This window comes from Sandaracinaceae bacterium (assembly GCA_016706685.1).
Classification (GTDB): domain Bacteria; phylum Myxococcota_A; class Polyangia; order Polyangiales; family Houyiibacteriaceae; genus JADJJE01.
The window spans coordinates 57,672-288,357 of the sequence record JADJJE010000011.1 but is presented as its reverse complement, the minus strand read 5'-3'; the positions used below and the strand labels follow the sequence as shown (position 1 = coordinate 288,357).

Sequence of the window (230,686 nt, the reverse complement as noted above, 5' to 3'; positions counted from 1 at the left end):
TATCAGCCGGGGGCCTTCCGCGAGTGTGGTTTCATCTTAATTGACGGAACGCGCTCCGCTGACCGGATCGCCGAGAACGCCACAGCCATCCCACCGGGGTGGACCCCTCTCTCCGGAATAGGCGACGGGGGGGTCGTCCTTTGCCGCTAGGTCGTCCTGCACGCGATCACGGGGCACACCACCGAGGCGATGACCGAGCACTACTCGGACATCACCAACTCTGTTAGGCGCGCAGCACCCGAGTCCCTCCAAGGGGGACTCGGGTGGGAGGCTCACGCGGCGAAAGCGAATCGGCCGGCTGAACCAAGGTCCAACCGGCCGACGATCGCGTTCTCTGGAGCGGGCGATGGGATTCGAACCCACGACATCCAGCTTGGGAAGCTGGCACTCTACCAACTGAGTTACACCCGCGAAGGAGCCGAAACCTAGGCGGCAAGTGTGGGGGTGTCAAGCGTCTCCGAAGGGGCGCGCGCGAGGGCGCGTTGGCCCGCCCCGGAGGGGCTCGAATGTGGGGAAACTGGCCACGATCGGCGAGTTGCGTACACTCGACCTCACCGTGCCTCAGCGACCCCATGACACTGCGCTCGGGCTTGCACGCCAGCGCTTCGTAGACAGCCTCCCCCAGAAGGCGGGTGAGCTGCGTGGCGCGCTCGCTCTCCTGGTTGGGAGCCCGGAGTCGCCTCGGCCGCGCGACGAGCTGCGTGCCCGGCTGCAGGCGCTCTACGCGTCGGCGCAGGTGTTCCGCATGAACGTGCTGGCCGCTGCGCTGCAGGAGGGGGCCACAACGTTGGAGCTGGCCCGAAGCGAGGCGCGCGAGGTGTCGCAGGCCGAGCTGGACGAGCTGACCAACCTGGTGGCCACGCTGCCTTCGCTCGTGGACGGGGGTGCGCCCAACGTGCGGCCGTCGATGGTCCCCGCGCCTTCCACACCCCCTTCGCAGCCACCGCCTGCGGCTTCCATCGCGCCGCTGGTGAACGTGGGCTCCACGCCGCCGCCTGCGCTCGATGCTGCGCCGGTCAGCTCGCCGGAGCGGCCTTCGGCGCGGCCCGTGGCGCGTGCGCACAAGCCCACCATGATGGGCTTCCAGCCGCCCACCGCGCCGCCGCCACCGCCCAGCCTGTCCCCCGCGCCGCTGGGGCGGCCCTCGCAGCCAGCGCCCGCGCCCATCGCGCCGCTGCCGCCGCCGCCTGCCGTGAGCGCTCCCGCCCGCGTGGCTCCGCATGCGGCGGCTCCCGCTCCGGTTCGTGCACCCGCACCCGCTGCAGCCCCCGCGCCCACGCGCGCCTCCCAGCCGGCGCCGCGGCCCGTGGCGCCTTCCACGCGCCCCGCGTCCACCGTGGCGGTGTCCACGCCCATCGCGCGCGTGAAGGTGGCCACCGTGGCGTCGCGCGAGGCCGAGGTCATCCAGGTGAAGCCGCCTGCGCCGTTCACCACATCGTCCGCCGCGGTGGTGGGTGCGGCACGCGGCCAGGCCGAGGACCCGGGTGCGCAGTCCACCAGCGCGGGAGGCTATGCCGCGCCGGCGCAGTCCATCGTGAGCGCGCTGCTGTGCACGGACACAGCGTCCGAGACGCTCATCCGCGCGGCGCTGCCGCCCGAGCGCTTCGAGATCCTGGTGGCCAGCAACACCGAGGAGGCCACGCAGCTCGCGTGGAACAGCGCGCCGGACCTCATCCTGGCGGACGCCACCGTGTGCCTCGGGCCCAACGGGCTCTTGGCGCGGCTGCGGCGTGACGCGCTCACCGACTTCGTGCCCGTGGTGGTGCTGTTCCAGCCGGGCGTGCCGGTGGACCCCATCGCCCTGCGCGAGGCGGGCGCGGTGGACTCGCTGCGCAAGCCGCTGCTGATCAAGACCATTCTCCAGACGGTGCACCGCGTGGCCGACCTGGGGGAGGCCGCCACGTGGGCGCCGCTCGGCGACCTGACCGTGAACGACGTGGCCGACCGCATCGCCGCCGAGATTCGCCGCGGCCTGGTGCTCTCCACGGACCGTGGCCCCGACGTGGCCGTTCCGCTGGGCGATGGCAGTGAGGTGCTGGCCGCCGCGTGGGCCGCCATCGCGCGCGTGCGGGCGCACTTGTCGGAGCGCTCGGCGGGGCGCGTGCACTTCCGCGACCCGGCGGGGCGTCGTGGCCCGGCGCTGGTGTCGCTGCACGACCTCGAGCCCACGGCCGAGGAAGAGGCGCGCGACTCGGCGAGCGAGGCCGAGGTGTCCTTGCGAGGGCGCCGCGTGATCGTGGCCGACGACGACCCGGCGGTGCGCTGGTTCTTCGCGCAGCTGCTGGAAGACGAAGGCGCCAGCGTGGTGCAGGCCGAAGACGGCGCAGTCGCGCTGGCGGCCGCCCGGGCCGAGCCGCCCGACGTGATCGTCAGCGACATCCTGATGCCCAACATGGACGGGCTCGCGCTGTGCCGTGCCCTCTCGCGCGACCCGAGCGTGTCGGAGACGCCGGTCATCCTGCTGAGCTGGCGCGAGGACTTCCTGTCGCGCATGCGCGAGCTGCGCGCCGGGGCCCGCGGCTACCTGCGCAAGGAGGCCGAGTCCACGCAGATCCTGGCCAAGGTGCGCGACGTGCTGCGCGGGCGCTCGCAGTTCGAGGCGCGCCTGCGAGCGGGTGGGGCGGTGCGTGGGCGCGTGGAGGGCCTGGGCATCCCGTGCTTGCTTTCCACGCTGCTGCGCGAGCGCGAGAACGCGCTGCTCACGGTGCGCGACGCGTTCAACCTGTTCGAGGTGGAGGTCCAGCAGCGCGCCATCGTGTCCGTGTCCAGCACGGCCACGGACGGTGGCTTTGCCCGCGGCGACCGCGCGCTGCGCATGCTGGTGGGCGTCTCCACCGGGCGCTTCGCGGTGGAAGAGGTGGACCCCGCGGTGCGGCACAGCATGGCTGGCGGAGCGCCGCAGCTCGGCGTGGCCGAGGCCTGTGCGCGGCTCGGCGCGCTCATCGACTCCGTCTCCGGCGAGGCGCTGGCCCGCGTGGAGTCGCTGGGCCTCGACGAAGACGCGCTCGGCTCGTTCGAGGCTTCGGCGCCGGGTGAAGTGGGCGCCGTCGCGGCCGCGTTGTCGGCCGGGCAGACGCCTCGGCAGCTGCTGGTGGGCAGCATCCACGCGCCCCAGGCCGTGGAGGCCGCGCTCATCGAGCTGGCGCGCCGCGGGGTCATCCTGGGCGTGCACGGCGACGCCGGGGAAGACCTGGTGGCCACCAACCTGCGCGCGCGGCGCGAGGCACGCACGCACTCGCAGCCAGGCGAGGCGCCTGCATCGTTCCAGACGGCGCCTGCGCCCCGTGTGCAGCCGACCATCCGTGAGGAGAGCGCCGACGCGGACACCGCCGAGCCGCTCTTGCTCAGCACCGCCCGCGCACCGCAAGCGCTGCCGCCGGCACCCGAGCCACTCCTGTTGATCCCTGCCGCGGTGGTGCCAGCTCTGCGCGCGCCCCAGCCCGCCGCACCGCGTGACGTGGATGCCGACACGGACACAGACTCCCAGCCGGGCGAAGCGGAGGATGACGACGACCTGCCCGAGCGCGATGGCTTCGGGCCGCTGATGTGGTTCGCGGTGCTCTTCGTGCTCGCGGCCATTGGCTACGTGGGCTACACGATGATGCTGGACAGCCAGCGGCGGGCCGCCGACCCGAGCTCGTCGAACGATGCCCCCGAAACCGCGCCCGCCGAAGCCACGGCGGCCGATGACGCGCCCGCTGCTGCCGACCCGAGCGAGGCCGCTCCCGACCCGAGCGCACAGGTTCCCGACGGCACGCCGCGCGAGGACGGCCTGTCATTCGGCACGCAGCAGCCCGGCGTGCGCCTCGAGGGCGCCACGGTGCCCGCCGGCCACGGCGTGCTGCACGTGCTCGAGACCAGCCGCCCGGACGTGCTGGTGTCCGTGGGCGACCAGGACCTGGGCACGCCACCGCAGCAGATCGCGCTCCCCGAGGGCCGGCACGCGGTGCGCTATCGCATGGGCAGCCAGGTCATCGACCGCTACTACTTCGTGCGCAGCGCCCACACGCGCGTGGTGCCCGTCCCCGAGTCCTGAGCCGCGCGTCGCAGCCCATCACGCTCGGACGAAGGGCGACAAGAGCGCCCCGACGCGTGCGTTCATGTCCGTGGCCAGCTGGTTCGGTGCCGCCGTGGTCATGCGCCGCTGGCTTGCCAGCAGCAGCTGGGCCACGGCCTCGGCGACGGCTGCTGGCACGAACAGCGCCACCCGTTGCACGGGATCGCGGCCGAGCGCAGCGGGGTTCAGGCACAGCGCGCGCGAGCTGGCGGGCATCACCGCGCTGGTGCCCACGCCCAACATGGCGGCGCTGTACTGCGCGTTCCCCAAACGTTGAGTGGAGAGGCTGAGCTCGGCCGAGAACAGCGCCTCGCTGGCGCGCGCCAAGTACGAGCAGGCGGTCGCCGTGGGGGTCACCACGGGCTGCGTGCTGAGCGAGCGGTACGACCCAACCGGGTCCTCGGCGATGGCATCGGCGCGCTCGGCGGCGGCCAGCACGCTGTCGCTGTCGCTGCTGCCGGCGAGGAGGGCGCGCCCCAGTCGCAGCGCCTCTTGCAGCGGTGCCTGCGCCTCGGTCAGCCGCTTCACGGCCTCGTCGGCCTCCAGCAACACCGCGTCCACCAGCGCGCGCAGCGGGATGCCCTCGGCCGCGTAGATCCAGATGGCCCAGGTGGGGTCCTGGTTCAGCGCCAGCAGCCCCTTGGCGTCGTGGTGGTCACGCTCTCCGGCCGATGCCCAGGCGATCAAGTTGGGCGGGGCGTCCATGGCCACGAGCGCTTCGTACATGCGCGCAGCCTGCGCTGTCTGGGGGGCGTTCTCAACCCTGCTCGCCGGGCGGCAGCCGAGGCACGTGCAGCCCTGCCGGCAGGCTTCCGCGCAGAAACCCCAGCTTGCCCCCGCACATGGTGGCCACCATCTGCTCACGCAGGAACGGCAGCCGCGCGCCGATGGGGAAGCCGAGGTCGCGCACCAGCCCGAGCACGGTGGAGTGCGACTGGAAGAAGGGTGTCAGCCAGCGCGTCATGCGCTGATAGAAGCCGAGGTGCGCGCGGCGCCGCTGGCTGTACGTCATGAGCGCCAGCTCCACGTTGCCCGGCTGCGCCGCGATGCACTCGCTCAGCACCAGCGCGTCCACGAGCGCCAGGTTGCTGCCTTGCCCCAGCTGTGGGCTCGTGGCGTGCGCGGCGTCGCCGATGAACACCACGTTGCCCGCGTGCCACTGCTTGAAGACCACGTCGCGGTAGCCCGCGAAGAGCAGCGCCTCGGTGCTGGGCAGCTGGCTCAAGATGGGCTCGGCCATGGGCGCCACGCGCAGCACGCGCTCGCGGAACGCAGCCAGCCCTTCACGGCGCACGGCCTCGGCCTCGGTGACGGGCACACTCACGAACAGGCTCACCAGCGGCGTGTCTCCCCCGGGCGCCAACCCCGTGGGCAGCATGCCCACCATCTCTCTCGCGCCCTTCACGCACTGCAAGAGCTCGCGCGTGTAGAGCCCCGCGCGGTCTTCCGCCACGAACCACAGCGCGCCCCAGGGGTAGGCCGTGTCGCGCGCGCCGGGGAAGTTGGCCGTGCGGATCTCGGAGCGCGCGCCGTCTGCGACCACGATGAGATCGAAAGGGCCAAGCGCGTCCCCGGTGGTGCTCAGCACGTGCCCCGGCTCGCCCAGCCGCGCGATGGACACGCCCGTGCGCACGTCGGGGATCTCGGCCCGCGCCGCGTCGAACAGCGTCTGGAACAGCACCCCGCGGTGCAGCCCCAGCCCGAACAGCTCGGGCCCGCGCGCCGAGTAGGGCAGGTCGAACAGCAGCCGGCCGGTGGACGACCGTGCGCGCAGCCGGTCCACGCGGTGCCCCGCCCGCACGATGGGCCCGGCTAGCCCCAGCTCTCCCAGCACGTGCATGCCCGTGGGCTGCAGCATGATCCCGGCGCCCACCGGGCTGGGCTCGGGCACGGCCTCGAGCAAGGTGACCGTGTGACCCGCACGATGCAGGAAGAGCGCCGCAGCGCTCCCCGAGAACCCAGCTCCGACGACCACGACGCGCATGGCCGCGAGGCTATCACTTGCTGCCGCGCGCTTGGCCCCGCATCAGGTACTTCACGCCCTCGCCCAGCCCCTCGAGCGTGAGCGGGTACATGTCGAACACGCGCGCCACGTACTCGATGGTGTTGCCCTTCCAGTACTTCTCGGGCTCGGGGTTCAGCCAGATGGACTTATCGAAGTGCTTCTGGAGCATCATCAGCCACTGGATGCCCTCGATGCCGCGGTCGTCGCCGAGGTCCAGTGACCCGCCGGTGGCCATCAGCTCGTAGGCCGCCATGAGCGCGTCGCCCACCAGGATGAGCTTGTAGTGCCGGCCGCAGTCGTTCAGCAGGTCGCGCACCTTCACGGGCTCGTCGAAGCGCTCGGTCTTGTAGACCTGCCCGTAGACGCAGTTGTGGAAGTAGTAGGTCTGCAGCTCACGGAAGTGCGAGCTCTTCTTGGCGGCCGAGAACAGCCGCGAGCAGAGGTGCGCGTACGGGTCCATGGACCCACCCACGTCCATCATGAGGATGATGCGCGTGTTGGTGCGCCGCGGCGGCCGCGTCACGATCTCGAGCTCGCCGGCGTTCTTGCCCGTCTCCTCGATGGTGGCCTCGAGGTCCAGCTCTTCTTCGGCGCCGATGCGCGTGTAGGTGCGCAGCTTGCGCAGGGCCAGCTGCATCTGCCGCACGTCCAGCGTGACGTCCTCGCGGTAGCCCTTGTAGAGCCGCGCATCGGCCACCTTCACCGCGCTGCGCCCGCCACCCGGGCCGCCCACGCGGATGCCCTGCGGGGACTTGCCCGAGTGCCCGAAGGGGGAGGTGCCGGCCGTGCCGATCCACTTGTTGCCGCCGTCGTGGCGCTCGTCCTGCTCCTTCATGCGCTCGTCGAACAGCTTCTTCAGCTCTTCGAGGTCCAGCCCCTCCACGAACTTGCGCTGCTCCTCGGTGAGCTCGCCCATCTGGTCCTTGGCCTTCTTCAGCCAGTCCAGCAGGTCGTCCGTCAGCTTCTTGCTCTCCACCTCGATGCCCTTGAAGTGCTTCAAGAAGGCCTGATCGAAGAGGTCGAGGTGGCGCTCCGAGTGCACCAGGACCGCGCGGGCCACGTAGTAGAAGCCGTCGAGCGAGTTCTCGTGCAGCCCCTTCGACATGGCCTCGGCGAGCCGCACCGTCTCGGTGGCACCCACGGGCACCCCGAACGCGCGCAGCTCGTAGATGAAGTCGACGAACACGCGGGCTCAGCTCCTCCAGCGACGGCCGCCGGCCAGCTGGTCCGCGAACGCCACGAGGTCCTGCTCCTTCTTGAGCAGCGCGCCCAGGAAGGGCAGGTTCTGGTCGAGGCGCACGTCCTTCACGCCGGTGCGCTTGAGCACCGCGATCCAGTCCACCAGCTCGCTGGTGCTGGGGCGCTTGCGCAGCCGCGTCATGCTGCGGATCTCGAAGAACGTCTCGATGGCCTGGTCCACCAGCGACTCTTCGATCTTCGGGTGATGCACCCGCACGATGTCCTTCATGAGCGACTTCTCCGGGAAGTCGATGAAGTGGAACACGCAGCGGCGGAGGAACGCGTCGGGCAGCTCCTTCTCGGCGTTGCTCGTGATGATGACGAACGGGCGCTCCTTCGCGACCACCTCACGGCCCGTCTCGTTGATGTAGAAGCGCATCCGATCGAGCTCGTGCAGCAGGTCGTTCGGGAACTCGATGTCCGCCTTGTCGATCTCGTCGATGAGCAACACCACGCGCTTGGGCGAGTCGAACGCGCGCCCCATGGGCCCGAGCTTGATGTAGTGCGAGATGTCGTTGACGTCCTTGTCGCCGAAGCGCGAGTCGTACAGGCGCTGCACGGTGTCGTAGACATAGAGGCCGTCCTGCGCGCGCGTGGTGCTCTTCACGTGCCAGCGCACCAGCTCGAGCCCCAGCGCTTCGGCGGCGGCCTCGGCCAAGAGCGTCTTGCCCGTGCCCGGCTCGCCACGCACCAGCAGCGGGCGCTCCAGCAGCAGCGCACAGTTCACGGACGCCTTGAGGGCATCGCTGGTCAGGTAGGTATCGGTACCGTTGAAGCGGGCGAAGTCTTGGGTCATGCGCTGGGCACCATAGCGCGTCTCGTACTGAATGGCGATTCACTCACTCCAACTACGCTCTAACTCCTCCTCCTTGGCTTGGGGCGAGGTGATCGTGAGGGAGGGCGGGGCACCGCGCGGCCCCCGGCCCCCCGCGCCCGCCCCCACCCCGCCCCGCCCCGCACCGCGCCCCCCCCCCCCGCCCCCCCCCCCCCCCGACGCGCCGAAATGGGCGGAGGCACCCGAGGGAGCGCCAGCGCGACCGGCCCCGCCGCGAGGCCTGCCCCGCCCCCGCCCCCTCGATCACGCCCCCACCATCGCGAGCCAGCCACCACCCCCGAGCCGCCGCCGAAAAAGTAGGCCCAAGGGCTTGCTCCCGAGGACGTTCTGACTATAGTCCGCTCCTCGCAGGGCCCCTAGGGCCTCCTGGGTGTTGACATTCGGGGATCGTCTAACGGCAGGACGCCAGTTTCTGGTTCTGGCTATCGAGGTTCGAATCCTTGTCCCCGAGCAGCTTGCTCTTTCGCTGCGAGCCCCTATAAGGGCTCGCAGCTTCCAAGCTGGCCCCATCGTCTAGTGGTTAGGACATCGGCCTCTCACGCCGGTAACACGAGTTCAAGTCTCGTTGGGGTCACCACCCAAGCAGGCCCGACGCATCCAACCGCGTCGGGCCTGTTTTCTTTTCCGAGCGCATCATGATCTCCACCGAAAACCTCTCCCTCTCCTTCGGCAGCCGCCCCCTCTTCGAGAGCGTGGACATCAAGTTCACCCCCGGGAACTGCTACGGCCTCATCGGGGCCAACGGAGCCGGCAAGTCCACCTTCCTGCGCTGCCTCTCGGGCGAGCTCGAGCCGAGCTCGGGCAAGGTGGTCATCCCTCCGGGCGCGCGTCTCAGCGTGCTGAAGCAGGACCACTTCTCCTACAACGAGGTGACCGCCCTCAACGCCGTGATCATGGGGCACAAGCGCCTCTTCGAGATCAGCGTGGAGAAGGACGCCATCTACGCCAAGGGGGAGTTCAGCGACGAAGACGGCGTGCGCGCGGCGGAGCTGGAGACGGAGTTCGCGGACCTGCAGGGCTGGGACGCCGAGTCCAACGCGGCGCAGCTGCTGAGCGAGCTGGGCATCCCCGACGCGCGTCACCAGAAGCTGGTGAAGGACCTCGAGGACAGCGAGAAGGTGCGCGTGCTCTTGGCGCAGGCCCTCTTCGGCAACCCCGACATCCTGCTGCTGGACGAGCCCACCAACCACTTGGACGTGGACACCATCCTGTGGCTCGAGGAGTTCCTGCTGCGCTTCCAGAACACGGTGGTGGTGGTCTCCCACGACCGTCACTTCCTCGACAAGGTCTGCACGCACATCGCGGACGTGGACTACCAGAAGGTGCAGCTCTTCAGCGGCAACTACACCTTCTGGTACGAGACCAGCCAGCTGGCCCTGCGCCAGAAGCAGGAAGCCAACGCCAAGAAGACCGACAAGATGAAGGAGCTGCAGGCCTTCATTCAGCGCTTCAGCGCCAACGCCAGCAAGTCGCGTCAGGCCAGCTCGCGCCGCTCGCAGCTGGACAAGATCACGCTGGACGACATCAAGCCGTCCTCGCGCAAGTACCCGTACATCATCTTCAAGACCGAGCGTCAGCTGGGCAAGGACGTGCTCTTCGTGGACGGCCTCACCAAGACGCTGGATGGCGAGCTGCTCTTCGAGGACGTGCGCTTCACGCTCAGCCGCGGCGAGAAGATGGCCATCACGGGCAACGACAGCGCCGTGAACGCGTTCATGCAGATCCTGGCGGGCGACATGAAGCCCGACGCGGGCACCTACCGCTTCGGCAGCTCGGTGAACCTGGGCATCCTGCCGCGCGACAACGCCAAGTTCTTCGACGGCTGCTCGCTCAACCTGGTGGACTGGATGCGTCAGTTCTCCGCCAACCAGGAGGAGAACTTCTGCCGGGCGTTCTTGGGTCGCATGCTCTTCTCGGGCGAAGAGTCGCAGAAGTCCGCGTCGGTGCTCTCGGGCGGCGAGAAGGTGCGCTGCATGCTGTCGCGCGCCATGCTGCAGGACCCAAACGTGCTGCTGCTGGACGGCCCCACCAACCACTTGGACCTCGAGTCCATCACGGCGCTCAACAACGGGCTCATCAAGTTCGAGGGCAGCCTGATCGTGGCCTCGCACGACGTGCAGTTCGTGGACTCGCTGGTCACGCGCGTGCTCGAGCTGGGCAGCAAGACCTACTACGACCTCGGCATGGGCTACGAGGAGTACCTGGCGGACCCGGCGCGCCTCGCGCGCATCGGCAAGGCCTGAGCATCCGCCCGGCAGCGCCCCCCCCCGCCCTAGCATCCGCTCGCGCGAGCTACGGCATCCAGCCGGCGCGGTAGATCGTAGCGCCGCGGTCGATGCCATTGGCTGCGTACACGTCCACGCTGCGGGCGCCCGTGATGGTCAGCAGGCGGCCGAACACGCCCGCCATCATGGCGTCGCGTGCCGGTGACTCGGGGTGTGCTTCGGTGACGTCGATGCGGCAGCGCGTGGGGCCCACCGGCATGACCGACACGCGACCGAAGTCGAACAGATCCGACCACACCTCGGGGAACCGCACGACGAGCTCCTGGGTGGTCAACGCACGCACCCAGCGCAGCGTGCGCGTGGCCGCCGAGTCCGCGATCTCGGCGCCGATGGCGCGCGAGAGGCTCATGGCGCCCGCCCCGAACTCGATCTCGGCCTCGTTGAGCAGCGCGTCGCACACGCTGGCGGGGCAGCGCAGGTTGGGCGACCCGTCGATGAGCAGGGTGGCGTGCGCGCTGGGGAGGCGCGTGAGCAGCTCGGCCACGGCGGCCGGACCGTACTCGTTCTGCAGGAAGCGCATGGCGCCCAAGGACACGGTCTGCGACACGTGCGGCTCGCTGGTGGGCCGCGGATCGCGCGCGATGGTGACGCCCGAGTCCCGTGACCGGCGCACCGCGGGTGCCGGCGTGGCGTCGCTCTGCCGCGTGAGGGTGAGGTACGGCGTCAGCGCGCGCGCGAACTCCTCGGCGTCGGCGTAGCGCTGGTCGGGGTCCACGGCGAGACCGCGGTGCACCACCTCCGAGAGCCCCTTGGGCAGGATGGCCACGGTGGACTCGAGCGGCGCGGGCTTGCCCTCCACGATGGCCAGCAGCAGCGCGTGGTAGTTGGACCGCACGTGCGGCAGCTGGCCCGCGATGCACTCGTAGAGCATGGCCGCCACCGAGTAGAGGTCCGCGCGGTGGTCGAAGCGGGGGTTCCCTCGGGCCTGCTCGGGGCTCATGTAGCTGGGCGTGCCCATGAGCACGCCGGTGCGGGTGAGCTTGGTCTCGCTGGCGTCGGCGTCGCTCCACATGGACACGCCGAAGTCCAGGACCTTGGCCCGCACCTCGCCGCGCAGGGTGGAGCTCAGGAACACGTTGGCCGGCTTGAGGTCACGATGGATGACGCCCGCGCGGTGCACGGCGCCCAGCCCCAGCAGCACCTGATGCATGAGCTGGCAGGCCACGTGCGGCGACAGTGCACGCGTGCGCACCAGGCGCTTCGAGAGCGGCTCACCCTCGAGGTACTCCATGACGATGTACGGGGCGCCGCCCTGGACCCCAGCGTCCAGCACGGTGACCACGTTGGTGTGCTGGGTGGCCCCCGCCGTGCGCGCCTCGCGCTGGAAGCGCCGGATGGCCTCGCCGTTCTCGGCGATCTCGGGGTGCAGGCACTTGATGGCCACGCGCTCGCCGGTGTCCCGCCGCGCGCTGTAGACCACGCCCATGCCGCCGCGCCCGATGATGGACTCCACCCGGTAACGCGACGCGATGGTGGCGCCCAGCCAGCGGTCCTGTGTGTGAAGCGCCTTACCGGAGTTGGGGCAGTGCGTCCACGCGCGCGGGTGCTGCTCGCGGCAGTGCACGCAAAAGATGTTTGGCGGTGGGTCGCGATCGGGCTTCATCGAGACGGGGCCACCATAGCGCGGAACCACATCACCAAGCGGTGTCGAGTTGCGCAAAGTCGACAATGAGTAGGTCTAAGTATGCCGATGTATGTACTGCGCCACGATCGTCTCTTCGTGAGTACTTGATTGTTTTAGTAAGGTATAATCGCACCTAAATCCTCGAAGAACGCCAGGATATGACGGGCGAAACGCCATTGTTGACTTGACGGCGGGGTAAACTCGTGAATAGTTCCCCCCCATCGGCAGAGAACCCGCCGCGCAACAGGAGTTCGAGATGAGCGCCCCGTCCTGGAAAGACCGCCTGAGCGGTGAGATGTCCCCCGAGATGACCCTGGAGATCGACACGTTCGAGGGCCAGATCGATCTCAAGAAGCAAGGCAAGCTGGACGACAAGTTCTTCGCCGAGACGCGCCTGCGCCGCGGCGCCTACGGCCAGCGCTACGACAACGGCCTGCGCAGCGACGGCATCGAGCAGCGCACGCTCACGTTCCCGCAGCCGCTCACCAAGGGCCCGGACACGCAGTGGGACGCGCCCGGCATGATGCGCATCAAGATCCCCATGGGGCGCTTGTCCATCAAGCAGCTCGAGGTGCACGCGGAGCTGGCCGAGGAGTACTCGGACACCATCCTGCACATCACCACGCGCCAGGACATCCAGCTCCACTACATCCACATCGAGGACACGCCGGACATGATGCGGCGCCTGGCGGCCGTGGGCATCACCACGCGCGAGGCGTGCGGCAACAGCGTGCGCAACGTGACCGCCTGCGAGTACTCGGGCGTGTGCAGCACCGAGAGCTTCGACGTCACCCCGTACGCCGACGCGTGCATGAAGTACTTCCTGGGTCACCCCGACGTGCAGGACTTCGGGCGCAAGTTCAAGATCGCGTTCAGCGGCTGCCACGACAACCCGTGCGGCCTCGTCACCTTCCACGACCTCGGCGCGGTGGCCAAGATCGTGGACGGCCAGCGCGGCTTCAAGGTGGTGGTGGGCGGTGGCCTCGGCGCCGTGCCCGTGGAGGCCAAGGTGCTGGCCGAGTTCTGCCCGGCCGAAGAGCTGCTGCCGCTGTCGCAGGCCGTGGCGCGTGTCTTCGCGCGCCTCGGTGAGAAGCAGAGCCGCGCCCGCGCCCGCATCAAGTTCCTGGTGGACAAGCTGGGCCTCGACGAGTTCAAGCGCCTGGTGCAGGTGGAGCGCGAAGGCCTGCGTGTGGACGAGCGCTGGACCGAGAACCTCACGGACCTGCATCGCCTGGACGAGAAGCCCATCCGCCCGGCGGGCGCGCTGCCCACCGAGGGCCCCGCGGCCTTCCTGAAGTGGGCCAAGTACAACCTCAAGCCGCAGGTGCAAGAGGGCTACTACACCGCCGTCATCAAGCTGCCGTTGGGGGACTTCACCTCGCGTCAGGCGCGCTTGATCGCGGACCTCGCGCGTGACTACACGGGCGACGGCATCCGCTGCACCGTGGAGCAGAACCTGGCCATGCGCTGGCTGAGCGGCACGGACGCCATCGCGTTCTGGGAGCGCTTGTCGGCCATCGGCTTCGCCGAGGCGGGCGCAGGCACCATCTCGGACATGACCTCGTGCCCCGGCACGGACACCTGCAAGCTGGGCATCTCGTCGTCGCGCGGGCTCACCGCCGAGCTCAAGAAGCGCCTCACGCTGGTGGAAGACACGCTGGACACGCAGGTGCGCGAGCTGCGCATCAAGTCGAGCGGCTGCTTCAACAGCTGCGGTCAGCACCACGTGGCGGACATCGGCTTCACCGGCATCAGCCGCGCCGCCGGCGGCCGCAAGGTGCCGCACTTCAACGTGGTGCTCGGCGGCCAGTGGACCGAGAACGCCAAGCAGTACGGCATGGTCGTGGGCGCGGTGCCGTCCAAGAACATCCCGAAGACGGTGCAGGTCATCACGGACCACTACGTGGCCAACCGTGAGCCCGGCGAGTCTTTCCAGGCGTTCATCGGGCGCGTGGGCAAGAAGGACTTCCGCGGCATCCTGAAGCCGCTCCAGGTGGTCCCCTCCTACGAGGAAGACAAGAGCTTCTACAGCGACTGGGGCGACCCGCGCGAGTACACCATCGGCGACATCGGCATCGGCGAGTGCGCCGGCGAGATCGTGCCCTTCGTGGAGTTCGGTCTCCAGGCCGCCGAGCAAGAGCTGCACAACGCGCAGGACGTGCTGGACACCAAGGGCGGCGACCCGACCGTCGCGGCGGCGGGCGCGTTCCAGTCCATGGTCACAGCGGCCAAGGCCCTGGTGCGGCACCTCGACAAGCAGTGCCGCGATGACGCAGACGACGTGGCGCTCCAGTTCCGCACGCATGTGCAGGACACTGGGCTCTTCAACGACCCCTACGTGGGCAACAAGTTCGCCCACTTCTTCCTCGGCCTGCACGCCAGCAAGCGCTACGAAGGCGCCAACGCCGAGATCGCCCACAAGTGCCTCGACGAGGCGCAGCTCTTCTTGGACGCCTGCCACGCCAGCTACCAGCGCTGGCTCGAGGCCAACAAGAACCAGGCCGCTGAGTGAACCCCGCCGCAGGAACCGAGACAGCCATGCAAGCCCAGAAGCTCCAAGTGAAGTTCTTTGCCGGCGACGAGATCAGCGAGACCGCGCTCGTGCCGGTGTTCCACGACTGGATCCGTGAGCGCGTCGTCCCCGACGAGCTGCTGATCGACGTGGCCGACTACTCGCACGTGCCGGACGGCCCGGGCGTGATGATCATCGGCCACCAGGCCGACTACGCCGTGGACCGTGACGGAGGCCGCCAGGGCTTCACGTACAGCCGCAAGCGCCTGGCCGAGGGCGAGTTCGCGGCCCGCGTGGAAGACACCTTCCGCCGCGCGCTGCGCAGCTGCGTTCGTCTCGAGGGGAAGGCCGGCCTCGGCGCGCGCTTCGGCACCGGCGAGGTCATCTTCCGCATCCAGGATCGCCTGCTGGCGCCCAACGACGAGGCCACCGTGGCCGCCGTTCGTCCCGTGTTGGACGGCGTGCTGGCCAAGCTCTACCCGGGCCAGACGGCCAAGGTGGAGTCCATCGGCGAGGCGCGTGAGCCCCTCACGCTGCGCATCACGGTGAGCTCCACGGCTGGCGTGTCGGACCTGCTCTCCCGCATCGACGCGTAGGCAGCCGTACACCCATTCTCTTGTCGGGCTGGCGGTCGGGATCGAGTACCCTCCCGCCAGCCGCATGAGCATCAAGACCAAGAGCCACGCCGAGACCCGCGGAGTTCGCGTGCTGGTGGAGAGCCGCTTCCTCGAAGAGCAGTCTCAGCCCGCCGCCGAGCGCTTCGCCTTTGCCTACCGCGTTCGCATCGAGAACGTGGGCAGCGAGGTGGTGCAGCTGCGCACGCGCCACTGGGTCATCACCGACAGCTACAAGCACGTGGAAGAGGTGCGGGGCCCCGGCGTCATCGGCGAGCAGCCCACGCTGCGCCCGGGGCAGGCGTTCGAGTACACGAGCGGCGCCATCCTGCGCACCCAGCGCGGCAGCATGAAGGGCAGCTACCAGATGGTCACCGAGGGCGGCGAGCAGTTCGACGCGGTGATCGCCGAGTTCGCGCTCGAGCGGCCGTTCTCGTTGAACTGAGCGGGCTGCGCGGAGGCAGGTGGGCCAAACGAAACTGGCCGCAGCAAGTTGCCGCGGCCCGTTCTTTGTTGGGTGCGGGGCAGCGATATCGCTACCCAGCGTCTAGCTCACTCTCAGATGCCCGTGCAGGTGGTGGCACCCGTGCCGGTCGGCCGCGCGGTACCAACGAAGGACGACCACGTGCGGCTCGGTGTGCTGTTGGGAACGTTCCAGGAGCGGGCCGCCGGCGCGCCATTGGTGGTGTTCCCGGTCGGGGTGGTCACGGTCCGGCGATCCGCAGACACCGCCAGGGTGTTGGAGCCCGTCGCGAGCGGACCGTTCATCATGGGTTGGTTCCACATGGCGTTCTGCGGGTTGTTGCCTGAGCTCAGGTCGCCCTGGCCACAAGAAAAGCTGCCCAAGCCGCAGTTCACGTTGCCCACCGAGCGAAGGTTGCTGATGCAGCCTACGCCAGTCGCGTTGGTGGCAGGTGTGTAGCCCTCCGTGGCGTTGCTCCAGTAGTTTCCACCGGAGCATGCGCCCCACGTGATGGTGTTCGTGGCGAGCGTGCCTGTCGCGATAGCCGAGGTCATGGTCGCTGGGACGAATGGGCACGAAGCAGCGTTCATGCCGGGTGTGGTGACTGCTCCAGCGCAGCTCGGTGCGAATGCGTGAACGTTGGTCACGACGGTCCCACTACCAATCGTCGGATCCACCGTGAAGTTGTTGTGGGTCCAGTAGAATAGGACGTCGACGCCACCGTTGGTGACGGCACCCGCACCGTTGGCCGCGTACCGCAGCACGAGCGTTCCTGGGAGGCCGCTGAACGATGCGTTGCCGGCACCGAGGGCGGTGTTCGTGATCTGGAACGAGTGGTTCAGCGTGTACTCGATTGTGCACGTGGCGACACATGCGAGCGACGCGCCTACCGGTGTCCAGCTGGCCACGCCACCGGTGACGGTGCATGTGCGGGATGCGACGCCCGAACCCATGCCCGAGCCTGGGTTGCAGGCGTACGCTGCCGTTGCGCCCGTTGTGGTGCCGCCCGACATCGTGAGGGCGGCGTTGGCACCAGCAGCTGGCGCAGCTCCGCAATCACCGATGACACAGTTGAGCGCGTTGCCGCTCCACATGCCCGTCGCGCCACAGGTGCGCATGGCGTCTCCGCCGCTGGCCACATAGCCCACGTTGCAGGTGTAGGTCGCCAACCCGTTGTAGACGGTGCTGGTCTCCGTGGCCGTCGAGTTGGTGCCGTCGGGGGCAGCCCCACAGCTCACGGGGCTGCACACGGGCTGCGCGCCGCTCAAGGTGCCGGTGCCGCCGCCCGCGTTGCAGGTGCGCATCGCGTTACCGCTGCTCACCATGTAGCCCATGTTGCAGGTGTAGTTCGCGACCGATCCGAGCGTGGTGCCACCGGTCACGCCACCGTTGGCGGGCGCGGAGGGCGAGCAGTACGGATCGACCAACGTGCATGCCGGGGTGCCGCCGCTCCACGAGCCGGTCGAGAGACAGGTGAGTGACCCGCCTCCGGAGTAGCCTGCGTTACAGCTGTAGGTGCGCGTCGAGTTGTAAGTGGTGCCGCTGCCGCTGACGGTGCCATTGGCGTTCGCCGCCGGTGCCGCGCCGCAGCTGACGGGGGTGCAGCTGAGGCCGCCGCCACTCCAGTTGCCGTTCGCCTGACAGGTGATGGTGCTCGGACCGCCCGTGTAGCCCACGTTGCACGCGTACATGGCGGTGTCGTTGAAGTTGGTCGTCGTGAACGAGACCGCTGAGTTGGTGCCAGCCGGCGGAGCTCCGCAGCTGACGATGCTGCAGCTGAGCGACGCGCCAACCGGCGTCCATGCGGCCACGCCGCCGGCGACCGCGCAGGTGCGGCTCGCGACACCCGAGGCGGTCATGTAACCGTTGTTGCAGGTGTAGGTGGCCGTGTCGCCGGTGTTGGTGCCACCGGGGGTCGCCACGCTCGCGTTGCTACCAGCCGCCAGCGGAGCGCCGCAGTCGCCCAGTGAGCAGCTGAGCGCGGTGCCGGTCCACATGCCATTCGTTCCGCACGTGCGGCTCGCGTTTCCACCGCTGACCACGTGGCCAGCGGCGCACGAGTAGGTGGCCGTGCCGCCGAGCGTGGTGCTGGTCTCCGTGGCGGTCGAGTTCGTCCCGTCGGGCGCTGCGCCGCAGTCGACCGGGACACAGGTGTTGGCCGAGCCACTCCACGTGCCGTTGGTCTGGCAGGTCCGCGTTGCTGGGCCAGCGCGGGTGTAGCCTGCCGTGCAGGTCGTGGTAGCCACGCTGCCGAGCGTGGTGTTCATGGGGCTGTATCCAACGCTACCGTTGGTGACGGTGAGCGACCCGCAGTCGACAGCGACCTCACAGAGCATGCCGGAGTAGCCAGCGTTGCAGCCGGTGCAACCGGTGAAGGTTCCACCGCTCTCGGTGCAGGTGCCACCGTTCTGGCACGGGTTCGGCGCGCAGCCATCGGGGATGGGCTCGCAGGTGGGGGCAGTGCTCCAGCTACCGGTCGCAAGACAGGTGACGTCGCCGGAGCCCATCGTGATCTGGAAGCCGTTGTTGCACGTATAGGTGCGCGAGCTGTTGTAGGTGTTGCTGCCTGCGCCGACGGTGCCGTTGGTCACCGTCGGGGGCGCCCCACACGAGACGATGGTGCAGGCCGGAGCCGTCGTCGCGCTCCACGTGCCATTGGTCTGACAGGTGACGTTGCCGCCACCGGTGTACCCTGTGTTGCAGGAGTAGCTGGTGCTGGCCCCGACCGTGGTGGCCCCGGGGACGACGCGCGTGCCGTTGGCATTGGCCGCGGGGGGAGCCCCGCAGTCGAGCAGGTTGCAGGTCGGCGGCGTACCCATCCAGGTGCCGTTCGCCTGACACGTCACGGGTGCGGTCGAGGACAACCCGTAGCTCGCGTCGCAGGCGTAGGCCGCGACAGTGCCCGGGGTCCGACCCATGTCGTTCACGGTGCCGTTCGTGGGCGCGGTCAGCACGGGGCAGAGCACCTGAGAACAGGTTGGTGCGGTGCTGCTCCAGTTGCCGCTCGCGAGGCAGTCCTGCATGGCGGTTCCGCCGCTCAGCGAGTAGCCCATGTTGCACGCGTAGGTGATGGAGTCACCGAACACGTAGGGTCCCGAGGTCGGTGTGATGGTGCCGTTGGTCGGCGCCGTGCGCGTGGCGCAGGAGACGAGACCGCAAGTGGGCGGGGTGCCGGTCCAGGTGCCCGATGCACTGCAGCGCACCGTGGTGCCGCCCGTCACCTCGTAGCCCGAGTTGCAGGTGTATGCGGCGGTGGTGTCGTACACGTTGGTGCCGTCGTCCACCATGCCGTTGCTGGGGTTGGAGAGCGCGGGGCAGGTGACGATGTTGCAGGTGGGCAGGGTCGCAGGGCTCCAGCCACCCGCGCCACACGTGGTGGACGAGGGACCGGCGCCGCCGAGCTGATAGCCCGTCGCGCAGCTGTAGGTTACCGTGGTGCCGAAGTCATTCTCTGAGGTGTCGGTCTGCAGCGGCGCCGTGATCGTCAGCGGGGGGCAGGTGATGCGCTGGCAGGTGGGCTCCGAGCCGCTCCACGCTCCGACGCCGGAGTTGTCGTCCACGCAGGTCCGCGTGGGGGTGCCCTGCAGGGTGTAGCCCGTACCGCAGGTGTAGGTCGCCACGCTGCCGGCGTCCTGGGCGTCGGAGTAGCCGACGTTCAGCGGGGACACGGGCGAGAGCACGCCGCAGGTCACGGGAACCGCGCAGGTCTGCCCCGTCCAACCGTTCGCGCAGTCGCACGAGGCGAAGTTCCCCGAGCCGTCGGCGATGCAGGTGCCACCGTTGTCGCAGGGGTTGGGAGTGCAGGTCTGCGGGGGATCCTCACAGGTGGGGGCGGCGCCGCTCCAACTCCCGTTGCTCTGACAGCTGCGCGTCGCCGACCCGGTCAGGACGAAGTTGCCGGTGCACGAGTAGGTGGCCACGCCATCGAGCGTGTTGGCGGTGGTGCTGACCATCAAGGGCGCCGTGGCGCTCAGGGCCCCGCAGTCGACGGGGACGTCGCAGAGGGTGCCGGACCAACCCGCGTCACAGCCCGTGCAGACCGCGCTGCCGGTGGTGCCGTCGCAGGTGCCGCCGTTCATGCAGGGAGAGCCCGCGCACGGGTCAGCCGCGCAGCTGGGGAGGGCGCCGGTCCAGGTGCCGTCCGCCTGGCAGGTGCGGGTCATGTCGCCCACGAGCCCGAAGCCCTGAGCACAGGAGAAGGTCGCGATCTCGCCCTGGTCATAGCCCGTGGCGCTCACTTGAAGCGGCGCGGTGACGTCGAAGAACGGGCACAGGCCGGGGATCTGTTCGTCGCAGTTCGCGCCGGTGTAGCCCGCTTCGCACTCGCACGTCCACACGGGGACCGCATCGTCGGGATCCGAGTTGCAGGTGCCGTTGACGCACGAGTCCATGCAAATAGCTTCGGGCGTGCCGACGCAGAATGTGCTCTCGATGTCGCCCCCGATGATGCCCACGAACTCCGAGAGCGGCGCCACGCACCGGTAGCCGGAGCGCGTGCAATCTTCGGGGGCGTCGCACGCCTGGAGACACTGGCCGTAGGTCAAGAACGACATGAAGATGTCGCGGTCCGCCTGGTTCGCGAGGCCCAACACGGCCACGCCCATCTCGAGGGTCTCTTCACTGACCATCTCCAGTGGGAAGAAGCAGGTGCCACCGGGGCCACAGTCCGTGTCGTCCGCACAGGTGGGGACGGTGGAGCAGTAGCCACCGGGCAGCGGAAGACCCAGCTCGGCGAACGTCTGCGCGGTGGGGTCGGTCGAGTCCTCGAGGGCACGCAATGGGTAGAGACCCTCAGCGAGGCACAGCGCGTTCGCGCCGCCACACTCGCCGCTCATCGTGCAGGGAGAGCCTGCAGGAAGTCCGTTCGGGTTGATCGAACTGTCGTTGCCATTGGCATCGACAGGGCCCGTGTCCGTTGGGTTATCTCCACCACCCCCGCATCCGGGGGCAACCATGGCGGCGAGTAATGCCGCTAGACCAAGTAAGCGCGAGTGTCGCATTGGCGTTCCTTTTTTGGGCGTGCTCGACACATGGTGAGCCGCTCGCCAATCGAGAATATTTTTATCATCAGTCGTTTACAAGACGTTTACATCGCGAGTCCGCCTTTGCTGTAACGGGTAACTCTCACAATGTAAGTGGTGCCGCACACGCGCCTACGCGGCAGGGCTCGCGCGCTCACGCCCCACAATCCTCGGAATTGTGCCTGTCCGAAGGGCTCAGACGACGTCGGCGGGGCCTGCGCCTTCGCGGACCACGACCGGGGTGTGCCCCGTGAGGTCGACGATCGTGGAGGGCTCGAGGCCGCCCCAGCCAGAGTCCAGGATCATGTCGGCGCGCGGGAACTGCGCCGCGATGTCATCCGGATCGGCGTGCTGCACGCCGTCGATGCTGGCCGACGTGGACACGATGGGATGCCCCAGCGCGCGCACCAGGCGCAGCGCCACCTCGTGGTGCGGCACGCGGATGCCCACGGTCTTCTGCTTGCGCATGACAATCTTGGGGACCTCACGCGTGGCCGGCAGGATGAACGTGTAGGGCCCCGGCAGCAGCCGCCGCATGATGCGGTAGCTCATGTCGTCCACCACCGCGTAGCGCGCGATGTCACCGAGGTCCGGGCACACGAAGCCGACAGGGTGGTCGCTGGGCATGCGCTTCAGCTCGTAGACCCGCTCGAGCGCCTTCTTCTGCGTGATGTCGCAGCCGATGCCGTAGACCGTGTCCGTTGGGTAGACCACGACCCCACCGCGGCGCAGCACCTCGACGGCCTTGTCGAGCAAGCGCTGCTGCGGATGGGTGGGGTGGATCTCGACGCGCATGGGGTGGGGTTCCGTTACTCGGTGCGGGCGTGCACCAGGCGCCGCTCGACGCCGTCTTCGAAGAGCACGCGGGCCTGCTCGGTGGACTCGCCGGGGCTCACCTCTTCCACGCGCCCGATGCCGAAGCGCGTGTGCGAGACCCAGTCGCCTGCCGTGAAGCGCGTGCGGGGAGAGTAGGGCGTGGCGCGGTGGCGGTGCGCGTCCACTTCCGGGGCGGCCAGCTTCTGACCCTTGCGCGTGGCCACCTTGCGGCCGGGACCCGACTCCGAGGTGCCGCGCTTGGCCAGACCCGCGCTGCGTGCGGCGGGGGCCTGCGCCACCAAGTTTTCGATCTTGGCCATGTCACGGACGGCGGCCGCCACCTTCTGATAGGTGGAGCCCAGCGTCTCGCACACCAGCACCTCTTCCACGCCGGTAGCGTGGCCGCTCTGCGCGCACTGCTCTTCGTACTCGTGGGCCGCGCGAATGATCTCGATCAGGCGCTCGGCCGGCGGGAGCTCGCCCGGCCCAGCGCCCAGCGCGCCGAAGCCGATGCGCTTGACGTGCCGCGTGGAGGCGAAGTGCAGGGCGGCCTTCACCGCGCGGTTGATGCCCTTGGCGTCGGGCGCGGGCTCGGGGCGCGTGCCGGACTGCGGCGGGCGCGTGGCCACCCACGCCAAGAAGTCGCAGTGCAGGCGCCCGCGGGCCACGCGCACCACCTCGAACAGCGGCAGGAGCTTGCCGGGGAGCTGACGCACCTCGGCGTCCAGCGCCTCTTGCAGGCGCCCGCCGAAGCGCTCGTCCAAGTCGAAGTCTGCGCCGCGTCCGGGCCACAGCTGAAGGTCGGAGGAGCCGTCGTAGACCAGCGCGTCGAGCCGTTGGCGCGAGGGAAGATCATAGATCGAGGCGCGCACGAGCGAGATATCCATGCCCGGCGCATGTAGCACGAAGCGGAGCGCGCGACAGCCACGCGTGCGTGTCGGTCACCTCGCGGAGGATGATTGTCTCTCTCTGCTACCCAAGCGCTCGCGTTTGGGGTAAGTCGCGTGCACTGCCATGACTGAGAAGGATCCTCGCCCCTATATCGTCGTCACCGTCTTGCTCGATCAAGGCGCGCGCGCGGCTGTCCTCACCCAGAGCCATGGAGACGCCATGGAGCGCGCCCTCATGGCCGCACACGGCCTGGATGTGGCCGGCGTGGACCTCATCGAGCTGCCCGTGCCTGCGGTCACGTTCGCGGCGTTGCGCAAGCAGCTCGGCGGCCAGAAAGACGCGGTGGGCTTCTACGAGGTGTTCCCGCTCGCCAGCCACCTGTCGCCCGAGGTGCGCATCACGGCCGGCCAGTTCCTCGCCGCCGAGGCGCTCTGGAAGCTGGAAGAGGCCGGTCAGCTGGGCGGCGTGCCGCTCAACGTGAAGCTGGACCTGCCCAAGGGCTGGGAGCGCGAGCCGCAGAAGATCCACGAGCGCCTCGTGGCCGAGGGCGCGCTGGACCTCACCGAGAGCGCCATCCAGACGTACTTGAGCGTGAAGCAGGCCTGGGACGCAGTCCGCTAGGCGCCCTGCGCTCCGTAGGTGAGCACTAGAACATGAAGAGCGCGGCCATCGCTGCGCCGGCGACGACGAGCACCACGACCACGATGCCCACCACGAGAACGGGGAGCATGGGGTTGCCTTGCTGCGACGTGGAGTGCGCGGGCGGGCCGGCTAGCACGGGCACGGGTGCCATGCCCAGCGCGGCCGTGTGCGGCGCGGCCACCGTGCCGCTGCCCTTCGGGCGATGCACCACGGCGGGTAGCGCGTTGAGCGCGGCCAGCATCTGCCCGCCGTCCTGAAACCGCTCTTCGGGCTTCTTCGCGAGCGCGCGCGCGATGATGGCCTCGAGGTCCGCCACGAACTCGTACGAGTCGCTGGCCGACGCGAGCGTGGGCGGCGGCGTCATCAGGTGCGCGCGGAACATCATCACCTGGTTTTCCTCCATGAAGGGCCACACACCGGTGAGCAGCTCGAAGAGGATGCAGCCCATGGAGTACACGTCCGTGCGCGCGTCGGACGGGGCCCCGGTGCACTGCTCGGGTGCCATGTAGGCCGGTGTTCCGAAGACCGAGCCCTGCATGGTGAGCTTCTTGGATTCGCCCCAGCGGTCGTCGTCCATGAACTTCACCAGGCCGAAGTCCAACAGCTTGGCGCCCAACGAACCATCCGGCAGGGTGGGCAGGAAGACGTTCTCGGACTTCAAGTCACGGTGCGCTACGCCCTTGGCATGCGCGAAGGCGAGGCCAGTGAGGATCTGCCGCGCGATGTGCAGCGCCTCGTGTGGCTCGGGCGAGTTGTCTTCGAGGTACTTGTCGAGTGGCTGGCCCGACAGCAGCTCCATGACCAGGTAGGGGCTGCCGCTGGCCACGCCGAAGTCGTGCACGCTGAGCACGTTGGGGTGCTCGAGCGCGAACAGCGCGCGCGCCTCACGCTCGAAGCGCTCGCGCAGCTCGGGGGTGTCCACCAGGTCGTCGTGCAGCACCTTCACGGCCACGGCCGGGCCGCCGATCTGCTCGGCGCGGTAGACCACGCCCATGCCGCCCTCGCCCAGCACGGAGGTGATGCGGTAGCGCCCGTCGAGCACCTGACCGAGGAACGAGAGCATGCTGGGGCGTGAGATTTCGGCCATCTACTGTCCTGTGGCGCGGAGCTGCGCGTGGGCTCGGTGGATGCCGAGGGCGGCGTCCAGGATCTGGTCGTCGAGGGCGTCCTTGCTCATGGTCTCGAGCGAACGAATGCCCGTCTGGCTGACCAGGTGCGCGAGGTTGGTGTCGCCGCCGAACCCGTGCTGCGCCTCGTTCGCGACGATGAGGTCGCAGCGCTTGGACGCGAGCTTCCCACGGGCGTGGTTCTCGATGTCGTTGGTCTCGAGCGCGAAGCCGATCAGCACGGGGTGGGCGCCCGGTGAGCTGCCCATGCGCTCGGCCCGCTCGGCCCCCAGCTCTGCCAGGATGTCGGGGTTGCGAACCAGCGCGAGCGGACGGTCTCCCGCCTTCTTGATCTTCTGGTCTGCCCGCTCAGCGGGGCGGTAGTCGGCGACCGCGGCGGCCATGATGACCACGTCGACGCCCTGCGCGACCCGGGTCTTCACGGCGGCGTGCATCTCGCGTGCGGAGCGAACCCGCTGCGTGGTGACCCCTACGGGATCCGGCAGGGTGACCGGGCCGCTGACCAGCACCACGTCCGCGCCGCGTGCGCGTGCTCGTGCGGCGAGCGCGAAGCCCATCTTGCCGGTGGAGCGGTTGCCCAGGAAGCGCACGGGGTCGAGGTCTTCGTAGGTGGGGCCTGCGCTGATGAGCACCTTTAGGCCAGCCAGGTCGGCGGCCTGCGAGGACGCTCCCGTGAGGTGCGCGGCGAGCGCGTCCACGATGGCCACGGGCTCCGCCATGCGACCGAGGCCGCTGCCCCCGTTGGCGAGCGGGCCATCTACGGGACCCACCAGCAAGACGCCATCGTTGCGCAGCGTGGCGACGTTGCGCTGCGTGGAGGGCTGCATCCACATGTGCGGGTGCATGGCGGGCGCGAACACGCGTGGCCCGCTGCAACACGCGAGGGTGGCCAGCACCGCGTCATCGGCGTGCCCGTGCACCGCCCGCGCGATGAGGTTCATGGTGGCGGGCGCGACCACCATCGCGTCGGCCCACTCGCCCAACTCCACGTGCACTTCGCCGCGGTAGCTGGGGTCCCACAGGTCCACCACGGGCGGTTGCCCCAGCAGCCCCGTGAAGGTGATGGGCCCCACGAAGCGCGTGGCCGCGGGTGTCATGACCACGCGCACCTGCGCGCCACGACGACCCAGCTCACGGACCAGCTCGACGGCCTTGAACGCCGCGATGCCGCCACCGATCCCGACGACGATGCGTTTACCCGAGAGCATGACCGCGCGGAGCATAGCAGGAATGCCGCGTTGGTCTCTGCGTCAGTTGCCGGTCAGTTGCCGGTCAGTTGCCGTCTTCGGGGCTCGGCTCCACCAGCGGGGGCTGAGGCATCCCCATGCGCGCGGTCCAGCCGGGCAGCCCCGAGAAGCCGGGCGTGCGCACCACGTCGGTGCCGCGGATGCCCGGGCCCTGGGTCATGGTGGTGTACTCGTCGGCCGTGTACTCGGGGTGACCATCGCCCTCGGCGACGTAGCCCTCGGGAGGCGGGCCCCCGGTGCCCACGCGCCAAATCTGGGTGGTGGGCGGGTAGATGTCCACGGAGGCTTCGCGGCGCGCCTGGTTGCTCTCCATGCTGCGGATGATGCGCCAGCGGCTCACACGAAAGCCCGGCACGCCGCGCTGGCCCAGCACGCGCACGCCGGAGGGCAAGCTGCTGTCCTGCGTCTCGGACTCGGTGTACGGAGTCACGCCGTCCACGCGCCGCACGAACGTGACCATGTCGCGCTGCTCGAGCCCCAGCACTTCGGAGCGCGCCGCGCCGCCCTCGAGCTGCATGCGGATGACCACGGGGAAAGGGTGATCGTTGCGGAACACCAGGTTGATGGTGGGGTAGCTGACCGCCGCGTCGAGGCCCAGCTTGATGTAGAAGCTGGGACGGCTGTGCGGGTGGCGCTCGAGGATGGTGAGGCCCGCGAAGAACGCCGCCGCGTGGATGGTGCCCGCGATCTGGCAGGCGCCGCCTCCGAGGCCGTCCACCAGCTCACCGCCGGCGATGACCGGAGCCGGGCGGAAGCCGCTGGCCTCGTTGCGCTCGCCCACCACGGCGTTGAAGTCGAACACCTCGCCCGGCAGCAGCACCAGGCCGTCGATCTTGCGCGCCGCGACGCGCAGGTTGTGCGTGCGGTCGGCCGCGCTCTCGTTGAGGCTGTAGCGAGTCTCGAAGTCGCCGAGGCGAGCGTCCACGCGCACCTCGCGCAGCTCTCGTGCGGTGCGCTGGGCGTCCGTTCGCACCACGCGCACGGCGATCTCGGGGGCGCCGTGGTGCATCGCGTCGTCGAGGTCGTCGAGCGTGGCCCACACGTCCAGCGAGAGCCCCGCCCGCTCGGGGATGACCTCGCGCGTGTCCGGGTTGAAGCGCGCGTCGCTCGGTGGGTGATCGTGCTGGCGCTTGAGCTCCAACAGCAGCTCGCGTGCTGGCTCGGCGTCGAAGCGCACGGGCAGCGCAAGCTCCAACTCGCTCGCGCTCTCGGCCCGGCGCCGCAGGGCGCTCGCGGGGTTCTGCACGTCGGTCAGCAAGCGCGTGAGGTGCTCCACGTCCACGCTCCCGCCCAGCTCCGCGCGCGTGCGCAGCAGCGTCTGCTCCGTGAGCTGCAAGCGCTGCGGGGCGTGGGCCCACTCGTCGGCGATGCGCCGCGCCTGGGCCGCTGGGTCGGTCAGCTCCACACGCTGCCCGGCAATGCGCACCAGCGGCGGGGCGCTCTGGTCCGTGGCGGCCGCGCGCGAGGGCAAGACGGAAGGCAGGCTCAGGAGCGCGGCGCCACCGAGCATGCCGACACCGACCGCCGTGCGCGCGTGCGTCCACCATCGCGAAGGAGAGTTCACCCGCGAGAAATCGCAGCTCCCAGCGGTTCAGGTCAACTTTTGGAGGTGCCGGCGGCGGGGGGCGCGAGGGCTGCCACGAACATGTCGGCCGTGGCCTGCGCGTGCTGCTCGAGGAACTCGCGCTCGGTCATGCCCTCGGGACGCGCGCCGATGCCCTTCGCGAACTCGCCCAGAGCCAAGAGTGCGGGGCCGCCGCTGAACACCAAGAAGAACAGCGACGCCCATGGCACCTTGCGGATCAGCCCGAGGTCGCCCGCCGTCTTCACCATGCGTTGCGTCACGTCGAGGAAGCGGCGCACGTGGTTGTCGAGGATGTAGTCCAAGCGCTCGCCACCACGCGCTCCTTCGTAGGTGACGATCTGGAAGCCCTCGGGGAACTCGGACGCCAGCATGACGTACTGCACGACCAGGGCGTGCACCTGCTGCAGGATGGAGAGCTCACCGCGGAGGTGCCCCACGCGTGGCAGCAGCTCGGCGCCGATGGCCCCGAAGCTCTGGTCGATGCTGGCCTGCCAGAGCTGGGTCTTCGAGCCGAAGTAATGGTGCAGCAGCGTGTGGCTGACGCCCACCTCGCGGCTGATCTGCCGGACGCTCGCGCCCTCGAAGCCGTCGCGCGCGAACACGCGGAGCGCCACCCGCAGCGCGTGCTCGCGGTCGAAGGTGGGCTCGGCGTCCAGGCGCGGCCGCCCAGGCTTGCGGTTTTCGTCGCCGCCTTGGGCGCTCATGCTCGCGCTCCCCTCTCGCGGAGAGCGTTCACGATGCGGTGACGGGGATGCCGGGCGCGGGGAACTGGTCGCAAAGCGCCTTCACGTCGGCGGCGATGCCGGCGAGCTTGCCGGCGTTCTCGACGTCTTCCACCACGTCGGCCATCCAGTCGCCCAGCTGACGCATCTCGGCGGGCCCCATGCCGCGCGCCGTGATGGCGGGCGTGCCGATGCGCACGCCACTCGGATCGAACGGCTTGCGCGGGTCGAAGGGGATGGAGTTGTAGTTGGTCACGATGCCGGCGCGGTCCAGCGCCTGCGCGGCGATCTTGCCGGACACGCCCTTGGGCGTGAGGTCCATGAGCACCAGGTGGTTGTCGGTGCCCCCGGTGATGAGCGCGAAGCCACGCTCCTCGAGGCGCTGCGCGAGGACGCGCGCGTTCTCCACCACGTTGGCCGCGTACTGCTTGAACTCGGGGGTCATGGCCAGCTTGGCGGCGACGGCGATGCCCGCGGTGGTGCCGTTGTGGGGACCGCCCTGGAGGCCCGGGAACACCGACTTGTCGATGGCCTTCTGGTGCTTCTGGTCGCACATGATCATGCCGCCGCGCGGTCCGCGCAGGGTCTTGTGCGTGGTGGAGCTGATCACCTCGGCGAGGCCCACCGGGCTCGGGTGCGCGCCGCCGGCCACCAGGCCGCTGATGTGCGCGATGTCGGCCACCAGGATGGCGCCCACCTCGCGCGCGATCTCCGCGAAGCGCGCGAAGTCGATGAGGCGCGGGTAGGCGGTGGCGCCGCAGAAGAGCAGCTTGGGCTTGTGCTCGCGGGCGAGTGACGCGACCTGATCGAAGTCGATGAGGTGGTCCGACTGACGCACGCCGTACTGCACGGCGTTGAAGTAGGCGCCGCTGATGCTGACGTTCCAGCCGTGCGTGAGGTGGCCGCCGCTGGGCAGGCCCATGCCCATGACGGTGTCGCCGGGCTTGCAGAACGCGAAGTAGACCGCGAGGTTGGCCGGCGAGCCGGAGTAGGGCTGCACGTTGGCGTGGTCCACGCCGAACAGCTCCTTCACGCGCGAGATGGCCAACGACTCCACGCCGTCGATGAACTCCTGGCCCTCGTAGTAGCGCTTGCCGGGGTAGCCCTCGGAGTACTTGTTGTTGAGGACGCTGCCGCAGGCCTCCATGACGGCCGGCCAGGCGTAGTTCTCCGAGGGGATCAGGCGCATGGTGCGGTGCTGCCGGGCCTCCTCACGGGTGATGAGGTTGGCGATCTCGGGATCCATCTGCTGCAGCTCGGACATGCGGCTTCTCCTCCGCCAACGGTCAGCGTCGCGAGGGAGTCGCGTGGCCGGCGGACGCGCCAGCATGTAGCAGGCGGAGCGGGCCATGACAAAGCCGCGCTATGCTCTCCTGCGATGAGCGACTACTCGGACGCTGTGGCAGGGGACGTGCTGGTGCGGGAGGGCGCGGGTGAGGGGGACTCGCGGGTCTTGCGGTTTCGGTCGCGGACGCGCTTCGTCCCGGTGCTCATGTTCGGCTCGTGGGGACTGGTGATCGTGCTGCCGATGATGCTGTTCCTGATCCAGGGCGAGCTGCCGGGCGATGCGCTGGGGGCTCTCCCTGTGTTGGTGGTGGGGCTCGCGCTGGTCTACGCGGCGGTCCGTGCGCTGGTGAACCGATCGGCGCTGAGGGTGGACGGTGGCGAGCTGCGCTTTGCGTTCGGGCCGCTGTGGCCGTTCCGTGAGCGGCGTGTGGCGCTCGGGCAGCTGGGCGGGGCACGCATGGCGCTCCGCCCACCGTCGTTCTGGAACCCCGCGAAGTACCGCGGGTACCCCGTGCCTCAGCCGTACCTCATCCAGCTGCAGCTGCGGGATCAGCGCACGCTCACGTTGCCGTTGACGCTCGGGCTGCGTGATGCCGAGAGCGTCTCGCGCTGGATTGAAGAGCGTCTCTGAGCAGCCCACGGGGGATGTGGTCGGAGACGGAAAAACAAAACCCCCTGATTGCTCAGGGGGTCTTACCAGCGCGGCGGACGGGACTCGAACCCGCGGCCTCCGGCGTGACAGGCCGGCGTTATAACCAACTTAACTACCACCGCTGGTGGGGTGTCTCAGGAGCCTTGGCCCCGTCAACGGACGCACCTTCTAGCGCCCCCTCGTGGCGCTGTCAAAGGTTTCGGAGAACTTTTCGTCAGCCTTGTTTTGCGCCCGAAACGCCGACCGACAGGGCCACCAAGCCGGCCCTCGCCTTGTTGACGGTCTCCTGCCATTCGGACGCGGGAACCGAGGCCTCGACCACGCCCGCGCCCGCTTGCAGCAACAGCGCTCCGTCGCGCGCCACCACGGTGCGGATGGCGATGGCCACGTCCATGTTGCCGTCGAAGCCGATGTAGCCGACGGCGCCGCCGTACACGCCGCGCCGCTCGGGCTCGAGCTCCTCGATGATCTGCATGGCGCGCACCTTGGGCGCACCGCTCAGCGTCCCGGCCGGGAAGGTGGCGCGCAGCACGTCGAGCGCGTCGCTGCCCGCGGCCAGCTTGCCCTCCACGTTGGAGACGATGTGCATCACGTGCGAGTAGCGCTCGATCATCATCTGGTCGGTGACGCGCACCTCGCCAGGGCCGCTGATGCGCCCCACGTCGTTGCGGCCCAGGTCCACCAGCATCACGTGCTCGGCGCGTTCCTTCGGGTCGGCCAGCAGCTCTTCCGCGATGGCCTGGTCTTCTTCCGCTGTGGCCCCGCGGTGACGCGTGCCGGCGATGGGGCGCACGCTGACCACGCCGTCTTCCAAGCGCACCAGCGTCTCGGGGCTGGCGCCCGCGATCTGCAGCTCCGAGAAGCGCAGGAAGTACATGTACGGAGACGGGTTGATGGACCGCATGGCGCGGTAGACGTCGTAGACGTCGAAGCCCGGCGTGAGGGGCACGCGGAAGCGCTGCGAGAGCACCACCTGGAAGATGTCTCCGGCGCGGATGTACTCCTGTGCGCGCACCACGGCGGCCTCGAAGCGGGCGCGCTCGAAGTTGCTGGGCGGCAGCTCGAGGCTGGGTCGCTCGGGCAACGACAGCGGGCGCGGATGACGGGGCGTGGCCAGCTGCGCGATGGCGCCTTCCACTCGCGCGACCGCGGCGTGGTACGCGGCGTCCACGTCGGCGCCAGCGGGCACGTGCGCGGGGGCCACCACCTTGATGACCTGCTTCACGCTGTCGAAGATGAGCAGCGTGCCGCCGATGCCGAAGCAGAACTCCCACTCGTCGTCCGGGCCGAGCGCAGCGCCCACCTTGGGCTCGAAGCGCCGCACGGCGTCGTAGGTCACGTAGCCCACAGCCCCGCCCCAGAAGCGCGGCAGGCCCTCCACCTCGCGGGGCGGCACGTACTCGGCCAGCGTCTCCCGAAGGCGCTCGAGCGGGTCGATGCCGTCCTCGCGCGTGACGGTGCTGCCAACCACGGTCTCGAAGCGGTTGGCCACGCCGCGCACGATGCGCTGCGGGTCGAAGCCCACGAAGCTGTAGCGCGCCCACTTCTCGCCGCCGACCACGCTCTCCAGCAGGAAGCTGCCTTCGGCGCTGCCCAGCGTGGCCTGCGCCACCACCGGGGTGACCACGTCGGCGAGGATCTCGCGGAAGAGCGGGATGACGGTGACCCCGGGCTCACGCGCGAGCGCGCGAAACTGGTCGAGGCTGAGACTCACGGAGGCGGGCATGGCCGGGCAGTATCGCAAAGCCGGGCCGCTTGTCACCTCGCTTGCGCCAGTGGCGGCTCAGGTGGCGCGCGCGCTCTCGAACAGCGCGATGGGCAGGTGCACGCGGGCTGCTTCCACGCAGGAGCTCTGCGCGCTGAGCATGACCGACATGAGCTCGTCGTCGTCGGCCTGGGCGAGGCTCAGCTCCACGGAGTACGTCGCGGCGAGCGCGGCGCTGGCGGGATCGTCCGGGATGCGCGCCACGGACGCGACCGCGTTGAGCAGCGCCGCCTCGGCCGGTGTCTTGGCGTGCTTGGCGGCTTCTTCACACAGGGCGGCGTGCTTGGCGCAATTGGCGAAGGGCTCCCAGTGGATGGCCCAGGTGTGCACGGACTCGAGGGCGGCCAGGGCCACGTCGGGCATCTCGCGCCCCGCATGTGCCACGCGCACGCAGGCCATGGCGGCGCGGGCCAGCGCCTCGCGTGGGAGGTGCAGGCGGGCGGCGATGCCCAACAGCCAGTCGGCCCGCGGGCAGGCTGTCATGGCGGCGTTCCAGTCCGTGCCGTAGGGGCGCGCCCACTCGACGACGTCGTTCTGTGCCCCCGCGTGCTGGAGCCAGGCGGCGACGCTCAAGGGGCCGGGGCCGCTTCGACGGTGGTGTGCCCTTGGAACTCGATCAGACCGTTGCTGGCCGAGAAGCCCACGCCCGAGTAGCGCTGGAAGCGGCCACGCACGGTGACCTTGTTGCCGAGCGCCAGGTCGGTGGGGATGGGGGGCGGTGCACCCGGGGTGGCCTCGGGGGCGCGGCCGCCGCGGGCGTTGGCCATGGCGTCGTCCACCTCGCCCTGACGCGTGGCGTAGCCCGCGACCATGATGCGCTTGCTGGCGTCCGCCTCGTTGGCGGTGTCGGCGATGTAGAAGTGCGGGGCCACGGCGCGCGGACACGCCTCTTCGTTGTCACAGTCCGGGCGCGTGTAGATCTCCACGATGTAGCCCGTGACGGCCACGTCGTGATCCATGGTGACCGAGCTCATGTGGCGGACGCCGTAGACGCTGTAGCTCTCGTCACCGTAGCGCGTGGGGTGCGGCGGCGGCGGAAGGTCCGGCACCTCGGGGAGGTTGGGCTCCGGGTCGGGCAAGCGCTCGACGACGACGTTGGCTTCGACGCTCTCGCCACAGCCCAAGAGGGCCAGCGAGCCGAGGAGCCACAGCGGCGCAGTGCGTGCGGGCAGGGACAGCGACTTGAGACGAGAGGCTTTTTCGGTGAGTGGCATGCCGGATGGCGGGGAGCCTATCACGACCCATCCCCGCGGCAGAACCCGTTTCTTGGGTGGTGGGGTGCAGAAGATTCGGCGCCGACTCAGGGGGTGGCGCCCCCAGGAGCCCTGCCAGCACCGAGGGCTCGCGCGGCGGCAGCCTGGATGGCCTCGGGGGGGCCGCCGTCGCGCAGCGAGACCAGGTACTCCGTGGCGCGTGGGCCGCCGAGACGCCCCAGTACGGACACGGCCAGCACGGCGGTCTCGATGTCCGGGTCGTAGGCGCTGGGCTGCCGGCCCCGATCGACCACGGCGATGAGCGTCTCCACGTGGGCGTGGGCGTCCAGCTCGCCCAGGTAGCGCACGGCGGCACGCTGCACGGCGGCCAGCTCGTTCGGGCGCGCCAGGCGCTGGGCGATGGCGTCCATGGCCTGGCCGTCGCGTGCCGTACGGAACGCCTCGATGGCGGCCAAACGCACGCGCGCCTTGGGGTCGTTCAGGGCTCCCACCATGAGCGCACGGGCCTCGGGGTCGCTGGCCAGGGCGCCGATCGCGGCGGCTCGCACGCGCGGCCACGGGTCCCGCTGGGCGAGCGTGAGCAACACCGCGCGGTCCGTTTCGACGGCCATCAAGGAGGCGGCGCGCTCGCGTGCACGCGGGAACACGTCGGCGGCCAGGGTGCGTGCCGCGTCGGCGGCGAGGGGCGACTGGCGCGCGTGCAGGCTGGTGGCCGCCTCGGTGCGGATCATCCAGCGCTCGTCGTCGCCCACTCGCCCCCGCAGCCAAGCGTCCAGCTCGGCCTCGGACGGCAGCGCGGCGGCGGCGGCGGTCACGCGCCAGACGTCCTCGAACGTGGTGGCGCGCGCGGCGGCATCACGGAGCAGCGAGGCGCCCAACGCGGCCCCCGGCTCACCCAGCGCGCCGAGCGCCTGTGCCACGATGGCGCTCGCCTCCACGGCGTGTGGCTCGGCAGCCCAGAGGGTGGCGACCGCCAATGCGTCTTCGGGGGCCCGCTGCAGCGCCTCGCCTATCGCAGCGCGGAGGCCTGCGCGCGCGACCCCGCCGGGCGTCTCGAGCGCGGGCAGCAGCACCAGCAGGGCGCGCCCAGGGATGGCGCGGGCGAGGATCTGCGCGGCCTCGTCGCTGCCTTCCGTCATCAACGTGGTCAGCTCGTTGCCCGCGCCCCCAGCCCGCAGGGCCTCCAGCGCCGCTTCTCGCAGCTCGCCGTCCGGGCTCCGTGCAGGCGCCAGCAGGGCCTCGCGCGCGATGGGCTCGGACCCTGCCAGGTCGGCCAGCACCCGCACCGCGAGCCGCTGTTCGCGCGCGGTCATATCGGGCCAGGCCGTGCGGATGGCCGTGGCTCCGCTCGCGCCGAGGCCACGCAGCAGCCGCGCGGCGCTCACCCCACGCGAGCCACCAGCGGCGAGCTCCGCGATCAAGCGTGTGGCGCCGTCTTCGCCGTCGAACTCGGAGTGCAGCGCGAGCTCGGCCAGGCCCACGTGCTGGCCGCGCACGTCGGCGCGCGTGGGCAGCAGCACCGTGATGCAACGAAAGCGCACGGGCGGGTCCAGCTCCACCGCGTAGCGCGCGCCGGGGGTAGGGCTGGGCGGCAGCTCGATGCGCACCAAGCCGTCGGGGGCGGCGATGTCCACGTACTCGGGCGCAGCGTAACCAGCGGGTGCGCCGGTGGGGACGGGCACCAGGCTGACGGTGCGCACGGGCCACTCGGAGGCGTCGTAGCGACCGCTCGCGAAGGCCACGCTGCCGCGTGAGGGCTCGGCCTCCACCCACGCGGTGCCGGTGTCTCGGTCGGTGATCGCCACGGGGCGCGGAGCGCGCTCGAGCGTGGCCTCTCCGCCACCCGAGCTGGCCACGTCGAAGCGCAGTGCATCCAGCCGAGGCCCCTGGAGCGCAGCGTTCGCCAGCGTGGCGGTGCGCGTCTGGGTGGGCACCCGCGCGCCGCGCGGATCCTGGGGCTCGTCGTTCCACGTGAGCGTGCGCGGGTCGAGCGACTGTGTCTCGAGGGGCGTCAGCTCCGAGCCGCAGACCTGCGCGCGCTCCATAGAACGACCGCGGACGATGCGCGGGTGCTCGCCGCCTTCGATCACGGTCAGGAAGCGCGCCGTGCGCTCGCCGGGGTCGCCGGTCCAGTCGGTGCGGGCCACGTCCACCACCGTCACGCGTGCCCCGCGGCGCACCAGCAGCAGCACGTCGGTGCGCGCGCCTTCCCCTCGTGTGGTGAGCAGCAGCACCGTGCCCGCCGGCAGCGTCACGCTGCGCGCCTCGAGGCGAGTGGGGAGATAAGGAAGGCCCGTCACGCGCGCCCCGTCGGCCAGCAGCTCCGGCGCGCCCGCTGCGTTGTTGCGCGCCACCAGCGACACCCGCTGACCCGGGCGCCCGAGGGCCCCTTCGGCGGAGGGTGCGACCGGGGCGGTTGGCGGAACGCGCGGGGGGCTAGTCGGCAAGGGCGCGTCGCCCAGGTCCTCGGGCATGGGGGCGCCGGCGTGGGCTCTGGAACCGGGCGTGTGCGCGACACCGGCCGCGAGGGGAAGCACCAACACCAGGCGCAGGAGATCAGACCGGAGAGGGCGGCGACGCATCGGGCGCACGATCGCTCACCACTCGACCTCCGTCCAGCGTGACGACTCGGTCGGCGAACGCAGCCACCGTGGGGCGGTGGCTCACGAACACCAGCGCGGTCCCCTGCTGGGCCACGGCGCCGAGCGCGGCCAGCACCTCGGCCTCCGACTGGGTGTCGAGCGCGGACGTGACCTCGTCCAAGAGCAGGATCCGCGGACGGCGGTACAGCCCACGCGCGATGGAGAGGCGCTGGCGTTCACCCCCCGACAGCTGACGTCCGCGCCCTGCCAGCAGCGTGTCGAGCCCTTGGGGCAGGCTGCGCACGAGCGTTCCGAGGCCCACCCGGTCCAGCACGTCGTGAGCGCGGGCGGCGTCCTGCGGTGCGCCGAAGGCCAGGTTGGCCAGGAGCGTGTCGGCGAAGAACAGCGCGTCCTGTGGCACCCATGCGAGGTCGGCCGGCACGCCGGTCACGTCTTCGCCGTGCATCCGACGCGCGCCCCTGATGGGCGGCAACAGTCCTGCCAGGATCATGAGGAGAGTGGACTTGCCCTCGCCGCTGCGGCCGGTGATGGCCACGCGCTCACCTGCGCTGATGCGGAGGGTGACGTCGTGCAGCACGGGCACGCCCGGCTGATAGGCAAAGTCCACGCCTTCGAGCGCGATCGCGACCTCCGCCGGCGATCTCTCGGTGGCGTTGTGGGCACTGCTGACCCCGTCGACCATGTCGTGCCGCGCGTCTACCCGTGGGAGGGCCAGGATCTGCTCGAGGCGCTCGAGGCTGGCGAGCCCGGAGTAGACCGCGGGCAGGCTGCTGGCCAGCGCCTGCAGCGGGCGCAGCAGCAACAACAGCGCGGCAAACAGGCTGATGCTGGTGGCGAGCGGCAGCCCCAGGTCCAACACGCCGAAGAGCGCCACCGTGCCGGCGCCCAGCGCGGCGGCGAGCACCTCGAGGACGGGGCCCACGCGCTGCTGAGCCATGAGCGCGCGCATGACGGCCTGCTCCGACTCCTTGGCGGCGTCCCGCAGCTGCTGGGCGGCGTAGGCCTCGGCGCCATAGGCGCGCACGAGCGGGACCAGCACGCCATGCTCCCCTGCCAGCTCGGCCACCCGCGCTTCGGCCACGTGCACCGCGTGGGTGGCAGGGCGGGCCGCACGCGACAGCCGCCACGCCACGATGGCCAGCGGGGCAGCCATCAGCAGCGCGTAGGTGGCCACTCGGGTGTCCAGTCGGATGGCCAGGGTAGCCAATGCAGTCGCCATCAGCGCGTGTTGAAATGTATGTGAGATTACAATGTGCACCAGGCCCCGCACGGCCCCCACTTCTGCACCCAACCGGCTGGCCAGCTCCCCGGGAGCCAACCGGGCCCACGCCGAGGACGATAGATGAAGGAGGTGATCGTGTAGGTGAATGCGCAGGTTGCGTACAGCGGCCTGCTGAACCGCCCCCGCCGCGATGGTCCCGAAGTACCGGGCTGCGGCGCGCGCCAGCATGAGCAGGGCCACTCCCAGCACCAGCTGGCGGGGCTCGAGGCGCGGCAGGAAGGCGAGCGGCCCGGGCAGCGTTTCGCCGCTGGGCGAAGCGTGATCGAGGCTGGCCACCAATGGCCCTACCAGGGCCGCGAGCACCGCCGTGGCGCCGGCCGCGAGGGCGAACCCAGCGACCGCGAGGGCTCCTCTTCCGAGCTGCTCACGGAGGGCGGCGAGCAAGACCTGGCGAGCGCTCTTCAACGGAAGCCCGCCCTAGCAGAACGCTGCATTGTCGCAAGCCCCCTGTTCATCCGCGCAATGGAACCCCATGTGAAGGACTATGCCCGACCCCGAGACGCAGCGCACAACCTCCCCGAATCGTGTGGGTTCCGGGTTGCGCGGCACGAAACCCAAAAGTCAAACCGTCGGCACGAAGCGTGCAGGGTGACGCGACCAACAGACGGCGAGCACGCGGTTACGCAGCCGCCCGACTGAACCAGCTGAACGAAGATCCAGAGTCATGACCGTGCGGAAAGCGGGAGTGGCTCTAAGCGAGCGAGGAACAATGACCAAGGCAGCTATCGCGCGGAAGCGCACAGCAGACTCCCCGAAGGCCGAGACCGTGCGCAAGACGCCGGCCGCGACCACCACCGCAAGCGCCAGCAAGGCGGCCACTCAGGCCGCCCCCGCGAAGACGAAGGCCACGGCCCCCCGTGCGAGCGTGACCAACAAGGCCGCCGTGAAGGGCGCGAGCGACGTGAAGCTCGTCGAGCAGCCGGCCAAGACGCGCGTCGTCAAGCGCGCCCGCGAAGAGGACGAGGACGAGGACGAGGACGGCAACGAGATGCGCACCACGTCCTCCAGCTCCGAGATGGAAGAGCCGACCAACGAGCCGTCGCACGCGCAGCTCGAGAAGGCCCGCGTGGACGCCGAGAAGGCGCTTCGCGAACTGGAGCGCCAGGGCGCCGGTGACAGCACGCTCTCGCGTTACTTCCGCGAGATGGCGTGCCACCGCGTGCTCACCCCCCACGAGGAGATCGAGGCCGCCCGCAACGTCGAGCAGCTGGAGATCGCGTACTGGGAGGCGCTGTTCTCGAACATGCAGGCGTTCGAGACCGTGGCAGCCATCGTCGAGGCGCAGAACCTCGAGGAGCCCGTCGCCGAGCTTGCCATCATGCGCAAGATGGTCCGCGCCGCGAAGCGCGCCAAGATCTCGAAGAAGCAGCAGGACAAGTGGGACTCGCTCTCCCTCGCGGCCAGCACCCGTCTCCGCGCCGTGGACAGCGACCGCCTCTTCGTCCAGGAGGCCGACAAGGCCGTCCATCGCCTCGCCGGTGAGTTCGCCGAAGAGCGCGACATCGTGGGCGACGAGGTGCGCATCACCGTGTCGTTCCGCCGCTACCTGCTGGGTGTCCGCAAGGCCCAGAAGGACCAGCAGCGCGCCAAGAACCGCTTCGTGGCGGCCAACCTGCGCCTCGTGGTCAGCATCGCGCGCCGCTACAACCGGGGCCGCCTGCCGCTCATCGACCTCATCCAGGAGGGCAACATCGGCCTCATGAAGGCCGTGGAGCGCTTCGACCACAACCGCGGCTACCGCTTCAGCACGTATGCGTCGTGGTGGATCCGCCACGCCATCAGCCGCGCGCTGGCCGACAAGGGCCGCGCCGTGCGCATCCCCGTCCACATGCTGGACACCTACAACCGCGTCGCGCGCGCCACACAGGCCATCACCACGCGCACCGGCAAGGAGCCCACGCCCGAGGAGCTCGAGAAGGAGACCGGCATCGCGGCCGACAAGCTCGAGAAGATCAAGGGCTACTGGGCCGAGACCCCGTTCTCGCTGGACCGCCCCGTCAACGACGAAGACGGCCGTAAGTTCATCGACTTCCTCGAGCAGGAGAACGTCCCCACCCCGTACGAGCAGCTGGTCAGCCAGAAGTGGAGCGAAGAAGTTCGCCGCCTGCTCGAGACGCTCACGCCCATGGAGGCCCGCATCCTCCGCTGGCGCTTCGGCCTCGACAACGAGGACGAGCTCACGCTCAAGGAGATCGGCGACAAGTACAACCTGTCGCGCGAGCGCATCCGCCAGCTCCAGGAGCAGGCGCTCGGCAAGATTCGCCGTCAAATCAAGGAGTGAGTTCCTCGCTCCCGGACTATCTCGGTAGTCCACCTTTCCGCAGGAAAGCGGCCCGTTTCGGCGGGCCGCTTTTTTTATGCGCGGCGCGCGGGGGAAGGGCGCTCACGCCACGCAGAAGAAGTCGACGCCCTCCACGAAGCCGTGGCTCAGCAAGTGGGCGCGGATGAGCCCGCGGGCACCGACGGATCCCACGGCGGCCACCACGCGGTCGTGCCCCAGGCGCAGCGCCTCCATCGGCAGCACGGGCGCGCCCTGCACCGTGCGCCCGATCTTCTTCGGGTCCACGTCCACGAACGCCTCGGCGCGCTGACCCTCGGCGGTCAGGGCCCGCGCGAACCGCCTCCCGTCGCGACCTGCGCCCCACAGGACCAGCCGCCGCGGAGCATGCGAGTGGTGCTTCGCCAGCAGCGCCGCGAGGTGCTCCGCCTTCAGCGTGCGCATGCGCTCGGGGCTGAGGCGCGGGTCCGTGAACGTGGTCTGCCGGTCGTGTCGGCGCCACTGCAGCAGCACACCCGGCAGCTTCTCGAGCCAGAGGCCGGCGCGGTGCAGCCGCACGAACAGGTCGTAGTCCTCGGCGAAATCCCCGTCGCGGTAGCCGCCCAGCGCCAGCAGCGTGCTCCTGCGCAGCATCACGCTCGGGTGGCAGAGCGGCGCGTCGATGAACAGGTCGCGTGCGTGCTCTTCGGGCGTGAGCAAGCTGTTCTGCCAGCTCAGGAAGCGCTGAAAGCCCTCGGTGGGGGTGGCGCCGAACACCGCCACGCGCGTGCCGAGGGCGCCTAGGCGCTCACCCGGGTCCTGCAGAAAGCGGTCGAGCTGCGCACCCAGCCGCTCCACGTGCGCGAGGTCGTCGGCGTCCATGCGCGCGATGAACTCACCCTCGCACGCGCGCAGCCCCTGGTTGAGCGCCGCGGTGATGCCGTGGCCCTCGCCGGTCAGCAGACGCACGCGTGGGTCGCGCGAGGCCACACCCAACACCCGCTCGCGCGTGGCGTCGCGCGAACCGTCGTCCACCACCACCACCTCGAGCGGCACGTGCGGCGTGGCCAGCACGCTCTCGAGCGCGTCCACCACGGTGTCGCCAGCATCGCGCACCGGCATCAGCACCGAGACCCGCACAGGCGGGCTGGCCATCAGCTGGCCCACCCGTGGCTCATCGTGCCTTCACGGCGGGCCGGGGATGATCGAGATGTGCTCGCCATCCACCGAGTCGCTGAGCTCCGAGAGGTGCATCAGCGCCGTGGGGTAGTGTGCCGCCAGCTCGTTGAAGCGCGCCGCCGGCAAGCGCAACACCAGCGCGTCCGTGGCGGCCACGATGGTGGACTCGGCCGGCGCCCGCGTGAGCATGGCGCTCTGGCCGATGACGGTGCCCAAGCGCACGCGCCCCAACAGCCGCTCGCCCTTGTGCACTTCGAGGCGGCCCAGCAGCGGCAGGTACAGACCGTCGGTCTTCTTGCCGAGCTCGATGATGGCGGTTCCCATGGTGGCGCGGCGGACCTCGAACAGGCGCGCCAACTCCGTGCGCGTCTCGGGGTCGAAGCCCGCGAAGAGCGGGTTGGTGCGCAGCAGGTTGCTGATCAGGCGGCGCGTGAGCAGCTCCAGCAAGACCTCACCCACCGCGGGGAACTCGTCCTGGATCTCGTCCAGCACGGTCTTTGGGACGCGCAGCGCGCTCACCCGCGTGACCGTGCGCACGTCGGCGCGGCGCGTCACGGCGTCCAGCAGGCACGTCTCTCCCACGATGCTGCCCTCGCTGATGGCGATGGGTGTGGCCAGCCCCGGCCAGTCCACCTCGAGGTCGCCGCTGACGATGACGAACAGCGCATCGGCGGGGTCCCCGGCACGGATGAGCAGCTCACCGCGGCCCAGCTCCACCAAGTCGGCGTGCTGAATCAAGCGGCTGAGCGCAGCCGGCGGCACCTCGGCGAACAGCGAGATGGACGGCAGGGCCGCCAGCTCGAGCGCTGAGCGCCGCTTGTCCTCGAGTTGGTCGTCCTCGTCGAAGAGGACCACGTCGTCCTCCGCGGCTTCGAGGTCCGCCCGGGACATGACCTGCGAGTCGTCGATCTCCATGGAGGAGAGGTCGATCTCGATGGCGTTCTCGTCGTCTACGTCGGAGAAGCGCAGCTCGTCGGCCTCGGCGTCCGCCACGGGCTGGAGCTCCACGGCCGAGAAGCTCAAGCTGCTGCGCTTGCGGTGAGGACGCGGCGTGGACCGTGGGGGCAGCGTTTCTTCGGACGACTCGGGCTCCTCGGCGGCGGGCGGCGCCACGCGCGGAGCAGCGGGAGGCAGCGGAGGCGGCGGTGCAGCACGCTGTGGCAGGGGAGGGACGCCTGCGGACGGGGTGACCGCCTGGCGCGGGAGCGGCGGCGCAGGCACGCGCAAGGGGGGAGGCGGGGGGGGCACCGCCATGGGCGTGGGCGCGAGCTGACTGGGCAGCGGGGGTGGCAGTCCCGACGGCGGCTCCGAGAGCGCGGTCACCACGTCATGGCGCTGTTGGCGGTGCAGGCGACGCGCCTCGTCGGGGTCCACGCGCTCGAGCACGTCCAGCCGGCTCGGGTCGATCTGCAGGATGAGCTTCGCCATGGCGGCAGCGCGCGCCACGAAGCCCTGCTTGGCGTAGAGCCCCACGGCCACCTCGTAGGCCTTGATGGCGGCAGCGTCCTGCTTGAGGCGCCGCAGCAGGTCGCCGTGGCGTTGCGGCCAGCGTGGGTCGGCGGGCTCGGCCAGCCCCAGCTCCTCGTAGAGGCCGAGCGCCTCGCCGAACTTCTCCTTCTGGAGGGCGACGGCCAGCTGCTCGCGGAGCTTCGGGACATTGGGCTTCTTCGGACGCATGAGTCTCGACCATACCAGGCTCGGGTGGTGAGCGGCACCTCCGCAGCGCGGGGAGGCCGCCATGCGGAGGCGGGCCCGGACTGCTAGCATCCGCCCGGCAACATGAGCCTCTTCGTGCGACTGGTCCGCGCGCTCCTGATCCTAGGGCGTATTTTCACGAGCTACCTCCTCCAGCTGGCGCTGTTGAAGATGTTCCGCAAGTGGAAGCTGGACCCCGAGACGGGCCGCGAGGTGGCCGACATGCCGGCGTGGCTCGCGCGCCGGCAGACCCGCGTGGACGATCTCAACGCCAAGCGCCTGCTCGCGGGCATGCTGAACCTGCGCGGCGTCTACATCAAGCTGGGCCAGGTGCTGTCGGTGATGGGCGGCTTCCTGCCGGACGCCTACGCGCGCGAGCTCGAGAGCCTGCAAGACGCTGTGCCGCCGCAGCCCTGGGACGTCATGGCGAAGGCCTTCGAGGACAGCCTCGGGAAGCCTCCGTCCGCCGTGTTCGAACGCATCGACCACACGCCGCTGGCCGCCGCGTCGCTCGGGCAGGTGCACATCGCCTACTCTGCCACCGGTGAGAAGTACGCCGTGAAGGTGCTGTACCCCGGCATTCGTGACGTGGTCCGCGTGGACCTGCGCGTGGTGAACCTGGGCCTGCGCCTCTACCGCATGTTCGTGCCGGTGCAGAACATCTCAGCGGTCTATGACGCGCTCGTGGATCTGCTCAAGCGCGAGACGGACTACGTGCACGAGGCCGCGTGCATGACGCGCATGGCCAAGAACTTCGAGAGCGAGCCGGACATCCTCTTCCCCGAGGTCATCGCGTCGGCCAGCTCGGGCGAGGTGCTCACCATGACGTTCATGGAGGGCATCAAGATCACGCGCTTCGACGAGTACGAGCGGCTGGGCATCGACCGCAACGCCGTGGCCGAGCGCCTGGTGAAGTGCTTCTACCGGCAGCTCTTCCTAGACCGCTTCTTCCACGCGGACCCGCACCCGGGGAACTTCTTGGTGCAGGCGGGTGCGACCCCCGAGACGCCCAAGATCGTCATCCTGGACTTCGGGGCCATCAGCGAGACGCCGCAGCACGTCATCGACGGCATGGTCGACGTGCTGCGCGGCATCTTCGAGCAGAACGACACGCTCGTGCTCTCGGGCATCGAGACGCTGGGTTTCGTGGCGCCCGACGGCGACCGCCAGCTTCTGGAGCAGACCGTGAAGACCTACTTCGCGAAGCTGCTGAAGATCAAGGACATCACGGCCGGCGCCTTGATGCGCGCCAACGCCAAGGAGCTCGAGGCACTGGCCAACCCCGAGGTGGCCCGCCGCGAGCTGCGCGCGCTCATGAAGTCCGTGCGCTACCCGGACGACTGGTTCTACGTCGAGCGCGCGGCGGTCATGAGCTTCTGGCTCATCGGGCAGCTCGCGCCGGACCTCGACGCCATGAAGATTGGCTTCCCCTACGTGCTGCCATTGCTCGTGGCGCGCACGGCGGCGGCCCCCACGGCCATGGCCTCGGCATGACCCGGTATCTTGGCGTCGACCCGGGCGCGGTGCGCATCGGCTTGGCGCTCTCCGATGACGACGCGCGCGTGGCGCTGCCGTTCGACACGGTGAAGCGCGAGAAGCGCGACCCGGCGGCGGCGCGGCAAGTCCGGAAGGCGCTCGAGGCCCACGGCGTGACGTGCGCAGACCTGGCTGGCGTGGTGGTGGGACTGCCGCTGCGGCTCGACGGCAGCGAAGGGGAGGCCGCCCGGCGGGTGCGCCTGTTCGCCGCCGCGCTCGAGCCGGTGCTGGGGGCCACGCTGCACTTCGTGGACGAGCGCCTGTCCACCGTGATGGCGGAGCGCTCGCTGCGCGACCTGAACGTGAAGAAGGCCGAGCAGAAGCGCGTGGTGGATCAGGCCGCCGCGGCGCTCTTGCTGCAAGCCTTCCTCGACGCTAGAGGACAAGAGACGTGGCCGGAAGCGGACAGCGACGAAGCGGCGGAGGAGCCCCCCCCCGGCCCAGGCGACCTGCCCCCGGGCGCAAGCGCGCGCCGAGGCGCGGTGCGTCCACGGCGAAAGCGGCGCTGAGCCCGCGTGTCCGTGTGCTCACGGGCGTCACCGCGCTGCTGCTGGCGTGCGCCGTGGCGGGCTTGGTCTACGTGCTGGTGGTCTATCCGCGGCGCGCAGGTCCCGGTGACGGGCGGTCGGTGGTGGTGACCATCACGGCGGAGACCAGCGCAAGCTCGCTGGCCGAGACGCTCGAGACCGAGGGCGTGGTGGAAGAGGCGTGGCTCTTCTCGCTCTACCTGCGCCTGCTGGGGGGCGCATCACGCGCTGCGCGTGGGGCAGAGCGTGCGCCTGGCCGACGACCTGCCACCCGCCGAGCTGGCGCGCCGCGTGGCCCGGGGCCTCGGTCCCCGCAGCATGGATGTCACCGTGCCCGAGGGCTTCACGCGCTTCGACATCGCGCAGCGCCTGGCCCACTACGGGCTCATGGAGGAGCAGGCGTTCCTGGACGCCACGGTGGACCCGGACATCTTGCGGCAGCTGGAGATCCCTGGCGAGACAGCCGAGGGCTACTTGTTTCCGGACACGTACACGCTGCGGGACGACCTCACGCCCACCGAGATGATGAGCCGCATGGTGCGCAGCTTCCGCTCGCGCACGGCGAGGCTCGAGCGGCGCTACGAGGGGCGGCTCACGCGACTGCGCAACGAGCTGGGGTTCAGCCTGCACGAGGTGGTGACGCTGGCGTCGGTGGTGGAACGTGAGGCTGCCGTGTCCGACGAGCGCCCCATCATCGCGGGCGTCTTCTTGAACCGGCTGCGGTCCGAGACCTTCCTGCCGCGCCATCGCCTGCAGGCAGACCCCACGGTCAGCTATGGCTGCCGCGCCGAGCCCGCGCGCGCCCCCAGCTGCGCGGGGTTCCGCGGGCGCATCACGCGCGCCATGCTGGAAGACTCGGCCAACCGCTACAACAGCTACCGCCACCCGGGCCTGCCGCCCACGCCCATCTGCAACCCAGGCGCCGCGGCCATCGAGGCGGTGCTCGCTCCCGCGCAGCACGACTACCTCTACTTCGTGGCGCGGGGAGGGCGCCGCCACCACTTCAGCGCCACGCTCGAGCGCCACAACGAGGCGGTGGACGACTACCTGCGGGGCAGCGAGTGAGCTCGCGCGGGCGTCGGCAGCTGGGGCTCTTCGGAGCAGCCGACGGGGCCGACGGTGCGGCGGTGGATCCCGAGCTGGTGGCGCTGGCCGCGGCGCTGCCCGAGAAGGTGCGCTTCGGCACGTCGAGCTGGACCTTCCCGGGGTGGCAGGGGCTGGTCTACCAGCGGCGCTATCCCAGCCAGGCGGCGTTCATGCGGGAGTCGCTGGCGGAGTACGCAGCGCACCCGCTGTTCCGTACCGTGGGCATCGACCGCAGCTTCTACGGGCCCATCCCCGCGCGCGATCTGGCGGAATACGCGGCGCAGCTGCCGCCGGGCTTTCGCGCCTGCATGAAGGTCTGGGAGCGCATCACCACGCGCGTGTTCCCGGAGCACCCGCGCTATGGCGAGCGCGCCGGCAAGGCGAACCCCGACTTCCTGAGCACGGAGCTCTTTGCCGAGCACGTGGCGGCGCCCATCGCCGAGGCCTTCGCAGACTTCATCGGCCCGTTGATCCTGGAGATCCCGCCGAGCCGCGCCCCCGTGGACGTGGTGGCCTGGGAGACGGCCCTGGTGCGCTTCCTCGAGGCCATGCCGCGCGCGTTGCAGTGCGCGGTGGAGGTGCGTGACCCCGAGCTGCTCACGCCCGGGTACTTCCCCATCTTGCGCGAGCACGACGCCACGCACGTGTTCAACTTCTGGTCGCGCATGCCGGACATCGGCGCGCAGCTGGAGCTGCCGCTGTCCATGCCGGGGCCGTTCGTGGTCGCGCGCCTCATGCTGCCCCCGGGCGTGGCCTATGAAGACGCCAAGCAGCGCTTCGCGCCGTTCGACCGCGTGGTCACGGAGCAGCCCAAGATGCGCGCCGACGTCATCCGGCTCATCGAGCTGGCGGTGGAGCGTGGCTTCGAGGTGTACGTGGTGGTGAACAACAAGGCCGAGGGCAGCAGCCCCGGCACCGTGCGCGCGCTGGCCGAGCTGTTGCGGGCCCGTGTGTCTGCGGCCTGAAACTGAGAATGGAGCACATCACGAAGCCGTTGGGCACCCACCGCCTCAGCCTGCGGATTCAACACATCTTGCTAGGGGGCCGAATCGGCTTGCTGCAAGGCACTATGGGCACCCCGGGTTGAAACCCGGGGCAGCATCCCGGGCCTGGATCAATTGCGGAAGTCCGCCCCCTGCCGGGCGCGGACTGCGTGGTTCAAGGTCGGATGGGTCTCGAGTTCTGGGTCATCCACGCCTTTGCGCTCAACCGTTCTCCTGCTTGGAACTGCCCAGTCCGGGCCCGCTAGGGGCTGGACTTCCGCGCCTGTCAGGGCGAGGGATGCTGCCCCGGCTTTCAAGCCGGGGTGCCAATTCCCTTTGAAACAGGACCGATTCATGTTGACCAGAGCCTGCCAAGACTTGTGTTGAATGATCAGGCTGAAGCCGTGGGTGCCCATCGTGCCCTGCAGCAAGGCGAATCGGCGCCGTAGCGAGACGAGCAGGATCATCCGCCCTGAACCCGGCTTGCGGTGCGCTGCCCGGGGACTATGGTCGCCGCATGTCGCAACCCAAGGCGAGCAACCTCACGTTCCACATCGGCGAGCTGAGCCGCGAGGCCCGCACGCGCGCCCACGGGCACCGCGGGGTCACGCTGTGGCTCACGGGCCTGAGTGGCTCTGGCAAGAGCACGCTCTCGCACCGCGTGGAGCGCCTGCTCACCGAGCGCGGTGTGTTCGCCTACGTGCTCGACGGCGACAACGTGCGCCACGGGCTCAACCGCGACCTGGGCTTCGCGCCCGAGGACCGCACGGAGAACATCCGCCGGGTGGGGCAGGTGGCCAAGCTCTTCACCGACGCGGGCGCCGTGGTGCTGACCGCGTTCATCTCGCCGTACCGCGAAGACCGCGCGAGCGTGCGCGCGACCATGCCGGAGGGCGACTTCCTCGAGGTGCACGTGGCCGCTGGGTTGGACGTGTGCGAGACGCGCGACGTGAAGGGCCTGTACAAGAAGGCACGGGCGGGGGAGATCCCGGACTTCACGGGCATCAGCGCGCCCTATGAAGAACCCGAGGCCCCGGAGCTGCGGGTGGACACCGGCAGCCAGGACGTGGACGCGAGCGCGCGCGAGGTCATCGCGTACTTGGAAGCGCAGGGGTACCTGAGCGCGGGGTGAGAGGGCGCGAGCAGGTCTGCTCCACGTTGTCGTTGTCGTGGTCCTGAGCGGCGACGGCGACGGGTCCCCTCGGACTCTCGCCGGACGGGAATCGTGCTGACCGGAAATGCCGGTTCGAGGCTCCGGGCTCACTCGGCATGAGGCGTCTGAACTGCGAGGCTCATTGGGCGCCTCGGCTTGAAAGCCGAGGCAGCGACCTCGGCCTCGCTTCGTGGAGAAGTCCTCCCCCTCCGGTGGAGGACTGCGACGTGGGCGTCGGCGACACGTCTGTGGTCCCGGCAAACGGGGATTGCGCAGTGGATAGCGACGTTCGGACCGATCCGAGCTCCTCCGCTCCGCCTCGAGTCGACGACTCTACCCCTCACCCACTTCCATGGCCCGGTCCGGCGAGCGCCTGACGAGACCCGTCGCCGTCGCCGTCGCCGTCAACGTTCACGACAACGACAACGACGGTTCCGGACAGTGATGCAGCCCGTCCGGCGACCAACGCGCGGTAAGCGAAGCGGCCTTCGCCCGTGCGTCGAGCAGCCCCCTCAGTTCTCGTCTTCGCCCACCGTCGCGTCGAGCAGCCCGCGTACGGTCTGGTGGATTTCCCAGCGCAGCTCGCGCGGCACGTTGCGGTGCTTCTTGCGAACCTGGCGGAAGAGGTCGGCCAGCCGCTTGCGCGCGGAGCCGTCCAGCCCTGCCAGGGTGGCGCCCGGCTGAGAGGGAGGCGCAGGCAGCTCGGCGACGGCGTGGGCCCACGCGCGGATGCGCTCGAAGTGCAGCACGGCGCGCGCCAGGAGCACGAACGGGAAGTTGAGCGAGGGGTGCGGCCCCACGCGGATGCGCTGCCCGCCGCGTGTGGCGTTGAGCGCGGACTCCACCTGGTCCTTCAGGTGGCTGGCGCTCGCGAAGCGCCGGTTCACTTCGTAGACGCCGATGCCGAGGCCCCCGAGGCCGCCGATCATCGCGCCCGCCATGAACGACGCCCCGCCCACGGCGGCGTCGAGCGCCCCGCCGGCCGCTGCACCGCTCAGCGTGGAAAGGGCGACCAGCGTGGTGGGGGACAGCCCCATCACGTCCCAGGTCTCTTCGGCGAAGAGGTCCGCGCCGCCTTCGAGCTCGGCCGCCGTCTCGGGGGACCAGCCTTCGAGGCGGTGCAGGAACACCTCGGCCATCTTGCGGTGCGCGGCCGTCTCCAGCTGCCGCAGGCGGTCGTGGAACTCACGCTCGAGCCGCGCGCGCTCGAGGTCCAGCGCCTGGTCTTCGCGCAGCACGATGGTGAGGTGGAAGCTGAGCGCGTCCACCAAGAGGTCCGCCGCGATGCCGGCCACTTCATAGCGCCGCCGCCTGCGCTCGAGCGCCAGACCCGCCAGCGCCGCATCCAGCTGCCCGCTGAACTGTGGCGTGAGCAGGCGGAACGCCTCCAGCAGCGCGCGCCGGTCCTGGTAGGTGACGCCGTGCGCGTCGAACAGCCGCACCAGCTTGAAGAACTGGTCGAGGGCCCGCTGCCACTCGTCGAGATACCGCCCGCTGGTGCTGCGGTTGATGAGCGCCATGGTGGGCCGCCCCGTGTAGCGGAGGATCTCCATCTCGGCCTCGTAGTTGGGCCGATAGGGCTCGTCGCCGTTCACCACGTACAAGATGCAGGCGCCGTCCAAGATGGGCTGCAGCAGACGGCACTCTTCGATGAACTCGTCGGTGCCCGCGAAGGTCTGCACGAACTCGCGCACCAGCCCAGGGCGTTCGGCGGCGCTGCGTTCGCGGGACTTCATCCAGTAGAGCGCGCGCGGAGCATCCTCGAAGCCGGGCGTGTCGATGACGCTGAAGAGGGTCTGTCCGTCGACGGCCACGTCGTAGCGCACACACTCGGTGGTGGTGCCCGGCCGCGGCGAGATCTTGACGCGGTCGTTCTCGATCAAGCTCGCGATGACGCTGGACTTGCCCTTGTTCACTCGGCCCACCACGGCGAACGTGGGGACCGTGCTCGGCACCTGCACGCTCATGCGCTCTCCGACGTGACGGCGGCGTCCGGGTCGAGCGCCAAGTATGGGTCACCCAGCTCGGCCAAGTAGCCGGCCCACAGCTCGCGGTCGGACGGCAAGCCTCCCGAGGTGAGCAGCACGTTCAGGTGCCGCGTGCTGCCTGCGGACTCGCGCAGCGCCGCCACGAAGCGCTTGAATGCGCGGTCTGGCGAGGCCCACGGCTCGGCCACCACGAACACGGGGGTCTTGGCGGCGCCCAGCGCGCGCACGCGCTCGAGCACGGCTTCGTCGTCGGCGTAGTCGTAGCCGCCCGCAGCGCCCACGGTCCCCTCGCGCGTGACGCCGAACGTGTCGCGCAGGAGCGTGTCCAGGTCGCCCACACGGAAGCGCGCATCACGCCAGCGCACACACACGGCGTGCACCGCGTCGCGCGTGGCGGTGGGCGCCAGCACGGGCTCTGCGCCCACTCCTAGCGGCCGGGTGTCGGCCGGGTCCTCGGGGCGCGAGCGCTGCACCACGGGCCCGCGCAGGCGGCGCTCCAGCTTCTCGATCTCGGGGGTGTCCAGCGACACGCGCGCGAACGCGCGGCGCAGCGCCAGCTGGCTGCCCAGCAGCATGAGCAGCCGCGGGAAGAGCGCGTAGACCGCCACGCACATGGCCAAGAAGGGCCACCAGCGACCCGCGCCCAGGCCCCCGCGCGAGCCGAGGCCGGCGCCCTCGAACGCGGCGTCCAGGCGCGAGTACTGTGTGGCGCGCAGCAGCGCCTCGTCCGGGCACGCGGCAGGCCAGGCCCAGCTCCAGGGCGTGGCGGCGGTGGCCAAGACGCGGGCCAGGCCCTCCGGCGTCCAGCTCAGCGTGGTGGCCCAGGAGAATGCCAAGTCGGACACCGACACGGTGAACAGCAGGTTGCTCAGCGCGCCCAGGTTGAAGCCCACTGCGGCCAGCTGCAGCGACCGCAGGATCATCAGCCGCTCCACGTGGCCGTAGAGCCCGTGGCGCGAGCGCGCATAACCCATGGCCTGCCGCAGCGCGCTGGCCCGCGCCGGGCTGCGCTGCGCGAACGCCCGCGCCAGGACCCCGCCCAGGTTGCGCACCAGCGCGCGCAGCATGTCCAGCAACGGGATGCCCTCGTAGGCGTTGGGCGAGATGCGCAGCACCATCAGCGAGATGAGCGTGAGCAGCAGCAGCGCCACCTGCGCGCCAACCAAGATGACCAGCACGGTGAGGACGTTGACGGGGTGCTCGCCCGTGTAGTGGAAGAGGCCCGCGCCCACACCCCAGCCCGCGGCGGTCATGCCCACGAACAGCAAGGCGCTTGCGGCAGCGATGCCGTGCTCCCACGTGGCGCCCAGCGTGCCGTAGTCGCGGCGTGCGCGCGTGCTCTCCACCCACGCGCGCAGCAGGGCGCGGCGCCCGCTGGGGAGCGGCTGCTCGCGCACACGCGCGGCGTCCGCTTCCAACAGCTCACGCGGGGCGTCGGCGTCCTGGCGGAGACCAACCTCCAGATCCACCAGCTCCCCGAACGTCAGCGGGGGCGACTCCGCCTCGCTGGTCATGCGTCAGTCGTCATCTCTGCCCGACGTGTTCGGCGCGCGCGGCGCCTCGGGCTCGGCTGCCTGGTCTTCGTCATCTGCAGCGCGGGCGGGGTCGGTGGCTCCGCGCGCGGCCGAGACGGCGCCCCGGGCTCCCTTGACGGCGCCCTCCACGGCCTCGGCCATGACCTCGCTGAACTTGTGGAGCTCGCCACCCACGCTGCGCGCCAGCGGCTCGGCGGTCTCGCCAATCTGCTTCACCATGCGGCTGGCCTCCTCGGCCACGCCGCTCACGGCGGGCTTGGCGCTGGCCTTGGCCTGCTGATAGACGCGGTCCGCCTCGTCCAGCACCTCTTTGAGCGCGGGCTGTACGTTGCCGAACAGCGCGCCGGCGGCGCTCTTCAAGCTGGACACGGCGTTCCGCAGATCGCGGGCCGCATCGGGGCGCTCCGAGGGACGCGACGCGGGGTCCACCTTGGTTTCCGCCTCGCGGGGCTCGTCCTTGGGCGGGGTCGTGGACTCGTCGTCGTGGTCTGGGGCGCTCATCCCTCGACGATAACAGACTGGCGCACCCGCGTCGTCACTGGGTTGGTGAGCAGCCCGAGCCCGCTGAGCGCCACCTGCACCACGTCACCACTCACCAAGGGGCCCACGCCGGCGGGCGTGCCCGTCAGCACCAGGTCGCCGGGAAGCAGCGTCATCACCGCAGAGATGTACGCCAGCAGCTCCGGCACCGGGAAGACCATGTCCCCCGTGTGCCCGTCTTGGCGCAGCGCGCCGTTCACCATGACGCGGATGCCCACGTTCCCAGGGTCGAGATCGGTCTCCACGAACGGGCCGATGGGGCAAAAGCTGTCGAAGCTCTTGGCGCGGGTGAACTGCACGTCCTTCCGCTGCAGGTCGCGCGCAGTCACATCGTTGGCGCCCACGTACCCGAACACGTGCGCGAGCGTGTCCTCGGCACGCACGTCCACCATGCGCTTCCCGATCACCACGCCCAGCTCACCCTCGTGGTCCACGCGCTCGCTCTCCGGGGGCGTGCGAATGGGTTCTCCCGGCCCAATCACGGACGAGCTCGCCTTCAGGAACAGCAGCGGCTCTTCGGGCACGGGCTTGCCCAGCTCCGCCGCGTGCTTGCGGTAGTTCTGGCCCACACACACGATCTTCCCCGGCGCGAGCGGGGCCCGTAGGGCGGCGAGCGGCAGGGTCAGGCTCGACCCGATGGGTGCGCCCCCCGAGAGCGCCGGCGCGTCCAACAGCGTCACGCTCAGCTCCCGGTCTTCCACCAGCCGGTCCAAGCGGGCGTCCCGCAGCTTGCCTTCGAACTCCACACGAACGTAGCGCATGGGCGCAGCATACGGAGGGTGAGCCGAGACGGAACCGAAAAGCGTGGGTTACTCGCGGGCCGTTAAAGCAGAACGGGGCAGCCCGAGAGCTGCCCCGCCGTGCGGAGGTGGCTGACGCCGCGCGTCAGTCCGTGATCTCGGGAGCGGTGGGCAGGTAGATGATGAGCCCCAGCGAGACCATGTTGTTGAAGTGACGGATGCGGTCGCGGTAGTTGATGGCGCCGTCGGGGAAGAGCCCGTCCGGACCACGCTCATCGGTGCCCGAGGTGTTCCAGGCGAACGGCATGCCGCGCCACTCGATGGCCAGACCGATGAAGTCGTTGAAGTACATGGAGAGGCCAGCGCCGAACGTGGGAGCCACCGTCATGCGGTTGGCGCGCGCGTTCTGGCTCTCGCGAAGACACTGGTCGCGCATGGCGACCGGCGCGCCGTCACCGCAGACACCATCCGTGATGCTGGCGCTGCCGTCGCGGCGGATGTTGGCCCGCTCTTCGATGCCCACGAGGGCGGCACCCGCGAAGATGTAGAAGTCGGTGTCCACGAAGAGCTTCTGGAAGAAGCTGAGCTTGCCGCGGAGCGGGACGAACGTCAGCTGGAGCGAGGTGACCCAGTTGATGTTGCCGATCTGGTTGTTGAAGCCCTGGCGCGAGGGGAGGCTGAGGCGGTTGCGGTCCGTGGTGACGCCGCGCGCGCCGACCTGGTCGGTGAGGCCCGTGTCCACCTGGACGACGCCGTAGGCGCCCCAGACACCGATGGAGAGCCAGTCGGTGAGGCCGTAGCTTACCTCGGCGCCCGCAAGGAGCGCGCGCGTGAACTCGTTCTGCAGCGTCATGCCGAAGGTGGGCATGAGGCGCAGGCGACCCTCACGGTACAGGCGCATGTGGCGGACGGCAGGCTGGCCCGCGAGCGGACCTTCCACCTGGACGTCCTGGGCCTGCGCTGTCGAGGACGGCGCGGCCAGCGTGGTGAGGAGCGCGAGCGCGATTACGAGCGCCGCACCGGGTCGGGCGATGGAGGCCCGCGAGAGGGTGGAGTTCGTCATCATCACTTCGGCAACCTGTATTCGACAGTGAAGGGGAAGAAGACGGTGAGGCCGACCTGCACCGTGGCCGCGCTCGTGAACGTGTTGCTGTCCGCCAGCCACGTGTCCGGGTCGTTGCGGGCTTCGCCGAGGGCGACGTCCAGGTTCTCGTAGCGCTCGAGGTACATGTAGTTGCGGAACTCGGTGAAGATCGCGAGGTAGCGCGACAAGAAGATGCGGATACCGAGGCCGATGTTGAAGGCCACGCGCCAGTCGTAGTCGAACTCGCGCACGGCCTGGTCGATGACCGGCACCGGGCGGGTGCGCATGAGGCCCACGCCGCCGACGATGTACGCGTCGTACTGGAAGATGAACTCCCGGAACATGTTGAACTTGCCGTAGAAGGGCACGTACGTGAAGTTCAGGTGCAGGCCCATCTGCCACTCGGTGATGGGCACCGCGAGGCGCGTGGAGCGGCGGAGGAAGAAGTTCAGGTCCGACTCCTGCGAGTCGATGAACTGGTACCAGAGGAAGTTCACGCCGGCGGCGAGCACGTTCGAGAACCAGTAGTTCATGGCCACGCCGACGGCCGGGTGGCTGACGTACGGGTCGTTCACGACGAACGCCGCCGACGGGGCCAGCTCGAAGCGGTTGAGGCGCAGCGCGTAGATCTGCTGGACGGCGTAGATTTCTTCCACCGCCTCGGTGGGACGCTCTTCCGTGTCCTCTGCAGCGGCCGGAGTGGTGGGCGTGGCGTCCGGCGGCGGGGTGGCGCCCCAGTCGGACAGTGCGCCGCCGCTACCCTGAGTCTCTCGTCCTCGATGGGAGTCTCATCGGGGATGGGCTCGGCCTCGCCTTCCCCTTCTGCTTCCCCAGTCTCGTCGAGGCTGAAGTCCATTTGGGCGCGCGCGGGTTCCCACTGAGGAACCAGCACGAACGCGCCCACCAGCAGGGCTAGATATCGCTTCGGCATCGAGATCCCTTTCGCACCGAGCATCGACCCGGGGGAGGCACTTGCTAAACGTCTGAAATTGCTCATGAATATCCACTCACTGCGACGGCGGCGACTATATCACGGGGCTTCCGAAACAATCAACGGTTTCCTCGTGACGGCCGAGGATGGGACTCAGGGCGCCTCGCCCGAGGCCGCGCTCTCGTCGAGCTCCGACGCTTCGGGTTTGGTGAAAAGGCCTTCGACAAAGCTCTCTGCGTCGAAGACTCGGAGGTCCTCCATGCGCTCGCCGACACCGACGAAGCGCACGGGGATGTTGTGCTGATCGACGATCCCGAGGACGACGCCACCCTTCGCGGTCCCGTCCAGCTTGGTGAGGGCCACGCCTGTGATGGTGAGGGCCTCGCCGAACTGGCTGGCCTGCTGCAGAGCGTTCTGCCCGGTGGTGGCGTCCAGGACCAAGAGCACCTCGTCGGCGTTGCGACCCAGCGCCTTCTCCACGCTGCGCCCCACCTTCTTGATCTCCTCCATGAGCGGCGTCTTGGTGTGCAGCCGGCCCGCGGTATCGCAGATCACCACATCGAAGCCTTCGTCCACACCACGCTTGATGGCGTCGAAGATGACGGCGCTCGGATCGGCGCGGTCCTTGCCCTTCGCCACCTCGCACTTGGCGCGGCGGCCCCAGGCCTCCAGCTGCATGACGGCGGCCGCGCGGTACGTGTCGCCCGCCACCAACAGCACCTTCTTGCCACCCTCGGCGTAGCGCGCCGCCAGCTTGCCGATGGTGGTGGTCTTGCCCACGCCGTTCACGCCCACCACCAAGATCACCGCCGGGGTGCTGCTGGGCAGCGCGAGGCCGCCGCTGGCTCCCCCGAGGATGCTGGCCCCTTCCTCGCGCAGGGCCGCCCACACGGCATCCGCGTTGGCCAGCTCGTTGCGCTCGAGGCGGGCCTTGAGAGCGCCCAGGATCTTCTGGGTGGTCGGCATGCCGAGGTCCGCCGAGATCAGCACCTCTTCCAGCTCGTCCAGCAGGGCCGGGTCAATCTCGGGCTTGCGACGGAACACGCTGGCCAGCCGCGCGATGAAGCCCGTGCGCGTGCCCTTGAGACTCTCCTTGATGGCCGCGCGGTCATCTTCCGAGGCGCGCTGGCGGGTGCCCGGCGCTGTGGCGGCAGCTGGGGGGGCGGGCGGCGTGGAGGGCTTGGCAGGGCCGGCGGCCACCGCGGGCGCAGGCTCCACGGCGGGCGGCTTGCTGCTGGCGCGCTCGGCCGCCGGAGTGGGGGCGCTCTCTGCCACGGGGGCCGCGGCGCTGGGCTCGTCCTTGGTCTCCTCCTTCTTGGCGGAGTCTGCCGGGCTCTTGCGGTCCGACTTCGTGACCGCCGACGGACGCGTCGGGTCGATCTCTGCCCGCTGCGAAGGCGTGGCGGCCCTGGGCGGAAGCTCCCGCGCGCTGCTGTCCTCACCCGTGGGCAGCTCTGGCTTCTTGCGGGTCGCGAGTACGATCGCGACCAAGACGACCAGGATCACCACGATGACGGTTACGGTTGTGAGCATCAGTACTTCCAGGGCTGCGGGCGCCCCACCTTCGCGGGTGGGCGGCCACTATAGAGAGACGAGGCAAGTCGCGTCAACGCCGTGCGTCAATCGCTCGGATCGCGGGGGAGCCGCGCTGGCTGGATCTGTTGCTCGAGGGCCGCGGCGGCGTGCTCGAGCGGCGGGAGATCCACGGCTTCGGGGTCGACCGGGCCGTAGTAGAGACGGTCGGTCTGCTGCGCCAGCGCGAGCAGCTGCCCGCGGTGCGTCTCGGGTGCTGCGTCCGGGATCTCGCGGTTGGTCGTGGTCTCGAACACGCGCTCGGACGTGACGAAGCGGCGCCCCACGCGTCGGAAGACGGCGAGCGCGCGCGCCCGGTAGCTCTCCACCCGCACCACCACGTCGGACCACTCGCCGCGGTGCGGCACGCTCACGCCCTGATCCACGCCCACGTAGCCGGCCAGCTGCACGCGCAAGCGATACTCGCCAGCGGGCAGCCCGCTGAGCGTGAAGCGGCCTTCGTGGTCGCTCTCTGCACGCAGCTCTGGAGCCCCGCTGCTCGCGCTCGCGGCGTGGCTCAGCGTGATGATGGCGCCGGCACGTGGCGCGCCGCTCTGGTGGTCCAGGATGACCCCGGCCAGCTGGTCGTGGCGGTGGGTCCCGTGGGTGCGCGCGCCCACCGTGATGCCGGGCGGAAGCGCGGTGGTGCGCAGCGCGGGCTGGCTGGTGCGGCGCTCGCGGCGACGCGCGACGAGCAGCGCGAGCACCGAGAGACCGAGCGGCAGCAGGAGCCACAGCCAGTCGAGCGGCCACGGCGACGTGACCCGCAGCGCGACGCTGGGCGAGACGCTGGGCTGCGGTCCGGGGGCCTCGGGGGCGAAGCGCGCCTCGAGCGTCCACGTGGTGCCTTCGCGATGCCGTGGCACATCGAACGTGGCGCGATACGCACCGCTCGCGTCGGTCACCACCGTGGTGACGTGCTCGCCATCACCGAACACCCCCACGGCGCCTCCGGCGACGCCGCCACGCGAGTCGCGCAGCGTGCCGCTCAGCGTGACCGACTCACCGGGATCGAGGGCCTGCGTGGGAAGCGTGGCCGTGAGTACGGTGGCCCGCAGACGCACGATGGGCAGCTCTGCCCGCGCCGCCGCGCGCTGGGTGTCCCCCGGGAAGTCCACCACCCAGCGACCCGGACCGGGCGTGGCCTCGGTGGTGTCGCCGAGCTGGAACGTGGCGTGTCCGCCCGCATCGGTGGTGGCGCTCCCGTGTACACGGCCCAGCTCGTCGCGCAGCGTGAGCGCGAGGCCCTCGCCACCCTGGCTGGACTCGGCCACTACCCGCACCTGCGCGTCCGGCAGGTCGAGGTCCAGCTCCCGCGCGGTCACGTGCAGATCGAAGCGCAGGCGCACGTCGGCCAGGGTGGGGTCCACCACGCGTTCCACGCTCGCGGGCAGGTGGAACTCGTCGCCGACGAAGCTGCACGAGAGCGCGAAGCGGCCCCCGACCCAGGCGACGGTCAGCGTGAACTCGCCGCGCTCGTCGGTCAGGATCGTTTCCGCGCCGAAGACGCCCGTGTCCGCGAGCGGCGTGGCAGTGTCGTCCATCAGCTGCCGCGTGAACACATGGAGCTCGCGGTGGGGCAGGGCTTGGCCCAGGTCGTCGCGCAGCACACCCAGCACCTGCACGCTGCTCCCGGCGCGCTCGGCCGCCACGTCGATGCGTGTCTCGGCCATCACGCGGACGCGTGTCTGGGCCGTGGCCATGGGCAGAAGCACGCCGAAGCAGGCGGCCAGGGTGCACCCGAACACCAGCTCTCTCCCGACGTGGGGGCGACGCGACACGGCCGCACCCTGCCCCGAAAGTGGCTCGCGTCGCAAGGCGTGCGGCGAAGCGCTCCGGTCTGGTACCTTCGCGGCCATGGCGCAGCCCTTGGTGGAAGAACGACGTGTCCGCTCCTTCGACGGAACCGACATCGCCTACCACGTGGTGGGTCAGGGCCGCCCCGTGCTGCTCTGCAACGGCCTCGGCGGGAGCTGGGTCGCGTGGACGCACCAGATTCGGTACCTGCAAGACCGCTATCGCTTCATCTCGTGGGACTACCGTGGGCTGTATCGCTCGGGCCCACCCGGCGTGGCCGGCGCGCTCCACATCGACGCCCACGCGCGCGACGGCTTGGCCGTCATGGACGCCGAGGGCATCGACAGCGCGGCGCTGCTGGGCTGGTCCATGGGCGTGCAGGTGGCCCTCGAGATGTTCCACCTCGCGCCCGAGCGCGTGGCCAACATGACGCTGCTCAACGGGGTGTCCGGCCAGATCTACGAGTCGGTCATGAACCTGGGGTTCATGGACAAGGTGGTCCCGCCGGTGCTGCGCGCGCTGGGCAGCCAGCCGCGGTGGGTGGAAGCCGTGGTGCGCCAGGCGGTGCGCTTCCCGGCCACCGTGCAGCTGGCCAAGGGCCTCGGGCTGGCGGCCGGCACGCTGGACGAAGACGTGTTCCGCGCGCTCGCGGCGTCGTTCAAGGACCTGGACATGGGCATCTATCTCAAGCTGCTCGAGCTGCTGGGCGAGCACGATGCCACGCACCTGCTGTCACGGGTGGACGTGCCCGTGCTGGTGGTCGCCGGCGACCGCGACATCATGACGCCCCAGGCGGCAGCGGCGAAGATGGCAGCGGCCATCCCGGAGGCCGAGCTCATGGTCATCGCGGGAGGCACGCACTACGCCGCGGTGGAGTACCCGGAGCTGGTCAACCTGCGCGTCGAGAAGTTCTGGCTCACGCGGGGCTATGCGGCCGGCACGGTCTCCCCTGCACGCGCGTCGTGATGGGCTTCCGCTTCATCATCCTGCTGAGCTTCACGGCCAGCCTGGCATGCCAGCCCGCGCCCGAGGAGGAGCCGCCCAGCCAAGTGGAGACGATGCGGCGGCGTGGCGAGGCGCTCGCGCAGCGCAATGCCACACCGGCGGCGGTCCCAGCCAACCCGGCACCCAACGCGCCGCTCACGGAGGCGGAGCGCGCCGACGTGGCGCTGCTCGCCGAGGTGGTGGGCGCTGCCCCCGACGCGGTCGAGATCGTGCTGCTGGACGTGGACGGCGCGGTGGAGCGCGACCTGCCCGTTCGCGCGGCCGGCGTCCTGACCGAGAGGGCCCTGCCAGCCTCACGGGCGCAGCTCGCACGGCTCCAGGAGATCGAGCCACGGTCCGAGCTGGGCACGCTGCTGCACGAGCAGTGGCTCCTGGCCTGGACCACGCGCGAGACCGCGCTCACGCGCTATGCCGCCGCGCTCGAGCGGGGAATCGTGGAGGACCTGACGCTGGCCGACGCCTTGCGCGATCAGCGGCACGCCGGGGACGCCGTCGCGGCGGCGCGCGTGGCCCTCGCTGACGCGCTGCGTCGCATTGACGCATCCGCCGAAGGTGAGTAACCCCTCCGTCATGGCGATCCTCGTCGTCGATAACTACGACTCCTTCACCTACAACCTCGTTCAGTACCTGCGCGAGCTGGGTGCCGTGGTCACCGTGCATCGCAACGACGAGATCGACGTGCAGGGCGTGCGCGCGCTGGACCCGGAGGGGGTGCTCATCAGCCCCGGCCCCGGGACGCCGGACGACGCGGGGGTCAGCAACGGCATCCTGGCCGAGCTGGGGGCCACGCTGCCCGTGCTGGGCGTCTGCTTGGGCCACCAGGCCATCGGCCAGCACTACGGCGCGCGCGTGGTGCGGGCCGAGCGCCTCATGCACGGGCGCACGTCGCCCATCTTCCACGAGGGGCTCGGGGTGTTCCGTGGGTTGCCCAGCCCGTTCACCGCCACGCGCTATCACTCGCTGCTGGTGGACCCGGCCACGCTCACCAGCGTGCTCGAGGTCACCGCGCGCACGGCCGAGGGCGAGATCATGGGGTTGCGGCACCGTGAGCACCCGGTGGAGGGCGTGCAGTTCCATCCCGAGTCGTTCCTCACCGAGCACGGGCACCAGCTGCTGCGCAACTGGCTGGACACGCTGCCAGGCGGAGGGCGCCGCCCGTGAGCGAGCTCGACCTCGCCCTGCGGGAGGCCATCGTTCGCGTGGTCGAGGGCCAGGACCTGGACGCGGCTTCCATGGAGCACGCCATGGAGCAGGTGCTCGCGGGGGCGGCCTCGCCCGCGCAGATCGCCGCGCTCGCCGTGGGCTTGCGCATGAAGGGTGAGACCTCCGAGGAGATCGCGGCGGCCGCGCGCGTCATGCGCCGGCGCTGCGTGGCCAGCCCGCTCGAGGTGCAGGGCCCCGTGCTGGACACGTGCGGCACCGGTGGCAGCGGGCACGACACCTTCAACATCTCCACCGTCTCAGCCATCGTGGTGGCGGCCGCCGGCGTGCGCGTGGCCAAGCACGGCAACCGCGCCGCCTCGAGCCGCGCGGGCAGCGCCGACGTGCTGGAGGCTCTCGGGGTCCGCATCGACCTCGACGCATGGCAGGTGGCCCGCTGCGTGGCCGAGGTGGGCATCGGGTTCCTGTTCGCGCCGCAGCACCACGCCGCGCTGCGCCATGCCGCGCCGGTCCGCAGGGAGCTCGGGCTGCGCACCTTCTTCAACCTGCTGGGGCCGCTCTCCAGCCCCGCCAGCGCGTCGCACCAGGTGGTGGGCGTCTACGACGCCGCGCGTGTCCGCCAAATGGCCGAGGTGCTGAAGCTGCTGGGCGTCACGGCAGCGTGGGCGGTGCACGGCCACGGCGGCATCGACGAGCTCTCCACGTCCGGGCCCACCCAGGTGGCCATGCTGGCCCACGGCGAGATCCACGAGCGCGTGCTCACCCCCGCAGACTTCGGTCTCGACCCGGTGCCGCTCGCGGCGCTGGTGGGCGGGGACGCGGTGGAGAACGCGGCCATCGCGCGCGCCGTGTTGGCTGGCGAAGCGGGCGCTCGTCGCACGGCGGTGCTCATCAACGCCGGCGCGTCGCTGTGCGTCACCGGCATGGCCAGCACCCCCATGGAAGCCGCCCAGCTCGCAGGCCAGGTCATCGACAGCGGGGCCGCCACGGCCAAGCTGGACGAGTGGGTCGCCTTCACCCGAGCGCTGCGAGCGTCCCCGTGAGCGAGGGCGCCGCTCGCTCCCACGCCGAGCCCCGTCGCGCCTACCTGGACGAGATCCTGGCGCGCAAGCGGGTGGAGGTCGGGCGCCGCTTGGCCCATCGCGGCGTGCTGGACCGCCTGGCGGGTGAGCTGCCACTAGACGCTGCTCGCGGCGCCCGAGCGCTCACGGCCCTGCGGCGCGCCCAGCCGCACCACGCCCCGCGCATCATCGCCGAGATCAAGTTCCGCAGCCCCAGCGTGGGTGCCATTCGGCGGCCCGCGCCCGGCGCTGCGGCGTCTCTCGCGCGCAGTTATCAGCAGGGCGGCGCGGCGGCCCTCAGCGTGCTGGCCGACGGCCCCGGCTTCGGAGGCTCACCGCTCACCGTGCGGCGCGTGACCCAGGCCTGCGAGGCGCCCGTGCTCTTCAAGGAGTTCGTGCTGGACCCGGTGCAGGTGGAGCTGGCGCGCGTCTGCGGCGCCTCCATGGTGCTGCTGCTGGTGCGCGCGCTCCCGCTCGGGCCGCTGCAGGCGCTCTGCGATCACGTGCGACGCGCCGGCATGGAGCCCGTGGTGGAGGCGGCCGACGAGGCCGAGCTCGAGGTGGCGCTCCGCACGGACGCCACGCTGGTGGGCGTCAACGCGCGCGACCTGCGCACCTTCGAGGTGGACATGGAGCGCGCCGCCCGCTGCCTCGCGCAAGTGGACTCGGCGCGCATTGCCATCTTCATGAGCGGCATCCGCACCCCCGCAGACTTCGCACGGCTGAGCGGCACACGCGCCGACGCCGCGCTCATCGGAGAAGGCTTGATGCGCTGCGAGGACCCTGCCGAGGGCGTGCGCGCGATGCTCGCAGCGGCGACGCTGGAGGAGACGACATGAAGAAGCTCAAGACGCTCTTGGTGACTGGCGCGCGCGGAACGGTGGGCAGCTACGTCACGGGCTTGGCCGAGGCCTCCGGCTACCGCGTCATCGCCACCGACATGAGCCGCGCCGGCGTGCGCTCACCGGTGCGAGGCGAGGTGCGCGTGGCCGACCTGCGCGACGCGGCCGCGCTCGACGAGCTGGTCAAGGGCTGCGACGCGGTGGTCCACACAGCGGCCCAGCTGGACGCCGGCGCCGACTCGGCCGAGCTGTCGCGCACCAACACGGACGCCGTGGCCAACCTCTACGAGGCCGCGGCGCGGGGCGGCGCACAGCGCTTCATCCAGGTGTCCAACGCCACGCTCTATGCGTCGCGCACCGATGGTGTCCCGCTCAACGAGGAGAGCGAGATCGCCCCGCGCGGGCCGTTCGGTATGAGCAAGCGCGCCGCCGAGACCTACCTGCTCGGCCAGCGTGGCAACACGCCCAGCGTCACGGTGCTGCGCGCGGCGCCCATCTATGGCCGGCGGGGGCGTCACTTCGCGGCCAGCCTGCTCGCCGTGGGTCCGCTGGTGCGCCTGGCTTCGCCGGTGGTTCCGCGCTTTGGCGGCGGGCCGCGGGGCACCATGGTGCACGCCGAAGACGTGGCTCGCGCGGCGCTACACCTGCTGCCGCTCGAGGAGGCCGCCGGCGAGGTCTACAACGTGAGCGATGGCGACGAGATGACGCTGGGCGCACGCCTGGGGATCACGTTCGATGCCTATGGGCTCACCACCGTGTCGCTGGGCGACGCGCCCGAGGCGCTCTACCGCCTGCTGGGCAAGCTGTTCCAGCAACCCGGGGCGCATCAGGGCGCGGACGCGGCCGCGCTGGCGGCGTGGAAGGCCGTGGTCATGCGCCACGGCATCAAGTCGGCGTTGCGGCCGCGCCTGGACGTGGAGCACATGACGCTGCTCTACGAAGACCTGGTGGTGGACGGCAGCAAGCTCGCGGCCACCGGCTTCGTGCCGCGCCACGCTAGCTTCGAGACGGGCTGGCGCGACGTGCTGCGCTGGTACCAAGCCGAGGAGTGGGTCCCTCGCTATGGCTGAAGACCCGCCGCGCTTCACCGAAGGCCGGGCGTTCGCGCAGCAGGCCGCGCTGATCGCGCGCCACGGGCGCCGCTCGGAGCCGCCGCTCGCCGGGGGCAGGGCGGTGGTCATGATCCACGGCTTCATGGCGGCGGCGCCGGTGTTCGACCCGCTGCGCCGGCGGCTGGCCAGTGAGCTGGGCTGGGCCTCCATGGCCTTCGGCTACCCCAGCTACGGCAGCTTCGAGGCCACCGCGCAACGCCTGGCCGACGCGCTCGACCGGCACGTGCCGGCGTCCACGGAGCTCATCCTGGTGGGCCACTCGCTGGGCGGCATGCTGGCGCGCTGGTACGTGCACGAGCTGGGCGGCGCCGAGCGGGTCAGCCGCGTGGTCACCATCAGCACGCCGCACCAGGGGACACGCGTCGCGCGGCTTGCGCCGTTCGGCTTGGGCGCGGCCATTCGCCCGGGGAGCCCCGTCATCTCGCGCCTGGAAGCGGCGCGCGGCGGGCCCGTGCACTACGCGTTTGCCGGAGCCGAAGACGCCACCGTTCCGCCCGACAGCGCGCTCGGCTGCCCTGCCGATTGGAAGCACGTCATCGAGGGTGTGGGCCACAACGGCATCCTCTATGCGCCGCACGCACAAGAGCGCATCCTCGATGCCGTGGCGGGCGTCGCGCCGGGGGCCCGGGCGCTGGTCAGAGGCCCGAGGTCGGTCGCGTCGTGAGCGAGGACGACTCCATCACGCCCACCGGATCGCGCTCGGGGGGCAGCGGCCCGCTGCCCTCGGCCACCCTTCGGCCAGCGCCGCTGCCACCTGCGTCGCTCGCTCCGCCAGCTCCGCCTCGCGCTGCGTCCGTGCCACCGCCAGTCCCGCTGCCGCTCGCCTCGGCGCCAGCGCCTGCGCCCACGGCATCCGCGCCGCCGCCAGCCCCGCTGCCGCTCGCCTCGTCGCCGCCTCCCCGGACTCCCGCCGCGCTCGCTCCGCCGCCCAGCGCGGGCTTCCTCATCTCCCGTCACCTCGCCGTCGGGGCCCTGGTGGCCACCGCGCTCGCGCTCACCGACGTCACCGTGGGCGCCGCGCGCGCCAACTCGAGCGGCCTCTCGTTCGCGGACCGCATGCTGGCCCTCGGCAACATCACCGCCATGTTGGCGCCGCTCGGGCTGCTGCTGGGTCTCGCGCTCGGGCTGGCCACGCTGGTGGTGCTGCACACCCCATGGTTCGACGGCATCCGCCTCTCGCACCGCGACCGGCGCGCGCTCTTCGAGTCCAACCCGCCAGCGTTCGCGTCCGCGCTGGCCGTGGCGCTGGGCGTGGCGGGCTTCGCCGTGGGCATCTCGCGCGGCATGCAGCACTTCGCCACGCGCTACCACGACCCCCAGCTGGCCTCGTGGGCCATGAGCCTCTTCGCGCTGTGCCTGGTGCTGCTGCTGACGCTGGGCGCGGCCACGCTGCGCGCGCTGGTGTTGCCCCTGGCGCGCCGCTTGCCCTGGCGCTTGGCCTCTGTCGGCATCATCGGGTTGGTGGTCGCGGCCGGTGTCACGTCGTCGCTGGTGGGGCTGGCCCTGCGCGCGCCCATGCTGCTGCGCGCGTACGACCCGGTCATGCTGGGCTACGCGCCCGGCACGGTGCTGCTCTACCTGCTGCTGGTGCTGCTCTTCCGCCAGCGCCTGCGTGTACGCGGAACGGTAGCGCTGGCGGTGCTCACCACGCTCGTCTCGCTCGGGTTGCTGGTGTGGACGGGGGCCACCTACGGCGCTCGGAACCGCGTCCGAGCCCTGGTGGAGCAGGACAGCGTGGTCGGGCGCCCCACGCTGCGCGCCTATCTGTCCCTCACGGACCGCGACGGGGACGGCTACGCCTTCGCCTTCGGCGGCAGTGACTGCAACGACCGCGAAGGAAGCGTGCACCCCGGCTCGGTGGATCTAGAGGGCGATGGCGTGGACGCGGACTGCTTCGACGGCGACGGTTCGCGCGACGTGGCGGACTTCGGCACGGGGCACTACGCCCCTCGGCCGGCGGGCCTGCAGACCCCGAACATCCTGCTCGTGTCCATCGACGCGCTGCGGCCAGATCACCTCGGCTGCATGGGCTACGAGCGCGACACCTCCCCCGTGATGGACGCGTTCTGCCGGCGCTCGGTGCGGTTCCGCCGCGTGGTCGCGCAGTCGAGCCGCTCCATCCGCTCCATCCCGGCGGTGTTCACGGGCCGCTATCCCTCGCAGGTGGCCTACGGCAGCGAGTACCTCTGGCCTTCGCTGCTGCGCGAGAATCAGACGTTCGCCGAGGCGCTGCGCGGCGGCGGCTACGAGACCGCAGTCACCATGGGCACCGACTACTTCACGCGCGTCGACGGCTTCTTCCAGGGCTTCGAACAGGTGAACCAGATCCCGGAGTACCGACCCGCACGGGACCGGCCCGTGAACGAGGCGCTGACGCAGCTGGATCGCCTGCAGGCGAGCGAGCGCCCGTGGATGCTGTGGGTGCACCTCTTCAACGTCCACGAGCGCTACCTCTGGGACCGCATGCCCAGCCGCTTCGGCGACGCGCTGGTGGACGAGTACGACACCGAGATCACGCTCGCGGACGCGCAGGTGGGGCGCCTGCTCTCGTCCCTGGAGCAGCGTGGGCTGAACGGCGACACGGTGGTGGTGCTCATGTCCGACCATGGCGAGGCGTTCTCGGAGCACGGCCACACGGGCCACAGCCAGGCGCTCTACAACGAGGAGGTCTACGCCACGCTCATGATCCGCGTGCCGGGGGTGACCCCGCGCGAGATCACGAGCCCCGTCGCCCTGTTCGACGTGATGCCCACCATCCTGAACCTGGCGAACATCCCGCTGCCTGAGCCCGTGCCGGCCCGCAGCCTGGTGGGGGTCATGACCGGTGGCGAGCCCGACCCCGAGCGGCTCATCTTCACCGAGCTCATGCCGGACGGCCTCTACCCCTACGACCAGAAGGCCATCTACCGTGGCAACCAGAAGCTCATCTACTGGACGCGCGAGGGGACGTATCAGCTGTTCGACCTGGCCGCCGACCCCGAGGAGCGTCACGACCTGAGCGACGAGCGTCGCGAGGACGCGCTGGAGCTGCTGGGCCTGCTGCGCGCCTGGATGGCGCAGACCCACCGGCCCGAGAACCGCACCGAGGACATCGTGGCCGACGCGCGGCTGCCGGCCGAGCCCATCAACATGACGGCGCGGCTCGACGCGCAGTTCCCCGGGCAGTTCACCCTGTTGGGCTACGACCTGCCCGAAACCAATTTCCACCCGGGCGACCGCATCGCCATGGACTTCTACTATCGGGTGGACTCGCGCATCGACAAGGACCTGTTCTTCTACGTGAACCTCGAGGGGCCGCCGGGGTTCCCCATCCCACCGCACTTCCACGCGCACCACTACCCCATCCACGGGCGCTACCGCACTACGGACTGGCGGCGCGGTGAGATCCTGCGCGACTCGGTGCAGATGGTCATTCCGCGCGAGATCCGCCACCCGGTAGAGCTGCGCGTCACGCTCACGGTGTTGGACGAGCAGTACCCCATCGAGTACCGCACGGCGCGCGGCGCAGGCACCACCATCGAGGTGGGTCGCGTGAACATCCGCTGACCCTCGCCGGTAGGGCTACTCGCCCGCCTCGTCGGCAGCGGCCGCTTCGGCCTGTTCCGCACCGGCCGCTTCGGCTTCCGCGGCAGGTTCGTCGGCGAGAGGCGGCACCAGCTCGAGCGAGGCCAGCACCAGCGGCCCGCCGCTCACTTCCAGCTCCACCTCGTTGACACCCGTGTGCGCCACACCCGGCGGGATTCGGAACGTGGCCGCGCGCCAGCTGCTGGACACCGACTGCTCGCCCAGGTCCGTGCCGTTCCACGTGACGCGCACGGCGCCGCGGCCGGCTTCCACCATGCGCGCGCGCAGGCTCACGCCGCCCACCTCGCCCAGGAACAGCGGCAGGAGCAGCCGCGCGTGCCCACCGCTCACGCGCAGGCCACGGCGGCCCGCCAGCGTCTCGGGCTCCGCCGAGAAGCCGTCGGTGGCATAGAGCGCGTGCAGCGGCGCCCCAGCGAAGATGGCGGTGGTCTCGCCCGGGCGCGGCTGGCCGGTCTCGTACTCCGCGTAGTAGAGGCTCATCCCGCGCATGGCGTCATAGCGCATGGGGTGCGTTCCAAAGCGCAGCGCAAAGGGCAGCGAGGCGGGCCACGCGGCCGGGTTGCCCACCGCCTCGTAGGTGCCGTGCGCCAGCTCGTGGAAGATCTGCTCCCAGATCAAGTCAGAGCGCGCTTCGCGCCAGTTGGCGATGCGGCCGCTGCCCACGCCGGTCATGGCCGCCAGGTTCCACACCGAAAAGGCGCCCACCACCAGGCCCAGCATGGCGCCTGCCAGCCGCCGCGGCTCACGCTCGGCGTAGCGAAACACGGACGCCAGCACCAGCGCCATGCCCAGGCCGAGCGGCGCGCTCATCTCGGTGAAGCGACGGTTCGAGAACCCCATCGAGCCCCAGTAGTCCCACACCGCGCCGTTGATGTAGACCGTGAGCGCGAAGGCCACCAGGAGCGCCACCGCCAGCGGCCGGTGGGGCGCGTTCCCACGCCGGCGCGACAGGCTGCCCTCCAGCAGCCCGATGACGCCCAGCGCCAGCAGCGGGGTCCACGTGAGCAGCCCGCCCGTGCTGGCGAACAAGACACCGTCCAGGCTCGGCTCGCTCCAGCGCATGTAGTGCGGCCCCTGCGGCATGGCGAAGTACGACCCGTAGCTCACCTTCCAGGCGTGCAGCTGCGGCGCGAACGCCAGCAACAGGCCACCCGTGAAGAGCAGCCCTGCGCCCACCATGCCGAGAGCGCGCCGGTGCTCCTTCGCGCGCAGATCGTGGAACGCGAGGTACAGCCACTCTCCCAGCGGCGCGAAGACGAACACCGCGTTCTGTGGGCGCATGAGCATGGCTAGGCCCAGCAGCGCGCCCAGGAGCGCCCAGCGCAGCGGGTGGCGCGCGTGCGGCCCGGTGCGGGTGCCATCCCAGCGCTCGATGAAGAGCGCCACCGAGAACGCGGCGGGCGCGTGCCCGTAGGACAGCAGCCACGCCCCGTAATACGAGAGCGGCGACGCGAACGCGATGCCGGCCGTGGCCAGCAGCGCGGGCCCCACCCCTGCGTGCCGGCGCGCCAGGCGGTAGAGCAAGAGGAGCGTGAGCAACGAGAGCAGCACCGTGCCGAAGAGCCCGAACGCGGCCAGCGGGCCGGTGCATGCCTGCGCGACCGCGCGCTGCTCGCTGAGCGCGGCCGGGACGAAGTGCCGCCCCATCCACAGCATGGGCGTCCAGGCCAGCGCCGGTCCAGGACTCCACTGGTTGCGCGGCCCGAGGCCAGGCGCGTGTGGCCGGCCCATGCCCCACGGGTCCCCGCACATGGCGTAGTCGTTGGCGAGGTCCATGTCCCCGTCGAAGGCCAGCGAGCGCGCCCAGAGATAAGTGTAGTAGCCGTCACCCTGCAGCGCGGGGATGGGGCTCAGGGAGTGCATCACCAGGAAGCCCAGCGCGATGGCCAGCAAGCTCAGCCGCTCGGGCGTGCCCACGCGCCGCAGCAGACGCTCTGCACCGCTCCCACGACGGGGAGGGCGATGACGGGTGCGATACGGTGGGTGGTCGGGGGTGAGTGTCACGATGCGCAGCGCAGCGGGGCAGGCTGGCCCGTGGGTGTACGAAACCCGCCGACCGAACTCAAGCATAGTGCTCTCTGGGCCGCCTGACCTGCTAGCTTCGCGCCGTGTCGCGCACCGAGGACGAGCTCGAGCTCGAGCTAGCCAGCTTTCCGCCCCTGACCGCCCAGTCGCAGGTGGACGCCGACGCCGCCGAGGCCCGCGCCCGCTGGCAGGGGGGTGGGTTGGGTCCAGCGCCCCGCCCGCCTCGCGCCTATGCTCCGCCTGTTTCGACGAAGCAGCGCTCGTGGCTGCCCTGGATGGTCATCGCTCTGGCCACGCTGCTGGGCGGTGGTGCGCGCCTGGCCACGGCCGATTGGGGGCTGCCCTACGCCCTGCACGTGGACGAAAAGGGCTTCGTGGTGCACGAGGCGCTGGCCGCCGAGTACCGGGGTCTCACCCGGGGGGACTTCCGGCCGCACAACACCGCCTATGGCCCGCTGGTGTTCCAGCTGGTGATCGCCACCAAGTGGGCCCGCTTCGGGGGCCGCGACGCCGCGCAAGCGCTGGTGGCCCGCTACCCCAACCAGGGCGCCTACATCACGCGGGCGTTCACCACCGAGACCACCGCCACAACCGTCTCGTTGCCGGACCTGCTCCATGCGCTGCGCCTCCTGGCCGGGGTGCTGGGGGCGCTCACCATCCTCTTGCTGGGCCTCACGGCGGCGCGCCTCGAGACGTCCCGCGCCGGGGCCGTTGCCGCCACGCTGGCCGCTGCCTCGGTGGGCTTGTTCCAGGTGGCGCACTTCTTCACCGCCGAGTCCGTCCTGGTGTTCGCGCTGGCGCTCTTCCTGCACGCGTGCGCGGCGCTGGCTACGCGTCGTGCCAGCGTCACCAGCGTGCTCGAGGCAGGCGTGGCCATCGCGCTCATCGCCGCCAGCAAGGGGCCCGGCTTGGTGTGCCTGGTGGCGCTTCCAGCCGCCATCGCCAGCCACCGACAGGTGGCGGGGATGCCCACGTCGTGGTGGCGGCGCAGCGTGAGCCTGCTGCGGGCGGGGCTGAGCGCGCCCATGCTGCTCAGCCTGCTCGTGGCCGTGCTGGCCTACGCGGCGCTCAACCCTTGGCTGGTGTCGTCGGACCCGGCTGCCTACTTCCGGGACATCGCGCCCAATCGCTCGGGTGCGGCGCTGCTGGCCCTGCAGTTCAACGAGCGCGAGTTCAGCTTCTACGACTGGCGCTTCACGTACAACGACTCGCTGCCCTTCTGGCCGCACGTGGCCACGCTGCTGCCGTATGCCCTCGGGGGCCCGGCCTGCCTGGCGGCCTACATCGCCCTCGGGCGCGGGCTCGTGCGGCGCTCCTCGCTCGACCGCATCGTCTTCTGGGGCGCCATCCCGCCGCTGCTGCTGGTGGGCGGCTTCGCGGTGGTCACCGTGCGCTACGTCCTGCCAGCCGTGCCCGCGCTCATCCTGGGGGCTGCGAGCCTGCTGGCCCACCCGCAACGCCTCCTCCCCGCTCCCGCTCCCAGTCCCCATCCAGGGCGCCCCGGCGGCAGCCAGCCTCCGCCCGGTCGCAACGCCACGCTGGCCGCGTCGCTGAGCTTTGCGCTGGCCGCGCTGGCGGTGGGCATCGTGGCCTTCACCTGCGCCCGCGGGGTGGCCTATGCGTTGATGTTCCGCCAGCCCGACCCGCGCGTGCTGGCGGGGCGCTACCTGGCCGAGCACGGCGAGCGGCGCGACGTGGTGGTGCTCGAGCCCGAGGGCTCCTACAGCGCGGTCCTGAACGACGACTACGACCTGGTGGGGCGCGTGCTCCCCAACTACCCGGCCGCCTCGGGTGGGCGCTGGGTGGCCAACAGTGTTCCTCCGGAGGCCGCCACGCTGCGCCCGCGGCGACTGTTCACGGGCCGCCCCGATCAAGAGCGGCTGCCCGCACACTTCGAGCGCACGCTGGCCCGGGCGCGCTTCGTCGTGGTGGGCGACTGGTACCATCGCCGTGCTCGCCACCCCAGCGCCCCCGTGCGTGCGCCGGCCCAGCACGCGTTCTACCGCGACCTGTTCGCCGAGCAGCTGGGGTTCCGCGTGGTGGCCCGCTTCACGCGCGAGCCGCGCTTCCCCGACACGGACTGGGGCTACGTGTGGGACGAGCAAGACGAGGAGGCCCTCAGCGTGTGCTTCGACCACATGCCCGTGACGATCTTCGAGCGAATCCCGGATGAGGCCGCCGCCACCCGGGAAAACCACGAATAGAACGCTCGGCGTGCAACGTCCTTGCCAGGCTTCGGGCCGGTGACTATGGTCGCAGAATATGTCTGACGAAGACGAGATGAGTTCCCTATCGACACCGCCCGAGGGACCAGACGTACGCTTCGACGACGAGCTGCCAGTGTTGCCCATCCGCAACGCGGTGCTCTTCCCCGGCGCCGTCGCTCCCTTCGACGTGGGTCGCCCCCGCTCGGTCGCCTTGGTGGAAGACATCGAGAGCGCCGACCAGCCCATCATCGCCATTTTCGCGCAGCGCGACCCGTCCACGGACGACCCCATCGAGGGCGACCTGTATCCGGTGGGCGTCGCGGCGCGCGTGCTCAAGGCGCTCAAGCACAGCTCGGGCAACTACAGCCTCATCCTGCAGGGCCTGGTGCGCATCCGCCTCGAGCACGTGGTGGAAGAGGAGCCGTACCTCAAGGCCCGCATCTCGCGCTTGGACGAAATCCCCACGGACGACGTGGAGAGCGAAGCGCTGGCCATGAGCCTGCGCGACATCGCCAAGCAGGTGGTGCAGCTCATGCCGGAGCTCCCGCGCGAGGCCAACTCGCTGCTGGACAGCATCCAAGAGCCCGGCCAGCTGGCCGACCTGGTGGCCGCCAACCTGGACGCCCCGGTGGAAGACAAGGCCCAGCTGCTCGAGACGGTGGACGCCAAGGAGCGCATCCGCAAGGTGCTGCGCCTGCTCACGCGTCAGCTGGAAATCCTCAAGATGCGCGAGCGGATCAACTCGCAAATCAAAGAGGAGATGGGCAAGAACCAGCGCGAATACGTGCTGCGTCAGCAGCTCAAGGCCATCAAGGAAGAGCTGGGCGAAGAAGAGGGCGACCAGGGCGACCTGGACGTGGTCGAAGAGCGCATCGCCAAGGCCAGCCTCCCCGGCGAGGCCGACAAGGTGGCCCGCAAGCAGCTCAAGCGGCTGCGCCAGATGCAGGTGGGTAGCGCCGAGTACACGGTGGTGCGCACGTACATCGACTGGCTCCTGGACGTGCCCTGGAGCCGCGAGACCACGGACAACCTGGACATCGCCGCCGTGCGCAAGGTGCTGGACGAGGACCACTCGGGCCTCGAGAAGGTCAAGAAGCGCATCGTCGAGTACCTGGCCGTGCGCAAGCTCAAGAAGGACAAGAAGGGTCCCATCCTGTGCCTCATCGGGCCGCCCGGCGTCGGCAAGACCTCGCTCGGCCGCTCCGTGGCGCGCGCGCTCGGCCGCAAGTTCCACCGCATCAGCCTGGGTGGCGTGCACGACGAGGCCGCCATCCGCGGTCACCGCCGCACCTACGTGGGCGCGCTTCCGGGCCAGATCATCCAGGGCATGAAGAAGACCGGGACCATCAACCCCATCTTCATGCTCGATGAAATCGACAAGGTGGGCCACGACTTCCGGGGCGACCCGGCGGCCGCGCTCCTCGAGGTGTTGGACCCCGAGCAGAACGACACCTTCAGCGACCACTACCTGGAGATCCCGTACGACCTCTCCAAGGTCATGTTCATCGCCACGGCCAACGTGGGGGACACCATCCCGGCGCCGCTCCGCGACCGCATGGAGATCATCGAGATCCCCGGCTACACGCGGCGCGAGAAGCTGGACATCGCCAAGGTGCACCTCCTGCCCAAGCAGCTCGAAGACCACGGCATCAAGGGTGAAATCCTCACCATCTCGGACGCCGCGCTCGAGGGCATCATCGACCACTACACGCGCGAGGCCGGCGTGCGCAACCTGGAGCGCCAGATCGCCAGCGTCATTCGTGGCGTGGCCGTGAAGGTGGCCGAGGGCGAGACGGGTCCGTGGGCCATGAACGACGCCGAGGCGCTGCGCCCCTACCTGGGCCCCGCACGCTTCACGTCCGAAGTGGCCGAGCGCACCAGCGAGTCGGGCGTGGCCACGGGCCTGGCCTGGACGGCCGTGGGCGGCGAGATCCTCTTCATCGAGGCCACGCGCATGCACGGGCAGGGCAAGCTGCAGCTCACCGGACAGCTGGGCGACGTCATGAAAGAGTCCGCGCAGGCGGCCATGAGCTACGTGCGCACCCGCGCCGAAGACTTCGGCCTCCCCAAGGACTTCCTCGAGAAGAGCGACCTGCACATCCACATCCCCGCAGGCGGCATGCCCAAGGACGGCCCCAGCGCCGGCGTCACCATGATGACGGCCCTGGTCTCGCTCCTCACCGGCATCTGCGTGCGCCACGACGTGGCCATGACCGGTGAAATCACCCTGCGCGGCCGCGTGCTGCCCGTGGGTGGCATCAAGGAGAAGGTGCTCGCCGCTCACCGCGCCGGCATCAAGCGCGTCATCCTGCCGGAGCGCAACGCTGCGGACTTGGAAGAGGTGCCCGAGGAGATCCGCGAGACGCTGGAGTTCATCCCGGTGTCCACCGTGGACGAGGTGCTGGTGAACGCGCTCGAGAACACCGACTCGCTGAAGCTGCGGCTGGGCGACGACAAGACGGCGGGCGCGGGCGTGGTGGCTCAGGCCTAGGGCTCAGCTCGAGGCTCCCGTTCAGCGTTCGCCCGCGTAGCCCTCGTGCTTCGCGGGCGATTCGCGTCTTGGCGGTCGAGTGGTCTCGGTCAGGAGGTCGCTGTCGGTTGCACCGGAGGCGAGCACGTCGCGCTAGGTGCTGCATCCCGGCTCGACAGGGGTTGCGCGCTCAGGACCCGAGACGTCCGCGGAGATCGGCGACGACGGCGAGCCATGCGTCGAGGTGACCTGATTCGGTCCACGCCACCCTCAGCCCCGAGTTCTTTCCGAGCGCGCAGTCGATGGCCTTGGAGGCCTTTTCCAGCAGCTCGGGCGTCGCCTCCAGCTTCGAGGTTGCGAGCCACTTGGCGAGAGCGGCTGGCGCCGACGCCGGGTCGGGCCGCCCCTGAATGCGCGCGAGGATCTCCGAGGCAGCTATCACGCATTGCGCGGTCTCTATGCCGACACCGAGCTTGGAATTGAACTCCTCCTCGATGTAGCGGAACACGAACGTGATCTTATCGAGGCGCACCGCGTCGCTCCCCTTGAGGTCCTTGATCCACCAGGCCGCAGCTTCGTTCTCGAATGGGTACACGCCCCATGTCTCCTCGTCGATCCCGATGGGCTCGTCGGTGCCGCTCGCCTTGACGATCACGTCGTTCGGCCTCGCTTTCGAGACGCGCAACCCCTCTTCGTCCACGAAGTAGGACTCCGACTTCCCGGTGAATGGGTCCTTGCCGAACTTCTCGCGGAGCGTGCGGCCGGGAGGCGCTTGGGCCACCCCCTTCACCCTTGCTTTCATCGCTTTGACCAACCTGTCGACGAGCTGCTTGCGCTTCTTCTTGTCGCCTGGGGCCTCATGGACTTCGATGTCGAAGGCCCCGTCGCAACCTTCGTCGTCGTAGCCGAGCAGCTCGCCATATCCAGAGAAGACGTAGTCGTCCGCCTCGAGGACGGCCGCCGTCACAGCGCGTTCGTCGAGGTACTCGTTCTCGTCTTCACTCGGCTCGTAGTGGAAGTAGTGCTGTTTGCCGATCTTGACGAGCATGTCGGGACCCTCCATCCGCTCGAGGCGAATGGTGACGGTGTCCTCCGTCTGGGACAGCACGCTCACACCGTCCATGGGTCGCAATTGGTTCGTGAGATGCGTGACGAGCGAGGCGACTTGGGCTTCTGAGATCATGGGGTAGGGCTGCTCCGGTGGTTGGCTTCGGTGAACACCACGGCGCTGGGGTGCACCGACGAAAGAAACGACCACCACCAGGGCTCGTGCGTGAGCACCCGGTGCTGGTCTCGAAAGCCGTCGTTGTCCGACACGTGGACCTCGACGCAGCGTTCGCATGCGAGCAGCTCGTGCACCAGGGCGCGCGGCAGGCTTCGCCAGCGCGTGGCGACGATGTGCAGATGCGACAGGTCTATCGCGAAGTGGACCGGGCTCTCGAGGAGCGACGCGTACGACGACCAGTCGTCGAGGAAGAACGAGCGGCGCGCGTCGGGGTAGAGCCCTTCCACCGCGACGGTGCTGCCGAGGGCGTCCTCGAGGTGACGTACGTTGTCGAACACCTGTTCGAGAGTGTCGACCGGTCCTCCGCGTCGACCGGCGTGCAACGAGTAGACGTCCGAACCTAGGGCGTGATGGACGCGACCCAAGCTGGCGAAGTACCCGGGGTCTGCGCGCACGTGCGTCGCGTCGCGCAGCACGCGCTCGGGCTCCACACGCACGTTGGCATGCAGACGGGACCGGGTCTCCGGCATCGACTCCCGGAGCTGCGTGGCGCGCTCGGCATCGAGCACACCCGAGCTCTGTGGGCAGAGCTGTACGTGCTCGACGGACACTTGGCCGAGCACCGGCTCGGACACACGTGAGAGCCGCGCGCAGGCGTCCTCGTACGTGAGACCCGGCAACGAAGCAGTTGACCCCTGGAAACGCACGGTCCGACCCTACCGGGGTTCGGATTCCCGCGCCAGCGCATCCGAGCGGCGCGCTTCTTCGCGTCCGACCGGCGGCCGATGATGATCAGCGCCGCACCGCAGATGGTCATGAAGGCCACCACGATGGTGCACATGAAGTACCAGATGAGTGCGCTGCTTCCGGAGCCCATCAGCCCACCTCGTCCTTCGTGAACTCTTTGGGCATGGCCAGGCGGTAGCCCACGCCGTAGACCGTGAGGATGTAGCGGGGCTTTTCGGGCAGCGGCTCGATCTTCTTGCGCAGCTTCACGATGAAGTTGTCCACGGTGCGGGTGTTGCCCGTGCTGCCCCAGACCTTCTCGAGGATGTCGTCGCGCGACACCGGTTGGCCCCCGTGGGCGTGCAGGAAGGCCAGCAGTTGCACCTCGAAGAAGGAGAGCTGCTCCACCTGGCCGTCGGGCAGGCGCAGCTCCTGCGTCCCCGGGTCCACCACGCACTCGCCCACGTGGAACTCGTCGGCGGGGGCCAGGGTGGTGCGCTTGGCCCGGCGCAGGAGCGCGCGCACGCGGGCCATGAGCTCGCTCACGCTGAACGGCTTGGTCACGTAGTCGTCGGCGCCGGCGTCGAGGCCGCGGATCTTGTCGGCCTCCTGGCTGCGCGCCGTGAGCATGAGGATGGGCACGTTCAGGTCCCAGGCGCGCACGGCCTCGCACACCTGGTAGCCGTTCATGTCCGGCAGCATGACGTCCAGCAGGATGCAGTCGGGCCGCGCGCTCTTGGCCATGGTCACGGCCTCGCTGCCGCGCTTGGCGTGCAGCACCGCAAACCCCTCGAACTCGAGGCTGTCGCACAGGCCGAGCGCCAGCGCAGGGTCGTCTTCGACCAGCAGGACGGTCTGGGTGGGGGCGGTCGTCACGAAGGCGGACTGTAGCAGCGTTGGGGCGCGGGGCAGCCCCCCCGACATCCAAGTGGCTTCGACGTTCAGGCTCGCCGCCCGTTCCCTCGATGCGACGCAGGTCGCGGCGATATTTTTCTTGAAGGTTAAATAACTAATGGGTAAAATGATTCCCATGCCGTCGGCCGACCTCTCCCTGATCTTCTCGGCGCTGGCCGATCCGACGCGCAGGGCCATCTTGGCGCGGCTCTCCGAGGGCGAAGCGCCGGTGAAGGACCTGGTGGCGCCCTTCGAGCTGTCGGGCCCGGCCATCACCAAGCACCTCAAGGTGCTCGAGCGCGCAGGCCTCATCTCGCGCAGCCGCGAGGGACAGCAGCGCCCGTGCCGGCTGGAGCCGCGTGCGCTCGAGCCCGCGGTGGACTTCCTCGAGCAGTACCGGGCCATGTGGGAGGACCGGCTCGACCGCCTCGGGGAGTACTTGAAGAGCGTTGCCGCGCAGCCGGCCGAGCCGACGACCAAGAAGTCCGCACGCACCGCGCCGCGGGCCAAGAACTCGAGAGGAAAGCGCCATGAGAAAGCCAACTAGCTCCAACGAGATCCGCCTCACGCGCGTGTACGAGGCCCCCGTCAGCGCGGTGTGGGACGCGTGGACGGACCCGGAGCAGGTGGGGCAGTGGTGGGGCCCACGCGGCTTCACGCTCACCACGCACAGCAAGGACCTGCGGGCGGGAGGCCACTGGCGCTACACCATGCATGGGCCCGATGGCGTGGATTACCCCAACATCGCCACGTACTTCGTGGTGGAGCCGCGCGCGAAGCTGGTCTACGACCACGGCGCCACGGACAGCACCCCGCCGCTCTTCCGCGTGACGGCCACGTTCACCGAAGCGGGCGGCAAGACCACCCTCGACCTGAGCTTCGCGCTGGCCACGCCCGAGGCGGCCACCGAGATGGCCCGGATGATCAAGGAGAAGGGCGGCACGGGCACGTGGGACCGCTTGGCCGAGCACCTCGAAGAAGCGACCACGGGCAAGCGCACCTTCGTCATCAACCGCACCTTCGACGCCCCCATCGCTCGCGTGTTCGAGATGTGGACGAAGCCCGAGCATCTCGCTCAGTGGCTCCCGCCGACGGGCGCTCGCATGCGCTTCCTCCGGTCGGAGATTGCGGTGGGCAAGAGCACCTTCTTCGTCATCACGGGCGAGCACGGCACCATGCACGTGCGCGCCGAGTACCTGGCCATCGAGCCCCCGCACCGGGTGGTGTACGCGCAGCAGTTCGTGGACGAGAGCGAGCACCTGGCCGCCGCGCCGGGCGCGGAGGTCTGGCCCGCCACCCTGCTGACCACGGTGGTGTTCAGCGACGAGTCGGACGAACGCACGCGCGTCACGGTGACGGTGGAGCCGCAGGGTCGTGTCAGCACGGCAGAGCTTGCGGCCTTCGTGGGCGAGCGCGGCGGGATGACGCTCGGTTGGACCGGCTCGTTCGACGCTCTCGAGGGGCTGCTCGAGCCGTGAGGCTCCGCGTGAGGGCGCTGGTCAGCCTCCCGACATCAGCTCGATGGGGATGTCCATGGGCGGCGTGGCGTCGTTCGGGTCGTCGCACCAGCCGTCGGGCAGGGTGACGCGCTGGCGGCCCGAGGTCTTGCCGCGCTTCACGCGCATGGCGGCGGGGGGGAAGGGCTCGCTCGAGTCGAACGACCCGAGCGCGGCGCGCAGCTCGTCCAGCGTGCTCACGTTGGTGAGCGCCTGCCGGAGCTGAGCGCTGCCGCGGAAGCCCTTGGTGTACCAGGTGGCGTGCCGCCGGAACTGCCGCATGGCGTGCACCTCGCCCATGCACTCGATGAGCAGCAGGGCGTGCTCCCGCATGATGGCCGCCACGCCGCCGAAGTCGGGCGGGTTCTCGGGCTCGCGGCCGTCGAACACGGCGGCCAGGTCCGCGAAGAGCCACGGGCGCCCCAGGCAACCGCGCCCCACCACCACGCCGTCGCAGCCGGTCAGGCGCATCATGCGGAGCGCGTCGTGCCCCTCCCAGATGTCGCCGTTGCCCAGCACGGGGATGTGCGTGACCAGCCGCTTGAGGTCCGCGATGTCCTCCCAGTTGGCCTCGCCGTCATACAGCTGGGCCGCCGTGCGCGCGTGCAGGGCCACGGCCGCGCAGCCCTCTTCTTGTCCGATGCGGCCGGCGTCACGGTACGTGAGCAGGGTGTCGTCCACGCCGCTCCGGAACTTGATGGTCACCGGCACCGTGCCCGCGTTCTGCACCGCCGCGCGCACGATGGCCGCCAGCAGGGCAGGGCGCGCCGGGATGGCCGAGCCACCGCCCTTGCGCGTGACCTTGGGCACCGGGCACCCGAAGTTCATGTCGATGTGGTCCACGTGCCCCTCACCGACCAGCCGCTTCACGGCCTCGCCCACGTAGTACGGGTCCACGCCGTAGAGCTGCAGGCTGCGCGGCGACTCGTCCGGATGGAAGTCCGCGAGCTTGAGCGTCTTGTCGCGGCCCTCGGCCAGCGGCCGCGCCGTGATCATCTCGCTCACGTACAGCCCCGCGCCGAACTTCCGGCACATCATGCGGAAGGGCCAGTTGGTGACGCCGGCCATGGGCGCGAGGACCACGGGCGGCCACACCGACAGCGGGCCCAGCTGGATGGGCGCGAACTCGCCGGGCTGGGCCAGCGGCACGTCGCGGTTGGTGTCGTTGCGGTAGACCTCGTCCACGCGGTGGGTATGCGGTGCGGGGCGGGCGCGGGCAAGAGGGCCGGCGCTGTACGCTAGAACCGGCCCATGAGGGCGAATCCGTACCGGCCCCCGGCCAGCTCGACGCGCGCTGAGAGTCTTCGCGCTTGCCCCCTCCGTCGCGCTCCAGAGCTCGCAGCGATGAGGCCCACGATGAGGAGTGGCGACATCACGGCCACGGAGGCGCCTACGCTCACCTCCGGGCTGAAGTCGAAGCAGAACGACTCATCATCCTCACATCGGTCGAAGGCGGACGAGTTGCTGGCGGCGCCCAAGATGATCCCGACGGTGCCAAGCCCCATGAGCAAGCCTCCGGTGCGGACCAGCCGCTGGCCTCGCCGTGGGTGGCGAGGCCCTTCGTGCAGCGTGAGCCGTGGATATGCCGTGTTCACCGGGTTCACCTGCAAGCCGGGCGACCTGCGCGCGTGCTCCATCGCTTCGTCCGTGAGCTTGGTGTCTTCCCGGAGCGTCGGGGCCTCCTGTGCTCGGGCGACATTCGTTGCTCCGAAGACCAGCAGCACCAGAGTCATCAGCCGCATCGGTCTCATTCGTGTCGCTTGCATGCACCGCTTCAGTGCAAGCCACGGGCCATGCTCCACGGCTCCATTCGTCAGCGCCTCCACCGCGGTTCATGGAAGCGCGGTGGAGTGTGGGGAGCCCGAATGTGTGCAGCGCACTGCGCACAAGCGTGCAGCCCATTGCCAGAGTCTCGCCCGCACGACTCGGATGCCCCTCGAGTTGCGCCAGAGGGAAGCGTGAATCCTCCGTGGCACGACCGCTGCAAACGGCGGGGCCCATGACGCCCTCGAAGCCACACGAACCTGCTGTTCCCGGACTCCATCGCGACGCCACGCATGCATGGAGGCTGGGGGCGAAGTTGCTCCTGGTGCTCACGTTCGCTGTGGGGTTCTCGCCGCGCATCGCGCTGGCCCAGGCCCAGGCAGAAGCAGTCACGTCATACCCCTCCCGGTACACCGAGCGTCCGCTCACGCTGCCAGCGCTGCACCTCCGGGTGGAGCCTCAGGTCTCGTTGTGGATCTCCAACGCCGGTTCTGAGGACGAGGTGGTGCTCGTGCTCCTCAACGGGGGCGTGGGCTTCGGCATCATCGACGACCTCGAGGTGGGCCTAGGGACGTCCCCATCGCACCACTGATGGCCTCTGCGAGCTTCCAAGGAGGCCTGGCGGGGCTCGGCGGGGCGCTGACGCCCGCGTTCGTGCGTGGGTTTCTGAGCCCCACGTTCTACGCGCGTTACCGCTTCGCTGCGTTGCCCCAGCTCGAAGCCGGGCTCGAGCTCGCGGTCGCCGTCCCCGCCAATGGCCGCGATGTGGGGATCATCTTCGGCGTGCCGTTGCGGGTTCGCGGTGGCGACCACTTCGCGCTCGACGCGTCGGTGACCGGCTTGGTCGTCCCCGCAGACGATGACGTGTACGGAGTGTTGCTGTTGACCCTCATGCCGCGCTTCGCCTGGGATACCTTCTACGTCGGCCTCAACACGGGTGTCATGGTGCCGCTGGACTATCCAGAGGACACCCACATCCCGCTGCTGTTCGAGGCCGGCGCCACGCTGCCCGTGGGCGCCGCCGTGCTCGACACCTACGTGCGCGCCGGCCTTCCGTTCTTCGTCAATCCCGGGGCGGACGGCGACAAGGTGGTCACCGAGCTCTGGGAGCTCAGCTTCGGAGTGCGCGCGCACATCGGTCTCGGTGCTGACTGACAGCCCATCGGCGCCCGCCGAACGAAACCTTCAAAGGTCGCAGGTCGGGCTGATGCAGTAGGGGGCGCTGCCGAGGTTTCCCGCCTCCGCGTCGAAGCAGATGTAGCCCCCAGGACAGTCGGCCCCTGTGGCGCATGTCAGACGGCAGGTGTTCGAGTAGTCGTCGCAACGGAGCTCGGCGTTCGGCCGATCGTACTGGGAGCGGAGCCGGGCGAGATCCGCGCCCGTGAGCGTGCAGCGCGCCGCGTTGGACTCGCACGACGTGCCGATGTCCACGACCGACTCGGGCGGCGCAACCGGCGTCAAGCACTCGAGGCGGAAGCGCGCGCCCAAGGTGGGCTCCGCACCGATCGTGAAGCGGATCTGCTGGCGGCGTTCGGTCGCGCAGTCCTCTTCGACTCGGCTCGAGTAGTCGTCGTAGAACCATCCCGGGTCGATCGGGTCCATGCCCGTGTCGCGCTGTTCGAGCGTGGGGGCAACCTGCTCGACGCCACACACCTCGCGGCCGTCCTCGGTCACGCTGACTGCGCGCGCGTTGCGCCCTCGCCCAGCGTGTTCGGCGCACGTGGTTCCCGCGGGCAGGACCTCGAGGACGCTGCAGGGGACCATCCCGAGACCGTTTCGGATGAGGGGGCGTGGGAGGCAGCTCGTCGGGATCTTCGAGGCGATGGCCGCCACGATGGCGTCGATGGCTGGCGCGAAGTCTGCTCGGTAGTCCCCGTGCTCGGAGTCGACGGCCTCGCAGATCGAGGCCACCACGCCGGCGGCGCCCGCGTCGTCGAGCCCCTGGGCGACGCGGATGAGCCGGCGAGGGGGAAACGCCTCATTCTGCCGCGCAGGGTTCGTCGGAGCCTCGGGGCTGGGTCGGACACAGCCTGGCACGAGCTCGCTGCCGATGGCGTTGGCCACTTCCTGCATGGAGGGATGGGCGAGCATGCCCGCATAGTCGTGGACCAAGAGCGGGACGTCGTTCTCGAGGACCTCCTCGCTGTTGGCCGCGAGCACCTCTGGCGCCACGCCGCCGATGACCGCGAAGATGAGGCGGCCCTCCGCGCCGGGACGCAGCGCGAGCAGACCGTCGACGTAGCGCGAGATGGGGTGCTGCGCGTCACGGTACGTGGCGCACTGGCGCGTGGCGGCGCGCACCACCACGTGTTGCGGATCTCCGCGCCTCCGCGCGTCTGCGGGAAGGTGATGGGTGAGGTCGAGGGCGTCAGGGCCTTCAGCACGGCCTCGAGCTGTTGTTCGAACGAGCAGCCGGCGCTCCCGGTGTTCGCCAGACAGCGCACCTGTCCCGCGAAGTCGTCGGCGATGCCGGTGGCGGACGCGAACTCGAGGAAGGCAGGATAGGCGTCCTCGCAGTCCGTTCGGGTGCCGCGGTGCTCGGTCAGCAGGACTCCGTCGTCGCCAAGCGCCGTGGAACACATGGCTTGCGCAGGGATGTCGATTCCACCCACGCCCATGTCGCTCGTGATCACGCCCACGCGGAGGCTCGCGACGGGCTCGAAGGTGGAGCCATCCGGAAGCTCGCCTGTCGCGAGGATGGTCACCATGCGGGGAATCTCGGAGATGAGCGCCTCCTGCTCTTCCTTCATCGAACCGGAGTTGTCGACGAGGAAGAGGAGGTCGAGCTGATTGACTTGGGTGATGTCGACCTCGTTGACGACGCCCGAAAGCGTGCAAGGAACGAGCGGTCGCACGGGGCGCTCCGCACAACCGGTGGCGAGCGACTGAGCGAGCGGAGGCAGCAGCGCCAAGAGCGCGGCGACGAGCAAGGAGGAGCGGGTGAGCATGAAAGGAATCCCCGTGATGGTTCGGAGGATTGGACCGCCAGGGAGTCGATTCGGCTCAACCATTCGTGCGCTAATGCATGGGCCACACCTTTTCGAGAAACCGTGAGCCGTTTTCCCTCGCTCGGGGTCCATGCCAACGTGACCTCCGTCCTCGCTCCGATTCAGCGCCTCGCCGAGCCCGTGCCAGAGGACGAGTTTCTCGTGGCCCGCGCGCTGCAGGGGGATCTCTGGGCGGAAGAGGCCCTCTACCGACGACACGTGGCCGACGTGCTCGGGTTGGCGAGGCGCATGCTGCGCAACGACGCGGACGCCGAGGACGTCGTCCAGGACGTCTTCATCTCCGCGTTCGACGAGCTCACCGACCTGCGGGAGGCCGCACGCTTCGCCGCTTGGCTCCGCCGCATGACCGTGCACCGAGTCCACAAGCGCCTCCGTCGTCAGCAGCTCCGGCGGCTCCTCGGCCTGGACCGCACCTTCGAGGGCCACGCTCCGCTCTGGCTCGGCCGGCAACGGCCAGGCAGGCGCGCGGGGTGGCGCTCGATCGCCTCGGACCTGCCGGGGATCGCGTGGATCTTGCGGCGGCTTCATGGGCCTCTGCTCGAGGTTGCCGAAATCGCCGGTGCGCATCGCGACGGCCAGCGGCGCCCCGTGGGGGTCCCGGTGAACGATAGGGAGCCGTGACGCTCTCGAGTCCGAAGGAGGTCCGTGTGGCCCGCATCGGTGCCCGGCGCTCCCGTCCTCGTCGAGAGCGTCCAGCGCTCGCCCGAGGCCTTTCGCTGGCTGCCGCCGCGCTGGTGGTCCTCGGGTGCCGGTGAGCGGGCCGATGACGAGCGCGGGTGCGTGGCGGCGCCGGAGGCCCGCGAGCACCGGGGGCGCTGCGAAGTGGGACTGGGCGGGTCGCTACCTCGGGCGTGGCGCTCGGTTTGGGGGGATCGCGCGCGAGGACCGAGCGCCCCTGGCGGTCGAAAGACCCTGATGCGCTTGACCGTCTGGCGCGCGCCGGCGGGGGGCCGGGCCGCGCGGGGGGGGGGGGGGGGGGGGGGCGCCCCCCGGGCCCCCCCGGCCCGGGGGGGGGGGGGGGGGGGCGGGGGGCGGGGGGGGGGGGGGGGGGGGGCGGGGGGGGGGGGCGGGGGGGGGGGGGGGGGGGGGGGGGGCGCGCTGGGGCGGGGCTGTCGTCGCGCCGCCGCCGGCCCCCGGCCGGGCCGCCCCCCCCCCGGGCGCGGCGGGGCCGGGGGCCGGGGGGCCCCCCCCCTCGCGCCCCCCCCCCGCGGCCCCCGGGGGCCCGGGCCGCCCGCCGGGTCGCGCGCGCGGGCCCGGGGGGGGCGGGGGGCCCCGCCGCCCGCCCGGGGGGGGCCCCCGGCGGCCGGGCCCCCCCCCGCCGCCCGGGCGCCCCCCCCCCGCCCCCCCGCCGGCCGACCGCGGTACTGGCGTCCGGGCGCGCGATCAGGCGCGCTCCGTGGGTCGTTTAAGGCTCGGCTACCTCAACGGCATCACCGCAGCCAGGAGGGCGACGCGTGGCCCTGCTGTGTTTGGCTGGGGCGGCCAGCCAGCGCCTCAGCGGCGGCTCAGTACCTCGAGCGGGATCGCGTTGCTCGGCCCGGGGAAGGGGCCGTACTGCACGCGGTCCACGCGAAGGTCCGCCGGGGCGCGGAGCTCGACGCGGCGCACGATGGCGGCGGTCAGCGTGCTGAGCTCGAAGGTGGCGAAGGCCGCGCCCACGCACCGGCGGTAGCCCCCGCCGAACGGCGCGAAGTCGATGGGCGAGAGGCGCTCGCCGCCGAGCAGGCGCTCGGGGCGGAAGGCGAGGGGGTCGTCGAAGCGCGCGGGGTCGAGGTGCACGTGACGGACCTGCGCGTTGACGAGGGTGCCTGCGGGGATGGTGTAGCCATCGATCACGACCTCGCGGCGCGTGCGGCGCATGACGCCCAGGGTGAGGCCGTCGAGGCGCAGGCTCTCTTGGACCACCGCGCCGAGATAGGGAAGCCGGGAAGCGCGGCGGGCGTCGAGGGGCCCGTCGCCGAAGGCCTCGTCCAGCTCGGCCCGCGCCCGCGCCCAGGTTTCGGGCTGGCCAGCGAGGCGATACAGCAGCCAGCCGAGGACGACGGCGGTGGTCTCGTGGCCGCCGAGCAGCAGGGTGAGCAGCTCGTCCACCAGATCGGCGTCGCCGAGCGGCACCCCGCCCTCGTCGGAATGGCGGAGGATGCGCGCGAGGGCGTCGGTGTCTCCGTCGTCGAGCTTTCTGCGCCGCACGCGGATCTGCTCCATAAGGCGCTCTACGAGTTCACGCGCCTCGCGCACGCCGCGCATCCGACCGAGGAAGCGGAGCGGCAGGGGCTCCGTCAGAAGCTCCATATCGGGTCCACGGCGGCCCAGCATGAGCCGGCGCACCACGGCGGCCGGCAAGAGCATGGTGGCGAGGTTGCCCCCCGTCCCGCGCCCCCCTTCCATGAACTCCCGCCCGAGCCGGTGCAGGGCGTCGTACTCGGGGCTGGGCTGCATGCCGAAGACCGTCTGCAGGATGACGTCGAGAGTCATCACCTGGGCCCCCTCGAGCGCGAGCGTCGTGCCCCCCACCTCGAGACCATCGATCCACGCGTCCGCGATGCCCGCCATGGTGGCGCCATACGCCGCGATACCGTCACCGGCGATGACCGCCATGGTGCGGCGCCGCGCGGCCGCGTGCTTCTCGCCGTCCAGCAGTAGCAGCGCAGAAGGCCCGACGAAGAGGGCCGCGAGGTCGTTGGCATGGCCGAAGTCCTCGGCGCTCCCTTGGATGACGGCGCGGCGGGCCTCCTCCGAGGTGAAGACGGCGACCAAGCCGTGACCCCAGAGGTCGAGGGTGTAGGCCCCGGCTTCCCCGGCGCGCACCTTCGCGAGGAAGCCGTCCATGTCGCTCGCCCAGGCGACGAGCTGGCGCAGCGGGTGCTCTGGCCACGGCGTGGGGAGACCCGCGCGCCGGATGCGTCGACGCGACAGGCGCGCCGATGGAACAGGGAGCGACATGGCGGGCAGGATAGGACGTTCACTTCCGATGCGGCAATGGGCTAGTCTCCGACCGGGATGTTGATTCGCGACAGTGCCGAGCGCGTGGGCGAACGATACGAGGTCGCACACCTCCTCGGTGCGGGGAGCTACGGCACCGTCTACGCAGCGTACGACCCCGTGCGTGTCGGGCACGTCGCTCTCAAGCGCCTGCGGCAGTCCGATGCCAAGTCGCTCTATCGCTTCAAGAAGGAGTTCCGCGCGCTCTCGCGGATGAGCCACCCGAACCTGGTCGCGCTCCATGAGCTCTTCGTGTCGGACGGAGACTGGTACCTCGCCATGGAGCTGGTGGAGGGCGTTCCGCTCGTGGACTTCTTCGGCGGTGCGGGGTTGGCCGCCACCACGCGAGCCTCGAGCACCCTCGACCAGACGCTCGATGCCACCGGCGCCGAGTTGGCGTTCCCCGTCGTCACGAGCGGGACGCACCTCACCGAGGACCTGCGGGCAGCCACTGCGCACCCCGCCGCGGAGGGAGGAACGCCGGTCGAGCGCGACTGGGAAGCGGTGCGCGGGGTCTTCGCGCAAGTGGCCCGCGCCCTCGCCGCCCTGCACGCCGAGGGCATGCTGCACCGCGACCTGAAGCCTCACAACGTGCTGGTGACGCCGACCGGGCGCGCAGTGGTCCTCGACTTCGGCCTCGTCACCGAGCTCGGACCGCGCGGCGCCGATGCAGCGGGCGGCACCGTCGTCGGGACCCCGCTCTACATGGCACCGGAGCAGGCCACGGGGCGCCCCGCAGGACCGCGGAGCGACGTCTACGCGCTCGGCGTCATGCTCTACGAGGTGCTGACGGGCGCCCTCCCGTACGTGCACGAGAACGTGCTGACGCTCTTGTGGTCCAAGATCCAAGGCGGTGCCCCGGGTCCACGCGAGCTCAACCCTGCGGTCCCGGAGGACCTCGCCGATCTCTGCCAGGATCTCCTCGCCGTCGACCCGGACGAACGGCCCGACGCAGCGGCGGTGATGGCGCGCCTCACTCGCCTCGATGCGCCACGCGCGTTCGCCGTGGCGGACGCCGGCCGCGCCTTCGTCGGGCGCGAGCCCGAGCTCGCCGCGCTCCGGGAGGCCTTCGCCCTCTGCCGCGACGGAGGCGAGCCAGTCGTCGCCCTGATCGAGGGCGAGAGCGGAATGGGAAAGACCGCCCTCATCGAGCGCCTCCTCGATGAGGTCGCGTTTCGCGACGGTGCCTTCATCCTGCGCGGCCGCTGCTACGAGCAGGACTTCGTGCCCTACAAGACGGTCGACGCCGTGGTCGACGAGCTCAGCAGCTACCTGGGCGCGCAGAGCGGTCCCCGCGCGGCGGCCCTCCTCCCGGCGCATGCCCGCGAGCTCGCGCGGCTCTTCCCGGTGTTCGGGCAGGCGCTCGACGCCGGCAGCAGCGCGCTGCTCGAGCCGCTCGTCGACGACCCGTTCGTGGCGAAGCGGCGCGGCTTCGGGGCGCTGCGGGAGCTGCTCTTCCGCATCACGCGCGAAGGGCCGGTGGTGGCCTTCATCGACGACGTGCAGTGGGGCGACGCGGAGAGCGCCGACGTGCTGGTGGACCTCATGCGGGCGCCCGCCGCGCCGCCCGTCTTTTGGGCCGTTGTCTTCCGGGGGGACGAGCGCGCGACCAGCCCCTTCCTGCGCGCGCTGCTCGCGCGCCTCGCGGCCGAGCCCGACGTCGCTCGCCAGCACCTGCCCCTCACGGGCCTTCCTCCCGAGGCGGCTGCGGCCCTCGTCGCGCAGCTGTTGCCCGCGGAAGGGGCCGGCTCGCAGCTCGCCGCGCGCATCGCGCACGAGGGGGCAGGCCACCCGCTCTTCATCGAGGAGCTGGCGCGGCACGCCGACGAGACCACCGGCCCGTGGCTTACCGCTAGCGTGGGCAGCACCCCAGACAGCGCGGACCGCCAGCTGCTCCTCGCCGAGGTGTTGCGGCGCCGCGTCGCGGACCTGAGTCCCGAGGCCCGTACCCTCCTCGAGCTGGTCTCCGTGGCGGGTGTGCCGCTCCACCCGCGCGTCGCGGGGCGCGCTGCCGGCAGCGAGAGCGTGGACCACCTGAGCGTCGCGCGCCTTCGCGCGAGCAAGCTCCTGCGCACGCGGCAGGCGGGCGACCAGGAGCTGCTCGTGCCCTACCACGACCGCATCCGCGCAGCCGTGGTCGACGCCATCGAGGCGCCCCGCCTCGCCGCCCACCACGGCGCACTGGCCGCCTCGCTCGAAGCGGCAAGCGCCCCCGCCCGCACCCTCGTGACTCACTTCTCCGAAGCGGGTGACCACGCGCGGGCCGCCCATCACGCGCGGCGCGCTGGCGACGAAGCGGCCGCCGTCCTCGCCTTCCACGAGGCTGCCGAGCTGTACGGCCGCGCCCTGGCGTGGGACCCAGACGCGAACCTCGTCGTGACGCGGGCCACCACCAAGAAGCGCGCTGCGGCGCTCATCAACCTCGGCCGGTGCAAGGAGGGCGCTTCCATCTACGCACAGCTCGCCGAGGGCGCTCTAGACGCCGAGGAGGCCCTCGACCTCGAGCTGCGGGCGGCGCAGGGCTACTTCACGTGCGCTGCCATGGCCGAGGGCGAGCCCCTGCTCCACCGTGCCACGCGGCGCGTGGGCCTCTCGGTCCCCCGCTCCACCACCATGATCAACGCCAGCGTCTTCGCGCGTCTCGGGAGGATCTGGCTCCGCTCCGATAGCTTCCGGGAGCGCCCCGCCGAGGCCATCCCCGCGAACATCGCGCGGCGCATCGAGGTGTGCTCGGCCCTCGGCCACAGCCTGACCATGCCAGACCTCATGCGCTCCCTCTACTTCTACCTGGACGCCTACGAGCTCGCGTTGAAGGTGGGGGACGCGCGCCACGCGGTCGACGGCCTGGCCATGATAGGCATGTTCCTCTCGAACCTGGGCTGGAAGCAGGCCGACGGTGCGCTGGCCCGCGCGAGCGCCCTCGCTGCGGCGGAGGGCACCCCCGAGGCCCTCGGCATCACCGCCTATGCACGCGGGGTGGCCGCCTTCCTGAACGACGACTGGAGCACGGGTCTCGTGGAGCAGGAGGCCGCCGTGCGCCACCTGAGCCGCGGCCGCAACGTCTCTGCCCCGCGGCAGGCCTCGCAGGTGCTGGTCGCCACGAACCTGCGCTACCTCGAGCGCTTCGAGGCGCTCCTGCGTTGCACCGAGCAGTCCATGGCCGAGGCCCGCGACGTGGGCAATCCCTTCGCCGAGGCGGCGGCCTACGTGGACGCTGGCTTCGCCCACCTCGGTCTCGGACGTCCCGACCTCGCGCGTGAGCACCGGGAGCGCGCACAGGCCCTCTCGTCGGACACGGACATGTACGTCGAGTTTGCCGGGCTCACGCTCAGCACGCGCACCGACCTCTATCTGGGCGACATGAACGGGGCGCACGCGCGCATGGAGCAGCAGTGGCCGAGGCTCAAGCGCGCCGGGCTCTTGATGCTCCCCGTCGGCCGCGAGTTCTACGGCTGGTTGCGCGCAGCCGCCGGCGTCGGGCGCGCGGCCGAAGCCACCGGCCGCGAGGCAGCCGCCGTTCGCAAGCTCGCGCGCAAAGTGGTCGCCAAGAACCTCGGTGCCCGCCCACGCACGGCCTTCGGCGCCGCCAACCGCCTCGCCGTGTTGGCGGCGTGCGAACACCAAGAGGGCAATGCAGCCGCGGCGAGCGCCATGTTGGAGGATGCCGCTGCCGGCTACGCGTCGGCCGGCCTCGAGCTGCGCGTCGCCGCCGCCCGGCTCACGCGTGCGGCCGTGCTCGGCGATCACGCCGCGGTCGACGAAGCCCGCGCCGTGCTGGCTGCGCTCGACGTCGCGGACCCGAGCCTGTTCACGCGCAGCGTCCTGCCCGGCTTCCCGGTGGTCCCTGCCCGCGCCGACGCCGACGCATTCCACGCGCCATGACGCTCTCTGTCGCCGTCAGAACCCGAGATCGGCGAGCCACTCGTTCACGAAGAGTCGATCCGGATCGAAGATCGCTTGTTGCGCCCGGAAGTCCACGAACTTCGGGTAGAGCAGCGAAGGGCTGAAGCGGTCTTCCCAGCGCTTGGCCCAGTGCGGCCGGGCGCCCGGGATCGACGAGAGCGCGGTCCACGCCTCGAGGAAGAATTCGTCCTGGTCGGGTGTCTCCACTGCCGTGGTCACCTCGAAGAAGCAGCTGTCCCGTCCGTAGGCGGGCGACAGGAAGGACGTGCTCGCCCCGACGAAGCGCGCCACGTAGGCCATGTTCACCGGATACATCCCGCGAGCGCGGAACCAGCGCACGATGCGGTCGGTCTCGGTCCACGCGGTGGCCGCGTGCGTCAGCGGGATGGAGAACGACATGGTGACGGCGCGGGGGTAGCCCTTCTGGAAGTGCATCTCGTTGGAGGCCTTCTCCACGTCGTGATCGGCCTGTGCCGACACGGAGTCCGCTACCGAGAGCATCAACGGCGTGTACTGCGGGAGCTGACGTGCGAGGTACGGCATGGCGAACTTGCCGGCGACGACCTCGAAGGCAGCGTCGAGCTCCACCGTCACGCGCTCGCGGAGCGTGTACGGGTCATAGGGAGCGCTCGAGCGGTTGGCGAGCCGGGCCCACAGCGTCTTCTCGAACGGGAACCCCATGAAGAACACGTACTCGTGGCTGGCCAGCAGGTCGCCGAGGTTCGCCATCGTGTCGTCCACGTCCAGCTTGCGGACGTACACATCGAGCGCGAAGTCGGGCCGGACGCGCAGGGTGACCGACGTGATGACGCCCAGCAGCCCGAGCGACACGCGCGCCGCTGCGAGCGCCACCGGATCCGTCTCGTCGATGGGTGTGGATCTGGCCGCGACCGTCGATGACCTCGAGTGCGAGCACCGAGTCCGAGAACGGGGGCCAGAACGTGCCGGTGCCGTGGCAGCCCGCTGCGATCGCGCCGCCGACGGTGGGCTTCGGGAACAGCGTGGGACACTCGAGCGAGTAGCCGCGCTTCGCGAGGTAGGCGGTGAGTGTCTCGATGGTGATCCCGGGCTCGACCGTGACGCGGTTCAGCGGCGCTTCCTCGAAGCGGATGACGCGGTCGAGGCGACTCACGTCGATGATGGTGCCCTTGGTCGGCACCAGCGGGCTCCAGGAGGCCGAGGCACCTGCGACGCGCAAGGGGCCGCGCTCGAGCGTGTGGCGGACCACGCGCACGAGCTCGTCGGTGGTGCACGGCTTCTTCACCGTCGTGAAGCAGCCCTGCGTCTTGGCCCAGTTCATCCAGTAGGTGGGGAGCATCAGATGTTCACGCTGTTGGTCACGAGGGAGGGGTGCAGATAGGGGTAGCCGCGTCGGGGCGGTGCGGCGCTCTCGCGCGCGTCGATGCTGGTGGCGAGCGCCGCGAGGTCGGCCGCGAGCGCGTCCAACGCGGGACGAACGGCGTCCACCGAGCCGATGGCGTAGCTGCTGAAGTCGCCGAAGACGTCGTAGCGGAAGTGGCCGATCTCGACCTGGTAGAAGTTCTCGAGCGCCTCCGTGACGGGCGGGAGCGTCTCTCGGAAGCGCGTCGGCGTCCCCTCTGCCGCCGTCCGGATGGGAGGCGCCCACGCCGACTCGCACTGCGTGGGCGCGTAGGTGTAGAGGTCGATCATGGGAAAGTGCATGGCCGAGTGGCCGGCGCCGGCGGTGTACACGGCCAGCGTCAGCGCCTCGATCAGGCTCGCGCGGCTGATGGTGGCGAACACCCCGGGCACGTTGGCGAACGAGGGGGAGCGGAGCTCGGTGGCAAAGTCGACCACCTCGCGGTCGGCCGTCACGGCCGCGTTGTCGGCGTAGTAGGTGGTGACCACTCGGGTGACGTAGTCGCGCGCGATGGCCTCCCAGCGGAGCGCGTCCTCGCGCCATGGGTAGCGCGCGAGGCCCACGTCCATGTTCCTCGCGGCGAGGTCACGGCTGGGGAGCAGGTCGAGCGCGTTGTCCCCGGCGACCGTCGAACTCGAGAACAGCGCGGCTCTCCTCGAGCGTGCCCGAGCATGCGGTCGTAGAGTTGACCCGTGTTGGAGAAGTACGAGTACGCGACCACGTTCGTGAAGATGGTGAAGCGCAGGTGCGGGTCGAGCAGCATGCGCAGCGGGTGGCGGCATGGGAGGTTGCGCCGCGTGGCCAGCGCGAACGCTTCCATCAGGAAGTGACAGCGATAGAGGTGTCCGATGGCGAAGTGCCAGTTGTTGTCGGCGACCTCCACGTAGGTCTTCGCGATCTGCCAGGCGTCTCCATCCGTGGGCACGAACATAGGGTTCGGCGATGTGCCGGGTTGGTCGGCCGTGATGGCGACTGGGACCAAGTCCTCTGGCGTGGTGCCGGAGGCGGGACGCTCGTAGAGCACCAGCACGGGCGCCGGCAGGTACTTGTCGCGGAACCGGCTGTCGCGGTCGTTGCCCGGATGCTGCGGCCGGAGCGCTTGCTGAAGTCGCACGTAGTCCGCGACGAAGATGCGATTCGCTGCGATGGCTGCCGCGAGGGTGGTCGTCGCGCCGGTGGCAGCCTGGAACACGGCGTCCGTGAGCGACGGCATCTTCGCCGCGAGCTCGGCCGCGCTGGTGACGCGGGTGATCACCGTCGGGCAGGCGCCTCCCACGCGCCGGAATGCGAAGTAGCCGTCGTCTCGGTAGTCGCGCGCCTCCGCTGGGGGGCGGTGGTAGAAGCCGGGGATCACGTCGAAGGGCTCGAGCGACCACGGGCTGCGGCTTCGATCGAGGTACTTCACGAGGGGCCGCTTCACCGCGCGGTTCACCGTCGAAGCGAGCACCAGCGGCAGATGACGCAGCGCCCAGGATGGGCTGTAGATCTCGTGGAGGATGGGGAAGCACTTCGCCGCCGCGACGGGGCGGATGGTGTTCTCCTCGCCGTGGCGATAGCGGTACCGGAAGCGCGCCACCCGCGACTCGAACTTTCGGAGCAGCGGGAACGTGGCGTCCTTGGGGAGTGTGGCCGTGGTCATCCTGCGGCAGATCCTTCGCGTCGGAGGGTTCGTGTTTCCCCTCTGTGGAAGGGCGCATTAGACACGGTCCACCTTCGCGCGTCTACGCCGACCATGGCCCGTCACCATGCGGTGAGCTGCATGACCCTCGTCGGTTTCGCCAGACGTCGTGCGGTTGCGCCGACCAGTGCGCTCCACTAATGTGACTCAGTCAACTAAGTGGAGATGGGCGTGAACTCAGCAGGCCGATATACGTGGTGCATCGTGGCTCTCATGGCGGGCTTGAACGGCAGCTGCGCGCGGGCCGGTGAGTGCGTCCGGACGGAAGCCGGTCCAAGGGTGTGCGAACCCCAACTGGTCCTCTCCGATGAGGACGACCCCGCGACGCACCGCGACCGCTGGCACGCCACGCTCGCCGAAGCAGGGATCGTAGAGAGGCGGGTTCGAGTTGGCAGCTCGACCCTGTACTACGCGGAGGGGCCGCCGGCGGGGCCGCCGCTCTTGCTCCTGCACGCGCAGCACATGGACTGGTACAGCTACAGTCGCGTGCTGTCCGAGTTGTCCCAGTCGTTCCACGTCTTCGCGGTCTCGTACCACGGCCACGGGATGACGCGGAGCCCCGTCGGTCGCCTCAACGCGATGGACATCGGCGTCGACCTCACCGCGTTCATCGAGCACGTGATCGGCGAGCCGGTCTTTCTCACGGGCAATTCGTCTGGCGGCCTGCTCTCGCTCTGGCTCGCGGCGAACGAGCCGGGCTGGGTCCGGGCGGTCCTGCTCGAGGATCCGCCGCTGTTCACCTCGGAGCTTCCACGCTCGCGGGGGACCATCGCCTTCCGCACGTTCGAGACGTGCCACGAGTACCTCGAGACCAACAGCCGCGAGGACTTCCTGCTCTACTGGCTCGCGTCGAACCAAGAGTTCGTGGTCAGCCGTTTCGGCACCTTCGGCTATCGGCTCGTCGTGTCCGGCATCGAGACGTATCGAGTCGATCACCCCGGCGAGCGGATCGAGCTGAACTTCTTGCCCGACATCGTCCGCCTGCTCATTCGTGGCCTCGATGTCTACGACCCGCACTTCGGAGACGCGTTCTACGACGGGAGCTGGAGCGAGGGCTTCGACCAAGCGGAGGCGCTGCAACGGGTGGAGGCGCCCACACTGCTCCTGCACGCGAACTTCGAGTACCTGGAGGATGGCACGCTCAACGGCGCGCTCGACGACGCCGACGCGGCGCGTGCGATGTCACTCTTGAGCGCCGGTAGCTACCTCCGCATCGACTCCGAGCACGTCGTTCATCTGGACCACCCGAGCGAGTTCGTCCGCATCGCGCAGGAGTTCTTCCTCGGGCCATGACGTTGTGCTCGACGGACGAGGGTAGGGTGTGTAGCTAGGAGCGATGAAGGATGTACAGATTCTGAGGTCGTTCGGGGTCCTCAACCGCACGTTCCTGACGTACTTTTCTCAGTCGCTAGCGGGCGAGGGGCTCTCCTACTCCGAAGGGGTCATCCTCGCGAACGTGGGAGACACCCCCGGCGTGACGCAGCAAGCGCTGGCGGTCGATCTGGTGATCGATCGGGCGGCGGTGGCGCGTGCCGTGAAGGGACTCCGCGAGAAGGGACTCGTGCGCGAGAAACAGGCGGACGCGGACCGTCGCGTCAAGCAACTCCGGCTCACGCGCACGGGTGAACGCGTGGTCGCCAAGATTGCTCAGTGGAACGACGCATGGATCGGGTTCGTCACGGCCGACCTCGGCGCCCGAGAGCGCGACACGTTCATGGCGGCGCTCGGCAAGTTGGTCGCGCAGGCGAAGCTGGCCCCGCCCGTAGCGCTCTTGGACTAGCCCTCAGACTGCGCTTGCCCCGGTCGCCTCCTGGAGCTTGCGATACCTCGGGTCGACGCGGCGTTCATCGCTCGGCCGCGTGGAGTACTTCATCAGGCGTCGGAGGAAGCTGCCGTACTGGCGCAGGAAGGGCCCAGTGTTGTAGGCGACTCCGTACTTCTCGCAGACCGCGCGCACCTTGGGTGCAATCTCTTCGTAGCGGTTGGCTGGCAGGTCCGGGAAGAGGTGGTGCTCGATCTGGCAGCTCAGCTGGCCGGTGAGGACGTGCATGAGGTGCCCGCCCTCGATGTTGGCGGAGCCCAGCATCTGGCGGAGATACCACTGCCCTCGTGACTCGTGCGCGAGGTCATCCTCGGTGAACGTCTGCGCCTGGTGTGGGAAGTGACCAAGGAAGATGACGGTGGACGCCCACAGGTTGCGAATGACGTTCGCGAGGAGGTTGCAGAGCAGCACCTTCCAGAAGAACGGACCCGCGAGCGCCGGGAAGAAGAGGTACTCCTTGAAGGCGACCCGCAGGATCTTCGCGCGGGTGTCGCGGATGTACTGGCGCTTGGACTCGAGCGTCACCTCGCCGGTGGCGAATTTCTCCACCTCCATCTCGTGCAGCGCCACGAACCACTGGAAGCCGGCGCTCAGGATGCCCAGCTCCAGCAGCTGGATGCGGTGGGGCGGGCGCCACTTCACGTCGTCGGACAGGCGGAAGAGCGCGTAGCCGAAGTCACGGTCCTTCCCGAGGACGTTGGTGAAGTAGTGGTGCTCATGGTTGTGCGTGCGCTGCCACGATTCGCGGTCGCACGTGTTGTCCCAGTCGAACGTGCGCGAGCTCAGCGTGGGGTCGTTCATCCAGTCGTACTGCCCGTGCATCACGTTGTGACCGATGGCCATGTTGTCGAGGATCTTCGAGAGGCCCAGCGCCAGCACACCCGGCACGAGGGTGAAGGGCGTGAAGCCGAAGTGCACGAGGCAGCGCCCGACGACCTCGAGCGCGCGCTGCATGCGGACCACGCGCTTGATGTAGCGGGCGTCCTTCTCCCCCATGTCAGCGCGCACGTCGGCGCGAATCTGGTCGAGGTCGCGGGCGAGGCCGTCGAGCTGCTCGGGGGTCAGCGTGGGGCGCTCCCAGCGCGGATCCACGTCACGCGGCGCGTGCGTCGCCTGCGCAGAGGTGATGCTTGGTGTGTTGGTGATCGACATGGTTTCGGCGCTCCGTCTCACAGGTCCATGCCCACGTCGGTGACCGGGACCGAAATGCACAGCTGCACATCTTCTTTCCCTGGGCCGGACAGCTCGCCCGTCAGGAGGTTGCGCACCACGCCCGAGCGCTTGGTGCACTTGCACGTGTGGCAGATGCCCGCGCGACATCCAGAGCGAGGCGTGAGGCCGGCTCCCTCGGCGAGATCGAGCAGGGTGCCGGCCTGCTCGGTGCGCACTGTGGTGTCGCTGCTGTGGAACGTGACGACGACGGGCTCGCCCTCCGTCACCGGGACGGGCGGCAATCCAAAGGACTCCTCCACGACTCGAGCTCGGTCGAAGCCGGCCTCCCCCAACAGCTGCTTCGCGAGGTGGCGGAACGCGGGCGGGCCGCACACGAAGACCTGGCGTGGCGCGGCCGCCAGCAGCCGCTCGACGTGCGCAGCCGCGAGGACCGTCTGTGGCAAGTCATGGGCGCCGGAGCCTGCCGTGGATGGCAACGGCGATGGTTCGTGGGATGCCACGAAGTGCACCGAGATGTCGCGCGCGCGTTCGCGGAGGCGCTGCAGCTCGTCGCCAAAGATGAAGTCGCGGCGCGTGTTGGCGAAGTAGAGAAGCGTGGCGCTTCCAGGCGCGTTCGAGGCCACCCGCTCACGGAGGTGAGACATGACGGGGGTGATGCCCGAGCCCGCAGCGAGGTACGCGCACGCGCCCGGGTCGATGCCGAGCGTGAACGCCCCGGCGGCTTCCGAGAGGACGACCACGTCCCCGGCCTCGAGCTGTTCGTGCATCCAGCCCGTCACGCGCCCTTTCGGGACCCGCTTCACCGTGATGCACACCGTCCCCGACTCACGCCAGCGCGATGGAGAGGAAGACAGCGAGAAGGTGCGCGTCTCACGCACGCCTCCCTTCTGCACCACCACGTGCACGTGCTGTCCGGCAGCGAAGCCCCGGAAGCGTCGACTCGGCTTCAGGACCCACGTCTGGGTGTCGGCGGTCTCCCGAATCACTTCGACGACGCGCGCCTTGCACTCCAGCAGCGACCAACTGGGGACCACGCCTCCCACGAGGTGCTCGAAGTAGGCGCCCGCCGTGGGGGTGTTGAAGAGGCTGCGGTTCACCCACTCACGGGCGCGCTGCAGCTGCGTTGGGTTCTCGGAAGGCATGGGGGGGATGCGACCTGTCGTGGGTTGGCGTGGGTGGAACCGGGCTCACTGCAGCTGCAGCACGTCCGGGGTGTGTGCGGGGTCCTCGAGCAGCATGCGCACCCAGCGGTAGCCGTCCCAGGTCTGGCCCGTGGTGTCGGTGCCCGTCTCGGTCATGCCGCCGATGGCCCACGTGGCGAGCTCCTCGCTGTCCACGTCGGGCCCGACGAACCCCACGTTCAGGCCGCCGACGAGCCCGAGCGCCGTCCCCTGGAGGCCATCGGAGAGGCCGTCCATGCCCATCGCCAGCGTGTGTCGGCTGCCCGGCACCACGAAGCGAAAGGCGCGCCCTGGAAAGTCTCGCAGCAGCCGGCTGGTCTCGCTGACCACGGCGGCTTGGAACTGGTCCGCAGTGGTACCCATGAAGAACTCACCGATGACGTGGTCGCGGGCGTGGGTCATGTACGCCACGCTCAAGTTCGGGTCGCGGCGCAGGGCCCACTCCAAGATGCCCGTGGGGTGGCCGTTGGCCAGGCAGTCGGTGCACGACGCGGGGACCATGTCGATGGCTTGGAACTCCATGAGCGCACGCGTGATGAAGCCGGTGTCGTGGCCGTTCACGATGGGCGCGCCCGAGTCCGAGATGACCAAGAGCGGCGTGTCCGGGTAGAAGTGGCGTGTCATCACCACGCCGGCGATCACACCGTAGGCGCCGCCGCTCGAGCCCACCAGCACGATGCGGGGCGGGTTCGGGTAGCGCAGGTGGGCGGTGCGCAGCGTGGCCGTGAGGTTCTGGAGGCCGCGCTGGAAGGCCATGTCGTCCTCGCCGTTGCTCGCGTTGCCGTCCGAGAGCACGCGGTCCACGTCGCCCGAGAAGAGCGACCCATCGCAGTAGGGCGCGTTCACCACGTCGAACTCACGCAGCGGGTTGTCCTCGTTGCGGGTGTCCATGAGGCCACCGATGCCCAACAGACTGGCCGCGGCGAACAGCTGAAGCGAGAGAATGGGCTCTGGGGTTGCTGCGCAGATCTCGGTCAGACACACGCCACCTCCCTGAAGGAAGATCATCAGATTGTTGGATGGTCCATCGCGGGTCTCCACAAAGAAGTCCGCGCCGTACATGCACACAGGACCACGGTCGTCGGAGGAGAAGTGGTGGACATTGATGGGACGCGAGGATGAGGGCCACGCCACCACGGTGTCCGTCTCGAGCGTGACGGGGCTGTCCACGTAGCGCGTGATGCCCTGGGCAAAGACCTCGTCATAGGGGCCCGGGCGGCGCGGTGGGTGTTCGCCACGCCACTATCGACACGCGATCCAGCATCTGCGGAGGGCGCTTCCTCGTTGCATCCGACGGCGGCGAACACAGCCAGCAAGACCGTCACGGGGAGCAGGGAATGGTACGACATCACGAGACACCTCCACACGGGTAGTGAACGGTGTGACGATATGAGCAGACGCTCCAATAACGCAATTGCCGGTGGCGGCCAAAGCGTTGGCCTTGGAGGACAGCCCCGGCCTATGTGCGCTTGTCGATGCTCGCTTCAAATGCGATAAAGGCACCGGGTGTCATTCCTGTCCATCGCTTGAACGCTCGGTGAAACGTGCTCGCATCGGAGAAGCCCATCTCGTGTGCGGCCTCTTGAATGGAGCGACCCTGGTGCGCCAGGAGGTGTTTGGCCGCGGCCCCTTGGGCCTCCGTGTGCAGCGCCTCGAAGGAGGTCTCCTCGGCGGAGAGCCGCCTGCGGAGCGAGCGTTCGCTCAAGCCCATGGCCCGCGCCACGCTCTGCATGTCTGCGCGCTCGGTCGTGGCGCGCTCCGCCATGTGGTTGCGGACCCGCACCGCGAAGGGCGTGCCGCTCACCAGCTGGTGCAGCTGCTGTTCGGCGACCTTCTGCATGACCTCGAGGATCTCGTCGTCGCGGTAGCGCGAGGTCAGGTCGAGCAACGCACGATCGAAGATGATGCCCGTCTCGCCCTGGTCGAAGCGTTCCTTGCCATTGAACCAGCGCGAGTACTCGTGTCGGTGGGCGGGCGCCGCGTACTCGAAGCTCACCGCGATGGGAGATGCGCTGGGGTGAAACGACCGCACGAAGCCCCAGAACCCGGCCAGCGTCAGCTCAGCGGTGAGGCGCTGGACCGGCTCGGACGCGCCGACCGGCAGCGGCGCGCGCAAGACCACTTGCTCCTCGGTTTCGCTGACCTGGTAGGACACCTGGTCGCTCAGCAACGGGTAGAACTCCGCCAAGAGCTCGAACCCCCGCCTCAGGCTCGAAGCGTGGGCGATCACGTGGGACAGCGGCGCGAACGTCCGGTCGGTCACGTTCTCGGCCCAACGGAGACCGAGGGCTGAGTCGTTCGTCAGCGCCAGCGCCAGCGCCGTGACCCGGTACAGCTCCGCGCGGCTCACGCGCGCGGCGGGCGTGTCCACTCGCTGCGGTTCGAGTCCCGCCCTGTCCAGAATTCAGCCCGCGACACCCCCTTTGCTGTGCCAGCGCGTCAAGCAACGCCCTGACCAGACCCATGGAAACGGTGGCCTCGGGTGTGCTGCCCACGGGACCGGTACTTGCGGGCGACAAGCGCGGAGCACCTTCGGACGTGTGGGAGCGCAGGGCTGAGGGTGGGGGAGCGAGGGTCATCGTCGAACCTGTCGACAATGACGCTATCATGTGGTCGGCTGTAAGGAAACACATGCTCGTGTGCGCGCCGGTGGCAGTCGCCCATGCGTCCGGTGTCGTTGGTCCAGCATGCGGCCGGGTTCATCGATTGTGGGCGTGGCGGCGCAGCAGGCCGCGCGTCTGAATGCGGGCGCTCCGATCTTGGAGCACGAGCGCTTGGAGCCTGTCGCGCACCCAGCGGTCGGCGGGCCAGTCGGCGCGCGACTCCGAGCCCACGGCGTAGCGGCGCATGGCGAGCTGCCGGCCCGCGGCTTCGCGGGTGTCGGTGCGCGCCGGGGGTACGTCGAGCGTGATGGGGTTGGTCACCAGCGCAAAGGGCGGCGTGCTGTAGCCACTGGTTCCGTACGCCACGCGCAGCCACAGCGGAGTGTCGCGCGAGGGCATGTCCAGGCGCACCTGGTGGTGGCTGTGCAGCTCGGCCAGCGGGCGTTCTTCGAGGACGCTGTTCCCTTGCAGCACCTGCAGGCGTGGCTCCCCGTGTGTGTCGCGCAGCTGCACCTCGATGGTGATCTGGATGGTGGCCCCGGGCTCGCCCAGGACGCGCTCGCCCGCGATGCGTCCGTTGGCCGACCAGGCGATGGCGGGCCCCTGGGACAGGTACGACCGCCCGCGGCGGGCGGCGTCCAGCACACAGGCCCGGTCGAGGGCGGGCCCGCCTTCGGGCGCCACGGGGCAGAGCACGAACGTACGCGGGGTGCCGAGGTGGTGGCGCGCTCTCGTGTGGAAGTCGCTGTTTCCGATGATCGGTATCTCGGCTCCGGCTTCCCAGAGGTTCACCCAGTCACGCAGCAGCGCCTCGGTGTATCGAGGGTAGACGCCGTTCCAGAGCTCGAGCGCGTCGAGGCCCTCCGCGATACCACCGCGACGCAGCGCGTCTCGGTCCATCCACATGCGGGGGTCGTGGGGATGGCGGCTGATCCACCACCCCGGGTGCGCCAGCGCGATGATGCCCCCGTCGGCGTGCGCCAGCGCCGCGGCCGCGGCCAGGTCCACGTTGGACGCCTTGCGGTACTCCCGCGCGTGCGTGCGCGCTCCCCACACCACGGCGTGTCCGAACTCGCCGCCCACCTCGGCGCCCGCGAGCACGAGCAGCCCCGGCCAGCGCGCTATCTCTGCGCCGTGCGTACCGCCGTGGTCCGTCAGCACCATGGCGTCGAGGCCCACCTGTGCGGCCAGCTCGGCCACGAGCTCGGGCCTGTGACGGGCGTCGCGGGAGATGCTCGAGTGCACGTGGCCGTCCACGCCGAAGGCAGCGTAGGTGCCGCCCGGGACCACCGTGCGCAGGCGCGGCCACTGCTCCGGGGTGAGTCGTGCTCGGCCGCGAGGCATGCCGCCGCCGCCTTGGCCGCTCGACCCGCTCACGGCAGCGAGTAGCACGGCGAACAGCACGCCCAGCGCGAGTGCGGGTCCCCTAGAGCTCTTCACCGACGTCTCCCCGTGCGCTGCCCGCCGTGACCCCGAGCGCGTGCGTGATTGCCGCGCCCACCTGCTCCCAGTAGCGCCGCGCCCCCGCGCGGTTGAGGTGGATGCCGTCGCTGCTCTCCCGCGCGCTGAACGGCGCCGCAGGGGCGTCCGCGTCGATGACGACCGCCGCGGCATCCCCCGCACAGCGGATGGTGCTGGCCGCCTCGCGCTGGACCGTCCTCACGCGCGCGAGCTTCTCACCCCAGCTGCCTCGGCCGGGGTTGGGAGGGAGCAGCCACACGATGCGTCGCGCCCCGCGCTCGCAGAGCTCCCGCCCAAACCCCTGCACCAGGCCCGCATAGGTCTCGCGCCATGCGGCGTCGTGGTCCCAGCGCACCGCCCCGACGCGACGCTGGCCGCGCATCAAGCGCACCGGCTGCGTGTCGTTCCCGCCCAGGAGCACCATCACACCCAGGTGCCCCCCGAGGGCCGGGCCCCGCCGCACGCTCCGAGGCCAGTCGTAGAAGTCGGGACGGGCGAGCCCGCTCGAGGACCGCCGACGTAGGACCACCGAAACGCCCCGAGTCTCGAGCTCGCGCACCAGCGTGTGGCCGAGGTGACCGCCCACCGAGGACGAACCCAGGAGCAAGACGCTCTCGGGCGCTCCCGAGACGGCCGCGACGCCTCGGCGTGCGGTAGCGGGTCCGGTCCCAGCCAGCTGCAAGACCAGGGCGGCCCCCATCAGTAGGCTTCCCCGCATCCACACGGATCCACCCCGACTCGTCATCGCGGTTCCTTCTCCGCCCGCTTCTTCGGCTTCATCGCCTTGGCGATGCTGGCCTCGAGCGCGGCACGGTCCGCCACTTCGCCAGAGTAGGTCGCGAGCACGGGGCCCAGCAGCTTCGGGCGCTTCTCGGCCGCGCAGCGCAGGTGGTACCAGCGCATCGTCGGTTCATCCGAGTCCGAGAAGCGATTGGGTGCAGCCTCGCCGAAGCGCAGCTCGCCCTTCGCGATCTTCTGCTTGCAGCCGCGGCATCCGGCCCGTCCCGAGGGCGCGACCTCGATGAGGTGCGAGACCGGCTCGCTGACCGGCACGGGCTCACCGCCGAGCGCCGCGATGCCTTTCGCGAGGCGCGTGCGGTCGGGTTTGCGCTTGGCGTTCGCAAGCTCGGTTTCGAGCACGGGAAGCCCCGCCGGGTCGCCCAGCGCGACCAGCAGCTCGACCCCACGGTCCACCCCGAGTCGCGCGAAGTTCTCGCGGATGAGGGGCAGGGCCTGCGGCAGCTTCCACAGCGCGAGCACCCCCATGGCGTTCAGGCGGATCTGGTCGTGCACGTCGTAGGGGTGGTCACTCCACGAAGGCCCCGTGGTGGTGAGGCGCACGAAGAAGTCTTCCCACGCGGGCGATCGGCGCTCCGGGTGGTCATAGAACGACATGACGATCCAGCGCAGGGACTCGAGCCGACCAGGGAACGCGCGCCGGTCTCCGTCGAGGAGCGGTTCGGCGCGAGCGGCGGCGTTCTCCGGGTCGCTCGCGAAGAGGGCGTCTACGATCCAGTGATGCACGTAGGCGTTCGACTCGGTGTCCTGCCACACGCCGAGCAGCGCCGCGAGCTGCACATCGGCCTCGCGCCCGCCGAGCTTCCGCGCACGCTCGTGGTCGCGGAGGAACCAGCGCGGTGACTCGATCCAGATGCGCATGATCTCGCCACGCGCCTCCCCACGTTCCCACAGCGCGTGCATCAGGACGTACGCCGTGAGGATGTCGTCCTCGACGTGCCTCTCCTTCGGCGCCAGCCTGCGCAAGCGCTCCAGCATCCGCGCGCTCGCGTCGTCGTCGCGGCGACCAGCCAGCGCCATCACCAGCGGACTCGAGGGCAGCCAGTCGCGCACCGTGTAGATGGCGTGCGGAGGCAGCAGGGTCGGGAGCTTGTCGAACACGTCGTCCATGTCGCGCGCGCTCGCGATGACGGCACCGTCCGCTTCGCGCTTCGCCGCGATGTCTTTCAGGACTTGCTCGAACCCACCAGGCGGCTGGTGCTTGGCCACCATGGCAGCCACGAGCGCGTCGGCCTCCCGATACGCATCCGTGTTCTCGACGGCGGAGGCCTCGTCATCGTCCAGCTCCTCGCACGTGGAGGTGCCCTCTGCGGCGGCAGCCCGCACGCCGAACACGCCCGGGTAGTCGCGGTACCCGACCACGGTGAGGGCGCCCTCACCGCCGAAGCTGGCCGCCTGCCGGAACGCGCACACGAGCGGCCTGCGTGCCTCCAGGAACTCGTCGCCGCCTTTGTCCACGACGGCGCGGAGCTTCAGCGTGGTGTCGCCGTCCTCGACGAGGCTCAGCTCACCCGTGAAGTACGACAGCGCCTCGGCGGCGGTGGCGCCCTTCTTGTGGCTCCAGTCCTTCGGCGAATCGAAGCTCGTGCCGTCGAGCGCCGTCTTGCGCCACGCCGCCTTCTGCTCGGCGCTCGAGAACTGGAGGTCACCCAGGAAGACGTAGCTGTAGCCCACGGCGCCATCATATCGAAGATCCGAATCCCGAGCGGCAGCTCAGAGCGAGCGCAGCCACAGCACCAGCGACACCGTCACGATGCCGGCGATGTTGAGCCAGAACCCGGTGCGCACCATGAAGCGGATCGGGATCCGGCCCGTGCCGTAGACCACGGCGTTCGGCGGCGTGGCCACAGGGAGCATGAAGCCGCACGAAGCGGCCAGGGCGGCTGGCAACATGACCAGCTCCGGGCCGAGGCCAGAGGACTGCGCAAACGGGGCGAGGATCGGCATCAGCAGCGTGGTGACGGCGGTGTTGGACGTGACCTCGCTCAGGAACGCGACCGAAGCGCACAACAGCAACAGCATGGCGAACAACGGCAGACTCGCGAGCCCCGCGAGGGCGTGGACCATCTCGGCCGACAAGCCCGACACCTCGAAGCCCTTCGCGAGAGCGAGCCCACCGCCGAACAGCAGCACCACCTCCCATGGGATGTTCCTGGCCGTCGGCCAGTCGAGCAGGCGTTGCCCTGGGATCTCCGACGGCAGCACGAACAGCAACGTGGTGCCGAACACGGCCACCGTCGTGTCGTCCACGGTCGCGTCGAGCCCTGCGAGGGGCGCCCAGCCGATGGAGACCGTGCCGAGATCGAACTCACGCGTGACCCACAAGAGCACCATGGTGCCGAACACGGCAGCGACCCATTTTTCATCGCGCGACATGGGACCCAGCGCCGCGCGCTCACTGAGGAGCACTTCGTGACCGGCGCCCGAGACGGCGCTCGGCAGGCGCGCCGCGTGCACGAAGTACACGTAGAGGAACGCGGTCATGACGACCGCGATGGGCACCGCGAACGACATCCACTCGAGGAAGCTGGGCCCTCGACCGAACGCGTCGTGGACGGCCCCGAGATAGATCAGGTTCGGCGGTGTGCCGAGTGGCGTGCCGATGCCGCCGATCGACGCGGCGTAGCCGATGGCCAGGATCAGCGACGCGGAGAAGCGCTCGAAGGCGGCGCGGTCCGGCATCTCGGGCTCGAGGCGCGTCAGCAGCGCGAGGCCAATGGGAAGCATAATGAGCGTGGCGGCCGTGTTGGCGATCCACATGGAGCAGAAGCCCGTGGCCACCAGCATGCCCAGCACCAGCCGACGCGGTGACGCCCCGAGGCGCACCAGCACGGCCAGCGCGATGCGCCGGTGCAGGCCACACCTCTCGATGGCCAGGGCCGCCATGAAGCCCGCCATCATCAGCAGGATGAAGCGATCCATGTAGGTGCCAGCGATGACGGCCGAGGTCGCCACGCCCGCCACCGGCAGCAGCACCAGGGGCAACAGCGACGTGGCCGCGAGCGGCATGCACTCGGCGATCCACCAGAGGGCCACCCAGAACGTCGCACCCAGCGTCGCGAACGCGGGCGCGCTGAGCCCCGAGGGGACCACACCTGCGTGGGCGAGGACGATGCTCGTGACTCCCACCAGCGGACCGAGCCACAGCGCGATGCGACTGGGCGACAACGACGGCATGCGGTCTTCTAGCACGCGCGGCGAGACGCTTGCGGTGAGCGCTTCGTCCTGATAAGGCTAACGATGATTAGCCGCGCGCGCGCGGAACACGCGTGACCTGCCCAGCCATCCCCGATCGGTCGTCCCTAGCATGCTCGCCTCGCTCTTCTCCGCGCTGGTCTCCCTGGTCGTCCTGGTCATCCTGCTCTTCGGCCTGCTGGTGGCCTGGAAGGGCGGTCGCGGGGCTGTGGTGTGGCTGCTCGACATCTACCGCCGCTTCAACCTCGCGGTCCTCGCGTTCCGGGGTGACACGCCCGCGAGCGAGGCGGAGCGACGCGTGGTCTCCGGTCAGGCCTGGGCCGAGTGGTGCGACACGCTCAAGTCCGCCGGCGCCACCCTCACGTCGCCGGGCTGTCCCACCAGCCCCTTCGACCAGGCGGAGGGCTATCGGTATCTGACGCGCCTGGTGCGCGGTTCGCTCGAGAACTACCTCGAGTGCAACGACCCGCACGCCCCCACGCTGGTCTCGTTGGCGAACGGCCTGCGCGACGCGCCCGTGAAGCTGGGCGCCGACAACCCCGACAACCTGTACCTGAACGCCAACCTCGACGCGCGCGAGACGTATCGCCTGGTGGGCATGCGCGGCACGGTCCCGTACCTGGGCCTCGGCATGCAGGCGGGCACCTACGGAGGTGCTGGCGGTCTCAAGACCATCGCGTACAAGGAGGCGGGCGCGGACGAGTTCGACGTCCGGGACGATGGGACCATCGAGCTGGTGCTCTCGGCCACTCCCCCTGCGAACGGCGACACCCGCAACTGGCTGCCGCTCCCCGCGCCCACGCCCGAGTCCACGCGCGCCATGCTCATCGTGCGGCAGACGTTCAAGGACCGCGCCACCGAGGCGGCGGCCGACCTCCGCATCGAGCGCACGAGCGGCCCGCACCGTCCGTCGCCCCTCACCTGCGCGCAGCTGGAAGACGCGCTCCGCACGTCGGGCATGTTCGTGGCGGGGGCCAGCATGATGTTCGCGCGCTGGGCGAAGGGCTTCCAGGAGCACGTGAACACGCTGCCCCTCTTCGACCAGAAGCGCTCCGACGACGCCGGTGGCGATCCGAAGATCCGCTACTACCACTCGTACTGGCAGCTGGGCGCCGACGAGGCGCTGGTCATTACGGCGAAGCCACCGCCGTGCCAGCACTGGAACTTCCAGCTCAACAACCACTGGATGGAGTCGCTCGACTACCGCTACTTCCAGGTGCACGTAAACGACCGCTCCGCGCACGTGAACCCGGACGACGGCTCCGTGCGCGTGATCGTCGCCCCTCGCGACCCGCGCGACTTGCTGCGTCCTGGCCTCACATACGACTTCATCGACACCTGCGGCCACACGCAGGGCCAGATGCTCTGGCGCTGGGTGCGCGTGGACGACGCCTGGGACACCGCGAGCGGCCGCCTCCCCCAGCCGGAGTGCCGGGTGGTGAAGCTCACCGAGCTGAACGCGCTGTAGCGTGACGCGCGAAGACGAGTGGCTCTTCGGCTGGGACGAGACCCCCGGGATCGTCTCCGTCTGGGCAGACGGGACAGGTCTCGCGCACGTCTTCCGGCGCATCCCCGAGACGCGGGCGCTGGTGCACGAGCAGGCCCGCTTCCGTCCTTGGATCCTGCTCGCGTCCCTCGAAGACCTCGCACACCTGGGCGGTTCCCTCGCGCCCACGCACGACACGCGCAGCGCCCCTTTCACGTACGAAGCGCTCGACGGGCCGGGCGCGCTCCGCTTCCGGGTGTCCGCGCACGATCAACGCGCGCTCCATGCTGCCATCTTGGCGGGCGCGTCACGGCGCCTCGGCCGCAGGCTCAACCACGTGCGCGAGCTCGGCGTAGAGGCGGTCTTCACGCTTCCCCCCGGAGGAGCAGTACTTGGTCTCCACGGGGCGCACCTACTTCCGCGACCTCCCGTTCGACGCGCTCGTGCGCATGCAGTTGGACCTCGAGACCACGGGGCTCGACCCGGAGACCAGCCGCATCTTCCTCGTGGCTGTCCGCGACTCGAACGGTGCCGCGACCACGTTGGAGGCCGAAGGGGAGGGCGACGCGGCCGAGGCCGACCTCATCCGCAGGCTCGCCGCCGTGGTGCGCGCGCAAGACCCCGACGTGATCGAGAACCACAACCTGCACGGCTTCGACCTGCCGTTCCTCGCGCGGCGGGCCCGGAAGCTTGGCGTCCCGCTCGTGCTCGGCCGGCTCGACGGGGTGGGCCTCTCGCGCAGGCCGTCGGCGCGCGGGACGAGCTTCGACGACGCGGGCGGCGCGTCCATGCGGCGAGCCCGCTACACCATGCCCGGGCGCGAGCTGATCGACACGCTCGACGCGGTGCGGCGGCACGACTTCGCTGCGCGCGACCTCCCGGGGCACGGGCTCAAGGCGGTCGCACGGCACTTCGGTCTCGCGCGCGACGACCGCCCGCTCATCCCGGGCGCGCGTGTGTACGCCACGTTCCTCGAGGACCCCGAGCGCGTCCGCGACTATGCGCGTGAAGACGTCCACGAGGCAGGCCAGCTGGCGCGGCTGCTGGGCGGTGCGGCGTTCGCCCTAGCGCGCATGGCGGCGCGTCGCTACGAGCGCATCGCCGACGCTGGGCCTGCCACAGGGGTCATCGACCCACTGCTGGTGCGCGCCTACCTGCGCGAAGGGAAGGCGCTGCCCGCCCACGAAGCGGGCGACGGCACCCTGCACACGGGCGCGGCGCTCCACCTCTTCGCCACCGGCGTGGCCGAGCGCATCGTGAAGGCCGACGTGGCGAGCCTCTACCCGTCGCTCATGCGGCAGTACCAGATTGGTCCGAAGCGCGATCACCTGGGCGTGCTGCTCACGGTGGTCGACAGGCTGGTCGAGGGCCGGCTCGCCGCGAAGGCACGCGCCCGTGCCGCGGCTCCCGGCTCGCCAGAGCGCCACACCGACGAGGCCCTGTCGGCGGCCATGAAGCTCATCGTGAACTCCGCCTATGGCTATCTCGGTGCCACCTCGCTCACGCGCTTCGCCGACGTGCACGCGGCCAACGAGGTGACCCGGCGCGGGCGCGAGACGCTCGCCATGCTGTGTCGCGAGCTCGCCCAGCGCGGCGTGACCTTGCTCGAGGCGGACACCGACGGGGTGTACTTCTCCGTGCCGGTGGCCTTCACGGAGGCCGACGAGCGCCGCGTGGTGTCGGAGGTGGACGCGCTGTTGCCGCCCCTCGTGAGCCTGGAATACGACGGCCGCTACCGCGCCATGCTGTCGCACGAGTCCAAGAACTACGCGCTCCTCGGCCATGATGGAGAGGTGCGCCTCAAGGGAGTGGCCTTCCGGTCGAGCCGCGCGGAGCCCTTCGGCGAGGCGTTCCTCCGGCGCGCGATCGGCGCGCTGCTGGTCTCGGACGTGGCGCATGTGCGCGAGGTGTACGTCGAGGTCGCGGAGGCCATCCGCTACAGGAAGCTCCCCACCCGGGAGGTCACGGCGCGCGTACGCGTCACCAAGACGAGAGCGCAGTATCTGGCTGCACGCGACACCCGCCGCGAGCACACATACGAGGCGCTCCTGGCGAGCGGTCGCCCGTTCCGAGTCGGCGAGAAGGTTCGCGTCTATCGACGCACAGGGGGACAGGCCACCGTGCTCCCGGACAGCGACGACGAAGTGGAGGCGCCGCGGGACTACGACACCGCCTACTACGAACGCCTCCTCCGCGACACGTACGCGACGCGCCTCTCGCGCGCGTTCACCCCCGAGGACTTTGCAGCCGTCTTCGCGGACCGCACCCAGCTCACCCTCTTCCCCCGAGTGCTCGCCGACGTGCGGCCCGTGCTAGAACGACGTCTCGGTCCCTCGGGGGCAAAGGAATCGTAGAGAAAGCATGCGCCAAACCATCGCTGGGCTCGCCACGTTCGTCCTGATGTCGGCCACGCTCGCCGCATGCGAGAGCGAGTCCGAGGCGTGTCGTTCGCTTCGGGTTCGTTGCGAGTCCGTGCTTCGGGCGCCCGGCGTCTACCCCGACTGGGAACCCATCTGCGCTGCGCCGTTCGATGACGAGCAGAGCTGCTCACGCCGCGCCACGCGCGCTGGCCAAGCGACCAACGCCCGCGCCGAGCGCTGGGTGGAAGGCGGGCGCGTGGGGACAGAACCCAGGTTCCCTCCCGGTGCCGAGTGAGAAGTGGTGCGTCCATGGTGCTCCTCAACGCTCCACGACGTCACGTGCGTGGGGGGCTGAGCGCCGGCGCCTAGCGCTCGGTGCCCCGCACGTGGCACGGTCAGCAGGTGAACAACCTCACCGCCGACGGCCACAACCTCATTCAGTTCATCTCCAGCCGCTACGGGCTCAGCCGCGACTCGGCGTACTCCATGTTGGTTGCAGTGAGCAACGGCGGCGGCACCATGGCGCAGTTCTACTGCCCCGAGCTGGGCAGTGGGCAGTGGATGCGCGGCGGGATGACCATGGTCAGCGACATGTTCAACCACGGCCTCAAGAACACCGTGAACAACCTGTGCGACGAGCTGTCCAACGCGCTCGCCACCCAGCAGATCTTCCAGCCTGCACCGGCGGGCCGCGGGGGCGGCGGAAGCCAGTGGTGGCCCGAGGACCTCGGCAGCCCGTCCAGCAGCGGATCACAGAACGACATCCGCTATGCGTTCTTTCCGCAGGCCCGCCGCCTCGCGGTGCAGCGCGACGGGCAGGTGAGCCTCTTCGACACCGAGGACCACAACATCGGCGGCGTCAGCCAGCAGCAGGGCGGCGGCAGCTCCCTCACCTTCACCAGCCAGTACGGCACCGTTTCCACGCTGAGCCTTCCGCTCATCTCCGGGCCGGGCTTCCAGTCCCACGCGGACAACAATTTCGCTGCACCTCCGGCGCATCCGTCGTTCGCTTCGGCCTCGCCCCAGCCGCAGTCTTCGGCCGCCTCCGGCCAAGGCCACGCCGAGATCCTCGCGCTCCTCGAAAAGCTCGGCCAGCTCCGCGACGCGGGTGTGCTCACCCCCGAAGAGTTCAACGCGAAGAAGACCGACCTGCTGAACCGCCTCTGACCGGCTTCCCCGGCGTGAACGCCTACCGTCTCGCAGGAGTCGCGCGCGCGCACGGGGTGATGGGACGTCCTGCCTCTGCCGCCGCGGCACGCTCGGCAATCTCCTCGGGGTCGCAGTGGAGATGCATGGCCCAAGCATCGGTGATGAGATAGTCGGTGCCAAAGCGGGCCGCGGCGCGCATGGAGTCCATCCCGGGTTCACCCACCGACGCGCCCCGCAGGCTCTCCGCAGCAGCGGACGTGTCTCCCAGCACCAGCCGTGCCGTGGCCACCGCTGGACGCGCATTGGGGGCGAGGCGCGTCTCATGTGCCTGCAGCCTGCGACGCAGTCGCTCGGACCGCGTCGCGTCGAGGCCCGCTCCATGCAGCACCTGCAGCAGCATCGCGCGCCGGTGCTCGTCGGCGTCCACCGTGGGGAGGGCGGCGTAGTGGTCCACGGCCGCGTCGAGGACATCGTCCGTCAGAGCCTGCGGTTCGGCCCTTCGCAGTTCCCCCACGAGGGGGTCGCAGCGCACCGCCGGACAGCTCGCAGGCTCCATGGCGAGCGCGCGCGCCGCAGCGTCCAGGTGCCACGTGCGCCACGCCAGCCTCTCCGGCGGCAGGCCCCTGCCGGGCTCGTAGTGCGGCTCCAACTCCAGCAGCCGGTGTCCCGCCGGGTCGTAGCGGAACCCGCGTGCCACAATCGCAGGGTCGGCATCGACGGTGCGTCCACCCCACACCGCTCGCAGGAGCTCGCCACGCGGCCCCTCGCACTGCAGCGCAGGGGGCGCGGTCCAAGGGCTTATCCCCGGATCGAGCGTCCGCCGCCGGAAGATCTCGGAGAGCGCCCGGTAGGGGTCGTCGCCTTCGCAGTATGGCTTCGCGAGCACCCGGACCACTTCGGCCACGTCGGTGTCCACGGCAACGCCGAACCGGAAGCAGTGGAGCGCGGCGAGCGCGCTCTCGGTTGCGCCATGGTCGCGGGCCAGACGCACCACCTCCGCGCGACGTGTGTCCTCGCCCCGCTCGTGCGAGCAGAACCAGGCCGTGGCGAGCGCGCGCTCGGTGTCGTGCAGCGCAGGCTGCCGCAAGCGTCCGAGCACCACCGCATCGGCTTCGCGACCGAGCCACGTGAGCGCTTCCACCAACAGCTCCCCGCGCTTCTCGGGGTCGTCCTCGGCCGCCAGCGCGGCTTCGTAGGCTCGGTCGAGCGGCGCTTGAGGCAGCAGCGGGAGGGGCTCGCTGCTCAGCTCCTGCCCGTCGGCGCCTCGGCGCAGGCGACGAGTGGACACGATCGGACGCCGGTCCAGGCGCTCGAGGGGCAGCGCCTGCACCTCGCGCCAGGCGTCGCCGTCACGCACCTGCCCGAGCAAGAATGCTCCACCGTCGTCGAACGTGGCGATGTAGCTCGGCTCTCCGTCGGTGGTGACGGTGGCGTGCTGGGTGACCTCGGGCGGCAGCAGCGACGCCACCACCAGGACCGGCAACAACACGAGGCACGCCGCGGAGTGGCACGAGCCACCGGTCCCGCCACGTGAGTGCGTGACGCGCTCCACGTTCACCACCACTTCGGGCGGAGCATGCAGGGCGCGCACGGCGGCGAGGGTGGTGGGATCCTCCACGAAGACGTCTTCGGCACGGCCGCTGCGCCCGCCGCAGCCCATGCAGGCGGTCACGAGCAGCAGGAGGAGGTACGTCAGACTGGCCCTGCGCCCGTCGCCGGCTGCACGATTCATCTCGCCAGGCTGCGCCTGCGGATGTGGGAAGTCTACCGGTCCGGCCTGCTAGTCCGGCGGGCTGTAGCGCCCGAGGGGGCGCTCGGTGCGGTTCTTGTTACGCACCCGAAATCTCGGCGAAACACATGGGTGCCACTCCCGGAAACGGAACCCGGAGGTAACTCGTGGAACGGAAATCGATCCGCGGCGCAGCCATGACTGCGCTCGCGTGCTTCATCGTGCTCGTGCCCCAGGCGGCGCTCGCACAAGACCCACCCGCCATCGACAAGGGGGACAACGCGTTCCTCCTGGCGTGCACCGGCCTCGTGCTCATGATGACTGGCCCTGGCCTGGCGCTGTTCTACGGCGGCCTCGTGCGGAGCAAGAACGTGCTCAGCACCATGATGCACAGCTTCGTGATGATGAGCGTGGTCTCGATGCTCTGGGTGCTCTACGGCTATGGGATGTGCTTCGGCGAGGGCAACGCCTTCTTCGGCGACCCGGGCAGCGCGTTCCTGCTCCGAGGTGTGGACGGCGTGCCGAACGCCGACTACGCGGGCACGGTCCCCGAGCTGACCTTCGCGCTCTACCAGATGATGTTCGCCATCATCACCCCGGCGCTCATCAGCGGCGCCGTCGCCGAGCGCATGAAGTTCACCAGCTACCTCCTCTTCACGGTGCTCTGGTCCACCTTCGTGTACTTCCCCCTCTGCCACATGGTCTGGGGCAAGGGTGGCCTCTTCAACTGGTTCTTCGACGCGAGCGTCCCCGTGCTCGACTTCGCGGGCGGTACGGTCGTGCACATCAGCTCGGGCGTCTCGGCGCTGGTGTGCGCGCTCGTCCTCGGGAGGCGCCGCGGCTGGCCTGACCGGCCCATGATCCCGCACAACCTGGTCCTGTCACTCACGGGCACGGGCCTGCTGTGGTTCGGGTGGTTCGGCTTCAACGGCGGCAGCGCGCTCTCGGCGGGCGAGGTGGCCACGAGCGCGGTGGCGGCCACGCACTTTGCGGGCGCGGCCGGTGGCCTCGGGTGGTGCTTGGTCGAGTGGTCGGTGCAGAAGAAGCCCTCGGCGCTCGGCGTGGCCTCCGGCATGGTCGCGGGCCTCGCGACCATCACGCCCGCCTCGGGCTTCGTGAGCGTGGGCTCGGCGCTGCTCATCGGCTTCAGCGGCGGCTGTGTCTGCTACCTCGCGGTGGCCAAGGTGAAGGCCAAGCTCCAGTACGACGACTCGCTCGACGCGTTCGGCGTGCACGGGATCGGCAGCACCATCGGGATGCTGCTCTGCGGTCTGCTGGCGAGCGCGGAGGTCAACCCGGCCATCGCCTCTACCTACCGCCCCGGCGGAGGCGCGGTGGTCTCGCTCGAGGGGTCTCTCGGCCAGATGGGCAACCAGGCCATCGGCATCGTCACTACGGTCGCGATTGCTGCGTCGATGACGTTCCTCATCTTGAAGGTGGTCACTCTGGCGACGGGCGGCCTCCGCGTGGACGACGAGGCCGAAGAGCAGGGCCTCGACATCTCGCAGCACGGGGAAGAGGCCTACAACAACTGAGCGTCGGACTTCGCGCGGCTCAAGGGACGGGCTGCGCGAAGACGTCGATGGCCACGTTGTCGTCGCCGGGGAACAGGTTCGAGGCCGCGGACTGGAACACCACGAGCTCGCCACCCGCTGCGATGGAGACCGAGTAGCCTGTGCCGCCGTTGGGCGCGCCACCCACGAGGTTCCCCCCGACGAAGGAGAACGTCATGGTGCTGCGCTCGAAGACATACGCATTGAGCAGGTCGTTCTCGTACTCGGGGAAGAGCACGTCGGACACGAACGCGACGCGGTCACCGTCCGCGCTGATCACGGGGCTCGCGCAGTTTCCCTGGGTGACGCCGGCGAGGTCGAAGTTGACGCGCGTGGTCACGCCCGTGTCGCGGTCGAGGACATAGAGGTCCACCTTCCCGAAGAACTCCACCGACGGGAGCAGGTTCGTGGCCGCAGAGGCATAGACCAGGTAGCGGCCCGTGCTCGACAGCGATGGCGATGTGCTCGCGCCGTTGCCCGCGCCCCCCAACGCTGCGCTGCTCGCTCGGGTGGTGGTGCCCGCCGCACGAATGTACACGTCGTCGTGAGCATCGGTCTCGGCCATGCCGTCCACGAGGTTCGTCGCGAGCGACGCGAACGCGATGGAGGAGCCGTCCCCGCTCAGCGCGACGCGGCCGCTCGGACCGTCGGCCTCGACCCCGCTGCTGCTCACGCTCACGCGCGTGGTCGTCCCGAGGGTCCGGTCCCTGAGGAACACGTCGGTCACCCCGTTCGTGTCGTTCGCCACGAGGTTCGTGGCGTCGCTCTCGAAGAGCACGAAGCGCCCGTCGTCGCTGATGCCCACCCTCCGAAACGGCGCGCCCACGTAGCTCGGGTCGATGCTGCTCGGTCCGTTCGCTTGCGCTTCGTCGCTCGACACGCTGACGCGCTCGAAGGTCGCGGTCATGCGGTCGTACACGAACACGTCGGGGACCGCGTTGGCGTCTCCTCCGGCGAGCGACGCGGAGCGGCTCGTGAACGCCACGAAGCGTCCGTTCGCCGTGATGACGGCGCCGCCGCTCTCCCCCTGGATGCCGAGGCGCGTGGTGGTCCCCGCGCTCCGGTCCCGCACGAACAGGTCACCAGCCGAGGGCATGCCGCCCGCGAGGTTGTCGGCCTGGCTCGTGAACACCACGATCTGACCGTCGCCGCTGACCGTGGGCGCCAGGCTCGGCCCGCTGCCACCGGTCGCGGGCACTCCCGCGCTGCGGCTGATGAGCTCGACGCCGCTGACGCTGGTGGACGTGATCTCGACTTGGAAGGTGCGTGAGTCGCTGGCGCCTTCGGGGTCCGTGGCCGTGATGGTGACCTGCGCTTCACCCACGCCGCTGGTCGCCGGAACGAGGGTCACCTGAAAGCCACCCGAGCCGTCCCCGCTCCCCGAGATCGTGGAGAGCGTGATGCCTGCGGCGGGTAGGTACGTCTCGTTCGAAGACGCTGCCTCGAGCAAGAGGGTCTCGGGCGCGAGGCCATCGTCATAGACGCTCACGCCGAACGTCGGCAGCGCGTAACCCGCGAGGGTGCCCGTGTCGGCGATGAAGCCCAGCGCAGGCGCGGCGTTCACGCGCAGGGTGAAGCTCCGTGACGCGCTCGCCACCCCATCCTGCACCGTCACCGTGATCGTGTAGGACCCGGCGTCGGCGGCGGTGAGACCGCTGATCGTGAGAGTCCGTGAGAGCCCGCTCCCGCCGATCCCGAAGACGCTCGGCGCGAGCGTGACGGGGGAGGGCGTGCCGATGCTCGTCCCGGTGACGGTGATGGCCGGCGTGTTGGTGGTGGCGCCGTCGATCCCGAGCGCGATTGGACCGAGGTCCGTCCCTGGGATGGCGACGGCGTTCGCGAGTGGGTCCAGGGTGAGCGGCTGCCCGAGGTCGGCTGCGCCGTCCGGGGGGGCCCCGTCCGCGTCTCCACCGTCGGGGGGTTCCCCATCCGTGGTCACGCCTCCATCGTGCCCGCCGTCCGTCGTCGCCTCGGTGGGACCCGGCCCGCAGGCGCAGGCCAAGAAGGCGATGACGAAGGAAGCGAATCGGGCAGGCAGGGGCATCGCGAGGCACTCCGGAGTAGGTGGCTACTCCTGGTCGGTGCGCCTCGGGTGGTTCCGTCACGAAATCGCAGCGGCGGCAGCGCGCACGGCTAGGGCACCGTGCCCGTGCCGGTGCTGATCACCGGGTAGCCGTCGGCGCTGGTGTACTGGCTCCAGATGGAGATCTCGTCGCCCGAGGCCAGCGGAGCTGGGCTCAGGCTCGTGGGGAACACCTGCGCGGTGCCCGCTGGAACCACACCGAACGTGACTGGGCCCGTGAAGTTGCCCATGTCCGCCGACACCATCCACTTGATGTCGCCGCCGCTGTCCACCGCCAGCCAGGTCGCGGGGTCGTTGGGCGTCCACGAGATGGTGTTGCCCGTCGCGGTCACGGTTAGGGTCACCGTGTCGTAACCCTCGTCGAGCGTGAAGTTGAGCGCGCCCTCCGGGCACACCGGCGACCAGCGCTGACCATAGCGGAAGGCGCTGCGTGTCGCGTCCACCTGGGTGGTGGCGTTGCCCCACAAGGTCAGCGAGCCGAACAGCGCGGTCGAGACCGTGAACGAGCCGTCCAGCCCCGAGACCGCCGTGTAGACGCAGTTCTCGAGCGCGGTCCCGCAGACCGCCAGCAGCTCCTCGCTCTCCACGAAGTCGTCCCACGCCACCACCAACGCGCCCGCGATGGGAGTCCCTCGCACGTCGCGTACCGTGCCGCTGATGGTGCAGATCTGGAGGTCCAGCTCGTTGGCCGCGGTGAGCCGCAGCTCGCCGGCGTCGGTGCAGTTACCCCCACACGTGCCCGCAGCCACGTCGATGTCCACGTTGCCCATGTCGTACACCTTGCCGTCGTTGACGACGCGCACCGACACGGTCTGGGTCTCGCCCGTGACGCCGTCCTGGTCCACGTCCTCCCCGGCGCCCTCGCTGCGCATGACCTCGATGCAGAACGAGCCGTCGGCGGCGGTCACCGCGGGTGTGGATGCGCCGTTGTACGACACGCCGCGGAGCGTGACCGTGGCGCCAGCCACCGGCGTGCCACGGGAGTCCACCACCACGCCGCTGACACAGCCATGCGACTCCACCGGCCAGTCCACGTTCCAGTACGAGAAGTGCGTGACCTCACCCTCGGCCGACACGGTGCCGCCATAGGTCAGCGCACGGATGGCGGCGAGGTCCGCTTCGGGGATCAGCGCCCCCGTGCCGTCCACGAGGTGGCCCGTCCCGTCTGCGTCCCAGGTGCCTGCCTCCTCGTCGAACGAGTAGAGCGGGACCTCGATGCGATCCGTCCCCGGATCCATGTCCACGATGATGCTCCAGGTGTCGGTCGGGACCGCCATGCGCACCGTGGCCGGCGCCGCGAGCGTGGTCACCGGGTCACCGTTGTCGTCCGTGAGGGCCACCGAGGCGAACACGCCGGAGATCAGCATGGCGCCGTCGCGCTCCTCGAAGCCACCGGGGAAGGCGTCGGCTTGCGCCACCGGGTTGAACACGGCGGCCGAACCGCCGAATCCTTCGGGCAGGCCCTCGAGCACGAGCTGCCGGCCCTCGAGGGCGCAGCCCGCCGCGTCGCAGGTCAGGGGCTCGAGCTCGGTCAGCGTCACGTCGAAGAGCGCCTCGCCGTAGGGGCCCGCCACCAGCGTGCGGAACTGGGGCGCGTAGCCGTCGCTGCGAATGCTCACCACCACGCGGTCACCTTCGCTGGCCGCGGTGGTCAGCGAATATGCGCCGTCCGAGTCGGTCGTGGTCGCGGACGACTCGCCGCCGTCGATGAGCCCATTGCCGTTGCGATCGACCGTGACCACGACGTCGGCGCCCGAGAGCGCGCTGCCCTGGCCGGAGCCTGATGACCCCGACACGCGCCCGTGGGCCCAGAGATCGGGCCCGTTGTAGACGCCGGCGTCGGTGCCGCCTCCTCCGCCCGAACCACAGGCGGTGAGCACCATGACCACGATCAACGCGCCAATCCGGCGTGCCACTGAACCATGAGAGAGCGAGCTGCGAAACATGGAGCCTCCGTTCGAGAAACCAACGCGGCGCCCAAGAGCAACGCTCGTGCCATGCGTGGATTTCGCGGCGTTCGGCGCCGTTCGGTCGCGTGTCGGTCCCCGCCCGCACCGTGCCTTGCGCGCCATGTCATCGGCGCGCACACCCGGCGCGACGCATGTGCCTCCGCGCTAGGCCCGACAGGAGAACGCGGTGTAGACCACGGTGGGGACGAAGCTCGCGGCGAGCGTCCCCAGGACCAGCCCAGCTAGTCCCAAGGCGCGAAGACCAGGGGAGCGGAAGAGCCGCTGACGCTCGAGAAAGCGCATCCGTGGGACACCCTCCGTTCTCCGTGCTCGCAGCACGCTCCCAGCGATCCCCATCGAGATCCCCAGCCCAAAGGAGACCGCGGGAAGCGCGGCGAGCCGCTCCCGACAGAAGTCGTCGGAGGCAACGAACGCAAGGGCGGGCGCGCTGACCGTCGCGATGATCCAGCCCGCCGTCTCGAGGTTCAGCGCTCGCCGAGTTCGGGGGCCGAGGCTCCCCGCAGACCGAAGCCGTTCGTTCGCCCGGTCCGGCCCACGGGCGTCGTCACTCGTCGGGTCGTCCGCCACGCCGCCCTGGGCCAGCGCAGGACTGCACATCATGAGGGCTGCGAGCAGCTCGCCCAGGACGACAACCTTCAGCACGCTGCGGGATCCCCGCTCCCATCGTCCCGGACTCATGACGACTCCTCCTTGCCGTTCGAGCCCACGGGCGCTCCTGCCCGCGTGCGCGATGGATGATGCGCGAAGCTGGCACGGCCGGTGGGGGCGCGCCAGCGGTGCCGGGCCGGTGCACGGACGGCAACGCTCGTCAGGGCGCAGTCAGCGTCAGGGTGGTGACGCCCGTGTCCGGCGCCACCTCGGTGGTCACGCGCAGCGGCAAGAAGCGCTGGATGACATCCAGGTTGGTGCGGCTGTGCAGCGTGAGGGGCACGGTGCGCAGCGCTCCACCTCCAGCCAGGGCCATGGGCAGCAGCAGCTGGTCCGCCAGGTGCGGACCCACGGGCACGCCCGCTCCGAGCAGCGCGCGCGCTTCGGCCACGGCCTGGCTAGCCACCGCCTCCGACGAGAGCTCACGCCGCCCGAACGCGGTCACCAGCTCGCGCGCGGTGTCCGACGCCAGCTCGATCATGACCACGTTGCCGGGCCCAGGGGACTTCACCCCCATGCCGCGACGCTGCTCCACGGGGACGTCGAGCGCGTCGCCCATGGTCGCGAGCTCGCGCTCCGCGATGGTGAAGGGCAGGTTGGCCACCAGCGCGCGCACCTCGGTCACCCGCAGCGGCCCGTCGTCCACCAGCGAGATGGGCGTCCACGCTTCCACGGGGGAGACGCGCAGCACGAAGCGGCCACCGCCCGCCGGGTAGAACCCATGGCGGTCGAGGCGCACCTCCACCTGCGCGCCCATGCGCTGCAGCAGCGGCACGAACACGCGCGCGAAGAAGTCATAGGAGGGCGCGCTCATGGCGTGGGTGCCGCCCTCGAACACCACCTCGCTCGGTGCATCTGCAAGCAACAACATGGGCAGCACCGTCTGGCACACCAGGCACGCGCTGCCCGCCGTCCCCACAGCGAAGTGGTACGTGCCCCCGCGGATGGCCCCCGGGGTGAAGCGCAGCGTCTGGCTGCCGAGCTCGTCGCCGTCCACGCGCGCGCCACACACCTCGGCCGCTGCGCGCAGCGCCGTGAGGTGCTGACGCAAGAGCCCGGGCTTGCTGCGCCCCGCGCGCACGTTGCTGAAGCGCACGCTCTGGCCGGTGATGGCCGCGAGCGCGAGCGAGGTGCGGAGGATCTGACCCCCGCCCTCGCCCTCACTGCCGTCGATGTGAAGCTCGCTCATGACTATCCCTTCACGCACAGCACTTGCTTGAGCGTGTGCACCACGTCCACCAGATCCTGCTGAGCCGCCATCACGGCGTCGATGTCCTTGTACGCCATCGGGATCTCGTCGATGACGTCCTCGTCCTTGCGGCACTCCACGCCTTCCGTCGCGCGGATCTGGTCCGCCACGGTGAACTGCTTGCGCGCCGCCGTGCGCGACATGCTGCGGCCCGCGCCGTGGCTGCAGCTGCAGAAACTCTCGGGGTTTCCCTTGCCGCGCACGATGTAGGAGCGCGTTCCCATGGAGCCCGGGATGATGCCCAGCTCGCCTTCCTGCGCACGCACCGCGCCCTTGCGGGTCACGAGCACGTTCGCGTCGTAGTGCTTCTCGCGCGACACGTAGTTGTGGTGGCAGTTCACCGCCATGGCCGTGGTGCTGAACTCCGGCAGGTCCGGCGACGCCCGCAGCGCACCGAGCACCGCCTGCATCATGAGCTCGCGGTTCTGAGCCGCGAACTCCTGGGCCCACGACACGGCCTCCACGTAGTCGTCGAAGTGCTGCGAACCCTCGCTCAAGTACGCCAGGTTGGTGTCCGGCAGCTGGATGAACCAGCGCTCCATCTCGCGCTTGGCCAGCTCGATGAAGTGCGACCCGATGCGGTTCCCCACGCCACGCGAGCCGCTGTGGAGCATCACCCACACCTGCTGCGTCTCGTCGAGGCACACCTCGATGAAGTGGTTGCCCGTCCCGAGCGTTCCCAGGTGCGACACATGGTTCGCCTGCTTCAACGCCCGGTGCTTCTCGCACAGCGCGTCGTAGCGCGGTAGGAGCTTCGCCCACGCGGCCTCGGTGGCCGCGGGCGGGTTGTGCCACGCGCCGCGGTCACCGCGCGCTCCGTGACCCGTGCGCCCGTGGGGGACCACCTTCTCGATGGCCGAGCGCAGCGCGCCGAGCCCGTCGGGCAGATCCGACGCCGTGAGCGTGGTCTGCACCGCCATCATGCCGCAGCCGATGTCCACGCCCACCGCAGCCGGGATGATGGCCTTGTGGGTGGCGATGACGCTGCCCACCGTGGCCCCCTTGCCGAGGTGCACGTCGGGCATGGCCGCCACCCACTTGTGGATGAATGGCAGGCTCGCGATGTTGGCCAGCTGCTGGCGCGCGGCGGGCTCCATGGCCACGCCCTTGATCCACGCCTTCACGGGGCGGCCAGGGGTCTCGAGCACTTCGTAGTTTCGTTCGCTGTTCGTCATGGTCGACTCTCGGTTGGAGGATGCCGACCGCTAGAGCAGGCGCCGTGCCAGCTGCGATTCCTCGGTAATCGCACCTAATTCGTCAAGTCCCTTCGTCTGCGACGATATCAGGAGATAAATCTCTATTCGCATCGCGACGGATGAATCCGGCGCGGGCGTGGATCGTTTTGCCCGCACCGGACACCAACGACGCATGAGCCACCGCCGCACCCACCCACGATATAGTCGGCCATGCGTCTGACCGCCTCGGCTGCTCTCGCCGTGCTGTTCACCGCGCTCTCCCTCTCGGGCGCTGGCCCAGCCCATGCCCAGGCCCAGACCGAAGAGGAGGCCGCGCGCGTGCGCCTGGCGGCCGCATACGCAGCACAGCCAACACTCTCCAACGGCTGCTCACTGGCCGAGGCCGAGCGCCGCGCCGGCCTGGTGGACGACGCCGCTCGCCGCCTCGATGCCCTGCTCGAGGCTGCCCACATGGCACCGCCGCCCGACGATGACGAAGCCCGCGGCACCCTCTCGGCGTGCCGCTTCAACCGCGCCCGCATCTACGAAGACCGCGGTGATCTCCGCGCCGCCTACCGCCTCCTGTCGCAGGCGCTCGCCACCCCGAACGCCACGCGCCGCCGCATCGTGGAGCAGCGTCTGGTGGATGTGGGCGCCCGCCTGGTGACCGCCAACGGCTGCGCCGCGCTCCCCTCGCGCTTCTCGTCGGAGGCGCTGCTGCGCTTCGAGGACAACGCGGTGCTGCGGCGCTGCGTCACCGCCGCGCGCCGCGCCGCGCCGTACTGCGAGCAGATGGCCACGAGGGAGATCCCCGACACCACGGGGCGCTACGGCTTGCGGCGCCCCGACCCCAACACCGAGGTATTCGAAGAAGACCACATCTTGGTCATCATCGTCAGCGGTGCCTCCCGGACCATCGCGTTCGACTGCCCGCTCGCGGGCGAAGAAGAACAGCTTGGGCTAGTGCGCTACCACGACGTGGGGCGTGTGCGTGTCCTCGAGGTGAGTACGCAGTCGCGCGTGAGCTACGCCTGCGACGACTGCGAAGATGGAGAGGACTGCCGCTGCTTCGACGACTCCGAGACGCGCTACTTCTTCGGCGCGCGCGGCGAGCTGCTCCTGGCGCTGATCCCCGCCGGGGTCGACGCCGGAAGCATGGCCGCGTGGCCCCACGACGCCCCCGAGCTGCGTGACGCCACGGAGGCCCCCACCACGGTGGATGGCAGCGTCCTGGTGGTCAACGGCCGGCGCCTGCGCATCGTGCGCGGCGCGCTCGTGCCGGCTCCATGAGCCCAGCACGCTGGCCATCACGCAATCCGCTCGGATAGGCTCCTATCCATGAAGCGAGTCGTGTTCGGGTACTACGGCGCCACCCTCGACGCGGGCGGGCGCAGCGACAAGCGCTGGCAACGCTGGCGCCCCAGCGTGTCCCTGTGCCAACACGACGACCTGCTGGTGGACCGCTTCGAGCTGCTGCACGACCGGCGCCACAACAAGTCCTCGGCCGACTTGGCCGCCGACATGAAGGCCGTCTCCCCGGAGACGGAGGTGCGCCTGCGCGAGGTGGACTTCCGCGACCCGTGGGACTTCGAGGAGGTGTTCGGCAAGCTGCACGAGCTGGCGCGCACGTACCCCTTCGACCAGGAGCGCGAGGAGTACCTGGTGCACATCACCACGGGCACTCACGTGATGCAGATCTGCTGGTTCTTGCTCACCGAGTCGCGGCACTTCCCAGCGAAGTTGCTGCAGACGTCGCCCTCGCGGCGCGGCGATGGCACCGAGGAGGGCGACCCCGCGGGCACCTACCGCATCATCGACCTCGACCTCTCGCGCTACGACAGCCTGGCCAAGCGCTTCGGCGCCGAGCGCACCGAGAGCCTCGACTTCCTCAAGTCGGGCATCAAGACGCGCAACGCGGCCTTCAACCAGCTCATCGAGGGCATCGAGCGCGTGGCGTTGCGCTCGCGCGAGCCCATCCTGCTCACTGGGCCCACGGGCGCGGGCAAGTCTCAGCTGGCCGCGCGCATCTACGAGCTGCGCAAGTCGCGCGGCCTGGTGAAGGGCCCGCTCGTGGAGGTGAACTGCGCCACGCTGCGCGGCGACGGCGCCATGAGCGCGCTCTTCGGGCACGTGAAGGGGGCCTTCACCGGCGCGGCCTCGGACCGCAAGGGGCTGTTGCGCGCCGCCGACGGAGGCACCCTGTTCCTGGACGAGATCGGCGAGCTGGGCCTCGACGAGCAGGCCATGCTCCTGCGCGCCATCGAGGAGAAGCGCTTCCTGCCCGTGGGCACGGACAAGGAGGCGCGGTCGGACTTCGAGCTGATCGCCGGCACCAACCAGGACCTGGGCGCTGCGGTGGTGGCGGGACGCTTCCGCGAGGACCTCTTGGCCCGCATCCAGCTCTGGACGTTTCAGCTGCCGGGTCTCGCCGAGCGCCGGGAAGACGTGGAGCCCAACCTCGACTACGAGCTGGGCCGCGCGACGGAGCGCCTGGGCACCCACGTGACCATGAACGCCGAGGCCCGCGCGCGGTTTCTGGCCTTCGCGGCGTCTCCGCGAGCGAGCTTTCGCGGCAACTTCCGAGACCTCAACGCGGCCGTGCTGCGCATGAGCACGCTCGCCTCGGCAGGGCGCATCGACGTTTCCCATGTGGATGACGAGCTCGCGCGTCTCGAGCAGGCCTGGCACCGGCCCGCGGCCCAGCGCACCGACGCGAGCGTCTTGGACACCGTGCTGAGCGCGTCTCAGCGCGCCGACCTCGATCCCTTCGACCGCGTTCAGCTCGAGGAGGTGGTGCGGGTCTGCCAGCGCTCGCGCTCGCTCTCGGATGCGGGGCGCGCGCTGTTCGCGGTGTCGCGGACCAAGAAGGCCTCCAGCAACGACGCCGACCGGCTGCGCAAGTACTTGGCGCGCTTCGAGCTGCGCTTCGAGCACTTGGTGGCCTGAAAAGAGCGAACCCCGCCCCGGCGGTGAAGCCGAAGCGGGGAACAGGGGGTCAGCGGAGCGACCGGGGGATGGATGGCGCCGGCCGCGCGCTTCCCTTAGATCAGTACCGCGAGGGCGGCGCTGGCGAAGAGGGTGAGGGTGAACGCAGCGGTGGCGAGCAAGTCCTGCTTTTCGGCTCGGCGCCACGCGTCGTCCGCGGGGAAGGGCTGCTTCGGGGTCTCCACATGGGCGGGCTCGCGGGTCCAGGAGCCGACGGCGTTGTCGGGGACCACGCGGGTGGCGATGTCGATGAAGCTGCGATTGGGGATGCCGTAGTGATTGAGGTACATCGTGTGGGTCATTTTTCGGGCCCTCCGATTGGTGGCGGCGAAAGTGTGCCGCACCCGACGCTAAAGCATGTGCCGTGCCAACTTCGCGCCTCGCGTTGCGTGATACACGGATTAGCATTGCGATTACGAATGTTTACACAACCGTGACAGTTTGCGCTGTCTTGGTGTGACACACGAAATTCACGAGTAATTCGATATGTTTCCGGCTGCACACCGGCAGGCCTATCGCTCACCAGGGTCCGGAAAACCCCGTGATTTCGCGGGGGCGCTGGGAGGCCGACTGTGACGCCCGGGACACACCCAGGGGGGCTCGAGCCCGGCGCAAGGGCTGCGCAGGTAGGTAAATCGCTTACAAAAGTGCACAGCGGATTGCGCATTTGACGCGCAAGCGATTGCGCACTGCGTCATTCTCGCGCCGCGTCATTCTTGCGCTCCCCCCGCCGAAGTGGGGTCATCCGCCGATCAACTTCCAGAAACGGTGATATGCTCGCGCGCCCGCGCTGGCGCGGACCTAGAACATGTTTCATCGTGCGGGAGCCGACCGGCTGCCCAGCCAACGATTTCGACGCCCCCCGGGCCAACTGAAAGTCAGAGCGAATGAACATTCACGAGTATCAGGCGAAGGAGCTGTACCGAAAGTACGGCATCCCGGTGCCGCAGGGCATCCCCTGCATGTCGCCGGAGGAGGCCGTTGCGGCCGCCAAGAAGTTGATCGCGGACACCGGCAACGAGTTCGTCGTCGTCAAGGCCCAGATCCACGCTGGCGGCCGCGGTAAGGCCGGCGGCGTCAAGGTCTGCAAGGGCATCGAAGCAGCCACGGCCGCGGCCCACGACATCTTCGGCAAGGTGCTCGTCACCCCGCAGACCGGCCCCGAGGGCAAGAAGGTCCAGCGCCTGCTCGTCGAGCAGGGCCTCGCCATCAAGAGCGAGCTGTACCTGGCGCTCGTGGTGGACCGCGAGACCAAGAAGATCGCAATCATGGCCTCCACCGAGGGCGGCATGGACATCGAGGAGGTGGCCCACAACACCCCCGAGAAGATCCACATGGTGTACTTCCACGCCGACGCCGGGCTCCAGGACCACCATGTCCGCAAGTTGGCGTTCGCTCTCGGCCTCACCAAGGGCGAGCAGAAGAACTTCCACGTCCTGATGACCAACCTCGCGAAGTGCTTCATCGCAGAGGACTGCTCCATCGCCGAGATCAACCCGCTCATCCTCACGAAGGACGAGCAGGTGCTCGCGCTCGACGCCAAGGTGAACTTCGACGGCAACGCCGGGTTCCGCCACGAGGCGTACTGGGACTCCGTTCGCGACCTCTCGGAGGAGGCGGCCACGGAGACCGAGGCGGCTGAGGCCGGCCTCAGCTACATCCAGCTCGACGGCAACATCGGCTGCTTGGTCAACGGCGCGGGCTTGGCCATGTCCACCATGGACACCATCAAGCACTTCGGCGGCGAGCCGGCCAACTTCCTCGACGTGGGCGGCGGCGCCAGCCAGGAGTCGGTCACCAAGGCGTTCAAGATCATCCTGCAGTCGCCCAGCGTGCAGGGCATCTTCGTCAACATCTTCGGCGGCATCATGCGCTGCGACGTCATCGCCAACGGCGTGGTCGCGGCCAGCAAGGAGCTGGGCCTCAAGGTGCCGCTCGTGGTGCGCCTGGCCGGCACCAACGTGGAGCAGGGCAAGGAAATCCTCAATAACTCGGGTCTTCAGATCGTCGCCGCCGACACCATGGCGGAGGGCGCAAAGAAGATCGTCGAGCTGGCAAAGGGCGTTTGAACGATGAGTATCCTCGTCAACAAAGACACCAAGCTGATCGTTCAGGGGATCACCGGCAAGACCGGGCAGTTCCACACCGAGCAGTGCATCAAGTACGGAACCAACGTGGTCGGCGGCGTGACGCCCGGTCGCGGCGGCAGCGAAGTCCTGGGCGTGCCCATCTTCGACACCGTGGAGCAGGCCATGGCGGCCACCGGCGCCAACGCGAGCTGCATCTTCGTGCCGCCTCCGTTCGCGGCCGACGCCATCCTCGAGTGCGTCGAGGCGCAGATGCCCCTCGCCATCTGCATCACCGAGGGCATCCCCGTCATGGACATGCTCAAGGTGCGCCGCATGCTGGACGGCCAGAAGGCCACCCGGCTCATCGGGCCCAACTGCCCGGGCGTCATCACGCCGGACGAGTGCAAGATCGGCATCATGCCGGGGCACATCCACAAGAAGGGCCGCATCGGCGTCGTGTCCAAGTCGGGCACGCTCACCTATGAGGCCGTGGGTCAGCTCACGGCGCTCGGCATCGGTCAGTCCACCGCGGTGGGCGTCGGCGGCGACCCCATCGCGGGCACCGACTTCATCGACATCCTGGCCATGTTCGAGGCGGACTCCGAGACGGATGCCATCATCCTCATCGGCGAGATCGGCGGCAACGCGGAAGAACTCGCGGCGGCCTGGATCAAGGACAACTTCACCAAGCCCGTGGCCGGCTTCATCGCGGGCCGCACGGCCCCTCCGGGCAAGCGCATGGGCCATGCCGGCGCCATCATCTCGGGCGGCAAGGGCACGGCAGATGCCAAGATCGAAGCGCTCGAGGCGGCTGGCGTGAAGGTCGCACCGACCCCTTCGGACATGGGCACCACGCTCGCTTCGCTGCTGAAGTAGGGCAGGAATGCAAGGGCCCCCGAGAGCGCCACTCTCGGGGGCTCTCGCATTCCGTCCATAGCTAGCGACCACGGCCACGTCGACGATGCCGTTGACGTGAGCGTTGTCCTTGACGGCGACGGCGACGGCGACGGAAGCACCTTCACTCATGGGGCGCGGCCGCGTTCCATATCGTCCACGTGTGTTTGGTAGTGCCGGTGGCGCAGAGGTCGTCGCCGTCGCCGTCGCCGTCAAAGTTCACGTCAACGCCAACGTCTATCGACTCGTCACAAGTCCTGGGTGGTGACCGGCAAGCCGAATCGGCTTCTGGGAAGGCGAATTGGGGCACCCCCGGCTGAAGCCGAGGGCAGCAAACTACGCATGGATAGTCCTAAAGTCCCCGCCTGTCGGCGCGGACTACGTGGCTGGGAGCAGGGTGTGCTCTACCCAAGGGACCCGGACGCAGCCGTTCCAGCCGCCTCCCTCTGTGGGGTCCGGGTAACCTTGGTAGGCCGGTCACCAACCTTTCCACCAGTTAGTCCCCCTCGCGGGGACTTTCAGGTGGTCCGGGCCTGGTTTGCTGCCCTCGGCTTCAGCCGGGGGTGCCCAAGTGCCTTGAAACATGTTGGATTCCTCGACAGCCAGAGCCCACGAAGAACCTCCCAGACCTTCCCTCGGTCGCCATCGACTTGTGACGAGTCGATAGACGCCAACGTCATCGAAGCGTCTGGGCAGCCCTCGTTACACCAGCCCCCGACTCGGCACACTCCCCTTGGCCTGCCGCTGTTCCAGCTCACGGATCGCCTTGTCCAGCGCGCGCGACACACACGTCTGATCACGGATGCGGGCCAGCAGCGGCCACACAGCGCGCTCGCCCTCGAGGATGTGCATGTCCAGCTCGGCGCGGCTGATGTTGGCGAAGGTGCGCAGCAGCGCTCCGGCCCGGAGCCGAGGGTGGATGTCGATGTCACCGCTGTAGCTCTGGTCGGCCAGCGAGTGAGCCAGGTCGAGCGGGCGGTAGAGCGGGGTGTGCTGGGCCACGCTGCGCGCCATGTGCAGCTGGTGCGTGAGCTGCACCCGCAGGGTGCTGGCCGCCATGCCCGCCACGAAGGGCAGGACGCCGCGCCGACGCGTGACCCGCCGCACCGGGGCCACGTGGGGGTTCACCTGGCTCACGATGAAGTGGTTCACGTTGTGCAGGCGACTGATGCGCCGCATGGGCAGGTCGCCCTTGAACGACCCGTCGATCCACAGCTCGCTCGGCATGTAGGGGACGTCACGGCCGTCCGGCTGACGCTCCATGAGCGTGGCGGGCGGGAACGCTCCGGGCACCGAGCTGGACGCGATGGCGGCGCTCAGCAGCGTGACGTCCGGCGTGGTCAGGTGGTTGAGCACCCGCGGCTTCTGGCGGGTGCGCGTGGGCGAGATGCTCACGTTGACCGCCCGCCCGCTGCGCTCGAAGGCCTGCGCGAAGGTGTAGTCGCCGTTGTTGTGCTTGATGACCTCGCTCAGGCGAACCGGGTCGTAGACCGCCTTGTCGCGCAGGGCGTCGGTCACGGGCTTACGTGACAGCGCGTCGGTGCGCAGCAGGCTCCAGTCCGTGAACAGCTCGCGCAGCTCGGCGTCCGTGCGCGAGGCGATGCCGCAGGCGACCATGGCACCCATCGACGCCCCGGAGAGCACGTCGGGCAGGAGGTCGTGCTCGAACAGGCACTTGATGACGCCCATGTGGAAGAAGCCGAGGCTGGCGCCGCCCGAGAGCAAGAGCGCCGAGCGCCCGAAGCCATGGGCCGCGCGCTGGAAGCGGGCCAGGGTCTCGTCGGGCGGGAGCCCCGTCTGATCCGGATTCGACAGGTAGTCGATGGCGAGCAGGCACTCTTCGTAGAACCGCTCCACCACGTATTTGGTGCCCAGCGGCGTGCGTTCGTAGAGGCGGGCGTCGGCGAGCTCGCCCAGGTGGCGATACAGCGCCTCCTGCAGCAGCTTGGTGAGCTCGGCGGCGCGCCGCTTCTCGCGGGCCCGCTGCAGCAGCGTGGTGTGCTCCTGCAACAGGCCAGCGTCGTAGACGTCCGACGCCGAATCGCGGCGAAAGGCCTCGATTTCGTCCGCATCGGCTGCGGCGCGCGTGCGCTCGACCCACTGATCGTACGTCTCGGGGTCGCGGGTGGTCAGCGGGGGCATGCGGCCCGAAGATAACAGACGCGCACGATATGTTCGGGGCCAACGGAAGAGATCATTGAGCGTCGCGCTTCGGGGTGCGATAACACGGACTCGCGTTGGGCCCATGCCCGCTAGAGGAGTCACGTATCCACATGATGAAGCGAAGTTCGGCGATCGGGGTGGTCAGCTGTCTTGTCCTGGGTGCATTCGGCGCCAGCTGTGCGTCGGGTGGCGCCCCGCGACCGCGCCTCCCAGCAGAAGAGCAAGCCTTGCTGGAGCTCATGCCCAACGACGCGTTCCTGGGCGTGCGCGTGGACATGCGTGCGCTGCGGGCCACGCCGCACTGGCAGGCGATCGAGGAGTCCATGACGGCGGCCGGCGCGCCCGAGGACACCCAACGCTACTTCCGGGACACGGACCGCATGGTGGCGGTCATGGGCGGCTTCATCGACGCCCCGAGCTACCCCGAGCCCGACCCGGAGGCCGAGTTCGTAACGCCGCCCGCGTGGGTGCCCATCGCCCAGTGGCTGCACGGTAAGCTGCCGCGCGCGGTGGCCGTCATCGAGGGCGAGGCCGCATCGCTGTGCGACACCGCGCTCGAGGGGCAGGAGCGGCGAGAGGTGCGCGGCTATCAGCTGGGTGTGCTGAACGGTGTGGCCATGCTTCGGCGCGATCGCATCTGCGTGGTGACGCTCGAGCCCGTGCTGGACTCGCTGCTGACGCAGGAGCCGGGGCCCGCGTCCGACGTGCTCGGCATGCTGGCCGCGGCTGGGCCTGGTGAGTCGGCGCCCATCCTCAGCTACGTCGCCGACTACGCGGCGCCTGGCTATGCGGCATGGGTGGAGCAGCACGGGGAGCGCGCGCGGGCCGAGCTGGACGAGGCGCGGGCGCGTCGTCGCGAGCAAGAAGCGGCCCGCACGGCGGCGGTCGCCGCGGGTGAGGCCGCAGACCCCAACGCCAATCCCGTCCCGGAGTTCGGCGACTTTGCGTCGCAGATGGACGAGATGATCAACCAGACCGTCGTCCTGTTCCTCGAGGTCTCGAAGATCACCATGCGCGGCATGGTCTCGTCGACGGTGCGCATCTCCCACAACGAAGGCGGCTACGACTTCCGCAGCCGCGTGACCATCTCGGACGAGGACCGCTCCATCATGTGGCGCGAGCTGCTCCGCATGTACCTCGAGATCGCGACTGCAGCGGTGCAGATCTACGACATCCCCGAGGAACCCCGTGAGGTGCTCACGGCAGCACTGCGCGCCATTCGTGTGGAAGAGCGGTCCGACGGATACGAGGTCGTGGCGCGCGCGAGCGACACGCGCGTCAGCTCGCTGATCGCCTATGCGCGGCGGTCCAGCTCGGAAATTGCCCCGGCCATGACCGACGTGGGCATCGAGTCCCCGTGGGAGCTCATCAGCCAGATCGACCGCTCCACCTACGAGACCCCGGCGGAGGTCGTGCTCTCGCTCGAGCCCAACGTGGAGCGCATGAAGGGGCTGGACGACCGCGACTCGCGCAAGCGCGGCCTGCTGGCGCTGTCCGGCGCGTACTTGTCGCTGGGGCGCTATCAAGACGCCATCACGCTGCTGAACACCAGCATCGAGGGCGACCGGGCGCACGCCGAGAGCGTGGAGTACTACCTGCGGCCCGACGTGTTCTCCGGGATGTGTGGGCTGGCGGCCGGGTTGTGCGAGCACCACCTCGAGTGGGGCTTCGCCGAAGAGGCCCGTGTGGCGGCTTCCATGGCGGCCGACCAGGGCCAGAGCTGCACCGACGTGTCGTACGCCGCCTTCACGTGCATGCAGGTGGCCGAGGCGCGCCTCGGTCGCGGGGAGCAAGCGCTCGCGGACCTCGAGGGCCGCTCGTGGGGCGACGTGGACGTCACTCAGTTCGGGGCCGCGCGCGCGCAGGTGCTGGGCGTGCTGGGTCGCTGGGACGCGTCGTTCGAGGCGGCCCGTGGCACGTGCGTCGGGCCGCTTTCTGCGAGCAGCTGTCCCGGCACGTTTGCGCACGCGCTCGAGGCGATGGCGCGTGGTGGCACCACCCTCGCGCAGCACGACGTCTCGTTCGAGAGCGTGCGTCAGAGCTACCCGGGGGCAGCTTCCGCCAACCGCTGGGACGACTCGGTGGCCTCCATCGCGGCAGTGGGCGACTGCGCCCGACGCGTGCGCATCGCACCCACGGACACCGCCACGCTCGCGGCCTGCAACACGGCACAAGAGGTGAGCGTGCGCCTGCACGGCAGCGCCCACGCGCGCACCGCCATCGCCTTGATGCTGCTCGCGGCCGCGCGCTCGGCTGCGGGCGATGCCGCCGGCGCCACGACTACGCAGCAAGAGCTCGATGCGCTGCGCCCGTCGCTCGGGCCCCAGCACCCTGCCAACCAGCCGCCGCCGCCGCCCGTCACGCGGCCGCGCCCACGTCCGCGCGCGCGCTGAGCCATGCTCCCGCTGCTGACGCGCGCCGCCGCTCGTGAGGCCGACCGGCACGCCATCGAAGGGATGGGCGTGCCGGGGGTGGTGCTCATGGAGAGCGCGGGACGCGGCGCGTTCGAGGTCATCGCGCGCGAGCACGCGGCCTCGCTGGAGCGCGTGCTGCTGGTGGGCGGGCCCGGCCAGAACGGCGGTGACGCGTGGGTCGTGGCGCGGCACTTGGCGCGGGTGGGGCACACACCGCGTGCGCTGCTGGTGGTGCCCGACGGAGAGCTCGGTCACCTGGCCGGCGATGCGCGCATCAACTGGCACGTGCTCGCCCCGCTGGGCATTGCCACCACGGTCATCGCGCCAGAGCAGCAAGATGTGCTGGCCGACGCGCTGCGCTCCGCCACCTTGGTGGTGGATGGTGTCTTCGGCACGGGGCTGGCGCGTGATGTGAGCGGCGCGTGGGCGGCGGTGCTTCTGGCTATGAACGCGGCGTTGGTGCCCAAGGTGGCGCTCGACCTGCCGAGCGGCGTGGACGCCGACACGGGTGCCGTGCTGGGCACTGCCATTCACGCCACCACCACCATCACCTTCGGCGCGCACAAGCGGGGCCTGGTGCAGCGTCCGGGGCGCACGCATGCCGGGCGCGTGTGGGTGGCCGACATCGGCGTGCCCGTGGGCCGCGACGCGCCCGATCACGTCCTCGAGGCCGCCGACCTTCGCGTGCTGGTGCCCCCACGCACCCCCGACGCTCACAAGGGCAGCGCCGGGCACGTGGCCATCGTGGGCGGTGACGCGGGCAAGACGGGCGCGGCGTTCCTCGCCGGTCTCGGGGCACTGCGGGGTGGGGCAGGCCTCGTCACGCTGGTGGCGCCCGAGGGGGGCCGCGCCGTGCTCGAGCACAAGACCGTGGAGCTGATGACCGCAGCCCTGCCGCAAGACCAGGAGGCCGCCCAGCGGCTGCTCGCCGACAAGCGCGCGCTCGTGGTGGGCCCGGGGCTGGGGTTCTCGCCACCGGCGCGCGCCCTGGTGACCGAGCTGCTGCCACGGCTCGCGCCGCCGTGCGTGCTGGACGCCGACGCGCTGACCCTGCTGGCCGAGAGCGCGGGGGGCCTCGCCGAGCTGCGCAGCGCGGCCGGGCCCCGTGTGCTCACGCCCCACCCGGGCGAAGCAGCGCGGCTGTTGGGCGTGGACACCGCGTCCGTTCAAGCGGGGCGCTACGCGTCCGTGGAAGCGCTGGCCGCGCGCAGCGGTCAAGTGGTGGTGCTGAAGGGTGAGGGCACGCTGGTGGCGCAGGCCGGCCGGGGTCTCTGCGTGTGCACGCACGGCACGCCCGCCATGGGCACGGGTGGCACGGGCGACGTGTTGGCCGGGCTGATCGGCGCGCTGCTGGCCTCGGGGATCCCCGCGTTCGAGGCCGCCTGTGCCGGCGTCCTGCTGCACGCCCTGGCGGGCGAGCGCGCGGCCACGGGGGACCGCGGGCTGCTGGCATCGGAGCTGGCGCACGCCGTTCCGAAAGTGCTCGCGGAGCGCTGACCAGCTGACAAGCTGACACGGGGGCGTGGGCGAGAGTGGACAAGCTGGCGCTCGCAGCCCCCGTGAGAGCGCGCCCTCACTCCGCGTGAGTCGTTTGATTTCAACGGCTTGGGCGCGTGGCGAGGGCCTGGCACCGACCTTGCTCTAGGTGCTGGCATGCAGACCTCCACCACCGCCCTCCGCCTCGTCGAGAACATCGACCGCTCTGACTACGACGCGTCGATTCGCCCGCACGTGCCCGAGCTGTACGGCACCGCCGTGCGCCTCACCCGCTCTCGCACCGAGGCGGACGACCTGCTGCAGGACACGCTCGCCCGCGCGTGGGTGTTCTGGCACCGCTTCCAGAAGGGCACCAACGCCCGTGCGTGGATGCACCGCATCCTGATGAACACCTTCATCACGGGCTATCGCCGCCGCCGCCGCGAGCGCGAGATCATGGAGCGCGTGGCCCTCGAGGTGCACACGCAGCCCAGCCACGAGGTGGCGCTGCCGCTCGAGCCCGCCGCCTCGGCCAAGGACGCGCTGGGCGACGAAGTGCGCGCCGCGCTCGAGACCATTCGGCCCGAGTTCCGCAGCGCCGTCGAGCTGGTGGACGTGGAAGAGCGCTCCTACCAGGAGGCCGCCGAGCTGCTCGGCTGCCCCATCGGCACCATCATGTCGCGTCTGCATCGAGGGCGGCGTGCGCTCCGCGAGCAGCTGCGCGGCTACGCCTTCGAGGAGGGCTACGTCAGCGAGCCCAGCCCGGCGATGGCCTGCTGACGCGTCCGCGCGCTCCGGCGCCGCTCGTAACGACCGTCGTGGGCCCTCGACTCTCACCCCACGAACAGAACGTTGACGGAGTGGCGCGGCCCTTCATACTGGCCGCCAATCGGACTCGGAACGGAGCAGAGCGAAGATGGCGAAGACGTACGCGGACCTCCTGCAAGAGGCCAAGGGCCAGATCAAGCAGGTCACTCTCGAAGACCTCAACGCTCGCATCAGCGCGGGTGAGAAGATCACGCTCGTGGACGTGCGCGAGAAGGACGAGTGGCGCCAGGGGTTCATCCCGGACGCAGTGCACCTCCCGCGCGGCTTCCTCGAGATGCAGGCCGGCTCGAAGCTCCCCAACAAGGACGCGAAGCTAGTGGTCTACTGCGCGGGTGGCGTGCGCAGCGCGTTCGCGGCGAAGGCCCTCCAGGACCTGGGCTACACCGACGTGGAGTCCGCCAACCCGGGCTACGGCCAGTGGAAGGACAAGGGCTTCCCCATCACGTCGCCGTTCGCCTTCACGGACGAGCAGCTGGACCGCTACTCGCGCCACTTACTCTTGCCCGAGGTGGGCGAGAAGGGGCAGCAGAAGCTGCTGGAGGCGCGCGTGCTGCTTCTCGGCGCCGGTGGTCTCGGCGCTCCGGCGGCGCTCTACCTGGCTGCGGCCGGCGTGGGCACGCTGGGCATCGTCGACGGCGACCACGTGGACGCCAGCAACCTGCAGCGGCAGGTCATCCACGGCATGGATCGCGTGGGCACGCCCAAGGTGGAGTCTGCGGCCAAGACCATCCGCAACCTCAACCCCGACGTGAAGATCATCCCGTTCAACGAGCGCCTCGACAGCAGCAACGTCGACCGCATCTTCGACATGGGCTGGGACGTCATCGTGGACGGCCTCGACAACTTCCCCACGCGCTACCTGGTGAACGACGCCAGCATCTGGAAGAAGATCCCCGTGGTGCACGGCAGCATCTTCCGCTTCGACGGGCAGGTGACCACGTTCATCCCGCACGACGGGCCGTGCTACCGCTGCTTGTATCCGGAGCCGCCGCCGGCGCACCTCGCGCCCAGCTGCGCCGAGGCCGGTGTTCTCGGCGTGCTGCCCGGCGTCATCGGCGTCTTGCAGGCCACCGAGGCGGTCAAGATCATCCTCGGGGTGGGCAAGCCGCTGAACGGCCGCCTGCTGCAGTACGACAGCCTCGACATGGCGTTCCGCACCTTCAAGCTGCGGCACGACAAGACCTGTCCAGTGTGCGGTGATAACCCCACCATCACGAGCTACATCGACTACGAAGGCTTCTGCGCGGGCGTCTGACGAGACGTCACGGGTGGTCCGACGACCTCACTCCCCTTGCAGCGTGTCTGGCTCGGGGGAGTCGAGGTCGTCTTCGTTCGGGTCGCTCGAGAGGTCGTCGGCGTGGAAGGGGTCTTCGCCGTCGATGTCGCCTTCCGGGCGAGGGTCAGCGGGGTGCACGCGGTCGGCGGCGGTGACGGGCAGCTCGCGCAGGCGCTCCACACCTGCTTGCATGATACGCCGCACGGCCTCGGCGTCGGGCTCGAGCAGCGCGGCGCGCTCGGCCTTGGTGGTGGCGGCGTCCAGCGCCTCGATGCTGACCTTGGGCTGGTACAGGTCGTAGCGCAGCTTGAACGCCTCGATGGGCGTGAACGGGACCCACGGCACCGAGAGGATGCCCGAGCGGTCCAGCTGCTTGCGCCAGCGCTGTGGGAGCCAGCGGCCCAGGCTCTGCACGGCGTCCTGCGGCAGCGTGAGCTCGGCGGACCAGGCCTCCGAGCCTTGATGCGAGGCCACCAGGATGGGCACGCCCGCACGCACTGCGATCTCCACGAACCCGTGGCTCACGAAGGGCTGGATGTCGAAGCCGTTGCCGAAGGCGCAGTGGTCGCCCTCGGGCGCCACCATGAAGTCGTTGTAGACCCCCTCGCGTAGCAGCCGCACGTAGTCCGCCGTGTCCATCACCTCTTCGGTCTGCGTGATGAAGCGCGCCAGGTGCTTGACCACAGGCAGGTCGTAGAACGCCTTCCAAGTCACGCCGAAGTGTCGCCGGTCGCCTGCGCCGATCTGCTCGATGAAGCGCAGGTAGCCCGCCACGATCAAGATCGGACCCGCCGCAGGGCCGTGGTTGAAGGCCATCACAAGCTGCGGGTGCCGCGCGAACACCTCACGCATGTCGGCGCCCTCGGGGTCCACCAAGAAGTGGCGGAAGAGGCGCGGCGCCAGCATGCGGCCAACGTGTTCGTACGAGCTGAGCGGCTTCACGTGGTCGGTCATCGAGCCGCCAAGATACGTGCCCGCGGGGCGGGGGGAAAGCCCACCGCCGCGTGACTCAGCCCACGGGAGCCACCGCGCGCAAGAACGCCAGCAGCGCGGTGTTGGTGGCCTCGGGCGCCTCTTGCTGAACGAAGTGGCCCACCCCGGGGACGATGTGGCTGCCCACCAGGTTGGGCAGGCGTCGCGTCATGCCGGAGATGGACTCGGGGGTGACGATCTTCAGCACGGGGTCGCGCTCGCCGCAGAGGAAGAGGGCAGGGCACTCGATGGGCACGCGTCCGTAGTCGGGGTCGTGCTCCCAGTCGAGGTCGGTGACGCGATAGCAACTGAGGCCGCCGATGAAGTGCGCCTCGACCGGGCCTCGCGTGTACTCGCTCACGTAGACGTCCATGTCGGCGTCGCTCAGCCACGGCCACGGAAGCGGCGGCGCGGCCTCGAGCACGTCCAGGTAGCCGGTGCCCTCGGCGGGGAAGCGCGACCAGTCCAGCAAGCGTCCGGCGCCGCTCAGCGCGTGGAAGAGGCGTGTCAGGAACTCGCGTGGACGCGCGCCCAGCTCGGCCTCGGCGGGGCCCACGGTCTGGAAGTAGTGCATGTGGAAGAAGTGGCGCTTGGCGATGGCCGCGTAGCCTTCGCTCGGACGCTTGCCGCGCTTCTTGCCATCCGCTGGAGGTTTCTCCTCCGCAGTGCTGCCGTCCGCGCGGGCTTTCCCCACTGCGGTGGCGCCCTCTGCGCTGCGCTTGGCCCCGCCGTCTTCGTCCTTCGCGCCCGCGAACTGCACGCCGTAGGGAACCGCCAACGACACCACACCCGCGACACGCTCGGGGTGATGCAGCGCCATGCAGAACGCCGCCTTCGCACCGAAGTCGTGGCCCACGAACACCGCACGCTCGGCGCCCAGCGCATCCAGCACGGCGGCCAGGTCATCGGAGACCACACGCGCTTGGTACGCCTCGAGCGCCAAGGGCCGGTCGCTCTGGCCGTAGCCCTTCATGTCCAGCGCCACCGCGCGATAGCCCGCCGCCGCCAGCGCCGTGAGCTGGTGACGGTAGCTGTAGGACAGCCCCGGGAAGCCGTGGCAGAGCACCACCAGCGGACCCGCGTCCCCCGCCACGAGCGCGCTCATGTGGAGGTTGCGCTCGGGCAGGTGCAGCAGGGTCCGCGTCAGGGTCATGCGCTTCGGCTTCCGGGGTGGCGGCTCACTCTTCGGGCAGCATGGCGTTCAAGCGCGCCACCGCGTCGATGTAGCCTTCCACGAAGTCGTACACGACTTTGCCGGCGGGCTTGCGGGTCTTCATCATGCCCACCACCTGGCCCACGGGCGTGCCCAGCAGATCGGCGGCCTCGGGGGTGTTCACCGTGTTGGCGTGGCGACGGATGCGGCGCTCGGCCTCGGCCGTGAGCAGACCCTGGAGCGGCATGGGCAAGTAGCCCGGGCAGTCCTTCTCTTCCCACGCCTTGGTGTACGTGGTGATGAGCTGACGGGCCGGCTTGCCGCTGATGCAGCGCGACCGGACCGTGTCGGTCTCGCTGGCCTTGAGCATCTTCTCCACGAGGGCGTCCTCGCAGTCGGACTCGTTGGTGGTGAGCCACACGGAGCCGCACCAGATGCCAGAGGCGCCGAGCGCCATGGCCGCCGCCAGGTGGCGGCCGTCACCCATGCCGCCTGCGCCCAGCACGGGCGTGTCGCCGACCGCGTCCACCACCTGCGGGATGAGCGACATGGAGCCGATCTCACCGGTGTGGCCGCCGGCCTCGTAGCCCGACGCGATGATGATGTCGACGCCGGCTTCCTTCTGCTTGAGCGCCTGGCGCACGCTGCCGCACAACGCGGCGACGAGCACGCCTTCCTTGTGGGCACGCGTCACCACCTCTTCGGGCGGGGGCCCGAGCGCGTTGGCGATGAGCCGGATGGGGTGCTTCATGCCGATGTCCACGTGCGCGGTGCCGGCGCTGAGCGACCAGCCCAGCAGCGTCTCGTGGGTGTTCTCCACGTTGGCCGGGATCTCGGGCACGCCATGCTTCTGCAGCAGCTTGATGAGCCACTCCTGATGCGCCTTCGGGATCATCGCCTCGAGCTGCGCCTGGCTGAGGTCGCCCTGCTCGCGGCCCTCGTACTTGTACGGCATCACCGTGTCGAGGCCGTAGGGCTTGCCGTCCACGTGCTGGTCGAGCCAGGCCAGCTCGAGCTCGAGCTGCTCGGGGCTGAACGCGACCGCGCCGAGCACGCCGAGGCCGCCCGCGCGGCTCACCGCAGCGACGACGTCACGGCAGTGACTGAACGCAAAGATGGGGAATTCGATGCCTAGCTTCTCACAGAGTTCGTTCTTCACTCGTGCCTCCAGCGCGCTGGTGCGCTCATGTATACAGAGTGTATAGAACGTGTTCTATGCGAAGTCAATAGGCACCCGATGCCTCGCCGTCATCCAAGGAGTGGCCGAGGCTCGGGGAGCGCTGGGGTTCAGCGGCCGAAGGGGTTCGACACGTCGGCGGTGGCCTCGCGGTCGGGCCCCACGCTGATGATGCCCACCTTGCAGCCCACGAGCTCTTCGATGCGCTCGATGTACTTCCGCGCGGTCTCCGGCAGGTCGGCGCGCACGCGGCAGCCCGAGATGTCCTCGCTGAAGCCGGGCATGCTCTCGTAGATGGGCGTGCAGCGCTCGAGGTCGTCGTACGGCGGCACGCTCAGGCGCTCGCCGTCCAGGTCGTAGGCCACGCAGATCTGCAGGGTGTCGAGGCCGCGCAGCACGTCCAGCTTGGTGAGCGCGATCTCGGTCATGCCGTTGACGCGCACCGCCAGGCGCAGGGCCACGGCGTCCATCCAGCCGCAGCGCCGCGGCCGGCCCGTGGTGCTGCCGTACTCCACGCCCACGTCGCGCAGCCGCTGCCCGGTGGCGTCGTTCAGCTCGGTGGGGAAGGGCCCGCCGCCCACACGCGTGGCGTAGGCCTTGGCGATGCCGACCACATGCGAGATGGCCGTGGGCCCCATGCCCGCACCCGCGCAGGCGCCGCCTGCGATGGCGTTGCTGCTGGTCACGAACGGGTACGTGCCGTGGTCGATGTCCAGCATGGTGCCCTGCGCGCCCTCGAGCAGGATGCGCTGGTCCTTGTCGACGGCGTCGCCCACGATCTGGGCGGTGTCGCAGATGGCGTCGCCGAGGCGCGCCCCCATGGCCAGGTAGGCCTCGAGGATGGGCTCGATGGCCGGCACCTCGCCACCGTGTGCTTCGATGACCGGGCGCCACGCCGCCAGGTTGGCCACGAGCTTGGGCTCGAGGCGCGCGCGGCTGCGCAGGTCGCCCATGCGCACGCCGCGCCGGCCGACCTTGTCTTCGTAGGTGGGCCCGATGCCCCGCTTGGTGGTGCCGATGGCGTCGTCGCCCTTGGCGGTCTCGCGCAGGCCATCGATGAGCTTGTGTTGCGGCAGCACCACGTGGGCGCGGTCCGACACCTTGAGCCGCGACTGGCAGTCCACGCCGCGCGCCTCGAGCTGGTCGATCTCGCGCAGCAGCACCTCGGGATCCAGCACGGTGCCCTGGGCGATGACGCACTGGCCGTCGTGCAGGATCCCGCTGGGGATGAGGTGCAGGATGAGCTTCTCGCCCTTCACCACGAGGGTGTGACCGGCGTTGGCACCACCGGCGTAGCGCACCACGAGATCGGCGTACGGGGTGTAGATGTCGACGACCTTACCCTTACCCTCGTCGCCCCACTGGGCCCCTACAATAACCAAAGCAGGCATCTGACTCGTAGCTCCTACAGCGCCGCGCCGCTCGCCACGTGGGCGAACGAGGTCAGCAAATGGATCAGGTCCGGGCGCCGACAGCGACGCGCAGGGTGGCGCCGTCGCGGACGCGAACGACACGATGCGAGCGAGCGCCCGCGATGACGACCAGAGGGTAGTCCCAGCTGGCCGCGTATTCGAGGGCCGGCTTCTGCGCCCCCTCCACACGGGAGGCTGGCACGCCGAGGGAGCGCAGCTCGGTGGCGAGGGCGTCGGCCAGCGCCGCATCGCCCGCCACGACCAGGCGCAGCGGCGACTCGTCCAGCAGGCTGTTGCCCTGCGCGCGCAGGGCCCACGCCACGTTGTCCACGTCGAAGGCGAAGCCGGTGGCGGGGGCGGGCATGCCGAAGCGCGCCAGCAGCGTGTCGTAGCGCCCGCCGGTGCCCAGCGGCGCGCCGGGGCCCTCGGCCAGCAGCGTGACGCTGACGCCAGTGTAGTACGAGTGGCCGCGCAGCTCGCCGAGGTCCACCGTGACGGTGGCGCCGAGGCCAGCGCTGCCCACGCGGTCCACCACCTCGCTGAGCTCGCGCAGGGCGTCGGCGATGGGGCCCTTGGGGAAGCGCTTGCGGGCGATGGGCAGGATGCTGACGTCGCCGTAGAGCTCCGTGAGCGCCAACACCCGGGTGCGCTCGCGAGCGGGCACGCCGGCTTGCTGCAAGCGCGCCTCCACGGAGAACGCGTCTTTCTGGGCCAGGGCATCGGCCACGCCAGCGCGGGCGGTGGCAGGCACCAGGTCCAGCACGGTGGCGGCGATGTTCACGTGCGCCAGCTCGAACTGGTGACCGCGCAGGCCCACCTTCTGGCAGGCGTCATCGGCCACACGCAGGACCTCGACGTCGGCCCCCGCGTCACCCCAGCCGATGCACTCGATGCCGGCCTGCAGCGTCTGCTGCCTGCGTCGGGCGCGGTGCCGCATGCGGCGCACCACGGTGCCCTCGTAGCAGAGGCGGTGGGGGGAGGGGCGGTCCGACAGCCGCGTGGCCACGATGCGCGCCACCTGCGGCGTCATGTCCGGGCGCAACAGCGCCACCTCACCGGTGTGCGGCTCCACGAAGCGCATGAGCTCGCGCCGGTCCACCGAGTCGAGCCCGCGCTCCAGCACCTCGGCCAGCTCGAAGGGCGGCGTGATGACGCGGTCGTACCCGTAGAGGCCGAACACGCGCATGATGGCGCTGCGCAGGCGCTTCAGGCCAGTGGACGTGGGCGGCACCACGTCACGCATGCCGCGCGGCGGTGCCAGGGCCATGCCGTCCGGATGCAAGACCGCCCCCTCGGACCGCGGTCCGAGCTCGTCGCCGACTGTGGCCGGAGGAGGCGCCTTGCGGGGCATGCTGATGATCTCTCTAGACGCTCAGAGCCGGACGACGAGCACGGACTCGACGTTGGGGATGGCGCGCACGGCCTCGAGCGCGTCGGCCGGCACGTCGCCGTCCACGTTCCAGAGCGCGAGCGCTTGGCCCTTGGCTTCGTCGAGGCCGACCTGCATGCGCGAGACGTTGATGCCCCGCGCGCCCATGATGGTGCCGATGGCGCCGATGACGCCCGGGCGATCCTGGTTCTTCATGACCAGCGTGGTGCCGCCCATGACGGCGTCGATCTCGTAGCCCTCGAGGCCCACGAGACGCGGCTCGCCGCGCTGACCGATGGTGCCCGTGGCCGTGTGGATGCCGTGCTCGCCCGTGACCGTGACGCGCACCGTGGTGGTGTAGCCGCGCGTGTCCGAGTCGCGGATTTCCACCAGCTTGATGCCGCGCTCCTGCGCTTCGAACGGGGCGGAGATGGGGTTGACCGGCTCCTCCAGGTGCTGCTGCAGGAACCCGGCGAGGGCGCCGCGCGCGATGGGCGTGACGCCCAGCTCACCGGCCACACCCGTGCAGGTGACGCGGAACTCGCGCACGTCCACCGGCTCGAGCTGCCCGAGGAGCGCGCCCAGCTGCTTGGCCAGGTTCACGAACGGGGCCAGTTGTTCCGCGGTCTCGGCCGGCAGGGCAGGGACGTTCACGGCGTTCTTCACGACGTTGTCCTTGAGGTACTCGGCCACCTGCTGCGCGATCTCCACGGCCACGCGCTCCTGCGCCTCGCTGGTGGACGCGCCGAGGTGCGGCGTGAGCAGGGCGTTCTCCACGCCGAGGAGGGGGTGGTCCTTGGCGATGGGCTCCTTCACGAACACGTCGAGGGCCGCGCCGCCGAGCTGCCCGCTCTCGAGCGCATCCTTCAGAGCCAGCTCGTCCACGATGCCACCGCGCGCCGCGTTGATGAGCATGGAGCCCTTCTTCATCTTGGCGAAGGCCGCCGCGTTGAAGAGGTCTTTCGTGTCCGGCGTGAGCGGCACGTGCAGCGTGATGAAGTCCGAGCGCTCCAGCAGCTCGTCGAAGCCCACGAGCTCCACGCCGAGGCTGGCGGCCTTCTCCTTGGTCATGACCGGGTCCATGCCGATGACCTTCATCTGCAGGCCCTGGGCGCGCGTGACCACGATGCGGCCGATGTTGCCGAGGCCGATGACGCCGAGCGTCTTGTGGGTCATCTCGCGACCCTCGAACTTGGTCTTCTCCCACGCGCCGGCCTTCATGGAGGCCACGGCCTGGGGGATCTTGCGCGCCAGCGCCGTCATCAGCGAGATGGCGTGCTCGGCGGTGGTGACCGCGTTGCCGGTGGGCGTGTTCATGACCACGATGCCGCGCTTGCTGGCAGCCGGGATGTCCACGTTGTCCACGCCGATGCCGGCGCGACCCACCACGCGGAGGTTGTCCGCGGCCGCGATGACCTTCGGCGTCACGGTGGTGGCCGAGCGGATGATGAGGCCGTGGTAGTCACCGATGACGGCGCACAGCTGCTCTTCGTTCATGCCCGTCTTGTACTCGACCTCGAGGCCGGGAATGCCGCGCAGCACCTTGAGCCCCGCGTCGCTGAGTTTGTCGGATACGAGGACTTTCACGTTCGCCATGGTCACTCCTTCTGAGCACGCGTAAGGCTGGGTTCAGAGGCCGGACTGCTAGCAGTCTGACCCCCTTGGGTCAAGCGTGACGCGCGTGGATTCGTGCGCTCTCCGTGGCCCTCGCAACGCGCGAAAACGGCCGATTCAGGCGTCTTCGTCCGGCACGCACACGCCCAGGTGCGCGAGCAGGGTGAGAACCCGCATGCCGCGCGCGACGTCACGGCCGTCGGGGTCGTCGATCGCCGCGATCAGGTCTTCGGCGCGACGCGGCTGCCGCAGCAGCGTCAGGGCCATGTTCACGGGTCCAGGCACGGCGCCGGTGGCGAGGGCGCGGGGCAGGGTGCGCGCCAGCACCCAGCGCCGGGCGCCCGCAGGATCGCCGAGGTCGGCCGAGTCCAGCCCGTGCAGCAGGCGCCGGCGCGTGGACTCGAGCAGCACCTCCCAGGGAGACGACGCCAGCGGGAAGCGCTCCCCCGGCGCCGTGGCGCCGGGGTAGAAGCTGAACACCCCGCTCGACCAGAGCGCTGTCTCGAGCAGCTTTTCTTCCACCTGAGCCGCGATGTGCTGGAAGAGGTGCACGGGCTCCACCAGCCCGAGCGCCACCAGCGTGTCGCCCAGCTTGCCCTCGAAGCGCGGCATCACCGCCAGCGCCATGTCGAGCTCGCCGCGAGACACCACCCCGCGGGCCACCAGGTACTCGCCCAGCAGCTCGCCCGCCATGTTGCTGGCCACCAGCACCGGCGCCCCGTCCACGACGTAGATCTCTTTGCGGACCGCCCCCTGCTCGGCCAGCCACAAGCCAGTCTCGCCGTTGAGGATGGAGCGCCCCAGCGCGGCCACGATCCCGCCTTCTTCGGCGGCGATGCTGGTGGCGGGATGCAGGCCTGGGAGCTGATCGCGCGTGACCGTCCCGAGCGAGCCCGGGCGCGCGTGCCGCAGGAACTCGGGGACTTCGCGCAACAACACCGTCTCGCCCGTGGGCAGGCGCAGCTGATCGCTGGCCTGCAGTTGCCCGAGCGCGATGGACTCCACCACTTCGGCGTAGGTCAGGCTGAAGCGCCACGTGTCGGCCACACAGATCGCGTAGTCGCGCGGGACGTCTAGCGGGGTGGCCGCGCCGGCCGGCCACGCGTTGCTGCCCGGGATGAGCGTCTCGCGTTGGTCATCGGCCAGCGGATCGCGCGTGGGGAAGAAGCGCCCTTCACCGCGCGGGACCTCGCCTGCGGCAACATCGAAGTGAGGAGTCTTCTCGTGGTCCGGCAGGGGCAACGGGTACTCGCCGGTCACCTTCAGGAACTCTCCGGTCGCATGCGCCACCAGATCGCCGAACTGCTTCCGGGCCGGGGCGTCGGTCTCGGCGACGTGCGCGCCGGCGATGACCGCGTCCAGCACGGCGAGTGCCTCCATGGCAGAGTGCGGCCGTGCATCGGGCGCAGCGGCCAGCAGGTGCACCACGAAGGCGCGCAGGGGCTCCGGCAGGCTCTTGGCCGTGGACGCGAATTGGTCGATGTTTCCGTCGCGGATGGCCAGCAGGATGGCGAGCTCGCTGCCCCCGCGGAAGAGGGGCTTGCCTCCCATGAGCAGCTCGGCCGCGATCACGCCCACGGCGAACAGATCGGTGCGCACGTCCAGCGCGGCGCCCGTGACCTGCTCGGGCGCGAGGTAGCCCAGCTTGCCCATGCGTCGGCCGCTGTGGCGCGCGGGTATGTGCGCGTGCAGGTGGCTCTGCGCGATACCGAGATCGCCCAGCTTCACGTCCCCGTGCACGGAGAGAAGCACGTTGGAGGGGCTCACGTCGCGATGCACCACCCCGAGCGGCAAGCCATCGTCGTCTCGCGCCTCGTGGACGGCGGCGAGGCCCTTCAAGATCTGGCGCACCACATAGACGCAGGTCTCGAGCGGCAGGCCGAGGCCCTGGTGCTGCACCCAGCGCAGCAGGCGCCACAGGTCGCAGCCGCGCACGTACTCGAGCGCGAGGTAGGGTTGCCCGCCCGCCTCACCGAAGCCCAGCATCTGCACCACGTTGGGGTGGCGGATGTGGGCGCCGAGGCGCGCTTCCTCTTCGAACATGGCCAGCGCACCGGGCTCACTGGCCAGGTGCGGCAGCATGCGCTTCACGCAGATGACCCGGTCTTCGCCGGCTGGGCGAGGCTCGATGGCCCGGAACACCTCCGCCATTCCCCCGACCGCCACGCGGTCGACGAGGCGATACGGGCCGAAGCGCGCATCTTCGGGAGAGTCGGCGGGTGGCATCACGGTGCCGCCACTATACCTGAGAGGGCGTCCGTTCTGGCTCGAAAGTTCGCACCGGGAGGCTGCGACAACTTGCCACACGACACACGACACAGCCGGCGATCGTCAGGCAGGAAAAAACATGGTGATCGAGCGCAACGAGTGGGCACGAAACACCAGAGATCCAAGGCTATTCCGAGCAATGGTCGGCCTCCCTTCGCTGGCGGGATGTCAGTCCGACTTGACTGACTGGGACGGAGCAGCGATATACGGCCCGCCGACTGGCCCCTGCGCGCGCAACCCCCCGTTGTCACGCGTAGAAATGGACCCTAGCTCGACACGACGACCCCCCGTGGTCATGCCCCTCCCCGGTACACGCGGACTCCCTTCGGGTGCCGCTCTGACCGCACAGACCAAGAGAAGGTAAGCGCACGAATGACCCCCTCCCAAAAGAGGTGGTTCGGCGCGGCGGCACTGGCCCTGGCAGTGCCGGCAGGTTGGGCCTGGATTCGCCTGACCTCGCAACGCTCCGAAAACCTCAGCGAGTTCCATGGTGCCCGGCTCGGTATGACCGCGTCCGAGCTGCGCCGTGGTTTCTCGTTGCCGGGAGAGTTCCGAGTGCATTCCGATGGCGACGCGGACGGGGAACTTGCAGTAGAGTGGGCGCCGCCCGCGGGCGAAGAGGGCTCTTCCTACTTCTCCTTCGTGCGCTTCGAGTTTCATCAAGGCCTGCTCGTGGCCGTTCGCGCGGACACCGAGGACCCCTCTCAGGCCGACCTGGCCCGCACACAACCTTTCGTGGCCGATGCCGCGGCGGTCCTTCACCGTCACGTCGAAGTCCACAGCTCCGATTCCACCGCTCGCGTCCGGATTACCCTCCTGTCACGAGATTGCCCGACCCACGCCGAGGAGGTGCACCAGCTGACAGGGCTCTCTGCCCGCCAGCCAGTCACCTCGTCCGAGGAGCCGCCTTCTTCTCACTAGGGCGAGCCGCCGCTGACGCGGAGGCCAACCAACGAACGGCATCATGCAGATCTTTCCTCGACACCTGAATCTCTTGCCACTCGTGATCGCGGGTGCAGCCACCGTAGGCGGTGGCGTGCTCACGGGCGCGATTTGGTACTATGCGGCGCCCGACAACCTCCAGGTTGGCTACGCGCCCGAGCAGCCCGTTCCGTACAGCCACCGCCTGCATGCAGGCGAACTGGAGATGGACTGCCGCTACTGCCACGCCAACGTCGAGCGCTCGCACGAAGCGATGGTGCCGCCGACGCAGACGTGCATGGGCTGCCACACCCAGGTTCTCCCGGACTCGGAGCGCCTCGCGCCCGTCCGTGAGAGCTTCGAGACCGGTGCGCCGGTCGAGTGGGTGCGCGTCCACCAGGTGCCGGACACGGTCTTCTTCGACCACAGCGTGCACCTCGCGGCCGGCGTGGGCTGCGTGACGTGTCATGGGCGCGTCGACCAGATGGAGGTCGTGCAGGTCGACCAGCCCATCAGCATGGGCTGGTGTCTGGACTGCCACCGCGATCCCGGGCCCGGCCTCCGGCCCCGCACAGAGATCACCAACATGGATTGGGCGCCAGACGAGAACTGGGTGGCCCACGTGGATGAGGTCAATCCCCCGACCCACTGCTCAGGGTGCCACCGATGAGTCGCCGCAAGTCATACGAGTTCCAAGACGCCCCTGCCCAGGGGAAGCTGAAGGTCTGGCGCAGCCTCGAGGAGCTCGACGCCCTCCAGGCCGACGAGACCGCCGCCCGCGCCCAGATGAAGCGTGACGCCGAGGCCGAGCGCCCCGGTGGCTTCCTCGCCGTGGACGGCCTGCTGAAGAAGACCGGCAAGGCGCTCTCCGCGCCCGTGTCGCGTCGCAGCTTCATGCAGTACAGCACCGCGGCCGCTGCGGCCGTGGCCATCGAGGGCTGCGCACGTCGCCCCGAAGCCAACATCCTGCCGTACGCCCAGTCGCCCGAGTCCCTCGTGCCCGGTGTGCCCTCGCACTTCGCGACGGTCACGCAGCGCAACGGCGACGCGCTCGGCATCGTGGTCACCAGCCACGACGGTCGGCCCACCAAGGTGGAGGGCAACCCGCTCCATCCCTCGAGCCGTGGCGCCTCCGACGTCCGCGCCCAGGTGGCGGTGTGGGACCTCTACGACCCGGACCGCGCGCATCAACCCACGCTCCGGGGTGACGACGGCCGCACGGCAAAGACCTACGCCGAGTTCGACGAGGCCTTCGGCACGCTCATCGGCGGGCTGGGCACCGGCGCCGGCCTGCGTGTGCTCGCTCAGGCCACCAACAGCCCGTCCATGGTGCGCATCCGCGCGGCCCTGGCCGCGCGCTTCCCGGCCGCCAAGCTCTACACCTACGACTCGGTCAACGACGACAACTCGCGCGAAGGCACCCGGCAGCTGCTCGGCCAGCCCATGCACGTGCACTACGAGCTGTCGCGGGCGCGCACGGTCCTCTCCCTGGACTGTGACTTCCTCGGCCTCGAGACCGGCTCCGTGCGCAACGGCCGCGGGTTCGGCCCCGGCCGCGCCATCACCGCGCCCGACTCGGCCATGAGCCGTCTCTACGTGGTGGAGGCCACCCACTCCATCACGGGTGGTTCCGCCGACCATCGCCTGGCCCTTCCGGCCACGCGTGTGGATGCCTACGCGCGCGCCCTCGGGGCAGCGCTCGAGGTGCCCGGTGTGCAGGCCGCCGCCACCGACGGCATCCCCGCCGAGTGGATTCGCGCCGTCGCGGCCGACCTCCGTGAAGCTGGTCGCGGAGCCGCCGTGCTGGTGGGCCGCAACCAGCCCGCGCACGTGCACGCGCTGGGTCTCGCCATCAACGCGCACCTCGGGGCCATCGGCTCCACGGTGCTCACGAACGCCGTGCTGGACGCGGAGCAGCCGCGCAGCCTCGAGAGCATCCGTGCGCTCGTCAGCGAGATCGAGGGCGCCAATACGCTGCTCATCCTGGGCGGCAACCCGGTCTACGACGCGCCGGCGGACGTGGACTTCGCGGCCCTGCTCGGGCGCGACGGACTGACCTCCGTCCACCTCGCCCACGGCATCGACGAGACGGGCTCGCTCTGCACCTGGCAGGTTCCCCTCGCGCACGAGCTCGAGACCTGGGGCGATCAGCGCGCCGCCGACGGCACCGTGTCCATCCAGCAGCCGCTCATCGCGCCTCTCTGGGGAGCGCGCAGCGCGCTCGAGCTGTTGGCCCGCGTGGCGGGTGAGCGCAACTGGCGCGGTCACGCGGTGGTGCGCAGCACCTTCCGTTCGGCCACCAACCCAGTTTCGTTCGAGCGCGACTGGCGCGCGGCGCTGCACGCGGGTGTGGTGCGCGGCTCCACGCTCACGGCCGAGACGCCCGCCATCGACGCCAGCCTGCTGACCGCTGCGCTCTCGCGCACGGCGGCCACCGTCGAGGGCATCGAAGTGCAGTTCGTTCCGGACGCCGCCCTGTGGGATGGCCGGCACGCCAACAACGTGTGGGCCCAAGAGCTGGCCGACCCCATGACGAAGATCGTCTGGGACAACGTGGCGCTGGTCTCGCGCGAGTTCGCCAACGAACTCAACGTGCGTCCCCAGGACCTCATCCGCATCAGCAAGGGCGACCGCAGCGTGGAGCTGCCGGTCTGGATCCTCCCGGGCCACGCCAATCAGAGCGTCACGCTCACGCTGGGCTACGGTCGCACGCAGGCGGGGCGCTACGCTGCCGTGGCCGACCATCGCCCGGCAGACAAAATGGGCGGCGGCTTCCGGGTGGAGGCCCTGCGCGACAGCGAGAGCTTCTACTTCGGCTCTGGCTTCACGGTGGAGAAGGCCACGGGCCACTACAACGTCGTCCAGACGCAGACCCACGACAACATGGAAGGTCGCCCCATCGCGATCGACGCCACGTTGGACCAGTACAAGGAGGAGCCGCAGTTCGCGTCCTTCCGTACCGTCGAGTTCGTGAGCACCGACCCGCTCTGGCGGCAGGTGAACTACGACGACCAGCGCGTGCAGCCCACCGACAGCACGCTCCCCGCAGTGCTCCACAAGTGGGGCATGGTCATCGACCTCAGCTCCTGCACCGGCTGCAACGCCTGCGTGGTGGCCTGCCAGTCGGAGAACAACATCCCGGCCGTCGGCAAGTACGAGGTCGAGCGTGGCCGCGAGATGGCCTGGATGCGCATCGACCGCTACTTCGTGGGCGAGGACAGCAACAATCCGCAGATCGCGCTCCAGCCCGTGGGCTGCCAGCACTGCGAAGAGGCGCCCTGCGAGAATGTCTGCCCGGTGAACGCCACCGCTCACAGCCCCGAGGGCTTGAACGACATGGCGTACAACCGCTGCATCGGCACGCGCTACTGCGCGAACAACTGCCCCTACAAGGTGCGCCGCTTCAACTACCTCGACTGGCACGTCCGCCTGGACGAGCTCATCGACGAGCAGACGGGTGTCTCGGCCATCCCCGGCCTCGGCTTCCGCGCGGGTCAGGACGTCGCGAACTTCCCCGAGGAGCGCAAGCTGGCGTTCAACCCGAACGTCACGGTGCGCATGCGCGGTGTCATGGAGAAGTGCTCCTACTGCGTGCAGCGCATCCAGGGCGCACGCATCGCGGCTCGCCGCGAGCAGCGGGTCATGCGCGACGGCGACATCGTCACCGCCTGTCAGTCCGCCTGTCCCACCGCGGCCATCACCTTTGGTGACCTGAACGACCCCGAGAGCCGTGTGGCCCAGCTGGCCGTGCGCGACCGTCGCTACAAGCTGCTGGCCGAGCTCGGCACGCAGCCCCGCACGACCTTCCTCGGAAAGATCCGCAACCCGAACCCCGCGTTCCCCGCCACCGGCGGACGTGATGGCGAACATGCAGCTGGCGAAGGCCAGGAGGCGCACGGATGAGCGACGACAAGCCCATTGTCGAGATCGGCGAGACCTATCTCCTCCCGCAAGGCACCACGGTCCACGACATCACGGAGGCCGTGTCCCGTGTCACCGAGAACAAGGCGCCCCGCGGCTGGTGGATTTGCTTCCTGCCCTCGGTGTCCCTGCTCGGCCTGATGACCGCCGTCATCGCGTATCTGCTCGCGATGGGTATCGGCGTCTGGGGTAACAACGCGCCGGCCTACTGGGGTTGGGACATCACCAACTTCGTGTGGTGGATCGGTATCGGCCACGCCGGAACGCTGATCTCGGCCATCCTCTTCCTGTTCAGGCAGAAGTGGCGCACCAGCATCAACCGCTTCGCCGAGGCCATGACCGTCATGGCGGTGCTCTGTGCCGCCATGTTCCCGGCCCTGCACACGGGCCGGCCGTGGTTCGACTACTACCTGTTCCCGATCCCGAACCAGATGCAGATGTGGCCGAACTTCAAGTCGCCGCTCATGTGGGACGTGTTCGCCGTGAACACGTACCTGACCATCTCGGTCATCTTCTGGTTCGTCGGCCTCATCCCGGACTTCGCCACCCTGCGCGACCGCTCCGAGACCATGCTGCGCCGCCGCATCTACGGGTTCCTGGCTCTCGGCTGGCGCGGCTCGCACCGCGGCTGGCAGCACTACGAGCGCGCGTACCTCATCTTCGCGGGCATCAGCACGCCGCTCGTGCTCTCGGTGCACTCGGTCGTGTCCTTCGACTTCGCCACCTCGGTCATCCCCGGCTGGCACACCACCATCTTCCCGCCGTACTTCGTGGCCGGCGCCATCTTCTCGGGCTTCGCGCTCGTCATGACCATGATGCTCATCGTGCGAGCCGTGTTCGGCATGCACAACCTGGTGAACATCCGGCACCTGGACTTGATGAACAAGTTCATGCTCGGCACCTCGATGATCGTCGGGTACGCCTACGCCATGGAGTTCTTCATCGCGTGGTACTCCGGCAACCCCTACGAGCAGTGGGTCTTCCTCCACAACCGCGCGGGCTTCGCCCAGACGGATAGCCTCGGCAACTGGGGCCCTCTGTGGTGGAGCTACTGGGCCATGATCGGCTGCAACGTCCTCGTGCCGCAAATCTTCTGGTTCCAGAAGTGCCGCACCAGCGTGCCCATCATGTTCGTGGCCACCATCCTCATCAACATCGGCATGTGGTTCGAGCGCTTCGTCATCATCGTGACCTCGCTCACCCAGGACTTCCTGCCCAGCTCGTGGGGCAACTTCCACCCCACCTGGATCGACGTGGGCCTCTACCTGGGGACCTTCGGACTCTTCCTCACGCTGTTCCTCCTCTTCGTGCGCTGGATCCCGATGATCGCCATCGCGGAGCTCAAGGCGACCCTGCCTGGCGCCCATCCCAACCTTCACCACGGCGACGAGCACGACCACGCGCATGCGCATGCGTCGGCCGAGCCTGCCCCGGCGGAGTGAGCCATGTCGGACCACGATACCCCTAAGAAAGAGCCGAAGATCGCCGAGAAGAGGCCCGCCCTCTACCTCGCCGAGTACGAGACGCCCAACGCCGTGGCCAAGGCCGCGATGAAGGTGCGCGACGCGGGCTACAAGAGCTGGGACTGCCACACGCCGTATCCGCTACACGGGCTGGACGACGCCATGGGGCTCGTCCCCACCAAGATCGGCGTCATCAGCTTCATCTGCGGCCTGATGGGGCTCATCGGCGGCGCGCTGCTCATCCAGTACGCCAACAACTGGGACTACCCCATCATCATCGGTGGAAAGCCGCCCGGTTCGTTCCCGTCCATGGTGCCCATCCTGTTCGAGTGCACGGTCTTGCTCACCGGCTTCGGCACGCTCTTCGGCATGCTGCACCTGCTCAAGCTGCCCATGCACAACCACCCCATCTTCGAGTCGGACCGCTTCGCCGCGGCCACCGATGACAAGTACTTCATCTCGATCGAGGTCAAGGACGCCAAGTTCGACCTCACGAAGACCCGGGCGCTGCTCGAGTCGACGCACCCGAGCCACCTCGAGCTCGTGGAGGAGGAAGTCCTGTGACTCTCCCGCTCAGCAAGCACATCCTGGTCTCGCTGCTGGTCATGGCGGCCCTCATGGGTTGCCGTGGCCAGACCACGCAGGACACGCCGGTCGTTCCCATCCGGAACATGTACAACCAGCCCCGCTACGACGCGCAGGAGCGCAGCGCGTTCTTCCAGGACGGCCGCACCATGCGTCCGCAGGTCGACGGCACCGTGTCGCGTGAGGACGACCCGAACCTGGGCGTCGCCACGGGTCGCGCCGACGACAACGCCGAGTGGGTCCTCGAGGTCCCGCGACAGGTCGTGCAGCGCAACGGCGGCGGCGCGTCGTTCGTGGCCCGCGGTCAAGAGCGCTACACCATCTACTGCGCGCCGTGTCATGGCGACACCGGCTCCGCCGAGGGTCCCGTCGCGCACCGCGTGGCGCGCCTGAACTTCAACGCGATGGTTCCGCCCACCTTCCACGACGAGCGCCTCCGCGGCATCCCGGATGGCCAGCTCTTCGCCACCATCTCCCACGGCATCCGCAACATGCCTGCCTACGCGCAGAGCATCCCCACGGATGATCGCTGGGCTATCGTTTCCTACGTGCGCGCCCTCCAGCTCAGTGAGCAGGGCCGCCCGAGCCGTCCGGAGTGAGCGCTGTGGCCCACGAACCCAACCAACAAGACTACCGTCTCCCCGCCGACAGCTTCCTCGCCACCACTGCATGGAAGGTCTCGGCCGCCCTCGCGGTGGTCGGCCTGCTGGGCAGCGTCGCCGGGTTCGTCGCAGACTCGAACCGCTTCGGCTACAGCTACCTCTTCGGCTTCTTCGCCGTCACGACGCTCATGCTCGGTGCCATGTTCATGGTGCTCATCCAGCACATGACGGCGGGGCACTGGGGGGTCACCAGCCGCCGCATCTTCGAGGTGTTCATGGCCGGTGCGCCGGTCATCTTCGTGCTGGCGCTGCCCATCCTCTTCGCGGTGCAGGCGGGTGCCTTCGGCATGTACGACGAGTGGCGTCTGGTGCACGAGCACGGCGGCGCCCACGCTGAGGGCGAGGCCGAGGCCGAAGAGCACGGCGCGTTGCAGCTCGGGGCCAGCGTGGCCCAGGCCCAGGAGCCCGAAGCTGCAGCTGCTCCCGACGAGGGCGCCCCGGCCGAAGGCGAGGCCGAAGCGGGTCACGGCGACGAGCATGGTGAGGCGCACGCGCACACCCCGCAGGAGCAGCAGCTCCATCACAACACCCTGCTCGGCAAGTCCGGCTGGTTGGCCGAGGGCTTCTGGGCGTTCCGCGCGGTGGTCTACCTGCTCGCGTGGTGTCTCATCGCGCTCTTCTACTTCAAGACGTCGACGCGGCAGGACCAGACCAAGGACAAGCAGCTCACCCCCAGGATGCAGAACGCCAGCTACCTCAGCAGCTTCGTGTTCGGCCTCACGCTCACCTTCGCGTCCTTCGACTGGGTCATGAGCCTCGAGCCGGCGTGGTACTCCACCATCTTCGGCGTCATCATCTTCGGCGGGTCGGCCATCGCCATCCTCGCCACCGCGTGCTTGTTCGGCATCCACATGCACCGCAACAACCTCGCGGGTGGGGCGGTCAACGGCGAGCACATCAACGACCTCAGCCGCCTGATGTTCGGGTTCATCTGCTTCTGGACCTACGTCCAGTTCTCGCAGTGGATGCTCATCTGGTATGCCGGCATCCCCGAGGAGGCCACCTGGTTCCACCGCCGCTGGCAGGGTGGGTTCGAGTGGGTCTCCTTGACCCTCATCTTCGGTCACTTCGTGGCGCCGTTCTTCCTGCTCATCTCGCGGGTCCAGAAGCGCAACCTGGGCTGGCTGCAGAAGATGTGCGTGTGGCTCTTGGCCATGCACGTGGTGGACCTCTACTGGTTCGTCATCCCGCAGGCCAACACGCCGGCGCATCTCGACTCGAGCGTGGTCTACGACCTCGCGGCGCTGCTTCTCTGCGGCGGAGTCTTCTTCACCTTCGTGCTGAAGGGCCTGGCGCGTTTCCCACTGGTTCCAGTGGGCGACCCCCGCCTGTCTCGCAGCCTTCACCACCACCAGACGTACTGAGGCTCGAGATGGGTTACGATACGACCGGAACGAACGACAAGGCCATCATCGGCGTGGCCGTGGCCTCTGCGCTCACGCTCGCCGGGCTGATCCCGCTCTTCCACAACTACTTCGCGTGGACGATCGAGGCACGCCAGGCCGAGGCCATCGAGCAGGGCAGCTACCCTCGCTGGGTGGTCGAAGCCGATGGGGTCACGCGCCCCATCACGGCCGAAGACGCTGCTGTCTATGAGGGTGCGGGCCGTGTGCGCCGCGCCACCGTGGCCGAGGTCGACCGCCTCGAGGCGCAGGCGCGACTCGAGACCGGCACCCTTCCCATCGAGCAGGCCATGGGCCAGGTGGCCAACGGCCAGCGCGGCAACCTCCGCCCGGTCCAGAACGAAACCCTGGACGCCGTCCAGGGCTGGGCCGCCATGGAGAACGCCGAGGGCGTCGCAGCTGCCCGCCGTGCCGTGGAAGAGCGCGCCGCTCGTCGCGCCGCGGCCGAGGCCGAAGCGGCAGCCGCCGCAGCCGCCGCTGCTGCTGCTGCCGAGGCGGCTGCAGCCGAAGTGGTCCCCGGTCGCCCGCGCCCGCGTCCCGCGCCTGCTCCCTGATCCTCTCGCCGCCCTCTCTCAACTCCAGTCCCCCTCATGACCACCTCGCCCCACCTCCTTCGCGCCCCACGCTCCACGGCCTATGCCGTGTGTGCGCTGGCGCTCGCGTCGAGCGGGGCGTGGGTGGTTCCGGCGGCGGCGCAGGAGTGGCTGCCGAACGAGAACGGGGCGCGTCCATCGCGGGCCGCGCCTGGCATCGAGCGCATCCGCGTCAACGAGCAGCTGGACCAGCAGCTCCCCATGGACCTCGAGTTCACCGACCACACCGGTCGCCAGGTGCGCCTCGGGGACTACTTCAGCGCGGGTAAGCCCGTGCTCCTCACCTTCGCCTATCACACCTGTCCCACGCTCTGCTCCATGGTGCTTGACGCGACCTCGCGCGGCATCATGCAGGCGGAGTGGTCCCCCGGTGTCGAGTACACGGCAGTGACCATCAGCATCGACCCGGACGACACGGTGGCCCAGGCCGCCGCCAAGCGCGCCGAGCTGCTGGAGACACTGGGCAAGCCCGCCGCCGAGCGCGGCTGGCACTTCTTGGTCGGAGACCAAGACGCGATCACGGCGGCCACCGAGGCCGCTGGGTACCACTACTTCTACAACGCCAACCAGGAACAGTACGCGCACCCCGCGGCCATCATGTTCCTGACCCCCGAGGGGCGCTTCGCGCGCTACCTCTACGGCCTCGAGTTCAACCCGAACGACTTCCGCTTGGCCCTCCTCGAGGCGTCCCAGGGGCGGTCGATCTCCACCACCGAGCACTTCCTGCTCTACTGCTATGCCTATGACGCGAGCGCCAACACCTACACGGTGATGGCCATGAACGTCATGAAGCTGGGCGGTCTGATCACGGTCTTCGTGCTCGGCGGTTTCCTCACCTTCTTTTGGCGGCGCGAGCGTCGCCGTGCCACCTCCGAGTCGATGCGGGCTGCCCAGGACGCCGAGTCCATCCGCATTGCACTCGACGCCCAGCCCAACCAGGTGCGAACGTCATGAACCCCAGCGCGAGCGATCAACTACCGCCGCAGATGTCGACCCTCGCCCCGCAGGTCGACTCTCTCTTCTACTTCATCTACTACGTCAGCCTGATCTCGTTCGTGCTGATCGTGGGAACGATGGTGTTCTACGTCATCAAGTACCGGCGCAGGCCGGGCGTGAAGGCGCAGCCCTCGGGACACAACAACGTGCTCGAGGTCGCTTGGACCGTCGCGCCCGTGTTCCTGCTGGTCTACCTCTTCCACGCGGGCTGGCAGGGCTACGTCTTCGGAGCCGTGGCTCCGTCGAACTCGCTCGAGATCCACGTCACCGGCAAGCAGTGGACGTGGGACTTCACGCACATGCCGAGCGGCGCTCAGGAGTCCAACGCGCTCACGGTGCCCGTGCACCAGCCCGTGCGCTTGACCATGTCTTCCGCCGACGTGCTGCACAGCTTCTTCGTGCCGGCCTTCCGCGTGAAGCGCGACGTCGTGCCCGGCATGTTCACCACGCTGTGGTTCGAGGCCACGCACACCACGGCCGAGGACGAGCCGCTCACCGTCTTCTGTGCCGAGTACTGCGGTTCGCCGCACGGCCGCGACGCCGCGGGCAACCCAGTGGTCACCGCCGAGAGCAGCGTGGCGCCCAACGGCAACCACAGCAGCATGTTGGCCACCCTGCGCGTCACCACGCGCGAGGCGTACGACAGGCACGTGGCGCAGCTCGACGGTCCGCCCGCCGAGTGTGAGGGCAACGCCGACCCGATGGCCTGCTGGGGCGAGCTCCTCTCCCAGGAGATGGGCTGCATGGGCTGCCACAACACCACGGGTGCCGCGGGCGGTATCGCTCCCACCTGGCGTGGCCTGTGGGGCAGCAGCCGCGCCTTCACCGACGGCAGCACCCGCGACGCCGACGAGAACTACATCATCCAGTCCGTCATGGAGCCCCAGTCGCAGATTGTGCAGGGCTTCGGTAACGCCAACATGCCGGTCTACAACCCGACCGAGAACCGCAAGCTGGCGCTCGTCGCCTTCATCCGGTCGCTCGCCACCGAGGGTCAGTGAACCATGTCTACTGAAGCAACCACCGCCCCCGCAGAGCACGGCGCCCACGCGCACGACGGCGACCTGCCCAACTACCTGACCCACGAGCGCGGCATCAAGAGCTGGGCCACCACGCTGGACCACAAGCGCATCGGCCTGATGTACCTCGCGTCCATCTTGGCGGCGTTCTTCTTGGGCGGCATCATGGCGCTCCTGGTGCGCACCGAGCTCCTGTTCGCGGGCCGCACCATCATGAACGTGGACACCTACAACCAGGTGTTCACGCTGCATGGCGCCATCATGGTGTTCCTCTTCATCATCCCGTCCATCCCGGGCGCGCTGGGCAACTTCTTCCTGCCCATCATGCTGGGTGCCAAGGACGTGGCGTTCCCGCGCCTGAACCTGGGCAGCTTCTACATCTACTGCTTCGGCGCGGTGTTCCTGGTCATCGGCATCGTCGTCGGCCACGTGGACACGGGCTGGACGTTCTACACGCCCTACAGCTCGCGCGCGGACTACTCGGTCATCTGGATGACCATGGGTGTCTTCATCCTGGGCTTCTCGTCCATCCTCACGGGCGTGAACTTCATCGCCACGGTGCACACCATGCGCGCCCCCGGCATGAACTGGCGCCGCCTGCCGCTGTTCATCTGGGGCATCTACGCCACGTCGGTCATCCAGGTGCTCGCCACCCCCGTGCTCGCCATCACGCTCCTGCTCCTCACCATGGAGAAGGCGCTCGGCATCGCGGTGTTCGACCCGGCCATCGGCGGTGACCCGGTGCTCTTCCAGCACTTCTTCTGGTTCTACTCGCACCCGGCCGTGTACATCATGATCCTCCCGGGCATGGCCATCGTGAACGAGCTCATCGGCACGTTCAGCCGCCGCAAGATCTTCGGCTACATGTTCGTGGCCATGAGCTCCGTGGCGCTCGCGCTGCTCGGCTTCCTGGTGTGGGGCCACCACATGTTCACGTCGGGCATGAGCGAGTACTCGACCATGGTCTTCTCGGCGCTCACCTTCTTGGTGGCCATCCCCTCGGGCGTGAAGATCTTCAACTGGGTCGCCACGCTCTACCAGGGCAGCATCTCGCTGGCGTCGCCCATGCTCTACGCGCTGGGGTTCATCGCGCTCTTCACCATCGGCGGCGTCACGGGTCTGTTCCTGGGCACGCTGTCCACGGACATCCACCTGCACGACACGTACTTCGTCGTCGCGCACTTCCACTACGTGATGGTGGGCGGCACGGTGTTCGGCTTCATCGGCGGCCTGCACTACTGGTGGCCCAAGATGACCGGCAAGATGTACGACGAGAACTGGGCGCGCGTGGCTTGGGCGCTGGTGTTCACCGGCTTCAACGTCACCTTCTTCAGCCAGTTCGTGCTCGGCAGCCAGGGCATGCCGCGTCGCTACTACGACTACCTGCCGCGCTTCCACAACCTGCACATGACCAGCTCGGGCGGGGCCTACATCCTGGGCGTCGGCTTCACCGTCATGGCCATCATGTTCATCAAGTCGCTGCGCAGCGGGGCGAAGGCTTCGGAGAACCCGTGGGGCTCGGCTGGCTACGAGTGGCTCACCACCACACCGCCGCATCCGCACAACTTCCACGAGCAGCCCGTCATCACCCGCGGGCCCTACGACTACCACCTCTGCACGGACCTCGAGCTCTTCGAAGGACACCACAAGGACTTTGTGGCTGAAGACGCGAAGTGAGTAAGGGCGAAGCAAGCACCATGGCAACCGACACACACGCCGATCACGCGCACGACGACCATGGTCACCATGGGCCGGCGTACCTCGCGCACCACTTCGACTCGCCCGTCCAGCAGTTCGATGCTGCCAAGCTGGGCGTCTGGGCCTTCCTGGCGCAGGAGATCCTGTTCTTCAGCGGTCTCTTCGTGGCCTACGCCCTCTACCGCACGTCGCACCCCGAGGCCTTCTCGGTGGGCTCGCACCTGCTGGACCCGATCATGGGCGGCATCAACACGTGCGTGCTGCTCATCTCGAGCTTCACGGCCGCCATGGCCGTGCGCTACGCGCAGATTGGCGAGCAGAAGCGCGTCACGCAGATGCTGGTCATCACCATCCTCTGCGCGTTCGGCTTCATGATCATCAAGTACTTCGAGTACACCCACAAGTTCCACGTGGGGTTCCTGCCCGGCAAGTACTTCCTCTGCCCCAACTTCAGCTTGAACGCTGCGGGCATCTGCACGGTGCCGCCGGACCCTCACGGCCTCGCAGAGCTCAGCGACGCGGTGATCAACGCGTCCAAGGCGGGCGTCGGCTCGGTGGTGGACGGCGTGGCCGTGAACTACCCGTACCATCTGCGCAGCTTCTTCGGCATCTACTTCGTGATGACGGGCGTGCACGGTCTCCACGTGCTCATCGGCATCGGCGTCATGGTGTGGATCATCCTGCGCAACGAGCGTGGCGAGTTCTCGAAGGACTTCTTCACGCCCGTGGACCTGGTCGCGCTGTACTGGCACTTGGTCGACCTCATCTGGATCTACCTCTTCCCGCTCCTCTACCTCATCGACTGAGACAGACCCATGAGCAACGCACACACCCACGATGAGCACGCCGGGCACGATGACCATGGCGACCCCTGCGGCGACGGCTACCTCGTCCACGCCCACATCACCCCGGTGAAGACGAACCTGATCGTCATCAGCATCTTGTTCGTCCTCACTGGCCTCACGGTCGGCGTCTATTTCACGGACCTCGGCGAGGCCAACCTCGCGGTGGCCCTCTTGATCGCGTCCGTGAAGGCCACCCTGGTGGGCACGTGGTTCATGCACCTCAAGTACGAGAAGGCGTTCAACATCTCGTTCTTCCTCGGGGCGCTGCTCTTCATGTCCATCTTCTTCGGCTACACGTCCAACGACACTGGCTGGCGTGGCCGCGTGGACGGCATCAATGGCACCCAGCAGGATGCGCGCACGGGCGCCTACGCGGCGGGCAGCGCCATCGGCTACGAGCAGGGCGAGTTCGTCGCCATCCCGGCCGCTCCGGGTGGCCATGGCGAGGCCGAAGGCACTGAGCACGAGGCCGCCGCTGAGTAGGACCCTCACGGGGCCTCTCGCCACTCGAACGCAGCAGCCCCCCTGGCTGCTGTTTTCGTTTGCGCTGCTGGTCATGAGCGTCGCGTCGGGCTGCGAGGGCTGCCTCAAGCGCCCGCCAGTCGAGTCCGTGGAGCGGCTGGCCTATCCCGCCTGCGAGGGCGTGAGCGAGCTGCCAGAGGGGCGCGTGCTCGCGTCCGGGCACCTGCGTTCGGGGCCGCTCATGCGTGACCACGCCGTGGTGGAGCGCTGGGAGCTGCGTGAGCGTGCCTGCCTGCGCGTCATGACCATCCGCCAGGAGTGGCCCATGGGCATCAGCGACGTGGAGGTGGTGTTCGACCAGGACTACCGACCGCTGCGTGTGTGGAAGCGCATGAGTATGCCCAGCGTCCCCGGCCAACGGAGGGCGCCGCCCGACACGCGGCTCTACGAGCTGCGCACCACACCGGCCACCATGAGCCGCGCCTCCGAGGAGGGCCGCGACTTCTATGCCTTCCGCGCCCCGAGTCCGGTGGCCGTGGTGGGGCCGGGCAGGGCGCTGCTGGGCGCCTGGATTCGGCAGCACCTGGACCTGGCCGAGGGCGAGACCGTGCGGGGCCCCGTGCTGGACTTCCGGCGCCCGGTGGAGCGCATCGAGACCATCTCGCTCCGTCGGGAGGCTGACGCCGTCATGCCGGACGTGGCGGGGCCCAGCGGCCACGTACGGGTCTACACCGTCTTCGGGCGGGAGTCGGTGTTCACCGACGACGAAGGCAACGTGCTGGGCGACCTGGCGGGCCTGCGGCCGCACGCGCTGTTGACCACGCCCGAGCCTGCCGAGCTGCCGAGCGACGAGCCTCCGGATCCGCTGGGCACGCCGTAAGGCGAGCGGGGGGGCCCGGTGACCCCGGGACCCACGGCTGAAGCGCTTCAGCCTGATGATTCCTACACATCTTGCTAGGAGCCCGATTCGCCTGGCGGCAAGGTTCTATGGGCACCCCGGACTGAAGTCCGGGGCAGCATCCCGGGCCTGGATCAATTGCGGAAGTCCGCCCCCTGCCGGGCGCGGACTGCGTCGTTCAAGGTCGGATGGGTCTCGGGTTCGGCGTCATCCACGGCTTGGAACTCAACCGTTCTCCTGCTGGAACTGCCCAGTCCGGGCCCGTTAGGGGCTGGACTTCCGCGCCTGTCAGGGCGCGGGATGCTGCCCCGGCTTTCAAGCCGGGGTGCCAATGCCACTTGAAACAGGACCGATTCATGCTGACCAGAGCCTGCCAAGACTTGTGTTGAACCCACGGCTGGAGCGCTTCAGCCTGAGGACTGGGTGCCCGCCTACTCCGCGTCGGACTCGCTGCGGCGCCCGCGGCCCCGCAGGATGGGCTCCCACACCGGCTGGCGCTCGTCGCCGTCGCAGCCGCGGTCCGCCTCGCGCTCGGCCACCAGCTTGCCGCACTGCCGCGCCAAGACGGCCAGCATCACGCCGGCCACCACGTCCACGAACCAGTGCCAGCGCAGGAACATGGTGGCGATGACGATGTTGGCCGAGAAGAACGCGAGGATGAACCACACGTAGCGGTACGGATTGGTGTGCCGCCAGCCGTAGGCGTGCAGCGCGAAGAACATGGGGTAGGCCGTGTGAAGCGACGGGAAGATGTCCAGCTGCGCGCCGGCGCTGGCCACGGTCACCTCGACCTGGTGCCACCAGAAGCCGCCGTTCAGAGGCTCGAAGTCCAGTGTGGCCACGGGGCCTTTGCCCGGGACCAGCGTGTAGACGAAGTGGCCCACCGTGGCCACCGCGAGGCCCCCGATCATCATCTCGATCTGGCGTCGCCCGGAGTCCAGGAAGAGCGGCGGGATGAGGCACAGGATCATCAGCGCGAAGTAGCTGTAGTAGAAGAACGACACCCACTCCACGATGTGGAGCTGGTTGAACTGCTGAAACCAGATGGCGGGCGTGGTTCCGAAGAGGGCCTGGTCGAGCGCGTAGAGGTGGCGGTCCACCAGCGCGGGCTGCAGCGCCGGCAGCAAGAAGCGCATCTGGAAGTACGAGAGGACCACCGGCACGAAGATGCCCACGCGATAGAGCAGCGAGCGCGCGGGGCCCGGCTTGAGCACCTCGCCGCGGGCGATCAACAGCGCGGCGGCCGTGGCCGAGAGCAGCGCCACCCCATAACGGATGGCCATGTCGCGGTCGTTGCTGTGCGGCGCGACGGACACACGCAACAACATGTAAACGTGGAACGCGAGCGCGGCGAGATCTTGCAGCGCGAGGTTCTGAAGGGCTGTACTGGCCGCTTCTCGAACGCCGCGCGGGCTGTAGGCGTCGGGCTGATGCATGCGTGCTCGTGATGGTCCGCCCGGCACGTTCCTCCCAGGCGTGCCGCTATGCTGGTCCGAAACAGGGCGCTTGGGCAACTCGAAGTTTCATTACGGTGACGTGTTGGTCACGACTCTTGTTTCAAGAGGGATGCGGGGTGCGTCATGGCGGCGAAAGGCAACCAGCGCGAGCAGCCCCAGGAGCACCGCCCACCACAGGGTCGCGAGCCGGATCAGGATGGTGATGGCGCCTGCGCTCCCACGGGTGATCGCGCTGCCGCCCACCTCGAGCAGCGCGCCGGTCATGCCCACTTCGGTGAGGCCCACGCCCCCCGGCAGCATGGCCAGGGCGCCTACGATGGTGGGGGCGGCGTAGGCGAAGATGGCCGCGAGCGGGGCGATCGTCAGCCCGGGAAACCCATGCACCAGCACGAACAGCGCGGCGCACTCGAGGCTCCACGAGACCACGCCGAGCGCGCTGGTGGTCAGCAGCGAGCCGGGCCGCAGCATGGTGCGTAGGCTGTCGAGGGCCACGTGGGCTGCGGGGACGGCGCGGCGAACACCCGGCACGTGGCCCGCGACCCGCAGCGCCAGATCCCCGATGGGACGCACACCGATCAGAGCCAGCAGCGCGAGGACCGTGGCGCCACCCGCGATGGCGGCGCCCGTGGCCGAAGGAAACGCGAGGCTCCCGATGGCAGCCAGCGTCACGAGCGCGATCAGGTCCGTGATGCGCTCGGCCAGCACGATGGGCGCGGTCCGAGCGAGCGGCACGCCGTCCGACTCGAAGAGCAGCATGGACTTGAACACCTCGCCCAGCTTGCCGGGGGTCACGCTCATGACGAAGCCCGCCAGGAACACCCGCGCGCTGCGCGCCCACGGCACGCTCACGCCCACGCAGCGCAGGTAGTACTGCCAGCGCAAGAACCGCAGCCCGAAGTTGGAGCTGGCCAGCGCGAGGGCCACCGCGAAGTAGCGAAGGTCGAGGCTTCCGAGCGCCCGCCCCAGCTGCCGCGCGTCTGCGTAGAACGTGAGGCCCGCCATGACCAGCGCGCCGAAGAGCGTGCCCCACATGACCTTGCGCACCACGCCACGCGTGGACACGCCCACGTGCACCACGTCCACGTGCTCCGACGACGACCCGCCGACCACCACGTCAGTGTCCGCGGCGCGCACGAGTCATCCGACGAGTCAGCACAGCACCCCCGACCACCGTGGCGAGCCCGCCGAGACACCACACCAACCAAGCCGGCACCGCCCAGCGTCCCCGCTCGATGACGTCGGCAGGCCGCACCTCTACATAGCGCTCCCCGGTCACCGGGTCCGTCAACACCGGCGCGCCAGCTGGCGGCGTCTCGCCCTCCACGTTGCCAGCCGGATCCTGTTCTCCCGCCGCCTGCGCCGAAGCCACCCCCGGCACGACCAGCTGCGCCGTCCCACCCACGCTCACCAAGAGCCCAAGGACAACCATGACCGCAACACCGAGTGAGCTTCGCCGCACGCGCGCAGCCTGACACGGTGAGCCGGCCCCGTGCCACAGCCCCGTCGAGCCCCGTCGAGCCCCCCTCCTCGGGCGACAAGCCGAATCCCACCTGGGCTCACCCGCGTGCATGCCCAAGGACGTCAGCCACCGCCGGGGCGGGGGCGGGGGGTCAGCAAGGGCGTGGGGGGACCCGGAAATCAAACGCAGCGCGCAGCGCGAAGTGCCGATTTCCAGGGAGTCCCGACAGGACGCGCCAGCGCGTCCGTGCCCGCCGCGACCCCCGCCCCCCCCCCGGCGGATCCATCACCCCACCGTGCATTGACCCCGGACACCCAGCTCCGATACGGTGCGGAGCCCTTATGGACCCGCAGACTCCCCCCGAGAGAATCCCGAGCGTCGCGTCCGGTCCAGACGACTTCCTGTACCACCTCTACCGCGGCAGCGAGCTGCTGCTGAGCGACCGGGTGGTGGAGGCCAAGGGCGAGCTCGAGAAGGCGCTGGGCCTGCAGCCGCAAGACTCGAAGAGCCAGGACCTCTTGGCGGGGGTCTACTTCCGCCTGGGGCTGTATCCGCGCGCCATCGAGATCTGGCAGCAGCTGGTGCGCTCGTTTCCTCGCGACCCCACGCTGCGCGTCAACCTGTCTCTGGCCTTGTTCAAGACCGGCCAAGCCGACGACGCGCTCTACCACGTGCACGAGGCGCTCCGCATTCAGCCCGACCACAGCAAGGCGTGGGGCTACATGGGGCTCATCCACTGGCGCCGTGGGCAGCTGGAAGAGGCGCGCGGTGCGTTCCTGCGCGGCGGCCAAGCGTCCATGGCGCAGCGCATGGAGCAAGAGCTCGAGCGCCTGGGTCGCGGCACCGGCGAGTACCGCGTGGCGCCCCCGCAGCCCGAGGAAGAGGCCGCGCTGGTGGACAGCCTGCCCGGCCAGCCCGTGGTGCCCGAGGAGCTCCCGGCCATTGCCGAGCGCCGGCGCGCGCTCGAGCAAGCGGAGGCGCTGGCGGTGGAGAGCACCGTGCGCGAGACGCTGCACGACGCGTCCGCGCTGCTGGGTGGGCCGCCCGTGGTGCCCAGCCTGGACACCATCGTTCGTCAATGGACGGCGACGTTCCCCACCGACAACGGCATCGCGCTGGGCGCGCAGGGTGAGCTGCTGCTGCACGCGGAGCAGCGCCTCTACGTGCGTGAGCTGAACCTGACCGCGGTGCGTGGCGCGCTGCAGTCGGAGCCCGTGGCCCGCCGCGCCCTCGGGGCAGACCTCCAAGAGACCCTCGGTGGCGAGCAGCCCATTCGCCGCTGGCAGGGGCCCGTCAGCGCCGTGGCGCACCCGCGCGAGGGTGAGCGCTTTGTGGTGCTGGAGGTGGGCGCGGCGCGGCTCTTCGTGCGCGAAGACCTGGTGGTGGCCTTCGAGGAGGGCCTGCAGTTCGAGAGCGCCACGCTGCCGCTCGGTGCGGCCAGCGGCGCCTTCTTGCAGCTCAGCGGAGCCGGGCGCGTGGCCCTGCTGCTCGAGAAGCTGCCCACCGGAGTGGCCGTGCAGGACGACAGCGTGCGTCTCGCGCCCGAGCGCCTGGTGGGCTGGACCGGGCGCTTGTTCCCGAGCGCGGATGGTGCGCGGTTGGTGTTTCGGGGCGAGGGCGTGGTGCTGGTGCGGTGATTGGCGCATCAGGCTTCCGGCGCATGATCCCACGCATGTCGGGCGAGCGCCGATTCGCCTTGCTGCAAGGTTCTATGGGCACCCCGGACTGAAGTCCGGGGCAGCATCCCTGGCCTGGATCAATGGCGGAAGTCCGCCCCCTACAGGGCGCGAACTGCGTCGTTCAAGGTCGGATGTGTCTCGAGTTCCGCGGCATCCACGCCTTTGCGCTCAACAGTTCACCTGCTTGGAACTGCCCAGTCCGGGCCCGCCAGGGGGAGGACTGCGTGGCTGGCAAGACCCGCCGCGTTCTACCGATGGTCCCGAGATCACTCGAGCTTGGACCCGAGAGGCCGCTGGTTTTCGTGAACACAGTCCTCCTCCGAAGGGGGAGGACTTCCGCCTGAGTCCAGGCCTGGGATGCTGCCCCGGGTTTCAACCCGGGGTGCCCAATGTCCCTCGAATCATGCTCGAAATCGTCGGTGGGTCCTCGAACCTCTCACCTGACCCTGAGCCGATGCGTTTCAGGTCTCTACTCGAGCTCGCGCTCGATCAGGATCTCTCCGCACTCGCACGCCGCGCTGCACTCGATGGTGAACCGTGAGGTGTCGCCGTCTTCGTCGAGGTCACCCTCGGCGATCAAGCGCGAGCTGCCGTCGCCCACGCTGATGACCCTGTAGCTGAAGTACACCGGATCGAGAGGGGCGAACCGGAGCGCGGCGAAGCCGGGGTCGGTGGTGAAGTCCACGACCTGCTTGTCGGCCACTGGCGTCTCGGGCAACGGACCAGCGCTCACGGTGGGCTGGCCCTCGGCGCAGCGCGCCCGCACGCTCTCGCGGAGCTCGCCGAGCAGCACGGGGGCCTCGGCCGCCTTCGAGCCCTTCACGAAGCGGATGAACGCCGGGATGGCCACGGCGGAGCCAACGCCCGCGCAGCACACGAAGAGGGGCACCATCAGCGCACAGCCGACGATCACCTTCACGCTGGTGCTCATCTTGGGCTTCGGGGGTGCGCCGGCCGGCGCGACGGGATCGGGAGTGGGGAAGTCCTGGCTCATGGCGGGAGCGTACCAGGCCTACTGCCCCGTCACGCTCGCCAAGCTGGGAGGCGGCTGCTAGGGTCGCACCGGACGGAACGAGCCCCATGGCCAACGAGAAGCGCACGCTCAAGCCCAAGATCCGGAGCAGCATTCGGGCGGACGCCATCAACGTCCCCAACCTGCTGACCATGGCGCGCGTGGTCATGATCCCGCTGGTGCTCTGGCTCATCGCCGACGGCACGCCGGCCGCCTGCTTCTGGGCGGCCATGGTCTACATGGTGACCGCCATCACGGACGCCCTCGATGGCTGGCTGGCGCGCCGCATGGGCCTCATCAGCATCCTCGGCAAGTTCCTGGACCCGCTGGCGGACAAGCTGCTGGTCATGGCGTCGCTCGTCTGGCTCGCGTACCTGGGGCGCCTGCCGCTGCCCGGTGTCATCGCGGTCATCATCATGGAGAGCCGCGAGCTCGGGGTCACCGCGCTGCGCACCATCGCGCTGAGTGAGGGCGTGGTCATGGCGGCGGGGCAGGGTGGCAAGGAGAAGACGGCGCTGCAGATGGTCGCCATCCTGCTGCTCATCGTCTACCACCCGTACCAAATCAACTTCGGCTTCACCACGCTGTGGGTGGACATGGGGCAGGTGGGCCTCGCCATGCTGTACCTCAGCCTGTTCTTCGCCATCACCAGCGCGGGCGAGTACATCAAGCTGTTCGTGGAGGCGGTGGAGGCCAAAGAGCACCGCCTGGCCGAAGAGAGCGAAGCCGAGGAGTAGCCGTCGGCGCGCTTGGCGCACTGGCTACAGCTGCGCCGCCTGGAAGCGGTCTTCCGGCATGCCGCTCCAGCTCTCGGGGTCTTGCGGACCCGCGGCCTTGCTCACGTCCACGATGAAACCCGTGAGGTGCGCCATGCCGGACACCTGCTCGATGCGGTCGGCGCCGTCGGCGGCGAGCACGTTCACGTTCACCCCGCGCGTGCGGCTGGCCACCGACATGCCCGTGGCGTGCTGGTGCCCCCAGCCGTGCGGCAGGGCGCAGACACCCGGCAACAGCTCCGACAAGAGCTGCATGGGCACGCGCACGGCGGCCGTCTTGGTGCGCACGTCCACCATGTCGCCCGCCTCGAGCCCGCGCTTCGCCGCGTCATCCGGGTGCATGTACAGGTAGTTGGTGCCGCCCTCGATGAAGTCCTCGATGTTGTGCGTCCAGCTGTTGTGCGTGGTGATGGCGCGCTTGGTGATGAGCTTGAGCGCGTCGCGCTGCGCGTACTCCTGCGCGAAGGTGGCCTCGAGCTTCTTGGCTTCGGCCACCAGCGGCGCCGGCGCCAAGTCCATGCGCCCATCGGGGTGAATCACGCGCTTGCCCAGGAACGAGCCTGCCTCGTGCTCCTCGCGCTCGCGCCCGTGCGTGTGCTTCAGCAGCGACTCGAAGCTGCCCTGGCGGGTGATGCGCAGCAGCAGGTTGAGGATGCCCTCCTGCGGGATGGCCGGCTGTAGCGAAGGGTGCTTGCGCTGCTGGCGCCGAATGAGCGCTTCCAGCAACAGCTGCAGCGGCTTGCCCTTGAACAGGCTCACGCCCGCGGCCTGCGCGATCTGCGTGTAGATGGTGGCCTCGTCGCGTTGCTCTCCCTCGGGCGGGATGACCTCCCGCGTGGCCTGCAGGTACGGGCGCGACTGCATGCCCAGCAGCAGCGGGAACACGAAGGGCAGGTCGGGGCGCTGCAGCGGCGACGTGCACGGCAGCACGTAGTGCGCGAGGTGCGCCGTCTCGCTCATCTGGATGTCCAGGCAGACCAGCAGCTCCAGCTTGGTGAAGGCCTCGCGCAGGCGGTTGGCGTTGCTCATGGTGATGAGCGGGTTGCCACCCGTCACGAACAGCGCGCGCACCTGACGGTCGCCGGGCGTGAAGATCTCGTCGGCCAGCACGCCGCCGGGCAGCGCGTCGTTCACGGCCTCGAAGCCGCCAATGCGCCCCTTGTGGCCGCTGAGCAGCATGCCGGTGCGCTTGCCGAACGCGGCGAAGTCGAAGACCCCCTTGCCCACCAGGGTGCCGCCGCTGCGGTCGAGGTTGCCGCTGATCGCGTTGATGGCCTCTTGCAGCCAGAACGCGAGCGACCCGTGCGTGCCCATGTTCACGCCGGTGGAGCAGTAGAGTGCCGCGCCCTTGGCCGTGCGGTAGGCCGTGACCATCTCGCGCAGCTTCGGCGCAGGGACATGAGTGACCGCCTCGGTGCGCTCGGGGCTCCAGTCCTTGGCCAGCGCCGCGAGCTCATCGAAGTGCTTCATGAAGTGCGCGACGCGGGTGCGGTCCACGCCCCCCTGCGCCAGCAGCTCGTGCAGGAACGACAGGTAGAAGAACACGTCGGTGTTGGGGCGGATGCCCACGTACTCGCCGGCCACGCGCGCCGTCTCGGTGCGCCGCGGGTCCACCACATAGAGCTTCGCCCCGCGGGCCTCCATGGCGCGCAGGCGCTTGATGGGGTTGCTCACTTGCAGGAACGACCACTTCGAGATGGCCGGGTTGGCGCCCACGATGATCAAGCACTCGGTGCGGTCGATGTCCGGGAAGCTCAGGCTGAAGGGGAAGCCGTAGAGCTGCTTGCTGACCGCGAACTTGTTGGCGCAGTCCTGCGTGGCCGACGCGTACAGGCTGCCCGAGCCCACGCCCTGCATGAAGCCCGCCGCGAACACGGGGTGCAGCACGCCGAAGCCCGCTGCCGTGCCCACGTACATGGCGATGCTGTCGGGGTGGATGCCGCGCAGCTGCGCCACCTTGGCGCCGATCTCGCGGATGGCCTGCTCCCACGAGATGCGCTCGAACTTGTTGCCCACGCGCTTGAGCGGGTACTTCAAGCGGTCCGGCGAGTCGTACATCTTGTGCTGCTTGAGGCCCTTCACACAGCCGTAGCCGTCGGTGGCCACGTGGTCCTTGTCGGGGCGAATCTGGACGACGCGGCCTTCGTTGGTGGTGACCTCGAGACCGCAGAGCGACTCGCAGATGCGACAGAACGTGTGGTGGGTCTCGGTCATGGGGGGTGGCTACAGGCTATTAGCCCTTAGCTGGCGGGTCAAGGGACCGTGCGGAAGGTCAGTGCGCCAGCGAGCGGATGCCGGCCTTGTGCACCTTGCCGGGAAGCTCGCGGCCCACGATGGCTTCGGCCACTTGGCCGGCGCGCCACACCTTCTCGAGGTCCACGCCGGTCTCGATGCCCATGCCCGACAGCGTGTAGGCCAGATCCTCGGTGGCCAGGTTGCCCGCGGCGCCGGGCGCATAGGGGCAGCCGCCCAGGCCGCCTACGGACGAGTCGTAGGTGGTGATGCCCATCTCGAGGCCCACCAGCACGTTGGCCAGCGCCGTGCCGCGCGTGTCGTGCAGGTGCAGCGCGATCTTCTCCGCCGGGATCTCGCGCAAGAACACCTCGAGGATGCGCCGCGTCTGGAGCGGGGTGCCCACGCCGATGGTGTCTCCGAGCGACACCTGGTAGCAGCCCCGCGAGAGCAGCTCTTGGGCGATGCGCAGGGCCGCCTCGGGATCGACGGGACCTTCGTACGGGCAGCCCCACACCGTGGAGACGTAGCCGCGCACCGCCATGTGGCTGCGCAGGGCGGGGGCGATGACCTCCTCGAAGGCGCGCAGCGTCTCGGCGACGCTCTTGTTCACGTTCTTGCGGTTGTGGGTCTCGCTGGCGCTCAAGAACACGGCCGCTTCATCGATGCCGCCGGCCAGCGCGCGCTCGAGGCCGCGGGCGTTGGGCACCAGGGCCGAGAACGTCACATCGGCCGGCTTCTCCACCATGCGGCAGACCTGGTCCGCGTCGGACATCTGCGGGACCCACTTGGCGGACACGAAGCTGGTGACCTCGATGCGCTTCAGGCCGGCGTCGATCAGCGCCTCGATCAAGCGCACTTTCGCGTGGGTGGCGACCTGGGCGCTCTCGTTCTGGAGGCCGTCGCGGGGGGAGACCTCGTAGATGGAGACGGACGCCGGGAGGGAGTCGAAGATGGCCATGACCGCAATGTCGCGTCATTTGGTTCATTCCGCAAAGCCTCGTGTGGTAGATAGGCCGCTTATGGGACCCCTCGCCGCATTCCTCTTCGCCACGCCCATCTTCGGACTCTCCCTGCAGCTGGACCCCAGCTACCTGGCGACGCAGCAGCAAGCGCTGCCCGCCATGAGCGCGTCCGTCGCCGACCTGGACCTCGCGTCCGAGGTGCTGGCCGACACCGAAGACGGCGCACCGCAGAGCAGCATGGCCGAGGACATCGCCCATCGGCGCCGCATGGGTCGCATTCACCGCGCCTTCGGCATCGGCACCTGGGGCGGCATGACGCTCGCCACGGTGTTCGGCATCATCCAGTACCGCAACCTGTATGCGGGCACCACGGCCGGGCGGACCCCCTGCGGGCGAGGCGACGCCACCTTCGGGCAGGACGCGTGCAGCGGGCTGCCTGCGCCACACCTCGCCACCGTCATCGTCACGTCGGCGCTCTACTACACCACCTTCGGCCTGAGCTACGCCATGCCCGACCCGCTGAACGTGTCCGAGGGCGACGGCGACTATGCGCGCCGCCTGCGCACGCACAAGCGGCTGCGCTGGGTGCACTTCGCGGGAATGGCCGCGCAGATCATCCTGGGCATGGTCTCCTCCAACTCCGAGGCCTTCGGGCTCAACCGCTCGGAGGACTACCGCGCGCTGCAAGTGCTGAGCACCATCCACTTGGCCATCGGCCTGACCACGTATGGAACCCTTACATACGCCGGCGCTCTGATGATACGCTGACGCCATCATGGCAAAGCGACCCCAGAGCCTCGACGAATTCTGGCCCTACTACCTGTCCGAGCACCGCTCGGCGGCCTCACGCCGGCTGCACTTCGTGGGCACGGCCGGGTTCATGACGGCCATGGGCGTCAGCGCCGCCATGAACCCCGTGCGCTTCCCGCTCGCCATCGCGGCGGCCCTGGCCATCGGCAAGCACGGCCTCGGGGCCGAGCGCGAGGCGCGCCCGCTCAAGCACGTGGCCGCCATGATCCTGCTGCCCACGCTGGCCGCGCCCCTCACGTTCCCGGCGGGCGTGGTGTTCGCTTACGCCTGCGCTTGGGTCGGGCACTTCAAGATCGAGGGCAACCGCCCCGCCACGTTCCAGTACCCGCTCATGTCGGCCGCCAGCGACTTCCGCATGTGGGGCCACATGGCGATGGGGCGGCTGTGGTCGGGTGACCCGCTCGAGGAGCTGGGCTTGGAAGAGCCGCTGCTGCACCCGGCGGATGTGCAGGGCGAGGCTGCTGTCGCGGCGGAGTGAGGGGGTCGCTGTGTCCACGTGGGCGTGGGCATTGACGGCGACGGCGACGGCGACGAATTCATGGCACCCCGCCGTGGACCTGAGTCGATGCGGTGGTGGACGAGGGTGCGCGTTCAGCGAAGGTCGTCGCCGTCGCCGTCAACGCTCAGGACAACGACAACGTTGACGTTGACGTTGACCACGCGCGTCGCGACCGGCGATGGCGCTGCTTCAGTCGCAGCTGGCCGCGTCTGGTGCCGGGACCACCGGCGTCCGGCCCGCCGCGAAGTCTTCCAAGAAGCAGCGGTACTGGTGCTTCGGGCCCGTGGTCTGGAACATGACCTCGTGGCCGTCTTCGATGCCGTCCTCGGGGTGCTGGGTGACCACGGCGGTGACCGTGGCGCTGCCCACCGTGCGGTTGGCGCTGGCGGGGTAGGCGATGCTGGTGCGGTCCACCAGCGGGAGGGCGTCTTCGATGCTGGTGAAGACGGCGGAGCGCGGGTCGGTGGACTCGAGCGCGGGGCCGGCTAGGTCGAGGCCCAGCGGCATGCTGAGACCGTTGGCGATGGAGGGCAGGATGTAGGTGTCTACGATGCCTTGCATCATCAGCACGTGGCGCGGGGCGTCGCTGGCTAGCGGCTGGTCCACCACGCGCTGCGCATAGACCTGCGGGTCGGCCGGCTCGCCCGCCCACTGCAGCAAGAGCCCCAGCACCGGGTCGTGCGCGGTGATCTGCGCCGTGGCGCGCGTGTAGCCCACGATCAGGCGCGCGATGGGCAGCACCGGCAGCGGCTGCTGCTTGTAGAGAATGTTTTCGATCCAGCTCCCGCCCGCGCCGCTCAGCAAGAGAGCGCGAATGCGAGGCTCGATGGCCGCCGCGAGGGGCCCGATGGTGGCGCCCATGCTGTGCCCCATCAGCGCGAGGCGGCCCGCGTCCAGCGTGGCGGGCTGCGAGGCGCCTGGGCATGCACTGGTGTCGATGCTGATGTCGCCCACCAGGTTGGCCAGGATCACGAGCTCCAGTGCCGACTGGCGGATGTTGTCCCGCATGGCGGGTGGGTTGGTGATGTTGAAGATCAGCAGCTGCTCGTCACCGCCGGTCACGTTGCGCAGGCCGCCATGCGGCCCGTCGATGCTGATGCCGGCCACGCCCACCGCCGCGAACTCCTGCGCGGGCCCAGTGCCGGGCACGAGCACCATGCCGTCGGCGTCGCGCACTCCGCGATCCACAAGCGGCCGATCGCCTCCGCCGCCCGTGCGCACGAAGATGGAAGTGGGGTAGCCGTCGGTGCCTGCGGCCACGCGCGGAATGGTCACGAACACGCGCGCCGTCTCGGTGTGGTCCAGCACCAGCTCACCGAAGCTGCCGTGCACCCAGCCGCCGCCGGTGGGCCGATAGGGAGGCTCGCCACCCTGGAAGACGGGCATGTCCACGCTGGCCTCGTACACGCAGTAGGTGTCGAAGACCTCACGCGGGGTGAAGCTGGACAGCACCGGCAAAGGGTCGGCGAGCACCTCCTCGCGTGCCGCCACCAGCTCGTACGTGGGGTCACCGGTGCGGAATGCGGTCATGCCGACGATGCGCGCGAGTGGCACCTCGGCGTCCCGCAGCGCCGCGGCGGCGGTGAGGTAGTCGGCTGCGTGGGCCGCATCGAGCCCCCGTGGAGCACGGCCAGCCAGCACGTCACGCAACGCGGTGGGTCGCCCGAGCGGCTCGTCGGTGGCGGTGACCACGCTGTCCAGCACCACCGCCACGTAGAGCGTGTCCGCGGCGAGCGGGGCCCCTTGGTAGGGCAGGATCCCCACCATGTAGGGCGCCCCGAAAGTCTGCATGTTGGCGGCGCTGTCGACGGCCTCGACGGCGATGGGGTGATAGGGTCCCAGCACCCCGTCGCTCGACACGGGCGCGAGGAACACGGAGCTGGCAGCGGTGCGGCTCTGTTCGACGCTCGGCAGCGTGGCCGCGTCGATCAGCGCCGTGCTCTCGAAGTACACCGCCGAGGAGACCCCGGCGCCCCGGTAGTAGTCCGTGTCGATGACGTCGAGCATCGCGCGCACGAAGTCGTTGTCTCGCGGGTTAGGGAAGCCCGTCATGTCGGGGAAGCCGTTGGTGAAGCGGTGTGCGCCGGGGAAGGGGGCCGCGTAGAAGTCCGTGGGCGGCGCCTCGAAGTCCATCCGTAGGTGGGGCGCGTTCTCGTCGAATGGGGCCGCCGAGCCACAACCGGCGCCCGCGACAGCGAGGGTCACCAGCCAGCCGAGCGACGCGAGGGCCCGTCTCGGCCCCGTCCTGCGGCCGGCGGAGAGGACCTGGGCAGGGGCAAACGCGGTCGTTCTGGTCATGACTCCATGGTACCCGCTTGGCTCATTCGAGGCGCAGGGATTTCACGCTTGAAACCCGAGACACGCCGCCGGTACCATCGCGAGCCCACGCCGCCTCCACGGGCCGCGTGGCTTAGGCTTGAAGATCTTTGCGTTTTCGGGGTTCTGTGGTGCGCCCCGAGACGAACCCACGACAGATGTACGCTGTGGTCCTCGGCGCATTTCGCCAGGCCTACGGCATAGGAGAGCCGATGTCGGCGCTGACCGTCTCGAACTACCTCGGCATGTTGCAGGACAACCCTCACGACGCGACCGCGTACGAGGGGCTCAAAGAGGCCATCGCGAGCAAGGATGCAACGCGGCTCGGCGAGGCACCGCTGCGGTTGATCGAACTGGCGCGCGGGCGGCATGACCAGCGTGGGGAGCACCAAGCGGCCGCCTGGCTCATCGACGTCGAGATCGGGATGTCGGATGACGACCCCGAGTTCCAGCTCGCGCTGTTGAAGGAGCTCGGCCGCATTCGCGCCGAAGAGCTCATGGACTCGGCCGGCGCCGTGGAGGCGTTCTCGCTGGCGCAGTCGCTGCGCGAAGAAGACGAGACGGCCGAGCAAATCGAGCAGCTGGAGGCGGCCGAGAAGAGCTGGCGCGAGATCGCGGACCGCTTCGTCACCGAGGCCGAGGACGCCAGCGACCCCAGCCTGAAGGCGTCCATGCTCGTGCGCGCGGCGGCGCTCTCGTGGCAGTTCCGCAAGAAGGGCAAGACCAAGGAGGTGGACACCCTCTTCGCCAAGGCGCTCGAGGCCGAGCCCGGCAACACCCGCGCGGCCCGCCTCTACGCCATCACGCTGCGCGACCGCAAGAAGTTCGACGTGCTCGGCCCCATGCTCATGAGCACGGCCGAGAACGCGCGCAACCGCGACGAAAAGGTGAGCCTGTACATCCACGCGGCGCGGGTGTTCGAGCGCGAGACCCAGGACCGCGACAACGCGGCCACGTGCTACGAGCGCGTGCTGGACTTCACGCCGGGCCAGCCCGATGCGCTCACGTTCCTGGTGGAGTACTTCACCGAGAAGGAGCAGTGGGACCACCTCGTGGCGCTCTACGAGGACGCGCTGCGCTCGCGTCAGAAGCTCGAGAGCGAGCAGGGCATCCTCATCCAGCTCGCCATGGTGCACTGGCGCATCCGCAACTCGCCCGAGGAGGCCGAGCCGTACTTTGCGCGCTTGCGCAAGACCGATCCCACCAACCCCGGCATGCTCACGTTCTATCGCGAGTACCTGTCGCAAGACGACCCGCGCCTGCTCACCATCCTCTCGGACGCGCAGCGCGTCGCCGGCGAGGGCCAGAAGCTCACGCTCGCGCTCGAGCTGGCGCGTTCCGCGCAGCTGGGTGACCACACCGAGCGCGCCATCGATGCCTGGAAGGCCGTGCAGCGCCTCGAGCCGAGCAACCTCGAGGCCGTGGAGGCCCTGCGCGACCTGTACCGCAAGGGCGAGAAGTGGAACGCGCTGGTCGAGGTCATGCGCGCCGAAGTGGACGCGCTCAGCAGCACGGACCTCGAGCAGGCCGCGCGCAAGCTCGGCACGCTGCGCGAGATGGTCACCATCTATCGTGATCACCTCAAGCTCGACGTGATGGTCATCAACACGTACACGGCCATCCTCACCGAGGTGCCGGACGACGCCGAGGCGCTCGACGCGTTGTCGACCACGTACGAGTCGATGGGTCGCTGGAACGACCTCATCCGCGTGCTCACGCAGCGCGCCGACGCCAGCACCAAGACCGCCGAGCGCGTGCAGCTGTACTCGCGCGTGGCGTCGCTCTGGATCGAGCGCTTCGCCAACTACAACCAGGCCACCAAGCCGCTCGAGAGCGTGCTGGAGCTGGACCCGGAGAACCGCGGCGCGCTGGCGCAGCTCAAGGACATCTACTCGAAGAAGCGCGCGTGGTCGTCGCTCTACGAGGTGCTCAAGAAGGAGGGCAGCCTCGCCAGTGATCCGGCGGCTCGCCTGGCCGGTCGCATCGAGCTCGCGCAGATCGCGGGGAGCGTCTGCACAAGCACGCGGACGCCATCGCGCTTTGGAAGGAAGTCCTGGCCGACGCGCCCGACACGCCGGGCGCGCTCGACGCGCTCGAGAAGCTGGCCGAGCGCGAGAAGGACTGGGACTCGCTGGCCGAGGTGCTGGAGCGGCGCATCAGCGAGGCCGGCGACGACGCCGAGCGCATCAAGCTGCTGCAGAAGCTCGGGCCCATCCACTCGGAGCATCGTGGTGATCCCGCCGCCGCCGCGCGGGCATGGCAGCGCGTGCTGGTCATCGAGCCCAAGAACGGGCGCGCGCTGCGCACGCTGCGTGAGGCGTTCATCGGGGCGCGTGACTGGGTCGGCCTCGAGTCGCTCTACGCCGACGCCAACGACTGGGAAGGCTTGGTGGAGGTGCTGGGCAACGCCGCCGACCGCACCGACGACGTGGAGCTCAAGAAGGAGCTCAGCTTCCGCGCCGCGAACCTGTACGAGAACCAGATTGGGGAGCCGCACCGCGCGTTCCGCAACTACGAGCGCGTGCTGTCGGTGGACAGCGAGAACGTGGAAGCGGCGAAGGCGCTGGCGCCCATCTACGAGAAGGAAGAGAAGTGGCCCCGCCTGGTGGGCATGCTGGAGCTGCTGGCCCGCAACACGGACACCTCCGGTGACGGCGGCCTGGCGCGCCGCGAGCTGCTCGAGCGGTTGCGCATCCTGTGCCTCACGCAGCTGGGCGACACCAGCGCGGCCTTCCGGCACGCCACCGAGGCGTATCGCCTGGCCCCGAGCGACGTGGACACGCGCACCGCCGTGGCCGAGACGGCCGAGCGCGCCGGTGCTCATGCGGCGTTGGTGGAACTCTATCGCGAGCGCCTGAAGGCCGCGGACGTGGACTCGGCCGAGAAGACCGAGCTGCGTCGCCGCATCGCGTCCATCGCGGGCGAGAAGCTTGGCGCCACGGGCGACGCCATCGTGGAGCTCAAGCAGATCCTCGACGAGGACCCGCGCGACGTGGAAGCGCTGGACGTGCTGGGCCGCCTCTATCGGGTGGAAGGCAAGTCGGCCGAGCTGCGCGCGCTCTACGACCACCGCCTGGCGCACACCGAGGCGCCGAGCGAGCGCTGGGTGCTGCTCTCCGAAGTGGCCGAGTTGGAAGAGCATCTGCTCGAAGACTCCGAGGCCGCCGCGCGACGCTACCGCGCCATCCTCGAGATCGACGACATGGATCCGGACGCGCTGCGCGCGCTGGATCGCCTCGCGAGCGCCGCAGGGCGCTGGGAAGAGGTCAGCACCATGCTCGAGCGGCGTCGCCAGATCGCCGAGCCCAACAGCGCGGAGGCGGGTCAGCTCGCGCTGCGTCACGCCGACGTGCTGCGCACTTTCCTGGGCAAGCCCTCGGAGGCCATCGACGCCTACGCCGTCACGCTCAAGACCGACCCGTCCAACGAAGCCGCGGTGCGGGGCCTCGAGGCGCTGGTGGAGGGCGACGACGGCACGTTGGCGTTGCGCCTCGGCCGCGTGCTCGAGCCTGCGTACACGCGCAAGGGCGAGTTCCAGAAGGTCAACGACATCCTCACGCGGCGTTTGGCGGGAGCCACCGACGAAGAAGAGGTGCGCTCGCTGCGCTTGCGTCTGGCCGAGCTGGCCGCCACCGAGCTGGGTGACGCCGACGGCGCCTACCGTGCGCTCGAGGCCGCCTTCCTGGACCGCCCGGCCGACACGGACCTGTGGGACCGCCTCGCGGGCGCCGCCGAGCAGGCCAGCAAGCACGAGGAGCTGGCGCAGGCGTACTCCACCGCCATCGAAGCCGGCGGGCTCAGCAAGGTGGACATCCTCGACCTGGCGCGCCGCACGGCCGACCTCTACGAGGTGGTGCTCAACCAGCCCGACAACGCCGAGCCTTTCCACAAGCGCGTGCTCAGCGACGACGCCGTCAACGAGCGCTCGTTCGTTGCCCTGAAGGAGCTGTACACCAACCGCGAGCGTTGGGACGACCTCCAGGCGCTGTACCGCAACCGCATCGCCGAGACGCTGGACGCCGAGCAGAAGCGCGAGCTGCTGCTGCAGGTGTGCTTCCTCTTCGAGGAGCTGCTCGAGGACTTCCCGAAGGCCATCCAGTACTACCAGGAGGTCATCGAGCTCACGCCCGACCACGCGCCCACGCGCAAGGCGTTGGACCGCCTGTACCGGCGCACGGACCGCTGGCGTGACCTCGCCGCGTTGCGCCGCGAGGACCTCGACCGCGCCACGGGCACCGAGCGCGTGGACATCACGTTCGAGCTCGGCGAGATCGCGGAGACGCGCCTCGACCAGCCGGTGCAGGCCGTGGACTTCTACGAGCAGGTGTTGCTCGACGCGCCCAGCCATCAGGGCGCCCAGCAGGCGCTCGAGCGCCTCATCACGGAGCCCAGCCAGCGCCAGCGCATCGCGGCCATCCTGGAGCCGCTCTACACGGAGCAGGGCTCGTGGCAGCAGCTGGTGCGTGCCCTCGAGGTGCAGCTCGAAGACGTGCGTGACCCGGGCGCTCGCGTGGCGCTGCTCACGCGCATCGGTGAGATCAACGAAGAGCGCCTGCGCGACGTGGACCGCGCGTTCGGTGCCTACGCACGAGCCGTCACGGCCGACCCGGCCGAGCGTGGCAGCCGCGAGGTGCTGGCGCGCCTCGCCACCATCCGTGACGCGCAGCGCGAGCGTGCCGCCGTGCTGGAGAGCGCCATCGAGAGCGTCAACGAGCCCTACCTGTCGGGCGAGCTGTTGCTCGAGGTCGCGCGTCTCTGGGACGAGCAGGAGGCCGACCCGGTCAACGCCGAGCGCGCCTACCAGCGCTTGATCGCGGTGGACCCCGAGAACCCCGACAACGTGGTGCCGGCCTCTCAGGCCCTCGAGCGCATCCACCTCGGGGCCGAGAACTTCACGGCGCTCGCGGAAGACCTTCGCCGGCAGATTCGCTTCGAGCAGGACCCGTCGCTGCGCGCAGGCCTGTTGCTGCGCCTGGCCGAGCTGCTCGAGACCACGCTCGAGGACCGCCCGGGCGCCATCGAAGCCCATCGTGAGCGGCTCGAGAGCGCTCCGGACGACGTCTCGGCGCTGCGCGCGCTCGAGCGCCTCTACGAGACCGAGTCGCAGTGGCAGAACCTGGTGGGCGTGCTGCAGAACCGCGACGCGCTGACCGAAGACCCCGATGAGCAGCGTGGCATCGCGCGTCGCATCGGAGAGGTTTACGCGCGGCGCCTGGGCGACCTGGACAACGCCATCGTCGCCTACAACGACGTCATCGGTCGCTTCGGCCCGGACGCCGAGTCGTTCGACGCGCTGGTCAAGCTCTACGGCGAGACCGAGAAGTGGGACGACCTGCTCGAGATCCGCGAGCAGCAGCTGGACCTGGTCAGCAACCCTGCCGACATGGCGGAGCTGCGCTTCGCGGCGGGCGAGCTCATGCGCACCCGCACCCAGCAGGTGGACCGCGCCATCGAAGCCTACGGCGAAGTGCTCGCCGTGGTCCCGGGCCACCCCGGCACCATCAACGCGCTCGAGGAGATCGTCACCGATCCGAACGGACACGCCCGCGTGGACGCCGCGCGGGTGCTGGTGCCGCACTACCAGGGCAACGCGCTGTATGCCGACCTGATCAACGCGCTCGAGGTGGTGGCCGAGTGCGACGACCCGACCGAGCGCCTGGCTGCGCACCGTCAGGCCGCCGAGGTCGCCGAGATGGGTCTCGGAGACACGGAGCAGGCCTTCACGCTGATGGGCCGCGCCGTGCGCGCGGGCCTGGCCGAGGAAGACCTGGGCGCCATGGTCAGCGACTTCGGTCGCCTGGCCGAGCGCGCCGAGCAGTGGCGCCCCTACGTGGACACCCTGCGCGACATCTCGCCCGACATCATGGACAGCGACCTGCAGGTCAACGTCATGATGACCGTGGCGGCCACCTCGCGTGATCGCTTGGCGGACCTCGACACCGCGCGGCAGTACTACCGCAAGGTGCTGGAGCAGCGCCCCGACTTCGGCGCTGCGCTCGACGCGCTGCAGGCCCTGCAGGCCGAGGCGGGCGACTACCCGGCCCTGATCGACACGCTGCGTCGCAAGGTGGAGGTGGCCGAGACCGCTCCCGAGCGCGTGGCGCTGCTGCTCGAGCAGGCGCGCATCTCGGAGGAACACCTCGAAGACCTGCGCTCCGCCATCGAGGCCCTCGAGGCCGTGGTGCTGGAGGACGAGCGGCACGCCGTGGCGTACGCCAAGCTCGAGAGCCTGTACGCGCGCACCGAGCGTCACTCCGACCTCGCCGCCATCCTGGAGCGGCAGATCGAGGTGGGCGCGGGAGATCCCGTCGGCCTCCACTACCGCCTCGGCATGGTGCAGGTGAACTCGCTCGACGACGCCTACAGCGGCATGGAGAACCTCGAGAAGGCGCTCAAGCTGGATGGCAACCACGAGCCGAGCATCGCCGCGCTGAACGCGCTCATGACCAGCACGGAGCACAGCGGTGCCGCCGCGCGTGTGCTCGAGCCCGTCTACCTCGCGCGCATGGAGTGGCCGAACGTCCGCGCGGCGCTCGAGGCGCGTCTGGCCTCCGAGAACGAGCTGGACGCCCGCAAGGGGCTGCTGGGCCGCATGGGCCAGCTGCACGAGGACTACCTCGAAGACCTGGACGGGGCCCTCGAGGCCTATGCGCGGCTCTTCAACGAGGACCCGCGAGACCGCAGCGTGTGGGACACGCTCACGCGCATGACCAACGTGCTCGACAAGTGGGACCGGCTCGGGGAGGTCTACGCCAAGGCTCTCGACGAGATCTCGGTGGACGACGAGGACACCGCCGAGCTGTGCATCACCACGGCCCGCATCTTCGACACGCGCAGTGAAGACCCGAAGCGCGCGGCGGCCTACTTCGCCCGCGCGCTGCGCTTCGACCCCACGCGCGCAGACCTGTTCGCGGCGCTCGAGTCCGTCTACCAGCGCACCACGCAGTGGCAGCCCCTGATGGAGCTCTACCGCGAGCGGGTGGACCTCGCCGACACCGACGCGGAGCGCGTGAACGTGCTGCACCGCGCCGCCACGGTGACCGAGACCAAGCTCGCGGATGCCCCGGGTGCCACCAAGCTGTACCGCGAGATCCTCGAGGTCTCGCCGGAGGACGCGGGGGCCATCCAGGCGCTCGACCGCTTGCTGGGTGACGCCAACCAGTTCCACGAGCTGGCGGATCACCTTCGCTACCGCGTGGACACCGCCCGCGGCACGCCCGAGGAGGCCGAGCTGCGCCACCGCCTGGGTGTCCTGCAGGCCACCCGGCTGAACGACATCCGGGGCGCCATCGACACCTTCGAAGAGGTGCTGATGTCGAACCCCACGCACGCGCCCACGGTGTCGGAGCTGGAGCGCCTCGTCATGAACGAGGAGCACCAGCGCCGCATCACCGAGGTGCTCGAACCCATCTATCGGCAGCAAGACGAGTGGCGCAAGCTCATCGCCATTCTCGAGGCCCAAGCGGCCAACGCCGAGACGCCCGATGACGCCGAGCGCATCCTGGGTGAGGTCGCCACGCTGCACGAGCAGCGCGGTGGCGATGCCGCGATGGCGCTCGAGGCCTGGGGCCGTGCATTCACCGCCGCACCGCACTCCACCGAAGCGCGCGCCCAGATCGACCGACTCGCCGATCGCGTGCAGGACTGGGCCCAGGCCGTGGCCGCCTACGAGCGCGCCATCGATGCTTCGGAAGACCCCGTCAACGTGGGCGAGTTGCTGGCGGCGCTGGCGCGCATCCAAGACGAGAAGCTCGGTGACCCGCGCGCGGCCATCACCACGTACGAGCGCCTGGCGGAGCACGACCCCGAGAGTTCGGACGCGCTCAACATGCTGGAAGGTCTCCACACCATGGTGGGTGACTGGACGGGCATGGTCGACGTGCTCAACAAGAAGACCGAGCGCAGCTTCGACCCGCTCGAGCGCGCCGAGTACCTGCGGCGTGCCGGGTCGGTGCTCGAGGAGCTGTTGGCCAACCCGGCCGGGGCCATCGAGTCCTACACGCGTGCCACCGCCGAAGACCCGAACGACCCCATCGCCTACGAGGCGCTGGACTCGCTCTACTCGAAGGCCAGCAAGTTCACGGAGCTCAGCGACGTGCTCGGCCGGCGTGTCGAGGTGGAAGAAGACCCCGAGATCAAGATCGAGATCGGGCTGCGCCTGGCGCAGCTCGAGGAGACGCAGCTCAGCCGCCCGCAGCAGGCTATCGACGCGCTGCTGGGTGTGCTCTCGCTGCAGGATGGACACCCCGACGCCGTGGTGAGCCTCGCGCGCCTCTACGAGCGCCAGGCCATGTGGCCCGAGCTGCTGGACATCCTGCGCGTGCAAGCCGAGCAGGCGGGCGCTCCGGACCTCAAGGTCGGGTTCGTGCACCGCGCGGGGTCCGTGCTCGAGCGCGAGCTGGACGACGTGCTCGAAGCGCTCGAGATGTACCGCAGCGCGCTCGCCATCGACCCCGCCCACGGGCCCTCGCTGGACGCGCTCACGCGCATCTCGCAGCTGGCGGACTATCGCGAGCAGGCGGCCGAGATCCTCGAACCGCTGCTGCGCGCGCAAGGGCGGCACGACGGTCTCGCCGCGTTGCTGCAGCTCCGTGCCGAGGGCGCGGGTGACCCCTTCGAGAAGAAGACCATCCTCCGCCAGCTGGCTGAGACCCACGAGCAGGGGCGTGGCAACGCCCACGCGGCCTTCGACACCCTGCGCCAAGCGCTGGCCGAAGACTCGAGCGACGAGGACGTGCAGAACGACATCGAGCGGCTCGCGGGCTCGCTCGGGCTGTGGGCAGCCGCGGCCGACACGTTCATGGCGCGCGCTAGCGCCTCGCTCGATCCCCTGGTCGGGCGGGGCCTCTTCGTGCGCACGGCGCGCATCGCGGAGGAGCACCTCGGTGACGATCATCGCGCCGTCACCGCCACGCAGCGCGCCCTCGAGCAGGTGGGCGACGAGCCCGAGCTGCTCGCCACCCTGGACCGGCTGCACGAGAAGACCCAGAACTGGAGCTCCCTGGGCGAGGTGCTCGAGCGGCGTGTGTCCTCGGCGGATGATCCCCAGGAGCGCATCGCGCTCTTGTTGCGGCTCGGCGCGCTGCGAAATCAGCGCTTCGAAGACCTGCGCGGCGCCTTCGCGGCGTACCAAGAGGTGGTCGAGACCGAGCCGGGCAACGCCGTCGCGTTGGGTGTGCTCGAGAGCCTCACCGACAACCCGGCCCTGGCTACCGACGTGGTGGACGTGCTCGACACGGCCTATCGCGCCGAGGGGCGCAACGACAAGGTGCTGGAACTCTACGACATCCGCATCCGGCTCGCCGACAGCGATGGCGAGCGCGTGCGCATGCTGCAAGAGGCGGCGCAGATCTGGGAGCAGGACCTCGGCGACCGAGGCCGCGCGTTGGGCGCCATGCGCCGGGCGTTCGAACTCGACCCGCGTGACGAGATGATCCTGGGCGAGGTGGAGCGTCTGGCCGAGGGGTCCGGCTCCTGGGAGTCGCTGCGCGGCATGGTCGAGGCGGTCACCAAGGGCAGCAACGTCGACAGCATGATGGCGCGCGACCTCAACCTGCGCGCAGCGGGCTGGTACCGGGACAAGATGGGCGACCTCGCCGCCGCAGAGGCGTGCCTGCGCGCCAGCATCCGTGCCGACGCCGAGACCCTCGAGGCTCACGAGCAGCTGGTGGAGATGCTCCGCATGGGGGGCCGCAACGCCGACCTGGTGCCCGCGCTGCGGGCCTGGGCCGACGCCGACATGGACGAAGTCGCCAAGAAGGACCGCCTGCGCGAGGCGTCCGCACTGGCGGCCTCAGCGGGCGATGTGGACACCGCGTCCGCGTGCCTCCAGAAGATCCTCGACATCGACGCGACCGACGCCGAGGCGCTGGACGGGCTCATCGACATCCGCACCACGCAAGAGCAGTGGCCGGACGTGGTGGAGCTGCTCGCCAAGCGCATCGAGGGCGAGTCCGATCCCACCGTTCGGATGGGGCTGCGCCGCCGGCTCGCGGAGCTGTTCGCGGGTCCGCTCGAGGACGCGCGTCGCGCCACGTCGGCCTACGAGGAACTGTTGGACGAGGAGCCCTCCGACCTCGCCACCATCGACGCGCTCGAGAAGCTCTACCAGGCCGACGAGCGCTGGAGCGCCCTCAAGCAGTTGCTCGAGCGGCGCCTCGACCTCGCCGACACCACGGAAGATCAGATCAGCGCCCGCGTCCGCATGGCGCGCCTCGACGAGCAGGCCTTCGGTCGGCGCGGCGATGCGCTCGAGCAGCTGCAGGGCATCCTCGAGATCGATCCCGCGCATGGTGAGGCGCTCGACGAGATGGAGCGCTTGCTGGGGCTCGAGGAGCGCTGGCAGGACGTCGCCGAGATCCTCGAGCGTCGCGCTGGCAGCGAGTCCAACAACGAGCGCTTGGTCCCGCTGCTCACGCGCCTGGCAGACGTGCGCGCCGACCACCTGGACGACGGCCCCGGGGCGATTGCCGCCCACGACCGCATCCTGGCGCACGCGCCGGGTCACGAGCCCAGCCTGCGAGCCCGCGTGGCGCTCTTCGAGCGGGCGGGAGACAAGGCCAAGACGGCCGACGCCCTCGACCGCCTGTTGCCCGTGCTGAGCGGCGCCGAGGCGCTGGCCACCACCCTGCGCGTGGCCGACCTGGCCGAGCGCGACCTCAAGGATCTGGCGCGCCCGAGGCCATGCTGCGGGCGGCGGCGGAGCTCGACGAGACCGACGCATCGCGCAAGCGCTTGCGGGCGCATCTCGAAGCCCACAAAAAGCACGTGGAGCTCGCGGGCTTCCTTGCCAGCGAGGCCGAGCGCGCCACAGACGACGCGCGGCGCGTGGCGCTCTACAAGGAGATCGCGGCGCTCTACACGGACAAGCTGGACGACGCGGCGGGCGGCGCCAGCTACCTGGAGCGCGCGGCGGCCCTCAAGCCCGACGACCGCGAGGTGCTGTTGCCCCTCTGCGACCTCTACATCAAGGCCGGGCGCCAGCGCGACGCCGTCCCCGTGCTGCAGCAGATCATCGCCAGCTTCGGCGGGCGACGCAGCAAGGAGCTGGCGGCGTTCCACCACCGCCTCGGCAAGGCGCTCGAGGGCATGGGCGACGACGCCGGCGCGCTCGAGCAGTACGACGCGGCCTTCCGCATCGACCTGACCAACGTGGCCATCCTGCGCGACCTGGGCGTGCTCACGCATCGCACGGCGGACTACGACCGCGCTCAGAAGACCTTCCGCGCGCTGCTGCTCCAGAAGCTGCAGCCGAGCGACGGGCTCTCGAAGGCGGACGTCTACTTCTACCTGGGCGACATCTCGCACCAGCAGGGGGAGGGCAGCAAGGCCATCTCCATGCTGGAGCGCGCCGTGGCCGAGGACTCGTCGCATACGCGGGCTGCAACACTGCTGGCCACCCTCAAGAGCTGAACCACGATGCCCATCGTCGTGTCGATCAACGGCGTCATCTTCGCGGAGGATGACGCCAAGGTCTCCGTCTTCGACCGCGGTTTCCTCTACGGCGACAGCGTGTTCGAGGTCTACCGCACCTACGACGGCGTGCCCTTCGCCGAAGCCGAGCACCTCTTGCGGCTCGCGCGCTCTGCCGAGCGCTTGCTCATCCCCATGCCGGTCTCGCTCGCCGTGCTCGCCCACGAGGCGGCCGAGGCGCACAAGGCGTCGGGCAACGCCGAGAGCTATCTGCGCCTGGTCATCACGCGCGGGAGCGGCCCGCTCACCTACGACCTCACCACCGCGAAGGATCCCACCCGGGTGATCATCGCCGCGCCCGTGCCCACCATCCCGGCGGAGCACTACACCGACGGGGTGGCCGTGCGGGTCATGCAGGTGTCACGTCCCACCGACGACAAGCAGGCGGCGGGCGTGAAGGCGTCCAACTACCTGGCCAACCTGCTGGCGGTGCACGAGGCCAAGCAGACGGGCGCGCACGAGGCGATCATCACCGGGCGCGGGGGCGAGGTGCTCGAGGGGGCCAGCTCCAACATCTTCATCGTGAAGGCGGGGCGGCTGCGCACCCCGCGGCCGGAGTCGGGCATCCTGGCGGGCATCACCCGCGCCACCGTCCTCGAAGCGGCGCACGCGGTGGGCCTCCCCGTGGACGAGGAGGCGTTGTTTCCCGCGGATCTTTATGAAGCGGACGAGGTCTTCATCACCAGCAGCATCCGCGAGGTGGTGCCCGTGGTGAAGGTGGACGACCGCGTCATCGCCGATGGGCGCCCAGGCCCTGTGGTGAAGCAGCTGCATGCCGCCTACCGTGCCCGGATTCGCGAGCACATCCTCGCGGATCAGCGCGTCTGACTGCAGGAATCCACTTGCCCGTTGCGGGCTGGCCCGCTACAACCCGCCGCATGTCCGCCACCAGCAAGACCAAGACCCGCCGCCAGAACAAGACGACCAAAGCCGGTCGCGCGCGCAAGAAGCAGCTCGAGAAGAAGGGGAGCACGCCCAAGTTCCCGATTCATCCCGAGTCGAAGTAGCCCCGCGCGAGCGGCCTGGCCGCTTGACCCCGCATGGTGTCCCTCGCGCATGACGCGCCACCGGGTCACCGCGCGGGGTCTCTGTGTTCCGTCTGTCTGAAGCGGGTGCCCAGCGGCTCGCAGCGCGAGACTTCGTCAGTGGAGCGTGTGCGTCTCGTCGCCGATGCGCACCACCGGCAGCCCACCGTCGGAGCGTGCAATGCCCCTGGACTGTGAAGCCGCCGTGCCACCCGTGGTTTCGTCCGCATCCGCGGCAGTGTCCGCGCTGTCGGCGGGGCTCCGCCCCACGGCCAGCGGCGTTGCCGTCAGCTCTCCCGGCGCCACCACCCACAACGACTGCCGCGCACGCAGGGTCTCCAGGAGCTCGCGCAGCCGCTCGGCGCGCTCTTCGGTCTCGCGCTTGGCCATGTCCGCGAGCTTGGCGCGGGCGCGTCGCCTCCGGCGGAGATACGCCAGCGGCAGGAGCAGCGCTGCCAGCGTCCAGGCGATGCCCCCGCCCACCAGCACCGGGAACAGCCGGTTGCGTGAGCTCAGGTCGGCAATCCACTCACGCTCCAGCTGAGCGGGGCGCATGTAGTACGCGTCCTCGAGCGCGTCAGCGAAGCTGGCACCATCGCGCACGCCTCGCACCAGGCGCCGCAGCTTGGCCGCGCCGCGCGGGTCGGCCAGCAGGAAGCGCACGATGTCGGCGCTCTGTGCATAGGCCAGGTCCACATCATAGGCGCGGCTGGGGAAGCGCTCGGACAGCTCGCGCAGGGGGATGCGCTCGCTGCTGTAGGTGGCCCGCATCAGCACCTTGGCGCGCTCGAAAGAGAGCTCTCCCGCTTGATGAATGGCCAGCCCCTCCGTGAACCAGCGCGGCACCGGGTTGCCCCGCACGGCCCGGTGGAGCGCCACGTGCGACAGCTCGTGCACCATCACCTTCTGGATGTCCGGCGGTTCCACGCCCTGCGGCGCGGTGAACGTGAGCAGCACCAGCCCCAGCGAAGGATAGGCCACGCCCGCGGCGTACTCGGGTGGCGGTGAGCCCACCGGCGCTAGCGCGCGCATCTCCGTGGCGTTGCGGGCAATCCGGATGCGCATGGTGCTGTCCAGCGCCTCGCCGAGGTCTGCCTCGATGCCATCCCAGGCCGGGCGCCACGCGGCGATGAGCTCACGGGCATCCGACTCGGCTTGACGGGGGAAGTCCCAGGTCACGTTGCCCACCGACTCGCTCATGTAGTCCGGAGGGTTGGGGGGCAGCGTGGAGAGGTCGCTCACCCCGGCGAAGATGGCGTCCGAAGGCGCCTCGGCGTGGCTGTGCTCCTGCGCCAGCGCGAGGGGCTGCTGCCACGTGAGGGCCAGCAGGAGCGCGGTGACGAGCAGGAGCAGCGAACGCATCTCCTACAGCCTAAGCACTCGTGCTTCGGCGTCCACCCACGTTCTGGTCAGCGCGGCAGGCTGGCGCGGCCGAGGCGCATCCCCATGAGCGTGAGGCCATGCGCGGGTGCCGTGGGCCCGCCGTCCTCGCGCCGGGCTTCCGGGCCCAGCAGGCTGGGGATGATGTCGGGGCTCATGCGCGTGCGCCCAATCTCCACCAGCGTGCCCGCCAGGATGCGCACCATGTTCTTCATGAAGGCGTTGCCGCGCACTTCCACCGTGATGTCGCCGGGCTCGGGGCCGCGCAGCACCTTCACGCTCTCGAGGCGCCGAATGGTGGACACGCGCTCGTCGTCGGCCGAGCGGAACGCCCGGAAGTCGTGCTCGCCCTCGAGGTGCTGGGCGGCGGCGTCCATGGCGCCGAGGTCCAGGTAGCTGCCCGCGTCGTCCGTGCGCTCACGCATGTCCTTGCGCGCGAGCCCAGGGCCCACGTACCAGGCGTGCCGACAGCGCAGCGGGTCACGCGTGCGGCCACAGTACACGCGGTAGCGGTACGTCTTCTCGAACGCGTCGAAGCGCGGCTGGTAGTCGGGCGCGCAGGGCTCTGCGAGGGCCACGGCCACGTCGCTCGGCAGGTAACCGTTCAGCCCCATCTGCCAGCCGTGTGGCGCAATGAGCCGCACGCAGTCGAAGGCGGCCACCTGCCCGGCGGCGTGCACCCCGGAGTCCGTGCGGCTGGCCCCGCGCACGCGGCTGGTCTCGGGCCCGGCCATCTTCGCGATGGCCTTCTCGAGCTCGCCCTGCACGGTGCGTAGCCCATCTTGGTACTGCCAGCCGTGGAAGTCGGTGCCGTCGTAGCGCACGTGCAGCCGAACGCCGTGGGGAAGGGGGGCCTCGCGCGGCGGCACCGAGTCAGTGGTCATGAGGCACTAGAACGTGAGCCCGAGGCCGGCGCTCCAGGTGAACGCGTCACGCATGGGGATGCTCGAGCCCATTAGCGAGCCGTAGAGCTCCATGAAGAGGTAGCTGTGGTTGATGCCCCAGTCCTCGTCCAGGCGGCGCGCGGCGCGCGGCTCGATGAAGTCCAGCTCGAGGGCGAACATGACGCCCCAGCGCAGGCCCAGGCTGCGCCCGCTGCCTTGGCTGTCACCGCCACGGCGTGAGCGCCAGAAGATGGTGTCCAGGCCGAGCTTGCCGGTGATGACCAGCGGGAAGTCGAACTCACGCGCCAGCACGTCCACCTTGAGGATGGCCATGATGGACAGGGGTAGGAGGGTGAACTTCTCACGCTCGTCGGAGCGGTTGTCGCAGTCCAGGGCGCCGTCGTCTGTCATTCCGCAGGCACGAGCGCGGTAGCGCGCCCAGCCGCCGCGCACGCCGACGCCGAGGACGCCCACGTAAGGGATGCGCACGATGTGCCCATCCAGCTCCATGGCCACCATGGGGCCGCCATCGCCGCCGAAGATCTGGCTGAACGCGTCGCTGCCCACATAGGGCGTGTACGGGCCGATGTGCAGCTGCCAGTCGAAACGCTCGGGCGACTCGCCGCGCGGGCGAAACTCGTCGGAGTACTGGGCCTGGGCGGTTTGGGCCGTGGTCACCAGGCCGAGCGTCATCAGCAGGGCTGCGACGCGCATGGGGGTGTTCATCAACGCGTCCTCCGTCGGACCACCAGAGCCAAGAGCGCGAGGCCGAGCCACAGCGCGCCCGCTGCGGTGCGCGTGCGGGGGAGCGTGGCGGCGCAGGTGTTGGTGCACTCCTCGCCACCGGCCTCTAGCGCATCGCAGAATCCGCCCGTCTCCATGCGGGTGATGCACACCGCGCTCGAGAGCACGCTCTCGTTCTCGGCCAGGTCGACCGACGTGACGTAGACCAGGGCCGACTGCCCGACGGCCAGGCCCACGCCATCGGTGTCCACGCCGGCGCTCGAGCCAGAAGACTCGCCGTCCGGTTCGACGTCCGTGGGGGCGGGGTCGCCGGCCTCCCACTGCCCCACGCCCGTGCAGGTCGCGACGCTCGTGTCCACGTAGACGTTGAAGCTCAGCGTCCCTTGGTCGGTGGGGCTGCTCCAGCTGACGGGGATGGTCTCATCGCCCGTCCGTGTGCCACTGGCCGGGGTAGGCGCGGCGGGGGCGTTGGCGTCCACCTTGAACGTCACGTAGACGTACTCGGCCAGCGTCACCGGCCCCGTGGTCTCCGTGGCGCCCGTGGCGAACAGGTAGAGACGGAACGTCTCGCCCTGGGCCGCCGTGCCGTCGCAGGCGGGGTCGTCCGGATCCATCATCGCGTCGAGGTTGATCGTGACCTGGTTGGCCACGATCTCGAGATCGTCGCCCAGGTGAACGCAGACCCGCTCCGTGCCGTTCACGCGGGACGCCTCGGTGGCGCAATCCTGTCCCTGCTCGCCGAGCCACGCGTCGACGAAGGTCCTCCCCGCAGGCAGGTTGCCCAGCCCAATCTCCAGCGAGACGGTCTCCGACGCCGCGCACTCCACCGCGTTGAAGCCCCGCTCGTCCAGGGTGTCGTTCATCAGGTTGGGAATGGCCATGCCACCCCTGGTGGCCGAGATGAGGTTGGCCGTGATGCTTCCCTGCGTTGGGGGGGTCTGGGCCGAGGCAGCCGAAGGGAGGGCCAAGAAGGCCAGCATGAAGAGCGCCAAAGCGCGTGGGATCCGCATAAGTTCCCGTGTCTCTAGCAAGGGCCGCGCCAGCGTGGCGAGCCTTGCTGCAAGGTGATTCTCGAAGCTTGTCACGGGCCGAGCGGGCGTGCCGGACATTCTGGCAAGGACGGCCTGGGCGAGCCCCGGCCCGTGACAATTCGTCATCGAAGGAACGCTTCGGGTCCGATCAGCACGCCCTCGGCGATTTGCACGGCGTTCAGCGCGGCGCCCTTGCGGAGGTTGTCCGCCACGACCCACATCTGGATGCCGCCGGGGTTGCCCACGTCGTCGCGGATGCGGCCCACGTAGACCGGGTCTTGACCCACCGCGTCCTTCGGCTTCGGGTACAGCCCGTTGGCGAAGTCGTCGATGACCACCACGCCGGGCGCCTTCTCGAGCAGCGCACGGGCGCGCTTGGCGTCCATGGGCTCGTGCGTCTCGATGGTGATGGCCTCGCTGTGGCCCGACTCCACCGGGACACGCACGGCCGTGGGCGACACGCGAATGGTGTCGTCGCCGAAGATCTTCTGGGTCTCCACGACCATCTTCAGCTCCTCCTCCTGGTAGCCGCTGGCCACGTCGGGCGTCCAGCGCATGAGGAGCGAGCCGGCCAGCACGTCGCCCACCTTGCCAGGGGTGACGGGCTTGCCCTCGCCGTACTCGCGCGCCTGCGTGCGGAAGGCGTCCACGGCCTGGGCACCGGCGCCGCTGATGGCCTGGTAGGTGGCCACCACGATGCGCTTCAAGCGCGCGGCGTCGTGGATGGGCTTGAGGGCGACCACCATCTGGATGGTGCTGCAGTTGGGGTTGGCGATGATGCCCTTGGGGCGGCGCGCGGCGTGGTCGAGGTTCACCTCGGGGACCACGAGCGGCACGTCCGGGTCACGGCGCCAGGCCGAGCTGTTGTCCACCACGAGCGCGCCCTTGCTGGCCGCGATGGGCGACCACTCGAGCGAGGTGCCGCCGCCGGCCGAGAACAGCGCGAGGTCCACGCCCTCGAAGACCTCCGGAGAGATCGCGACGACCTTGTGCTCAGTGCCGCGAAACGTGACCGTCTTACCGGCACTTCGCTCGGAGGCGACCGGGACGAGCTCGCTCACGGGAAAATTCCGCTCTTCGAGCACGCGCAACATCTCTTGACCGACGGCACCGGTGGCGCCGACGACTGCGACCTTGAACTGGCGAGGCATAGGGAGCAGGTAATAGGCGCTTCCGTTGCCGTGTCAACTCGCGCGGGCGGTCGTTTTTTGGAGGTCACGATGTTCGGCTCGTTGTCCAACCGCGTTCGCTGCAGGCACTATTCGGGGCCACTGGGGCTCGCGCTCGCGCTCTTGGCCGGGCCGCTGGGCGGTGCGCCCGGCGTGTTGGCTCAAGCGCCCACGGACGTGGCCCGCGCTGCAGTCGAGGCCGAGGCGGCGGGGGACGGGCCCGCCTCGGAGCTCGAGGCGCTGCGCGTCGAGCGCACCACGGGTCTCACGGAGGCCGACGTGGTCGCGGCGGCCATCGCCAGCTCGCCGTCACTGTCCGCTTCGCGAGCCTCCGTGGACGCGGCGCGGGCAGGCGCCCGGCGAGCGCTGCTGGGCTTCGTCCCCGAGGTCCAGCTGGGCGCGCGCTACACGCGCATCTCCCAGATCGACAACGGCTCCATCGCGGAGGACGTGGACACCGATGCGCTGAACCTCGCCATCAACTCCGTGCAGGACGTGAACGCGCGCTTGGTCTTTCGCGGCTTGATCGACGGCCTCACCAACAGCTCGTTCCCCATCCTGCGCAACCAGTACGCGCTCACGGCTAGCATCTCCTACCCGCTGACGGACCTGTTCCTCACCATCTTGCCGAGCGTGCGCGCCGCCGATGCTGCGCTCGATGCGCAGCAAGTGCAGGCCGCGGTGGAGCAGCGCAGCGTGGCGCTCCAGGCGCGAGAGGCGTTCTACGAGCACCTTCGCGCAGCGGCGGCGCTGGGCGTCGCCCTGGACGCGCGGGCCCGGGCGGAGGCCCACCGCGAGCGGGTGGCCAACCTGGTGCGTGAGGGGGCCGCGGCTCAGGTCGAGCTGCTGCGCGTGGAGGCAGGCGTCGCCGCGGCCGAGGTCGCCATCGCGCAGGCCGAGATGGGCGTGGCGCTCACCCTCGAGGCGTTGCGCATGCTCACGCACCACCAGGGCGCCCTGCAGCTGCGTGTGCTCAGCATCGAGGGGCCACCCACGCCCCCGGGCACGCTCGAGCAGCTCCAAGAGCAGGCGGAGCGCGAGCGGCCGGAGATCCTGGCGCTCGCGTCCATCCGTGACGCCCGCGAGCATCAGCTGCGTGGGGCCCGCGGGGCGCAGTACCCACGCCTCGCGGCGCAGGCCAACTTCATCTACGCGAACCCCAACCCGCGGGTGTTCCCGCAGCGCGCCGAGTTCACCCCTGCGTGGGACGTGAGCGTGGTGCTGAGCTGGTCGCTGCAGCAGACGCTGGACGCGCGGCAGCAGACGGCCACTGCCCAGGCCGACCTGGCGCGGCTCGAAGCCGACGTGCAGCGCGTGCGCGACGGTGTGCGCCTCGAGGTGGCGTCGGCCCATCACGAGCTCATCGCCGCGGAGCGGGGGCTCAGCGCCGTGCGGGCCCTGGTGCGCGCCGCCGACGAAGCCTACCGCTTGCGCTGGGGGCAGCTGGAGGCCGGCACCGTGGTGCAGAGCGATTTGATCGACGCGCGCCTCGACCGCATGCAGGCCCACGTGGAGCTGCTCAACGCCGAGGTGGGTGTGCTCCTCGCGCGGGTTCGGCTGAGCCATGCCGTGACCGGCAGCGTGGACTCCGGCAGCACCGCCGGGCCCGTGGCCGCGCCGTGAGCACACTTCCCGCCCGCGCCCGTGGTCGTTGCCGCGCGCCAGCCGCTGCCGCTACACTCGCCCGGTGAACGCATCGTCCGCGCGCCTCACTGCGTTCATCGCCGCTCTCCTCGCCACCTCGGCGGCGGGCTGCGCCGAAGAGCGTGACCCCACGTTCCGCTACGACCTGGGGATGCCCGACGACGGTGGTTTCAGCGACTCCGGTGACCTCGACCAGGGGGTAGACCTGGGCGAGCCCACGTCTCCCGCGCAGTACCCCAGTGGCCGCACGCTCTCGCCCATCACCCCGCACGTGGCGGCCCACCTGCGCGAGGTCGTCGCGCGGGGCACCACCAACGCCGACGTGTTCATCAAGGTGGGTGCTTCGGCCACGTTCAGCAGTCAGTTCCTGCATTGCTTCGCAGGCAGCAACGTGGACCTGGACGGGCGCGCGGAGCTCATGGCCACGCTCGACTACTTTCGCGCGGGGGACATCGAGGGCAGCACCCCCTTCAACCGGACCAGCGCGGCCACCGAGGTGGGACGGGGCGCGGCGTGGGCCATCGCGGGTGACCCTTCGCCCCTCGCCACCGAGGTGGGCCTGGCAAACCCGCGCTACGCGGTGGCCATGTACGGCACCAACGACATCGAGCAGACCAACGTGTTCAGCTACGCCAACAGCCTGCTGGACCTCACGGATCAGCTCCTGGACGAGGGCATCGTGCCGTTCTGGTCCACCATCATGCCGCGCGACGACAACCCCACCAGCGACCTGCTCGTGCCCGAGTTCAACATGGCGGTGCGCGCCGTGGCCCAAGCGCGCCAGGTGCCCTTCATCGACCTGCACCGCGAGCTGTTGCCACTGCCCGAACACGGGCTCGGCGCGGACGACCTCCACCCCAGCGCATTCCCGAGCGGCGCGTGCTTCCTGACCAGCGCCGGCCTCCAGCACGGGTACAACGTGCGCAACCTGCTCACGCTGCAGACCCTGCACCGGGCCCGGCTGGCCGTGGCTGGCGGGGCCGCGCCGGATGCCGAGGGGGCGCCGCTGCTGGGCGACGGGTCACCCAGTAGTCCGTTCCGTGTGGCTTCGCTGCCGTTTTCGCACGTGGCCAACACGCTCTTCGCAGTGAACGACGGCGTCGACGCGTATCCGGGCTGCGCCGCCGCGCAGAACGAGTCCGGCCCCGAGCTGTTCTACCGACTGGACCTCAGCACGACCACCTCGCTGCGGGTGCTCCTCTTCGACCGCGGGACGGTGGACGTGGACGTTCACCTGCTCAGCGGGACCAGCGGCGACGACTGTGTCGACCGTGATCACCAAGACCTCAGCGTGACGCTCTCCCCCGGCACCCACTTCCTCTCCGTCGACACGTTCGTCGAGGCGGGCGGACAAGAGCGCGCCGGCGAGTACATCATCGCCATCTTCGAGACACCATGAGCGACGACTACTCACTCGCGCGAGACACTCCCCTCGGTGCGCGCTTCCTGATCGAGACGCCCGTCGGCGCTGGGGCGCAGGGCGAGGTCTACCGCGCGCAAGACCGCAACGTCCGCGGTCACCGCGTGGCCATCAAGATCATGCGCCACCCGGCGCGCACCGAAGACCAGCGCGCCGCCGCGATGCGCGAGCTGGAGCTGCTGTCAGCCGTGCACCACCCGTCCGTGCTCCACTTCCTGGACTACGGCTGGCACGAGGGGCGGCTGTGGTTCGCCATGCCCTGGCTCGAGGGCGAGACGCTCGAGGAGGTGCTGCTCACGCGCCAGGAGGCGAAGCCGGTGTTCGAGAAGCTGGCCGCCGGGCTCTCGGCGCTGCACGCGGTGGGCATCCGCCACCAGGACCTCAAGCCCGCCAACGTGTTCCTGTCGAAGGTCACGGGCTACGACGAGCTCCAGCCGCAGCTGCTGGACCTGGGCGTGGCCGTTCGCTCCGGCGAGCTCATGGCGGCGGGCAGCCTGGCGTACTTTGCGCCCGAGGTGGCCGGCTCGTGGCCCATGCCCAACCCGGCCGCAGATGGGAAGGCAGACGTCTTCGCGCTGGCGCTCACGCTGCGCGAGGTGCTCGAGCCGGGCACCATGCCCGAGCTGCCCGAGTCGGATGCGGAGGTCACGGCGTTCCTGCGCCGGCGCGCCGAAGAGCCGATCCCGCCGTTCAAGAACCGCTCGCTGCGCTACCTGCGCAAGCACTTCGCGCGCTGGCTGAACGCGGACCCCGAGCAGCGCCCCACCGCCGACGAGTTCCGCAAGGAGCTGGACGTGCTGTTGCTGCCCGAGCGTCAGCGAAAGCGCGCGGCGTGGCTGGCGGTCGCGTTCGTGGTGGTGGGCAGCGTGGCCACGTGGGGCATCTTCCAGCTCACGAAGGCCCGTCGCTTCGAGACCGAGTCGGTGGAGCTCACGGGGCAGGTGGCCCAAGCGGGCGAGCGCATCACCGACCTCGAAGAGAGCGTGGTGGAGAGCGAGTCGCGCGTCTTGGCCTTGGACGAAGAGGCGGCCGAGGCCAAGCGGCGCGCTGCGGCAGCGGCGGACGAAGCGGCGGCCGCCCTCGAGGCGGCCGAGGCGGCGCAGCGGCGTGGCAACCAGTCGGCCAGCGCGGCCGCCAACGCCCGCCGCCTGCGTGCAGAGGCCGAAGCGGCCGCCGAGCGTGCCCAGGCGGCCCAGGCGCTCTCCGTGCAGCAAGCCAACGCCGCCACTCGCGCTGCCGATGCCGCGCGACGTGAGCGTGACGCCGCCGACGCCGCACGACGCCGCGCCGAGAGCGAGGCCGCCGTGGCCAGCAGCGCGCGCGACAGCGCCACCCAGCAGGCATCGGCCGCTCGCAACGCGCAGCGCACGGCGGAGGCGCGCGTGACCCAGCTCGAGGGGCAGCTCGCGTCCCTCGAAGGCCAGCTCGCGTCCCTCGAGTCCCAGTACGTGACGCTCCTGCGCAGCGCATCGCAGTCGGAGGCGCGCGCCGTGGCGCTCGAGGGCCAGCTCAATGCCACGCGCGCCGAGCTGGTGGACGCACAGAACACCATCACCCGCCTCGAGGCGCAGCTGCGCCAGGCCGGCTCGGGAGGCGGTGGCGGTGGCGGGGGCGGCGGTCCCACCGTGACACCGGTACCATGAGCCGCGTCGTCGTGGCCGCCGCGGTCATCGAGCGGGACGGGCGCATCCTGCTCACGCAGCGCATGCCCAAGGCGCACCTGCCGGGCATGTGGGAGTTCCCGGGCGGCAAGCTCGAGCCGGGCGAGGCCCCCATGGACACGGTCGTGCGCGAGTGCCGCGAAGAGTGCGCCATCGAGGTGGAGCCCGTCTCCATCTTCGAGGTCACATCGCACGCGTATCCCGAGCGTGACGTGCTGCTACTCTTCTATGCGTGCCGCTGGCTGCGGGGCGAGGTGCAGCACATCGAGGTGGCGGACCACGCGTGGGTCCTCCCGACCGAGCTCGAGCGCTACGCGCTGCCGCCCGCCGACGTGCCCGTGGTCACGAAGATCTTGGCGCAGGGTGGGGTGCTCCCGCGCTGACCCCTGGTGCTCACAAGCGGACGCCCTCGGGCAGCTGCGCGAGGTGCGGCGCCGGGTCCACGGGCTCACCGTCGATGACCAGGCGGTAGTGCAGGGGGCTGCGACCCAGCTCGCCCAGCCACTCGCCGCGCCGGATGGGCTGGCCAATCTCCACGGTGGTGGATCCGAGGCGGGCGTAGAGCGACACCCAGCCGTTGCTGTGCACCAGCACGACCACGTCGCCGAGGCCGCGCAGCGGGCCTGCGTAGGCCACCAGGCCGTCGCTCGCCGCACGCACGGCGGTGCCACGCGCCGCGCTCAGCTCCACGCCGCGAGCGGCCGCGCGAAAGCCACGCCGCACGTCGCCACCACGCAGCGGCCACAGCGCGTTGCGGAACGTGCGCCCCGTGGCCATCTCACGCAGCTCTCGGGGCACGGGGGCTTCCAGCAGGCGGGCTGCCACCTGCGCGGGTTCCGTTGCGGCCGAGCGCTCGGGGGCGGCGGGGGCCTCCACCACGGCAGGCGTCGCCTCGTCGTTGTCGTGTCGGTCGCCGGCGTCCGGCCCGGAGGGGTCGCGCGACGAACCCGGCAGGGTCTGGTGCTCGCGCGGCGCGCGGTAGGTGCCGTCGGCCAGCTGGCGCTGCCAGGTGCGGTACGCGTCGATCCACGGGCGCCCTTCGAACAGGGTCAGCGGGTTGGCCGGACGGCCGTCCACGCGCAGCTCGAAGTGCAGGTGGGGGGCGTGCGAGATACCCGTGTTGCCCACGAAGCCCACCCGCTCGCCGGCGCTCACGCGGTAGCCCGCTGGCACGGTGATGCGGTAGAGGTGCGCGTACAAAGACACCCAGCCGTTCGGGTGCACCACCATCAGCACGTTGCCGAAGCCACGCACCTCGTTGTCGGCGTACACCACCAGGCCGTCGGCCACGGCGCGCACGGTGCTGCCCTCGGCGGCCACGATGTCGATGCCGTCGTGGCGCTTGTCCGGTCGGGTCTGGCGCACATAGCCGAAGCCGCGCCCGAAGCGCCCGGTCTGCACGGGCCACAGCAGGTGATCCCCTACCTCTCCGCCCGCGGCAGCCACCCAGCGCGGCTCCGGGCGCCCTTGCAGCACGCGGCTCGCCGCGGCGCGCGTGCCGAGGCCCAGCTGTTGCTGCCGCGCCAGGGTGGTCCCGCGGGCCGTGGGCACGCGCCGTGGCCCGTCCGAGTAGCGCGAGTAGTCGAAGCGTCGTCGCGCTCCTGAACGCGCACGGCCTGCGCTCGGCTCCGCGTCGTCATCCAGATCGTCTTCCGCGTCGTGGTCGTGCAGGGCCTCTTGGTCCGCCCCCTCGCCATCCATCTCGCGCACGGCCGAGCGCGTGGCATCGCGCGTGGCAGCGGGCGCCTGCGCGCCCACCGAGGCCTGCCACCAAGGAGACGCGCCCCCCATGAAGAGGCTGAGCGCGAGGCCTAGGAGGGTGATTCGTCGCATCTCAAAGTCGAAACCACACTCGGGTCGCCGTGGTCAATTTTCCGGCATCACGGATTCGCCCACGGCCATCGACCGCACACTCGCCCGCGTTGACGTGGGTGGGTGAGGTCTTCACCATCAGCGCATGGCGAAGAACGACAGCACACGGGGCGCCTTCGACGACGAGCGCGATGCCGTGAACCCCGCGTTCTCGCGCGCGGTCGGAGACCGTGTGGTGCGCTTCGTGGAGGACGTCCTCGGCGAAGACATCGACGCCAAGATCGCGCGCATCCGCACACACCACAACGAAACTGGGCACGACCCCTTCGGCTTCGACCCGGAGACCACGCGCTATGTGCTGGCGGGGGCCGCGCTGCTGCACCGTTACTACTTCCGCACCGAGGTGCACGGCATCGAGCACGTGCCGGCGGACGGTCGCCTGCTGGTCATCGCGAACCACTCCGGGCAGGTGCCGCTCGACGGCGCCATGATCGCGACGGCGCTCATGATGGACGCGGACCCGCCTCGCTTTCCGCGCAGCATGGTGGAGAAGTGGACCGCCGAGCTGCCCTTCGTGTCCGTGCTGTTCCCGCGCATCGGCCAGGTGGTGGGCAGCCCCAGCAACGCGCGCCGTTTGCTCGAGAACGAGGAGAGCTTGGTGGTCTTCCCAGAGGGTGCACGCGGCATCAGTAAGACCTTCGATAAGCGCTACCAAATGACCCCGTTCGGCCTTGGTTTCATGCGCCTCGCGCTCGAGACGGGGACGCCCATCGTGCCCGTGGCCGTGGTGGGCGCCGAGGAGCAGTACGTGTCGGTCGGAGACTTCAAGCCGCTGGCCAAGCTGCTGGGGATGCCCGCGTTCCCCATCATCCCACAGCTCTTCGTGGGCATGCTGGCGCCGCTGCCCACCAAGTACCGGCTCTACTTCGGCGAGCCGCTGCACTTCGAGGGCGACCCAGACGACGACGACGCCGTCATCGAGGAGAAGGTGTGGACCGTGCGCACCGCCATCGAGAGCATGCTCCAGCGCGGCCTCGAGCAGCGCGAAGGGGTGTTCTTTTGACGCTGGGGCGCGGAGGGCAGGGGGCTGCCCCGCTCGCATGGCTGGTGGTCGGTGTCTTCGCGGGGGCATGTGGTCCAGCCGTCGGCGCGCCACCTTCCACACCCGGCGCCGACACGCCCGAGGCCGAGCGTGGGCGGCTGCGCGGGACCGTGGCGGCAGACCCGGAGCGCCTCGCGGAGAGCGATTGGCGCTACGTGGAGGGCACCTGCACCGAGGGCATCCTGGACATGAGCGTGCGCGGCTTCACCGAGACGCTGCGCGTCCATGCCCTCCCGGGCGGCGCCGTCATCGTGGCCGACCGCCACTTCGCCGAGGACGAGTGCACCCAGACGGTGCGGCTCGGCGCGCAGCGCGGCCCGGCAGACAGCCCCGACACGCGCTGGGCGTTCAGCGAGCACGCGCGCGTCTCGTACCCCGCGTCGCCTCGCTGCGAGCAGGTGCCCCAAGAGGACGCGGCGGGCGACGTGCGCATGCGCGGCAGCCGGCTCGAGCTCTTCCTGCGGCGGTCTCCGTGGTGCGGAGGCTACGAGGCGCGGCTGGTCTACGAGGCCACGCCCGCGCGCACCCAGCGCGATGACGCGACCACGCTGCGCCACTTCATCGCGGCCTTCCACGACCGCGACTCGCTCGCGCTGGCCGAACTCTATGCGGCCTCCGGAGCGCACGACGATCCGCACCGCCCCGACGAGGCCAGTCGCCCCACGCGCCACGAGGGGCGCACCGCCGTGCAGGCGTACTTCGCGGGCGTGTTCCACCAGGTGCCGTGGCTGGCGTTTCGGCTGCTGGACGTCCAGCCTGCCCAGCCCCTCGCTGGCCAGGAGCGCGGCGTTCGCCTCCGCGCCCGCGTCGAGTACATGGATGCCCGGCTCGAGGCACCGCGGCTGGGCGTGCTGCAGCTCGACTTGGTGGATTCCCGTGTCTTCGCCAGCCGCCTCGAGCTGGTGGAGCAGGAGCCGGGGCCCGCGGTGCCGGGGCTGGATGCGAACGCGCGCTGACCCGTGATAGGGTGCCCTCCGTGGGTGACGAAACTCCGAAGAAGCCAGCCGATGGTACCCGCCGCGCGCGCCCCAGCGCGCGTCGTGCACAGCCGACCGTCCCGCCTCCGCAGGCTTCGGTCGCGCACGATGACGACCTGGGCCATGACGGGCCGAGCCACGCCACCGAGGCCGACGAAGCGGAAGCCGACGCGGCGGTCGAGGCTGCACTCGAAGCCCGGCACCTGGGTGACGACGAGCCGGGTGCGGTGCTGGTCACCGGCATCTGCGGTCGCCTCGGCAAGCTGTTGGTGCGCCGCCTGCACCGCACCGAGCGCGTGGTGGGCATCGACCGGCGTCGGTTCCCCGACAAGCCCAAAGACGTGATCCACTACCAGGTGGACGTGCGCCGCAAGAAGACGCGCGACGTGTTCCGCACCGAGCGCGTGAGCGCCGTCGTGCACCTGGGCGTGCTGCACGACCCGCGCGTGGGTGAGCGCGAGCGGCACGACTGGAACATCGTCGCGTTCCAGAAGCTGCTGGACTACATCGTCGAGTACGACGTGAAGAAGCTGGTGGTGCTCTCGAGCGCCGCGGTCTACGGGCCGCACGCCGACAACCCGCAGTTCCTGGCCGAGGACGCGCCGCTGCTCGGCGCGCAGGGCTTCGGCGCCATCCGCGACCTCATCGAGCTCGACATGCTGGCCCAGTCGTTCTTCTGGCGGCACCCGGACACCGAGACCGTCATCCTGCGGCCGTGTCACATCCTGGGCGGAGTCCGCAACGCAGCCAGCAACTACTTGCGCCTCGAGCGGCCGCTCACGGTGTTGGGCTTCGACCCCATGATGCAGGCCATCCACGAGAACGACGTCGTGCGGGCCATCGAGCACGCGCTGCGCCCGGGGGCCAAGGGCATCTTCAACCTGCGGGGCGCGGGTGAGCTGCCGCTGAGCAAGATCTTCCGCAAGCTGGGCACCACGCCCATCCCCATCCCCGGTGCGCTCGCCACCAGCATGCTGGACCGCCTCTTCCGCTACCACCTGTCCAGCTTCCCCGCGCCCGAGCTGGATCACCTGCGGTACATTTGCATGGTGGACGACACCCGCGCTCGCGAGGTGCTGGGGTTCACTCCCGCCTACGACCTCGAGCAGACCATCGAGGCCGTCGTCAGCCCCCGTGCCTGGGTCGCTGCGCGCTGAGCCCACAACGAAGAAGGGGCACACCCGTAGGTGCACCCCATCTTCCCCCGTCCGGTTACCCGCGTGTCAGCGGCAGGAGCCGTTCACGCAGTTGCGGTCGTTCGAGCAGTCCGCCGCCACCCGGCAGTCCGAGCCCGAGAACTCCGTGCTGTCGTAGCAGAGCAGGCCGTCGCCGCGGTCCTCGCAGCTGTCGAACTGGACGTCGAACATCTGGCAGGTGGTGACACCACCCGACACACACGGCGTCCGACACACCCCGCTGCGGCACACCGCGCCGCCGGCGCAGTCCCCGTCGCCCGAGCAGAAGGCCGAGGGGGCCACGTCCGGGCGGCAGAAGCCGTCCGTGCCGCAGACCTCGAGCGCGCTGCAGGCCGCCGCGTTGTCACGACAGTCGGCCAAGCAGCGGCCGCCCACGCACAGGTCGCCGTTGCTGCAGTCCGCGCTGGTGGTGCACTGGTTGGGGTTCGGCAGGCAGAAGCCGGTGGAGCAGGTGCTGCCGTTGGGGCAGTCGTTGTTGCTGCCGCAGCCGATGATGACGCACTCCCCGTTGACGCAGCTCTTGCCGGCGCCGCACTGGAAGTCGAACTCGCACGCCTCGTTGGGGTCCGTGCAGACACCCTCGATGCAGAGCTCGTCGCCCACGCAGTCATCGGCGTTGTTGCACTGACCCGTGGGCGGCGCCGGGACACAGCTGCCGCGGAAGTCGCAGACGTGGTCCGGGCGAGCACACGGCACGGACGGCGAGCACTCGGCGCTGGGGGTGCACCGGCCCTCGTCGTCACAGAAGTTGCCTTCATCGCAGTCGCCATCGGTCCGACACGCGTCGGTGTCGGGCAGGCACAGGCTGTTCTCGCAGCGCTGGAGGGCGCCGCAGTCGTCGTCGATGGTGCACACCGGATCCTGACACTCGCCCGCCGTGTCGCAGACGTAGTCGGTGGGGCAGTCCGTGTTGGTGGCACACCCGAACTCGTTCCCGCCCCCCCACACAGGACAGCCTTGGAGGAGCATGAAGAGAGGGATGAGTGCTGAGATGGAAGCTCTACGCATAGTCGAGGCGACTCCTTGTACCATTGCCCGACGGGGGTGGGCTCGCGAGTATTCTACGCAACGAGCGTGCCAGCGACATTCGTCGAGGTTCTTGCAGTGTGCCACACGGGGGTCGTGGGCGATCGTTGGCGCGGCGTAAACCCGCGTTCACGCTCTCAGCGCTCGGCCTCGAGCTGGCGCATGCGAAGCTCCGCCCGGGGTGGCACGCGCGTGAAGCGCGGCAGCGGGTTGGTGGGCAGCCCCTCGATGCGCCACTCGAAGTGCAGATGGGGGCCGTGCGAGATGCCCGTGTTGCCGAGCTCGCCCAGCACCTGGGCCCGGCGCACACGCATGCCGGGGAACACATAAGCGGCGCGGAGGTGCGCGTACATGGTGGAGGTCCCGTCACCGTGCACCACCGTCACCATGTTGCCGTAGCCGGTGATGTCGTTGTGGGCGTAGATGACGAGCCCGTCGTTGGCCGCCAGCACGAACGTGCCCTCCCGCGCGCCGATGTCCACGCCGGTGTGCTCGGGACGCCGCCCGCGCCGCGCGACCAGCCCGCGCCAGAGGTTTCCGCCATCCACCGGCCAGCGCAGCGTGTTGCTCACCCGGCCCTGCACCTCCGCCACCCACTCGGGACGGGCCGCGTGCTCGAGCACGTGCTGACCGGCGCGGGTGCCCAGCCGAAGACGCGTGGCCAGCGCGGCCGCGTCCCCATAGGGCTCGGGCACACGCAGCGGGCCATCGCAGAACCGGTGCCGCCGCCGACGCCGGCACTGCGACCCCACGTTGGGGACCCACTCGGTGGGCATCGGGGTGGCGATGGGCTGGCTGTCGTCCGGCGGGACCTCGGGGACCACCACTTCTTCCACGGGCAGCGCGGGCGGCAGCTGGTCCCGCGCGGGAGCGCGAACGATCTCGCCGGTGTGCCCGTCTTCGAACTCCACCCACTCTTCGCCCGGCTCGACCTGGCTGTTCACCGGGGGCTCGGCCTGGGGCGGGGCGGGTGGTGGGCTGCCGCCCTGGGCTCGCACGCCCTCCGAGGGCCGCAGGGCGAGGGCCGCCAGGCAGAGCGCGAGCGCGGCAAGACACCGCGTGGTGTCACGACGATCCATGCCCGGTCAACGTGCAGGGGCGCGCCGTGGCGGTCAAGTCGGTGGCATACTCGGCGCCGCACCATGGGCCAGCGCCTCCAGCCACTGCACACCGACCCGCTCATGCCTCGCTGGTGGGACCGCCTGGTGTTGGTGAGCACCGTCATCGCGCTGGTGCTCATCCTGGTCGACATGCAGCTCGACCACGACTCCGCCGAGGGGCACCTGCTCGGCTACATCGACTTCGGCTTCTGCGCCCTGTTCGCAGCGGACTTCGGTTACCGCTTCTACCGTGCGAGGCCCTACCGCTGGCGCTTCTTCCGCCGCAACTGGGTGGACCTGCTGGGCTGCATCCCCGTGGTGGGGCCGCTGCGCGCCGCCCGTCTGGTGCGGCTGGTGCGGCTCATTCGCCTGGCCCGCGTGCTGGCGCTCACGCGGCGCGTGCTGCGCGGCCGCGAGCTGCCGTTTCGGACCGACGCCATGGCCAACCTCACGTGGGTGGCCCTCGGTGTGTGGCTGTTGGCGGCCAGCGCCTTCTACCACTTCGAGGACGGCCACAACCCCAGCATCCACGACCCGGGGGACGCGCTCTGGTGGAGTATGACCACGCTCAGCACCGTGGGCTACGGCGACCTCTACCCCTACACCCTCGGCGGCCGCGTGGTGGCCGTCATGACCATGATCCTCGGCGTGGGCGTGCTGGGGACGCTGGCTGCCACCATCGCGGCAGGCCTCATCGAATACCGTGAACGCGGCCAGAAGGGCCTTCGGACCTATATGCTCAAACATCACCTCCTGGTGCTCGGCTGGAACGAGAAGTCGTTCGGCGCCATCGACGACTTTCGCCACGACCCGCGCTACCTCGAGATGCCCATCTGCGTGGTGGCGGACCTCGAGACCACCCCCATCGCCGAGCCCGTGCTGTTCGTGCGGGGGCGGCCGGGCAGCCGCGACAGCCTGTCGCGTTCGTCGGCCGAGTTCGCGGCAGCCGCCATCGTCTTCGCCAACGACCCGAACAACCCGCAGAGCGATCACGAGACGGCGCTCATCGCCCTGGCGCTCAAGAAGCTGAACCCCAAGGTGCGGCTGAGCGCGGAGCTGATCGATCCGGAGAACCGCGAGCACCTCGAGGCCGCAGGTTGCGACGCGGTCATCGACACGCGTGGGCTCGCGTCCACGTTGCTGGTGCGCTCGGTGCAGGACCTGGGCGTGGGCGACCTGCTGCAGGACCTGCTCACCAACAAGTACGGCAGCGAGATCTACCGCGTGCCCGTGGACGAGGAGTTCATCGGCAAGACCTTCCTGGACTTCAACATCGCCATGCTGGGCCTGCGCCGGACGGTGCTCTCGCTGGTGCGCGACGGCGACCGCTTCCTCATCAATCCACGCGCCGACGAGCCCATGCTCGAAGGCGACGAGGCCTTCGTCATCAGTGAGGAGCCGCCGACATGAGCGAACACTCGAATGGAACCGTCCGGGCCGTGTGCACGCTGTGCGACGCCCACTGTGGGCTGCGCGTGCGCGTGGACCAGGGTCGCGTGGTGGAGGTGCGCGGCGACGTGAGCGATCCGTTCACGCGCGGACACATCTGCCCGAAGGCCGCCGCGCTGGGCGACCTGATGGACGACCCCGACCGGGTGCGGACGCCGCTCAAGCGAGTGGGACGCGACTTCGTCCCGGTCAGCTGGGAAGAGGCGCTGGGTGACATCGGGCAGCGCCTGGCCGCCATCCGTGCGCGCGATGGTGCCGACGCCGTGGCCACCTACCTGGGCAACCCCACGGCTCACGACTACGGGGCGGCCCTGGCCTCCACCGTGCTGCGTGCCGTGCTGGGCGGCCGCAACCACTTCAGCGCGGCGTCGCTCGACAACCTGCCGCGCGTGGTGGCCTCGGCCACGCTGTTCGGGAGCCCCGCCGCCGTGCCCGTGCCCGACCTCGACCACACCGAGCACCTGCTGGTCATCGGTGCCAACCCACTGGTGTCCAACGGCAGCGGCATGGTGTCCCCCGACATCACGCGCCGGCTGCGCGCCATCCAGGAGCGCGGTGGGCGCATCGTCGTGGTGGATCCGCGCCGCACCGAGACGGCCGCCATCGCCGACCAGCACCACTTCATTCGGCCTGGGAGTGATGCGTTCCTCCTGCTCGCCATGATGGAGCGGTTGTTCGCCACCGGCGTCGCCGCGCGCTCGCCGTTCTGCCGCGACGCCGGCTTCGAGGCGCTGGGCGCAGCGGTGCGCGAGTTCACGGCCGAGCGCGTGGCCGCGCGCGTCGGGCTGCCGGCAGCCACCATCCACGCGCTGGCCGATGACCTCGGCTCGGCGCGCCGTGCGATCTGCTACGGGCGCATGGGGACCTGCGTGCAAGAGCACGGCACCACCACCACCATCCTGCTGGATCTCGTCAACGCCCTCACGGGCAACCTCGACCGGGAGGGTGGGGTGCGCTTCGCCACGCCGGCCATCGATCTGGTCCGCATCAGCGCGCTCGCGGGAGCCCAGCTGAAGCCGGGGTGCTCACGCGTTGCGAAGCGGCCGTCATTCCTGGGGGAGCTGCCCGTGGCGGCGCTGCTGGAGGAGCTCGAGGCTCCGGGGCCGGGCCAGATCAAGGCGCTCATCGTGAACGCGGGCAACCCCGTGCTGTCCAACCCGGATGGCTCGCGGGTGGGGGCGGCGCTCCAGGAGCTGGACCTGCTGGTGTCCATCGACCTCTTCGTGAACGAGACCTCGTGCCTGGCGCACTACATCCTGCCCACGCCCGTGGCGCTCGAGCGGGCGCACTATCCCATGCTGTTTGCGGGCCAGGGCGTGCGCAATTTCGCTTCGTTCGATGGCCCGGTGGTGCCTGCCCCGAAGGACACGCGCGAGGGCTGGGACGTGCTGCTCGAGCTCGCCGAGCGGGTGCTGGCCGCGCGCGGTCTGCCCCAGCGTGCGGCGGCGCTGGCCATCACCGGTCTGCGGCGCGCGCGGCCTGAGCGCATCCTCGATCTGCTCCTCCGCGTGGGCCCCCAGCGCCACCGCAAGCTCACGCTCGCCTCGCTGCAGGCAGCGGGGACCACCGTGGATCTCGGGCCGCTCGAAGCGCGCCTGGGGGACATCCTGCGCTACTCGCACCGCTCGCTCGACCTGTTCCCGGCGTTGCTGGCGTCCGAGCTGGGCAACCTCGGCGCGCAGCTGAGCGAGCCGGTCACACCGCTGGTGCTCATCAGCCGACGCACGCTGCGCAGCAACAACTCGTGGATGCACAACGCGCCGCGGCTCATGCGGGGCGCCTCACGCTGCACGCTGGAAGTGCACCCCACCGACGCCGAGCGCTGCCAGGTGCAAGACGGGGCGATCGCCACGCTCCGCTCGGATGTGGGCAGCGTAGACGTGCCCGTGCGGGTCACGGACGACATCATGCCCGGGGTGGTGTGCCTGCCTCACGGCTTCGGGCATGGGCGAGCAGGCACGCGCCTGGGGGTGGCCTCGGCCCAGCCCGGGGCCAGCGTCAACGACGTGATCGACGCTCGCCGGGTGGACCGCTTGTCGGGCACCAGCGCGCTCAGTGGGCAGCCGGTGCAGCTGGGCCCGTCAGCGAGGGCCTGAGTCTTCCTCCACGAACGTGCGGTCGAGCGCGCCGGTCTGACGGAGCGCCTCGTAGACCACGATCGCGACGGCGTTGCTCAAGTTCAGGCTGCGCACGGCGCCCAGCGTGGGGATGCCCACCACGGCGTCAGGGTGGGCTTCCAGCAGGGCCCGATCGAGCCCTGTGGACTCCTTTCCGAACACCAGCGCGTCCCCCGGCTGGAACGCCACGTCCAGGTAGCTGCGCTTTGCCCCCGACGAGAACAGGTGAAGCCGCGAACCGGGGTGGGCCACCTGGAAGTCACCGAGCGCCTCGTGGCGGTGCAGGTCCACCAGGTGCCAGTAGTCCAGCCCCGCCCGCCGCACGGACTGCTCGTCGATACGGAAGCCCAGCTTGCCCACTAGGTGCAGCGCGCTCTGGGTGGCCGCCGCCGTGCGGGCCGCCGCGCCGGTGTTGCCAGGGATTTCCGGGTCGACCAAGACGATCCGGAATGGCTCATGGGCCTGCTCGGCGCGCAGCTTCGGGCCAGTGGGCATGGCGGGGTTGTGAGCGAAAAGCGCCCCAGCGTCGAGGCTCTGGGCCCGCGAACGGGGAAGTCGACTGAAGATCGTGGTCGAGGCGCCCGGCTGGCAAGGCGCGACGAGGGAGCATACCTCGCGGTATGCTCCCTCGTCGCGCCTTGCCAGCCGGGCGCCTCGACCACGATCTTCGGTCGACTTCCCCGTTCGCGGGCCCAAAAGGCGCGCTCGCGTGACATTCGGCGCGACGCCTGCTAGGACAGCGCTCCCGTCGCGCCCGAAAGGGCTCGCGAAACGACTTTGCCCGCGCTTCTGGCGGGTGTTCCACGCAGGAAAAACCGATGTACTTGCCGCTTTCCAAGAAGTCCCGCCGCGTCCGCAAGACCAAGAAGGGCGCCCGTCACCACGCCAAGGCCAAGGCCAAGAACCGTCGCCGCGTGCAGGGCATGGCCCGCCGCGCGCTCGGCACGCGCATCGGCCGCGCCGGCGCCTGATGTCGGTGGCCGTGCGCTTCGATAGTCGGCGCGCGGCACAGGTCGGTGGGTGTTAGGATCCGGCGGAGCCTACATGGACCCCAAGCCCATCTTCGTTGTCAGTGACTCCACCGGAGAGACCGCCGAGCGCGTCGTGCGCGCGGCGCTCCTCCAGTATCCGGATGCACGTGTCCCAGTGCGCCTGTTCACACGGGTGCGCGACCGTGACTCCGTGTCGGACGTCATCAAGAAGGCGCGTGAACACGGCTCCATGATCGTGTTCACCATCGTGCGGCCGGAGCTGCGCGAGTTCTTCCACAAGCTGGCGCAGGAGAACGAGGTCGAGGCGGTGGACGTCATCGGCTCGCTCATCCACAAGGTGGGCGCGTTCCTCGAGGCCGACCCGGTGAACATCCCCACGGCCGACATGCCGCTGTCGAAGGAGTACTTCCGGCGCGTGGAGGCCATCGAGTTCGCCGTGAAGAGCGACGACGGCAAGGAGCCGCGCAACCTGCGCCGGGCCGACTTGGTGCTCACGGGCGTGAGCCGCACCAGCAAGACGCCGCTCTCCACGTACCTCGCGGGGCGCGGCCTCAAGGTGGCCAACGTGCCGCTCGTGTTGGGCGTGGAGCCGCCACCCGAGCTGTACGACGTGCCGGGGCACAAGGTCATCGGGCTCACGCTGGACACGGACCACCTCATGGACATCCGGCGCCAGCGGCTGCAGCAGCTGGGCATGCCGGGCGACGCCAACTACGGCCTGCGCGAGCACGTGCGCGCGGAGCTCGAGTACGCCCACGCCATCTTCCGCGAGAACCCCGAGTGGATGGTGGTGGACGTCACCAACCTGGCCATCGAGGAGACCGCGACCATCATCCTCGAGCGCCTGAAGGACCGGGACAACCATGGCCTCACGCTCTTGCCGCCGCCCACGGCCTGAGCGCCTCGAGGGACGCGGGCTCTAGGCGGCCCGCTAGGCGCGGTAGTCTTCGGCGTTGATCCCGTAGCGACGCATCCAGCGGTGCACCTGCATGCGCTCCTTGCCGAACACGCGCCCCACGGCCGCCACGTTGCCGCGGTGCTCCGCCAGCGCCAGGCGCAGCTGCACCTCGTCGGGGGCGTCCCCGCCACGCGCGGTCTCACGCGCGGGGTGGTGGCCGCGCGCGTCGTGCTGGGGGGCGCGGGCAGGCTGCCCGTGCGCGTCCAAAGCCGCCTGCACGGGCTTCGGGAGGTGCCGCAGGTCGAGCTCCATGCCGGCGGCGAGGGCCACCGAGAGGCGCACCGCGCTCTCCATCTCGCGCACGTTGTAGGGCCAGTCGTAGTGGGCCAGCGCCAGCATGTAGGAGAAGCTCGGGTCGCTCACCGGCCGGCCCGCGGCCGCCAGGAAGTGGCGCAGCAGCGGCAGCACGTCTTCGCGCCGGTGGCGCAGCGGGGGCAGCTCGATCTCGAACTCGCGCAGGCGCGCCAGCAGGTCGCCCCGGAACGACCCGCCGGCCACGAGGTCCTCGAGGTCTCGATGCGTGGCGCAGGCCACCCGCACGTCCAGCGCAACGGGCCGCGACGCGCCGATGGGGAGCACCTCTTTCTCTTGCAGGACGCGCAGCAGCTTGGCCTGGGCCTCGAGCGGCATGTCGCCGATCTCGTCCAGGAACAGGGTGCCGCCGTCGGCTGCTCGCAGCAGCCCGGGCTTGTCGTGCGTGGCTCCGGTGAACGCGCCCTTGCGGTGCCCGAACAGCTCGCTCTCGATGAGCGTGGGGCTCAGCGCCGCGCAGTTGATGGCCTGGAAGTGGCCCGTGCGGCCGCTGCGCCGGTGCAGCTCGCGCGCCACCAGCTCCTTCCCGGTGCCGCTCTCGCCGGTGATGATGACGGCCAGCCCCGTGGGTGCCACGCGCTGCACGCGGTCCAGCAGTTGGTCGATCTGATATCCGCCAATGAGGGGCCCGCTGCGGTCGTGCGTGAAGGGCCGCGCTCCCGCGACGACCTGCGCGCTGGGCGGGTAGGCCACGTAGCGCGTCGCGCCGTCGGTCGCGAAGCGGTACACGCTGTCCCCGATGCGCAGCACGTCGTGGCTGGCGAGGGGCGCCTCGCTCACCCGTACGCCGTTCAGCGTGACGCCGTTGGTGGAGTTCTGGTCCACGATCCACCAGCGCTGGCCGCGCTGCTCGAGCCGAGCGTGGTGCCGCGACACCGCGGCCTCTGGGATGCAGAGCGCGTTGCTGTCCTCACGCCCCACGCTGAACGGGCTGGTGCGCAGCGGCGCCACCGGGACCAGCTGTGCGTGCAGCCGCGAGTACACCAACACCAGCCCCGGCGTGGGGTCGGCGTCGCTGTCGCGCACGTTGACACTCTGCTGCGACGCCGTGGTCCAAGCGTTGCGACGCGTGGTGGTCATGAAGCTGCGACTCTAGAGCCCACGAGCGGGGAAGTCGATCGATGATCGCGGTGGCACGGCCTTGGCGAGGCTCGCCGCGGCCCGGGGCTCAACCCAGGCGCGACGCTTCGTCGCCGCCGCTCTGGCGAGTGAGCAGCTCACGGATGGTGTCGGCCAGCTCGCTGGGCTGGAACGGCTTGCGCATCCACGTGATGGTGCAGCCCGGCGGTGCGGAGCTGCCGCTGATGACGATGCCCTCGCGCGCGCGGCCCGCGGCCTTGAGTGAGGCGATGAGCTCGAGCCCGTCGCCGTCGTCCAGGTTGAGGTCCACCACGGCCACGTCCACGCTGTCGGCGGACTGCAGCGCCTCCACGCGGCCGGACGCGACGGCCACCTTGAGGTCGTGCATCTCGAGCGCCAGCTGCAGCATCTCGCGCAGGATGGGGTCGTTCTCGACCACGAGCACACGCGGGAGCCTTGCCAGCACGCCGCTGCCCCGCCGCGGAACGGCGGTGGCGATGGGCACGTGGATGCGGAACCAGGCGCCACGACCGGGCGCGGTCTGCAGCTCGATCTTGCCGCCCAACGCGCTGACGAACGACTTGACCACGGCGAGCCCGAGGCCGGTGCCCTTGTCCCGCGTGGTGAAGTACGGGTCGAACGCGCGCTCGCGCGTGGCCTTGTCCATGCCGGGGCCGTCGTCGCGCACGTTGAAGAGCAGCGACTCGCCATCGCGCTCCACCCACACCTCCACGTGGCCGCCGGGCTGCGCCACGGACACGGCGTTGTGGATGAGGTTCCAGAGGATGGAGACCAGCTTGTTGCGCGGCGCGCGACAGGCCACGTCTTCCCCGGGGCGGTGGATGATCTCCACGTTGCGGCGACGCGCCTGCGGCGTGATCAAGCGCACCACATCGCCACACACCGTGTCTGCGAGGGTGGTGCTCACGTCGTCGGTGTCGCCGCTGCGCACCATGGAGAGGATGTCGTCGGCGATGGCGCGCGCGCTCTCGGCGCTCTCCTTGATGGAGCGCAGCGCGGTGGTGGCCGTGGTGCCGCGGTCTGCGAGGCCCACGTCGGCCCAGCCCAAGATGGATGTGAGCGCGTTCGCCATCTCGTGGCTGGCGGCACCCGACAGATCGGCCAGCGCCGGCTCGGAGGCCCGTGCGGCGGGGCGCGCGATCAAAACACGGACACTGTCGTCATCGTTCGGCCAGCAGAGCAGGCGCCCACCCGAGGGGAGCTCCAGCGCCTTCGGCACACCCAGCCGCGCAGCACGCACGGCCTCCACGGCGCGGGCCTTGAGTGAGTGCGGGACGCGAGCGCTCACGGCTTCTTCGAGGCGCGTGCCTGCGGCGACCGGCTCGCCCCGTGACGTCACGACCGACCCATCGCCCGACTCGAGTAGCTCGGTCCATCCGAGCTGCTGTGCGAGCCATGTAAAGGGGTGGGGGTTCATGGGGGTTGGCGCCTACGCAGAAACTAGGGACCCGATTGAGTTGGGTCAATGCAATGGGACAGACGGTAGCAGGGTAACGTTACAGGAGCACTTGCTGCAAAGATACTGTCACGGGGTGACAATGTCCGCTTATAAATTCATCGTCCAGGAAGGGCGGAATGGCAATTGCCGCTTCCCACGTGGGGAGCTAGGGTCACGCCGATGCATGACGGAAAGATCACCTCGGAGCAGGTTCGGCACGTGGCGAGGCTGGCGCGCCTGGAGCTCCAAGAGGACGCAGTGGAGGCGCTGCGGGGCCAGCTGGACGCCATCTTGGGATACGTCGCCGCGCTGGATGCGGTCGACGTTTCTAATCTGGCGCCATCTTTTCATGCGTTACCCATCCTAGCGCCCCTGCGTAGGGATGTCGTGGAAAGCGGCCTCTCGCGCGCGGAAATCCTGGCTGCTGCGCCAGCCACCGATGGCGAGGGCTTCGCCGTCCCCAAAGTCCTGGAGGGCGCGTGAGCAGCAAGGAGCAAATCCCCGGCGTGGTGGCCATCGCTGCCGCCGTGTCAGCCGGCGAGCGTCGTGCCGAAGACGTGATCGGAGAGCACCTGGCTCGCGCCAAGGCGGCCAGCGGTCTGAACGCGCTCCTACACGTGACGGATGAGCAAGCGCTGGTGCAAGCCCGTGCCATCGACGCCCGTCGCGAGCGTGGCGAGGCGCTGGGTCGGCTGGCCGGCGTCCCCGTCGTGCTCAAGGACAACCTGTGCCTGCGTGGAGTGCCCACCACCTGCGCTTCGCGCATCCTGGCGGGCTACAAACCACCGTACAACGCGGACTGTGTGGAGCGCCTGCTGGCGGAAGACGCCGTCATCGTGGGCAAGGCCAACATGGACGAGTTCGCCATGGGCTCGTCCAACGAGAACTCGGCGTTCGGTCCCGTGAAGAACCCCTGGGACAACACGCGCGCGCCGGGTGGCTCGAGCGGCGGCTCGGCGGCGTCCACGGCGGCGGGTCTCGCGGCGGTGGCGCTCGGCAGCGACACGGGCGGCTCGGTCCGTCAGCCCGGCGCGTTCTGCGGCGTGGCAGCCATCAAGCCCACGTACGGGCGGCTCAGCCGCTACGGGCTCATCGCGTTCGCTTCGTCGCTGGACCAGGTGGGCACCATGACGCGCAGCGTGCGTGACGGAGCGCGCGTGCTGGGCGTGCTGGCGGGGCACGACGGGCGCGACGCCACCAGCTCCAACGAGCCGGTGCCCGACTACGAGGCCGCGTGCGAGTCCCCCGTGACGGGCTTGCGCGTGGGGGTCATGCGCGAGGCGCTCGGTCAGGTGGAGGACGACGACGTGCGCGCGGCGTTCGCGGAAGCCGAGACGGCACTGCGTGACGCGGGCTGCACCATCGTGGACGTGGAGCTCCCGCACGCGCACCACGGCGTGAGCGTGTACTACCTGGTGGCCACCGCCGAGGCGTCCAGCAACCTGGCGCGCTTCGACGGCATGCGCTTCGGGCTCCGTGTGGCCGGAGACGACCTGCTGTCCACCTACGAGCGCACGCGGGCTCAGGGCTTCGGCCCCGAGGTCAAGCGACGTATCATGCTGGGTACATACGCGCTGTCTTCCGGCTACTACGACGCGTTCTACATCAAGGCCCAGAAGGTGCGCACCCTCATGGTCCGTGACTACGACCAGGCGTTCACGCACTGCGACGCCGTGCTCTCGCCCACCGCCCCCACACCCGCGTTCGGCCTCGGCGAGAAGACGAACGACCCTCTCGCCATGTACCTGGCCGACATCTTCACGCTGCCGCCCAGCCTGGCCGGGCTGCCGGCCATGCACGTGCCGGTCTCTCTCGGCGCGCGCTCGCGCCTGCCGGTGGGTGTGCAGATCACCACGCCCGCGTTCACCGAGGGTCGCATGCTGCAGCTGGCGGCGGCCCTCGAGGCCCGTTCGGCGTACGTATGCGCGCCACCCCCCATGGCAACGGCCACGGCGCGGAGGGACGTCTGATGGCGCGCAGCTACGAAACGGTCATCGGCCTCGAGGTGCACGCGCAGCTCAAGTCGGACAGCAAGCTCTTCTGCAGCTGCTCCACGGCCTACGGCGCGGAGCCCAACACACACGTGTGTGCGGTGTGCCTGGGGCTGCCCGGCGCGCTGCCCGTGCCCAACGAGCGCGCCATGGAGCTGGCCGCCATCGCGGGGTTGGCGCTGGGCTGCGACGTGCGCAGCGAGAGCCGCTTCGACCGCAAGAACTACTTCTACCCGGACCTCGCCAAGGGCTACCAGATCTCCCAGTTCCAGCACCCGCTGAACCTGGGCGGGCAGCTCACCTTCCAGGTGGGGGACGAGCAGAAGACGGTGCACCTCACGCGCATCCACGTGGAAGAAGACGCCGCCAAGAACCTTCACGGTGCAGGCGGCGGCTCGGCCACGGTGGTGGACTTCAACCGCGCGGGCACCCCGCTCATCGAGATCGTGAGCGAGCCCGAGCTGCGCAGCTCCGCCGAGGCCGAGGCCTACCTGCGCAAGCTGCGCGACGTGCTCATGTTCCTGGGCGTGAACGACGGCAACCTCGAGGAGGGCTCGTTTCGCTGCGACGCCAACGTGTCCGTGCGCCCCGTGGGCCAGGACACGCTAGGCACGCGCACCGAGATCAAGAACATCAACTCGTTCAAGTTCGTGCGCCAGGCCATCGACTTCGAGGTCAGCCGGCAGATCGCCGTCGTGGAGGCCGGCGGTCGCGTCACGCAGGAGACGCGCGGCTGGAACGACGTCACGGGCAAAACGTTCTCGCAGCGCAGCAAGGAAGAGGCGCACGACTACCGCTACTTCCCGGACCCGGACCTGCCGCCCATCGTGTTCGGGCAGGCACGCATCGAAGCCCTGCGCCAGGCGGCGCCCAAGCTCCCCGAGCAACTGCGCGCCGAGTGGACCAGCGAGTGGGGCCTCACGCCCTATGACGCCGACGTGCTCACGGGCCATCCGGCCATCGCGGCGTACTTCACCGCGGTGTCCACCGCGCTCGACGCGGGTGCCAAGGAGCCGCGGGCCGAGGCGGGCAAGCGCGCCGCCAACTTCATCCAGGCCGAGGTGCTGCGCGACGTGAAGACCAGCGGGCTGGACGCCAGCTTCGCCGTGGCGCCAGCTGCCGTGGTGGACTTGTTGCAGCGCGTGCAGTCGGGCGCGCTCACCGGCAAGCAGGGCAAGCAGGTGTTCGCCGAGATGGTCACCAGCGGCGAGGGCGCCGAGGCGGTCATCGCGCGACTGGGGGTGCAAGCGCCCATCAGCGACACCGGCGCGCTCGAAGCCGAGATCCGCGCCATCATCGCGGCCAACGCGGGGCAACACGAGCAGTACAAGGCCGGCAAGACCAAGGTCATGGGCTTCTTCGTGGGGCAGGTCATGCGCGTGACCAAGGGCGCGGCCGACCCCGCGGTGGTGAACGCGCTGCTCGAGCGCTTGCTGCAGGAGTAGCGTGCAGTTCCCCACGCTGTCGCGGGAGCCGTTGAGCGGCAGCCCCTGGTTCGCCATCGAGTACGAGCCGCGCGACCACAGCGTGTGGCTGCTGGACCAGCGACGGCTGCCCACCGAGGTGGTCTACGTCACGCTTCGCAAGCCCGACGAGCTGGCCAGCGCCATCCGCGACATGGTGGTGCGCGGCGCGCCGGCCATCGGCATCACGGCGGCGTACGCCATGGCGCAGCAGGCGCACCTCGAGACGGGCGACACGCGCGCGTTCATGCTGGCCATGGGCGCGGCGGGGAGGGTGCTCAACGCCACGCGCCCCACGGCGGTGAACCTGGCCTGGGCCATCGCGCGCATGGCGCGGCGTGCTTCGGACGTGGCCCACAGCCCCGCCGAGGAGCGCGCGCAGGCCATGCTGGCCGAGGCCGAGGCCATCCACCGCGCCGACGTGCTGGCCTGCCGTGAGATGGGCCGCCTGGGCGCCGAGGACGTGCCGGATGGCGCGTGCATCCTCACGCACTGCAACGCGGGCGCGTTGGCCACTGGCGGCTATGGCACGGCGCTGGGCGTCATCCGCGCCGCGCACCAGGCGGGCAAGCGTGTGCGCGTGCTGGCCGACGAGACCCGCCCGTACCTGCAGGGGGCGCGGCTGACCTCGTGGGAGCTGCACCAAGACGGCATCCCGGTGGAGGTCATCACCGACAGCACGGCGGCGCACTGCTTTCAGCGCGGCGAGATCGACTTCGTGGTGGTGGGCGCGGACCGCATCGCCAAGAACGGGGACGTGGCCAACAAGATCGGGACCTATGGCGTGGCCGTCCTGGCCGACGTGCACGGAGTGCCATTCACGGTGGCGGCGCCGGTCAGCACGCTGGACTTCGGCACACCCACGGGCGCCGAGATCCCCCTCGAGGAGCGCTCCCGTCACGAGGTGGCGCAGGTGGGTGGGGCCACGCTCGTCGCCGACGGAATCGCCTGTCGTCACATCGGCTTCGACGTGACGCCCGCCCGGCTGGTGAAGGCGCTGTACACCGAGCGCGGGGTGGTGCGCCTGGCGGCAGGCCAGACCCTCGACCAGCTCTTCGCGGCGCGCTGACGGCCCCAGGGGGAACTAGCCGGTAGGCCATCGCAATTCATGACGCGCTGGCGGTTTTCTGGTACTTCTATCGCTGGAAGAACACCGTGAACGGAACTTGGTACGGTCCCTACGAGCTGCTCCGCAAAATCGCGGCCGGCGGCATGGCAGAGGTGCACCTCGCACGACGCTGGGGGGACTCGGGCTTCTATCGCGAGATGGTGGTGAAGCGGCTCTTCCCGCAGTTCGCCCACAACCCGGCGTCGCTGCTGCTCTTCCAGTACGAAGCGCGGGTCATGGCGGAGCTCGCACACCCGAACATCCCGCAGATCTTCGATCTCGGGGAGTGCGAGGACACCTGGTACATCGCCATGGAGTACGTGCCCGGGGTGAACCTGGCGGACCTCTGGCGCGCCGGCGCGCGAGGCGGCACCCCCATGCCGCTGGACGTCACGCTGGGCATCGTCATCCAGATCTGCGAGGCGCTGCACCACGCGCACGAAGCCGAGGACCGCGGCGGCAACCCGCTGCAGATCGTCCACCGTGACGTGACCCCGCACAACATCATGATCACGCGCGATGGCGTGGCGAAGCTGATGGACTTCGGCATCGCGCAGACCAACGCGAACCGGGCAGAGCAGCGCGGCGTGCTGCGCGGCACGCTGGCCTACATGAGCCCCGAGCAGGTGCGTGGCCGCTGGCTCGACCGGCGCGCGGACATCTTCGCCCTGGGCGTGGTGCTGTACGAGCTGACCACCGGGACGCGCCTCTTCCGCGGTGAGGACGTGCAGGTCATGACCAGCATCGTCGAGACCGACATCCGGCCCCCGTCCACCATCGTGTCGGGGTACCCCGCGGACCTCGAGGCGATCCTGATGGCCACGCTGCGGCGTGATCGCGATCACCGCATCGCGAGCGCGTCGGACCTGTCGGCGCACCTCGAGCACTTCGGCATGCGCAACGGGATGATGCTGGGGCCGCGTCAGGTGGCGCGCTACGTGACCGAGGTCGCCCCGGCGCAGCGGGTGTTGGAGCCCGAGCTCGCCCTCGTGACCAACGAGCCGGCGCCCACGCAGACGCTGGACAGCGCCGCCTATGCGCTCCCGCTCGCCCGCCCACGCGCCGACAGCGGTCCATTCGAAGACGTCCAGGATCTGGACCTCGAGGAGCTGGAGCCGCTCGAGGCTTCGGTGGCGTTCGGTGGCCGAGACACGCTGACGGACGTGCCCGTGGTGCGTGGCGTCGAGGTCCCGCACCGGGCGGCCGGCGCAGGGGCTTACGCCGAGGGCCCCGCCGTGATCCTGGACACGCAGAAGCGCGTCACGGCCGAGCGGAGCTTCCTCGACGAGCTGGACCGGCGCCTCAGAGACGACTGATCAGCGTGACCAAGCGGTCGAGGTCGGCCTTGCTGTGCTTCTCGGTCACGGCCACCAACAGGTCATGGGTGCGCGTGGCGTCGAAGGTGGCGAGGTCCACACCGGCGAGCATCTCTTCCTTCATGCCCTCGGCCACCACGGCAGCGGCCGTCACGCGCTCGAGGCGCACCACGAACTCGTTGAACGTGGGCGCAGAGAAGGGCAGCGAGACACCCGGTAGCGCGGCGAGCCGCGTCTTCAGGTACTCGGCGCTCGAGAGGCACAGGCGTGCCGCCTGATCGAAGCCCGAGCGGCCCAGCAGCGCGGTGCGCATGGTGAGCGCGAGGGCGATGAGGCCGTGGTTGGTGCAGATGTTGCTGGTCGCGCGCTCGCGGCGGATGTGCTGCTCGCGCGTGGAGAGCGTGAGCACGTAGCCACGCTGGCCGTCGGCGTCGAGCGTCTCGCCCACGAGGCGGCCCGGCATCTGGCGGACGAGATCCTGGCGGCAGGAGAACAAGCCCACACCGGGACCGCCGAACTGCGCGGGCACGGCGAGCGACTGGCCCTCGGCCACGGCGATGTCGGCGCCGAGAGCGCCCGGCGACTCGAGCAGCGCCAGCGCGTAGACCTCGGCGGTGGCGGTGATGAGCATGGCCTTCTTGGCCGTGGTGATGGCGCGCGCGGTGGCGACGTCCTCCACGCAGCCGAAGAAGTTGGGGTACCCCAGCACCACGGCGGCGGTGTCGTCGCGCGTGAGGGCAGCCACGGCGTCCATGTCGGTGCGGCCGTTGGGCAGCACGGGCGCGACGTCCATGTCGGGCGTGCCGTCGAGGCCGTGCAGGTATGCGCGGATGGTCTCGAGGTAGTGCGGGTGAATGGCCCCGCTGACCACCAGGTGCGTGCGGCGCGTGGCGCGACGCGCCATCAGGCCGGCCTCGGCGGCAGCGCTGGCTCCGTCGTACATGGAGGCGTTCGCCACCTCCATGCCGAGCAGCTCGCAGACCGTGGTCTGGAACTCGAAGATGGCCTGCAGCGTGCCCTGCGAGAGCTCCGCTTGGTAGGGCGTGTAGGCCGTGTAGAACTCACTGCGCATCAGCAGCTGGTCGAGCGCCGGCGGGATGTGGTGGTCGTACATCCCAGCGCCCAGGAACGAGAGCGCGCGCGCGCCCGTGTTCTTGGCCGCCAGCTCGTTGAGGTGCGCCATCAGACGCGGCTCGTCGAGCGAGGGCTCCATCTGCATCAGCCCCTTGAAGCTGTGGGCTTCGGGGATGGGCTTGAAGAGCTCGTCGATGGACGCGACGCCGATGCGCTCGAGCATCTGGCGGATTTCGACCTCGGTGTGGGGCAGGTAGCGCATGAGTTCTCCGCGTGTCCGACGAGGGACCGTCAGCCTTCGAGCTTGCCGATGTAGTCCGCGTACTGCTTCGCGTCCATCAGACCGTCGAGCTGCGACGCGTCCGACATCTTGATCTCCACGAGCCAGCCGGCCTCGTAGGGCGCCTCGTTGACGGTCTCGGGCGTGCCCTCGAGGTCACCGTTGACGGCCGTGATGGTGCCGCCCACGGGCGAGAACAGCTCGCTCACGGTCTTGACGGACTCGATTTCGCCGAAGCGCGCGTGTGCGCCGACCGCGGTGCCCACGGCGGGCAGGTCCACGAGGGTCACGTCGCCGAGCTGATCGACGGCGTACGAGGTGACGCCGACACGCACGGTGTCGCCATCCACGCGGGCCCATTCATGTTCTTTGGTGTACCGGAGCTCTGCAGGGTAGGTCATGGCGATCTCTATCGGGGTTGGCGCTTGTAGAACGGGGTCTTCACGACCACCGCGTCGATGACTTTGTCTCGGATCTGGATGCCCAGGGCGGTGCCCACGCGCGACGCGCCGACGGGCACGTAGGCGAGGCCGATGTTGGTGCCCAGCGTGATGGAGGGCGAGCCGCTCGTGACCACGCCCACCTCTTGGCCGTCGATGACGACGGGGTAGCCGTGGCGCGCGATGCCGCGGCCGGTCATCTGGATGCCCACCAGCTTGCGGGTGAGGCCAGCGGCCTGGATGGCGCGCAGCGCGTCGCGGCCGATGAAGTCGTCGCCGTCCAGCTTGACCACCCAGCCGAGGCCAGCCTCGAGCGGGTTGGTGGTCTCGTCGATGTCGTTGCCGTAGAGCGAGAGCTTGCCCTCGAGGCGCAGCGTGTCGCGCGCGCCGAGGCCGATGGGCTTCACGCCCACGGGCGCAGCGAGGATGGCGCGGAACAGGGCGGGGGCATCCGCGTTCGCGCAGAACAGCTCGAAGCCGTCTTCGGCCGTGTAGCCCGTGCGGGCCACGGTGCACTGGATGCCCGCCACGAGACCGTCGGCCAGGTGGAACGTGCCCAGCTCGGGCAGGTGCGCGTCGCAGCCCACCTCGCGCAGCGCCTGCTCGGCCAGTGGACCCTGAAGCGCCAGCAGCGCGGTGTCGTCCGACGCGTCGCGGAAGCTGCAGCGACCGGCCGCGTGCTTGCTGAAGTGCGCCGAGATCTTCTCGCGGTTGCCCGCGTTGCAGACCACCAGGATGCGCTCTTCGCCTCGGCGATAGATGATGAGGTCGTCCAGGATGGTGCCGGCTTCGTTGCAGCAGCACGTGTAGAGCGCTTTGCCCACGGGCAGGCTCTTCACCGAATTGGTGACCAAGGAGTCTACCAATGCCACGGCCTCGGGGCCCTCGAGGTGCAGCTCGCCCATGTGCGACACGTCGAACAGGCCTGCGCGCTGCCGCACGGCCTCGTGCTCCTGACGGATGCCTTCGTACTGCACGGGCATGAGCCAGCCGGCGAAGGGGACAAGGCGAGCGCCGAGCGCACGGTGCTCGGCGACGAGCGGCGTCTCGAGGAGGGGGGTGGTTGGAGCCGTCACGGTGCGCGACATTAGCCCCAGGACCAGTGGGGTTCAAGCGATGTCATGTTCATCGCGCACTCGCTGCGGCGCTGCGCTGGGATCCATGGGTTCACGTGTGTACCCTGGGTGGCAGGAGACCCCCATGACCCCCCTCGACCGACCCGTCCCGCGGACGCTGCGCTCGCAGCCTCTCTTCCCATTGACCGTCGCCTGGCTGGCGCTCGGGTTGTCTGCGGGCTGCGGCAGCGGCGGCCCGGGGGGGCGGGGCGGTCAGGTGGGCGATCCGTGCGATGCGAGCCGACCGTGTCGTAGCGACCTGGTGTGCGGGACGAACGGGATGTGCGTCGTGGATGAGCCCCCGCCCGACCAGGGCGTCGTCGTACTGCCCGACCTCGGGCCCGGCGTGACCATCACTGGCATCGAGCTGACACCGGTTGGCGAGACCGCCGATCTCACCATCGGGGCCACCGACACCGTGCAGTTCAGCGCCGTGCTGCGGCGCTCCGACAGCCAGACCCTGCCGGCCACGGGAGCCCGCTTCACGGCCAGCTCACGGGTGCTCGGCACGCTGGACACCGTCACGGGCGCGTTCGCGCTGAACGGGCTGCTCGGGGGCAGCGTCACCGTGACCGTTTCCATCACCATCGGCGGCCAGACCTTCACGGACACCGAGACGCTCGTGGTGAACTTGTCGCGCACCATCGGGGGAGGGGCGGGTGGTCCCACGGACCCCGTGACGCAGTTCATGGGCACGCCCGTCACGGATGCCGCGCGCACGGCCGCCATTCAGTACCCGCTCGACGAGGTGGTCATGCCGCAGAACGTATCGCCCGCGGACGTGCAGTGGTCCTGCGGCGCCAACACGGGCGTCTGCCCCGAGGCCGACTCGTTCCGGATCACGCTCGAGAAGCCGCACGCCCGCGTGGTGGTCTACCTGCGCAACCCCGATGAGGCCGTGAACGACCACTACCTGGTGGACGCGAGCGCGTGGCGCGCGCTGGCGCAGTCCGACCCCACCGACGCCATGAGCGTGCGCGTGGATCGCTTCGACGCCGCCGCGACGCAGGTGGTGAGCGGCGCGCCGATCGACGTGAACTTCGCCGTCGCTGCGGTCACCGGCACCGTCTACTACTGGGACATCGACGACGAGAAGATCCGCCGGATCAACGACGGCGCGCCAGCCAGCGAGCTGCTGCTGCCACACCCCGACTCGCCGCTGGCGGACGACGTGGATGGCGACGCCTGCGTGGGCTGTCACGCCATCAGCAACAGCGGCCGCTACATGCTGGCGAACCTGCACTTCGACAACTTCGGCGCGCTCTACGACCTGACGCGCAGTGATCTGGCCGCCAACCCCGCGCCCACCGAGTGGCCCGTGTCGGAGATGATCCGCTGGCGCACCGCCAGCTTCAGCCCCGACGACACGCGCGCCATGGTGTCCTCGGCGGTGGGCAACGACTTCCTGTTCTTGATCGACCCCTTCACCGGCCAGAGCGTCACGCATACCGGGACCCTGCCCAACCCGGGCACACACCCCGCGTGGTCGCGCGACGGCGACAGCGTGGCCTACATCGGCAACACCAACAGCTGGGCGGGCGACATCACCACGGGCGACCTCAGCATGCTGCCCGTCACGGGGCCCGATGCGTTCGGACCCGGCGCTGCCATCCATATGGGCGCGAGCCTGAGCGGACAGGCCGAGGGCGGTGTCACGGACAGCTACCCGACCTGGTCGCCGGACTCCGCGTGGCTGGCGTTCGCGCACGGCACGGGCTCGCGCTCCGACCCGCGGGACCCCAACGGAGACGTGGTCATCGACCCCGCCAACACGTCGGCCATCTACCTGGTGCGGCGCGACGGAACGGGGCTCACGCGTCTCACGCGCATCGCCTCGGCGAACCACTTCGAGTTCCAGCCCAACTTCTCGCCGTTCACGTCGGGGGGCTACTACTGGTTGAGCTACCTGTCGCGGCGCCCCTACGGCAACCGCACCGCCGGCAACGCGGGCACCACCATCCAGCCCGGTCAGGTGTGGGTCACGGCCGTGCGGGCCAACGCCGATGGCACCTTCGACCCGAGCGGCGTGCCGTACTGGCTCCCCGGCCAGATCCCGGATCACCGCAGCGTCTCGGCGTTCTGGGCGCCCCGTGCCTGCCGCGTGGATGGCGAGGGCTGCATGGTGAACAGCGAGTGCTGCGGTGGCGTTTGTGGCGACGACGGCAGCGGTGGAACCGAGTGCGTTCCGCCACCTGTCAACGAGTGTCGCCTCATCGGCGAGACGTGCTCCACGAACGCGGACTGCTGCGACGAAGCGGATGGTGCCACCTGCACCAACAACAGCTGCGTGAACATCATCTTCGAGTGACGCAATTCAACGGGCCGGTGCGCCGATAAGCGCGCCATGCCCCACGCTGTCCTTCCTTTCGACCCTTCCCCGGTCGACCACGGCGAGCCTCAGACAGCCCCGCTCGAAGGGCGGGCCCGCCCCTGCGGAAACCCCGAGCTGGTGCTGCGCATCGGCACGGGGAGGGACGCGCGGCGCTCGCGTCTGCGCGCGCACTTCCTGACGTTCGGATCGTCGTCCCGTGCGGACGTGCAGCTGCACGACCGAGCCGTGTCCGGACTTCACTTTCGTGCCCGCGCCGAGCGAGGGGTGGTGTGCCTCGAGGACCTCGGCAGCCGCAACGGGCTCTGGGTGGACGGCGTGCGCGTGAAGGCGGCCGACCTCGCGCCGGGCAGCATGTTCGTGGCCGGGCGCACCAGGCTGGTGGTCAGCTTCTCTTCGGAGGGCAGCATCCACGAGCACGTCTCTGCGGCATCGGGGCCCGAGGCCTATGTGGTGCACTCGGAGGCCATGCAGGACCTCATCGCCCTGGCCGAGCGCTACGCTCGCTCGAAGGCCAGCGTGGTGATCCTGGGCGAGAGCGGCTCCGGCAAAGAAGGCATCGCGCGGCGGGTGCACACCGCCAGCGGCCGCACGGGTCCGTTCGTGGCGGTCAACGCGGGCGCGCTGCGCGACGACGCGCTGGCCAGTGAGCTCTTCGGGCACGTGAAGGGCGCGTTCACCGGGGCGGCGGGCGACCGCGCGGGGGCCTTCCAGCGGGCGCACGGCGGCACGTTGTTCCTCGACGAGTTGGGCGAGCTGAGCCTCTCCGCCCAGGTCATGCTGCTGCGCGCGCTGGAGACCGGGCGGGTGCAGCCCATGGGCGCCGACCGCGAGGTGGAGGTGGACGTGCGTCTGGTGGCCGCCACGCACCGCGACCTCGCCAAGCGCGTGCGCACGGGCGAGTTCCGCGAGGACCTCTACTACCGCCTGTGCAAGCTGCCCATCGAGGTGCCGCCGCTGCGTCGTCGCGCCGCGGACATCGCGCCCCTGGCCGAGCACTTTGCGCGCTACGGCTCGCCTCCAGGCGCCGTCCGGCCGTTCTCCGATGCGGCCCTCGCGCGGCTGCGGGCGCACACGTGGCCCGGCAACGTGCGCGAGCTGGGCAACGTGGTGGCCCGCGCCACCATGCGCGCCATGGGCCCCGTGGTCACCGAAGACGACGTGCTCGCCAGCCTGGACCCGCTGGCGGTGGGCTCGCGGCCCATCGACGACGAGGCGCTGCTGCGCGCGTTGGCCGCGCACGCCTTCAACAAGACGGCGGCGTCGCGTGCGCTCGGCATCCCGCGCAGCACGCTGCGGGACCGGCTGGACAAGCTCCACGCAGACACGGATGACGCGCACGAAGCCGACGAGGACGACCCCCACGCGACCTGCTAGCATCCCCCGCGTGTCAGCCCCGAAGAGCCACGGCAGCGGCGAGTTCCAGCCCAGCGACCTCGCGCGCTGCGGGGAGGGCTGCGTGTTCGAGGCCGGCGTACTGGTCTTCCACCCCGAGAACGTGCACCTGGCCGAGCGCGTGTACGTGGGCCACCAGACCATTTTGAAGGGCTATTACAAGTCCACCATGGAGATTGGCGAGGGCACCTGGATCGGCCAGCAGTGCTTCTTCCACAGCGCCGGCGGCCTGCGCATCGGTCGGCACGTGGGCATTGGTCCTGGGGTGCGCATCCTCACGTCCAACCACCGCGAGGCGGGGCGTGACCTGCCCATCCTGAGCTCGCCGCTCGACTTCGCCGAGGTGGTCATCGAGGACGACGCGGACATCGGCGTCAGCGCCGTCATCCTGCCTGGGGTCACCATCGGGCGTGGCGCGCAGATCGGGGCGGGCGCCGTGGTGGCCGAGAGCATCCCCGCCTACGCCGTGGCCGCCGGGGTCCCCGCCCGTGTGTTGAGGTTCCGCCCATGAGCAGCATGCCCACCGATCCCCCGCCGCTGTCGGTCATCGTCTTCGCCTTCAACGAGGCGGAGAACATCCCCGCCGTGCTGGCCGAGCTGCGCGCGTGGCTGCTGGTCCACGTGCCGGGCGCCGAGGTGGTGTTCGTGGACGACGGCTCGCGCGACGGAACCGGCGAAGCCGCCGAGCGGGCGCTCCATGGCTTTCCGCACCGGGTGGTCACGCACGCGGTGAACAGCGGCATCGGCGCCGCGCTGAAGACGGGCGTGCGCGCCAGCCGGGGGGAGTGGGTGACCTTCCTGCCGGCCGACGGTCAGATCGCGCCCGAGGCCATCGCCACGCTCATGGCGGCGCGCCGCGAGGACACCGAGGTGGTCTTCAGCGTGTACGCCGACCGAGACGACGGGCTCCACCGCAAGGTGCTGAGCTGGGGCGTGCGCACCCTCATCCGCTCCATCCACGGCGTGCCCATGCGCAGCGACGGGCCCTACCTGTTCCGCCGCGTGCTGTTCGACCCGGAGCAGCTCACGCCCAACAGCTTCTTCCTGAACTTCGAGTTCCCGCTGCGCGTGGTGCGCGCCCAGCTGCCGTTCGAGACGGTCACCATCGCGTGCCGCCCGCGCCTGGCCGGGCAGTCCAAGTCCGCGAAGCTGTCGCAGGTGGGCAAGGTAGGGCGCGAGCTGCTGGAGCTGCGCGTGCGCACCACGCGGGAAGCCGTGCGGCGGGCCCTGGGCAGCTGAGGCTGAGCTTCAGCCTCACGACTCTACACATCTCCTGCGGGAGCCGATTCGGCTTGCTGCAAGGCACAATGGGCACCCCCGGCTGGAAGCCGGGGGCAGCAAACCTGGCCTGGATGGGCATAAAGTCCCCTCCGGGGACTAGATGGCTGCCAGCAGGGTTTGCCCTACCAAGGGTACTCAGACACTTTGTCCGGCTACCCTTGGTAGAACACACCCCGTTGTCGATCACCTAGTCCGCCCGACGGGCGGACTTTCAGTGTGTCCAGGCCAGGTTTGCCGCCCACCGCTTCAGCGGTGGGTGTCCACCTCGTCTGGCATGTGTTTCAGGCCAGCTTCAGACCGCAGCAGGGAACGCGGCCGGCGTGCTCAGCGGCCCGAGGTCCGACCAGGGGAGGTCTTCGCTGTGCTTCACGAGCTTGCTGCGCGCCGTGAGCACCTCCGCGCCGTTGCGCGTGACGAGGATGGTGTGCTCGAACTGCGCGCTCAGCTTCCGGTCGGCGGTGAGCACCGTCCAGCGGTCCTTCAAGAGCTCGGTCTCGTAGGTGCCGATGTTGATCATGGGCTCGATGGTGAACACCATGCCGGCCTTCATCTTCAGGCGGCTGGCGGCGTCGCGCGCGCGGTAGTGCGGCACCTGCGGCGGCATGTGGAACTCGCGCCCCACGCCGTGGCCCACGTAGTCGCGCACCACGGAGCACTTCATTTTGTCCGCGTACTCGTGGATGGCCGCGCCGATGTCGCCGATGGCCGCGCCGTGGCGCACCTGGGCGATGCCCAGCTCGAGCCCGCGGCGCGCCACCTCGGTGACCAGCTTGGCCTCCTCCGACGGCTGGCCAATGTAGAAGGTGACGCTGGTGTCCCCGAAGTAGCCGTGCGTGGTGGGGAAGATGGTGGTCACGTCCACGTTCACGATGTCGCCGTCTTTCAAGACGGTTCCGTCGGGGATGCCGTGGCAGACGCACTCGTTCACCGACGTGCAGACGCTCTTGGGGAAGCCCTTGTAGTTCAAGGGGGCAGGCAGCGCGTCGTGCTCGATGCAGTACTGGTGCACCCAGGTGTTGATCTCATCGGTGGTGATGCCGGCGCGAATGCGCTCGCCCACCATGACCAGGCACTCGGCGGCCAGGCTGCAGGACTCGCGCATGCGCTCGAGGGCAGCGGAATTCATCGTCTCGATGCGTTTCAACACGACCCCCCAACTAACTGAACCCGGCCGGGCCGGCAAGTGCTCATGCCACTTGCTTGCGGAGAAACGCGCCGGTGGCGTAGTACCCGACGTAGGCGAGGGCGCTGCCCACGTTGCCCAGCGCGATGACCCAGAAGAGGCTCTCGCGCGGGAGATCGAGGGTGGCCGCCACCACGTACGCCGTGGGCAAGATGATGCCCAGCAGCAGGACACCGTCCAGCACCAGGCTCGACAGCGTGGCCCCGGCCCCCGTCATGGCCTGCGACAGCACCACGCCCACGCCCAAGAACGCGTAGCTCAACGCCACGATGCCGAGGTACTCGCGACCCACCTGCAGCACGGCGGGGGTGCTGTCGAAGAAGCCCAAGATGGCGTCGCTGTAGCGGATGTACAGAAGCCCGAGCGCCAGCATCATGACCAGGTTGTAGGCCGCGGCCACGAGCCCCGCGCGCTTCGCCCGCTCGGGGAAGCCGGCGCCCAGGTTGGTCCCCACGAACGAGCTGGCCGCCGCGCCCCAGCCCATGCCCACGAAGAGCGCCATGGTCTCGAGGCGCAGACAGATGCTGTAGGCGGTGAGCGCGCTCTGGTCGCTGCCGGTGGTGTACTCGGCGTTGATCAGGGCGATGACCACCAAGATGGACGCCACCCGCAGCACCAGCTGTGCGCTCGCGGGCCAGCCGATGCGCAGGATGGAGCGCAGCACCTCCGCGTTGGGGCGGAGGTAGAGCGGGTGGAAGCGCGGGCCTCCGCGGCGCCGAACCAACAGCACGAGCCCGATGATGACCGGGACGGTCCGCGCGATGATGGTGGCGTAGGCGGCGCCCAGCACCTCGAGCCGCGGGATGCCGAGGGCGCGCGCGACGGGAGCCCCCCAGGCGAACATGTCCGGCGCGGGGCCATCGCCGTAGATCAAGAAGACGTTGAGCAGGATGTTGAGCGCGTTGCCCCCCACCAACAGCATGGTCGCGGTCTTCGCGTGCCCGAGGGCGCGCAGCACTGCGGTCAGGTGCAGCAGCAGGAAGATCGAGAAGCTGCCCCCCAGCATGACCTCGAGGTACACGACCGCGACGTCGGCCGTGTCGCCCTTGGCGAACATGATGCGGCGCACGATGAAGTCGCTGCCGAAGATGCCCAGCAGTCCGAATGCCACGCTGAGCGCCCCCACGAGCCACAGCGACTGGTAGGTGGCTCGGCGCACCCCGGTCAGGTAGCCGGCGCCCACGTGACGGGTGATCAGCGCCACCGCGGCCGTGGCGATGCCGTTGCTCAAGATCGTGGCCACCGCGGCCACCATGTCGCACAGCCCCAGCGCGGCGAGCGCGGCGCCCGAGTTGGGCAGCCGGCTGATCATGAACATGTCCACCAGGTTGAACAGGGTGTGGAGCACCATGCCCACCACCAGCGGCCCTCCGAAGCGAAGGACGCCCAGACCCAAGCCGGCCTCCACCAGCCGCCGTCGGGTGCGCTGGTTGGTCGTCTCGCGCGCGTTCATAGCCGCGCAGCTTGCCACATGCCCCGAGAGTGCAGCGGGGCGTTGACCATTCGCGCGTTCCAGACTAAATCCCCGACACCATGTCGAAGACCTACAACAACGTGCCGATGTCCGACGCCCTCGCCGAGAGCGTGGCCAAGTCCGATGCGTTCTGGGACGGCCCGAAGCTCATCGTGCTCTGCTTCGTGACGCTCGGCCTGTCCTTCGCGCTCCTCTGGTCCATGGCCGAGGGCATCGTCGGGCCCACGTTCCACGAGACCGACATCGGCCACGAGTCCCACGACCTCCAGATCGGCCAGGGCCGCTAGTTCCGCTAGTCGGTCTTGACCCACACCTCGTCGGCGAGCTCGCGGACGAGGTGGCGCCGAAGGAACGTCCCCCGGCAAGGGCCGCGCGTGCAGAACCCGTCGCTGACGCGGTAGAGCGCGCCGTGCGTGCCGCAGCGCAGGGTGTCCACGTCCCCGGCAAAGAAGTCCCCGCTGCCGCCGTCCAGGGGGATGGGCAGGTGCTTGCAGAGGTTCTGGTAGGCGTAGAGCTCGCCGGCCTGGCTGACGCCCACCAGCACCGACAGGGGGATGCCCAGCGGGTCACGCCCGAGCGACACCTGCTGCAGCACGCCCGGGCGCAGGTCCCGGCGCAGGCACACGCGCCGCCACGTGTCCCGGAGGGGGGCCGTGTCGGTCACACGATCTCCTTGTAGGCGCGGCGGGCGTTCACCGAGACGATGCGCCGGCTGGGCAGCAGGAGCGCCGTGAGCTGCCCGCCGTAGACGCAGCCGGTGTCGAGGCCGATGGCCTGCTCGTAGCGCTGCAGCCCGCGAATGGCGTCGTGGCCGAACACCACCAGATCGCTCCCCGTCCAGCGGCTGGCCCACGGCACGCCGTCATCCGCGCGATAGCTGACCCCACCCGTGCTGGTCAGGCTGCGCATGTTCAAGAGGTCCACCGGGTCTTGGCGGTGGATGGCCACGCCCGGCCGGAGCCCCGCGTGCACCACCGTGGTGCGGTGCTCGGGCAGCCGCAGCGTGAGGGGCAGGGCCTCGAGCCACGCTACGTCCTCGTCACCGAGCGCGGCGCACACCGCGCGGTGACCACGGCTGAGCGGCCGGTCCAACGGGGGACCCTCACGCTCCGCCCGGAACCAGCTGAGCACGCGCTCGTCGTGGTTGCCCCGCACGGCCAGCGCGCCCAGCTCACGGGCGCGCGCCACCACGCCGGCGGAGTCCGGGCCCTTGGCCACCAGATCCCCGACCAGGATCAGGCGGTCGCCGCGGGTGTAGCGCACCTTTCGCAGCAGCGCGTCGAGCTCCGTCAGGCACCCGTGCACGTCCCCGATGATGATGGTCTGGCTGTCGTGGCCCAGCACGTTCAGGTGACACCGGTGGGAGAGAGGAGCGACAGCATGGCGTAGAGCGCGGGCTTCGGGTGGTCCGGGTCATAGACCAGCGCGGCTGCAAAGTCGCGTGTCCCGACGTCTCGCGCAAGGGGATCGTGCCCCAACGTTCGTTCTCCCCCGGCCTCGACCGCGGAGGCGAAGACCACGCGCACGGGCAGCCCAGGGAGCGCCCGCGCGATGGCCCGCGAGAGGTTGGCCACCTCGAGATCGCGGGTGATGGCGTTGTCCGTCACGTGCAGGATGGCGTCGAGGTGGCCGCGCCGATGGGTGGCCTCCAGCAGGCGGACCGGGCCCTCGGGATCCGCCGCGCCGCACTCGGCCACGTTCAGGCGGTGGTGCTGCCCCAGCTGCGCCCTCAGGCTCTCGAGCTCGGTGCGCAGGGGGGCCGCCGCGAGCACGTTGGCGCCGAGGGCCAGCAGCGCCTCCATGGCGTGGAACGCGAAGGGGCGCTCGGCACCGAAGACCACCACATGTTGGTTGCGCACCAGCATCAGGCTGCAGGGTACCAGGTGGCGCACCCGCACGCGCATCGCTCGGGAGTGAGGTATGGTGCGCCCATGCTGAAGGTCGGAAACAAAGCCCCTGCGTTCTCGCTCGAGTCCTCCGATGGGGGAAAGCTGTCCCTCTCGGATCTGGCCGGGCGCTACGCGGTGATCTACTTCTACCCCAAGGACAGCACGCCGGGCTGCACCACGGAGGCGCTCGCTTTCCGCGATGCGCGGGCGGAGCTGGACGCGCTCGGCGCGGTGGTGGTGGGGGTCAGCAAGGACTCCATCGCGTCGCACTGCAAGTTCCGCGACAAGCACGCGCTGGGCTTCGCGCTGCTGTCGGATCCGGACGGCTCCATGATCGAGAAGTACGGCGCGTGGGGCGAGAAGAAGCTCTACGGGCGCGACTTCATGGGCATCTTGCGCTCCACGGTGGTGGTCGGCCCTGATGGCCGCGTGCTGGCGCACTTCCCAAAGGTGAAGGTCAAGGAGCATGCGGCGGAGGTGGTGGAGGTGATCCGCGCCGCGGCGGCCGCTGCCGGCTGACCACGGCGCCACGGTCCCAGCGCACCGGCGCCGTGCCGTCCTCCTCGTCCGGGGGCGTGAGCGTGGTCTCCACCTCCCACTCGTGGCCGTCGGTCTCGAGGGTGATCCCACCCAGCTGGGCGGTGAGCAGCAGCGGGATCCCGAGTTGCTCGAAGCGCGCCACCACGTCGTCGTGTGGGTGACCGAACGCGTTGTCGCGGCCCTGGCTCGCGACCGCCAGCGATGGCTGCACCACGTTCAAGAAGGCCTCGGTCGAGGACGTTCGGCTGCCGTGATGCCCCACCTTCAAGACGTCCGCGCGCACGCGCTCGCCGAGCGCCGCCAGCGCCTCTTCGGCTTCGTGCTCGGCGTCGCCCACGAACAGCACGCTGCGCTCACCGAAGCGCAAGCGCATGACGAAGGAGTTGTCGTTGGGGTCGAGCGCCGCGTCGAAGCTGGGGCAGGGCCAGATGAGGTCCAGCTCCACGCCGCCTAGTTGTCGGGCGCCACACAGCTGCTCAGGGCCCAGCACTCGCGTGCCACGCGTGGACAGCCCGCGCAGCAGCTGGGTGTAGGGCGCGTCGGGGTGCTCGCCGGGCCCCTGACCCGTGTCCCACACCTCTCGGACGGCGACCGCGCGCAGCACGGCGGCCAGCCCCCCGAAGTGGTCGGGGTGCGGGTGGCTGATCATCGCCGCGCGCAGCTCCCGCCGACGTCGCGCCGCCAGGATGGGTGCGATGACCTGCTCGCCCGGGTCCGGGACGCCCCCGCCCGCATCGATCAGCAGCGCCTCGCCGTTCGGTAGGTCCACGATGGCGCCGTCGCCCTGGCCCACGTCGAGGAACGTGATGCGCAGCGTGCCCATGGGTTGCTCGGTGTGGCGCAGCCCGATCTCGGAGCCCACGAAGCCGGTCATGGAGAGCGTCAGAATCACCACGCGGACCCGCCCGCGCGTGCCCAGCAACGCGACCACCGCAGCGCCCACGCACAGCCCTTCGCCCAGGCTGAGCGGCGGCAGGCCCAGACCCCAGCCGGGGCTCGAGTAGATGGACGTGCCGTGCACCAGCGCGCGGCAAATGATGGCGAGCGGGGTGGCGGTGAGGCTGGCCAGTGGCGGGCAGAGCGTGGCCAGCACCGCGTGCACGTTGCCGAGCGCCAGCAGGATCCCGGAGCCCAGCGGGGCCACCAGCAGGTTGGCCAGCAGGCCCAGGATGGGGATCCCGGAGAAGCACCAGAGCGTGACCGGCGCGGTCGCCAGCGTGGTGCGGCACGTGATGGACCACGCCGTCATCAGCTCGGGGAAGCGCGCGTCGCGGTGCGAAGGGGCCGTGAGGATGGCGGCGGTGGCCACCACGGAGAGCACGAAGCCAGGGCTCACGCTGACGCGCGGATCCAAGAACGCGATGACCAAGCAAGCACCCGCCATGAGCGGCATGGGTTCGGGTCTTCGTCCGAGCGCCGTGACCACCAGCGCGAGGCACGCCGTGAACGCCGCGCGGTGCCCACTGGGGCTGCCGCCCGATAGCTCTCCATAGATGAGCACGCAGGGGATGCCCGCGAGCGCCGACAGCCGATCCGGGCGCAGCACGTCCAGGCGCACGAACACGCGCCGCAGCGTCCCGACCAGGAACAGGCCCACCATGGCCACGTGCATGCCCGACACCGCCAGGACGTGCGCCATCCCCGCGTCGCGCATGATGTCGCGCTGGGTCTCCTCGGTGACGCCGCCGTCGCCCAGCACCAGCGCGACGACCAGCCCCTCCACGTCGTCGGGCATGCTGCGGGTGATCCCGTCGCGCAGGGCGGCCCGCGCTCCGGCCAGCGCGCCCGCGATCCAAGGCACGTCAA

At 69.9% G+C, this 230,686-nt stretch carries 177 protein-coding genes, 4 tRNA genes and 1 pseudogene (2 of these 182 only partly in view); 91 read left to right on the top strand and 91 right to left on the bottom strand.

Going from position 1 to position 230,686, the window contains the following annotated elements; all coding sequences use genetic code 11:
* Window positions 1-150 carry the 3' portion of a hypothetical protein gene (locus IPI43_14625; GenBank protein ID MBK7775340.1) on the top strand. The gene continues 96 nt to the left of window position 1, outside the view, so 150 of the gene's 246 nt are visible here — the last part of the coding sequence; its start codon lies beyond the left edge, outside the window; its stop codon occupies window positions 148-150.
* Window positions 151-335: 185 nt separating this feature from the next.
* Here the strand turns inward: IPI43_14625 and IPI43_14620 are convergent.
* Window positions 336-411 (bottom strand) — tRNA-Gly (locus IPI43_14620).
* Window positions 412-556: 145 nt separating this feature from the next.
* On the opposite strand from IPI43_14620, the gene IPI43_14615 reads away from it, so the two are divergent.
* Entirely contained in the window at window positions 557-4,036 is a 3,480-nt protein-coding gene (locus IPI43_14615) for a response regulator (GenBank protein MBK7775339.1), read from the top strand.
* A gap of 18 nt (window positions 4,037-4,054) precedes the next feature.
* On the opposite strand, the gene IPI43_14610 is transcribed toward IPI43_14615, so the two are convergent.
* From IPI43_14610 to IPI43_14595, 4 genes are read right to left on the bottom strand one after another with little or no spacing between them, the layout of a single operon-like run.
* Window positions 4,055-4,783, bottom strand: coding sequence for a hypothetical protein (locus IPI43_14610; protein MBK7775338.1), 729 nt, complete (start codon window positions 4,781-4,783; stop codon window positions 4,055-4,057).
* A gap of 31 nt (window positions 4,784-4,814) precedes the next feature.
* Window positions 4,815-6,041 (bottom strand): FAD-dependent monooxygenase, encoded by a 1,227-nt coding sequence (locus tag IPI43_14605; protein ID MBK7775337.1) that lies wholly within the window; start codon window positions 6,039-6,041, stop codon window positions 4,815-4,817.
* Between the two features lie 13 nt (window positions 6,042-6,054).
* Window positions 6,055-7,248, bottom strand: a complete 1,194-nt coding sequence (locus tag IPI43_14600) for a VWA domain-containing protein (protein ID MBK7775336.1) — start codon at window positions 7,246-7,248, stop codon at window positions 6,055-6,057.
* Between the two features lie 6 nt (window positions 7,249-7,254).
* A complete protein-coding gene (locus IPI43_14595) occupies window positions 7,255-8,097 on the bottom strand; it encodes a MoxR family ATPase (protein MBK7775335.1) in 843 nt (280 codons plus the stop codon).
* A gap of 419 nt (window positions 8,098-8,516) precedes the next feature.
* Here IPI43_14595 and IPI43_14590 point away from each other — a divergent pair.
* The 3 genes from IPI43_14590 (at window position 8,517) to IPI43_14580 (ending at window position 10,379) form a co-directional block, all read left to right on the top strand.
* Window positions 8,517-8,587, top strand: a tRNA-Gln gene (locus tag IPI43_14590).
* Window positions 8,588-8,638: 51 nt separating this feature from the next.
* Window positions 8,639-8,713: transfer RNA gene (locus tag IPI43_14585), tRNA-Glu, on the top strand.
* 58 nt (window positions 8,714-8,771) lie between these two features.
* Complete coding sequence (locus tag IPI43_14580; protein MBK7775334.1) at window positions 8,772-10,379, top strand: ATP-binding cassette domain-containing protein; 1,608 nt, start codon at window positions 8,772-8,774, stop codon at window positions 10,377-10,379.
* Window positions 10,380-10,428: 49 nt separating this feature from the next.
* Here the strand turns inward: IPI43_14580 and IPI43_14575 are convergent, their stop codons facing one another.
* Window positions 10,429-12,024 carry a protein kinase gene (locus tag IPI43_14575; GenBank protein MBK7775333.1) on the bottom strand — a complete coding sequence of 532 codons (1,596 nt, stop codon included), beginning with the start codon at window positions 12,022-12,024 and terminating at the stop codon, window positions 10,429-10,431.
* A 277-nt stretch (window positions 12,025-12,301) separates the two neighbouring features.
* Here IPI43_14575 and IPI43_14570 point away from each other — a divergent pair, with 277 nt between their 5' ends.
* The 3 genes from IPI43_14570 (at window position 12,302) to apaG (ending at window position 15,616) form a co-directional block, all read left to right on the top strand.
* The gene (locus IPI43_14570; GenBank protein MBK7775332.1) at window positions 12,302-14,557 is read left to right on the top strand and encodes a nitrite/sulfite reductase; all 2,256 of its coding nucleotides are present in this window, start codon (window positions 12,302-12,304) and stop codon (window positions 14,555-14,557) included.
* Between the two features lie 26 nt (window positions 14,558-14,583).
* Window positions 14,584-15,153, top strand: a complete 570-nt coding sequence (locus IPI43_14565; GenBank protein ID MBK7775331.1) for a hypothetical protein — start codon at window positions 14,584-14,586, stop codon at window positions 15,151-15,153.
* Window positions 15,154-15,217: 64 nt separating this feature from the next.
* Window positions 15,218-15,616 carry a Co2+/Mg2+ efflux protein ApaG gene (gene apaG / locus IPI43_14560; GenBank protein MBK7775330.1) on the top strand — a complete coding sequence of 133 codons (399 nt, stop codon included), beginning with the start codon at window positions 15,218-15,220 and terminating at the stop codon, window positions 15,614-15,616.
* A 113-nt stretch (window positions 15,617-15,729) separates the two neighbouring features.
* On the opposite strand, the gene IPI43_14555 is transcribed toward apaG, so the two are convergent.
* The 3 genes from IPI43_14555 to IPI43_14545 all read right to left on the bottom strand — a co-directional run bounded on the left by IPI43_14555 (window position 15,730) and on the right by IPI43_14545 (window position 22,358).
* Entirely contained in the window at window positions 15,730-20,469 is a 4,740-nt protein-coding gene (locus IPI43_14555) for a hypothetical protein (GenBank protein ID MBK7775329.1), read from the bottom strand.
* Between the two features lie 381 nt (window positions 20,470-20,850).
* On the bottom strand, window positions 20,851-21,450 hold the full coding sequence (locus tag IPI43_14550) for a threonylcarbamoyl-AMP synthase (GenBank protein MBK7775328.1): 600 nt from the start codon (window positions 21,448-21,450) through the stop codon (window positions 20,851-20,853).
* 14 nt (window positions 21,451-21,464) lie between these two features.
* Window positions 21,465-22,358, bottom strand: coding sequence for a hypothetical protein (locus IPI43_14545; protein MBK7775327.1), 894 nt, complete (start codon window positions 22,356-22,358; stop codon window positions 21,465-21,467).
* A 127-nt stretch (window positions 22,359-22,485) separates the two neighbouring features.
* On the opposite strand from IPI43_14545, the gene IPI43_14540 reads away from it, so the two are divergent.
* Window positions 22,486-22,983, top strand: a complete 498-nt coding sequence (locus IPI43_14540; protein MBK7775326.1) for a hypothetical protein — start codon at window positions 22,486-22,488, stop codon at window positions 22,981-22,983.
* A 25-nt stretch (window positions 22,984-23,008) separates the two neighbouring features.
* Here the strand turns inward: IPI43_14540 and IPI43_14535 are convergent, their stop codons facing one another.
* Genes IPI43_14535 through IPI43_14515 form a run of 5 tightly spaced genes read right to left on the bottom strand, consistent with a single transcriptional unit; the run spans window position 23,009 to window position 28,949 of the window.
* Entirely contained in the window at window positions 23,009-24,091 is a 1,083-nt protein-coding gene (locus tag IPI43_14535; protein ID MBK7775325.1) for a serine/threonine protein kinase, read from the bottom strand.
* Entirely contained in the window at window positions 24,092-25,354 is a 1,263-nt protein-coding gene (gene coaBC, locus IPI43_14530; protein MBK7775324.1) for a bifunctional phosphopantothenoylcysteine decarboxylase/phosphopantothenate--cysteine ligase CoaBC, read from the bottom strand.
* Window positions 25,355-25,403: 49 nt separating this feature from the next.
* The gene (locus tag IPI43_14525) at window positions 25,404-26,942 is read right to left on the bottom strand and encodes a VanW family protein (protein MBK7775323.1); all 1,539 of its coding nucleotides are present in this window, start codon (window positions 26,940-26,942) and stop codon (window positions 25,404-25,406) included.
* A gap of 32 nt (window positions 26,943-26,974) precedes the next feature.
* Complete coding sequence (locus IPI43_14520) at window positions 26,975-27,667, bottom strand: TetR/AcrR family transcriptional regulator (protein ID MBK7775322.1); 693 nt, start codon at window positions 27,665-27,667, stop codon at window positions 26,975-26,977.
* Window positions 27,668-27,695: 28 nt separating this feature from the next.
* The gene (locus IPI43_14515; GenBank protein MBK7775321.1) at window positions 27,696-28,949 is read right to left on the bottom strand and encodes a serine hydroxymethyltransferase; all 1,254 of its coding nucleotides are present in this window, start codon (window positions 28,947-28,949) and stop codon (window positions 27,696-27,698) included.
* 114 nt (window positions 28,950-29,063) lie between these two features.
* Here IPI43_14515 and IPI43_14510 point away from each other — a divergent pair, with 114 nt between their 5' ends.
* On the top strand, window positions 29,064-29,603 hold the full coding sequence (locus tag IPI43_14510; protein ID MBK7775320.1) for a hypothetical protein: 540 nt from the start codon (window positions 29,064-29,066) through the stop codon (window positions 29,601-29,603).
* 69 nt (window positions 29,604-29,672) lie between these two features.
* On the opposite strand, the gene IPI43_14505 is transcribed toward IPI43_14510, so the two are convergent.
* From IPI43_14505 to IPI43_14480, 6 genes are all read right to left on the bottom strand, one after another.
* Window positions 29,673-29,746 (bottom strand) — tRNA-Asp (locus tag IPI43_14505).
* Window positions 29,747-29,838: 92 nt separating this feature from the next.
* On the bottom strand, window positions 29,839-31,350 hold the full coding sequence (locus IPI43_14500; GenBank protein ID MBK7775319.1) for a chorismate-binding protein: 1,512 nt from the start codon (window positions 31,348-31,350) through the stop codon (window positions 29,839-29,841).
* A 57-nt stretch (window positions 31,351-31,407) separates the two neighbouring features.
* On the bottom strand, window positions 31,408-31,962 hold the full coding sequence (locus IPI43_14495) for a hypothetical protein (GenBank protein MBK7775318.1): 555 nt from the start codon (window positions 31,960-31,962) through the stop codon (window positions 31,408-31,410).
* The gene (locus tag IPI43_14490; protein ID MBK7775317.1) at window positions 31,959-32,603 is read right to left on the bottom strand and encodes a hypothetical protein; all 645 of its coding nucleotides are present in this window, start codon (window positions 32,601-32,603) and stop codon (window positions 31,959-31,961) included. The genes IPI43_14495 and IPI43_14490 overlap by 4 nt, the downstream gene beginning before the upstream one ends.
* Window positions 32,604-32,689: 86 nt before the next feature.
* Window positions 32,690-35,146 carry a HEAT repeat domain-containing protein gene (locus tag IPI43_14485; protein MBK7775316.1) on the bottom strand — a complete coding sequence of 819 codons (2,457 nt, stop codon included), beginning with the start codon at window positions 35,144-35,146 and terminating at the stop codon, window positions 32,690-32,692.
* A 13-nt stretch (window positions 35,147-35,159) separates the two neighbouring features.
* On the bottom strand, window positions 35,160-36,893 hold the full coding sequence (locus IPI43_14480) for an ABC transporter ATP-binding protein (GenBank protein ID MBK7775315.1): 1,734 nt from the start codon (window positions 36,891-36,893) through the stop codon (window positions 35,160-35,162).
* A 304-nt stretch (window positions 36,894-37,197) separates the two neighbouring features.
* Here IPI43_14480 and IPI43_14475 point away from each other — a divergent pair, with 304 nt between their 5' ends.
* Window positions 37,198-38,769 (top strand): sigma-70 family RNA polymerase sigma factor, encoded by a 1,572-nt coding sequence (locus IPI43_14475; GenBank protein MBK7775314.1) that lies wholly within the window; start codon window positions 37,198-37,200, stop codon window positions 38,767-38,769.
* A gap of 102 nt (window positions 38,770-38,871) precedes the next feature.
* On the opposite strand, the gene IPI43_14470 is transcribed toward IPI43_14475, so the two are convergent.
* Both IPI43_14470 and IPI43_14465 read right to left on the bottom strand, forming a co-directional pair.
* Window positions 38,872-39,900, bottom strand: a complete 1,029-nt coding sequence (locus IPI43_14470) for a glycosyltransferase (GenBank protein MBK7775313.1) — start codon at window positions 39,898-39,900, stop codon at window positions 38,872-38,874.
* 30 nt (window positions 39,901-39,930) lie between these two features.
* Window positions 39,931-41,601: a cyclic nucleotide-binding domain-containing protein gene (locus tag IPI43_14465; GenBank protein MBK7775312.1), complete on the bottom strand. Its 1,671-nt coding sequence runs from the start codon at window positions 41,599-41,601 to the stop codon at window positions 39,931-39,933.
* 102 nt (window positions 41,602-41,703) lie between these two features.
* Here IPI43_14465 and IPI43_14460 point away from each other — a divergent pair, with 102 nt between their 5' ends.
* The 4 genes from IPI43_14460 (at window position 41,704) to IPI43_14445 (ending at window position 45,733) form a co-directional block, all read left to right on the top strand.
* Entirely contained in the window at window positions 41,704-43,113 is a 1,410-nt protein-coding gene (locus tag IPI43_14460; protein ID MBK7775311.1) for an AarF/ABC1/UbiB kinase family protein, read from the top strand.
* Window positions 43,110-43,664 carry a Holliday junction resolvase RuvX gene (gene ruvX, locus IPI43_14455; protein ID MBK7775310.1) on the top strand — a complete coding sequence of 185 codons (555 nt, stop codon included), beginning with the start codon at window positions 43,110-43,112 and terminating at the stop codon, window positions 43,662-43,664. Before IPI43_14460 ends, ruvX begins: the two co-directional genes overlap by 4 nt.
* Window positions 43,665-43,916: 252 nt before the next feature.
* A complete protein-coding gene (gene mltG / locus IPI43_14450) occupies window positions 43,917-44,747 on the top strand; it encodes an endolytic transglycosylase MltG (protein ID MBK7775309.1) in 831 nt (276 codons plus the stop codon).
* A complete protein-coding gene (locus IPI43_14445; protein MBK7775308.1) occupies window positions 44,744-45,733 on the top strand; it encodes a DUF72 domain-containing protein in 990 nt (329 codons plus the stop codon). The genes mltG and IPI43_14445 overlap by 4 nt, the downstream gene beginning before the upstream one ends.
* A gap of 149 nt (window positions 45,734-45,882) precedes the next feature.
* Here the strand turns inward: IPI43_14445 and IPI43_14440 are convergent, their stop codons facing one another.
* Window positions 45,883-46,218: a hypothetical protein gene (locus IPI43_14440; protein MBK7775307.1), complete on the bottom strand. Its 336-nt coding sequence runs from the start codon at window positions 46,216-46,218 to the stop codon at window positions 45,883-45,885.
* A gap of 50 nt (window positions 46,219-46,268) precedes the next feature.
* Here IPI43_14440 and cysC point away from each other — a divergent pair, with 50 nt between their 5' ends.
* Window positions 46,269-46,883, top strand: coding sequence for an adenylyl-sulfate kinase (gene cysC, locus IPI43_14435; protein ID MBK7775306.1), 615 nt, complete (start codon window positions 46,269-46,271; stop codon window positions 46,881-46,883).
* A 533-nt stretch (window positions 46,884-47,416) separates the two neighbouring features.
* On the opposite strand, the gene IPI43_14430 is transcribed toward cysC, so the two are convergent.
* From IPI43_14430 to IPI43_14395, 8 genes are all read right to left on the bottom strand, one after another.
* The gene (locus IPI43_14430; protein MBK7775305.1) at window positions 47,417-48,871 is read right to left on the bottom strand and encodes a DUF3482 domain-containing protein; all 1,455 of its coding nucleotides are present in this window, start codon (window positions 48,869-48,871) and stop codon (window positions 47,417-47,419) included.
* Window positions 48,868-50,406, bottom strand: coding sequence for a DUF2868 domain-containing protein (locus IPI43_14425; GenBank protein MBK7775304.1), 1,539 nt, complete (start codon window positions 50,404-50,406; stop codon window positions 48,868-48,870). The genes IPI43_14430 and IPI43_14425 overlap by 4 nt, the downstream gene beginning before the upstream one ends.
* Before the next feature lie 3 nt (window positions 50,407-50,409).
* On the bottom strand, window positions 50,410-50,928 hold the full coding sequence (locus IPI43_14420) for a hypothetical protein (protein MBK7775303.1): 519 nt from the start codon (window positions 50,926-50,928) through the stop codon (window positions 50,410-50,412).
* Window positions 50,925-51,728, bottom strand: coding sequence for a fumarylacetoacetate hydrolase family protein (locus IPI43_14415; protein MBK7775302.1), 804 nt, complete (start codon window positions 51,726-51,728; stop codon window positions 50,925-50,927). The genes IPI43_14420 and IPI43_14415 overlap by 4 nt, the downstream gene beginning before the upstream one ends.
* A gap of 124 nt (window positions 51,729-51,852) precedes the next feature.
* Window positions 51,853-52,770: an outer membrane beta-barrel domain-containing protein gene (locus tag IPI43_14410; protein ID MBK7775301.1), complete on the bottom strand. Its 918-nt coding sequence runs from the start codon at window positions 52,768-52,770 to the stop codon at window positions 51,853-51,855.
* Between the two features lie 2 nt (window positions 52,771-52,772).
* Window positions 52,773-53,447 (bottom strand): outer membrane beta-barrel domain-containing protein, encoded by a 675-nt coding sequence (locus IPI43_14405; protein MBK7775300.1) that lies wholly within the window; start codon window positions 53,445-53,447, stop codon window positions 52,773-52,775.
* A 428-nt stretch (window positions 53,448-53,875) separates the two neighbouring features.
* Window positions 53,876-55,255 carry a signal recognition particle-docking protein FtsY gene (gene ftsY / locus IPI43_14400; GenBank protein ID MBK7775299.1) on the bottom strand — a complete coding sequence of 460 codons (1,380 nt, stop codon included), beginning with the start codon at window positions 55,253-55,255 and terminating at the stop codon, window positions 53,876-53,878.
* 86 nt (window positions 55,256-55,341) lie between these two features.
* Window positions 55,342-57,075 carry a carboxypeptidase regulatory-like domain-containing protein gene (locus tag IPI43_14395; GenBank protein MBK7775298.1) on the bottom strand — a complete coding sequence of 578 codons (1,734 nt, stop codon included), beginning with the start codon at window positions 57,073-57,075 and terminating at the stop codon, window positions 55,342-55,344.
* 76 nt (window positions 57,076-57,151) lie between these two features.
* Between IPI43_14395 and IPI43_14390 the strand changes: the two genes are divergently transcribed.
* From IPI43_14390 to IPI43_14355, 8 genes are read left to right on the top strand one after another with little or no spacing between them, the layout of a single operon-like run.
* Window positions 57,152-58,057 carry an alpha/beta hydrolase gene (locus IPI43_14390; protein MBK7775297.1) on the top strand — a complete coding sequence of 302 codons (906 nt, stop codon included), beginning with the start codon at window positions 57,152-57,154 and terminating at the stop codon, window positions 58,055-58,057.
* Window positions 58,057-58,656 carry a hypothetical protein gene (locus IPI43_14385; protein MBK7775296.1) on the top strand — a complete coding sequence of 200 codons (600 nt, stop codon included), beginning with the start codon at window positions 58,057-58,059 and terminating at the stop codon, window positions 58,654-58,656. Before IPI43_14390 ends, IPI43_14385 begins: the two co-directional genes overlap by 1 nt.
* A gap of 10 nt (window positions 58,657-58,666) precedes the next feature.
* Window positions 58,667-59,257, top strand: coding sequence for an aminodeoxychorismate/anthranilate synthase component II (locus tag IPI43_14380; GenBank protein ID MBK7775295.1), 591 nt, complete (start codon window positions 58,667-58,669; stop codon window positions 59,255-59,257).
* Window positions 59,254-60,300, top strand: coding sequence for an anthranilate phosphoribosyltransferase (trpD, locus tag IPI43_14375; GenBank protein ID MBK7775294.1), 1,047 nt, complete (start codon window positions 59,254-59,256; stop codon window positions 60,298-60,300). Before IPI43_14380 ends, trpD begins: the two co-directional genes overlap by 4 nt.
* Window positions 60,297-61,157: an indole-3-glycerol-phosphate synthase gene (locus IPI43_14370; protein ID MBK7775293.1), complete on the top strand. Its 861-nt coding sequence runs from the start codon at window positions 60,297-60,299 to the stop codon at window positions 61,155-61,157. Before trpD ends, IPI43_14370 begins: the two co-directional genes overlap by 4 nt.
* Window positions 61,154-62,230: an NAD(P)-dependent oxidoreductase gene (locus IPI43_14365; protein MBK7775292.1), complete on the top strand. Its 1,077-nt coding sequence runs from the start codon at window positions 61,154-61,156 to the stop codon at window positions 62,228-62,230. The genes IPI43_14370 and IPI43_14365 overlap by 4 nt, the downstream gene beginning before the upstream one ends.
* Window positions 62,223-62,936: an alpha/beta fold hydrolase gene (locus tag IPI43_14360; GenBank protein MBK7775291.1), complete on the top strand. Its 714-nt coding sequence runs from the start codon at window positions 62,223-62,225 to the stop codon at window positions 62,934-62,936. Before IPI43_14365 ends, IPI43_14360 begins: the two co-directional genes overlap by 8 nt.
* Window positions 62,933-65,818: a sulfatase-like hydrolase/transferase gene (locus IPI43_14355; GenBank protein MBK7775290.1), complete on the top strand. Its 2,886-nt coding sequence runs from the start codon at window positions 62,933-62,935 to the stop codon at window positions 65,816-65,818. Before IPI43_14360 ends, IPI43_14355 begins: the two co-directional genes overlap by 4 nt.
* Before the next feature lie 15 nt (window positions 65,819-65,833).
* Here the strand turns inward: IPI43_14355 and IPI43_14350 are convergent, their stop codons facing one another.
* The gene (locus IPI43_14350) at window positions 65,834-67,861 is read right to left on the bottom strand and encodes a glycosyltransferase family 39 protein (protein MBK7775289.1); all 2,028 of its coding nucleotides are present in this window, start codon (window positions 67,859-67,861) and stop codon (window positions 65,834-65,836) included.
* A 104-nt stretch (window positions 67,862-67,965) separates the two neighbouring features.
* Between IPI43_14350 and IPI43_14345 the strand changes: the two genes are divergently transcribed.
* Together IPI43_14345 and lon are read left to right on the top strand one after the other, a co-directional pair.
* Window positions 67,966-70,086 carry a glycosyltransferase family 39 protein gene (locus IPI43_14345; GenBank protein MBK7775288.1) on the top strand — a complete coding sequence of 707 codons (2,121 nt, stop codon included), beginning with the start codon at window positions 67,966-67,968 and terminating at the stop codon, window positions 70,084-70,086.
* 58 nt (window positions 70,087-70,144) lie between these two features.
* On the top strand, window positions 70,145-72,580 hold the full coding sequence (gene lon, locus IPI43_14340; protein MBK7775287.1) for an endopeptidase La: 2,436 nt from the start codon (window positions 70,145-70,147) through the stop codon (window positions 72,578-72,580).
* A gap of 169 nt (window positions 72,581-72,749) precedes the next feature.
* Here lon and IPI43_14335 read toward each other — a convergent pair whose 3' ends face one another.
* The 3 genes from IPI43_14335 to IPI43_14325 all read right to left on the bottom strand — a co-directional run bounded on the left by IPI43_14335 (window position 72,750) and on the right by IPI43_14325 (window position 75,434).
* Window positions 72,750-73,682, bottom strand: a complete 933-nt coding sequence (locus tag IPI43_14335) for a DUF4259 domain-containing protein (protein MBK7775286.1) — start codon at window positions 73,680-73,682, stop codon at window positions 72,750-72,752.
* 56 nt (window positions 73,683-73,738) lie between these two features.
* A complete protein-coding gene (locus tag IPI43_14330; protein MBK7775285.1) occupies window positions 73,739-74,464 on the bottom strand; it encodes a hypothetical protein in 726 nt (241 codons plus the stop codon).
* A gap of 196 nt (window positions 74,465-74,660) precedes the next feature.
* Window positions 74,661-75,434, bottom strand: coding sequence for a response regulator transcription factor (locus IPI43_14325; protein ID MBK7775284.1), 774 nt, complete (start codon window positions 75,432-75,434; stop codon window positions 74,661-74,663).
* Window positions 75,435-75,540: 106 nt separating this feature from the next.
* Between IPI43_14325 and IPI43_14320 the strand changes: the two genes are divergently transcribed.
* The gene (locus tag IPI43_14320) at window positions 75,541-75,951 is read left to right on the top strand and encodes a helix-turn-helix transcriptional regulator (protein ID MBK7775283.1); all 411 of its coding nucleotides are present in this window, start codon (window positions 75,541-75,543) and stop codon (window positions 75,949-75,951) included.
* Entirely contained in the window at window positions 75,935-76,882 is a 948-nt protein-coding gene (locus IPI43_14315; GenBank protein ID MBK7775282.1) for an SRPBCC domain-containing protein, read from the top strand. Before IPI43_14320 ends, IPI43_14315 begins: the two co-directional genes overlap by 17 nt.
* A 21-nt stretch (window positions 76,883-76,903) precedes the next feature.
* Here the strand turns inward: IPI43_14315 and dusB are convergent, their stop codons facing one another.
* Window positions 76,904-78,085 carry a tRNA dihydrouridine synthase DusB gene (gene dusB / locus IPI43_14310; GenBank protein ID MBK7775281.1) on the bottom strand — a complete coding sequence of 394 codons (1,182 nt, stop codon included), beginning with the start codon at window positions 78,083-78,085 and terminating at the stop codon, window positions 76,904-76,906.
* Between the two features lie 904 nt (window positions 78,086-78,989).
* On the opposite strand from dusB, the gene IPI43_14305 reads away from it, so the two are divergent.
* A complete protein-coding gene (locus IPI43_14305) occupies window positions 78,990-79,256 on the top strand; it encodes a hypothetical protein (protein MBK7775280.1) in 267 nt (88 codons plus the stop codon).
* Window positions 79,256-79,819 (top strand): hypothetical protein, encoded by a 564-nt coding sequence (locus IPI43_14300; GenBank protein ID MBK7775279.1) that lies wholly within the window; start codon window positions 79,256-79,258, stop codon window positions 79,817-79,819. Before IPI43_14305 ends, IPI43_14300 begins: the two co-directional genes overlap by 1 nt.
* Before the next feature lie 30 nt (window positions 79,820-79,849).
* Here the strand turns inward: IPI43_14300 and IPI43_14295 are convergent, their stop codons facing one another.
* Complete coding sequence (locus IPI43_14295; GenBank protein MBK7775278.1) at window positions 79,850-80,971, bottom strand: hypothetical protein; 1,122 nt, start codon at window positions 80,969-80,971, stop codon at window positions 79,850-79,852.
* An 89-nt stretch (window positions 80,972-81,060) separates the two neighbouring features.
* Here IPI43_14295 and IPI43_14290 point away from each other — a divergent pair, with 89 nt between their 5' ends.
* A complete protein-coding gene (locus tag IPI43_14290; GenBank protein MBK7775277.1) occupies window positions 81,061-82,293 on the top strand; it encodes a hypothetical protein in 1,233 nt (410 codons plus the stop codon).
* Window positions 82,294-83,166: 873 nt separating this feature from the next.
* On the opposite strand, the gene IPI43_14285 is transcribed toward IPI43_14290, so the two are convergent.
* Window positions 83,167-84,615, bottom strand: a complete 1,449-nt coding sequence (locus IPI43_14285) for a cytochrome P450 (protein MBK7775276.1) — start codon at window positions 84,613-84,615, stop codon at window positions 83,167-83,169.
* A 57-nt stretch (window positions 84,616-84,672) separates the two neighbouring features.
* Here IPI43_14285 and IPI43_14280 point away from each other — a divergent pair, with 57 nt between their 5' ends.
* Window positions 84,673-88,536, top strand: coding sequence for a protein kinase (locus tag IPI43_14280; GenBank protein MBK7775275.1), 3,864 nt, complete (start codon window positions 84,673-84,675; stop codon window positions 88,534-88,536).
* A gap of 15 nt (window positions 88,537-88,551) precedes the next feature.
* Here IPI43_14280 and IPI43_14275 read toward each other — a convergent pair whose 3' ends face one another.
* The gene (locus IPI43_14275; GenBank protein ID MBK7775274.1) at window positions 88,552-89,409 is read right to left on the bottom strand and encodes a hypothetical protein; all 858 of its coding nucleotides are present in this window, start codon (window positions 89,407-89,409) and stop codon (window positions 88,552-88,554) included.
* Window positions 89,410-89,705: 296 nt separating this feature from the next.
* Here IPI43_14275 and IPI43_14270 point away from each other — a divergent pair, with 296 nt between their 5' ends.
* The gene (locus IPI43_14270; GenBank protein MBK7775273.1) at window positions 89,706-89,864 is read left to right on the top strand and encodes a hypothetical protein; all 159 of its coding nucleotides are present in this window, start codon (window positions 89,706-89,708) and stop codon (window positions 89,862-89,864) included.
* 10 nt (window positions 89,865-89,874) lie between these two features.
* Here the strand turns inward: IPI43_14270 and IPI43_14265 are convergent, their stop codons facing one another.
* Complete coding sequence (locus IPI43_14265; protein ID MBK7775272.1) at window positions 89,875-90,501, bottom strand: hypothetical protein; 627 nt, start codon at window positions 90,499-90,501, stop codon at window positions 89,875-89,877.
* Window positions 90,390-91,577, bottom strand: coding sequence for a hypothetical protein (locus IPI43_14260; protein ID MBK7775271.1), 1,188 nt, complete (start codon window positions 91,575-91,577; stop codon window positions 90,390-90,392). Before IPI43_14260 ends, IPI43_14265 begins: the two co-directional genes overlap by 112 nt.
* 318 nt (window positions 91,578-91,895) lie before the next feature.
* Here IPI43_14260 and IPI43_14255 point away from each other — a divergent pair, with 318 nt between their 5' ends.
* Window positions 91,896-92,909 carry an alpha/beta hydrolase gene (locus IPI43_14255; GenBank protein ID MBK7775270.1) on the top strand — a complete coding sequence of 338 codons (1,014 nt, stop codon included), beginning with the start codon at window positions 91,896-91,898 and terminating at the stop codon, window positions 92,907-92,909.
* Between the two features lie 43 nt (window positions 92,910-92,952).
* On the top strand, window positions 92,953-93,396 hold the full coding sequence (locus IPI43_14250) for a winged helix-turn-helix transcriptional regulator (GenBank protein ID MBK7775269.1): 444 nt from the start codon (window positions 92,953-92,955) through the stop codon (window positions 93,394-93,396).
* A 3-nt stretch (window positions 93,397-93,399) separates the two neighbouring features.
* On the opposite strand, the gene IPI43_14245 is transcribed toward IPI43_14250, so the two are convergent.
* The 8 genes from IPI43_14245 to IPI43_14210 all read right to left on the bottom strand — a co-directional run bounded on the left by IPI43_14245 (window position 93,400) and on the right by IPI43_14210 (window position 103,831).
* Complete coding sequence (locus tag IPI43_14245; protein ID MBK7775268.1) at window positions 93,400-94,590, bottom strand: acyl-CoA desaturase; 1,191 nt, start codon at window positions 94,588-94,590, stop codon at window positions 93,400-93,402.
* A gap of 17 nt (window positions 94,591-94,607) precedes the next feature.
* Window positions 94,608-95,753, bottom strand: a complete 1,146-nt coding sequence (locus IPI43_14240; protein ID MBK7775267.1) for an iron-sulfur cluster-binding domain-containing protein — start codon at window positions 95,751-95,753, stop codon at window positions 94,608-94,610.
* Window positions 95,754-95,798: 45 nt separating this feature from the next.
* On the bottom strand, window positions 95,799-96,962 hold the full coding sequence (locus IPI43_14235; GenBank protein ID MBK7775266.1) for a hypothetical protein: 1,164 nt from the start codon (window positions 96,960-96,962) through the stop codon (window positions 95,799-95,801).
* Between the two features lie 289 nt (window positions 96,963-97,251).
* The gene (locus IPI43_14230; protein MBK7775265.1) at window positions 97,252-98,163 is read right to left on the bottom strand and encodes an AraC family transcriptional regulator; all 912 of its coding nucleotides are present in this window, start codon (window positions 98,161-98,163) and stop codon (window positions 97,252-97,254) included.
* A gap of 328 nt (window positions 98,164-98,491) precedes the next feature.
* Window positions 98,492-99,772, bottom strand: coding sequence for a PHP domain-containing protein (locus IPI43_14225; GenBank protein ID MBK7775264.1), 1,281 nt, complete (start codon window positions 99,770-99,772; stop codon window positions 98,492-98,494).
* Between the two features lie 49 nt (window positions 99,773-99,821).
* Window positions 99,822-100,463 carry a DUF459 domain-containing protein gene (locus tag IPI43_14220; protein MBK7775263.1) on the bottom strand — a complete coding sequence of 214 codons (642 nt, stop codon included), beginning with the start codon at window positions 100,461-100,463 and terminating at the stop codon, window positions 99,822-99,824.
* 134 nt (window positions 100,464-100,597) lie between these two features.
* Window positions 100,598-102,328 carry a hypothetical protein gene (locus IPI43_14215; protein MBK7775262.1) on the bottom strand — a complete coding sequence of 577 codons (1,731 nt, stop codon included), beginning with the start codon at window positions 102,326-102,328 and terminating at the stop codon, window positions 100,598-100,600.
* 39 nt (window positions 102,329-102,367) lie between these two features.
* Window positions 102,368-103,831 (bottom strand): SLC13/DASS family transporter, encoded by a 1,464-nt coding sequence (locus IPI43_14210; protein MBK7775261.1) that lies wholly within the window; start codon window positions 103,829-103,831, stop codon window positions 102,368-102,370.
* Between the two features lie 130 nt (window positions 103,832-103,961).
* On the opposite strand from IPI43_14210, the gene IPI43_14205 reads away from it, so the two are divergent.
* The 4 genes and pseudogenes from IPI43_14205 to IPI43_14190 all read left to right on the top strand — a co-directional run bounded on the left by IPI43_14205 (window position 103,962) and on the right by IPI43_14190 (window position 108,862).
* On the top strand, window positions 103,962-105,317 hold the full coding sequence (locus tag IPI43_14205) for a DUF1214 domain-containing protein (GenBank protein ID MBK7775260.1): 1,356 nt from the start codon (window positions 103,962-103,964) through the stop codon (window positions 105,315-105,317).
* A gap of 1 nt (window position 105,318) precedes the next feature.
* Window positions 105,319-107,689 (top strand): annotated as a pseudogene (locus IPI43_14200) (ribonuclease H-like domain-containing protein).
* A gap of 7 nt (window positions 107,690-107,696) precedes the next feature.
* Window positions 107,697-107,990 carry a hypothetical protein gene (locus IPI43_14195; GenBank protein MBK7775259.1) on the top strand — a complete coding sequence of 98 codons (294 nt, stop codon included), beginning with the start codon at window positions 107,697-107,699 and terminating at the stop codon, window positions 107,988-107,990.
* Window positions 107,991-108,097: 107 nt separating this feature from the next.
* Window positions 108,098-108,862, top strand: a complete 765-nt coding sequence (locus IPI43_14190) for an SHOCT domain-containing protein (GenBank protein ID MBK7775258.1) — start codon at window positions 108,098-108,100, stop codon at window positions 108,860-108,862.
* 22 nt (window positions 108,863-108,884) lie between these two features.
* Here IPI43_14190 and IPI43_14185 read toward each other — a convergent pair whose 3' ends face one another.
* The gene (locus IPI43_14185) at window positions 108,885-110,576 is read right to left on the bottom strand and encodes a hypothetical protein (GenBank protein MBK7775257.1); all 1,692 of its coding nucleotides are present in this window, start codon (window positions 110,574-110,576) and stop codon (window positions 108,885-108,887) included.
* 194 nt (window positions 110,577-110,770) lie between these two features.
* Here IPI43_14185 and IPI43_14180 point away from each other — a divergent pair, with 194 nt between their 5' ends.
* Window positions 110,771-112,108 carry an ammonium transporter gene (locus tag IPI43_14180; protein ID MBK7775256.1) on the top strand — a complete coding sequence of 446 codons (1,338 nt, stop codon included), beginning with the start codon at window positions 110,771-110,773 and terminating at the stop codon, window positions 112,106-112,108.
* Between the two features lie 19 nt (window positions 112,109-112,127).
* Here the strand turns inward: IPI43_14180 and IPI43_14175 are convergent, their stop codons facing one another.
* The 5 genes from IPI43_14175 to IPI43_14155 all read right to left on the bottom strand — a co-directional run bounded on the left by IPI43_14175 (window position 112,128) and on the right by IPI43_14155 (window position 119,251).
* Window positions 112,128-114,170, bottom strand: a complete 2,043-nt coding sequence (locus tag IPI43_14175; protein MBK7775255.1) for a PD40 domain-containing protein — start codon at window positions 114,168-114,170, stop codon at window positions 112,128-112,130.
* 89 nt (window positions 114,171-114,259) lie between these two features.
* Window positions 114,260-116,125 carry a carboxypeptidase regulatory-like domain-containing protein gene (locus IPI43_14170; GenBank protein MBK7775254.1) on the bottom strand — a complete coding sequence of 622 codons (1,866 nt, stop codon included), beginning with the start codon at window positions 116,123-116,125 and terminating at the stop codon, window positions 114,260-114,262.
* A 198-nt stretch (window positions 116,126-116,323) separates the two neighbouring features.
* Window positions 116,324-116,857 (bottom strand): hypothetical protein, encoded by a 534-nt coding sequence (locus IPI43_14165; protein MBK7775253.1) that lies wholly within the window; start codon window positions 116,855-116,857, stop codon window positions 116,324-116,326.
* A gap of 130 nt (window positions 116,858-116,987) precedes the next feature.
* Window positions 116,988-118,016 (bottom strand): RNA 3'-terminal phosphate cyclase, encoded by a 1,029-nt coding sequence (locus tag IPI43_14160; GenBank protein MBK7775252.1) that lies wholly within the window; start codon window positions 118,014-118,016, stop codon window positions 116,988-116,990.
* Window positions 118,017-118,018: 2 nt separating this feature from the next.
* Window positions 118,019-119,251, bottom strand: a complete 1,233-nt coding sequence (locus IPI43_14155) for an RtcB family protein (GenBank protein MBK7775251.1) — start codon at window positions 119,249-119,251, stop codon at window positions 118,019-118,021.
* A gap of 231 nt (window positions 119,252-119,482) precedes the next feature.
* On the opposite strand from IPI43_14155, the gene IPI43_14150 reads away from it, so the two are divergent.
* Window positions 119,483-120,541 carry a hypothetical protein gene (locus IPI43_14150; GenBank protein MBK7775250.1) on the top strand — a complete coding sequence of 353 codons (1,059 nt, stop codon included), beginning with the start codon at window positions 119,483-119,485 and terminating at the stop codon, window positions 120,539-120,541.
* A gap of 48 nt (window positions 120,542-120,589) precedes the next feature.
* A complete protein-coding gene (locus IPI43_14145; protein ID MBK7775249.1) occupies window positions 120,590-122,197 on the top strand; it encodes a sigma 54-interacting transcriptional regulator in 1,608 nt (535 codons plus the stop codon).
* Window positions 122,198-122,292: 95 nt separating this feature from the next.
* On the opposite strand, the gene IPI43_14140 is transcribed toward IPI43_14145, so the two are convergent.
* Window positions 122,293-122,526 (bottom strand): hypothetical protein, encoded by a 234-nt coding sequence (locus IPI43_14140; GenBank protein MBK7775248.1) that lies wholly within the window; start codon window positions 122,524-122,526, stop codon window positions 122,293-122,295.
* 597 nt (window positions 122,527-123,123) lie between these two features.
* Here IPI43_14140 and sucC point away from each other — a divergent pair.
* A complete protein-coding gene (sucC, locus tag IPI43_14135) occupies window positions 123,124-124,305 on the top strand; it encodes an ADP-forming succinate--CoA ligase subunit beta (GenBank protein MBK7775247.1) in 1,182 nt (393 codons plus the stop codon).
* Window positions 124,306-124,308: 3 nt separating this feature from the next.
* Window positions 124,309-125,181, top strand: a complete 873-nt coding sequence (gene sucD / locus IPI43_14130) for a succinate--CoA ligase subunit alpha (GenBank protein MBK7775246.1) — start codon at window positions 124,309-124,311, stop codon at window positions 125,179-125,181.
* A 720-nt stretch (window positions 125,182-125,901) separates the two neighbouring features.
* Here sucD and IPI43_14125 read toward each other — a convergent pair.
* Window positions 125,902-127,341, bottom strand: coding sequence for a DUF3336 domain-containing protein (locus tag IPI43_14125; protein ID MBK7775245.1), 1,440 nt, complete (start codon window positions 127,339-127,341; stop codon window positions 125,902-125,904).
* Window positions 127,342-127,601: 260 nt separating this feature from the next.
* Between IPI43_14125 and IPI43_14120 the strand changes: the two genes are divergently transcribed.
* From IPI43_14120 to moeB, 4 genes are all read left to right on the top strand, one after another.
* Window positions 127,602-129,755 carry a hypothetical protein gene (locus IPI43_14120; GenBank protein ID MBK7775244.1) on the top strand — a complete coding sequence of 718 codons (2,154 nt, stop codon included), beginning with the start codon at window positions 127,602-127,604 and terminating at the stop codon, window positions 129,753-129,755.
* Window positions 129,756-129,758: 3 nt separating this feature from the next.
* Window positions 129,759-131,273, top strand: a complete 1,515-nt coding sequence (locus IPI43_14115; GenBank protein MBK7775243.1) for an NAD(P)H-hydrate dehydratase — start codon at window positions 129,759-129,761, stop codon at window positions 131,271-131,273.
* A 156-nt stretch (window positions 131,274-131,429) separates the two neighbouring features.
* Entirely contained in the window at window positions 131,430-132,032 is a 603-nt protein-coding gene (locus tag IPI43_14110) for a sigma-70 family RNA polymerase sigma factor (protein MBK7775242.1), read from the top strand.
* Between the two features lie 136 nt (window positions 132,033-132,168).
* A complete protein-coding gene (moeB, locus tag IPI43_14105; GenBank protein MBK7775241.1) occupies window positions 132,169-133,335 on the top strand; it encodes a molybdopterin-synthase adenylyltransferase MoeB in 1,167 nt (388 codons plus the stop codon).
* A gap of 27 nt (window positions 133,336-133,362) precedes the next feature.
* On the opposite strand, the gene IPI43_14100 is transcribed toward moeB, so the two are convergent.
* From IPI43_14100 to IPI43_14070, 7 genes are all read right to left on the bottom strand, one after another.
* A complete protein-coding gene (locus IPI43_14100) occupies window positions 133,363-134,310 on the bottom strand; it encodes a hypothetical protein (protein MBK7775240.1) in 948 nt (315 codons plus the stop codon).
* Window positions 134,311-134,365: 55 nt separating this feature from the next.
* Window positions 134,366-135,481, bottom strand: coding sequence for an alpha/beta hydrolase (locus IPI43_14095; GenBank protein ID MBK7775239.1), 1,116 nt, complete (start codon window positions 135,479-135,481; stop codon window positions 134,366-134,368).
* Between the two features lie 25 nt (window positions 135,482-135,506).
* Entirely contained in the window at window positions 135,507-136,640 is a 1,134-nt protein-coding gene (locus IPI43_14090; GenBank protein ID MBK7775238.1) for a nitronate monooxygenase, read from the bottom strand.
* 128 nt (window positions 136,641-136,768) lie between these two features.
* A complete protein-coding gene (locus IPI43_14085) occupies window positions 136,769-138,049 on the bottom strand; it encodes an adenylosuccinate synthase (GenBank protein MBK7775237.1) in 1,281 nt (426 codons plus the stop codon).
* Window positions 138,050-138,113: 64 nt separating this feature from the next.
* Window positions 138,114-139,421, bottom strand: coding sequence for an ATP phosphoribosyltransferase regulatory subunit (locus IPI43_14080; GenBank protein ID MBK7775236.1), 1,308 nt, complete (start codon window positions 139,419-139,421; stop codon window positions 138,114-138,116).
* Window positions 139,422-139,442: 21 nt separating this feature from the next.
* Window positions 139,443-141,035, bottom strand: a complete 1,593-nt coding sequence (locus IPI43_14075) for a phosphoglycerate dehydrogenase (protein ID MBK7775235.1) — start codon at window positions 141,033-141,035, stop codon at window positions 139,443-139,445.
* 135 nt (window positions 141,036-141,170) lie between these two features.
* Window positions 141,171-143,279, bottom strand: a complete 2,109-nt coding sequence (locus IPI43_14070) for a protein kinase (protein MBK7775234.1) — start codon at window positions 143,277-143,279, stop codon at window positions 141,171-141,173.
* Window positions 143,280-143,693: 414 nt separating this feature from the next.
* Between IPI43_14070 and IPI43_14065 the strand changes: the two genes are divergently transcribed.
* From IPI43_14065 to IPI43_14000, 14 genes are all read left to right on the top strand, one after another.
* Window positions 143,694-144,242: a hypothetical protein gene (locus IPI43_14065; GenBank protein ID MBK7775233.1), complete on the top strand. Its 549-nt coding sequence runs from the start codon at window positions 143,694-143,696 to the stop codon at window positions 144,240-144,242.
* A gap of 40 nt (window positions 144,243-144,282) precedes the next feature.
* Complete coding sequence (locus tag IPI43_14060) at window positions 144,283-144,912, top strand: cytochrome c3 family protein (protein MBK7775232.1); 630 nt, start codon at window positions 144,283-144,285, stop codon at window positions 144,910-144,912.
* Complete coding sequence (locus tag IPI43_14055) at window positions 144,909-148,145, top strand: 4Fe-4S dicluster domain-containing protein (GenBank protein ID MBK7775231.1); 3,237 nt, start codon at window positions 144,909-144,911, stop codon at window positions 148,143-148,145. Before IPI43_14060 ends, IPI43_14055 begins: the two co-directional genes overlap by 4 nt.
* Window positions 148,142-149,605 carry a polysulfide reductase NrfD gene (gene nrfD / locus IPI43_14050; protein MBK7775230.1) on the top strand — a complete coding sequence of 488 codons (1,464 nt, stop codon included), beginning with the start codon at window positions 148,142-148,144 and terminating at the stop codon, window positions 149,603-149,605. Before IPI43_14055 ends, nrfD begins: the two co-directional genes overlap by 4 nt.
* Before the next feature lie 3 nt (window positions 149,606-149,608).
* Complete coding sequence (locus IPI43_14045) at window positions 149,609-150,190, top strand: DUF3341 domain-containing protein (GenBank protein MBK7775229.1); 582 nt, start codon at window positions 149,609-149,611, stop codon at window positions 150,188-150,190.
* A gap of 41 nt (window positions 150,191-150,231) precedes the next feature.
* Window positions 150,232-150,810 (top strand): cytochrome c, encoded by a 579-nt coding sequence (locus IPI43_14040; GenBank protein ID MBK7775228.1) that lies wholly within the window; start codon window positions 150,232-150,234, stop codon window positions 150,808-150,810.
* 5 nt (window positions 150,811-150,815) lie between these two features.
* The gene (locus IPI43_14035; GenBank protein MBK7775227.1) at window positions 150,816-152,237 is read left to right on the top strand and encodes a hypothetical protein; all 1,422 of its coding nucleotides are present in this window, start codon (window positions 150,816-150,818) and stop codon (window positions 152,235-152,237) included.
* An 8-nt stretch (window positions 152,238-152,245) separates the two neighbouring features.
* Complete coding sequence (locus IPI43_14030) at window positions 152,246-152,830, top strand: hypothetical protein (GenBank protein ID MBK7775226.1); 585 nt, start codon at window positions 152,246-152,248, stop codon at window positions 152,828-152,830.
* 36 nt (window positions 152,831-152,866) lie between these two features.
* Complete coding sequence (locus tag IPI43_14025; protein ID MBK7775225.1) at window positions 152,867-153,823, top strand: SCO family protein; 957 nt, start codon at window positions 152,867-152,869, stop codon at window positions 153,821-153,823.
* A gap of 32 nt (window positions 153,824-153,855) precedes the next feature.
* Entirely contained in the window at window positions 153,856-154,866 is a 1,011-nt protein-coding gene (locus IPI43_14020) for a cytochrome c oxidase subunit II (GenBank protein MBK7775224.1), read from the top strand.
* Window positions 154,867-154,869: 3 nt separating this feature from the next.
* Window positions 154,870-156,561, top strand: coding sequence for a cytochrome c oxidase subunit I (gene ctaD / locus IPI43_14015; GenBank protein ID MBK7775223.1), 1,692 nt, complete (start codon window positions 154,870-154,872; stop codon window positions 156,559-156,561).
* Between the two features lie 20 nt (window positions 156,562-156,581).
* Window positions 156,582-157,388 carry a cytochrome c oxidase subunit 3 family protein gene (locus IPI43_14010; protein ID MBK7775222.1) on the top strand — a complete coding sequence of 269 codons (807 nt, stop codon included), beginning with the start codon at window positions 156,582-156,584 and terminating at the stop codon, window positions 157,386-157,388.
* 9 nt (window positions 157,389-157,397) lie between these two features.
* Window positions 157,398-157,910 (top strand): cytochrome C oxidase subunit IV family protein, encoded by a 513-nt coding sequence (locus IPI43_14005; protein MBK7775221.1) that lies wholly within the window; start codon window positions 157,398-157,400, stop codon window positions 157,908-157,910.
* A gap of 73 nt (window positions 157,911-157,983) precedes the next feature.
* Window positions 157,984-158,769, top strand: coding sequence for a hypothetical protein (locus IPI43_14000; GenBank protein ID MBK7775220.1), 786 nt, complete (start codon window positions 157,984-157,986; stop codon window positions 158,767-158,769).
* Between the two features lie 449 nt (window positions 158,770-159,218).
* Here the strand turns inward: IPI43_14000 and IPI43_13995 are convergent, their stop codons facing one another.
* From IPI43_13995 to IPI43_13985, 3 genes are all read right to left on the bottom strand, one after another.
* Window positions 159,219-160,223: a phosphatase PAP2 family protein gene (locus IPI43_13995; protein MBK7775219.1), complete on the bottom strand. Its 1,005-nt coding sequence runs from the start codon at window positions 160,221-160,223 to the stop codon at window positions 159,219-159,221.
* A 90-nt stretch (window positions 160,224-160,313) separates the two neighbouring features.
* Entirely contained in the window at window positions 160,314-161,378 is a 1,065-nt protein-coding gene (locus IPI43_13990) for a flippase-like domain-containing protein (protein ID MBK7775218.1), read from the bottom strand.
* Window positions 161,359-161,673 carry a hypothetical protein gene (locus IPI43_13985; protein ID MBK7775217.1) on the bottom strand — a complete coding sequence of 105 codons (315 nt, stop codon included), beginning with the start codon at window positions 161,671-161,673 and terminating at the stop codon, window positions 161,359-161,361. Before IPI43_13985 ends, IPI43_13990 begins: the two co-directional genes overlap by 20 nt.
* Window positions 161,674-162,044: 371 nt before the next feature.
* Between IPI43_13985 and IPI43_13980 the strand changes: the two genes are divergently transcribed.
* Window positions 162,045-163,340 carry a tetratricopeptide repeat protein gene (locus tag IPI43_13980; GenBank protein ID MBK7775216.1) on the top strand — a complete coding sequence of 432 codons (1,296 nt, stop codon included), beginning with the start codon at window positions 162,045-162,047 and terminating at the stop codon, window positions 163,338-163,340.
* A gap of 511 nt (window positions 163,341-163,851) precedes the next feature.
* Here IPI43_13980 and IPI43_13975 read toward each other — a convergent pair.
* Window positions 163,852-164,376: a hypothetical protein gene (locus IPI43_13975; protein MBK7775215.1), complete on the bottom strand. Its 525-nt coding sequence runs from the start codon at window positions 164,374-164,376 to the stop codon at window positions 163,852-163,854.
* 86 nt (window positions 164,377-164,462) lie between these two features.
* Between IPI43_13975 and pgsA the strand changes: the two genes are divergently transcribed.
* Window positions 164,463-165,131 (top strand): CDP-diacylglycerol--glycerol-3-phosphate 3-phosphatidyltransferase, encoded by a 669-nt coding sequence (gene pgsA / locus IPI43_13970; GenBank protein ID MBK7775214.1) that lies wholly within the window; start codon window positions 164,463-164,465, stop codon window positions 165,129-165,131.
* 24 nt (window positions 165,132-165,155) lie between these two features.
* On the opposite strand, the gene IPI43_13965 is transcribed toward pgsA, so the two are convergent.
* Window positions 165,156-167,384 carry a molybdopterin-dependent oxidoreductase gene (locus IPI43_13965; GenBank protein MBK7775213.1) on the bottom strand — a complete coding sequence of 743 codons (2,229 nt, stop codon included), beginning with the start codon at window positions 167,382-167,384 and terminating at the stop codon, window positions 165,156-165,158.
* A 58-nt stretch (window positions 167,385-167,442) separates the two neighbouring features.
* Window positions 167,443-168,363 (bottom strand): hydroxymethylglutaryl-CoA lyase, encoded by a 921-nt coding sequence (locus IPI43_13960; protein ID MBK7775212.1) that lies wholly within the window; start codon window positions 168,361-168,363, stop codon window positions 167,443-167,445.
* Window positions 168,364-168,424: 61 nt separating this feature from the next.
* Between IPI43_13960 and IPI43_13955 the strand changes: the two genes are divergently transcribed.
* Both IPI43_13955 and IPI43_13950 read left to right on the top strand, forming a co-directional pair.
* On the top strand, window positions 168,425-169,135 hold the full coding sequence (locus IPI43_13955) for a hypothetical protein (protein MBK7775211.1): 711 nt from the start codon (window positions 168,425-168,427) through the stop codon (window positions 169,133-169,135).
* A 7-nt stretch (window positions 169,136-169,142) separates the two neighbouring features.
* Window positions 169,143-169,655 (top strand): DUF962 domain-containing protein, encoded by a 513-nt coding sequence (locus IPI43_13950; protein ID MBK7775210.1) that lies wholly within the window; start codon window positions 169,143-169,145, stop codon window positions 169,653-169,655.
* Between the two features lie 210 nt (window positions 169,656-169,865).
* On the opposite strand, the gene IPI43_13945 is transcribed toward IPI43_13950, so the two are convergent.
* Window positions 169,866-171,974: a hypothetical protein gene (locus IPI43_13945; GenBank protein ID MBK7775209.1), complete on the bottom strand. Its 2,109-nt coding sequence runs from the start codon at window positions 171,972-171,974 to the stop codon at window positions 169,866-169,868.
* 2,158 nt (window positions 171,975-174,132) lie between these two features.
* Between IPI43_13945 and IPI43_13940 the strand changes: the two genes are divergently transcribed.
* Genes IPI43_13940 through IPI43_13930 form a run of 3 tightly spaced genes read left to right on the top strand, consistent with a single transcriptional unit; the run spans window position 174,133 to window position 184,292 of the window.
* Entirely contained in the window at window positions 174,133-183,138 is a 9,006-nt protein-coding gene (locus IPI43_13940; GenBank protein ID MBK7775208.1) for a hypothetical protein, read from the top strand.
* Window positions 183,081-183,404 (top strand): tetratricopeptide repeat protein, encoded by a 324-nt coding sequence (locus tag IPI43_13935; GenBank protein ID MBK7775207.1) that lies wholly within the window; start codon window positions 183,081-183,083, stop codon window positions 183,402-183,404. Before IPI43_13940 ends, IPI43_13935 begins: the two co-directional genes overlap by 58 nt.
* 6 nt (window positions 183,405-183,410) lie before the next feature.
* On the top strand, window positions 183,411-184,292 hold the full coding sequence (locus tag IPI43_13930) for an aminotransferase class IV (GenBank protein ID MBK7775206.1): 882 nt from the start codon (window positions 183,411-183,413) through the stop codon (window positions 184,290-184,292).
* 314 nt (window positions 184,293-184,606) lie between these two features.
* Here IPI43_13930 and IPI43_13925 read toward each other — a convergent pair whose 3' ends face one another.
* From IPI43_13925 to IPI43_13905, 5 genes are all read right to left on the bottom strand, one after another.
* Entirely contained in the window at window positions 184,607-185,851 is a 1,245-nt protein-coding gene (locus IPI43_13925) for a hypothetical protein (protein MBK7775205.1), read from the bottom strand.
* 47 nt (window positions 185,852-185,898) lie between these two features.
* Complete coding sequence (truA, locus tag IPI43_13920; protein MBK7775204.1) at window positions 185,899-186,753, bottom strand: tRNA pseudouridine(38-40) synthase TruA; 855 nt, start codon at window positions 186,751-186,753, stop codon at window positions 185,899-185,901.
* A 6-nt stretch (window positions 186,754-186,759) separates the two neighbouring features.
* On the bottom strand, window positions 186,760-187,479 hold the full coding sequence (locus IPI43_13915; GenBank protein ID MBK7775203.1) for a hypothetical protein: 720 nt from the start codon (window positions 187,477-187,479) through the stop codon (window positions 186,760-186,762).
* Window positions 187,479-188,378, bottom strand: coding sequence for a hypothetical protein (locus IPI43_13910; protein ID MBK7775202.1), 900 nt, complete (start codon window positions 188,376-188,378; stop codon window positions 187,479-187,481). Before IPI43_13910 ends, IPI43_13915 begins: the two co-directional genes overlap by 1 nt.
* A 272-nt stretch (window positions 188,379-188,650) precedes the next feature.
* Entirely contained in the window at window positions 188,651-189,679 is a 1,029-nt protein-coding gene (locus IPI43_13905) for an aspartate-semialdehyde dehydrogenase (protein MBK7775201.1), read from the bottom strand.
* Window positions 189,680-189,760: 81 nt separating this feature from the next.
* On the opposite strand from IPI43_13905, the gene IPI43_13900 reads away from it, so the two are divergent.
* The 4 genes from IPI43_13900 to mutT all read left to right on the top strand — a co-directional run bounded on the left by IPI43_13900 (window position 189,761) and on the right by mutT (window position 194,805).
* Window positions 189,761-191,320: a TolC family protein gene (locus IPI43_13900; GenBank protein ID MBK7775200.1), complete on the top strand. Its 1,560-nt coding sequence runs from the start codon at window positions 189,761-189,763 to the stop codon at window positions 191,318-191,320.
* Window positions 191,321-191,384: 64 nt separating this feature from the next.
* Complete coding sequence (locus tag IPI43_13895) at window positions 191,385-192,740, top strand: SGNH/GDSL hydrolase family protein (GenBank protein ID MBK7775199.1); 1,356 nt, start codon at window positions 191,385-191,387, stop codon at window positions 192,738-192,740.
* Entirely contained in the window at window positions 192,737-194,404 is a 1,668-nt protein-coding gene (locus IPI43_13890; GenBank protein ID MBK7775198.1) for a protein kinase, read from the top strand. Before IPI43_13895 ends, IPI43_13890 begins: the two co-directional genes overlap by 4 nt.
* Window positions 194,401-194,805 (top strand): 8-oxo-dGTP diphosphatase MutT, encoded by a 405-nt coding sequence (gene mutT / locus IPI43_13885; protein ID MBK7775197.1) that lies wholly within the window; start codon window positions 194,401-194,403, stop codon window positions 194,803-194,805. Before IPI43_13890 ends, mutT begins: the two co-directional genes overlap by 4 nt.
* 10 nt (window positions 194,806-194,815) lie before the next feature.
* Here mutT and IPI43_13880 read toward each other — a convergent pair whose 3' ends face one another.
* Window positions 194,816-196,255 carry a M23 family metallopeptidase gene (locus tag IPI43_13880; GenBank protein MBK7775196.1) on the bottom strand — a complete coding sequence of 480 codons (1,440 nt, stop codon included), beginning with the start codon at window positions 196,253-196,255 and terminating at the stop codon, window positions 194,816-194,818.
* Window positions 196,256-196,379: 124 nt separating this feature from the next.
* Between IPI43_13880 and IPI43_13875 the strand changes: the two genes are divergently transcribed.
* From IPI43_13875 to IPI43_13865, 3 genes are all read left to right on the top strand, one after another.
* Window positions 196,380-197,297 carry an acyltransferase family protein gene (locus tag IPI43_13875; protein MBK7775195.1) on the top strand — a complete coding sequence of 306 codons (918 nt, stop codon included), beginning with the start codon at window positions 196,380-196,382 and terminating at the stop codon, window positions 197,295-197,297.
* Window positions 197,298-197,341: 44 nt separating this feature from the next.
* Window positions 197,342-198,292 (top strand): hypothetical protein, encoded by a 951-nt coding sequence (locus IPI43_13870; GenBank protein MBK7775194.1) that lies wholly within the window; start codon window positions 197,342-197,344, stop codon window positions 198,290-198,292.
* Window positions 198,293-198,516: 224 nt separating this feature from the next.
* Window positions 198,517-199,470, top strand: coding sequence for an SDR family oxidoreductase (locus IPI43_13865; GenBank protein ID MBK7775193.1), 954 nt, complete (start codon window positions 198,517-198,519; stop codon window positions 199,468-199,470).
* A gap of 66 nt (window positions 199,471-199,536) precedes the next feature.
* On the opposite strand, the gene IPI43_13860 is transcribed toward IPI43_13865, so the two are convergent.
* Both IPI43_13860 and IPI43_13855 read right to left on the bottom strand, forming a co-directional pair.
* The gene (locus IPI43_13860; protein ID MBK7775192.1) at window positions 199,537-200,478 is read right to left on the bottom strand and encodes a hypothetical protein; all 942 of its coding nucleotides are present in this window, start codon (window positions 200,476-200,478) and stop codon (window positions 199,537-199,539) included.
* Window positions 200,479-200,672: 194 nt separating this feature from the next.
* On the bottom strand, window positions 200,673-201,614 hold the full coding sequence (locus tag IPI43_13855) for a M23 family metallopeptidase (protein MBK7775191.1): 942 nt from the start codon (window positions 201,612-201,614) through the stop codon (window positions 200,673-200,675).
* Window positions 201,615-201,677: 63 nt separating this feature from the next.
* Here IPI43_13855 and IPI43_13850 point away from each other — a divergent pair, with 63 nt between their 5' ends.
* Window positions 201,678-203,045, top strand: coding sequence for an ion transporter (locus IPI43_13850; protein ID MBK7775190.1), 1,368 nt, complete (start codon window positions 201,678-201,680; stop codon window positions 203,043-203,045).
* Window positions 203,042-205,180 (top strand): molybdopterin-dependent oxidoreductase, encoded by a 2,139-nt coding sequence (locus tag IPI43_13845; GenBank protein ID MBK7775189.1) that lies wholly within the window; start codon window positions 203,042-203,044, stop codon window positions 205,178-205,180. Before IPI43_13850 ends, IPI43_13845 begins: the two co-directional genes overlap by 4 nt.
* Here IPI43_13845 and IPI43_13840 read toward each other — a convergent pair.
* Window positions 205,166-205,696: a tRNA (cytidine(34)-2'-O)-methyltransferase gene (locus IPI43_13840; GenBank protein ID MBK7775188.1), complete on the bottom strand. Its 531-nt coding sequence runs from the start codon at window positions 205,694-205,696 to the stop codon at window positions 205,166-205,168. The two genes, IPI43_13845 and IPI43_13840, sit on opposite strands and share 15 nt — an antisense overlap.
* Window positions 205,697-206,019: 323 nt before the next feature.
* Between IPI43_13840 and IPI43_13835 the strand changes: the two genes are divergently transcribed.
* Window positions 206,020-206,172 (top strand): hypothetical protein, encoded by a 153-nt coding sequence (locus IPI43_13835; GenBank protein MBK7775187.1) that lies wholly within the window; start codon window positions 206,020-206,022, stop codon window positions 206,170-206,172.
* Window positions 206,173-206,245: 73 nt separating this feature from the next.
* Window positions 206,246-207,091, top strand: a complete 846-nt coding sequence (locus tag IPI43_13830) for a kinase/pyrophosphorylase (GenBank protein ID MBK7775186.1) — start codon at window positions 206,246-206,248, stop codon at window positions 207,089-207,091.
* Between the two features lie 33 nt (window positions 207,092-207,124).
* Here IPI43_13830 and IPI43_13825 read toward each other — a convergent pair whose 3' ends face one another.
* Together IPI43_13825 and IPI43_13820 are read right to left on the bottom strand one after the other, a co-directional pair.
* Window positions 207,125-208,543, bottom strand: a complete 1,419-nt coding sequence (locus tag IPI43_13825) for a sigma-54-dependent Fis family transcriptional regulator (GenBank protein MBK7775185.1) — start codon at window positions 208,541-208,543, stop codon at window positions 207,125-207,127.
* Between the two features lie 88 nt (window positions 208,544-208,631).
* The gene (locus IPI43_13820; protein MBK7775184.1) at window positions 208,632-209,981 is read right to left on the bottom strand and encodes a response regulator; all 1,350 of its coding nucleotides are present in this window, start codon (window positions 209,979-209,981) and stop codon (window positions 208,632-208,634) included.
* Between the two features lie 201 nt (window positions 209,982-210,182).
* On the opposite strand from IPI43_13820, the gene gatC reads away from it, so the two are divergent.
* The 5 genes from gatC to IPI43_13795 all read left to right on the top strand — a co-directional run bounded on the left by gatC (window position 210,183) and on the right by IPI43_13795 (window position 215,880).
* Window positions 210,183-210,485 (top strand): Asp-tRNA(Asn)/Glu-tRNA(Gln) amidotransferase subunit GatC, encoded by a 303-nt coding sequence (gene gatC / locus IPI43_13815; protein ID MBK7775183.1) that lies wholly within the window; start codon window positions 210,183-210,185, stop codon window positions 210,483-210,485.
* Window positions 210,482-211,972 (top strand): Asp-tRNA(Asn)/Glu-tRNA(Gln) amidotransferase subunit GatA, encoded by a 1,491-nt coding sequence (gene gatA / locus IPI43_13810; GenBank protein MBK7775182.1) that lies wholly within the window; start codon window positions 210,482-210,484, stop codon window positions 211,970-211,972. Before gatC ends, gatA begins: the two co-directional genes overlap by 4 nt.
* Window positions 211,972-213,438 (top strand): Asp-tRNA(Asn)/Glu-tRNA(Gln) amidotransferase subunit GatB, encoded by a 1,467-nt coding sequence (gatB, locus tag IPI43_13805; protein MBK7775181.1) that lies wholly within the window; start codon window positions 211,972-211,974, stop codon window positions 213,436-213,438. Before gatA ends, gatB begins: the two co-directional genes overlap by 1 nt.
* 31 nt (window positions 213,439-213,469) lie before the next feature.
* Window positions 213,470-214,525 carry an S-methyl-5-thioribose-1-phosphate isomerase gene (mtnA, locus tag IPI43_13800; protein ID MBK7775180.1) on the top strand — a complete coding sequence of 352 codons (1,056 nt, stop codon included), beginning with the start codon at window positions 213,470-213,472 and terminating at the stop codon, window positions 214,523-214,525.
* 86 nt (window positions 214,526-214,611) lie between these two features.
* Window positions 214,612-215,880, top strand: coding sequence for a serine/threonine protein kinase (locus tag IPI43_13795; GenBank protein ID MBK7775179.1), 1,269 nt, complete (start codon window positions 214,612-214,614; stop codon window positions 215,878-215,880).
* Here IPI43_13795 and gcvPA read toward each other — a convergent pair.
* The 3 genes from gcvPA to gcvT are packed head-to-tail and all read right to left on the bottom strand — an operon-like array spanning window position 215,867 to window position 218,762.
* A complete protein-coding gene (gene gcvPA, locus IPI43_13790) occupies window positions 215,867-217,216 on the bottom strand; it encodes an aminomethyl-transferring glycine dehydrogenase subunit GcvPA (protein MBK7775178.1) in 1,350 nt (449 codons plus the stop codon). The two genes, IPI43_13795 and gcvPA, sit on opposite strands and share 14 nt — an antisense overlap.
* A 29-nt stretch (window positions 217,217-217,245) precedes the next feature.
* On the bottom strand, window positions 217,246-217,635 hold the full coding sequence (gcvH, locus tag IPI43_13785) for a glycine cleavage system protein GcvH (protein ID MBK7775177.1): 390 nt from the start codon (window positions 217,633-217,635) through the stop codon (window positions 217,246-217,248).
* A gap of 8 nt (window positions 217,636-217,643) precedes the next feature.
* The gene (gene gcvT, locus IPI43_13780) at window positions 217,644-218,762 is read right to left on the bottom strand and encodes a glycine cleavage system aminomethyltransferase GcvT (protein ID MBK7775176.1); all 1,119 of its coding nucleotides are present in this window, start codon (window positions 218,760-218,762) and stop codon (window positions 217,644-217,646) included.
* Between the two features lie 316 nt (window positions 218,763-219,078).
* On the opposite strand from gcvT, the gene IPI43_13775 reads away from it, so the two are divergent.
* Genes IPI43_13775 through IPI43_13760 form a run of 4 tightly spaced genes read left to right on the top strand, consistent with a single transcriptional unit; the run spans window position 219,079 to window position 223,752 of the window.
* Window positions 219,079-221,097, top strand: a complete 2,019-nt coding sequence (locus IPI43_13775; protein ID MBK7775175.1) for a hypothetical protein — start codon at window positions 219,079-219,081, stop codon at window positions 221,095-221,097.
* Between the two features lie 36 nt (window positions 221,098-221,133).
* Entirely contained in the window at window positions 221,134-222,495 is a 1,362-nt protein-coding gene (locus IPI43_13770) for a sigma 54-interacting transcriptional regulator (GenBank protein MBK7775174.1), read from the top strand.
* Window positions 222,496-222,505: 10 nt separating this feature from the next.
* A complete protein-coding gene (locus tag IPI43_13765; GenBank protein ID MBK7775173.1) occupies window positions 222,506-223,024 on the top strand; it encodes an acyltransferase in 519 nt (172 codons plus the stop codon).
* Window positions 223,021-223,752: a glycosyltransferase family 2 protein gene (locus IPI43_13760; GenBank protein ID MBK7775172.1), complete on the top strand. Its 732-nt coding sequence runs from the start codon at window positions 223,021-223,023 to the stop codon at window positions 223,750-223,752. Before IPI43_13765 ends, IPI43_13760 begins: the two co-directional genes overlap by 4 nt.
* Window positions 223,753-224,086: 334 nt before the next feature.
* On the opposite strand, the gene map is transcribed toward IPI43_13760, so the two are convergent.
* The gene (gene map / locus IPI43_13755) at window positions 224,087-224,920 is read right to left on the bottom strand and encodes a type I methionyl aminopeptidase (GenBank protein ID MBK7775171.1); all 834 of its coding nucleotides are present in this window, start codon (window positions 224,918-224,920) and stop codon (window positions 224,087-224,089) included.
* Window positions 224,921-224,981: 61 nt separating this feature from the next.
* The gene (locus IPI43_13750; GenBank protein MBK7775170.1) at window positions 224,982-226,430 is read right to left on the bottom strand and encodes an MATE family efflux transporter; all 1,449 of its coding nucleotides are present in this window, start codon (window positions 226,428-226,430) and stop codon (window positions 224,982-224,984) included.
* An 80-nt stretch (window positions 226,431-226,510) separates the two neighbouring features.
* Here IPI43_13750 and IPI43_13745 point away from each other — a divergent pair, with 80 nt between their 5' ends.
* Window positions 226,511-226,738: a hypothetical protein gene (locus tag IPI43_13745; GenBank protein MBK7775169.1), complete on the top strand. Its 228-nt coding sequence runs from the start codon at window positions 226,511-226,513 to the stop codon at window positions 226,736-226,738.
* A gap of 5 nt (window positions 226,739-226,743) precedes the next feature.
* On the opposite strand, the gene IPI43_13740 is transcribed toward IPI43_13745, so the two are convergent.
* From IPI43_13740 to IPI43_13730, 3 genes are read right to left on the bottom strand one after another with little or no spacing between them, the layout of a single operon-like run.
* Window positions 226,744-227,115 carry a Rieske 2Fe-2S domain-containing protein gene (locus tag IPI43_13740; protein ID MBK7775168.1) on the bottom strand — a complete coding sequence of 124 codons (372 nt, stop codon included), beginning with the start codon at window positions 227,113-227,115 and terminating at the stop codon, window positions 226,744-226,746.
* Entirely contained in the window at window positions 227,112-227,792 is a 681-nt protein-coding gene (locus IPI43_13735; GenBank protein MBK7775167.1) for a serine/threonine protein phosphatase, read from the bottom strand. Before IPI43_13735 ends, IPI43_13740 begins: the two co-directional genes overlap by 4 nt.
* Window positions 227,793-227,797: 5 nt before the next feature.
* Complete coding sequence (locus IPI43_13730; GenBank protein ID MBK7775166.1) at window positions 227,798-228,316, bottom strand: hypothetical protein; 519 nt, start codon at window positions 228,314-228,316, stop codon at window positions 227,798-227,800.
* A gap of 66 nt (window positions 228,317-228,382) precedes the next feature.
* Between IPI43_13730 and bcp the strand changes: the two genes are divergently transcribed.
* The gene (gene bcp, locus IPI43_13725) at window positions 228,383-228,859 is read left to right on the top strand and encodes a thioredoxin-dependent thiol peroxidase (protein MBK7775165.1); all 477 of its coding nucleotides are present in this window, start codon (window positions 228,383-228,385) and stop codon (window positions 228,857-228,859) included.
* Here bcp and IPI43_13720 read toward each other — a convergent pair.
* A protein-coding gene (locus tag IPI43_13720) for a DNA internalization-related competence protein ComEC/Rec2 (protein ID MBK7775164.1) crosses the window boundary here: on the bottom strand, window positions 228,798-230,686 show its 3' portion. 487 nt of this gene lie beyond the right edge of the window; only the last 1,889 of its 2,376 coding nucleotides appear in the window; the start codon falls outside the window, past its right edge; it ends in the stop codon at window positions 228,798-228,800. The genes bcp and IPI43_13720 overlap by 62 nt on opposite strands.

Bases quoted from the DNA above. Each gene is read 5' to 3' on its own strand.
- IPI43_14195 (MBK7775259.1), top strand. From the start codon at position 107,697: ATGCGCCAAACCATCGCTGGGCTCGCCACGTTCGTCCTGATGTCGGCC.
- IPI43_14155 (MBK7775251.1), bottom strand. From the start codon at position 119,251: ATGACGAACAGCGAACGAAACTACGAAGTGCTCGAGACCCCTGGCCGC.
- IPI43_14565 (MBK7775331.1), top strand. From the start codon at position 14,584: ATGCAAGCCCAGAAGCTCCAAGTGAAGTTCTTTGCCGGCGACGAGATC.
- IPI43_14520 (MBK7775322.1), bottom strand. From the start codon at position 27,667: ATGAGCGCCCAAGGCGGCGACGAAAACCGCAAGCCTGGGCGGCCGCGC.
- IPI43_14470 (MBK7775313.1), bottom strand. From the start codon at position 39,900: ATGGCCAGCCCGCCTGTGCGGGTCTCGGTGCTGATGCCGGTGCGCGAT.
- IPI43_13930 (MBK7775206.1), top strand. From the start codon at position 183,411: ATGCCCATCGTCGTGTCGATCAACGGCGTCATCTTCGCGGAGGATGAC.
- IPI43_13980 (MBK7775216.1), top strand. From the start codon at position 162,045: ATGGACCCGCAGACTCCCCCCGAGAGAATCCCGAGCGTCGCGTCCGGT.
- IPI43_14150 (MBK7775250.1), top strand. From the start codon at position 119,483: ATGCGTCTGACCGCCTCGGCTGCTCTCGCCGTGCTGTTCACCGCGCTC.
- IPI43_14390 (MBK7775297.1), top strand. From the start codon at position 57,152: ATGGCGCAGCCCTTGGTGGAAGAACGACGTGTCCGCTCCTTCGACGGA.
- IPI43_14510 (MBK7775320.1), top strand. From the start codon at position 29,064: ATGAGCGACTACTCGGACGCTGTGGCAGGGGACGTGCTGGTGCGGGAG.
- IPI43_14245 (MBK7775268.1), bottom strand. From the start codon at position 94,590: ATGTCGATCACCAACACACCAAGCATCACCTCTGCGCAGGCGACGCAC.
- IPI43_14610 (MBK7775338.1), bottom strand. From the start codon at position 4,783: ATGTACGAAGCGCTCGTGGCCATGGACGCCCCGCCCAACTTGATCGCC.
- gcvPA (MBK7775178.1), bottom strand. From the start codon at position 217,216: ATGCGCTACCTGCCCCACACCGAGGTCGAAATCCGCCAGATGCTCGAG.
- IPI43_14300 (MBK7775279.1), top strand. From the start codon at position 79,256: ATGGCCTCTGCGAGCTTCCAAGGAGGCCTGGCGGGGCTCGGCGGGGCG.
- IPI43_14180 (MBK7775256.1), top strand. From the start codon at position 110,771: ATGACTGCGCTCGCGTGCTTCATCGTGCTCGTGCCCCAGGCGGCGCTC.
- IPI43_14185 (MBK7775257.1), bottom strand. From the start codon at position 110,576: ATGAATCGTGCAGCCGGCGACGGGCGCAGGGCCAGTCTGACGTACCTC.
- IPI43_14055 (MBK7775231.1), top strand. From the start codon at position 144,909: ATGAGTCGCCGCAAGTCATACGAGTTCCAAGACGCCCCTGCCCAGGGG.
- pgsA (MBK7775214.1), top strand. From the start codon at position 164,463: ATGGCCAACGAGAAGCGCACGCTCAAGCCCAAGATCCGGAGCAGCATT.
- IPI43_14005 (MBK7775221.1), top strand. From the start codon at position 157,398: ATGAGCAACGCACACACCCACGATGAGCACGCCGGGCACGATGACCAT.
- IPI43_14145 (MBK7775249.1), top strand. From the start codon at position 120,590: ATGAAGCGAGTCGTGTTCGGGTACTACGGCGCCACCCTCGACGCGGGC.
- IPI43_14075 (MBK7775235.1), bottom strand. From the start codon at position 141,035: ATGGCGAACGTGAAAGTCCTCGTATCCGACAAACTCAGCGACGCGGGG.
- IPI43_14595 (MBK7775335.1), bottom strand. From the start codon at position 8,097: ATGACCCAAGACTTCGCCCGCTTCAACGGTACCGATACCTACCTGACC.
- IPI43_13960 (MBK7775212.1), bottom strand. From the start codon at position 168,363: ATGGCCATCTTCGACTCCCTCCCGGCGTCCGTCTCCATCTACGAGGTC.
- ctaD (MBK7775223.1), top strand. From the start codon at position 154,870: ATGTCTACTGAAGCAACCACCGCCCCCGCAGAGCACGGCGCCCACGCG.
- IPI43_14175 (MBK7775255.1), bottom strand. From the start codon at position 114,170: ATGCCCCTGCCTGCCCGATTCGCTTCCTTCGTCATCGCCTTCTTGGCC.
- IPI43_14240 (MBK7775267.1), bottom strand. From the start codon at position 95,753: ATGCCTTCCGAGAACCCAACGCAGCTGCAGCGCGCCCGTGAGTGGGTG.
- IPI43_14165 (MBK7775253.1), bottom strand. From the start codon at position 116,857: ATGAGTCCGGGACGATGGGAGCGGGGATCCCGCAGCGTGCTGAAGGTT.
- IPI43_14125 (MBK7775245.1), bottom strand. From the start codon at position 127,341: ATGCCCCCGCTGACCACCCGCGACCCCGAGACGTACGATCAGTGGGTC.
- IPI43_14440 (MBK7775307.1), bottom strand. From the start codon at position 46,218: ATGATCCTGCTCGTCTCGCTACGGCGCCGATTCGCCTTGCTGCAGGGC.
- IPI43_13850 (MBK7775190.1), top strand. From the start codon at position 201,678: ATGGGCCAGCGCCTCCAGCCACTGCACACCGACCCGCTCATGCCTCGC.
- IPI43_13975 (MBK7775215.1), bottom strand. From the start codon at position 164,376: ATGAGCCAGGACTTCCCCACTCCCGATCCCGTCGCGCCGGCCGGCGCA.
- IPI43_14535 (MBK7775325.1), bottom strand. From the start codon at position 24,091: ATGGCCGAAATCTCACGCCCCAGCATGCTCTCGTTCCTCGGTCAGGTG.
- IPI43_14540 (MBK7775326.1), top strand. From the start codon at position 22,486: ATGACTGAGAAGGATCCTCGCCCCTATATCGTCGTCACCGTCTTGCTC.
- bcp (MBK7775165.1), top strand. From the start codon at position 228,383: ATGCTGAAGGTCGGAAACAAAGCCCCTGCGTTCTCGCTCGAGTCCTCC.
- IPI43_13965 (MBK7775213.1), bottom strand. From the start codon at position 167,384: ATGACCGAGACCCACCACACGTTCTGTCGCATCTGCGAGTCGCTCTGC.
- IPI43_14140 (MBK7775248.1), bottom strand. From the start codon at position 122,526: ATGTACCTCAATCACTACGGCATCCCCAATCGCAGCTTCATCGACATC.
- IPI43_14045 (MBK7775229.1), top strand. From the start codon at position 149,609: ATGTCGGACCACGATACCCCTAAGAAAGAGCCGAAGATCGCCGAGAAG.
- gcvH (MBK7775177.1), bottom strand. From the start codon at position 217,635: ATGACCTACCCTGCAGAGCTCCGGTACACCAAAGAACATGAATGGGCC.
- IPI43_14285 (MBK7775276.1), bottom strand. From the start codon at position 84,615: ATGTCGCTCCCTGTTCCATCGGCGCGCCTGTCGCGTCGACGCATCCGG.
- IPI43_14430 (MBK7775305.1), bottom strand. From the start codon at position 48,871: ATGAGCGTGCAGGTGCCGAGCACGGTCCCCACGTTCGCCGTGGTGGGC.
- IPI43_13745 (MBK7775169.1), top strand. From the start codon at position 226,511: ATGTCGAAGACCTACAACAACGTGCCGATGTCCGACGCCCTCGCCGAG.
- nrfD (MBK7775230.1), top strand. From the start codon at position 148,142: ATGAGCGACGACAAGCCCATTGTCGAGATCGGCGAGACCTATCTCCTC.
- IPI43_13935 (MBK7775207.1), top strand. From the start codon at position 183,081: ATGGGCGACGACGCCGGCGCGCTCGAGCAGTACGACGCGGCCTTCCGC.
- IPI43_14280 (MBK7775275.1), top strand. From the start codon at position 84,673: ATGTTGATTCGCGACAGTGCCGAGCGCGTGGGCGAACGATACGAGGTC.
- IPI43_14070 (MBK7775234.1), bottom strand. From the start codon at position 143,279: ATGCCACCCGCCGACTCTCCCGAAGATGCGCGCTTCGGCCCGTATCGC.
- IPI43_14385 (MBK7775296.1), top strand. From the start codon at position 58,057: ATGGGCTTCCGCTTCATCATCCTGCTGAGCTTCACGGCCAGCCTGGCA.
- IPI43_13890 (MBK7775198.1), top strand. From the start codon at position 192,737: ATGAGCGACGACTACTCACTCGCGCGAGACACTCCCCTCGGTGCGCGC.
- truA (MBK7775204.1), bottom strand. From the start codon at position 186,753: ATGACCACTGACTCGGTGCCGCCGCGCGAGGCCCCCCTTCCCCACGGC.
- IPI43_13840 (MBK7775188.1), bottom strand. From the start codon at position 205,696: ATGCCCACTGGCCCGAAGCTGCGCGCCGAGCAGGCCCATGAGCCATTC.
- ruvX (MBK7775310.1), top strand. From the start codon at position 43,110: ATGACCCGGTATCTTGGCGTCGACCCGGGCGCGGTGCGCATCGGCTTG.
- IPI43_14580 (MBK7775334.1), top strand. From the start codon at position 8,772: ATGATCTCCACCGAAAACCTCTCCCTCTCCTTCGGCAGCCGCCCCCTC.
- IPI43_14120 (MBK7775244.1), top strand. From the start codon at position 127,602: ATGCCCAACGACGCGTTCCTGGGCGTGCGCGTGGACATGCGTGCGCTG.
- IPI43_13830 (MBK7775186.1), top strand. From the start codon at position 206,246: ATGGACCCCAAGCCCATCTTCGTTGTCAGTGACTCCACCGGAGAGACC.
- sucD (MBK7775246.1), top strand. From the start codon at position 124,309: ATGAGTATCCTCGTCAACAAAGACACCAAGCTGATCGTTCAGGGGATC.
- IPI43_13995 (MBK7775219.1), bottom strand. From the start codon at position 160,223: ATGCATCAGCCCGACGCCTACAGCCCGCGCGGCGTTCGAGAAGCGGCC.
- coaBC (MBK7775324.1), bottom strand. From the start codon at position 25,354: ATGCTCCGCGCGGTCATGCTCTCGGGTAAACGCATCGTCGTCGGGATC.
- IPI43_14085 (MBK7775237.1), bottom strand. From the start codon at position 138,049: ATGCCTGCTTTGGTTATTGTAGGGGCCCAGTGGGGCGACGAGGGTAAG.
- apaG (MBK7775330.1), top strand. From the start codon at position 15,218: ATGAGCATCAAGACCAAGAGCCACGCCGAGACCCGCGGAGTTCGCGTG.
- IPI43_14550 (MBK7775328.1), bottom strand. From the start codon at position 21,450: ATGCGCGTCGAGATCCACCCCACCCATCCGCAGCAGCGCTTGCTCGAC.
- IPI43_14475 (MBK7775314.1), top strand. From the start codon at position 37,198: ATGACCAAGGCAGCTATCGCGCGGAAGCGCACAGCAGACTCCCCGAAG.
- IPI43_14365 (MBK7775292.1), top strand. From the start codon at position 61,154: ATGAAGAAGCTCAAGACGCTCTTGGTGACTGGCGCGCGCGGAACGGTG.
- IPI43_14490 (MBK7775317.1), bottom strand. From the start codon at position 32,603: ATGCCACTCACCGAAAAAGCCTCTCGTCTCAAGTCGCTGTCCCTGCCC.
- ftsY (MBK7775299.1), bottom strand. From the start codon at position 55,255: ATGCTCACAACCGTAACCGTCATCGTGGTGATCCTGGTCGTCTTGGTC.
- mutT (MBK7775197.1), top strand. From the start codon at position 194,401: ATGAGCCGCGTCGTCGTGGCCGCCGCGGTCATCGAGCGGGACGGGCGC.
- IPI43_14210 (MBK7775261.1), bottom strand. From the start codon at position 103,831: ATGCCGTCGTTGTCGCCCAGTCGCATCGCGCTGTGGCTCGGTCCGCTG.
- IPI43_13875 (MBK7775195.1), top strand. From the start codon at position 196,380: ATGGCGAAGAACGACAGCACACGGGGCGCCTTCGACGACGAGCGCGAT.
- cysC (MBK7775306.1), top strand. From the start codon at position 46,269: ATGTCGCAACCCAAGGCGAGCAACCTCACGTTCCACATCGGCGAGCTG.
- IPI43_14545 (MBK7775327.1), bottom strand. From the start codon at position 22,358: ATGGATATCTCGCTCGTGCGCGCCTCGATCTATGATCTTCCCTCGCGC.
- IPI43_14460 (MBK7775311.1), top strand. From the start codon at position 41,704: ATGAGCCTCTTCGTGCGACTGGTCCGCGCGCTCCTGATCCTAGGGCGT.
- IPI43_13915 (MBK7775203.1), bottom strand. From the start codon at position 187,479: ATGAACACCCCCATGCGCGTCGCAGCCCTGCTGATGACGCTCGGCCTG.
- IPI43_14380 (MBK7775295.1), top strand. From the start codon at position 58,667: ATGGCGATCCTCGTCGTCGATAACTACGACTCCTTCACCTACAACCTC.
- IPI43_14025 (MBK7775225.1), top strand. From the start codon at position 152,867: ATGACCACCTCGCCCCACCTCCTTCGCGCCCCACGCTCCACGGCCTAT.
- IPI43_14110 (MBK7775242.1), top strand. From the start codon at position 131,430: ATGCAGACCTCCACCACCGCCCTCCGCCTCGTCGAGAACATCGACCGC.
- IPI43_13955 (MBK7775211.1), top strand. From the start codon at position 168,425: ATGGGACCCCTCGCCGCATTCCTCTTCGCCACGCCCATCTTCGGACTC.
- IPI43_13905 (MBK7775201.1), bottom strand. From the start codon at position 189,679: ATGCCTCGCCAGTTCAAGGTCGCAGTCGTCGGCGCCACCGGTGCCGTC.
- IPI43_13820 (MBK7775184.1), bottom strand. From the start codon at position 209,981: ATGAACCCCCACCCCTTTACATGGCTCGCACAGCAGCTCGGATGGACC.
- sucC (MBK7775247.1), top strand. From the start codon at position 123,124: ATGAACATTCACGAGTATCAGGCGAAGGAGCTGTACCGAAAGTACGGC.
- IPI43_14415 (MBK7775302.1), bottom strand. From the start codon at position 51,728: ATGCGCTACGTTCGTGTGGAGTTCGAAGGCAAGCTGCGGGACGCCCGC.
- IPI43_14095 (MBK7775239.1), bottom strand. From the start codon at position 135,481: ATGACCCTGACGCGGACCCTGCTGCACCTGCCCGAGCGCAACCTCCAC.
- IPI43_14100 (MBK7775240.1), bottom strand. From the start codon at position 134,310: ATGACCGACCACGTGAAGCCGCTCAGCTCGTACGAACACGTTGGCCGC.
- IPI43_14500 (MBK7775319.1), bottom strand. From the start codon at position 31,350: ATGCCCGCCTCCGTGAGTCTCAGCCTCGACCAGTTTCGCGCGCTCGCG.
- IPI43_14360 (MBK7775291.1), top strand. From the start codon at position 62,223: ATGGCTGAAGACCCGCCGCGCTTCACCGAAGGCCGGGCGTTCGCGCAG.
- IPI43_14335 (MBK7775286.1), bottom strand. From the start codon at position 73,682: ATGGACGGTGTGAGCGTGCTGTCCCAGACGGAGGACACCGTCACCATT.
- IPI43_14115 (MBK7775243.1), top strand. From the start codon at position 129,759: ATGCTCCCGCTGCTGACGCGCGCCGCCGCTCGTGAGGCCGACCGGCAC.
- IPI43_13770 (MBK7775174.1), top strand. From the start codon at position 221,134: ATGCCCCACGCTGTCCTTCCTTTCGACCCTTCCCCGGTCGACCACGGC.
- IPI43_13845 (MBK7775189.1), top strand. From the start codon at position 203,042: ATGAGCGAACACTCGAATGGAACCGTCCGGGCCGTGTGCACGCTGTGC.
- IPI43_14555 (MBK7775329.1), bottom strand. From the start codon at position 20,469: ATGAGCGGCGAGTGTGGCGGCGCGAACGCGCTGTGCCTCGCTGAGGGT.
- moeB (MBK7775241.1), top strand. From the start codon at position 132,169: ATGGCGAAGACGTACGCGGACCTCCTGCAAGAGGCCAAGGGCCAGATC.
- gcvT (MBK7775176.1), bottom strand. From the start codon at position 218,762: ATGTCGCGCACCGTGACGGCTCCAACCACCCCCCTCCTCGAGACGCCG.
- IPI43_14030 (MBK7775226.1), top strand. From the start codon at position 152,246: ATGGGTTACGATACGACCGGAACGAACGACAAGGCCATCATCGGCGTG.
- IPI43_13835 (MBK7775187.1), top strand. From the start codon at position 206,020: ATGTACTTGCCGCTTTCCAAGAAGTCCCGCCGCGTCCGCAAGACCAAG.
- IPI43_13750 (MBK7775170.1), bottom strand. From the start codon at position 226,430: ATGAACGCGCGCGAGACGACCAACCAGCGCACCCGACGGCGGCTGGTG.
- IPI43_13880 (MBK7775196.1), bottom strand. From the start codon at position 196,255: ATGCGACGAATCACCCTCCTAGGCCTCGCGCTCAGCCTCTTCATGGGG.
- IPI43_13945 (MBK7775209.1), bottom strand. From the start codon at position 171,974: ATGACCAGAACGACCGCGTTTGCCCCTGCCCAGGTCCTCTCCGCCGGC.
- IPI43_14260 (MBK7775271.1), bottom strand. From the start codon at position 91,577: ATGACCACGGCCACACTCCCCAAGGACGCCACGTTCCCGCTGCTCCGA.
- IPI43_14515 (MBK7775321.1), bottom strand. From the start codon at position 28,949: ATGTCCGAGCTGCAGCAGATGGATCCCGAGATCGCCAACCTCATCACC.
- IPI43_13760 (MBK7775172.1), top strand. From the start codon at position 223,021: ATGAGCAGCATGCCCACCGATCCCCCGCCGCTGTCGGTCATCGTCTTC.
- IPI43_14465 (MBK7775312.1), bottom strand. From the start codon at position 41,601: ATGCGTCCGAAGAAGCCCAATGTCCCGAAGCTCCGCGAGCAGCTGGCC.
- IPI43_14325 (MBK7775284.1), bottom strand. From the start codon at position 75,434: ATGTCGGGGGGGCTGCCCCGCGCCCCAACGCTGCTACAGTCCGCCTTC.
- IPI43_13855 (MBK7775191.1), bottom strand. From the start codon at position 201,614: ATGGATCGTCGTGACACCACGCGGTGTCTTGCCGCGCTCGCGCTCTGC.
- IPI43_13985 (MBK7775217.1), bottom strand. From the start codon at position 161,673: ATGGTTGTCCTTGGGCTCTTGGTGAGCGTGGGTGGGACGGCGCAGCTG.
- IPI43_14010 (MBK7775222.1), top strand. From the start codon at position 156,582: ATGGCAACCGACACACACGCCGATCACGCGCACGACGACCATGGTCAC.
- IPI43_14570 (MBK7775332.1), top strand. From the start codon at position 12,302: ATGAGCGCCCCGTCCTGGAAAGACCGCCTGAGCGGTGAGATGTCCCCC.
- IPI43_14065 (MBK7775233.1), top strand. From the start codon at position 143,694: ATGACCCCCTCCCAAAAGAGGTGGTTCGGCGCGGCGGCACTGGCCCTG.
- IPI43_14410 (MBK7775301.1), bottom strand. From the start codon at position 52,770: ATGACGAACTCCACCCTCTCGCGGGCCTCCATCGCCCGACCCGGTGCG.
- IPI43_13925 (MBK7775205.1), bottom strand. From the start codon at position 185,851: ATGCGTTCGCTGCTCCTGCTCGTCACCGCGCTCCTGCTGGCCCTCACG.
- IPI43_14420 (MBK7775303.1), bottom strand. From the start codon at position 50,928: ATGAGCGCCCCAGACCACGACGACGAGTCCACGACCCCGCCCAAGGAC.
- gatB (MBK7775181.1), top strand. From the start codon at position 211,972: ATGGCGCGCAGCTACGAAACGGTCATCGGCCTCGAGGTGCACGCGCAG.
- IPI43_14315 (MBK7775282.1), top strand. From the start codon at position 75,935: ATGAGAAAGCCAACTAGCTCCAACGAGATCCGCCTCACGCGCGTGTAC.
- map (MBK7775171.1), bottom strand. From the start codon at position 224,920: ATGAATTCCGCTGCCCTCGAGCGCATGCGCGAGTCCTGCAGCCTGGCC.
- gatC (MBK7775183.1), top strand. From the start codon at position 210,183: ATGCATGACGGAAAGATCACCTCGGAGCAGGTTCGGCACGTGGCGAGG.
- IPI43_14425 (MBK7775304.1), bottom strand. From the start codon at position 50,406: ATGACCAGCGAGGCGGAGTCGCCCCCGCTGACGTTCGGGGAGCTGGTG.
- IPI43_14000 (MBK7775220.1), top strand. From the start codon at position 157,984: ATGAGCGTCGCGTCGGGCTGCGAGGGCTGCCTCAAGCGCCCGCCAGTC.
- IPI43_14205 (MBK7775260.1), top strand. From the start codon at position 103,962: ATGCTCGCCTCGCTCTTCTCCGCGCTGGTCTCCCTGGTCGTCCTGGTC.
- IPI43_14160 (MBK7775252.1), bottom strand. From the start codon at position 118,016: ATGAGCGAGCTTCACATCGACGGCAGTGAGGGCGAGGGCGGGGGTCAG.
- IPI43_13910 (MBK7775202.1), bottom strand. From the start codon at position 188,378: ATGGCCATTCCCAACCTGATGAACGACACCCTGGACGAGCGGGGCTTC.
- IPI43_13950 (MBK7775210.1), top strand. From the start codon at position 169,143: ATGGCAAAGCGACCCCAGAGCCTCGACGAATTCTGGCCCTACTACCTG.
- IPI43_13860 (MBK7775192.1), bottom strand. From the start codon at position 200,478: ATGCTCCTCCAAGGCTGTCCTGTGTGGGGGGGCGGGAACGAGTTCGGG.
- IPI43_13825 (MBK7775185.1), bottom strand. From the start codon at position 208,543: ATGACCACCACGCGTCGCAACGCTTGGACCACGGCGTCGCAGCAGAGT.
- IPI43_14605 (MBK7775337.1), bottom strand. From the start codon at position 6,041: ATGCGCGTCGTGGTCGTCGGAGCTGGGTTCTCGGGGAGCGCTGCGGCG.
- IPI43_14250 (MBK7775269.1), top strand. From the start codon at position 92,953: ATGAAGGATGTACAGATTCTGAGGTCGTTCGGGGTCCTCAACCGCACG.
- IPI43_13730 (MBK7775166.1), bottom strand. From the start codon at position 228,316: ATGCTGGTGCGCAACCAACATGTGGTGGTCTTCGGTGCCGAGCGCCCC.
- IPI43_14320 (MBK7775283.1), top strand. From the start codon at position 75,541: ATGCCGTCGGCCGACCTCTCCCTGATCTTCTCGGCGCTGGCCGATCCG.
- IPI43_14575 (MBK7775333.1), bottom strand. From the start codon at position 12,024: ATGAAGCCCGATCGCGACCCACCGCCAAACATCTTTTGCGTGCACTGC.
- IPI43_14040 (MBK7775228.1), top strand. From the start codon at position 150,232: ATGGCGGCCCTCATGGGTTGCCGTGGCCAGACCACGCAGGACACGCCG.
- IPI43_14080 (MBK7775236.1), bottom strand. From the start codon at position 139,421: ATGCCCCGCAAGGCGCCTCCTCCGGCCACAGTCGGCGACGAGCTCGGA.
- IPI43_14020 (MBK7775224.1), top strand. From the start codon at position 153,856: ATGTCGACCCTCGCCCCGCAGGTCGACTCTCTCTTCTACTTCATCTAC.
- lon (MBK7775287.1), top strand. From the start codon at position 70,145: ATGTCTGACGAAGACGAGATGAGTTCCCTATCGACACCGCCCGAGGGA.